210 protein-coding genes and 5 tRNA genes (2 of these 215 only partly in view) are annotated in these 224,331 nt (G+C 67.9%); 118 read left to right on the top strand and 97 right to left on the bottom strand.

Features of this window, described 5'->3' with window-relative positions; translation table 11 throughout:
* The 6 genes from WFL22_RS06940 to WFL22_RS06915 form a co-directional block, all read right to left on the bottom strand.
* Positions 1 to 231 carry the 5' end (the start) of a DUF2637 domain-containing protein gene (locus tag WFL22_RS06940; protein ID WP_442918970.1) on the bottom strand. 630 nt of this gene lie to the left of the window's left edge, so only the first 231 of its 861 coding nucleotides appear in the window; the start codon lies at positions 229 to 231; the stop codon falls past the left edge of the window.
* Between the two features lie 2 nt (positions 232 to 233).
* Positions 234 to 620 (bottom strand): primase C-terminal domain-containing protein, encoded by a 387-nt coding sequence (locus WFL22_RS06935; protein ID WP_336992047.1) that lies wholly within the window; start codon positions 618 to 620, stop codon positions 234 to 236.
* A 156-nt stretch (positions 621 to 776) separates the two neighbouring features.
* Entirely contained in the window at positions 777 to 1,139 is a 363-nt protein-coding gene (locus WFL22_RS06930; RefSeq protein ID WP_336992045.1) for a bifunctional DNA primase/polymerase, read from the bottom strand.
* A complete protein-coding gene (locus WFL22_RS06925) occupies positions 1,139 to 2,245 on the bottom strand; it encodes an ArdC-like ssDNA-binding domain-containing protein (RefSeq protein ID WP_017883872.1) in 1,107 nt (368 codons plus the stop codon). Before WFL22_RS06925 ends, WFL22_RS06930 begins: the two co-directional genes overlap by 1 nt.
* A gap of 232 nt (positions 2,246 to 2,477) precedes the next feature.
* The gene (locus tag WFL22_RS06920) at positions 2,478 to 3,425 is read right to left on the bottom strand and encodes a helix-turn-helix domain-containing protein (RefSeq protein ID WP_051066184.1); all 948 of its coding nucleotides are present in this window, start codon (positions 3,423 to 3,425) and stop codon (positions 2,478 to 2,480) included.
* Positions 3,426 to 3,804: 379 nt separating this feature from the next.
* Complete coding sequence (locus WFL22_RS06915) at positions 3,805 to 4,587, bottom strand: DNA cytosine methyltransferase (protein ID WP_017883870.1); 783 nt, start codon at positions 4,585 to 4,587, stop codon at positions 3,805 to 3,807.
* Positions 4,588 to 4,921: 334 nt separating this feature from the next.
* On the opposite strand from WFL22_RS06915, the gene WFL22_RS06910 reads away from it, so the two are divergent.
* Positions 4,922 to 5,365 (top strand): hypothetical protein, encoded by a 444-nt coding sequence (locus tag WFL22_RS06910; protein WP_017883869.1) that lies wholly within the window; start codon positions 4,922 to 4,924, stop codon positions 5,363 to 5,365.
* Between the two features lie 342 nt (positions 5,366 to 5,707).
* Here the strand turns inward: WFL22_RS06910 and WFL22_RS06905 are convergent, their stop codons facing one another.
* From WFL22_RS06905 to WFL22_RS06895, 3 genes are all read right to left on the bottom strand, one after another.
* A complete protein-coding gene (locus tag WFL22_RS06905; RefSeq protein ID WP_076623916.1) occupies positions 5,708 to 7,897 on the bottom strand; it encodes a heavy metal translocating P-type ATPase in 2,190 nt (729 codons plus the stop codon).
* Positions 7,898 to 8,002: 105 nt separating this feature from the next.
* Entirely contained in the window at positions 8,003 to 8,272 is a 270-nt protein-coding gene (locus tag WFL22_RS06900) for a YHS domain-containing protein (protein WP_017883867.1), read from the bottom strand.
* A 180-nt stretch (positions 8,273 to 8,452) separates the two neighbouring features.
* Positions 8,453 to 9,964 carry an MFS transporter gene (locus WFL22_RS06895; RefSeq protein WP_336992039.1) on the bottom strand — a complete coding sequence of 504 codons (1,512 nt, stop codon included), beginning with the start codon at positions 9,962 to 9,964 and terminating at the stop codon, positions 8,453 to 8,455.
* Between the two features lie 225 nt (positions 9,965 to 10,189).
* Here WFL22_RS06895 and WFL22_RS06890 point away from each other — a divergent pair, with 225 nt between their 5' ends.
* Entirely contained in the window at positions 10,190 to 10,828 is a 639-nt protein-coding gene (locus WFL22_RS06890; RefSeq protein ID WP_024356142.1) for a TetR/AcrR family transcriptional regulator, read from the top strand.
* Between the two features lie 27 nt (positions 10,829 to 10,855).
* On the opposite strand, the gene WFL22_RS06885 is transcribed toward WFL22_RS06890, so the two are convergent.
* The 5 genes from WFL22_RS06885 to WFL22_RS06865 all read right to left on the bottom strand — a co-directional run bounded on the left by WFL22_RS06885 (position 10,856) and on the right by WFL22_RS06865 (position 14,896).
* Positions 10,856 to 11,104, bottom strand: coding sequence for a hypothetical protein (locus WFL22_RS06885; RefSeq protein WP_336992037.1), 249 nt, complete (start codon positions 11,102 to 11,104; stop codon positions 10,856 to 10,858).
* Positions 11,105 to 11,135: 31 nt separating this feature from the next.
* Positions 11,136 to 12,641 carry a multicopper oxidase family protein gene (locus tag WFL22_RS06880; protein ID WP_336992036.1) on the bottom strand — a complete coding sequence of 502 codons (1,506 nt, stop codon included), beginning with the start codon at positions 12,639 to 12,641 and terminating at the stop codon, positions 11,136 to 11,138.
* A gap of 47 nt (positions 12,642 to 12,688) precedes the next feature.
* The gene (locus WFL22_RS06875; protein ID WP_336992034.1) at positions 12,689 to 13,450 is read right to left on the bottom strand and encodes a M23 family metallopeptidase; all 762 of its coding nucleotides are present in this window, start codon (positions 13,448 to 13,450) and stop codon (positions 12,689 to 12,691) included.
* Between the two features lie 437 nt (positions 13,451 to 13,887).
* On the bottom strand, positions 13,888 to 14,346 hold the full coding sequence (locus WFL22_RS06870) for a DUF6153 family protein (RefSeq protein ID WP_336992033.1): 459 nt from the start codon (positions 14,344 to 14,346) through the stop codon (positions 13,888 to 13,890).
* 61 nt (positions 14,347 to 14,407) lie between these two features.
* Positions 14,408 to 14,896: a metal ABC transporter permease gene (locus WFL22_RS06865; protein WP_442918963.1), complete on the bottom strand. Its 489-nt coding sequence runs from the start codon at positions 14,894 to 14,896 to the stop codon at positions 14,408 to 14,410.
* A gap of 58 nt (positions 14,897 to 14,954) precedes the next feature.
* Between WFL22_RS06865 and WFL22_RS06860 the strand changes: the two genes are divergently transcribed.
* The 4 genes from WFL22_RS06860 (at position 14,955) to mobF (ending at position 20,930) form a co-directional block, all read left to right on the top strand.
* On the top strand, positions 14,955 to 15,458 hold the full coding sequence (locus tag WFL22_RS06860; protein ID WP_336992032.1) for a DUF6153 family protein: 504 nt from the start codon (positions 14,955 to 14,957) through the stop codon (positions 15,456 to 15,458).
* A gap of 96 nt (positions 15,459 to 15,554) precedes the next feature.
* Positions 15,555 to 16,163 (top strand): DUF305 domain-containing protein, encoded by a 609-nt coding sequence (locus WFL22_RS06855; protein WP_336992030.1) that lies wholly within the window; start codon positions 15,555 to 15,557, stop codon positions 16,161 to 16,163.
* A 141-nt stretch (positions 16,164 to 16,304) separates the two neighbouring features.
* Complete coding sequence (locus WFL22_RS06850) at positions 16,305 to 17,186, top strand: sialidase family protein (RefSeq protein ID WP_024356140.1); 882 nt, start codon at positions 16,305 to 16,307, stop codon at positions 17,184 to 17,186.
* A 195-nt stretch (positions 17,187 to 17,381) separates the two neighbouring features.
* Complete coding sequence (gene mobF, locus WFL22_RS06845; protein ID WP_442918969.1) at positions 17,382 to 20,930, top strand: MobF family relaxase; 3,549 nt, start codon at positions 17,382 to 17,384, stop codon at positions 20,928 to 20,930.
* Between the two features lie 82 nt (positions 20,931 to 21,012).
* Here the strand turns inward: mobF and WFL22_RS06840 are convergent, their stop codons facing one another.
* The gene (locus tag WFL22_RS06840; RefSeq protein WP_017882583.1) at positions 21,013 to 21,210 is read right to left on the bottom strand and encodes a hypothetical protein; all 198 of its coding nucleotides are present in this window, start codon (positions 21,208 to 21,210) and stop codon (positions 21,013 to 21,015) included.
* A 262-nt stretch (positions 21,211 to 21,472) separates the two neighbouring features.
* On the opposite strand from WFL22_RS06840, the gene WFL22_RS06835 reads away from it, so the two are divergent.
* Complete coding sequence (locus WFL22_RS06835; protein ID WP_017882584.1) at positions 21,473 to 21,850, top strand: hypothetical protein; 378 nt, start codon at positions 21,473 to 21,475, stop codon at positions 21,848 to 21,850.
* A gap of 478 nt (positions 21,851 to 22,328) precedes the next feature.
* Here WFL22_RS06835 and WFL22_RS06830 read toward each other — a convergent pair whose 3' ends face one another.
* Positions 22,329 to 22,844 carry a hypothetical protein gene (locus WFL22_RS06830; RefSeq protein ID WP_336992028.1) on the bottom strand — a complete coding sequence of 172 codons (516 nt, stop codon included), beginning with the start codon at positions 22,842 to 22,844 and terminating at the stop codon, positions 22,329 to 22,331.
* Positions 22,845 to 22,914: 70 nt separating this feature from the next.
* Between WFL22_RS06830 and WFL22_RS06825 the strand changes: the two genes are divergently transcribed.
* Positions 22,915 to 24,240 (top strand): cryptochrome/photolyase family protein, encoded by a 1,326-nt coding sequence (locus tag WFL22_RS06825; protein WP_336992026.1) that lies wholly within the window; start codon positions 22,915 to 22,917, stop codon positions 24,238 to 24,240.
* A 38-nt stretch (positions 24,241 to 24,278) separates the two neighbouring features.
* Positions 24,279 to 24,734, top strand: coding sequence for a DUF3817 domain-containing protein (locus WFL22_RS06820; RefSeq protein WP_336652562.1), 456 nt, complete (start codon positions 24,279 to 24,281; stop codon positions 24,732 to 24,734).
* Positions 24,735 to 24,846: 112 nt separating this feature from the next.
* Here the strand turns inward: WFL22_RS06820 and WFL22_RS06815 are convergent, their stop codons facing one another.
* Genes WFL22_RS06815 through WFL22_RS06795 form a run of 5 tightly spaced genes read right to left on the bottom strand, consistent with a single transcriptional unit; the run spans position 24,847 to position 31,808 of the window.
* Positions 24,847 to 26,493 carry an ABC transporter ATP-binding protein gene (locus WFL22_RS06815; protein WP_336992024.1) on the bottom strand — a complete coding sequence of 549 codons (1,647 nt, stop codon included), beginning with the start codon at positions 26,491 to 26,493 and terminating at the stop codon, positions 24,847 to 24,849.
* A complete protein-coding gene (locus WFL22_RS06810; RefSeq protein WP_336652564.1) occupies positions 26,490 to 27,398 on the bottom strand; it encodes an ABC transporter permease in 909 nt (302 codons plus the stop codon). The genes WFL22_RS06815 and WFL22_RS06810 overlap by 4 nt, the downstream gene beginning before the upstream one ends.
* Positions 27,395 to 28,435 (bottom strand): ABC transporter permease, encoded by a 1,041-nt coding sequence (locus tag WFL22_RS06805; RefSeq protein ID WP_336992021.1) that lies wholly within the window; start codon positions 28,433 to 28,435, stop codon positions 27,395 to 27,397. The genes WFL22_RS06810 and WFL22_RS06805 overlap by 4 nt, the downstream gene beginning before the upstream one ends.
* Positions 28,435 to 30,096, bottom strand: a complete 1,662-nt coding sequence (locus WFL22_RS06800) for an ABC transporter substrate-binding protein (protein WP_336992019.1) — start codon at positions 30,094 to 30,096, stop codon at positions 28,435 to 28,437. The genes WFL22_RS06805 and WFL22_RS06800 overlap by 1 nt, the downstream gene beginning before the upstream one ends.
* Complete coding sequence (locus WFL22_RS06795) at positions 30,093 to 31,808, bottom strand: amidohydrolase (RefSeq protein ID WP_336992017.1); 1,716 nt, start codon at positions 31,806 to 31,808, stop codon at positions 30,093 to 30,095. The genes WFL22_RS06800 and WFL22_RS06795 overlap by 4 nt, the downstream gene beginning before the upstream one ends.
* Before the next feature lie 143 nt (positions 31,809 to 31,951).
* Between WFL22_RS06795 and WFL22_RS06790 the strand changes: the two genes are divergently transcribed.
* Positions 31,952 to 32,635, top strand: a complete 684-nt coding sequence (locus WFL22_RS06790; protein WP_336652568.1) for a TetR/AcrR family transcriptional regulator — start codon at positions 31,952 to 31,954, stop codon at positions 32,633 to 32,635.
* 191 nt (positions 32,636 to 32,826) lie between these two features.
* A complete protein-coding gene (locus WFL22_RS06785; protein WP_336992015.1) occupies positions 32,827 to 34,173 on the top strand; it encodes a M20/M25/M40 family metallo-hydrolase in 1,347 nt (448 codons plus the stop codon).
* 9 nt (positions 34,174 to 34,182) lie between these two features.
* Here the strand turns inward: WFL22_RS06785 and WFL22_RS06780 are convergent, their stop codons facing one another.
* Complete coding sequence (locus WFL22_RS06780) at positions 34,183 to 35,373, bottom strand: helix-turn-helix domain-containing protein (RefSeq protein ID WP_336992013.1); 1,191 nt, start codon at positions 35,371 to 35,373, stop codon at positions 34,183 to 34,185.
* Between the two features lie 156 nt (positions 35,374 to 35,529).
* Here WFL22_RS06780 and WFL22_RS06775 point away from each other — a divergent pair, with 156 nt between their 5' ends.
* From WFL22_RS06775 to WFL22_RS06760, 4 genes are read left to right on the top strand one after another with little or no spacing between them, the layout of a single operon-like run.
* The gene (locus WFL22_RS06775) at positions 35,530 to 36,861 is read left to right on the top strand and encodes an MFS transporter (RefSeq protein ID WP_336652571.1); all 1,332 of its coding nucleotides are present in this window, start codon (positions 35,530 to 35,532) and stop codon (positions 36,859 to 36,861) included.
* Between the two features lie 51 nt (positions 36,862 to 36,912).
* Entirely contained in the window at positions 36,913 to 38,568 is a 1,656-nt protein-coding gene (locus WFL22_RS06770) for a thiamine pyrophosphate-dependent enzyme (protein ID WP_336652572.1), read from the top strand.
* Between the two features lie 50 nt (positions 38,569 to 38,618).
* Positions 38,619 to 40,268: an amidohydrolase gene (locus WFL22_RS06765; protein WP_336992012.1), complete on the top strand. Its 1,650-nt coding sequence runs from the start codon at positions 38,619 to 38,621 to the stop codon at positions 40,266 to 40,268.
* A 24-nt stretch (positions 40,269 to 40,292) separates the two neighbouring features.
* The gene (locus tag WFL22_RS06760) at positions 40,293 to 41,567 is read left to right on the top strand and encodes a M20 family metallo-hydrolase (protein WP_336992011.1); all 1,275 of its coding nucleotides are present in this window, start codon (positions 40,293 to 40,295) and stop codon (positions 41,565 to 41,567) included.
* On the opposite strand, the gene WFL22_RS06755 is transcribed toward WFL22_RS06760, so the two are convergent.
* Genes WFL22_RS06755 through WFL22_RS06730 form a run of 6 tightly spaced genes read right to left on the bottom strand, consistent with a single transcriptional unit; the run spans position 41,518 to position 46,709 of the window.
* Entirely contained in the window at positions 41,518 to 42,390 is an 873-nt protein-coding gene (locus tag WFL22_RS06755) for an amino acid ABC transporter permease (RefSeq protein WP_336652575.1), read from the bottom strand. The two genes, WFL22_RS06760 and WFL22_RS06755, sit on opposite strands and share 50 nt — an antisense overlap.
* Positions 42,387 to 43,034: an amino acid ABC transporter permease gene (locus tag WFL22_RS06750; RefSeq protein WP_336652576.1), complete on the bottom strand. Its 648-nt coding sequence runs from the start codon at positions 43,032 to 43,034 to the stop codon at positions 42,387 to 42,389. Before WFL22_RS06750 ends, WFL22_RS06755 begins: the two co-directional genes overlap by 4 nt.
* Positions 43,035 to 43,083: 49 nt before the next feature.
* Positions 43,084 to 43,986, bottom strand: coding sequence for a transporter substrate-binding domain-containing protein (locus tag WFL22_RS06745; RefSeq protein ID WP_336652577.1), 903 nt, complete (start codon positions 43,984 to 43,986; stop codon positions 43,084 to 43,086).
* A gap of 44 nt (positions 43,987 to 44,030) precedes the next feature.
* Complete coding sequence (locus tag WFL22_RS06740; protein ID WP_336652578.1) at positions 44,031 to 44,789, bottom strand: amino acid ABC transporter ATP-binding protein; 759 nt, start codon at positions 44,787 to 44,789, stop codon at positions 44,031 to 44,033.
* Positions 44,786 to 45,973, bottom strand: a complete 1,188-nt coding sequence (locus tag WFL22_RS06735) for an amidase (protein WP_336652579.1) — start codon at positions 45,971 to 45,973, stop codon at positions 44,786 to 44,788. The genes WFL22_RS06740 and WFL22_RS06735 overlap by 4 nt, the downstream gene beginning before the upstream one ends.
* On the bottom strand, positions 45,966 to 46,709 hold the full coding sequence (locus WFL22_RS06730) for an aspartate/glutamate racemase family protein (RefSeq protein WP_336652580.1): 744 nt from the start codon (positions 46,707 to 46,709) through the stop codon (positions 45,966 to 45,968). The genes WFL22_RS06735 and WFL22_RS06730 overlap by 8 nt, the downstream gene beginning before the upstream one ends.
* 113 nt (positions 46,710 to 46,822) lie before the next feature.
* Here WFL22_RS06730 and WFL22_RS06725 point away from each other — a divergent pair, with 113 nt between their 5' ends.
* Positions 46,823 to 47,482, top strand: coding sequence for a GntR family transcriptional regulator (locus WFL22_RS06725; protein WP_336652581.1), 660 nt, complete (start codon positions 46,823 to 46,825; stop codon positions 47,480 to 47,482).
* A gap of 136 nt (positions 47,483 to 47,618) precedes the next feature.
* Here WFL22_RS06725 and WFL22_RS06720 read toward each other — a convergent pair whose 3' ends face one another.
* The gene (locus WFL22_RS06720) at positions 47,619 to 48,041 is read right to left on the bottom strand and encodes a TFIIB-type zinc ribbon-containing protein (protein WP_336992010.1); all 423 of its coding nucleotides are present in this window, start codon (positions 48,039 to 48,041) and stop codon (positions 47,619 to 47,621) included.
* Between the two features lie 139 nt (positions 48,042 to 48,180).
* On the opposite strand from WFL22_RS06720, the gene WFL22_RS06715 reads away from it, so the two are divergent.
* The gene (locus tag WFL22_RS06715; RefSeq protein WP_336992009.1) at positions 48,181 to 48,570 is read left to right on the top strand and encodes a TIGR02611 family protein; all 390 of its coding nucleotides are present in this window, start codon (positions 48,181 to 48,183) and stop codon (positions 48,568 to 48,570) included.
* Here the strand turns inward: WFL22_RS06715 and WFL22_RS06710 are convergent.
* The 3 genes from WFL22_RS06710 to cls all read right to left on the bottom strand — a co-directional run bounded on the left by WFL22_RS06710 (position 48,563) and on the right by cls (position 51,964).
* Complete coding sequence (locus WFL22_RS06710) at positions 48,563 to 49,171, bottom strand: DUF4870 domain-containing protein (RefSeq protein ID WP_336652584.1); 609 nt, start codon at positions 49,169 to 49,171, stop codon at positions 48,563 to 48,565. The two genes, WFL22_RS06715 and WFL22_RS06710, sit on opposite strands and share 8 nt — an antisense overlap.
* 139 nt (positions 49,172 to 49,310) lie before the next feature.
* Positions 49,311 to 50,006, bottom strand: a complete 696-nt coding sequence (locus WFL22_RS06705) for a winged helix-turn-helix domain-containing protein (RefSeq protein ID WP_336652585.1) — start codon at positions 50,004 to 50,006, stop codon at positions 49,311 to 49,313.
* A 455-nt stretch (positions 50,007 to 50,461) separates the two neighbouring features.
* Positions 50,462 to 51,964, bottom strand: a complete 1,503-nt coding sequence (cls, locus tag WFL22_RS06700; RefSeq protein WP_336992008.1) for a cardiolipin synthase — start codon at positions 51,962 to 51,964, stop codon at positions 50,462 to 50,464.
* A 258-nt stretch (positions 51,965 to 52,222) separates the two neighbouring features.
* Between cls and WFL22_RS06695 the strand changes: the two genes are divergently transcribed.
* A complete protein-coding gene (locus WFL22_RS06695; protein ID WP_336992007.1) occupies positions 52,223 to 53,569 on the top strand; it encodes a hypothetical protein in 1,347 nt (448 codons plus the stop codon).
* A gap of 79 nt (positions 53,570 to 53,648) precedes the next feature.
* On the opposite strand, the gene upp is transcribed toward WFL22_RS06695, so the two are convergent.
* On the bottom strand, positions 53,649 to 54,287 hold the full coding sequence (gene upp / locus WFL22_RS06690) for a uracil phosphoribosyltransferase (RefSeq protein ID WP_024356111.1): 639 nt from the start codon (positions 54,285 to 54,287) through the stop codon (positions 53,649 to 53,651).
* 26 nt (positions 54,288 to 54,313) lie between these two features.
* Here upp and WFL22_RS06685 point away from each other — a divergent pair, with 26 nt between their 5' ends.
* Positions 54,314 to 54,778, top strand: coding sequence for a nucleoside deaminase (locus WFL22_RS06685; protein ID WP_442918562.1), 465 nt, complete (start codon positions 54,314 to 54,316; stop codon positions 54,776 to 54,778).
* 80 nt (positions 54,779 to 54,858) lie between these two features.
* Here the strand turns inward: WFL22_RS06685 and WFL22_RS06680 are convergent, their stop codons facing one another.
* The 5 genes from WFL22_RS06680 to WFL22_RS06660 all read right to left on the bottom strand — a co-directional run bounded on the left by WFL22_RS06680 (position 54,859) and on the right by WFL22_RS06660 (position 59,327).
* Positions 54,859 to 55,929, bottom strand: a complete 1,071-nt coding sequence (locus WFL22_RS06680; protein ID WP_336992006.1) for an ABC transporter ATP-binding protein — start codon at positions 55,927 to 55,929, stop codon at positions 54,859 to 54,861.
* Position 55,930: 1 nt separating this feature from the next.
* Entirely contained in the window at positions 55,931 to 56,821 is an 891-nt protein-coding gene (locus WFL22_RS06675) for an ABC transporter permease (protein WP_336992005.1), read from the bottom strand.
* Positions 56,818 to 57,666: an ABC transporter permease gene (locus WFL22_RS06670; RefSeq protein WP_336652592.1), complete on the bottom strand. Its 849-nt coding sequence runs from the start codon at positions 57,664 to 57,666 to the stop codon at positions 56,818 to 56,820. The genes WFL22_RS06675 and WFL22_RS06670 overlap by 4 nt, the downstream gene beginning before the upstream one ends.
* Before the next feature lie 65 nt (positions 57,667 to 57,731).
* Positions 57,732 to 58,871, bottom strand: coding sequence for an ABC transporter substrate-binding protein (locus WFL22_RS06665; protein WP_336992004.1), 1,140 nt, complete (start codon positions 58,869 to 58,871; stop codon positions 57,732 to 57,734).
* Between the two features lie 153 nt (positions 58,872 to 59,024).
* Positions 59,025 to 59,327 (bottom strand): hypothetical protein, encoded by a 303-nt coding sequence (locus WFL22_RS06660; RefSeq protein ID WP_336652594.1) that lies wholly within the window; start codon positions 59,325 to 59,327, stop codon positions 59,025 to 59,027.
* A gap of 106 nt (positions 59,328 to 59,433) precedes the next feature.
* On the opposite strand from WFL22_RS06660, the gene proC reads away from it, so the two are divergent.
* Positions 59,434 to 60,288 (top strand): pyrroline-5-carboxylate reductase, encoded by an 855-nt coding sequence (proC, locus tag WFL22_RS06655; RefSeq protein ID WP_336992002.1) that lies wholly within the window; start codon positions 59,434 to 59,436, stop codon positions 60,286 to 60,288.
* A gap of 71 nt (positions 60,289 to 60,359) precedes the next feature.
* On the opposite strand, the gene WFL22_RS06650 is transcribed toward proC, so the two are convergent.
* Together WFL22_RS06650 and WFL22_RS06645 are read right to left on the bottom strand one after the other, a co-directional pair.
* On the bottom strand, positions 60,360 to 61,025 hold the full coding sequence (locus WFL22_RS06650) for a potassium channel family protein (RefSeq protein ID WP_336652596.1): 666 nt from the start codon (positions 61,023 to 61,025) through the stop codon (positions 60,360 to 60,362).
* 56 nt (positions 61,026 to 61,081) lie between these two features.
* On the bottom strand, positions 61,082 to 62,455 hold the full coding sequence (locus WFL22_RS06645) for a TrkH family potassium uptake protein (protein WP_336652678.1): 1,374 nt from the start codon (positions 62,453 to 62,455) through the stop codon (positions 61,082 to 61,084).
* A 202-nt stretch (positions 62,456 to 62,657) separates the two neighbouring features.
* Here WFL22_RS06645 and WFL22_RS06640 point away from each other — a divergent pair, with 202 nt between their 5' ends.
* The 5 genes from WFL22_RS06640 to deoC all read left to right on the top strand — a co-directional run bounded on the left by WFL22_RS06640 (position 62,658) and on the right by deoC (position 64,783).
* Complete coding sequence (locus tag WFL22_RS06640; protein WP_336992001.1) at positions 62,658 to 63,140, top strand: ArsR/SmtB family transcription factor; 483 nt, start codon at positions 62,658 to 62,660, stop codon at positions 63,138 to 63,140.
* A gap of 112 nt (positions 63,141 to 63,252) precedes the next feature.
* The gene (locus WFL22_RS06635; RefSeq protein ID WP_005504750.1) at positions 63,253 to 63,351 is read left to right on the top strand and encodes a 30S ribosomal protein bS22; all 99 of its coding nucleotides are present in this window, start codon (positions 63,253 to 63,255) and stop codon (positions 63,349 to 63,351) included.
* Between the two features lie 108 nt (positions 63,352 to 63,459).
* Entirely contained in the window at positions 63,460 to 63,750 is a 291-nt protein-coding gene (locus WFL22_RS06630) for a glutaredoxin family protein (protein WP_336991999.1), read from the top strand.
* A gap of 21 nt (positions 63,751 to 63,771) precedes the next feature.
* On the top strand, positions 63,772 to 64,074 hold the full coding sequence (locus WFL22_RS06625) for a Dabb family protein (protein WP_336991998.1): 303 nt from the start codon (positions 63,772 to 63,774) through the stop codon (positions 64,072 to 64,074).
* A 7-nt stretch (positions 64,075 to 64,081) separates the two neighbouring features.
* Positions 64,082 to 64,783, top strand: a complete 702-nt coding sequence (gene deoC, locus WFL22_RS06620) for a deoxyribose-phosphate aldolase (protein WP_336991997.1) — start codon at positions 64,082 to 64,084, stop codon at positions 64,781 to 64,783.
* Between the two features lie 6 nt (positions 64,784 to 64,789).
* Here deoC and WFL22_RS06615 read toward each other — a convergent pair whose 3' ends face one another.
* A complete protein-coding gene (locus WFL22_RS06615) occupies positions 64,790 to 65,590 on the bottom strand; it encodes a helix-turn-helix domain-containing protein (protein ID WP_336991996.1) in 801 nt (266 codons plus the stop codon).
* Positions 65,591 to 65,682: 92 nt separating this feature from the next.
* On the opposite strand from WFL22_RS06615, the gene WFL22_RS06610 reads away from it, so the two are divergent.
* Positions 65,683 to 66,186 (top strand): VOC family protein, encoded by a 504-nt coding sequence (locus WFL22_RS06610; protein ID WP_336991995.1) that lies wholly within the window; start codon positions 65,683 to 65,685, stop codon positions 66,184 to 66,186.
* 15 nt (positions 66,187 to 66,201) lie between these two features.
* Here WFL22_RS06610 and WFL22_RS06605 read toward each other — a convergent pair whose 3' ends face one another.
* Positions 66,202 to 66,771, bottom strand: coding sequence for a helix-turn-helix domain-containing protein (locus WFL22_RS06605; protein ID WP_336652603.1), 570 nt, complete (start codon positions 66,769 to 66,771; stop codon positions 66,202 to 66,204).
* Positions 66,772 to 66,839: 68 nt separating this feature from the next.
* Here WFL22_RS06605 and WFL22_RS06600 point away from each other — a divergent pair, with 68 nt between their 5' ends.
* Positions 66,840 to 68,543, top strand: coding sequence for an FAD-dependent oxidoreductase (locus WFL22_RS06600; RefSeq protein WP_336991994.1), 1,704 nt, complete (start codon positions 66,840 to 66,842; stop codon positions 68,541 to 68,543).
* On the opposite strand, the gene WFL22_RS06595 is transcribed toward WFL22_RS06600, so the two are convergent.
* The 5 genes from WFL22_RS06595 to aspS form a co-directional block, all read right to left on the bottom strand.
* Positions 68,537 to 70,444, bottom strand: coding sequence for a choice-of-anchor G family protein (locus WFL22_RS06595; protein WP_336991993.1), 1,908 nt, complete (start codon positions 70,442 to 70,444; stop codon positions 68,537 to 68,539). The two genes, WFL22_RS06600 and WFL22_RS06595, sit on opposite strands and share 7 nt — an antisense overlap.
* On the bottom strand, positions 70,441 to 71,205 hold the full coding sequence (locus WFL22_RS06590) for a hypothetical protein (RefSeq protein WP_336991992.1): 765 nt from the start codon (positions 71,203 to 71,205) through the stop codon (positions 70,441 to 70,443). Before WFL22_RS06590 ends, WFL22_RS06595 begins: the two co-directional genes overlap by 4 nt.
* Positions 71,202 to 71,915, bottom strand: coding sequence for a hypothetical protein (locus WFL22_RS06585; RefSeq protein ID WP_336991991.1), 714 nt, complete (start codon positions 71,913 to 71,915; stop codon positions 71,202 to 71,204). The genes WFL22_RS06590 and WFL22_RS06585 overlap by 4 nt, the downstream gene beginning before the upstream one ends.
* 109 nt (positions 71,916 to 72,024) lie before the next feature.
* Positions 72,025 to 72,729 carry a SipW-dependent-type signal peptide-containing protein gene (locus WFL22_RS06580; protein WP_336992388.1) on the bottom strand — a complete coding sequence of 235 codons (705 nt, stop codon included), beginning with the start codon at positions 72,727 to 72,729 and terminating at the stop codon, positions 72,025 to 72,027.
* A gap of 303 nt (positions 72,730 to 73,032) precedes the next feature.
* Positions 73,033 to 74,376 carry an aspartate--tRNA(Asn) ligase gene (gene aspS / locus WFL22_RS06575; protein ID WP_336652609.1) on the bottom strand — a complete coding sequence of 448 codons (1,344 nt, stop codon included), beginning with the start codon at positions 74,374 to 74,376 and terminating at the stop codon, positions 73,033 to 73,035.
* A gap of 104 nt (positions 74,377 to 74,480) precedes the next feature.
* Here aspS and WFL22_RS06570 point away from each other — a divergent pair, with 104 nt between their 5' ends.
* The 4 genes from WFL22_RS06570 to resB are packed head-to-tail and all read left to right on the top strand — an operon-like array spanning position 74,481 to position 78,154.
* The gene (locus tag WFL22_RS06570) at positions 74,481 to 75,125 is read left to right on the top strand and encodes a histidine phosphatase family protein (RefSeq protein WP_336652610.1); all 645 of its coding nucleotides are present in this window, start codon (positions 74,481 to 74,483) and stop codon (positions 75,123 to 75,125) included.
* A complete protein-coding gene (locus WFL22_RS06565; RefSeq protein ID WP_336991988.1) occupies positions 75,122 to 75,760 on the top strand; it encodes a TlpA family protein disulfide reductase in 639 nt (212 codons plus the stop codon). The genes WFL22_RS06570 and WFL22_RS06565 overlap by 4 nt, the downstream gene beginning before the upstream one ends.
* 2 nt (positions 75,761 to 75,762) lie before the next feature.
* Positions 75,763 to 76,506, top strand: coding sequence for a cytochrome c biogenesis CcdA family protein (locus WFL22_RS06560; protein ID WP_336991987.1), 744 nt, complete (start codon positions 75,763 to 75,765; stop codon positions 76,504 to 76,506).
* Positions 76,490 to 78,154 carry a cytochrome c biogenesis protein ResB gene (gene resB, locus WFL22_RS06555; RefSeq protein WP_336652613.1) on the top strand — a complete coding sequence of 555 codons (1,665 nt, stop codon included), beginning with the start codon at positions 76,490 to 76,492 and terminating at the stop codon, positions 78,152 to 78,154. Before WFL22_RS06560 ends, resB begins: the two co-directional genes overlap by 17 nt.
* A gap of 306 nt (positions 78,155 to 78,460) precedes the next feature.
* Here the strand turns inward: resB and WFL22_RS06550 are convergent, their stop codons facing one another.
* On the bottom strand, positions 78,461 to 79,099 hold the full coding sequence (locus tag WFL22_RS06550) for a CHAP domain-containing protein (RefSeq protein ID WP_336991986.1): 639 nt from the start codon (positions 79,097 to 79,099) through the stop codon (positions 78,461 to 78,463).
* A 194-nt stretch (positions 79,100 to 79,293) separates the two neighbouring features.
* On the opposite strand from WFL22_RS06550, the gene WFL22_RS06545 reads away from it, so the two are divergent.
* Positions 79,294 to 79,381 (top strand) — tRNA-Ser (locus tag WFL22_RS06545).
* Between the two features lie 148 nt (positions 79,382 to 79,529).
* Here the strand turns inward: WFL22_RS06545 and WFL22_RS06540 are convergent.
* The 4 genes from WFL22_RS06540 to WFL22_RS06525 form a co-directional block, all read right to left on the bottom strand.
* Positions 79,530 to 80,339: an ABC transporter permease gene (locus WFL22_RS06540; protein ID WP_336652615.1), complete on the bottom strand. Its 810-nt coding sequence runs from the start codon at positions 80,337 to 80,339 to the stop codon at positions 79,530 to 79,532.
* 30 nt (positions 80,340 to 80,369) lie between these two features.
* Complete coding sequence (locus WFL22_RS06535; protein ID WP_336991984.1) at positions 80,370 to 81,254, bottom strand: ABC transporter permease; 885 nt, start codon at positions 81,252 to 81,254, stop codon at positions 80,370 to 80,372.
* A 149-nt stretch (positions 81,255 to 81,403) separates the two neighbouring features.
* Entirely contained in the window at positions 81,404 to 82,582 is a 1,179-nt protein-coding gene (locus WFL22_RS06530; protein ID WP_336652617.1) for an extracellular solute-binding protein, read from the bottom strand.
* Positions 82,583 to 82,662: 80 nt separating this feature from the next.
* Positions 82,663 to 83,763: an ABC transporter ATP-binding protein gene (locus WFL22_RS06525; protein WP_336991983.1), complete on the bottom strand. Its 1,101-nt coding sequence runs from the start codon at positions 83,761 to 83,763 to the stop codon at positions 82,663 to 82,665.
* Between the two features lie 197 nt (positions 83,764 to 83,960).
* On the opposite strand from WFL22_RS06525, the gene WFL22_RS06520 reads away from it, so the two are divergent.
* Together WFL22_RS06520 and WFL22_RS06515 are read left to right on the top strand one after the other, a co-directional pair.
* Positions 83,961 to 84,767, top strand: coding sequence for a FadR/GntR family transcriptional regulator (locus WFL22_RS06520; RefSeq protein ID WP_336991981.1), 807 nt, complete (start codon positions 83,961 to 83,963; stop codon positions 84,765 to 84,767).
* A gap of 14 nt (positions 84,768 to 84,781) precedes the next feature.
* Positions 84,782 to 85,501, top strand: coding sequence for a cache domain-containing protein (locus WFL22_RS06515; RefSeq protein WP_336657458.1), 720 nt, complete (start codon positions 84,782 to 84,784; stop codon positions 85,499 to 85,501).
* Here the strand turns inward: WFL22_RS06515 and WFL22_RS06510 are convergent.
* Positions 85,498 to 86,628: a mannose-1-phosphate guanylyltransferase gene (locus WFL22_RS06510; protein ID WP_336652621.1), complete on the bottom strand. Its 1,131-nt coding sequence runs from the start codon at positions 86,626 to 86,628 to the stop codon at positions 85,498 to 85,500. The genes WFL22_RS06515 and WFL22_RS06510 overlap by 4 nt on opposite strands.
* 242 nt (positions 86,629 to 86,870) lie before the next feature.
* Between WFL22_RS06510 and sdhC the strand changes: the two genes are divergently transcribed.
* The 6 genes from sdhC to WFL22_RS06480 are packed head-to-tail and all read left to right on the top strand — an operon-like array spanning position 86,871 to position 92,820.
* Positions 86,871 to 87,287, top strand: coding sequence for a succinate dehydrogenase, cytochrome b556 subunit (sdhC, locus tag WFL22_RS06505; protein WP_076623914.1), 417 nt, complete (start codon positions 86,871 to 86,873; stop codon positions 87,285 to 87,287).
* A gap of 16 nt (positions 87,288 to 87,303) precedes the next feature.
* Complete coding sequence (locus tag WFL22_RS06500) at positions 87,304 to 87,750, top strand: succinate dehydrogenase hydrophobic membrane anchor subunit (RefSeq protein WP_336652622.1); 447 nt, start codon at positions 87,304 to 87,306, stop codon at positions 87,748 to 87,750.
* Positions 87,751 to 87,796: 46 nt separating this feature from the next.
* Positions 87,797 to 89,629: a succinate dehydrogenase flavoprotein subunit gene (gene sdhA / locus WFL22_RS06495; protein ID WP_336652623.1), complete on the top strand. Its 1,833-nt coding sequence runs from the start codon at positions 87,797 to 87,799 to the stop codon at positions 89,627 to 89,629.
* Between the two features lie 3 nt (positions 89,630 to 89,632).
* A complete protein-coding gene (locus tag WFL22_RS06490) occupies positions 89,633 to 90,430 on the top strand; it encodes a succinate dehydrogenase iron-sulfur subunit (protein ID WP_336991979.1) in 798 nt (265 codons plus the stop codon).
* Between the two features lie 37 nt (positions 90,431 to 90,467).
* Positions 90,468 to 91,466: a YihY/virulence factor BrkB family protein gene (locus WFL22_RS06485; RefSeq protein WP_336991978.1), complete on the top strand. Its 999-nt coding sequence runs from the start codon at positions 90,468 to 90,470 to the stop codon at positions 91,464 to 91,466.
* Positions 91,467 to 91,515: 49 nt separating this feature from the next.
* Positions 91,516 to 92,820 carry a thymidine phosphorylase gene (locus WFL22_RS06480; protein ID WP_336991976.1) on the top strand — a complete coding sequence of 435 codons (1,305 nt, stop codon included), beginning with the start codon at positions 91,516 to 91,518 and terminating at the stop codon, positions 92,818 to 92,820.
* A 66-nt stretch (positions 92,821 to 92,886) separates the two neighbouring features.
* Here the strand turns inward: WFL22_RS06480 and WFL22_RS06475 are convergent, their stop codons facing one another.
* The 4 genes from WFL22_RS06475 to WFL22_RS06460 form a co-directional block, all read right to left on the bottom strand.
* Complete coding sequence (locus WFL22_RS06475) at positions 92,887 to 93,846, bottom strand: ADP-dependent NAD(P)H-hydrate dehydratase (RefSeq protein WP_336991974.1); 960 nt, start codon at positions 93,844 to 93,846, stop codon at positions 92,887 to 92,889.
* Positions 93,843 to 95,669: a phospho-sugar mutase gene (locus WFL22_RS06470; protein ID WP_336991973.1), complete on the bottom strand. Its 1,827-nt coding sequence runs from the start codon at positions 95,667 to 95,669 to the stop codon at positions 93,843 to 93,845. Before WFL22_RS06470 ends, WFL22_RS06475 begins: the two co-directional genes overlap by 4 nt.
* A gap of 70 nt (positions 95,670 to 95,739) precedes the next feature.
* Positions 95,740 to 96,906: a PucR family transcriptional regulator gene (locus WFL22_RS06465; RefSeq protein WP_336652629.1), complete on the bottom strand. Its 1,167-nt coding sequence runs from the start codon at positions 96,904 to 96,906 to the stop codon at positions 95,740 to 95,742.
* Positions 96,907 to 96,934: 28 nt separating this feature from the next.
* A complete protein-coding gene (locus WFL22_RS06460; protein WP_336991971.1) occupies positions 96,935 to 98,164 on the bottom strand; it encodes a flavin monoamine oxidase family protein in 1,230 nt (409 codons plus the stop codon).
* Positions 98,165 to 98,475: 311 nt separating this feature from the next.
* On the opposite strand from WFL22_RS06460, the gene WFL22_RS06455 reads away from it, so the two are divergent.
* The 4 genes from WFL22_RS06455 to WFL22_RS06440 are packed head-to-tail and all read left to right on the top strand — an operon-like array spanning position 98,476 to position 102,481.
* Complete coding sequence (locus WFL22_RS06455) at positions 98,476 to 99,606, top strand: extracellular solute-binding protein (protein WP_336652631.1); 1,131 nt, start codon at positions 98,476 to 98,478, stop codon at positions 99,604 to 99,606.
* Between the two features lie 3 nt (positions 99,607 to 99,609).
* The gene (locus tag WFL22_RS06450; protein ID WP_336991970.1) at positions 99,610 to 100,509 is read left to right on the top strand and encodes an ABC transporter permease; all 900 of its coding nucleotides are present in this window, start codon (positions 99,610 to 99,612) and stop codon (positions 100,507 to 100,509) included.
* Positions 100,509 to 101,294, top strand: a complete 786-nt coding sequence (locus WFL22_RS06445) for an ABC transporter permease (protein ID WP_336652633.1) — start codon at positions 100,509 to 100,511, stop codon at positions 101,292 to 101,294. The genes WFL22_RS06450 and WFL22_RS06445 overlap by 1 nt, the downstream gene beginning before the upstream one ends.
* 5 nt (positions 101,295 to 101,299) lie before the next feature.
* Positions 101,300 to 102,481, top strand: coding sequence for an ABC transporter ATP-binding protein (locus tag WFL22_RS06440; RefSeq protein WP_336652634.1), 1,182 nt, complete (start codon positions 101,300 to 101,302; stop codon positions 102,479 to 102,481).
* A 136-nt stretch (positions 102,482 to 102,617) separates the two neighbouring features.
* Here the strand turns inward: WFL22_RS06440 and WFL22_RS06435 are convergent, their stop codons facing one another.
* The 3 genes from WFL22_RS06435 to WFL22_RS06425 form a co-directional block, all read right to left on the bottom strand.
* Positions 102,618 to 104,027 (bottom strand): MFS transporter, encoded by a 1,410-nt coding sequence (locus WFL22_RS06435; RefSeq protein WP_442918962.1) that lies wholly within the window; start codon positions 104,025 to 104,027, stop codon positions 102,618 to 102,620.
* A gap of 167 nt (positions 104,028 to 104,194) precedes the next feature.
* A complete protein-coding gene (locus tag WFL22_RS06430; protein ID WP_336991969.1) occupies positions 104,195 to 105,445 on the bottom strand; it encodes a Xaa-Pro peptidase family protein in 1,251 nt (416 codons plus the stop codon).
* A 169-nt stretch (positions 105,446 to 105,614) separates the two neighbouring features.
* A complete protein-coding gene (locus WFL22_RS06425; RefSeq protein ID WP_336991968.1) occupies positions 105,615 to 106,358 on the bottom strand; it encodes a TetR/AcrR family transcriptional regulator in 744 nt (247 codons plus the stop codon).
* Between the two features lie 138 nt (positions 106,359 to 106,496).
* On the opposite strand from WFL22_RS06425, the gene WFL22_RS06420 reads away from it, so the two are divergent.
* From WFL22_RS06420 to WFL22_RS06380, 10 genes are all read left to right on the top strand, one after another.
* Positions 106,497 to 107,552 carry an ABC transporter substrate-binding protein gene (locus WFL22_RS06420; RefSeq protein ID WP_336991967.1) on the top strand — a complete coding sequence of 352 codons (1,056 nt, stop codon included), beginning with the start codon at positions 106,497 to 106,499 and terminating at the stop codon, positions 107,550 to 107,552.
* Positions 107,553 to 107,638: 86 nt separating this feature from the next.
* Complete coding sequence (locus WFL22_RS06415) at positions 107,639 to 108,496, top strand: ABC transporter permease (RefSeq protein WP_336991965.1); 858 nt, start codon at positions 107,639 to 107,641, stop codon at positions 108,494 to 108,496.
* Positions 108,493 to 109,311 (top strand): ABC transporter permease, encoded by an 819-nt coding sequence (locus WFL22_RS06410; RefSeq protein ID WP_336991963.1) that lies wholly within the window; start codon positions 108,493 to 108,495, stop codon positions 109,309 to 109,311. Before WFL22_RS06415 ends, WFL22_RS06410 begins: the two co-directional genes overlap by 4 nt.
* The gene (locus WFL22_RS06405) at positions 109,308 to 110,198 is read left to right on the top strand and encodes an ABC transporter ATP-binding protein (RefSeq protein ID WP_336991962.1); all 891 of its coding nucleotides are present in this window, start codon (positions 109,308 to 109,310) and stop codon (positions 110,196 to 110,198) included. Before WFL22_RS06410 ends, WFL22_RS06405 begins: the two co-directional genes overlap by 4 nt.
* A complete protein-coding gene (locus tag WFL22_RS12425) occupies positions 110,195 to 110,440 on the top strand; it encodes a TOBE domain-containing protein (protein WP_442918968.1) in 246 nt (81 codons plus the stop codon). Before WFL22_RS06405 ends, WFL22_RS12425 begins: the two co-directional genes overlap by 4 nt.
* Complete coding sequence (locus WFL22_RS06400; protein ID WP_336991961.1) at positions 110,395 to 110,796, top strand: cupin domain-containing protein; 402 nt, start codon at positions 110,395 to 110,397, stop codon at positions 110,794 to 110,796. The genes WFL22_RS12425 and WFL22_RS06400 overlap by 46 nt, the downstream gene beginning before the upstream one ends.
* Before the next feature lie 34 nt (positions 110,797 to 110,830).
* Positions 110,831 to 112,732 carry a cupin domain-containing protein gene (locus tag WFL22_RS06395; RefSeq protein WP_336991960.1) on the top strand — a complete coding sequence of 634 codons (1,902 nt, stop codon included), beginning with the start codon at positions 110,831 to 110,833 and terminating at the stop codon, positions 112,730 to 112,732.
* Entirely contained in the window at positions 112,729 to 114,099 is a 1,371-nt protein-coding gene (locus WFL22_RS06390; RefSeq protein ID WP_336652644.1) for an NAD(P)/FAD-dependent oxidoreductase, read from the top strand. Before WFL22_RS06395 ends, WFL22_RS06390 begins: the two co-directional genes overlap by 4 nt.
* Before the next feature lie 39 nt (positions 114,100 to 114,138).
* The gene (locus WFL22_RS06385) at positions 114,139 to 114,495 is read left to right on the top strand and encodes a cupin domain-containing protein (protein ID WP_336652645.1); all 357 of its coding nucleotides are present in this window, start codon (positions 114,139 to 114,141) and stop codon (positions 114,493 to 114,495) included.
* 19 nt (positions 114,496 to 114,514) lie between these two features.
* The gene (locus WFL22_RS06380) at positions 114,515 to 116,200 is read left to right on the top strand and encodes an amidohydrolase (protein ID WP_336991957.1); all 1,686 of its coding nucleotides are present in this window, start codon (positions 114,515 to 114,517) and stop codon (positions 116,198 to 116,200) included.
* A 28-nt stretch (positions 116,201 to 116,228) separates the two neighbouring features.
* On the opposite strand, the gene WFL22_RS06375 is transcribed toward WFL22_RS06380, so the two are convergent.
* From WFL22_RS06375 to WFL22_RS06365, 3 genes are all read right to left on the bottom strand, one after another.
* Complete coding sequence (locus tag WFL22_RS06375; RefSeq protein WP_336991956.1) at positions 116,229 to 117,554, bottom strand: flavin monoamine oxidase family protein; 1,326 nt, start codon at positions 117,552 to 117,554, stop codon at positions 116,229 to 116,231.
* A gap of 131 nt (positions 117,555 to 117,685) precedes the next feature.
* Positions 117,686 to 118,510 carry a purine-nucleoside phosphorylase gene (locus tag WFL22_RS06370; protein WP_336991954.1) on the bottom strand — a complete coding sequence of 275 codons (825 nt, stop codon included), beginning with the start codon at positions 118,508 to 118,510 and terminating at the stop codon, positions 117,686 to 117,688.
* Positions 118,511 to 118,520: 10 nt separating this feature from the next.
* Complete coding sequence (locus WFL22_RS06365; protein ID WP_336991953.1) at positions 118,521 to 121,280, bottom strand: aminotransferase class I/II-fold pyridoxal phosphate-dependent enzyme; 2,760 nt, start codon at positions 121,278 to 121,280, stop codon at positions 118,521 to 118,523.
* A gap of 231 nt (positions 121,281 to 121,511) precedes the next feature.
* Between WFL22_RS06365 and WFL22_RS06360 the strand changes: the two genes are divergently transcribed.
* Positions 121,512 to 122,951, top strand: coding sequence for an NAD(P)H-quinone dehydrogenase (locus WFL22_RS06360; protein WP_336652650.1), 1,440 nt, complete (start codon positions 121,512 to 121,514; stop codon positions 122,949 to 122,951).
* Positions 122,952 to 122,995: 44 nt separating this feature from the next.
* Positions 122,996 to 123,376, top strand: a complete 381-nt coding sequence (locus tag WFL22_RS06355; protein ID WP_336652651.1) for a cupredoxin domain-containing protein — start codon at positions 122,996 to 122,998, stop codon at positions 123,374 to 123,376.
* 100 nt (positions 123,377 to 123,476) lie between these two features.
* On the opposite strand, the gene WFL22_RS06350 is transcribed toward WFL22_RS06355, so the two are convergent.
* From WFL22_RS06350 to WFL22_RS06340, 3 genes are all read right to left on the bottom strand, one after another.
* On the bottom strand, positions 123,477 to 124,814 hold the full coding sequence (locus tag WFL22_RS06350) for a class I SAM-dependent RNA methyltransferase (protein WP_336991951.1): 1,338 nt from the start codon (positions 124,812 to 124,814) through the stop codon (positions 123,477 to 123,479).
* A 309-nt stretch (positions 124,815 to 125,123) separates the two neighbouring features.
* Positions 125,124 to 125,197: transfer RNA gene (locus WFL22_RS06345), tRNA-Gly, on the bottom strand.
* A gap of 56 nt (positions 125,198 to 125,253) precedes the next feature.
* Positions 125,254 to 126,531 carry a serine hydrolase domain-containing protein gene (locus tag WFL22_RS06340; protein WP_336991950.1) on the bottom strand — a complete coding sequence of 426 codons (1,278 nt, stop codon included), beginning with the start codon at positions 126,529 to 126,531 and terminating at the stop codon, positions 125,254 to 125,256.
* Positions 126,532 to 126,649: 118 nt separating this feature from the next.
* On the opposite strand from WFL22_RS06340, the gene WFL22_RS06335 reads away from it, so the two are divergent.
* Positions 126,650 to 127,702: a biliverdin-producing heme oxygenase gene (locus tag WFL22_RS06335; protein WP_336991949.1), complete on the top strand. Its 1,053-nt coding sequence runs from the start codon at positions 126,650 to 126,652 to the stop codon at positions 127,700 to 127,702.
* 130 nt (positions 127,703 to 127,832) lie between these two features.
* On the opposite strand, the gene WFL22_RS06330 is transcribed toward WFL22_RS06335, so the two are convergent.
* Both WFL22_RS06330 and WFL22_RS06325 read right to left on the bottom strand, forming a co-directional pair.
* Positions 127,833 to 129,119 (bottom strand): ATP-dependent DNA helicase, encoded by a 1,287-nt coding sequence (locus WFL22_RS06330; RefSeq protein WP_336652655.1) that lies wholly within the window; start codon positions 129,117 to 129,119, stop codon positions 127,833 to 127,835.
* An 87-nt stretch (positions 129,120 to 129,206) separates the two neighbouring features.
* On the bottom strand, positions 129,207 to 130,520 hold the full coding sequence (locus WFL22_RS06325) for an MFS transporter (protein ID WP_336991948.1): 1,314 nt from the start codon (positions 130,518 to 130,520) through the stop codon (positions 129,207 to 129,209).
* A gap of 235 nt (positions 130,521 to 130,755) precedes the next feature.
* On the opposite strand from WFL22_RS06325, the gene dnaK reads away from it, so the two are divergent.
* The 5 genes from dnaK to WFL22_RS06300 are packed head-to-tail and all read left to right on the top strand — an operon-like array spanning position 130,756 to position 135,733.
* Positions 130,756 to 132,603, top strand: coding sequence for a molecular chaperone DnaK (gene dnaK / locus WFL22_RS06320; RefSeq protein ID WP_336991947.1), 1,848 nt, complete (start codon positions 130,756 to 130,758; stop codon positions 132,601 to 132,603).
* Positions 132,604 to 132,605: 2 nt separating this feature from the next.
* A complete protein-coding gene (locus WFL22_RS06315; protein WP_336652658.1) occupies positions 132,606 to 133,217 on the top strand; it encodes a nucleotide exchange factor GrpE in 612 nt (203 codons plus the stop codon).
* Positions 133,210 to 134,172, top strand: a complete 963-nt coding sequence (locus WFL22_RS06310; RefSeq protein ID WP_336652659.1) for a DnaJ C-terminal domain-containing protein — start codon at positions 133,210 to 133,212, stop codon at positions 134,170 to 134,172. Before WFL22_RS06315 ends, WFL22_RS06310 begins: the two co-directional genes overlap by 8 nt.
* A 14-nt stretch (positions 134,173 to 134,186) precedes the next feature.
* On the top strand, positions 134,187 to 134,609 hold the full coding sequence (locus tag WFL22_RS06305; RefSeq protein WP_336652660.1) for a heat shock protein transcriptional repressor HspR: 423 nt from the start codon (positions 134,187 to 134,189) through the stop codon (positions 134,607 to 134,609).
* Positions 134,597 to 135,733 (top strand): class I SAM-dependent methyltransferase, encoded by a 1,137-nt coding sequence (locus WFL22_RS06300; protein WP_336991946.1) that lies wholly within the window; start codon positions 134,597 to 134,599, stop codon positions 135,731 to 135,733. The genes WFL22_RS06305 and WFL22_RS06300 overlap by 13 nt, the downstream gene beginning before the upstream one ends.
* A 71-nt stretch (positions 135,734 to 135,804) precedes the next feature.
* On the opposite strand, the gene WFL22_RS06295 is transcribed toward WFL22_RS06300, so the two are convergent.
* Positions 135,805 to 136,125: a helix-turn-helix domain-containing protein gene (locus tag WFL22_RS06295; protein WP_336991944.1), complete on the bottom strand. Its 321-nt coding sequence runs from the start codon at positions 136,123 to 136,125 to the stop codon at positions 135,805 to 135,807.
* 147 nt (positions 136,126 to 136,272) lie between these two features.
* On the opposite strand from WFL22_RS06295, the gene WFL22_RS06290 reads away from it, so the two are divergent.
* The 4 genes from WFL22_RS06290 to WFL22_RS06275 all read left to right on the top strand — a co-directional run bounded on the left by WFL22_RS06290 (position 136,273) and on the right by WFL22_RS06275 (position 140,531).
* Positions 136,273 to 137,586 (top strand): MFS transporter, encoded by a 1,314-nt coding sequence (locus WFL22_RS06290; protein ID WP_336991943.1) that lies wholly within the window; start codon positions 136,273 to 136,275, stop codon positions 137,584 to 137,586.
* 144 nt (positions 137,587 to 137,730) lie between these two features.
* Entirely contained in the window at positions 137,731 to 138,909 is a 1,179-nt protein-coding gene (locus tag WFL22_RS06285) for a glycosyltransferase (protein WP_336652664.1), read from the top strand.
* A 2-nt stretch (positions 138,910 to 138,911) separates the two neighbouring features.
* Positions 138,912 to 140,198, top strand: a complete 1,287-nt coding sequence (locus WFL22_RS06280; RefSeq protein WP_336991942.1) for a glycosyltransferase — start codon at positions 138,912 to 138,914, stop codon at positions 140,196 to 140,198.
* 241 nt (positions 140,199 to 140,439) lie between these two features.
* Positions 140,440 to 140,531, top strand: a tRNA-Ser gene (locus WFL22_RS06275).
* 155 nt (positions 140,532 to 140,686) lie between these two features.
* Here WFL22_RS06275 and WFL22_RS06270 read toward each other — a convergent pair.
* Positions 140,687 to 141,352: an SOS response-associated peptidase family protein gene (locus WFL22_RS06270; protein ID WP_336991941.1), complete on the bottom strand. Its 666-nt coding sequence runs from the start codon at positions 141,350 to 141,352 to the stop codon at positions 140,687 to 140,689.
* Positions 141,353 to 141,579: 227 nt separating this feature from the next.
* Here WFL22_RS06270 and WFL22_RS06265 point away from each other — a divergent pair, with 227 nt between their 5' ends.
* From WFL22_RS06265 to WFL22_RS06245, 5 genes are all read left to right on the top strand, one after another.
* Positions 141,580 to 141,801, top strand: a complete 222-nt coding sequence (locus WFL22_RS06265) for a hypothetical protein (protein WP_336653037.1) — start codon at positions 141,580 to 141,582, stop codon at positions 141,799 to 141,801.
* 129 nt (positions 141,802 to 141,930) lie between these two features.
* Entirely contained in the window at positions 141,931 to 142,722 is a 792-nt protein-coding gene (locus WFL22_RS06260; RefSeq protein ID WP_336991939.1) for an SDR family NAD(P)-dependent oxidoreductase, read from the top strand.
* 146 nt (positions 142,723 to 142,868) lie between these two features.
* Complete coding sequence (locus WFL22_RS06255) at positions 142,869 to 143,657, top strand: class I SAM-dependent methyltransferase (protein ID WP_336991938.1); 789 nt, start codon at positions 142,869 to 142,871, stop codon at positions 143,655 to 143,657.
* Positions 143,658 to 143,733: 76 nt separating this feature from the next.
* Positions 143,734 to 144,120, top strand: a complete 387-nt coding sequence (locus WFL22_RS06250) for a hypothetical protein (protein ID WP_336991937.1) — start codon at positions 143,734 to 143,736, stop codon at positions 144,118 to 144,120.
* A 384-nt stretch (positions 144,121 to 144,504) separates the two neighbouring features.
* The gene (locus WFL22_RS06245) at positions 144,505 to 145,653 is read left to right on the top strand and encodes a carboxylate-amine ligase (protein ID WP_336991936.1); all 1,149 of its coding nucleotides are present in this window, start codon (positions 144,505 to 144,507) and stop codon (positions 145,651 to 145,653) included.
* Between the two features lie 622 nt (positions 145,654 to 146,275).
* On the opposite strand, the gene WFL22_RS06240 is transcribed toward WFL22_RS06245, so the two are convergent.
* Positions 146,276 to 146,352 (bottom strand) — tRNA-Arg (locus tag WFL22_RS06240).
* Positions 146,353 to 146,629: 277 nt separating this feature from the next.
* On the opposite strand from WFL22_RS06240, the gene WFL22_RS06235 reads away from it, so the two are divergent.
* A complete protein-coding gene (locus tag WFL22_RS06235; RefSeq protein ID WP_336992386.1) occupies positions 146,630 to 147,169 on the top strand; it encodes an adenine phosphoribosyltransferase in 540 nt (179 codons plus the stop codon).
* An 81-nt stretch (positions 147,170 to 147,250) separates the two neighbouring features.
* Positions 147,251 to 148,987 carry an AMP-binding protein gene (locus tag WFL22_RS06230; protein ID WP_336991935.1) on the top strand — a complete coding sequence of 579 codons (1,737 nt, stop codon included), beginning with the start codon at positions 147,251 to 147,253 and terminating at the stop codon, positions 148,985 to 148,987.
* 48 nt (positions 148,988 to 149,035) lie between these two features.
* Here WFL22_RS06230 and WFL22_RS06225 read toward each other — a convergent pair whose 3' ends face one another.
* The gene (locus WFL22_RS06225; protein WP_336991933.1) at positions 149,036 to 150,214 is read right to left on the bottom strand and encodes an o-succinylbenzoate synthase; all 1,179 of its coding nucleotides are present in this window, start codon (positions 150,212 to 150,214) and stop codon (positions 149,036 to 149,038) included.
* Between the two features lie 80 nt (positions 150,215 to 150,294).
* On the opposite strand from WFL22_RS06225, the gene WFL22_RS06220 reads away from it, so the two are divergent.
* The 5 genes from WFL22_RS06220 to WFL22_RS06200 all read left to right on the top strand — a co-directional run bounded on the left by WFL22_RS06220 (position 150,295) and on the right by WFL22_RS06200 (position 155,312).
* Entirely contained in the window at positions 150,295 to 150,624 is a 330-nt protein-coding gene (locus tag WFL22_RS06220; RefSeq protein WP_336652961.1) for a TfoX/Sxy family protein, read from the top strand.
* A 9-nt stretch (positions 150,625 to 150,633) separates the two neighbouring features.
* A complete protein-coding gene (locus tag WFL22_RS06215; RefSeq protein ID WP_336652960.1) occupies positions 150,634 to 151,587 on the top strand; it encodes a 1,4-dihydroxy-2-naphthoyl-CoA synthase in 954 nt (317 codons plus the stop codon).
* 78 nt (positions 151,588 to 151,665) lie between these two features.
* Complete coding sequence (locus WFL22_RS06210; RefSeq protein ID WP_336991932.1) at positions 151,666 to 153,093, top strand: MFS transporter; 1,428 nt, start codon at positions 151,666 to 151,668, stop codon at positions 153,091 to 153,093.
* A gap of 9 nt (positions 153,094 to 153,102) precedes the next feature.
* The gene (locus WFL22_RS06205; protein ID WP_336991931.1) at positions 153,103 to 154,362 is read left to right on the top strand and encodes an AMP-binding protein; all 1,260 of its coding nucleotides are present in this window, start codon (positions 153,103 to 153,105) and stop codon (positions 154,360 to 154,362) included.
* Positions 154,359 to 155,312: a 1,4-dihydroxy-2-naphthoate polyprenyltransferase gene (locus WFL22_RS06200; RefSeq protein ID WP_336652957.1), complete on the top strand. Its 954-nt coding sequence runs from the start codon at positions 154,359 to 154,361 to the stop codon at positions 155,310 to 155,312. The genes WFL22_RS06205 and WFL22_RS06200 overlap by 4 nt, the downstream gene beginning before the upstream one ends.
* A 15-nt stretch (positions 155,313 to 155,327) precedes the next feature.
* Here the strand turns inward: WFL22_RS06200 and WFL22_RS06195 are convergent, their stop codons facing one another.
* Together WFL22_RS06195 and WFL22_RS06190 are read right to left on the bottom strand one after the other, a co-directional pair.
* Complete coding sequence (locus tag WFL22_RS06195) at positions 155,328 to 157,085, bottom strand: bifunctional 3'-5' exonuclease/DNA polymerase (protein WP_336991929.1); 1,758 nt, start codon at positions 157,083 to 157,085, stop codon at positions 155,328 to 155,330.
* A gap of 108 nt (positions 157,086 to 157,193) precedes the next feature.
* Positions 157,194 to 157,769 (bottom strand): DUF4229 domain-containing protein, encoded by a 576-nt coding sequence (locus WFL22_RS06190; RefSeq protein WP_336991928.1) that lies wholly within the window; start codon positions 157,767 to 157,769, stop codon positions 157,194 to 157,196.
* A gap of 6 nt (positions 157,770 to 157,775) precedes the next feature.
* Between WFL22_RS06190 and WFL22_RS06185 the strand changes: the two genes are divergently transcribed.
* The 3 genes from WFL22_RS06185 to WFL22_RS06175 all read left to right on the top strand — a co-directional run bounded on the left by WFL22_RS06185 (position 157,776) and on the right by WFL22_RS06175 (position 160,965).
* A complete protein-coding gene (locus WFL22_RS06185) occupies positions 157,776 to 158,177 on the top strand; it encodes a PLDc N-terminal domain-containing protein (RefSeq protein WP_336991926.1) in 402 nt (133 codons plus the stop codon).
* Positions 158,174 to 159,976, top strand: coding sequence for a 2-succinyl-5-enolpyruvyl-6-hydroxy-3-cyclohexene-1-carboxylic-acid synthase (menD, locus tag WFL22_RS06180; RefSeq protein WP_336991924.1), 1,803 nt, complete (start codon positions 158,174 to 158,176; stop codon positions 159,974 to 159,976). Before WFL22_RS06185 ends, menD begins: the two co-directional genes overlap by 4 nt.
* 116 nt (positions 159,977 to 160,092) lie before the next feature.
* Positions 160,093 to 160,965, top strand: a complete 873-nt coding sequence (locus WFL22_RS06175) for a PPK2 family polyphosphate kinase (protein ID WP_336652952.1) — start codon at positions 160,093 to 160,095, stop codon at positions 160,963 to 160,965.
* 29 nt (positions 160,966 to 160,994) lie between these two features.
* Here WFL22_RS06175 and WFL22_RS06170 read toward each other — a convergent pair whose 3' ends face one another.
* On the bottom strand, positions 160,995 to 162,323 hold the full coding sequence (locus WFL22_RS06170) for an isochorismate synthase (protein ID WP_336991923.1): 1,329 nt from the start codon (positions 162,321 to 162,323) through the stop codon (positions 160,995 to 160,997).
* 84 nt (positions 162,324 to 162,407) lie between these two features.
* On the opposite strand from WFL22_RS06170, the gene WFL22_RS06165 reads away from it, so the two are divergent.
* From WFL22_RS06165 to WFL22_RS06155, 3 genes are read left to right on the top strand one after another with little or no spacing between them, the layout of a single operon-like run.
* Entirely contained in the window at positions 162,408 to 163,166 is a 759-nt protein-coding gene (locus tag WFL22_RS06165) for a class I SAM-dependent methyltransferase (RefSeq protein ID WP_336652950.1), read from the top strand.
* A gap of 8 nt (positions 163,167 to 163,174) precedes the next feature.
* Complete coding sequence (locus WFL22_RS06160) at positions 163,175 to 164,221, top strand: polyprenyl synthetase family protein (protein WP_336991921.1); 1,047 nt, start codon at positions 163,175 to 163,177, stop codon at positions 164,219 to 164,221.
* Positions 164,222 to 164,223: 2 nt separating this feature from the next.
* On the top strand, positions 164,224 to 165,600 hold the full coding sequence (locus WFL22_RS06155) for an FAD-dependent oxidoreductase (RefSeq protein WP_336652948.1): 1,377 nt from the start codon (positions 164,224 to 164,226) through the stop codon (positions 165,598 to 165,600).
* A gap of 54 nt (positions 165,601 to 165,654) precedes the next feature.
* Here WFL22_RS06155 and WFL22_RS06150 read toward each other — a convergent pair whose 3' ends face one another.
* Positions 165,655 to 167,289, bottom strand: a complete 1,635-nt coding sequence (locus WFL22_RS06150; protein WP_336991920.1) for a PucR family transcriptional regulator — start codon at positions 167,287 to 167,289, stop codon at positions 165,655 to 165,657.
* Positions 167,290 to 167,373: 84 nt separating this feature from the next.
* On the opposite strand from WFL22_RS06150, the gene lysA reads away from it, so the two are divergent.
* From lysA to WFL22_RS06130, 4 genes are all read left to right on the top strand, one after another.
* Positions 167,374 to 168,702 carry a diaminopimelate decarboxylase gene (lysA, locus tag WFL22_RS06145; RefSeq protein WP_336991919.1) on the top strand — a complete coding sequence of 443 codons (1,329 nt, stop codon included), beginning with the start codon at positions 167,374 to 167,376 and terminating at the stop codon, positions 168,700 to 168,702.
* 61 nt (positions 168,703 to 168,763) lie between these two features.
* Positions 168,764 to 169,690: an ABC transporter substrate-binding protein gene (locus tag WFL22_RS06140; RefSeq protein ID WP_336652945.1), complete on the top strand. Its 927-nt coding sequence runs from the start codon at positions 168,764 to 168,766 to the stop codon at positions 169,688 to 169,690.
* Positions 169,687 to 170,679 carry an amino acid ABC transporter permease gene (locus WFL22_RS06135; protein WP_336991918.1) on the top strand — a complete coding sequence of 331 codons (993 nt, stop codon included), beginning with the start codon at positions 169,687 to 169,689 and terminating at the stop codon, positions 170,677 to 170,679. Before WFL22_RS06140 ends, WFL22_RS06135 begins: the two co-directional genes overlap by 4 nt.
* Before the next feature lie 2 nt (positions 170,680 to 170,681).
* Positions 170,682 to 171,485 (top strand): amino acid ABC transporter ATP-binding protein, encoded by an 804-nt coding sequence (locus tag WFL22_RS06130; RefSeq protein ID WP_336991917.1) that lies wholly within the window; start codon positions 170,682 to 170,684, stop codon positions 171,483 to 171,485.
* Positions 171,486 to 171,520: 35 nt separating this feature from the next.
* Here the strand turns inward: WFL22_RS06130 and WFL22_RS06125 are convergent, their stop codons facing one another.
* The gene (locus WFL22_RS06125) at positions 171,521 to 172,432 is read right to left on the bottom strand and encodes a Sir2 family NAD-dependent protein deacetylase (RefSeq protein WP_336991916.1); all 912 of its coding nucleotides are present in this window, start codon (positions 172,430 to 172,432) and stop codon (positions 171,521 to 171,523) included.
* Between the two features lie 58 nt (positions 172,433 to 172,490).
* Positions 172,491 to 173,876, bottom strand: coding sequence for a DUF2252 domain-containing protein (locus WFL22_RS06120; RefSeq protein ID WP_336991914.1), 1,386 nt, complete (start codon positions 173,874 to 173,876; stop codon positions 172,491 to 172,493).
* A 188-nt stretch (positions 173,877 to 174,064) separates the two neighbouring features.
* Between WFL22_RS06120 and pyrE the strand changes: the two genes are divergently transcribed.
* The 10 genes from pyrE to WFL22_RS06070 all read left to right on the top strand — a co-directional run bounded on the left by pyrE (position 174,065) and on the right by WFL22_RS06070 (position 184,065).
* On the top strand, positions 174,065 to 174,619 hold the full coding sequence (gene pyrE, locus WFL22_RS06115; protein WP_336652941.1) for an orotate phosphoribosyltransferase: 555 nt from the start codon (positions 174,065 to 174,067) through the stop codon (positions 174,617 to 174,619).
* Between the two features lie 382 nt (positions 174,620 to 175,001).
* Positions 175,002 to 175,499, top strand: coding sequence for a RidA family protein (locus WFL22_RS06110; RefSeq protein WP_336652940.1), 498 nt, complete (start codon positions 175,002 to 175,004; stop codon positions 175,497 to 175,499).
* Positions 175,500 to 175,528: 29 nt separating this feature from the next.
* On the top strand, positions 175,529 to 176,683 hold the full coding sequence (locus tag WFL22_RS06105; RefSeq protein WP_336991912.1) for an ABC transporter substrate-binding protein: 1,155 nt from the start codon (positions 175,529 to 175,531) through the stop codon (positions 176,681 to 176,683).
* A gap of 79 nt (positions 176,684 to 176,762) precedes the next feature.
* Complete coding sequence (locus WFL22_RS06100; RefSeq protein ID WP_336652938.1) at positions 176,763 to 177,668, top strand: branched-chain amino acid ABC transporter permease; 906 nt, start codon at positions 176,763 to 176,765, stop codon at positions 177,666 to 177,668.
* Between the two features lie 2 nt (positions 177,669 to 177,670).
* On the top strand, positions 177,671 to 179,527 hold the full coding sequence (locus WFL22_RS06095) for a branched-chain amino acid ABC transporter ATP-binding protein/permease (protein ID WP_336991910.1): 1,857 nt from the start codon (positions 177,671 to 177,673) through the stop codon (positions 179,525 to 179,527).
* On the top strand, positions 179,524 to 180,237 hold the full coding sequence (locus WFL22_RS06090; protein ID WP_336652936.1) for an ABC transporter ATP-binding protein: 714 nt from the start codon (positions 179,524 to 179,526) through the stop codon (positions 180,235 to 180,237). The genes WFL22_RS06095 and WFL22_RS06090 overlap by 4 nt, the downstream gene beginning before the upstream one ends.
* 74 nt (positions 180,238 to 180,311) lie before the next feature.
* Positions 180,312 to 181,043, top strand: coding sequence for a FadR/GntR family transcriptional regulator (locus tag WFL22_RS06085; protein WP_336652935.1), 732 nt, complete (start codon positions 180,312 to 180,314; stop codon positions 181,041 to 181,043).
* Entirely contained in the window at positions 181,040 to 182,584 is a 1,545-nt protein-coding gene (locus WFL22_RS06080) for a gamma-glutamyltransferase family protein (protein ID WP_336991908.1), read from the top strand. Before WFL22_RS06085 ends, WFL22_RS06080 begins: the two co-directional genes overlap by 4 nt.
* Before the next feature lie 54 nt (positions 182,585 to 182,638).
* The gene (locus tag WFL22_RS06075; RefSeq protein WP_336652933.1) at positions 182,639 to 183,421 is read left to right on the top strand and encodes a sulfite exporter TauE/SafE family protein; all 783 of its coding nucleotides are present in this window, start codon (positions 182,639 to 182,641) and stop codon (positions 183,419 to 183,421) included.
* Positions 183,422 to 183,516: 95 nt separating this feature from the next.
* Positions 183,517 to 184,065, top strand: coding sequence for a cysteine hydrolase family protein (locus WFL22_RS06070; protein WP_336991907.1), 549 nt, complete (start codon positions 183,517 to 183,519; stop codon positions 184,063 to 184,065).
* 12 nt (positions 184,066 to 184,077) lie between these two features.
* Here the strand turns inward: WFL22_RS06070 and WFL22_RS06065 are convergent, their stop codons facing one another.
* The gene (locus WFL22_RS06065; RefSeq protein WP_336652931.1) at positions 184,078 to 184,866 is read right to left on the bottom strand and encodes an HAD-IIA family hydrolase; all 789 of its coding nucleotides are present in this window, start codon (positions 184,864 to 184,866) and stop codon (positions 184,078 to 184,080) included.
* 223 nt (positions 184,867 to 185,089) lie between these two features.
* Here WFL22_RS06065 and pgm point away from each other — a divergent pair, with 223 nt between their 5' ends.
* Both pgm and pheA read left to right on the top strand, forming a co-directional pair.
* Positions 185,090 to 186,739: a phosphoglucomutase (alpha-D-glucose-1,6-bisphosphate-dependent) gene (pgm, locus tag WFL22_RS06060; RefSeq protein ID WP_336991905.1), complete on the top strand. Its 1,650-nt coding sequence runs from the start codon at positions 185,090 to 185,092 to the stop codon at positions 186,737 to 186,739.
* A 97-nt stretch (positions 186,740 to 186,836) separates the two neighbouring features.
* Positions 186,837 to 187,793 carry a prephenate dehydratase gene (gene pheA / locus WFL22_RS06055; RefSeq protein WP_336991903.1) on the top strand — a complete coding sequence of 319 codons (957 nt, stop codon included), beginning with the start codon at positions 186,837 to 186,839 and terminating at the stop codon, positions 187,791 to 187,793.
* An 85-nt stretch (positions 187,794 to 187,878) separates the two neighbouring features.
* Here the strand turns inward: pheA and WFL22_RS06050 are convergent, their stop codons facing one another.
* Entirely contained in the window at positions 187,879 to 188,871 is a 993-nt protein-coding gene (locus tag WFL22_RS06050; protein ID WP_336991902.1) for a diacylglycerol/lipid kinase family protein, read from the bottom strand.
* Positions 188,872 to 188,941: 70 nt separating this feature from the next.
* On the opposite strand from WFL22_RS06050, the gene serS reads away from it, so the two are divergent.
* The 3 genes from serS to WFL22_RS06035 all read left to right on the top strand — a co-directional run bounded on the left by serS (position 188,942) and on the right by WFL22_RS06035 (position 191,233).
* Positions 188,942 to 190,213 (top strand): serine--tRNA ligase, encoded by a 1,272-nt coding sequence (gene serS / locus WFL22_RS06045; protein ID WP_336991901.1) that lies wholly within the window; start codon positions 188,942 to 188,944, stop codon positions 190,211 to 190,213.
* A 1-nt stretch (position 190,214) separates the two neighbouring features.
* Complete coding sequence (locus WFL22_RS06040; RefSeq protein ID WP_336652926.1) at positions 190,215 to 191,105, top strand: HAD family hydrolase; 891 nt, start codon at positions 190,215 to 190,217, stop codon at positions 191,103 to 191,105.
* Positions 191,106 to 191,145: 40 nt separating this feature from the next.
* Positions 191,146 to 191,233 (top strand) — tRNA-Ser (locus WFL22_RS06035).
* Positions 191,234 to 191,405: 172 nt separating this feature from the next.
* Here WFL22_RS06035 and WFL22_RS06030 read toward each other — a convergent pair.
* From WFL22_RS06030 to WFL22_RS06000, 7 genes are all read right to left on the bottom strand, one after another.
* Positions 191,406 to 191,675, bottom strand: a complete 270-nt coding sequence (locus tag WFL22_RS06030) for a GlsB/YeaQ/YmgE family stress response membrane protein (RefSeq protein WP_336652925.1) — start codon at positions 191,673 to 191,675, stop codon at positions 191,406 to 191,408.
* A 194-nt stretch (positions 191,676 to 191,869) separates the two neighbouring features.
* Positions 191,870 to 192,163, bottom strand: a complete 294-nt coding sequence (locus WFL22_RS06025; protein ID WP_336652924.1) for a DUF7882 family protein — start codon at positions 192,161 to 192,163, stop codon at positions 191,870 to 191,872.
* 8 nt (positions 192,164 to 192,171) lie between these two features.
* On the bottom strand, positions 192,172 to 192,495 hold the full coding sequence (locus tag WFL22_RS06020) for a DUF7882 family protein (RefSeq protein WP_336652923.1): 324 nt from the start codon (positions 192,493 to 192,495) through the stop codon (positions 192,172 to 192,174).
* Between the two features lie 68 nt (positions 192,496 to 192,563).
* Positions 192,564 to 193,037 carry a hypothetical protein gene (locus WFL22_RS06015; protein WP_336991900.1) on the bottom strand — a complete coding sequence of 158 codons (474 nt, stop codon included), beginning with the start codon at positions 193,035 to 193,037 and terminating at the stop codon, positions 192,564 to 192,566.
* Entirely contained in the window at positions 193,034 to 194,266 is a 1,233-nt protein-coding gene (locus WFL22_RS06010; protein ID WP_336991899.1) for a pyridoxal phosphate-dependent aminotransferase, read from the bottom strand. Before WFL22_RS06010 ends, WFL22_RS06015 begins: the two co-directional genes overlap by 4 nt.
* 41 nt (positions 194,267 to 194,307) lie before the next feature.
* Complete coding sequence (locus tag WFL22_RS06005) at positions 194,308 to 195,444, bottom strand: C45 family peptidase (protein ID WP_336991898.1); 1,137 nt, start codon at positions 195,442 to 195,444, stop codon at positions 194,308 to 194,310.
* Positions 195,441 to 197,081 (bottom strand): amidohydrolase, encoded by a 1,641-nt coding sequence (locus WFL22_RS06000; protein ID WP_336991897.1) that lies wholly within the window; start codon positions 197,079 to 197,081, stop codon positions 195,441 to 195,443. Before WFL22_RS06000 ends, WFL22_RS06005 begins: the two co-directional genes overlap by 4 nt.
* A 128-nt stretch (positions 197,082 to 197,209) precedes the next feature.
* On the opposite strand from WFL22_RS06000, the gene WFL22_RS05995 reads away from it, so the two are divergent.
* From WFL22_RS05995 to WFL22_RS05970, 6 genes are all read left to right on the top strand, one after another.
* Positions 197,210 to 197,887 carry a TetR/AcrR family transcriptional regulator gene (locus WFL22_RS05995; protein ID WP_336991896.1) on the top strand — a complete coding sequence of 226 codons (678 nt, stop codon included), beginning with the start codon at positions 197,210 to 197,212 and terminating at the stop codon, positions 197,885 to 197,887.
* 63 nt (positions 197,888 to 197,950) lie between these two features.
* Complete coding sequence (locus WFL22_RS05990; RefSeq protein WP_336991895.1) at positions 197,951 to 199,000, top strand: ABC transporter permease; 1,050 nt, start codon at positions 197,951 to 197,953, stop codon at positions 198,998 to 199,000.
* Positions 198,997 to 199,869 (top strand): ABC transporter permease, encoded by an 873-nt coding sequence (locus WFL22_RS05985; protein WP_336652916.1) that lies wholly within the window; start codon positions 198,997 to 198,999, stop codon positions 199,867 to 199,869. The genes WFL22_RS05990 and WFL22_RS05985 overlap by 4 nt, the downstream gene beginning before the upstream one ends.
* Positions 199,866 to 200,924 carry an ABC transporter ATP-binding protein gene (locus tag WFL22_RS05980; RefSeq protein WP_336652915.1) on the top strand — a complete coding sequence of 353 codons (1,059 nt, stop codon included), beginning with the start codon at positions 199,866 to 199,868 and terminating at the stop codon, positions 200,922 to 200,924. Before WFL22_RS05985 ends, WFL22_RS05980 begins: the two co-directional genes overlap by 4 nt.
* Positions 200,921 to 201,727: an ABC transporter ATP-binding protein gene (locus WFL22_RS05975; protein WP_336652914.1), complete on the top strand. Its 807-nt coding sequence runs from the start codon at positions 200,921 to 200,923 to the stop codon at positions 201,725 to 201,727. The genes WFL22_RS05980 and WFL22_RS05975 overlap by 4 nt, the downstream gene beginning before the upstream one ends.
* A 62-nt stretch (positions 201,728 to 201,789) precedes the next feature.
* Positions 201,790 to 203,451, top strand: coding sequence for an ABC transporter substrate-binding protein (locus WFL22_RS05970; protein ID WP_336991893.1), 1,662 nt, complete (start codon positions 201,790 to 201,792; stop codon positions 203,449 to 203,451).
* A gap of 134 nt (positions 203,452 to 203,585) precedes the next feature.
* Here the strand turns inward: WFL22_RS05970 and WFL22_RS05965 are convergent, their stop codons facing one another.
* The 3 genes from WFL22_RS05965 to WFL22_RS05955 form a co-directional block, all read right to left on the bottom strand.
* Positions 203,586 to 204,569 carry an LLM class flavin-dependent oxidoreductase gene (locus tag WFL22_RS05965; RefSeq protein WP_336991892.1) on the bottom strand — a complete coding sequence of 328 codons (984 nt, stop codon included), beginning with the start codon at positions 204,567 to 204,569 and terminating at the stop codon, positions 203,586 to 203,588.
* A 102-nt stretch (positions 204,570 to 204,671) separates the two neighbouring features.
* Positions 204,672 to 206,042: an MFS transporter gene (locus WFL22_RS05960; RefSeq protein WP_336991890.1), complete on the bottom strand. Its 1,371-nt coding sequence runs from the start codon at positions 206,040 to 206,042 to the stop codon at positions 204,672 to 204,674.
* A 267-nt stretch (positions 206,043 to 206,309) separates the two neighbouring features.
* Positions 206,310 to 208,076, bottom strand: coding sequence for an acetyl/propionyl/methylcrotonyl-CoA carboxylase subunit alpha (locus tag WFL22_RS05955; RefSeq protein WP_336652910.1), 1,767 nt, complete (start codon positions 208,074 to 208,076; stop codon positions 206,310 to 206,312).
* Between the two features lie 375 nt (positions 208,077 to 208,451).
* Here WFL22_RS05955 and WFL22_RS05950 point away from each other — a divergent pair, with 375 nt between their 5' ends.
* From WFL22_RS05950 to panB, 6 genes are all read left to right on the top strand, one after another.
* Positions 208,452 to 208,898, top strand: coding sequence for an FAS1-like dehydratase domain-containing protein (locus tag WFL22_RS05950; RefSeq protein WP_336991889.1), 447 nt, complete (start codon positions 208,452 to 208,454; stop codon positions 208,896 to 208,898).
* On the top strand, positions 208,895 to 209,323 hold the full coding sequence (locus WFL22_RS05945) for a MaoC/PaaZ C-terminal domain-containing protein (protein ID WP_336991888.1): 429 nt from the start codon (positions 208,895 to 208,897) through the stop codon (positions 209,321 to 209,323). Before WFL22_RS05950 ends, WFL22_RS05945 begins: the two co-directional genes overlap by 4 nt.
* Before the next feature lie 80 nt (positions 209,324 to 209,403).
* A complete protein-coding gene (locus WFL22_RS05940) occupies positions 209,404 to 210,594 on the top strand; it encodes an FAD-binding protein (protein ID WP_336992385.1) in 1,191 nt (396 codons plus the stop codon).
* 5 nt (positions 210,595 to 210,599) lie between these two features.
* A complete protein-coding gene (locus WFL22_RS05935; protein WP_336991887.1) occupies positions 210,600 to 211,406 on the top strand; it encodes a DUF2520 domain-containing protein in 807 nt (268 codons plus the stop codon).
* Positions 211,403 to 212,266, top strand: a complete 864-nt coding sequence (gene panC, locus WFL22_RS05930; RefSeq protein ID WP_336991886.1) for a pantoate--beta-alanine ligase — start codon at positions 211,403 to 211,405, stop codon at positions 212,264 to 212,266. Before WFL22_RS05935 ends, panC begins: the two co-directional genes overlap by 4 nt.
* Before the next feature lie 11 nt (positions 212,267 to 212,277).
* The gene (panB, locus tag WFL22_RS05925) at positions 212,278 to 213,126 is read left to right on the top strand and encodes a 3-methyl-2-oxobutanoate hydroxymethyltransferase (protein WP_336991885.1); all 849 of its coding nucleotides are present in this window, start codon (positions 212,278 to 212,280) and stop codon (positions 213,124 to 213,126) included.
* Positions 213,127 to 213,376: 250 nt separating this feature from the next.
* Here the strand turns inward: panB and WFL22_RS05920 are convergent, their stop codons facing one another.
* The 4 genes from WFL22_RS05920 to WFL22_RS05905 all read right to left on the bottom strand — a co-directional run bounded on the left by WFL22_RS05920 (position 213,377) and on the right by WFL22_RS05905 (position 218,053).
* On the bottom strand, positions 213,377 to 214,786 hold the full coding sequence (locus tag WFL22_RS05920) for an O-acetylhomoserine aminocarboxypropyltransferase/cysteine synthase family protein (RefSeq protein ID WP_336991884.1): 1,410 nt from the start codon (positions 214,784 to 214,786) through the stop codon (positions 213,377 to 213,379).
* Complete coding sequence (locus WFL22_RS05915; RefSeq protein ID WP_336991883.1) at positions 214,783 to 216,027, bottom strand: MalY/PatB family protein; 1,245 nt, start codon at positions 216,025 to 216,027, stop codon at positions 214,783 to 214,785. Before WFL22_RS05915 ends, WFL22_RS05920 begins: the two co-directional genes overlap by 4 nt.
* Positions 216,028 to 216,155: 128 nt before the next feature.
* The gene (locus tag WFL22_RS05910) at positions 216,156 to 217,427 is read right to left on the bottom strand and encodes a heparan-alpha-glucosaminide N-acetyltransferase domain-containing protein (protein ID WP_336991882.1); all 1,272 of its coding nucleotides are present in this window, start codon (positions 217,425 to 217,427) and stop codon (positions 216,156 to 216,158) included.
* Between the two features lie 146 nt (positions 217,428 to 217,573).
* Complete coding sequence (locus WFL22_RS05905) at positions 217,574 to 218,053, bottom strand: ATP-dependent zinc protease family protein (RefSeq protein ID WP_336652892.1); 480 nt, start codon at positions 218,051 to 218,053, stop codon at positions 217,574 to 217,576.
* A gap of 25 nt (positions 218,054 to 218,078) precedes the next feature.
* Here WFL22_RS05905 and WFL22_RS05900 point away from each other — a divergent pair, with 25 nt between their 5' ends.
* The gene (locus WFL22_RS05900) at positions 218,079 to 219,272 is read left to right on the top strand and encodes a RimK family alpha-L-glutamate ligase (RefSeq protein ID WP_336652891.1); all 1,194 of its coding nucleotides are present in this window, start codon (positions 218,079 to 218,081) and stop codon (positions 219,270 to 219,272) included.
* A gap of 128 nt (positions 219,273 to 219,400) precedes the next feature.
* Here the strand turns inward: WFL22_RS05900 and WFL22_RS05895 are convergent, their stop codons facing one another.
* Together WFL22_RS05895 and WFL22_RS05890 are read right to left on the bottom strand one after the other, a co-directional pair.
* The gene (locus tag WFL22_RS05895) at positions 219,401 to 220,129 is read right to left on the bottom strand and encodes a YceI family protein (protein WP_336991881.1); all 729 of its coding nucleotides are present in this window, start codon (positions 220,127 to 220,129) and stop codon (positions 219,401 to 219,403) included.
* A 115-nt stretch (positions 220,130 to 220,244) separates the two neighbouring features.
* The gene (locus WFL22_RS05890) at positions 220,245 to 221,249 is read right to left on the bottom strand and encodes a diacylglycerol/lipid kinase family protein (protein ID WP_336991880.1); all 1,005 of its coding nucleotides are present in this window, start codon (positions 221,247 to 221,249) and stop codon (positions 220,245 to 220,247) included.
* 151 nt (positions 221,250 to 221,400) lie between these two features.
* Here WFL22_RS05890 and WFL22_RS05885 point away from each other — a divergent pair, with 151 nt between their 5' ends.
* Entirely contained in the window at positions 221,401 to 223,068 is a 1,668-nt protein-coding gene (locus WFL22_RS05885; protein WP_336991879.1) for a deoxyguanosinetriphosphate triphosphohydrolase family protein, read from the top strand.
* Positions 223,069 to 223,095: 27 nt separating this feature from the next.
* Positions 223,096 to 223,731: a class II aldolase/adducin family protein gene (locus WFL22_RS05880; protein WP_336991878.1), complete on the top strand. Its 636-nt coding sequence runs from the start codon at positions 223,096 to 223,098 to the stop codon at positions 223,729 to 223,731.
* A 21-nt stretch (positions 223,732 to 223,752) separates the two neighbouring features.
* Here WFL22_RS05880 and WFL22_RS05875 read toward each other — a convergent pair whose 3' ends face one another.
* On the bottom strand, positions 223,753 to 224,331 hold the 3' portion of the coding sequence (locus WFL22_RS05875) for an NUDIX hydrolase (protein ID WP_336991877.1). Its footprint extends 120 nt past the window's final position; only the last 579 of its 699 coding nucleotides appear in the window; the start codon falls outside the window, past its right edge; its stop codon occupies positions 223,753 to 223,755.

The raw sequence follows: 224,331 nt of genomic DNA, 5'->3' as shown, positions 1-224,331 counted from the left end.
GTACCAGGCGGTGCGGGTGCCGGCGAGCGCGACGACGGCGACGGTCGCAACGACGATGACGCCGTCCACGATCAGCGGCCACGCCCACGCCTGCCCCTCCTCGATCCCGGAGCGGCGGGCGAGATCGGCCAGCGCAATGAAGGAAAGCCAGAACGCCCCGCACGCGATCAACACCGTCCCCGCCACCGCCGTCACCACGGCGAGCCAGCCACCCCGGCGCTCCCTCCTCATGTTCATGCGAGCACCCGCCCTCGATCAACTGGGGCACGCTGCGCAACCGGGCGCGCCGTGGCAGGTGCGGGTGCTGCCGGGGTGGTGTTCGGAGTGCGGTAGGCGGAGCGGATCGTGCGCTCGATCTCCCGCGGCGGCAAGCCAATCCCTTCCGCAACCGGCCCGAGCGCCTGAAACGCTTCCGCCAATGTGGCGCCGTTCTCCGCGAGGCGGCACGACGCCCAGAACAGGCCCTGGTTCCGTTCGCCTTCGCCTTGCCCTTCCAGCCATGCCGCGATCCGCTTCGCCCGCTCCTCCACAGTGCCGCGGAACGGGCGCGCCTCCCACGACGACCGCACGGGCCTCGGGTCCAGAAACTCCCGCAGCGCGCCCGCGTCGACGGGATGCACGTCGCCAGTGGCGAGGTCGAGGAGCTGATACGCGACCGTCTCGCCGTCGATGATCGTTCTCGACGGCGGGGCGACGATGTAACCAGCGGTGCCTCGGAAATCGAGCTGCGCCGCCCCCGACGCCCACGACCGCTGCTCGATGGCGGCTGCCGGATATTAGGCGTGCAACCCGCCCGACGGGGTGACGACCTGCACCGCCCACCCATCGAGCAGGCCCGCCTCGGTGGCCTGCTGCCAAGAGGCGGGACCGCGCGGCGGGTCGCCCTTCACATCGACATCGACAACCTCGATCCCCGAGATGGGGCCGGTCGGGATGCCGATGTTCGCATCCGGCCACCGCCGCCACCACGCCTCAACCTGCGCGGGATCGGTGCTGGCATCCTTGAAACCATGCGCGACGAGCGGCCGCTTCTCACCCGGCACACAAGGAAACACCGGCACCCCCAGCGAAACATAGTGGCGGGCGGCGTCCGCGAGACTCATGCGGGCGACCGGCGCGAGGAGCTGTTCGACGTCCATCACAGCCCCCGCACCAGCGACGAGGAACGCGCCGACCGTGCCGCAGCTGGCTTCCGCGCGGACGAGCGGGCCGACGGCTTACGCTCGACCTGCTTCGCCGCCGAGACTTCGGGACCCTCGCGGGTGAGGCCCGGCGGGGTGCCGTCGCCAAGCTGTTCGGTGTCGAGCCGATCCAGGATCTCGACGGCGACCTTCCGCACCCGCTCCGCGGTCGCCTGCACCACCTGGATCGGGTTCTTCCCGTCGGCGGCCATCGCCCACCCCGACACATACGGGATCGTGAAGGCGGTCGTGTCCATCCCGTGCGCGGCCCCGACCATGAGCGCGACGGACTCGGCTTCGACTTCGCCGATCCCGCGATGCTGGCGGGCTTCCTCCTGGTCGGGGCCGTGCATCTTCACGTGCGCGAGCTCGTGCACGAGGGTCTTCACCTGGGCGGCATCGTCCATATTCGTCCGCACCGCCACCTGCCGAGTGTCGAAGTTCGTGCTGCCGTTCGCGCCGTGGATCATGCCCTCGTGCGGCACCGGCAAGAACTGGAACCCAGCCTCGGCAACCTGCCGGATCAGCCCATCACGAAGCCCCGCCGGGGCCTCGCCTTCGAGAAGCTGCGGCGAAGGCGGGAGCGGCACATCCGGGCCGCTGGTTTGAGAGATGTCGAAGACGTAGGCGACTTTCGCGCCGATCATCCGCGACCTGACGACCTCGCCCGGCTTCGGCTGCTCTTTCGGGGCGAGCTTGCGCCACGACATCGGACCAGCAGGAGTCTTCGACGCGAACTTCCCGGTCACCGGCGCGAGAATCGCGTACCCCTTCTGCCCCTTCTGAACCTGGCGGCCGAGCTGCTCCCACTGCCGGAACCCGGCCACGTACGTCGGCATCGGCTCGGGCACCCGGCCGGCTTCCCAGGCGGCCTGATGCTGGGCGAAGATCAGCCACGAGTTGTTCACGCTGCGGGACCGGAACTTCGCCGCAAACGTCAGCGCCTGCTTCCAGTCTTCACCGGTGACCAGCTTCTCGACCTGCGCGTTCAGCTGCTCGCGCACCTCGTCGAGCTTCGCCTCCCGCGCGGCGCGCGCCTCTTCGGGGGTTCTCCTCGCAGCCATGACCGCCTCCTCTCGTCATCGGGGCGGCCCGAGAACGGGGTGCCCGTGCAAGCGAGGTACGCCGGGGATGCCGGCGGCGGGTCGAGACGGTCAGCGAACAGTAAGAGGTAGGTTGGCCGTCAGGACCCAACGGCACCTGACGTAGGACTACCGATAGCAGCCCATGAGAGATTCGTTCCCGCGGTCGGGCGAACTGCGTCCATTCCCTGCGCAGAGAATGTCTAAATGCTGGTCACAACGATTTTTCTTGCATCGCCCGGTACCGGCCCGGAGTGAGACCAGTGCATTCCCGAAAAGCCGTCGCAGCACGATTCCGACTCACCCACCCAACCAGGTTGCCGGCCTCGGCAATCGACACTCCAGACTCACGAAGGAGCCGCGCCATCTCCTCAACACGGAGCATCGTGAGATATGCCAGCGGCGTCTTCCCGTAAGCGTTCGTGAACACTCGGACGAGTTGCTTTTCGGAAAGGTGTACCGCTCCTGATAGTTCCGAGAGCAACCATGCACGGCGCACATCAGAGGCCAGGAGCTCTCGCACAGCACGGGCCTCGGCCCGCAGCGGTGCGAACCGCCGCCCACGCGGGACCGACGGGCGCGTGCGCGCCCGCTGAGCCGGAAGAGTGCGAGTCGGCGAGACGTGGATGAACGGGGACACCTGGTCGATCACCGCGTGCCAGAGCGCCTGCATCCGGTGGAATCGTTCCCGGTACTGCCCGTCGACGCTGAGCGCGACCAACTCATCAAGCCACGGCATCAGCATCCCGATCCGATCCTCACCAAGCCCCATCAACTGTGCGGGCTCGGTGTAGATCGTGTCCGCGACACTCTGCGACGCGAAGCGATCCTTGACGATATCGATGTACTGCCAGAAGAACTGATCCAGGATGAAATCGAGATCGAGATAGATCACCGTGACGGTGACGTGGCCCTCGGGTTGCGCGCCGCAGAGCACGTTCGCGCCGAGCAGCAGCACGTCACCGACCTTCGCGTGCTTCTCCCCAAACTCGCTGTAAACGATTGCCGATCCGTCGCGCACGGTGGCGAGCTTTACGCAGTCATAGGTCTCGGGGCCGACTGGTCGGTGAAAGGTGCGGGTGCGGGCGAGCAGTGGCTGGTAGCCACCAGTAGCCACCAGGTCCTGATTCGCCAGCGAAAGCCGATCGTTCCCGCTACTCATCGCTGACGCGCTCATGGTGAGCCCGGCCAGATCAGAGAGCGGGCTCCCCATGAGCGCGTCAGAGGACTTGAGCGGGACACCTGGCTTCCTTCCGTCGAATTACTCCCATTGTCGCAGGAGGGCTTCGAGAGCCGCGGCCGCTTGGAGCGGGAGCACGCCGTTGCCGAGCGCGGTTATCTGTTGGTTCGCGGTCAGTACGTAAGCCGGGCCCGTAACCCAGCCCCGTTCAAGTCCCATCAGCCCTTCGAGGAACGCCGGGGCCGGTCTCGGTCCGCCGGACTCATGAAGGAGTGCCGGGCTCGGAGCCGCACTCCCTGTGATGTACTCCCATCGGGCTATGGCGTCGGCGTATCGTCCCCAGCGGTGAAGATGCCATCTATCAGCGACCACAGACTCTCCGACTCGTTCCGACATTCGGTCGAGCCATTCGGCCCGTGCAAGGCGAGGTCGATGACCTGATGAGAGAGCGCGATTGTTCCCGCTCTCCCCGCCGCGGGAAGCGTCCGAGGCGAGCGGCGTGCGAAAGAGAATCGGCGCGATGCGCGAGAACGAAGACGCGGAACCGGGGATGCGGTGCGCCGATGAGGGAAGCGGGTAGGCCGATCCAGCGCGCGTCGTACCGGAGGTCGGCCAGGTCTCCGAGTACGGCGCCGAGCGCCCGGAGAGGTCGAGCTGGCTCGTCTCCCACACCCCAGAGGCCGGGTTCCAGATCGCGAAGGGTTGCGGGGTCAGGGGTTGCATCGGAGACTCCTTCGGGGGTTGCACGAACGGCGGATGCGGAGAGCAGACCGCGCACGTTCTCGATCACGACGTACTCGGGGCGCAACCGGTCGATCGCGTCGGCCATGTGCGACCAGAGCCCGGAGCGGGTGCCAGGTGTGAGGCCGGCCATCTTCCCGACAGTCGAGACATCCTGACAGGGGAACCCGCCGCAGAGGATATCCACCGGCGGCACGTCCGCCCAGTTGATCGTGGTGATGTCGCCGAGGTTCGGCGCGTCCGGCCAGTGGTGCGCGAAGACGCGCTGCACGGGACTGATCTCGGAGAACCAGACCGTCTGCGCGTGGAGGGCATGTTCGACGGCGAGGTCGAGACCGCCGTAGCCGGAGAACAACGACCCGACGCGGAGAAGCGCGGCGCTTGGGGCGGGGTCTTCTCGCATCGGGGCTCCCGGTGATCGGTGCTCCCGGCCCGCACGCCCAGTGCTGCCGGATGGTCACCTCTCAGGTGCACCCCGCGCCCACCTCGAACGCTCGGAACTCTCACTCGCAAGTTCCGTCGCCGACGCACGCCAGCCTGACCTCGCCGAGGCGCAGGCGATCAGCTCGTCGTACGTCTCGTTCCTGACCTTCCACGCGTCTTGCATCTGCGGTTTGACGCGTGCATCACTCGCCTCAGAAGTCACACGCTGCTCGCGCCGATCTGCTCGTTGCGCCGTAGCTGTCTACGCGCACCTTCTTCCTGACCGAGACTCCACGGAGGAAGGGACGCGCGCCATGAGCACGGGAGCACCGAGGTACCAGCCAGCCCAGTTCGAGGCGTCGGGGTGGGAGTCGGGCACGCCGGAGCGCAAGGCCCGGTTCGTGAACTCGCTGCTGCGGTTCATCGCTGCTGACTTCCCGCGTGAGCGCTTCACCCGATCCCTGTACGGCGGGTTTTCCACTCACGGCTGCTTCGGGTTCATCGCGCACTACAACCTCGACGGCTTCTACGAAGCCCAGCTCTCCACCCCAGACCGACGCGCCCGCTTCCTCCACGACCTGCGCCAGGAATGCGAACGCGACGCCCGGCATGATCGGCCTGATCTATGGAGCGACGTGAAACGCGTGCTCGCCGAACGTCTGCAACCCCAGGAACTGCAGCCACCAGCCCGACGGCTGCCAGCACCTACGCGGCGGCACTCCTCGCCGAGCAGGCGCGACTGCCGGACGCTCTTCTGACCCGGCACCGGGGTTGCGTGAGGTTGCACAGTGCAACCTCACGCAACCCGATTGCACCTGCTTGTGGGGAGAGCGGAGCCGTTTGAGGCGATGGTTCAGTCGCTAGCGCGAGGGGACTTGAACTGACCTCGACCCCCTCGCGCCGCGAATCTCGGGCGAGCATTCTACTGTATGAAATCAACGATCTACGGCATCTAACCTGTGGATAACTCCACCGCGATACCCCGACCTACAGGCTGCTTAGCACTTTCGTTAGCACTTTTCGCAGCCCGAGCTAGGAGTCGTGCAAATTGCAGAGTAGCTAGCCACCGCATAGGCATGATGGGGAAGTTTCACGGGCTCTCAAGCTGAGCGATCCAGGATCCGGGCGGTGCTGGCCTCTGGGGTGAGGTCGAGCCTGCGGAGTAACTGCGCGTTGAGGGCGACGACGACGGTGGAGACGGACATGAGGATCGCCCCGATGCTCATCGGCAGTACGAAGCCGATCGGCGCGAGGACGCCCGCGGCCAGCGGCACGGAGACGAGGTTGTAGCCGGCCGCCCACCACAGGTTCTGCTTCATCTTCCGGTACGCCGCGCGGGAGAGCTCGATGACGGACAGCACCGACCGGGGATCGGAGGAGGCCAGGATCACACCCGCCGAGCCGATCGCCACGTCGGTGCCCGCCCCGATCGCGATGCCGACGTCGGCCTGGGCGAGTGCGGGAGCGTCGTTCACGCCGTCGCCGACCATGGCGACCCGGCGACCTTCGTGCTGCAGCTCGGCGACCTTGGCGGCCTTGTCCTCGGGGCGCACCCCGGCGAACACGCGGTCGATGCCGAGATCCCGCGCGACCGTCTCGGCGACGGCCCGCGCGTCGCCGGTGATCATCACGACCTGGACCCCGGCGGCGTGCAGCGCGTCGACGGCCTCGCGCGACTCGGGTCTGATCTCGTCGGCCAGCCGCAGGGCGCCGATGACCTTGCCGTCGGCGATCACGTGCAGGATGATCGCGCCCTCTTCGCGCCAGGTGTCGGCGACGGGGAGTTCGTCCGCCCCGTGCTGGTCGAGCAGGTACGGTCCGCCGACCTCGATGACGATTCCATCGACGGTCGCCTTGACGCCGACCGCCGGGGAGGATGAGAAGTCCGAGGCCACGGGCACGTCGAGCTCCCTGGCGCGCGCGGCGCCGACGATCGCGCGGGCGAGCGGGTGCTCGCTGTCGGCCTCCGCGGCGGCGGCCAGGGCCAGCACCTCGGCCTCGGTCCGGGTGTCGGCGGGATCGATGGCGGTCACCGTCGGCTCGCCCTTGGTGAGGGTGCCGGTCTTGTCGAACAGAATCGCATCCACGGTGCGCATAGACTCCAGCGCGAGGCGATCCTTGACGAGCACTCCGCCGCGGGCGGCGCGTTCGGTCGCGATGGACACCACCAGCGGGATCGCCAGGCCGAGCGCGTGCGGGCAGGCGATGACCAGCACGGTGATCGTGCGCACCACGGCGGCGTCGGGCAGCCCGACGAGCGACCAGATAGTGGCGGTGATTGCCGCCGCGCCCAGGGCGAACCAGAACAGCCACGCCGCCGCGGTGTCGGCGATCCGCTGCGCCCGGGACGAGGACGCCTGAGCGTCTGCGACGAGCTTCTGGATACCGGCGAGGGCGGTGTCGTCGCCGGTGGCGGTGACCTCGACGCGCAGGCCGGAGTCGGTGGCGACGGTGCCGGCGACCACCTGATCGCCGGTCTCCCGGCGCACCGTCTTCGACTCGCCGGTGACCATCGACTCGTCCATCGAGGCCGCCCCGTCGACGATCCTGCCATCAGCGGGTACCGAGGAACCCGGGCGCACGATCACCACGTCGCCGACGGCCAGATCAGCAGGAGCGACCTTTGCTACGTCGTTGCCGTCGATTTTCTCGGCCTCGTCGGGCAGCAGCGCGGCGAGCGAGTCGAGGGCGGAGGTGGTCTGCGCGAGCGAGCGCATCTCGATCCAGTGCCCCAGCAGCATGATGACAACCAGCAGCGCCAGCTCCCACCAGAAGTTCAGCTCGTGGTGCAGCATGCCGAGGCTCGCACCCCAGGAGGCGAGGAATGCGACGGTGATCGCCAGTGCGATGAGCAGCATCATGCCCGGCTTGCGGGAGCGGATCTCGCTCAGCCCGCCCGAGAGGAACGGCCTGCCGCCCCAGAGGTAGACGACCGTGCCCAGGATCGGCGACACCCACGGCACCCACGCGGCCTCGGGCAGCTGATAGCCGACGAGGTGGGCGAACATGTCGTTGCAGGCCACCACCGGCACGGCGAGCACGAGCATGATCCAGAACAAGCGCCGGAATTGCCCGACGTGATCCCCGTGTCCGGCATGCCCATGATCATGTCCGCCGTGTCCCTCGTGGTGCGCGTGGGCGTCGTGGTGATGGCTGGAAGGCTCGCCGTGACTCTGGTGGTGGTCGTGCGAGTGGTGACCGGAGTGGGTGTTCGGCTCGTCGTGGTGCGCGTGCTGAACGTCCACGTGCTCAGGATGCGCGTGCGATCGTGTCGAGGGATCGTTGCTCATGGTCTCGTCTCCTTCGTTCGTCACCCCAGCCCAGAGGCGAGACCGGGGCGAAGGTTCCGCGCTCCCGTGCACGTCCGCACGTCGGGAGCGCGGAACCAGATGCCGTCAGGCGGCGTAGGCGTAGCGGTCGGGGTCGGCGTCGAACAGGGGCCCGCAGGCCGCGCAGCAGAACCAGTACCGCTGCCCGTTGTGGTCGCGGTAGAGTCCGGCGGCCTCAGCGTCGGCCTTCACGACCGGGGTGCCGGCCATGACCTGGCACTCGGTCATCGCATCGGCCGGCGTCTGGGCGATGGTCTCCGCACTGGGCGTATGGTCGCAGCAGCTGCCACCCGTGGCGGAGGTGTCGGTGAGGTTGAGGTTCTCGTATGCAGTCATCAGGTAGATCTCTTCCTTTGGTTGATTACGGTTCGATCGGATACGGATCAGATCGCAAGTGAGCGCCCGGCGGCTTGTAGTTGCATGTATCTGCCACTCATTATGGTGACTCGCTCCCGCATTCTCGTGACAATCTTCTCGGGCTTTCGCTAGGACATGGCTCCTCCAACACAATACCCCTTAGGGGTATTCCTGGCTGGTGTGAACTTCCTCAGCGAGGCGCTGCGCTTGCCCGGTGGGGCGGATGTGACGCAGGCGGGTAGCGGCGATGATCGCGGCCACCGCGGCGATGACCGCGGAGACGATCGCCGCCATGTTCAGGCCGCCGGAGAAGGCCGCCTGTGCGGCGGCGATCAGCTGTTCGCCCAGCGCGCCGGGCAGTTCCGCAGCGGCGGCGAGGGAGCCGTCGATGCTGTCCGACGCGGCGGCCGCGGCCTCCGGGGAGAGCCCGTCGGGCAGGGTGCCGTCGATCCGGTTGCGGTAGGCGGCGAGGCCGACGCTGCCGATGACGGCGACACCGAGCGAGATGCCCAGGTCGTTCGCCGTGGTCGCCAGCCCCGAGGCGCCGCCGGTCTTCTCCGGGGGCACCGAGCCCACCACGAGCTCGGTGGTCAGTGCCATCGAGGGGGCGACGCCGGGGTAGGTGATCACGAAGCTCGCGATCACCAGCGCCAGGCCTGTGCCGGCGTCGAGCTGGGTGAACAGGATGTAGCCGACGACCTGGGTGAGCAGGCCGATCGCGATCACGTTCCCGGGCCGGAACTTCCGTGCGAAGACCGGCGAGAGGGTCGAGACGACGATCAGCACCGCCGCCGCAGGCAGGATCGCCAGGCCCGCCTGCAAGGGCGAGAGGCCTTGCACCGTCTGGAGGTACTGGGTGAACAGCGAGTACACCCCACCCAGTGCCGCCGCCGAGAGCAGGAACACCGCCAGCGCACCGGAGACGGTGCGATTGGCGAACAGCCGCACGTCCAGCAGGGGCTGCTTGGCGCGCAGCTGCCGGAGCGTGAACCACAGCCCGATCAGCACGCCTGCGGCGAGCAGCCCGAGTGTGGGCCCGACGGGCTCTTGGGCGGCGAAGCGCTTGATGCTGTAGATGATCGCGAGCAGCCCGCCGACCAGCAGCAGGGCGCTGAACAGGTCGATCTTCGCCGACGGATCGCGGTGCTCGGGCACGAGGATTGGGGCGCCGATGGCGACGAGCGCCATGATTGGCACCGCGACGAGGAACGTCGCCTGCCAGCCAAACCCTTCCAGCAGCAGGCCGGACAGGAGTGGGCCGAGGGCGACGCCGGCGGAGATACCGCCCGCCCAGACCCCGATGGCGACGCCGCGCTGTTTCGCGTCGGCGAAGATCACGAAGATCAGTCCGATCGTTGCGGGCACCATCATCGCTGCGGCCAGTCCGAGGACGGCGCGCCAGACGATCATCAGCTCGGGGATCGTGGTCAGGGACGCCGCGATGGAGACGGCAGCGAACAGGGACGCGCCGATGACCATGAGCAGGCGCTTGCCCACCCGGTCGCCGAGCACGCCCATCGCGACGAGGAACCCGGCCATCACGAAGCCGTAGATGTCGAGAATCCACAGCAGCTGCGTGCTCGTCGGGTTCAGGTCCGCGGCGAGGTTCGGGGCTGCCAGGAACAGGATCGTCAGCATCATGAACAGCAGCGTCGAGGGGATCACCAGCACGGCGAGCCCCCACCACTGCCTCGCCCCGGCCTTCGGGGCCGCGGGGGTGCCGGGCGCGCTCATGTCGCACCCCCTCGGGGTGTGCGTGTCGTGGTCATGGTCGTGTGCTCCTCTCTGCCGGATCGCCGCCCGGGCGGGCGACCTCCCGCACAAGTCGTATATGTGTGTACGAGTTGCAACGAATACAATATCTCATACATTCCAGTACGACTTGTGAGGTAGAGCATGGCGACGAAGAACGCCCAGCCGACCGGCGGCGCTCGACGTGGCCCGGCGACAGTGAGCCGGGCGGCTAACCAGCGCGCCGACGCGCAGCGCAACCGGGTAAAGATTCTGGCCGCGACAGTGACCGCGATCCGCAAGAACCTCGACGCGTCGGTCGCCGACATCGCTGCTGAGGCGGGAGTGGGCCGGATGACCCTTTATGGGCATTTCCAGACTCGCGCAGAGCTCATTGAGGCCGCACTGGTAGACAGTCTGGAACGCGCCGAGGACGTGCTCAGTCAGATCCCGCTGGACGGCGACCCGCGTGCGGCCTTCCAGCGACTCATTGCCTCCAGCTGGATGTTCGTCGACCAATCCCGTGCCCTGCTGGCCGCGGCACAGAAGGAACTCTCCGCCGCCCGCATTCGCGAGCTGCACGAGAAGGCTGAGGCGCGCATGCGCGGACTGCTGCTGCGCGGACAGCGCGAAGGTGCCTTCCGCGCCGACTTGCCGGTGTCCTGGCTGCTGACCACCACGCACGTCGTTCTCAACGGTGCGGCCGAGGAGGTGCGCACGGGCCGGATCGACCCTGACGATGCGCCATGGTTCATCGACGCGATCTTGCTGCCGGCCTTCACCGCCCCGCCGTCGGCGAGATGACCTCGCCCGCGTATTGCAGGGGCGAGGTCAAGGGGCTTTGCGTCCGGCGAGGACGCCACCGCCGAGGAGGAACAGGGCGCCCATCGGGTAGCCGGCGACGAGATCAACCCAGCCCTCAGGCTGGGTGGGGCCGAATGTTTCGAGGTGCGCGAGCCAGTGCACGATGAGGATCACCGCGCCGAGCGCCATGAGCAGTTGGCCAAGACGCACGAGGCGGCGGTGCCGGCGGTAGGCAGGATCGGGGCCGGGAATACCGGCCGGCTGCTCAGATTTCATGAGGGTGTGTGCTTTCGTGCTGCGGGTGGGGCTACTGCCGGTAGGCGATGGTCGCCATCATCCCGGCTTCGCCGTGGTAAAGGTTGTGGCAGTGGGTGAGCCACCGGCCGGGGTTGTCAGCATCGAACTCAAGGCGGAGCGTCTGGCCGGGCAGCACGATCGAGGTGTCCTTGCGGGGGCCGCCGCCCGGATGCTGGTAGGTGTGCCCGTGGAGATGCATGGGATGCCACATCGTGGTCGAGTTCGTGATGGTGAGCGCGACCCGCTCCCCCTCGCTGATCGCGAGGGCGTCGCGGAGGGGGTCGTCCATGTTCATGCGGGAGCCGTTGATCGCCCAGTCGTACTCCTCCATACTGCCCGTGAGCTCGAGGGCAATCGTGCGATCCGCGCGCTTGGAGGCCAGCGCCACGTCATCCGCTGCCGTCAGATCGGCGGCGATCGTGGGGGTGCGGGTCTGCGGGAGGGCGGTGCCTGCCGGGGGCGGGGAACCGGCCCCGGTGGAGAGGATCGCGACGGCCTGGTCGACTTTGCCGAGCGCCTCGGCGATGACGGCGAAGACGCCGTCGCCGGCGGTGATGATCGCGTCGTAGCGTTCCCCCATCCCGATCACGACGCTCTCCGCCTCGTGCGGTGCCACGGGGTAGCCGTCCGTGTGGGTGATGGTGAGGAGGTGCCCGGTGACGCCGAACCGGAACGCGGTGTCACCGCCGGCGTTGATGATCCTGAGCCGGATCCGCTCCCCCGGTTTCGCGGTGAAGGTCTCGGGGTCGAGTCGGGGGCGCCCGTTGATGAGGTAGAGCGGATAGTAGACGTCTCCCGCGTCGCCGCCGAGGAGGTCGGAGGTGGCACCCATGAGGGTGTTGCCCATCCGCATCGGCATGCCGCCGTGGTCCATCCCGCCCATACCGCCCATGCCGCGGCTGAGTTCCGCGAACACGTCGTCGGGGGTGGCCGTGACGCCGTCGAGCCAGTCGTCGAGCACGATCACCCATTCCCGGTCGTAGTCGGCCCGCTCACGGGGGTCGTCGATGATGAGCGGCGCGTACAGTCCCCGATCGAGCTGCGTACCGACGTGCGGGTGGAACCAGTAGGTGCCGGCGTGCGGCAGCGCGAACTCATAGGTGAACGTGTCGCCGGCGTCGATCGGAGGCTGCGTCAGCCCCGGCACCCCGTCCATATCGTTGCGCAGAGCGAGGCCGTGCCAGTGCACGGTGGTCGCATCGGGCAGGTCGTTGGTGAGCGTCACGCGGAGCAGGTCGCCGACATTGCCGCGGATCGGCTCCGCGGCTGAGGCGCCCCGGTACCCCCAGGTCTTGACGGTCTGCCCGGCGAGATCCAGCGTGACGGGCTCTGCGGTGAGCGCGCGTTCGATCGTCGCCCCGGTGGTCAGGCGGCCCGCCTCGGCCGCATCGACCGCGTCCGCCGTGGGCGAGAGGAACGCGGAGCCCTGCCGGGGAGTGCAGGCGGCCAGGCCCACGGCGGCGAGGGTCAACGTGCTGGCGGCGAGGAACTGGCGGCGATTCAGGGAGACGGTCATCCGAGGCCTTTCCGGGGTCGACGAGGTGCGGGGGTACGGGGCGGGGGTCATTGCGCGTTCGCTTCGATGAAGGGAAGCGGGTCGATCGGCTCACCGTTCAAGCGCAGCGCGAGATGCAAATGCGCACCGAAAGACATACCGGTGTTGCCCACCCGTCCCGCCTCGTCGCCGATGCGCACCCGGTCGCCGACCTGGTAGGCGTGCGACTCGCCTTCCATATGGCAGTACCTGCTGGTGAGGTCTTGCCCGTCCACGAGGTGCTGCACCTTGAGCGAGAAGCCGCAGCCGTCGTTCGCCCAGCCCGCTTCCACGACCACCCCGTCACCGATGATACGAATCGGCGTGCCGTTGGCGGCGGCGATGTCCTGGGCATCGTGGAACTGCTCCACAGGGACGGTGCGGTAGCCGAAGCCGTCGGTGAGGGGCATGGTCTGGTCGAAGGGGTAGCGCAGTTTCGTATCGGTCAGCCGTGAGGGATCGACGAGGCCCTGCTCGGCATTCACGCGCTGCGGCGCGACGGGGGCGGCCTGCACTTCGACCGCGCCGATCGCGTCCAGGCCCGCGGCCTCGAATGCGGCAGGGCCGCTCACGAGCTGCTGCGCGGGGAGCTCTGCGGCCGCGGCCCCCGGCACCGGGGCGAACGGGGTGGGGAAGACAACGGGGCTCATCAGGCCGGCCACGCTGAGCGCCGCAGTCGCGGTGGCGATGAAGCTGCGCCGTGCCCGTCGGTGGCGCGCGCCGCCGCCAGTGCCGCCCGAGAGGAAGTCGAATGACGGCATGGGTGTGAGATAGACCTGCTGGGTGTTCATGCGAAGAGCCCCCCGATGACGTAGTAGTTGCCGATCGCGACCGCGATGCTCAGGACGAGGGTGCTGGGGATGAAGACGGCTGGGTTCTTGAACGGGTTTCGACGTGAATGCATAACTGTTCCATGGGTCGGTGGCCAGGGGATACGAAAGGTCCGAGGCTGCGGCACGCAGCACCGCAGTTGCTCGGAGGACACGAGCGACATGCACGCGCACCGGCGGGGTGGGCCTGTGATCGAGTTGCCCGTGCCGGCCGGATGCCCTTGGACGCCGTACTGTCGCGACACGAGCGAAGCACGCTCAGTGTGCAGGTCCTCGGGCAGGGTCGGCGTCGGGCAGCTTGACCGCCAGGACGAGTTCGGGCGTCAGTCGATCTGCCGCATCGCTCGCCGCGGCTGACTGCCGGGGTGCGTGTGCAGGCTCGTGTAGGGGGCCTGGTTTCAGGTGCGGCTGATCGACAGCGCGAATAGCGACGGCGGACGTGCCGTCTGCGGTGCGGGTAGAGCGTGGGTCAGCCAGCCGGCGGACTGGGCGGCGGCGCGGGAGAGGCGGAATACGGCGGGCCGGAGCAGGAAGAGCAGCCCGGTCAGCAGGGCCAGCATGCACAGCATGAGCATGCTCAGGTGCCCGTGGTCAGGGGCTGTGCCGTGCGCGCAGCTCGCGTCGCAGTCGACCGCCGCCCCGCTCGCCGGGCCGGCGAGGGCACCCGCCTCGACCGCGTGCGCGGTATCGTCGGCGGTCACCGTGCTCGCAGGCACGAGCGCGTCGTGCGCGGTCGTGCTACCGGACAGGGAGTGCATCGCGACCAGGCCAAAGACGAGCATCAGCACGATCGCGAACACCGTTCCGGCGCTCTGGAAAAGGGAACGCGTGGCTGCACGGTTCAGCAAATCTCGCACACCAGCCCCCTTTCGTTATGGCTTCGTTACCATACCATGTGCTCCTGAGCCGCCGCCAGACTCACCCCGTCACCACGTCGCGGCAACTCGGCCGCCCCTCTCCGCGCGGTTCCTGCGCGGCGGCGTACACCACCCTCGACCGGCATGCGCGCGCAGAGAGACGGCAGGCGAGGTAGATGAGGAATGAGATCGTGGTGAAGTACGGGCTGATCGGGATGGCACTGCCCAGGGCCAGGAGGATGCCGCCCACGCTCGCGGTTACCGCGAATACGACGCTGAGCAGGGGTACGACGACCGGGGAGGCTGACACGCGCAGCGCCGCCGCCGCGGGGGTGACGAGGAGGGAAAGCACGAGCAGGGCGCCGAAGATCTGGATCGCGACGGCGACGGCGAGGCCGAGCAGCAGCATGAAGACGATGGATAGGGTGCAGGTGTGTACGACGCGGCCGGCGGCGACGGCTGCGAATCGACCGATCCGCCGGCTGTCGCACGGTTCGACGCGGCCGTGGTTCTCAGCCAGGAACGCCGGAAATGCTCTAGCGTAGAACACAGGACATGCCTGATCTGCGGATCCAGCGCAGCACGGGGATGGAGAAGAGGAGACGACGATGCAGACCGGTCGTGGAGTGCCGCGCGGCGACGCGCCACGCCGCCGTCTGCTCGTCTTCGGCCTCCTCTCCTTGGTGCTGGTGGGGCTCTTCGGCATGCATGTGCTGAACTTCTCTTCCGGGCACGGCGGCCACGACACGAGATCCCCGGCCGCGCTCATGGCGAATGACCACGAGGCCATCGGTGCTGGCATGAGCGGCGGCGAGCTGCCGGCTGCCGATTCGGACTGGCATGCTACGGGTGCTACTGCCGCGCCGCTGGCACCGGCTGGGGATGCCCACTGTCCTGGCTCGTGCGAGGATCAGGCCCCCAGCCACGTCATGTTGATGGTGGGGTGCGTGCTCGCGCTGCTGGTGGGCTTCATACTGCTGCTCATACCGCTCATGCTGGGATATTCCTGGCACTCTCTCGTCCTCGCGATCCGCTCTTTGCCGCTTGCGGGCAGCGTTTTACCGCGCCCCCGTCCGCCGTCTCTGATCATCCTCTCAATCAGTCGCACCTGATTCGCGCTCGCTCCGGCCACGATTGCCGGAGCATGGCTGCGCCCTGCCTGGGGCGCGAATCTCCCAATGTTGACTGAACCGAAAGGACGCACACTGATGCGTATTCGCACACTGGCGCTGGCTTCAGCCGCGCTGTCCACCGCCCTCCTGCTGACCGGCTGCTCCCCGAGCGGAACATCGGGCGGGATGGCCGGCATGGATCACGGATCCAGCTCGTCGTCGACTCCCGCCGAGTCCGACGCGGAGTTCAACGCCGCCGACCAGATGTTCGTGACGATGATGATCCCGCACCACCAACAGGCCATCGAGATGGCCGACATGCTGCTCGCCAAGGACGGCATCGACAACCGAGTGATCGAGCTCGCCCAGCAGATCAAGGATGCCCAGGGCCCCGAGATCGAGACCATGCAGGGCTGGCTCGAGGACTGGGGCATCTCCGCCGATGACTCGTCGATGGGCGGCATGGATCACGGCGGCGGCATGATGTCGGAAGACAGTATGACCGCCTTCGAATCAGCCACCGGAACCGAGGCGACGCGCCTGTTCCTCGAAGGCATGATCGAGCACCACACCGGCGCGATCGAGATGGCCCAGTCCGCCCTCGATGGCGGCAAGAACCCGGACGTGCTCGAGCTTGCGCAGCAGGTCATCGACGACCAGAGCGCAGAGATCACCACGATGCAGGAGCTCCTGAACAGCCTCTGATTCCGGCCTTGACCCGGGTCCCCGCCCACGCAGGAGCGGGGACCCCGCCCGCATCCTCGCAGCTCGCACCGCTCCCCAGTGCCCCCTGCATCCTCTCCGTTGACCGGGCCGCCCGCCCGCGTCCCACAGAAAGATGATCCAATGCCCGCATCTCTCCTCTCCAGCACGCCCCGCCTGCGCGGGCGGCTGCTCGTCACCGCGGCGACGGCTGCCCTCGCCATCGTGCTGACCGGCTGCGCCGCTGTCGCTCCCGCTGCGCCAGCATCCTCGCCACCGCCAACCTTCGGCCATATTCATGCCGTGATCCCAGAAGCCGGGGGAACCCTCCTCGTCGGCACCCATACCGGCCTCTACCGCGTGGACGAGGACGGTGCAGTGGACGGCCCACTCGGCGACTACGACTTCGATCTAATGGGACTCACCGACACCCAAGGCGCGCTGATCGCTTCCGGGCACCCAGGCCTTGAAACCCCGACGGAGCTGGGCTCCCCGAATCTCGGCATTATCCGCAGCGACGACACCGGGAAGAAGTGGCACCCGGTCGCCTTCACCAACGATGAGGACTTCCACGTCCTCACTGCCAGCCCGGACGGTCAGCTCTACGGCATCGGATCAACCAGCCCCGCGCTGCGAGTCAGCAACGACCTGGGGACCACTTGGGAGTCCCGCACCGAGCTCGACGCCGTTGATCTCGCTGTAACCACAGATGGCACGATCTACGCGGCCACCCCTGAGGGCGTGCGCACCAGCACCGACGGCGGGGCATCGTTCACGCCACTCGGAGATGCGCCGCTGCAGTACCTGCTCGAAGCTGCCGGAGACACAGTCGTCGGGGTCGGCACCGACGGACAGATCTGGCAGCGAGTCGGTAAGGGCGAGTGGAAGGCAATCGGATCAGCGACGGGCACCGTCGAAGCATTGGGGCTCTCCCCGGCCGGAGACGTCATCCTCGTCGACGAACGCGGCATCGTTGCACTCGACGACGACGCCACGATCATCCTGCCCGCACTATCGAGCCCCTGACCGATATCGAAGGAGCCCTCACACCCTGAACCTCCAAGCCTCAGCGACTGCTTTCGCACCCCGGTCTCGCCACTCCGACACAGCCTCCTTAGCGCCACATGTGATACCACTGTTCTGCTGTATACACATAGGCTACGAATCGTAGGCAAAGGCGCGCAGGACTTGGCTTCGCACCTGTCTTCTGTGACGGTCTCGATGCGGGTGATGAGCGCCGGTGACGGCTACAAGTACCTCCTGCGCTCCGTCGTCACCGGCGACTGCGACCGCTCGCTGTCCACACCGCTCACGCGCTACTACGCCGAAGCCGGGACCCCGCCCGGCAGGTGGCTCGGCGCCGGGATCGCGCAGCTCGCCGGCGGTCAGATCACGACCGGCGATGAAGTGTCGGAGGAACAACTGCAGCTCCTCATCGGCATGGGCCGAGATCCCGTGACCGGTGATCCGCTCGGGCAGGCCTACCCGGTCTATTCGACCCCAGTAGAGCGCGTCGACGCACGGGTCGAAGCCCTCGACCCCGAGCTCGGCCCTGCCTCCCGCGCGGAGGCTGTCGCGCAGATCGAGAACGAGGAACGCAAGCGCGGCACCCGGAAGGCGGTCGCAGGCTACGACTACACCTTCTCGTTGCCGAAGTCGGCCTCCGTGCTCTGGGCGGTCGCCGACGCGGGCACGCAAGCGCTGATCGCCGACGCGCATCACGCGGCGATCGCGGAAGTGATCGAGTTCATGGAACGCGAAGTCGCTGCCACGCGTGTCGGCTCGACCGGCGCCGACGGCGGCGCGGTCGCCCAGGTCGATACCTTCGGGCTCGCCGCGACCGCCTACGACCACTACGACTCCCGCGCGAACGACCCGCACCTGCACACGCACGTGGTGGTCTCTAACAAAGTGCGCACGGTGCTTGATGGGAAGTGGCGGTCGCTCGACGGCCGCCCTATGCACGCCGCCACGGTCGCGCTCTCCGAGTTGCACGAGGCGGTCATCGCCGACCATCTCACCCGGCTTCTCGGCGTCGAGTGGGAGGCACGCGAGCGGGGCCGGGGCCGGAACCCGGCATGGGCGATCGCGACGGTCCCGGAAGACCTCGTGCTCGAGTTCTCGACCCGCTCGTATCAGATCGATTCGGAGAAGGATCGCCTGATCGCCGAGTACGTGCAGCGGCATGGGCGGCAGCCGTCGGCGGCGACGGTCATCAAGCTCCGCGCTCAGGCCACGCTCACGACCCGGCCAGAGAAGAAAGTGCGCTCGCTCGCCGACCTCACGACCGAATGGCGCAAGCGCGCCACCAGGAAGCTCGGCCGGGATGCCGGCGAGTGGGCGCGCGAGGCGATCCCGGCGGGGATGATGCGGGTGCTGCGGGCGGATGACGTGCCGCTCGATGAGATCGAAGCGATCGCGCTCTCCGTGGTCGAGGCCGTTGGGGCGAAGCGGTCGACCTGGCACCGCTGGAACCTCACCGCCGAGGCCGCACGGCAGACGATGGGGTATCGGTTCGCGACGACTCGGGATCGGGAAGCCGTCAGCGGCATGGTCGTCGATGCGGCCGAGCGCGCCTCGCTGCGCCTCACCCCACCCGAACTCGCCTCCACCCCGGCACGGTTCCAGCGCCCGGACGGCACCTCGGCGTTCCGGCCCCGCCACTCGACCCTTTACTCCTCGACCGAACTCCTGGAAGCGGAAGCACGGCTCTTGAAACGCTCCCGCACCCTGACTGGGCCGACGCTGCCGCTCGCGGTGATCGAGCGCGTCACGGCCGCCCCGGATCGGGACGGGCGGATGCTTGGCCCAGACCAGGCCGACGCCCTCACCAAGATCGCCATATCGGGGCGAGTGCTCGACATGCTGGTCGGCCCCGCCGGCACCGGGAAAACCACCGCTATGAACGCACTCCGCCGCGCGTGGGAAGCCGAGCACGGGGCGGGGTCGGTGGTGGGGTTGGCGCCGTCGGTGGTCGCGGCGGAAGTCCTCGCCGACGACCTCGGCATCAAGACGGAGAACACCGCACGATGGTGGACGCTCCACAACCTGGGCCGGGTGTCATTCCGTGCAGGGCAGCTCGTCATCATCGATGAAGCCAGCCTCGCAGGCACCCTCTCACTCGACCGCATCACCAAGATCGCCGAAGAAGCCGGCGCGAAAGTCCTGCTCGTCGGCGACTACTCCCAGCTCCAAGCCGTCGAAGCCGCCGGCGCCTTTGGGCTCCTCGCGGGTGACCGCGACGACACCCCGGAGCTGTCCACGATCTACCGGTTCACGAACGAGTGGGAGAAGATCGCATCCCTCGGGCTCCGCCTCGGCCAAACCGATGTGATCGACACCTACCAGGATGCGGGCCGGATCGCCGGCGGCGATACCGAGGATGTGACCGCCCTGGCGTATGAGGCGTGGCGTGCCGACCGGGAGGCGGGGGTCGCGTCGATCCTCGTCACCGATTCCAGCGAATCCATGACCGCGCTGAACCTCCGCGCCCGCACCGAGCTGATCCTCGCGGGGGTCGTGCAGCCGATCCGTGGTGAAGTCGCCCTCGACGGCGGCGCGACCGCCGCGGTCGGGGATGTCGTCATCACGCGGGATAACCGCCGGGATCTCCGCTCACGGTCGGCGTGGGTGCAGAACGGGAACCGGTGGACCATCACCCGTGTGCGGCGCGACGGCTCCGTGACGATCCGGCCCGCCGCCCAGGATCGGGGCGGGTCGATCGTGCTGCCCGCCGACTACGTCGCCGAGCACCTCGACCTCGGCTACGCCGTCACCGCCTACCGCGCCCAGGGCGTCACCGTTGACACTTCGCATGTGCTGGTCGAGCCGTCGATGACCAGGGAGAACCTGTACGTCGCCATGACTCGCGGCAGGGACGGGAACTACGCCTACGTCGCCGTCGACACCCCAGACGACGCGCACCGGCACCCGCACGAAGCCTCGGATGTGGAGGAGGCCGCACGGCGGGTGCTGTTCGGGGTGCTCAATCATTCCGGTGCGGAGCTGTCGGCGCACGAGACGACCGAGCGGGAGCAGGAGAAGTGGGGGTCGATCCGGCAGCTCGCCGCGGAGTACGAGACCATCGCCACCGAAGCTCAACACGACCGCTGGGCCACCCTCATACGTGCATCTGGCCTCACCACCGCCCAAGTAGGCGCCGTGCTCGACTCCGATACTTTCGACGCCCTCGTCGCTGAACTCCGCCGGGCCGAGGCGAACCATCACGACGTTGACCGGCTTCTCCCACGCCTGGTGAGGGCTCGGGGCTTCGATGACGCCGACGACATCGCCTCCGTCCTGCACTGGCGACTCGCCACCGCCACCGAACACCCTGCCAGCAGCGGGCGCGCGGCGCAGGTGCCGAGGTTGATTGCGGGGCTGATCCCCGTCGCTGGCGGCATCACGGAACCGGATATGCGGCAGGCGCTCGCGGAACGGCATCAGCTCATCGAACAACGCGCCGCGGCCATCGCTGAGCAAGCCGCGGCAGATGGTGCGCCGTGGGTGCGGGCGCTCGGGGCGCGGCCGGATGATCCACGCAAGCAGGAGGCCTGGGTACGGTATGCGCGCACGGTCGCCGCGTACCGTGACCGATACGGCATTACGAATGACGATGCTCTCGGGCCGGCTCCGGATGGGCTCGCGCAGAAGATCGACCAGGCCCGCGCCACGCAAGCGATCCAACGCGCGCGAGCACTCACGACTCAGCGGGCGCGCCCGAAGGCCGCGTCGAACGCGCTCACCAGACGGGGCGCACGGTCACTCTGATGAAATGCCCGCACATTATCGGCGGGTGCATGACAAAGGCGAGAGCGCCGTTCAGGTGCCCCCGCCTGTATCGGGAGCAGTGCTATTCGGGCAGCTGCGAGGTGGACAGCACAAGTCGGTATGCCTCGGTGTTCTCGTCGCCGTAGTCAACGACATCTTCCAGCGTCATGATGTTGCGCACGTGCTCGATGGCCTCTGCCTGGGTCATCGGCGGTTCGTCGCCCCAGTCGTTCTGGTTCTGATCAGCGGTGACGATCGCTGCCGCTTCTTGGAAGTCCATCGTCGCATCTCCACGCTCGGTCTGTTCGGTGATGTGTCTTCAGCGCAACGTAGCGCCTCCTACTGGGTGCGCTCTCGTCTTCACCATCGCCAGGCGGCGGCCAGTGACGAGGGTTCCGCTTCCGCGCTGGCCGACGTACAGTGGAGGCGTAGGCAGTCTCTACAAAACGTTCGCCGCTATCGGATGTAGTGGCACGGCCACCCGGGAACGGGAAGCCCTTTTCAAATGACTCACTGCCGAGTGATCTGAAAGGGCTGTCCTCATGCTCTCGACCATCTTCTCCGGCGTCGTCCGCTGCTACTACTTCCTCGCGAGGTACGCACCCGGCCCTCGGCTCATCTCTCGCATCCTCCGTCGCGACGGATTGAAGTGGGGCACGCCCGCGATGCTCGTCGCCGCCCCGTACTACTTCCTCGCGAACTTCCTCAAAGGGCTCATCGAGCAAGGCGGTGACGCCTGGCTCAGCTTGCCGATGCTGTGGTGCCTCGTCATGGGAACCGTGTTCCTCGTGCTCGGGCCGGTCAGCCTTCTTAAGCTAGCGAAGGCTCGCATACTAGAAGCTGTGCAGGCACGCCGCGGCGACCGCAAGAAGGGCGTCCCTGCGACAAAGAACCCCGCGCCCGCGAGCAATGACGAGTAAACTTCGTAGTGTGTCACCGGTTCGCTCAGGCGAACGGAACCAGGTTCCGACGCGAGTGGCACGCAGGTGGCATACAGGTAGTGACGGGCTCAGAAAACCGCATGATTCCGCGCCTCTTGTCAAAACTGGGACTTCTAACCACAGTGCGCCGCCCCCACGGGGGCGGCGCACTGCTTTCTGTTGAGGAGGTTCGAGGCCCTATGCAAAACCATCAAAACGGCCTGACCCCACCCCAAATCCCCTGATCAAAAAGCCTCTTCACGCGTAGCGTGGATGTTCCCAGCCGCTGCTCCCGAGCGCGGCACGAGCCCCACAGGGTGGAGCAAAGCGGCTCGCCGGCGCCGCTACGGGTAGGGGTGCCCCGTGGGGGCGCCCTATGCAATCACATGCGGATCGGCCGACACCACGGTGCCGACACCTGCGAGGGGCGCCATCACAGCACCGCCTCTGAGCGCCGCCGATCCGCCACCCCAAAAACCTACTGAGCCCGCCACCCCCGAGCCAGCTTGCGCAGTTTCTGCACCCGCCAGCGCCACATCGGCCAGAGCACGACGGCGGCCAGCGGCGCGAACCACCCGCCGATCGTGAGTTCGTCGCGCCACACCGCGGAGCGCGGGCCCGCCGGGATGATAGTGATCTCGTGATTCCAGAAGCTGATCAGCGCGAGAGGGCCCGAAAGCGGGCGCCCCGCATCACGCATGGTTCGCGCCTGCGAGCCGGCCGCCCGCGAGCCGGCCGCCCGCGAGCCGGCCTCCTGCGCATCGAGATCCACGATGACGATGCGCTGCGTTCCCGCCGGGAGCACCCCGAAGAAGCGCAAGGCAACATCGACCCGGCTCCCCGTCTCGAACACCGCCGGGAATTGCGCACCACCGCGGGGCCGCATCTGCAGCAGCGGCCGATACAGCTGCCCGGCGGCGGCAGGTGAGTGCGCCGCTCGCCACGCAGCATCAGCCGAGCAGTCGAGCGCCGCAGCAACAGCAATCCGCACCATATTTCCGCCCCCCTCGCAACGCGAGCGGCGAGTTCCGCCGTTCGTCAGACCTCAACGCTACTCTGAAGTGATGACAACGCTCGTGTGGCTTCGTGACGACCTGCGGCTTGCCGATCACCCGGCCCTCAATGCCGCCGCGCAAGACCCCGACGGCATCGTCGTGCTCTACGTGCTGGAAGACGCATCCGAGCATGTGCGGCCCCTCGGAGGCGCCACCAGGTGGTGGCTGCACCACTCCCTCGTCGCGCTGCGAAACTCCCTCGAACAGCACGGCATCGAACTGGTGCTTAGACGCGGCGCAGCCGAAACCGTCGTGCCGGCGGTGGCACGCGAATCCGGCGCCGACAGGGTGCTGTGGAACCGGCGCTACAACGAAGCACGCGCGCACGACGCACACATCAAAAAGGCACTGAGAGCAGCCGGCATCGAAGCGCACTCCACCCCCGGTGACCTGCTCTTCGAGCCGTGGCACATCGCCAACGGGGAGGGAAACCCGTACCGGGTGTACTCAGCATTCTGGCGCGCCTGCACCTCCGGGCTGCCTCCCGCGGCACCCCTCGGCCCACCAGACACGCTCACCGCAGCCGCTGCGAGCGTCGACAGTGACGCGCTGGAATCGTGGGGCCTGCTGCCGCACGCCCCCGACTGGTCCGGCGGGCTCGCCGAGCGCTGGACCCCAGGCGAACACGCCGCTCTCGACAAACTCACCACCTTCCTCGCAGACGGCGCGCAGCACTACTCGCGCCGCGACTTCCCCGCCGAACGCACCGGCTCAGAACTGTCCCCGCACCTGCGCTGGGGCGAAATCAGCCCGCGACAGGTGTGGCATGAAGCGCTGAGTGCCGGCGGCGATGTGGGCCTGTTTCTCTCCGAGCTCGGCTGGCGTGAGTTCGCGAAACACACCGCCTACCACTTCGGCCCGCTCGCCTCGCGCAGCCTCGACACCCGCTTCGAAACTTTCCCCTGGCGCGAGGTCGACGCAGACGAACTGCGTGCCTGGCAGCAGGGCCGCACCGGCTTCGGCATCGTCGACGCCGGCATGCAAGAACTCTGGCAGACCGGCTTCATGCACAACCGGGTGAGAATGATCGCCGCATCGCTCTTCACCAAAAATCTGCGCTTCGACTGGCGCGTGGGGGAAGCGTGGTTCTGGGATACGCTTGTCGACGCCGACGACGCCAGCAATCCTTTCAACTGGCAGTGGGTCGCCGGCTGCGGGGCCGACGCAGCACCCTACTTCCGCGTCTTCAACCCCGATCTGCAGCAGAAGAAGTTCGATCCCGAGGGCCGCTACGTCGACCGGTGGGCGCCCTACAGCGCCGGCCTGCCCCGCATCCTCGACCTGAAGGCCTCCCGCGCCGAAGCCCTGCAGGCCTACCAATCAATCACGCGCTAAGCACGCTCTCCCAGCCGCGTCTCGATACCCTGGGAGGCATGTCACCACGCCTGCTCTTCCGCACCTTCGCGTTCGCCGAACTCGTGACCTGGACGGGGCTCATCACCGCCCTCGTGCTGCGGGGCACCGGCGTCTCCGACGCCCTCGTCGCCCCAGCCGGCGGGGTGCACGGCTTCGTGTTCCTCTCCTACTGCGTCATCACCGTGTTCGTGTGGGTGAACGATCGCTGGTCGTTCGGCACGGGCCTCCTCGGCCTCGCCACCGCCGTGGTGCCGTTCGCGACGCTGCCGTTCGAACTCGTCATGGATCATCGCGGAAAGCTGGGGCGCAGCTGGCGTCTCGGCGCCGGCGGCGAGCAGCCCCGCAACTTCATCGAGCGGGTGCAGGCGTGGGTGCTGCGGCACCCCTGGTGGGCGCTCGTCATTCTCGCGGTGGGCGTGACAGCCGTGTTCTCGCTGCTGCTGTGGATGGGGCCACCGATTCCGAAGAGCTGACCGGGGCCGGGCTGCGAAGTGCCGCCGGGCGCAGCGCGAGCAGCGCAGCACAGCTGAAATGGCGATGGCCGGGGGCGGATCCGATCCGCCCCCGGCCATCGCCGTTCTGTCGTTATGCCGCCTGTTCCCAGAGCGGTTCGGGCCGTGACTCGATGAGCCGGCGGGTGTAGTCCTCGCGGGGTGCGCCGAGGATTTGTGCGGTGCGACCGTGCTCGACGATCCGCCCGCGCTGCATCACGATCGTCTCCTCGCAGACGCGCGACACCACAGCGAGGTCATGAGTGACAAACACGATCGTGAGACCGAACTGCTCGCGCACCTCCTCCACGAGTTCGAGCACCTGCGCCTGCACCGAAACATCGAGTGCACTGGTCGCTTCGTCGAGCACGAGCATGCTCGGTTGCGCGGCGAGTGCTTTCGCGAGCGCGACGCGCTGCCGCTGCCCGCCGGAGAGGCCTCGCGGCCGCGAGGCCAGCTGTTCGGGGCGGATCCCCACCCGTTCGAGCAGCGCGCTCGCCTCCCGCTCCGCATCCGCGCGTGACGCTCCGCGGTGCAGGCGCACCACGTCGGCGACGGCGCGGCCCACCGCGATGCGGGGATCGAGGGAGAGGTATGGATCCTGGAACACCATCTGCGTGTGCGCGGCGAGCGCGCGCCGTTCTGTCGCGTTGAGCGGGCGCTGCGGCCGGTCGGTGCCGTCGATGGTGAGCGTGCCCGAACTCGGCTCTTCGAGGCCGACGATGATGCGGGCGAGGGTCGACTTGCCAGATCCTGACTCGCCCACGATGCCGAGGGAGCCGCCGCGTGCCAGCTCGAAGCCCACATCGGAGAGCGCGAGCACGTCGTCGCGGCCGGGGATGCGGTAGCGCTTGGTGATGCCTGCGGCGCGGATCGCGGCAGGTTGTGCGGCGGGCTGCCCAGCCACTGGCACCGCGTCTCCGAAGCGGTCGAGGTCGATGCGGGGCGTCGCGGCCAGCAGCTGCTGCGTGTACGCCTCCCGCGGGTCGCGGAACACCGCCTCGGTGGCCCCCTCCTCGACGACGAGGCCGCCGCGCAGCACCACCACCCGTTCGCAGAGCGACGCCGCGAGGCCGAGGTCGTGCGTGATGAACAGCATGCCCATGCCGCGCGCCTGCTGCTGCTCGCGCAGCAGTTCGACGATGCCGGCCTGCGTGGTCACGTCGAGCGCCGTGGTGGGCTCGTCGCAGAGCAGCAGTTCTGGCTCGTCGAGCAGCGCCGCCGCGATCATCACGCGTTGCAGCATGCCGCCAGACAGCTGGTGCGGGTACTGGTCGAGCAGCGCTTCAGCGCGCGGCAAGCCCACCTGTTCGAGCTGCGCGATCGCGCGGGCGGCAGCGTCGGCGCGGCTGAGCCCGTGCCAGCGCACCAGCGTCTCGGTGAGGAAGTCGCCGAGGGTGCGCACCGGGTTGATGCCGGAGCGCGGATCTTGGAAGATCATCGACGCGCGCTTGCGGCGGATCGTCTGCAGATCGGCGGGTGTCGCCGTCACCGTGTCGATTCCGGCGACGCGCACCGAGCCGGTGAGGGAGGCGTGTTCGGGGAACAGGCCCAGAGCGGCGCGGGTAGTGAGCGACTTGCCCGATCCCGATTCGCCCACGAGCGCCACCGACTCACCGGCGCCGACAGCCAGTGAGACACCGTGCAGCAGGGGGCCGCGGCTGGGCACGCGCAGGGTGAGGTCGTCGATCTGCAGCAGCGGATCGCCGCCGCCCTGACGGGTGTGAGATGCTGCGGTCATGAGAAGTTGCCTCCGATTCGGTCGGAAAGTTCTTCGCCGATCACATTGATGGCGACGACCACGAGCACCACCACGGCGGCGGGCACGAAGGTGGGCAGCAGCGCACCGCTCATGAGCGCGCCGCGGCTCTCGTTGATCATGGAGCCCCAGTCGGCAGTGGGTGCCTGCACGCCAAGGCCGATGAACGACAGCGCGGCGAGGTCGGCGAGCACGTAGCCGAAGTTGAGGGTGGACTGCGCGCCGACCGTGGGCACCACATTCGGCAGCACCCGGGTGAACGCGATCCATGAGCTGCGGAAACCCAGCACCCGGTAGGCCTGCACGTAGGGGCGGGCGCGCTCCGTGATGATGAGACCGCGGGTGAGCCGCGCCACATACGGCACGTAGGCGATCGTCATCGCGAGCACCGGTGCGAACAGGCCCTTCCCGAAGAGTGCGACACCGAGCATCGCGAGCAGCATCGCCGGGAAGGAGAACAGGAAGTCGAACACCCGCGATAGCACGGCATCGAGCCAGCCGCCCTGCCACGCAGCGACCAGGCCGAGTACCAGCCCGAGCACCGTCGAACCGAGCACCACAATCAGCGGGCCGATCAGCGAGGTGCGCGCGCCGAACATGAGGCGCGTGAGCAGGTCGCGGCCGAGCGCGTCGGTGCCGAGCCAGTGCGCCCAGCTGGGGCCGGCCAGAATGTTCTGCAGGTCGACATGGTCGGGATCGTAGGGGGCGATGACCGGCGCGAGCGCTGCGGCCAACACGACAACCGCGACGAAGACGACCGCGATCCGCCCGGTCACGGTGAACAGGCCACGCCGCTTCACCTTGACAGGCACGGTGAGGGCACGGGTGCCCTCAGGCGGTGCGGGTGCCGCGGCTGCGCGGCGCGAGGGGGTTGCTGCGGTGCTCATCGGGTCTCCGTTCCTGCGGCGATGCGCGGATCGATCAGCGGTTGGATGAGGTCGACGATGGTGTTGACCGTGACGAAAGCGACCACCACGACGAGCACGATCGCCTGCACGACGGGGAAGTCGAGGCGGTCGACCGACTGCACGAGCAGTGAGCCGATCCCGGCGAGGCCGAAGGTCTGCTCCACGATCGCGCTCGACACAAGCAGACCGGCGACGAGCACGCCGCTGACCAGCAGAATCGGGCCGATCGCGTTGCGCAGCACATGCCGAAGCACCACCGACGACTTCGTGAGGCCGCGGCTGGTAGCCACCTCGACGTGCTCGCGCACGAACTGCTCATTCATGGACGAGCGTGTGACCCTCGCCACCAGCGCCACGAAGGCCAGGCCGAGCGCGAAGGCAGGCAGCACCAGGTGCACGAAACGGTCAACACCCTCATGCCCGCTGCCGAACGACGGAAACCAGCCCAGCTGCACCGAAAAGATGGCGATGAGCAGGATCGCGATGACGAACGACGGCACCGCGCCGAGCGCGGTGGAGGTGATGAGGATCGCGCGATCCGTGAAGCGACCGCGCCGCAGGCTCGCCCAGATGCCAGCCGCGAGGCCCAGCACCGAAATGATCACCGCGGCCATCGCCACGAGTTCGAGGGTGACGGGGAGGCGCTGCAGCAGCACGTGCGAGACATCGTCGCGGTACTGCAGCGAACGCCCGAAGTCGCCGCGCAGCACGCCGCTGATCCAGCTCAGGTACTGCTCGATAGGCGATTTGTCGAGCCCGTACTGGCGCGTCACCTCGGCGATGGCCTCAGGGCTCGGGCTGCGACCGCGCAGCAGGAAGCGGGCCGGATCACCCGGCACCACGAAGCGCGAGAAGAACACCACCAGCGAGGCGGCGAACAGCGTCGCGACGAGGCCGACGATGCGGCCAACGATGAAGCGCGCGGTGAGCGCGCCCCGGCTCGGCCTGCGGCGGCTCTCGCTCTCCTGCAAGCGCACAGCCCGCGTCTGCGGAGCTCCCATTGCGGTTTCGCTCATCACTCGGCCCTCCCGATCGTCGCAGCCCAGGGGTAGTACATGTATGAGATGGAGGGGTCGACACCCGTGATCCGCTCACCCAACCACAGCGTGGTGGGCAGATCGATCAGCGGAATCCAGGGCAGCTCCTCGCTGGCGATCTGCTGCGCCTCAGCCGAGATGAAGGACCGCTCCCCGTCATCCATGGTCTGCAGCGCCCGGTTCACCACATCATCGAACTCTGGGTTCGACCACTGCCCGTAGTTCGAGAACTCGCCGGTGCGCAGCACCGCATACATCTCGAGCGGGTCGGTGCTCGACAGGTACCAGGTGGTGGCGAACAGGTCGACGCCCTCGATCGCGGAAGGATCGGAGAAGAGCAGCGTGTAGGCGTTTGGGGTGCGGGTCTCGATCTCGATGTCGAGGCCGATCTCGCGGCCAGCCGAGGCGACCGCCTGCGAGACCACGTCGAACGACGAGTCGAGCGGGGCGGTCACATAGGTGATCTTCGCGCCCTCGGCACCGGCCTCCTGGATCAGTTTGCGGGCCGTCTCCAGGTCGTAGTCGTATGCGGGCAGCTCGTCGAACGCGAGGCGGGTGGCCTCGGGGTCGCCGTCGATCCACACCGACTCGGAGGTGAGCGCGTTGGTGGCGGTGCCGTAGCCCTGCACCGCGGCGCGCACCAGCGCCTCGCGATCCAGCGCCATCGTGAGCGCCCGGCGCACCCGGACATCGCCGAGGGGGCCCTCCAGGTTGGACACGACGAGGCTCTGCACGGTCGTGTTGGTGCCGAAGTAGACGGACCCGGTGTCGCTTGCCCGCAGCACGTCGATCGCGTTGTACGGGATGGTCCATGCGCCGTCGATCTCGCCGGTCTGCAGCGCGTTGACCCGGGCATTGGCGTCGTTGAGGATCACGAACGTCATCTGCTCGGCCTTCGCCCGCAGCTCGGGATCCCAGTAGTCGTCGAAGCGGTTGAGGGTGATCGACTCACCGGCTCGCCACTCCCCGAACGAGAACGGCCCGGTGCAGTTCACCCCCGTCGACTGGTTGCCGTAGTCGGGGCCGGCCGCCTCGGTGGTCGCAGCCGACTGGATCACGCCAGGCGCGGCCGACATGAGTTTGTTGAACTGCGAGTCCGGCACGACGGTGCGCACGGTGACTTCGTGCTCGCCCGTCTGCTCGATCGACTCGACGTTCTTGTACGAGTCGTACCAGAACGAGGCGACCTCGGGATCGAGGTGGCGCTTCAGCGAGACCACCACGTCGTTCGGCGTCATCGTGGTGCCGTCGTGAAACTTGACGCCCTCGCGGATCGTGTAGACCCAGCTGAGGGGGTCTGGGTGCGTCACCTCGGTGGCGAGACCGGGCGACTGCGACAGGTCGGAGTTCCACCGCAGCAGCGACTCGCACACGTTGGCGAGCACGGTGTTGTCGGCATAGTCGAAGGCGTAGGCGGGGTCGAGCGAGTAGGGCTCAGTCTGCAGCGCCCAGGTGAAGGAGTCGATGTCGCCGGCGGGCGCGGGCGTGTGTTCGGTGAGCGTGAAGGTGCCGGAGTTGCGGGCGGTGGCGCTCTGCCCGCACCCCGCGAGGGCGCTCACCGCGAGAGCAGCAACGCCCACGGTGGCGATGATACGGCGGTTGCGGGCGGCGCTGCCGGCCAGGCGGATCCGATCCGTCATGCGGCGGCCCCCCTCGGATCGACGGCGTCGCCGGTCGCTGCGCTGTCAGCCGCTGCGCGTGCGTAGACGCGCTCGCCGCCGACCCAGGTCTCATCGACGCCGACGCTGCCGATCTGTTCGGCGGGCACATCGAAGACGTTGCGGTCGAGGATCGCGAGATCGGCGTAGTAGCCGGGGAGGAGCCGCCCGGTGGCGTGGTCGAGGTGGTTGATGCGAGCGGTGCCCTGCGTGTAGGCGTCGAGGGCCTGCGCGAGGGTGAGCTTCTGGTGCTCGGGGCCGAGGGGCGGGCGCTCCTCGCCGTAGGCGACGCGGTTCACGGCGACGTGGATGGCCTGGATCGGGTCGGGGCGGGAGACCGGCCAGTCACTGCCCGCGGCGAGGGCTGCCCCGGCCGAGGCGAGCTCCCCGAAGGGGTAGTGGCGCGCTTCGGCGTCGCCAGCGAGGAACGGGAGGGTGAGTTCGTCGAGCTGATCCTCGTGGCACGCCCACAGCGCCTGCATGTTGGCGGTGGCGCCAAGCGGCGCGAAACGGTCGACATCCTCGGAGCGCACGAGCTGCAGATGGGCGAGATGGTGGCGGTTGTCGCTGGGGCCGTTCACGGTGCGCGCCTGCTCGATGGCGTTGAGGGCGTCGGTGACGGCGCGATCACCCAGCGCGTGGAAGTGCACCTGCACGCCTTCACGGTCGAGAGCCGTGACGAAGTCGGCCATCTGGCGCGGGTCGAAGAAGGAGATGCCTCGGTTGTCGGTGGCCTGACCGTGGTGGTCGAGGTAGCAGTCGTGCATCGCAGCAGTGAAGTTCTCGGCGACGCCGTCGACCATCACCTTCACCGAGCTCAGCGAGAGACGTTCGGGGTCGCAGGCGGCGGCGGCCTCGTCGCGGCGGGCGATAATGGGGCCGAGCTGTGCGTCGCCCTCTTCGCGGTTCCACCACTGCGCGCCCCTCACGCGTACCTTGAGCGTGCCGTCGGCGACCGCGCGATGGTAGACGGGCACAGTGTCGGGACTGCCCATGAACTCGCCGACGGCGGCGTCCTGCCAAGCGGTGATGCCGAAGGAGAGCAGGTATTCCTGAGCTGCGAGCAGGCCATCGTAGGCCTTCTGCTGGGTGGCGCGGGGGCGAGCGGCCGCGAAAAGGTTCATGGCGCCCTCGTGTGCGGTGCCGGCCGGAGTACCGTCGTCTTCGCGTTCGAAGCGGCCGTCTGCCGGGTCGGCCGTGGTGGCGTCGACGCCGGCGAGTTCGGCTGCGCGGGTGTTGAACCAGGCACCGTGGTGGTCGCGGTTCTCGAGGAAGACGGGGCGGTCGGGCACGATCGCGTCGAGCATCTGCCTGGTGGGGGTGCCGCCGGGGAATGCGTCCATCGACCAGCCTGCGCCGAGAATCCACTCGACCTCGGGGTGAGCTTCGGCGTAGGCCGCGATGGCGGCGAGCGTGCGCTCTGCCGTGTCGCACTCGGTGAGGTTGCAGCTGAGTAGCTCGATGCCGGCGCTGACGGGGTGCACGTGGGCGTCTTGGAAGCCGGGGATGAGCAGGCGCCCGGCGAGATCGACGCGTTCGGTGGCGGTCTCGGAGAGGCGTGCGACCTCTTCGGGGTCGGTGCTGAGAATGCGGCCGTCGGCGACGGCGACTCCACCTGGTCTGGGTTGTGAGTCCGTGCCGGTGTAGATCCAGCCGTTCTCGAATACGACGTCTGCGTGCGGGGTTGCGGTCACCGGAGCCTCCTGAGGTATCGTCATCGATCCGTGCTGCCACAGTAGGCCGATCAGTGGGTAATGTCAATTACATTGACACTTACGTTGACACATCAGTGTCGTTGCCGGCCCTCGGGCCTACACTGGTGTCAAGAATCCGAACAATGGGGGTCGAGATGGTGCAGGCCGAGAGTGCACGACGAGTGCGACTGGATCAGCGCGGAATCGTCGACGCGATGTTGCGGCTGGCGCGAGATGAACCGCACGCGCGAATCACCTTCAAGCGACTCGGCGATGCCCTGGGTGTTGACGCGACCGCCATGTACCGGCACTTCCGCAACAAAGACGAGCTGCTCAAAGCCGCCCTCGACCGCATCACTGGCTGGGCTACGGAGGCAGGGCGTGAGAGCTCGGGCAGCTGGCGCGAGCGGCTGGAAGCTCACCTCATGCGTACAGCCGAGCTTGCGCTGGAGTACCCATCGATCGGTGCAGAGGCAGCCGTTATTGATCCCGGTGGCCCCGGCGACACCTCCGCCGTTGAGTTCATGCTCGAGATGCTCGCCGAGGGTGGGCTGCGCGATGAAGCGCTGCTGCGCGCCTACGCTGCGGTCTCCGGCTTCGCGCTCTCGCAGAGCGCAGCGCTCGCGAACGACGTGCTGCGCAATCCCGATGCCGCGCGCGACGGCTCCGAGCCGTGGATCAGCACCTTCGGCTCGGTCAACCTCACCGAGTACCCGCTCGTGAATCAGCACCGCGACGCGCTGCTCGCGATGGACGGCATGACCGTCTACCGTGCGGGCATCGCGGCCATCCTCGACGCCGTCGAACTGGCGACAGGTCCTGCCTGATCCCGCCTGATCCTGCTCGGTCCGTCGATATGGAATCTGCCGAAAATATGACGGGTCCCACCTCCTGTGCCATATGCACGGCAGATCCCATATGCGCGGACGGCTTCTCCGCACGCTCAGACGTCTGAAAACGGGAGCGGAGGAGCGTCGGGGCTAGGGTAGGAGGGATCGAGGCGAGCGGAGGTGCGAGGGTGACTGCAGAGCGTGGCGGCGGATCCGGCGGCGCCGAAGAGGCGATCGAGTTGCTGCGCGCCCTTATTCGTGAAGGGTGCGTCAACGATGGCACGCCCGCCTCCGGCCAGGAGATCCGCAGTGTGCGCGTGCTGCAGCGCTTTCTTGCTGACGTGATCGCACTGGAGCACGTTGAGGCCCACGTGCTCGAATCGGCGCCCGGTCGCGCCTCGCTCATCGTGCGCGTGCACGGCACCGACCCTGCGGCCCCGGCGCTGGGTCTGCTCGGTCACCTCGACGTGGTGCCCGTTGACCCCGACGGCTGGACCCGCAACCCCTTCGGCGGCGAACTCATCGACGGCGAGATCTGGGGCCGGGGCGCCGTCGACATGCTCTACCTCACCGCCGCGTTCGCGTGCGTGTTGCGCGAGGTCGCGCTCGCGCCGACACCGCCCCGCGGTGACCTTGTGCTGCTGGCGGTGGCCGACGAAGAGGCCGGCAGTAGTCTCGGCATGCACTGGCTCGTGCGCGAGCACTCCGAGATCGTGCGTGTCACTGAGGCGCTCTCCGAGTCCGGCGGGATGCGCATGGGGCGGCACGTTGCCATCGAGGTCGCCGAGAAGGGGTCGGCCGGTCGTCGTCTCGTGGTGCAGGGCAAACCGGGTCACGCCTCGATCCCATTCGGGGCGACCAGCGCTGCCTACCGCATGGGCGAGGTGCTGCAGCGGCTCGAAGAGGTGATGCCCGCAGCGCAGCTGGGGGAGTTGTGGAACGCGTTTGTCGATGCCCGCATCGACGATCCCGCTCTCGCTGAGCGGTTGCGCGACCCCGTGCGCCTGGATGCGGCGCTGCCGCAGCTCGGCGGTATCGCGGGCTACGCGCACGCAGTCTCGCGGATCACGATTTCGCCGACGGTGGTGCGCGCCGGTTCCGTGCACAATGTGATTCCGGGGTCGGCGTCGATCGACCTCGACATTCGTACGCTGCCCGGCACGAGCGACGACGAGGTCGATGAACTGCTCGTGGCGGTGCTCGGTCCGATCGCCGATCAGGTGGAGATCCGCCATCTGCACGGTTGGGCCGCGACGGGATCGAGCCCGCACACGCCGCTGTTCGCGTCGATTATGCGCGCGATTGCGGAAGTTGCTGACGCACCGACGGTGCCCATCATGGCGGCGGGCGGGTCGGACGCACGCGTGCTGCGCGAACTCGGCATCCCCGCGTACGGTTTCGGGCTGCTCGCCCCTGGCTGGAGCTATGAGCGCTACCGCGAGGGTGTGCACGGCAACGATGAGCGCATCGACGTTACCTCGGTGGAGCTGTCGATGGCGGCGCTGCGTCGCATTGTCGCCGACCGCATCGGCTAGCGGGGCCTCTCAGGCCCAGCCCACCACGAGGCGGGCCGCCTGCTCGGGCACCGTCGGGTCGACCCCCGTCAGCTCGGCGAAGCGCCGCAGCCGGTTCGCGAGCGTGTTGCGGTGGCAGAACAGTTCGGCAGACGAGGCTCCGATGCTGCCCGTGCGGAGGTAGCTGCGCGCCGCCTCCTCGAGACGCACCCGCTCCGCCTCCCCGCAGTTCGCGAGTGCACGGTGCACGTCGGAGAGCAGGGGTCGTCCGGCGGCGAGCAGGCTGCGTGCCGCGACCCTCGCCCACCCTCGGCTCCACGTCATGGCCCCGTCCTCTCCGGGCTCGAATACGCGCGCCAGTTCGCGCACGGTGGCGGCAGTGCGGCTCAGACCGGCGAGGCCCTCGGTGGCGGTCATCACGCCGATGCGCAGGTCGAGCAGGCGGCGCCCCAGCTCTTCGAGTCGCGAGCCCGGCAATTCGAGGTGCCGGGCGAAGGCGACGAGGGCGTCGCCGAGGTGATGGGTGAAGACGCGGCCGCCCGCACGCTCCAGCTCCGACACCGCCACGCGCAGCGGGGCGATGTCCTCTTCGACGGCGGCGAGCACCACGAGCGGGGCGTCGACGGGCAGGTCGAGTTCGTCGGCGATGCGCTGCAGCTGCGGGCCGCCGGGCAGTGGCTCCTGGAAGAGCGAGGCGATGAGGCCCTGTCGCACGGAGGCCCGCTCTTCGCGCATGCGCTCGCGCTCGGCCGCGTAGGCGCGCTGGGTCTGCCCCACATACTCGTCGACCGTGCGCAGCACGATGCCCGTGTGGCGTACGATGAGCTCGGCATCGTCGGCGTCGGCGACTCTGGTAAGCGCTTCCCAGAGCACTGTGAAGTCGTGTCGGATCGCGGTCATGAGGGCGGGCAGGGGGATGCCGGCGCGGGCTCGGGAGACGCCCACTTCGGCGGCGGTCGTGATCGGGGCGTCGAGCCCGCCGGCGCGGAGACCCTCGATGAGGGTGATGAAGGAGAGTCTGCCCGTGCGGCGCAGCTCCGAGAGGGGGATCGGCGCGGGGTCATAGCCGGCGACGTTGCCCACGAGTGCGAGGAAGGTCTCGGTGAGCTCGGCGGGGTCGAGGCGGTCGAGCAGCTGGAGCCAGCGCTCGCGATCCCCTCGGGCAGGGGTGTCGCTCAATGCGCGGGCTGGGCTCGAGGGGTCGTTGGATTGCGGGGCCACGCCCGCAGTATATGTGCATATGCACAATGCAGGCGGCGAAACCAGGGGCTTTTCGTGCCTGCAACAGTGCGAAATGCTTGAGATTCTGGAACGCGTGCCGCCGCGACCGCGACGGCACGCCAGCACCGGATCCCGCATCCTCGACGGAGAGAGAGCATGAGCGAGACAACCAATACCTCGGCGATCGAGTACGACGCCACGCACGAACTGAGCATCAAGGACGCCAACAAGGTCGCCCTCGGCGCTCTGATCGGCACCGCACTCGAGTGGTACGACTTCTTCCTGTTCAGCGCCGCGGCGGCGCTGGTCTTCAACGTCCAGTACTTCACCAGCGAGAACGCCACCGCTGCAGCGCTCGCCTCCTTCGCCACCTTCGGTGTCGGCCTCGCGGCTCGCCCCATCGGTGGCATCATCTTCGGCCGCATGGGCGACCGCATCGGCCGTCGCAAGGTGCTGATGATCACGATCGTGGGCATCGGCCTCGTGACCGGTCTCATCGGCATGCTGCCGACCTACGCCGCCATCGGCATTGCCGCACCGATCCTGCTCGTGCTGCTGCGCGTGCTGCAGGGTCTCTTCGTCGGCGGCGAATGGTCGGGCGCCATGACCATCGTGGTCGAGAACGCGCCGCTGCACCTGCGCGCCCGCTACGCGGCGATCCCGCAGATCGGCTCCCCGATCGGCACGATCCTCTCCTCCGGCGGCTTCTTCATCATGACGCTGGTCTTCTCGCAGCAGAACTTCGACGCCTGGGGCTGGCGCATCCCGTTCCTCATCGCGCTGCCGCTGCTGCTCGTGGCGATCTACATTCGCTCGAAGCTCGAGGAGTCTCCCGTCTTCCGTCAGCTGGAAGAATCGGGCGAGGTCGTGAAGAGCCCCGTGCTCACCACCTTCCGCAACAGCTGGCGCCAGATCATCGTGGGCATGGCCGCGGCCCTGCTCGGCGTCGGTGGTTTCTACCTCGTGACCGCGTTCTGCGTCTGGTACGGCGTGAACGTGCTCGGCTACGACTCATCGCTGATGCTGCTCGGCTCGATGGTCGCCGCGGCAGTCGAGATTCTCGTGCTCATCTGGGGTGGCAACCTCGGCGCCAAGTACGGCGCGAGCCGCGTGATTCTGTGGGGCGGCGTGCTCTCGGCCGTGGTTGCGGTGCCCGCCTTCATGATGCTCTCCTCGGGCAATCCGGTGCTCGTGGTGATCGCGATGACCCTCGCGGTGTCTGCGCTCTCGCTGCCCTACGCCGCATCGGGCACCGTGCTCACCGGGCTCTTCCCCGCGAAGACCCGCTACACCGGGGTCGGCCTCGCGCAGAACACGGCAGGCATGCTCTCGGGCTTCATCCCGCTGCTCGCCACCGGTTTCGTGTCGGCGGCAGGCGATCACTGGTGGCCCGCCGCCGCGATGCTCGCTTTCCTGTCGTTGTTCACCGCCGTCGCGGGCGCCATGGCCCCGAGCCTGAGTGTGAAGCTGCCCGGCTTCAAGCACTGATCCGCACCCCGCATCATCCCATCCCCCGCAGTCTCCCGAGAGGATCACACCATGTCGCAGTCAGCCGGACACTTGATCGTGCGCACACTCGAAGCGCACGGCGTGCAGCGTGTGTACGCCGTGCCCGGCGAGAGCTACCTTGATGTGCTCGACGGGCTGCACGACTCGGCGATCGAGACCGTCGTGTGCCGCCACGAGGGGGGCGCCGGCTTCATGGCGCTCGCCGAGGGGCGGCTCACGGGGCGGCCGGGCATTGCGATGGTCACCCGCGGCCCCGGCGCGGCGAACGCGATGATCGCGATCCACACCGCGTGGCAGGATGCGACGCCGCTCGTGCTCTTCGTCGGGCTCATCCCGGTCGCCGACCGCGAGCGCGAATCGTTCCAAGAGTTCAGCCTGGCCGGCTGGTTCGGCACGACCGCGAAGCGCGTCATCACGATCGACGCACCGCATCGGGCGGGCGAGCTGGTCGACGAGGCGATGCGGATCGCCGCGGCCGGCCGGCCCGGCCCCGTCGTAGTGGGGCTGCCGGAAGATCTGCTGGTCGAGCTCACCGAGGCCCCGGTCGCTGGGCCGACCGCCGCACCAGCCCCGACGCCATCCGCATCGGAGATCGCGGTGCTCACCGAACGCCTGGCCCGAGCCGAACGCCCCGCCTTCGTGGTCGGCGGCGACGGCTGGCAGTCGGGCTGCGGCGCCGAGCTGGCGGCCTACGCCGAGGCGGCGGGCGTGCCGGTGTTCGCCGACTGGCGCGCCTACGACGCGGTGCCGCACGACAGCGGGGCGTGGGCCGGCTGGCTCGGGTACGGCCGCGCCGACGCCGTCGCGCAGGGCTACGCGCAGGCCGACCTGCTCGTCTTCGTGGGTTGCGCCCGCACCGACGTGCTCAGCGATGGCTACACGCTCGGCTTCGACGCGCAGACGGTGCTGGTCACGGGCGACCCCGAGGCCAAAGCCCACGCCGGCCGCATCGACCAGCAGATCGTCTCCACTCCCGCCGCGTTCACGAGCGCGCTCACGGCGACCGAGCCGGCTGCTGCGCGCGGTGCCCGCGACGACGCCTGGCTCACCGGCCGGGTCGCCGCGCAGGCCCGCTTCGCTGCGCACCGCGCCGACGCCTCTGTGCCCGGCGCGCTCGCCGATGCCGGGGTCGACCTCGGCGTGGCCTTCGGCGAACTCGACGCTCGCTTGAACGGCGAGGCGATCCTCACCTTCGGCGCCGGCAATGCGACGATCTGGGCGCACCGCTTCGTGCGGCACCTCGTGCCCGCCAGCCTCGTCGGCGCCCGCAACGGCGCGATGGGGCTCGCCGTGCCTGGCGCGGTCGCCGCCTCCCTCGCCTTCCCCGACCGCCGCGCGGTTGCCGTCTGCGGCGACGGCGACTTCCTCATGAACGGGCAGGAAATTGCCACCGCGATCGCGCACGGCGGCAAGCCGCTCGTGATCGTGGTCGACAACGGCATCTACGGCACGATCGTGCAGCACCAGGAGAAGCACTACCCGGGCCGCCCCTCGGGCACCCGGATGGCCAACCCCGACTTCGCGGCCTGGATGGCGTCGTTCGGCGGGCACGGCGAGCGCGTCGAGGCCACTGAGGAGTTCGCCCCCGCCCTTGATCGTGCCCTCGCGGCAGACGCCCCGGCACTGATCCACGTGCTCATCAGCAGCGAGGTCATGCCGCCGGCCTCCGATGAGATCACGGGCTGAGCGCCCCAGCACCGCCGCCGACCGTTCGACAGCCCCAAGGAGTCCGCATCATGCAGCTCGACCTGATTCTCACCGCGCGCGAGATTCTCACCATGAATCCGGCGCATCCCATCGCCCGTGCGGTGGGTGTGCTCGGCGGCCGCATCGTCGGCTTCGACGAGCAGATCGCTGGGCTCGATGCCGAGCGCAGGCTCGACTTCGGCGACGCCGTCGTCACGCCCGGGCTGATCGATGCCCACTGCCACACCGCCTGGTGGGGTCTTGGCCTCGCTGCGGTCGATCTCGCCAGGGCGCGCGGGCTCGATGAGCTCTACGCGCTGATCGAGGCCGAGGTTGCCCGGCTCGATCAACTCGGCGATGCTGCCGCGTGGGTGCACGGCACCGGCTTCAACCAAGCCCACCACGGCGGCGCGTTCCCTGATATCGCGCGTCTCGACGAGATCACTGGCGGTCGCCCGCTCTACCTGCGGCACACCTCGGGTCACGCGTCGATCACCAACTCGGCTACGCTGCGTCTCGTCGGTGCACTCGATCCGGGCTTTGAGAACCCGGTGGGCGGCGTCGTGGTGCGCGACGCGGAGGGCGCGCCAACGGGGCTCGTCGAGGAGGCGGCCCAGGGTCTGGTGCAGGCGCTGCTGCTGCCCTACTCCACCGAGCGGCTCGTCGAAGCACTTGACGCGGCCACCTCGCGCTATGCGGCCGAGGGCATCACGAGCTTCACAGAGGCTGGGGTCGGCGGCGGGTGGATCGGCCACAGCCCCGTCGAGGTGGCCGCCTACCAGGCCGCCGCCGAACGCGGCCGCCTGCACGCCCGCGCCCAGCTCATGCCCGCGATCGACGCGCTGCGCCCCATTGCAGGTCACGCCGCCGACTTTCACGGGGAGGGCAATGGTCGCGGGCTCGACCTCGGCATCCGCTTTGGCTTTGGCGACGACGCTGTGCGCTTCGGGCACGTGAAGGTGTTCCTCGACGGCTCGCTGCTCGGTGCGACGGCCGCCGTCACCGAAGACTTCTGCGGGCACGATCACAACCGCGGCTACCTGCTCGACGAGCCCGAGAGCTACCGCGATCGGGCCTTGGGCGCCTATCGCGCCGGTTGGCCGCTCGCCCTGCACGCTATCGGCGACGCCGCCATCGACCTCGCCCTCGACCTCATCGAGGAAGCCCAGCAGCGCTATGGCCGCCTCGCCGCGCCCTGCCGTATTGAGCACTTCGGCATTGCCCGCCCCGATCAGCTCGAGCGCGCCGGTAGGCTCACCATCGCGGTGACGCCGCAGGCCGGGTTCATCGGACCCATCGGAGATCAGATGGCGGATCGCGTAGGCCCCGAGCGTGCCGACTGGCTCTACCGCGGTCGCAGTGTGGTCGACGCAGGCGTGCTGCTCGCGGGATCCTCGGACTTGCCGGTCGCCGACAACAACCTGCGCCGCGGCATGCAGTCGGCGGTCGACCGTCTCACTGAGAGCGGTGCCGCGCTCGGTGCCGCCGAAGCGCTCACGCCCGAGGAGGCGCTGCGCACCCACACCGAGTGGGCGGCGCGGGCGACCGGCCAGATCGCCGACAAGGGCACCCTCGAACGCGGTAAGCTCGCCGACTTCGCCGTATTCTCGGACTCGCCGCTCACCGCACCGAGCATCGCGCGGATCGACGTGGTGGCCACCGTGGTCGGCGGCGAGCTCACCTTCGACGCACGATCCTGATCCGCCCTCTCGAAAGGAACCGTCATGACGGAGCACCCCACCACGCAGCACCACTCATTCCTCGCCGACTGGGCCGTGCACTCCCGCTTCGGTGCCGTCGAGGGCACCGGGGGCGTTGAACGCCAGGCCGCGAGCGCGGCTGACGGCGAGCAGCGCGCCTGGTTCGCGCAGCTGCTCGAATCGCACGGCTTCACGGTGCGTCGCGACGAGATTGGCAACCAGTTCGGCCTGCTCGAACTCGTGCCCGGTGCCCCTTACGTGCTCACCGGCTCGCACATGGATTCGCAGCCCACCGCGGGCCGCTTCGACGGCGCCTACGGGGTCATGGCGTCGGCGCACGCGTGCTTTCGCGTGGCCGACGAGCTGCGGGCCTCGGGCGAGGTGCCGCGCTGCAACCTCGCGGTCGTCAATTGGTTCAACGAAGAAGGGTCGCGCTTCAAACCCTCGATGATGGGCAGTTCGGTGTTCACCGGCAAGCTGCCCCTCGCCGACGCGCTCGCGACGCCCGACCCGCACGGGGTGACCGTCGCGGAGGCGCTCGACGCCATCGGGGAGCGGGGTGACGCCGCGGTGTTCGGCGATGACGGGCTGCAGGTCGCCTCCTACGCCGAGATCCACGTGCAGCAGGGGCGCAGCATGGAGGAGGATGGCGTCACCATCGGACTCGTGAACGCTACCTGGGGTGCGCGCAAGTTCGAGTTCAAGGTCACCGGTGAGCAGGCGCACAGCGGATCGACGCTCATGGCCGATCGCCGCGATGCGCTACTCGGCGCGGCACGCCTCATCGTGGCCGCCCGCGAACTGGTCGACGAGTTCGAGCCTGGCATCCTGCACACGGCCTGCGGCGAGATCAACGTCTACCCGAACTCGCCCGTGGTGGTGGCGAGCGAGGTGCAGTTGCTGTTTGATCTGCGCTCGCCGAGCAGCGAGGTGCTGAGTGCCGCATACGACCGGGTTATGGAGACTGTCGAGCGGGTGCAGCGCGAGGATCGCGTGCAGATCGAGATCGTTGCCGAGCACAGCTGGGATCAGAACCCGTATCCCGAGGCGGGGCTTGAACTCGCCCGTGAGGTGGCGCAGGAGCTAGGGCTCACCCATGACCGGGTGATGACCGTGGCGGGGCACGACTCGACCAACATGAAGGATCAGGCGCCCACGGTCATGCTCTTCGTGCCGAGCGTCGACGGCGTCTCGCACAACCTCAACGAGTTCACCCGCGACGAGGATCTGCTCGCGGGCGTCGATCACCTCACGGGCGTGGTGCGGCGGCTCGCCGGCGGAGCGCTCGTCGCCGAGTAGGCGCTGCGCCACGCAGGCGGGCCTCCGTGGCCCGGGCGAGCCACGACAGCAGTCCGTTCACGACGAAGAAGATCGCGCCGATGAGCAGGTACATCTGCAGCGGGTTGCCCAGGGTCTGAACTGCGATCTCGCCGCGGCGCAGCAGCTCCTCGAAGCCGATGATGAAGCCGAGCGCGGTGTCTTTCACGACGATCACGAGCTGCGCGATGAGCGAGGGCAGCATGATGCGGAACGCCTGCGGCAGCACGATGCTGCGCAGCGCGCGACCGCGGCTCAGACCAAGGGCGAGCGCCGCTTCGGTCTGGCCGCGCGGCACTGCCTGAATGCCGGCGCGCACGATCTCGGAGATCGCCACCGAGTTGTAGATGGTGAGCCCGATCACGAGGTACCACAGCAGCGGCAGGTCGATGCCGATCACCGGCAGTGCCCGCGAGGCAAAGAAGATCGAGATCACCACGGGCACGGTGCGGAAGAACTCGGTGACGCCCACGATGCACCAGCGGTACCAGGGCAGGGCGGTCACCCGCAGCAGCGCCAGCGCAGTGCCGATGGCGAGGCCCAGCACGATCGAGATCGCGCCGGCCGAGGCCGTATTGCCGAGCCCGCCGAGCAGGAACTTCCAGACGGTCGTGAACTGCGGGTCGAAGGGGTTGAAGAGCGGCGACCAGTGCCGGGCTTCGAGCTGTCCCGATTGCTGCAGGCGCACGCCCACGTAGGCGGCGACGGCAAGCAGCGCGGCCCCCACGACCGCGGTGATGATGTGCGTGCGGCGGCGGCCTCGCGGGCCGAGCCTGTCGAAGAGCACGGAGGGCGAACCGGTCATCGGAGGACCGCCTTTCGTTCTGCGAGCGAGAACAGCGCACTGGTGGGTGCGATGATGAGCAGGTAGCCGACCACGACGCCGCCGAGCACCGGGATGACGTCGAGACCGCGGGTGGCTGCAAGAGTGTCGGCCACGCTGAATAGGTCGCCGCCCACGCCGATCGCGCCGACGAGGGCCGAGTCCTTGATCATGGCGATGGTGGTGTTCGCGAGCGGCGGCACGGCCGCGCGGAACGCCTGCGGCAGCAGGATCTGCGTGAGCGTCGTGCCGAAGCCGACCCCCAGCGCGCGGGCGGCCTCGGCCTGCCCGATCGGTACCGCATTGATGCCGCTGCGCAGCGCTTCACAGACGAACGCGGCCGTGTAGACCGCGAGCGCGCTCGTGCCGAACCAGAAGTATGAGCCGCGTACGCCGATCTCGGGCAGGCCGAAGGCGAAGAAGAACAGCACGACCGCGAGGGGCACGTTGCGCATGGTGGCGACCCACCCGGTTCCGATCCTGTTAAGGATCGGAACCGGGGTCACCGAGCAGACGGCGAGCAGCGATCCGAGCACGAGTGCCCCGAGGCCGCCCCATAGGCAGATGCTCAGCGTACGCAGCATCCCCTCGCCGAAGAGCGGCAGGTTGTCGAAGATGACGGACACGTCGAGGTCCCTTCAGATCAGTGCGCGTCGTCCGCGCGTCGGCGGTGAGCTACGCGCAGGCGATGAACTCGGGCAGCGAGGGCACCTCCGGCACCACCTTGCCGGCGGTGCGCTTCCAGGCTTCGGCGAAGCGGCCGTCCTCGACCGCGGCGTTGAGGGTGTCGTCGATGAACTCGCAGAACTCGATGTCGCCCTTGGTGATGCCAATGCCGAAGAGCTGGTCGAGGTACGACTCGCCTACGATCTTGAACTCGCCGTCGGCCTCGTCGGCGAGGCCGAGCAGGATGGTGCTGTCGGCAGCGATCGCGTCGACCTGACCGGTGCGCAGCGCGTCGGCGCACTTCGAGTAGACGTCGAAGAGTACGAGCTGTGCCGAGGGGTCTGCAAGATGCTCGGAGATCGCATCGAGGTCGGCGGATCCGGTGGCGCCGCACACCTTCACCGAAGCGTCGCCCACCGACTCGATACCGGTGATGGCATCGTTGTCGGCAAGAGCCATGGTGAGCGTACCCGCGTTGTAATAGGGGCCTGCGAAGGTGACGCGCTCCTGGCGCTCCTCGGTGATCATGTAGGTGGCGATGACCATGTCGGCCTTGCCCGACATCACGGCCTCGTCGCGCACCTTCGTGTTCGTCTCGATGAAGTTGATCTTGTCGGCGGGGATGCCGAGCTCGCCGGCGATGATCTTGCCGATCTCAACGTCGAATCCGGTGGGCTGGTTGTCGAGTCCCTTCAGCCCGAAGAGGGGCTGATCGAACTTGGTGCCGATGGTGACGGTGCCGGCCTCGGCGAGGCGCGCCATGGTGGAGCCCTCGGGGAAGTCGGTGGAGCTCGCTACGGCGGGCGCCTCTGCGGCGGCGGATCCAGAGTCGCCGCCCGAGCAGGCGGTAAGCAGCAGCGCGCCGGCTGCGAGAGCGGCGAGCGCCGCGGCGGTACGGGTACGGTGCAACATGACAGTTCTCCTTTGATGCTGTGTGGTTGTTGACGGGGTGTGGTTCAGTGCTGCAGTACGCGCGACAGGAACTCCCTGCCGCGCGCGGACGCGGGTCGGGTGAAGAACGACTCTGGGGTGGTGTCCTCGACGATGCGCCCGTCGTCCATGAACAGCAGGCGGTCGGCTACCTTGCGGGCGAAGCCCATCTCGTGGGTCACCACGAGCATGGTCATCCCTTCGCGGGCCAGCTCGGTCATCACGTCGAGCACCTCCTGCACCATCTCGGGGTCGAGGGCGCTCGTGGGCTCGTCGAAGAGCAGCGCCTCGGGCTGCATGGCAAGTGCACGCGCGATCGCGACGCGTTGCTGCTGCCCGCCCGAGAGTTGATGGGGGTACTTCTTGGCGTGCGCGGTGAGGCCGACGCGCTCGAGCAGCCGCTCGGCAGTGGCGCGGGCTTCGGCTCGTGGCACGCGCCGCACGCGGGTGGGGGCGAACATGATGTTCTCCTCGACGGTCTGGTGCGCGAAGAGGTTGAACTGCTGGAACACCATGCCGACCCTGGCCCGCAACCGGGTGAGGGCTCGCCCCTCCTCGGGCAGTAGTTCGCCGCCGATTCTGATCTCACCGGCCCGGATCGGTTCAAGCCTGTTGATCGACCGGCAGAGCGTCGACTTGCCTGAGCCGGAGGGCCCCACGACCACCACCACCTCGCCGGGTGCGAGCTGCAGCTCGACCTGCTTGAGCACGTGGTGATCGCCGTAGTAGGTGTCGACGCCGTGCAGGCTGATGAGCGCCGTCGTCTCGGGTGCTTCGTCGGTCATGATCCGCTCCGATCTGCATGCGGCGACGCCGCATGCGAGTGTGCCCCGCGCGTGAGCGCGGCTTCGAACTGTGAGGCGCATTCCAGCGCGGTCGCCTCGTCGCGCGCCACGATTTGCAGGCCGCCGACGCAGGCGACGGCGGCGTCGAGCGCCGAGAACAGGGCCGAGGGCCATCCGAGCTCGGCGCGGATCGAGGCTTCGTCGACTCCTGCGGCGGGAATGCTCCGACCGAGTGCCGGGGCGAGCACGGCGTCGTAGGTGTCGAGCGCGCGCGCGAAGGCATCGCGGTGTTCGGCCAGCTGGGCCCGTGCGCCTGAGGTGTCGCCTGCGGAGGCGGCAGCGGTCGCGAGTTTCGCGCGAATCGCCGGCCCGTAGCCCTTGGCGCCCGCCTCGTAGCGCATCCGGTGGGTGCGGTAGGACTCGGCGTGCATCACGGTCCAGAATGCGTCGAGCACCACGCGGTCGATGTCGATCTCTGCGACGGCGCCCCAGTGCGCGGGGGTTGCGGGCGGGTTCCAGTGGGGCAGGCGCATCGCCGCGATGCGCGGCTCATCGATCGGAGGGGCACCGCTTGTGCCGCTCATCGCCGCCCAGGCCAGCCGCAGCAGGCGGGTGTTGCGGGCGAGCGGTCCCACCACGTCGAATGAGGGCGCGAGCGGGTGCACGCCGTCGCGCGCCACTGTTCCCGTGCGCGGGCGCAGCCCGACCACGTCGCAGCAGGCCGCTGGGATGCGGATCGATCCGGCGGTGTCGGTGCCGAGGCCGATGTCTGCGAGGCCGGCGGCGATCATTGCGGCTGTGCCGCCGCTCGAGCCACCGGTCGTGAGTTCGGGGTGCGCAGGGTTGGTGATGCGCCCCCAGTGCGTGTTCTCGCCGGTGACTCCCCACGCGAACTCGTCGAGGTTCGCTTTGCCCACCACGCGGGCTCCGGCGGCAACGAGCGCCGTGACGACGGAGGCGCTGGTCGGGGCGGGTGCGGGGTCGTAGGCGCGGGAGCCGCAGGTGGTGATGTAGCCGGCGACGTCGATGTTGTCCTTCACGGCGAGGCGCGCGCCCACGAGGGCGCCGCCCGGCTCGGTGTCTGCGGCCGGGTCGGGCCCGCCGCTCGCGAGTGGCGGTTCGCTGATGGTCATGTTGCCGGGTGCCCGGCGCTGGCCGGGCAGGGCAATGGTGAGGTCACGCATGGATCGGGCTCCCCTGATGGCTGCGGACGAGGGCTTCGGCGGCGAGCGTCAGCGGGTCGAGCACTGGCATACCTGCGAACTCGGCGCCGAGCACTGAGGGCAGCTCGGTGCAGCCTGCGAGCAGTGCGCCTGCGCCCGTCTCTTGCAGCTCTGCCGCGACGCCGAGGAGCAACGCGGTCGCAGTGTTGAGGTCGCCGGCCTTCACTGCGCGGATCGCCTGCATGACGCGTGGCTGCGCCGCTTCGGGTGGCAGGAACGCAGGCACTCCCGCGGCTGCGAAGGCCTCCTGATAGACGCCGGAGGCGATGGTGCCGTCGGTGGCGAGGATCGCGACGCCCTCGCCGTCGACACCGCGCTCGGCGGCAACGCGCACGGTTTCGTCTACGAGACTAAGGAGCGGCACGTCGATGCCCTCCAGTGCCCGGTCGAGGAAGACGTGCGCGGTGTTGCAAGCGACGACGAGTTGCTCGGCACCGGCTGCGACGAGGGTGAGCGCTGCGGAGCGGATCGCGTCGGTCGGGTCGGCGCCGCCGGCGGTGAGGGCGTCACTGCGGTCGGGGATGCGGGGGTCGCCCCAGATGATGAGGGGGAGGTGATCCTGGTCACGTGACGCCGCGGTCGCGGTGATGATGTCACGGTAGAAGTCGGCGGTTGCGAGCGGACCCATGCCGCCGATGACGCCCACAAGCCCGGCACCGGACGACGCCGGTGTACCGGGGGAGATGCCACTGGTCATGCTCGCCTCCTTGCGATCGCAGAAACCAATATATCGGATTCAATGTATTGAATCTTGGCAGACTCAGAGCGTCGTGGCAAGAGGGCCGGTGAACTGCGTTACATTAAGGCACCATGGAGCAGTTGCGAACCGTCGAGCGCCGCCGTCTGAGCGACGTGGCCTTCGAGCGTCTGCTCGACGCGATCATCCGCGAAGACCTGCCCCCGGGCGCGCGCATTCGAGACGCCGAACTTGCCTCACAGTTGGGTCTCTCGCGTACCCCCGTGCGCGAAGCGGTGAATCGCCTCGTCGACCTCGGGCTCGCCGAATCGAAGCCGAGCGCGCACACGCGCGTCACCACGCTCACCACACGTTCGGTGGAGCGCACGCTCGAGATATTGCAGTCGCTCGATCGGCTCGCCGTCGAGCAGGCTGTGGCAAACATTGGGCCGGGTGAGCTCGCTGAACTGCAGCGGATGAACGACCGCTTCGCAGAAGCCATCCGATCGGGGTCACCCGTAGCGGTGCTCGACGCCGATGTCACCTTTCATCAGGCTTTGCGCGAGTATGCCGAGAATCCTGTGCTCATGCGTGTGATGTCGCAGCTCGATCCGCATGTGCAGCGCATCCTGTTCCGCAAGTTCAGTTCGCGGCTCGGCGCTCCGAACACAGTCCACCACCATGTGGCGTTGCTTGACCTGATCGCCGCGGGCGACGCCGCGGGAGCCGCATCATCGTCGGCCCAGCAGTGGCGCGAGCTGGGAGGTCAAATCGGCGAACTCTTCGCCGACTAAGTTCACACCGCGTCGCGCCCTGGTGCGTCGCAGGCCAGGTGGAGGAAATCCGTGATTTCCTCCACCTGAGCTGCGATCCACGCCCTGAGTGGCGGCCTGGGGTAGGGCAGGCCGGCCTCGGGACTGGCGGGTGGGGTTAGTCGAAGATGTCGCCGAGGAAGTCGAAGGGCTTCTTCTTCTTGTAACGCGGATCGCGGTGGCGATCGTCGACCCGGCGGTCGCCATAGGAGGAGTCGTAGCGCGGGGCGTCGTAGCGGGGCGCGTCGTAGCGCGGCGCATCATGGCGCTGCGCGCCGTAGCCGGGATCTGCCGCGCCGTAGGGCTGCTGCGGATAGCCCTGCTGCTGCGGTGCGGCAGGCGGGGCGGCGGGCGGTGCAGCGGGCGCTGCGGCCGGTGCTGACGAGGCGAGCAGCGCCTCGGCTTCGGACTGGGCTCGCTCAAGGATCTTGTCGAGTTCGCCGCGGTCGAGCCAGACTCCGCGGCACTGGGGGCAGTAGTCGATCTCCACGCCCTGTCGTTCGCTCATGAGCAGGGTGGTTCCGTCGCTGGGGCAGTTCATGCTCCGACAGTATTGGTGATCGAGGGTCGCCACGTAGTGGCGGGCCCGACTCGCGGCAGATTCAGAGCTTCGGGCGCGTGCTGGGGGGCATCGGAGCGGGCTTCGGCTGCCTGCCAGCCCGAAGCCGTATTCTCTCGGTATGTCCGACCCCTATGCCGGCGACGCAGAGCGCGCCAGACGGCTGAGCAAGCGCTTCGGACGCTTCATGGAGCGATGGCGCGCGATCATCCGCCGTTACCCCTGGCTGAACACCACCTACAAGATCATCGTCACGGTGCTGGGCGTGCTCGTCGTGATCGTCGGCTTGATTCTCGTGCCGCTGCCGGGCCCGGGCTGGCTCATCGTGTTCGTCGGGCTCACCATTCTCGGCACCGAGTATCACTGGGCGCGCCGCTTGCTGGGGTGGTTGCGGCGGGTGCTCGCGCGCTTTTGGGAGCGCTGGAACGCATGGAGGGCGGCCCGCCGGGCCCGCAAGGCCGAAGCCCGCAGAGCCGGTGAGCCGCCCTCCGAGGCGACGCCGTCTACTTGATCAACGGAATGTTGAAGATGAACGGCGGCTGTTCGTTGCGGCGGTAGGCTTCGGGAGCCTTCACCGCGGCGATGATGTGGAAGATGAACAGCACCAGTGCTGCGATGCCGCCAATGATCCAGCCGATGTATGGGATGACGGCGACGAGTCCAACGATAACGCGCAGCAGCGAGAAGTTCAGGTTGTCGCGGTGGAAGGCGTACGCCTTGGCATCGCCTTTGTCCTTCTCGATGAGGAAGAAGATGAGCGCCGGAATCCAGCTGAAGAACACCGACAGCCAGTAGTTCAGCGTGATGTTGTCGAGCGGGTTGGATACCGGCTGCTGGTACCCGACACCCGGCTGCTGGTAGCCGCCGGGCGGCGGTGCCTGCCCGGCTGCGGGCGGTGCCTGGTACTGCGGCTGCGGCGGGGCGTACTGCGGCGCCGGGGGCGGCTGCGGTGCCTCGTGCTGCTGCGGTGCCGATTCGGCAGGCGCGGCTGGCGGTGCAGGCGGTGCCGGTGGCGCGGTCGGAGGCTCACCAGGGGTGCCTGTCGGCGGGATGCTGGTGGGCTCGCCGCCGGTGGGCTGCTCGCCCTGGCCTTCGGGAGGAAGCGTTGACATCGTCGGTCTCCTTCGAACTGCGGGTGTGTATTGACGTTACCGCAGGCCGCCCTGCGGCGGGAAGTGTTGCGGCGCGCCGATCTGCCTGAGCCCGGCGATCAGCAGCAGGCTTTCAGGCGCTGCCGCGGCTCGCACAGCCCTAAAATGCGTCGGGGCTGGGGGCTGCGGTGTGCAGGATCGAGACGTCAGCGTGGCGGTCGAATCGGTAGCCGGTGCCGCGCACGGTGCGCACGATGTCCTGGTACTGGGCGAGCTTCACGCGCAGGCGTCGCACGTGCACATCGATGGTGCGCTCGCTCGGCACCTCAGCCGCGGGGGCGTCGCTCCACAGCCCGGTGATGAGCTCTTCGCGGCTGATGGTGCGTCCCTCGCGCAGCACCAGGTACTGCAGCAGCTCAAACTCACGGAAGGTGAGTGCTGCTGGCACGTTGTCGAGCAGCACCCGCTTGCGGGAAAGGTCGAGCACGACACCCGCCGCGACCCGGTCTTCGGTGTCGGCCTCGTGCTGCTTCTGGCGGGCGTGAGCGGCGGGGTCGCCGAGGGCGAGCCGCACCACGTCGACGTCGCGACCGCCGGTGCCTTCGGGTGCCAGCGCCACTGCGGCGTAGGTGTCGGCTGCGGGGGCGAGCTCGGCGACGAGCTGCTTAATGCGAGTGACGATGGTGCCGAGTCGGGGGTCGCCGTCGGCGATCTTGTCGTCGGCGAGGCCGACATAGAGCGCGAATCCGCGCACCTCGGTGCCCTCGGGCACGTTGCGCTCGGGTGCGGTCTGCGTGGGGAGCGAGGCGGTGAGGTCGGGGCGGGCCGAGCGGAGGGTCTGGGGGGTGGCGTTCATGATGATGTCCTTCGAAGCTGTCGTGCCGCGCTGGTGAGCGATGCTCGGGAGAGGAGCGCGGCGGTGCGGCCCGTGGGCCGCGGGGTGCGGTGCTGCGAGCCGGCCTGGGGCGCGGTGCTCGCTGGGTATGAATCGAGCGGCGGATCCGGGGATCGACGCCGGGCTTATGGATTCAGGCGGGTGCCGGGTGTGCGTACCCGGCGGGGCGAACGAGATTCAGAAGTCGCTCACATGCACATTCGACAGCGCATGACACCGCGACCGGACATCATCATGCCGGTCATCCCAAAGTTCACCTCGAGGGCGGACTGGGTGCGAATGGTCTCATGCATGAGGCTCAGTTAAGCAAAGTGCGACCCTGCGTGTCAAGACATGACGTCAGGTTACGGGAGACATTCGGCGATGCACAGCTCGTGACGCGGCACCGCAGGCACGGCCGCGCCCATGCTCTCGCCCTATTGCAGGGCAGAGGTGAGTCGCATCGCGGACTCGGTATAGCGCCTTGTAAGCGAGCGTGTTCCCCAGCTCTCGAGGTCGAGTTCGGTGCTCAGCGCCGCGTATTCGTCGATGAGGTCACGCACCTCGGTGACGAGATCGCCTCCTGTGGCGAGCAGGCTGATCTCGTAGTTCAGCCCGAAGGAGCGCATGTCCATGTTCGACGAGCCGAGCACCGCACACTCGTCGTCGACGAGGAAGCACTTCGTGTGGAGCACGGCGGGGGCGGGATAGCGCAGGATGCGCACACCGGCTTCGAGGAGTGTGCTGTAGTACGACGACTGCGCGCGATCCACCATGAACTGGTCAGCAACCTCGCTCACGTAGAGCTCGACGGCGACGCCGCGCTGCGCCGCGGTGGTGATCGCGGCGAGCAGGGATTCGTCTGGCACGAAGTACGGGCTCACGATGGCGAGCCTGCGCTTCGCGAGGTACATGAGCGAGGTGAAGACGCGAAGATTCGGCTCGGTGCGGAAGCCGGGCCCGGAGGGTATAAGCTGCACGGCGTTCACCGGACCACCGATCTCGCCGGCGCTCTCGTGCACCGCGGGAAGGAGACGCGGGTGGCTCGCATCGTGGGTGCCGCGGTAGGCGTGCACCTCGATGTACTCGCCGCTTTCGGTGTACCAGTCCACCGCGAACACCGCTTCGAGCGACGACACGATCTCGCCGCTCAGCTCGACGGTGATGTCGTGCCAGAGGCGCCCGGCGGCGAGATTCTTCGGTGAACCGTAGTGGGCCTCGATCATGTTCTGCGAGCCCATCACTGCCCTGACGCCGTCGACGACGAGCAGCTTGCGATGGTTGCGGAGGTCGATGCGACGCATACGCCGTTCGAGCGGGAGGAAGGGCAGCATGAGATGCCATTCGATGCCCGCCGCGGTCATGCGGGAGAGCATGCGCCGGAAGCCCGGGTACTTTCGTGAACCGATGTGGTCGAGCAGCACCCGCACTTGCACGCCCCGCGCCGCTGCAGCCTCGAGCGCCTGGAAGAAGCCCTCGGTGGAGTTGTCGCGGGCCATGATGTAGATCTCGACGTGCACTGACTCGGTGGCCGACTCCACGAGGTCGGTCATGCGATCGATGCTCTCCTGGTAGCCGCTGAGCACGCCGTGGTTCACGCCGGTGACCATAGGCAGTGCGGTGAGCACGCGGGAGAGTTCGACGACGGCGGCGAGCGGTTCCGAGACCGTCGCCGATTCGGGAACCCGCGGCACGCGCTCGGTGCCCTCGGCGAGCAGCAGATTCGCCTGGGCTTGGATGCGGGCTCGGCGGCCGCCCACGTAGGGGCTGCCGATGATGAGGAAGAGGGGCACGCCGAGAATCGGCACGAAGAGAATGAGCAGCAACCACGCGGTCGATGAAGACGGTTTCCGGTTCGTCGGCACGACGCCGATGGCGACGATCTTGACGATGTATTCGATGATGACGAACGCTGTGGTGGCGATTGCGAGCACGCTCATACCGGCAGGGCTCCAAGAGAGGTGGGTCGCAATGCTCTATCCCTTCGTTCTCGCCGCAGTGCCTGGGTGCAGCCGCGCGAGGATCCCCCTCAATATACAGAGGCGGCAGCGTCCTGATCGAGGCAGAGCCCGGCATCCGAGACCCCCGCGTGGTGCATAGCGATATCGTAGATGCATCGTGCCAGCGCGATTGCGAGACGACAGGGTTCGCAACGTCGCACGGCACGACGATGTGACCGCAGCGCAGGGAGCAGATCCATGGCCGAAAAAACTGAGCCGACGAATGTCGATCTGCAGCAGCGACTTGCAGCGGCAGAGGCCGAGAATCGGTCGCTGCGCGCGCGACTCGACGCGACGGAGCACGACGGCGGTACCGGTGCTGCGACGGCTCCGGGAGATCCGCGCACCGCTCGCCGCTGGCGGGCTTTCCTCTCGGGCCTCCTCATCGTGATTGCCGCGATCCTCGCGCCGATCGCGGTTGTCGGCGCCTCCGCGCACGCGCAGCTGACCGACACCGAGATCTTCGTTGCCAGGTACGCGCCGCTCGCCGAAGATCCCGAGGTGCAGGCGCTCGTCACTGATCAGCTGGTGGCGGCGATCGAGCGCGAGGTCGATATCCCTGCGGTTACCGCCTCGCTCGTCGACGGGATCGCGTCGCTCAACGTCAACGATCGGGCCGTCGAGGCGTTGCGGCTCTTCGAGGCGCCGATCAACGCCGGGCTCTCGAACCTGGTGCGCAGCACGGTGACGAATCTTGTCGAGTCTCAGGCGTTCGTCGAGCTCTGGCGTTCGGCGCTGCGCCTCACCCACACCCAACTGCTGAAAACCCTCACGGGTGATGAAGCCGCTGCGCTCGCCATCGATCGCAACGGGTCGCTCGGCGTGCAGCTCTCGCCGGTGCTCGCCGAGGTGAAGCGCGCGCTGCTCAGCCAGGGGTTCCCGCTCGCTGCGCAGATCCCGGAGATGAACATCGTGGTGCCGGTCGCCGCCGATGTCAATCTGGGCAACGCCCAGCTCGGCTATCGCGCCGCGGTGACCGGCACCGCTTGGCTGCCGTGGGCGGCACTCGTGCTGCTCGTGACAGGGGTGCTCGTGGCCCGCAACCGCCGCCGTGCGCTGTTTGGTGCGGCGCTCGGGCTCATGATCGCTATGGGGATTCTGCTCGTGGGCTTCGGCGTGACGGGCGTGCTCCTGCCAGCGGCGATCGAGTTGCCTTCTGGCGCGGTCAGTGCCGTAGTGGCGGCCATTGTCGACCCGATCGCGCAGCTCGCTGTCGCGGTGCTGTTGATCGCGGTTGCGTTGACCGTGGTGAGCTGGTTCGCCGGCCCGGGGAGTCTGCCGACGAAGCTGCGCGGGCTCGTGGTCGCGGGCGCAGCAGAAGCGCGGGGATTCGCGGCCCGCCACTCGTTCAGCACCGGGCGTGTGGGGGTATGGGTCGAACGCTGGCAGCAGGCGTTGCGCTGGGGCGTGGGCCTGGTGGCGGGGCTGGTGGTGTGCCTGGCGCGTCCGCTCACCACAGGGGTTGTGGTGGGAACCGTGGTGTGCGCGCTCGTCGCGCTGCTGGTGATCGAACTGGTGCGACGACCCGACGCGGTCACCGACTAACGCGCCAGAGCCTGGCCCGCGGGCCAGACACTGGCGCAGGCGACAGCAGTCAGAACCCGGGATCTTGCCCGAGCGGTGTCTAGTGGTCGACGGTGCCGTAGAGGCGGTCGCCTGCGTCGCCGAGACCGGGCACGATGTAGGCGTGCTCGTCGAGGCCTTCGTCGAGGGCGCCCAGCACGAGCGTTACCTGACGGTCGCCCGCAGCCTTGCGGATCACCTCAACACCCTCCGGGGTGCCGAGCACGCAGATCGCCGTCACATCGTCGGCGCCGCGCTCGAACAAGAACTCGATCGCGGCAGCGAGCGATCCGCCCGTTGCCAGCATGGGATCGAGCACGAAGCACTGGCGGCCAGCAAGTGACTCGGGCAGGCGCTCGGCGTAGGTGGTGGGCTCGAGCGTCTGCTCATCGCGCACCATGCCGAGGAAGCCCACCTCAGCCGTGGGAACGAGCTTCACCATTCCCTCGAGCATGCCCAGGCCGGCGCGCAGGATCGGCACGATGAGCGGCAGCGGCTCGCTGAGGCGCACACCCGTGGTGGGGGAGACAGGAGTTTCGATCGCGTGCGGCTCGACGCGCACCTCGCGGGTCGCCTCGTAGGCGAGCAGCGTCATGAGCTCCTCGATGAGGAGACGAAATGTGGGCTGCGGAGTGTTCTTGTCGCGCAGTACCGTCAGCTTGTGGGTGATGAGGGGGTGATCCGCAACGAAGACTCGCATGCGCCTATCCTATTGCCGTGCCCACCATCCCTCCATCACAGCGCGACATCGATGCGATGGATCTTGCGCTCGCCGCGGCGCGGCGCGCTGCCGAGGCCGGCGAGATTCCCGTGGGTGCGGTGCTGCTCGATGCTGACGGCACGGTGCTCACCACGGGCAGCAACGTCCGTGAGAGCGACCCGGACCCGACGGGGCACGCTGAGATCATCGCCATTCGTGAGGCTGCCCGCCTGCGGGGCGACAGAATGCTCGACGGCTGCACCCTGGTGGTCACCCTCGAACCCTGTGCGATGTGCGCCGGGGTCATACTTGCCGCGCGCGTGCCGCGCGTGGTGTTCGGTGCATGGGACGAGAAGGCTGGCGCCGCGGGCAGCGTCTACGATCTGCTGCGCGACGGCCGCCTGCCTCATCCCGTGCCGGAGGTTGTGGCGGGGGTGCGCGCCGAGCAGAGCATCGCGCTGCTGCGCGACTTCTTCGAGCAGCGCCGGTGAGGGATCCGGCTCCGGCGCGACCGCAGAGTTCAGAGGTCGCACCGGAGCCGCACCCGCCCCGCGGGTGTGCGGCGCGTCGATCAGCTCCGCGGCGCCACCGTCACGGGCTCCGCGGCAAACGACACCCGCACCCGGTCGCCCGCCCCGTAGGCCGCCTCGGCGCCGTGCTGCACTGCGAGCGTGTCACCGTCTGCGAACTGCACGATGGTGCGGCGTATCGGCCCGAGGAATCCGCTCGACACCACCACTGCGTCGAGCTGCCCCCCGCCCCGCTGGGAGCCGGCCCCGAGCCGTACATGCTCCGGGCGCACGTAGACCCGCACCTCGGCGCCGCCGGTCGCGGGCGTCCCCATGACGGGGAGTTCGGCGCCGCGCACGATCACCCGGTCGCCCTCGAGCCGTCCATTGACCTGGTTCGAGAGCCCCACGAAGTCGGCCACGAAGGGCGACGCGGGGCGGCGGTAGAGCTCTTCTGGCGTGCCGAGCTGCGCGATCCGACCGCCCTCCATCACGGCGACCCGGTCCGAGACCGCCAGCGCCTCCTCCTGATCGTGGGTGACGAACACGGTCGTGATGCCGAGCTCGGTCTGGATGAGCCGGATCTGCTCGCGCAGCCGCACGCGCACCTTGGCGTCGAGCGCCGAGAGCGGCTCATCGAGCAGCAGGGCCCGCGGCCGGGTGACGAGTGCGCGGGCGAGCGCCACGCGCTGCTGCTGGCCGCCCGACAGCTCGTGCGGAAAGCGCTCGGCGAAGTGCGAGAGGCCCACGATGTCGAGCATGTCGGCGCTGCGCGCCGACCGTTCGGCCCTCGGTACGCGCCGCATCTCAAGGCCGAACTCGACGTTGCGCGCCACCGTGAGGTGAGGGAAGAGCGAGTACTGCTGAAAGACCATGCCGATGTCGCGGCGGTTCACGGGCACCCCCGTGACGTCTTCGTCGCCGATGAGCACACGGCCGCCCGAGACCGGCTCGAGCCCGGCGATGCAGCGAAGCGCGGTCGTCTTACCGCAGCCCGAGGGGCCGAGCAGGCAGATCAGCTCGCCCGGGGCGAGCTCGAGGTCGACGCCGTGCAGCACCGTGGTGGAACCGTAGGACTTGGCGACCCGCTCCAGGCGGACCGAGGAACCGGTGGTCGAGGGATCGGTGGGCACGTCAAGACTCCTTCGCGGTGGCGGAAACTGGGGCTGGCGCGGCCGGGGCGCCGGGTGCTGCGAGCGCGCCCGCGAAGGGGCCGCCGCCGCGTCGCGCGCGTCGCCGTGTCGCCGAGCTTGTGCTGCTCACCGCGAGCAGCACGGCAAAGGCGCCGATGAGCGAGAGCAGCGAGACGATGACGGCCGCGAACGGGTCGGACTTCGACACTTGCAGCAGCGCGACCTGCAGGGTCGTGCGGTTGAGCAGCGATGAGACGGTGAACTCGCCGAGCACGATCGCGATGGTGAGCAGCGATGCCGCGAGCAGGCCTCGCCGCACCCCGGGCGCGATGACCCGCACGAGCACGGTGCCCCAGCCCGCGCCGAGCGACCGGGCGGCCTCGGCGCGGGTGCGGGCATCCATGCCCTGCAGATCGGCCACGATGGCGCGGTACGCGAACGGCAGCACGAGCACGCCGTAAGCGAGGCCCAGCGTCCAGACCCCCGACCCGAACAGCTGCCCGATTACCCGGTAGACGGGTGCGAAACCCACGACGAGCACGATCGCGGGGATCGCGATCGGCAGCACGGTGAGCAGATCGAGCGCGCGCTCGAGGCGCGGGAAGCGCAGGTGCACCAGCACAATCGTGGGGAAGAACAGCACGAGCACGATCGCGAGTGCGATGGCTGCGAGCGCGAAGGAGTTGCCGATGCCCTGAAACAGCGTGCGGTACCTGCGCGCGTTCTCGGGATCGAACAGTGCCGCCCAGTGCTCGAGGCCGTAGCCGCCGGCGGTCTGCCGCAGTGTGAACTCGAGCATGGCGACCAGCGGGATCAGGAAGAGGCCGCCGACGACCGCGACGACGATGCGGGCGGCGACGGGCGAGGGGCGCCCGGGCACTCGCGCGCTCATCGCTGCCACCTCGCGGCGCGCGCCATGAGCCGCCCGTAGACGAGCATCACCGCGGTCATCACGACGATCATGCCGAGCGCGAGGGCGCCCGCCGTGCTCGCGCTGCTACCGCCGGTCTCGCCGATGAGGGCGGCGCGGATCTGCAACGGCACGATCTGTGAGCCCTGGCTGATGAGCGCTGCCGCGGTCGCATACGACGAGAACGCGTTGGCGAACAGCAGCAGCAGCGAGCCGAGGAACGCGGGCGCGAGCACCGGCAGGCCGACCCGCAGCCAGTACGCGCCGCTCGACCCGCCCAGGGTGGCGACCGCCTCCGCCCAGCCCGGCCCCAGCGCGCTGACGGCGGGCAGGAAGGTAATGACCATGAGGGGCACCTGGAAGTAGAGATAGGGCAGGATGAGGCCGGGCAACTCGTAGAGCCAGACGCCGCCCGCATAGATGTCGACCCCGCCCCGCTCGCGCAGCAGCACCGTGACGATGCCCTGGATGCCGATGGTCGCGATGAACGCGAACGCGAGCATGACGCCGCCGAACTGCGCCAGCACGGAGCTGGCGGAGTCGACGACCCGGCGCAGCGGCCCCGTCTCCGGCAGAGCCGCGAGGGCCCAGCAGAGCACTGCTCCCACTACTGCGCCGATGGCGGCGGTGAGGGCGCTAACCCAGATGCTGGCGCCGAACGCCTCGAGCGTGGCGGGGGCGAGCAGCGCGCCCAGGTTGTCGAGGGTGAACCCCTCGTCGTCGAAGAACCCGCTGCCGATGGCGAGCAGCGTGGGCACGGCGAGGAACAGCAGCACGTAGGCCGCGAACGGGGCGAGCCCGAGTGCCGGGAGGATGCGCGACTTCATGAGGGAAGCGGAGCGGCGCCCCGCGCGACCCGGGTCGACCGGGAGGTGCGGGGCGCCGCGAGCCTTCACTTGATCGCCGCGGCCCAGCGCTCGGCGAGCACCGCGTTCGCGGCCTCGGTCTGCGCCTGGTCGGGCGAGATCCAGTCGTCGCCCTCCGTTCCGAAGGTCGCGGCCTCGATGAGACCCTTGTCGGCAGCGCCCGAAGCCTTCAGTGCGTCGACGCGCACGGGCACGGCGTTCCCCTCGAGGAACAGGGCCTGCGCCTCGTCAGAGAAGATCCACTCCTGCCAGAGGCGGGCGGCCGCCGGGTGCGGGGCGTCGGCATTGATGGCCTCGTTGTAGAAGCTGACGTACGCGGCGCCGGGGATGACCGTGGTCTTCCAGCTCGGCTTGTCGGCCGCGGCCGCGACGTTGTTGAACGACCAGTCGAACACGGCCGGGGTCTCGCCCGACGCGATGGTCGCGGGAGTGGGGTCGAGGGTGAGGAAGTTCCCCGCTCCGCGCAGCTGCCCCACGAAGTCGATGCCGGGGCCGAAGTCGTCGACGCCGCCGCCGTTCAGCGCCGCGATCCAGCCCAACGCAGCGAACGCCGCACCGGCCTGCGTCGGGTCGCCATTCAGCGCGACCGCACCGCGGTAGTCGTCGCTCAGCAGATCGTCGAGCGAGGAGGGCTCGGGCAGCTTGTCGCTGTCGTAGCCGATCGACATGACGCCCGAGTAGTTGTTCACCCACAGCCCTTCGGGGTGCTTGTTCTCATCGGGGATGTCGTCCCAGGTCTCGACCTTGTAGGGCGCGAACTTGTCGGTGTTCTCGAGCGCGACGGCCGCGCCGAGGTCGAAGACGTCGGGGGCGGTGTCCTGACCCTTGAGGTTCTCGGCGGCCTGGATCTCCTCGGCGCTCGACGCGTCGGGCGACGCGGAGTTGACCGTGATGCCGTACTTATCCTCGAAGCCGGCGATGATCGCGCCGTAGTTGGCCCAGTCCTCGGGCAGGGCGATCACGTTGAGCTCGCCCTCGGCCTGAGCGGCCGCGACGAGGGCGTCGAAGCCGCCGAGATCGGCTGCGCTGGTTGCGGTCGAGGCGTCGACGGCGTTCCCCGAGGCGGTGTCGTCGCCGCCGTTCGAGGAGCAGGCAGCGAGGGTGCCGCCCAGCAGGAGGGCGGTGGTGACCAGGGCTGCGGAGCGCAGGAGTGCGCGAGAGTTCACGTGGATTCCCTTTCGTGACGTGGGTGCGGATCGCCGGGTCGGCGCTCGCGGCATTACACGGGGCGGTGCCGATCCGACACCACGCTAGGGAGCGCGGATGTCCTTGTGGGGCTCGGCGCGTGACGCGCCGGTGAACTCTCGGTGCGCGAAGGGTCAGTCGTAGGAGAGCGTGACGATCGAGCTGGTCGAGGGCGTCGCGGCGTTCGGGTCGACGTAGACGTCTGGTTCGAGGTAGATCACTGTGATGTCGGGCACTGCGGCCAGCACGCGTCGCTTTGCCTGGTGCAGCACGAACGAGACCTCGCGCATGGTGAGCTCAGGGTCGAGGTCGACCTTCGCAGCGAGGATGAGTCCGTCTTCGAGCTCACCGAGGTCGAGGTTGATGACCCGGGAGATCCTGGCGCTGTTCAGCAGCGCCTCTTCGATGTGTGCCCGGTGCTCGCTGCTCGCGGTCATCTCGATCCCTTCGTCGCTTCCGCATATTCTACGGGCGGGGTGCCTGGATCAGGGCATAGAACGCGGTGTCGCGTCGTCTTGGGGGAGCGCTCCGTACACTGGAGCCATGAGCGATACCGAGCAGCACGAGATCCTTCCGCGCACTGCCCTGATCGGCGTCGGATCCATGGGAGGAGCGATCCTTGCGGGTTTGCGGGCTCCCGAGGTCGACATCGAGTTGCCGATAGCGGTCACCACCGCTTCGCTCGCCAGTGCGGCCTTGTTCGATGATGCTGCCGACATTGTCGCGACGGCCGCTGAGAGTGATCCTGAAGCCAATCGTCATGCGGTGCGCGGTGCGCGCGTGGTGATTCTTGCGGTGAAGCCGTGGAAGATCGTTGAGGTCGCGCGCGAGATCGCCGATGCGCTTGAGCCCGGTGCGATTGTGGTGAGTGTGGCGGCCGGTGTGCCCAGCAGTGCAATCGAGGAGGAGCTGCCCGAGAGCGTGGCGGTGGTGCGGGCGATGCCGAACACGCCGGCGCTCATCGGCCGCGGAGTGACCGGGATTGCCGGCGGCCTTTCGGCCGGTGAGGAGCATGTGGCGGTGGTGCAGCGCCTGTTCGAGACCGTGGGCACGGCGATCGTGGTGCGGGAGGAACAGATCAATGCGCTCGCGGCGGTTTCCGGATCGGGTCCGGCGTATCTCTTCCTGTACGCCGAACATATGACGGCGGCTGCGCAACGGATGGGGTTCGAAGCGGATCAGGCGCGGTTGCTCGTGCAGCAGACGATTGCGGGCGCGGCCGAGTTGATGGTGCGCAGCGATGATGAGCCCGAGCAGTTGCGGCGCAACGTGACGAGCCCGAAGGGCACCACCGAGCGGGCAGTCGAGGTACTGCAGGCGGCCGACTGGGGGGCACTGTTCGACCGCGCGCTCGCCGCGAACGTGCGCCGCTCCGAGGAGCTCGAGCGCGGCGAGTAGCCCCGCGCGCCGCTGCACGCGCGCCGCTGCACGCGCGCCGCTGCACGCGCGCCGCGCGCCTGAGGCAGGGCTCAACCGATCGCGGCGAAACGCTCCACATCGGCAGCGGTGCCGCTCACGATGATGAGGTCGTGCGGCGAGATCACCGTGTCCTGAGTAGCGTGAGTGAATGGCTGACCAGGGGTTTTCACGCCGACCACGGTGACGCGGTACCGCGTGCGCACCCCGCTGTCGGAGAGCGAACGACCCCTGATCGAACGCGGCGGGTACATCTTCGCGATCACGTAGTTGTCGTCGAACTGAATGAAGTCGAGCATGCTGCCGCTGAGCAGATGCGCCACCCGCTCGCCGGCCTCCCGCTCGGGATAGATGACGTGGTTCACGCCGATCCGCTCCAGAATCTTGCCGTGCGAGAGCGAGATCGCCTTCGCCCAGATCTGGGGGATACCCAGATCGACGAGGTTCGCCGCGATGAGCACACTCGACTCGATGGACGCACCCGTCGCGACCACCGCGATCTGAAACTCATCGGCACCGATCTGGCGCAGCGCCTCCATCGAGCGGGCGTCGGCCTGCACGGCATGCGTCACGCGATCCGCCCACTTCTGCACCAGCTGAGGATCGGTATCGACCACCAGCACCTCACGGTCCTGGCGGTCGAGCTGCCCGGCGGTCGCCGCGCCGAACCGACCGAGACCAATCACGATCACCGGGGCATCACTACGAATATCAACCAACGGTCTGCCTTTCTCGAAGTGCCCTCGACTGGGCGGCGTGAATTCCTACGCGAGTGCTAGCCAACGATCGGCCTTTCCTCGGGGAGCTTGAAGAGACGGGAACGGCTCGACGCCGCCACAGCCGAGGCCAGCGTCACCGTGCCGACGCGGCCGGCCCACATGGTCGCCGAAAGAATGTACTTTCCAGGGTCTGACACCTCGCTCGACAACCCCGTCGAAAGCCCGCAAGTGCCGAATGCCGAGATCACCTCGAAGAGCACCACATCGAGCGGGCGGCCCGTCAGCTGCAACAGCGCAACCGTCGACACCAGCACGATCGTCGCACCCCAGATGAGAATCGACACCGACACGCGCAGCACCTCGTCGGGGATCCGCCTGTCGAAGACCTGAATGTCACGGTAGCCGCGGGCCTCGGCGTATGCGGCGAGGAACAGCACCGCGAGCGTCGTGACCTTGATGCCGCCAGCGGTCGACGCCGATCCGCCACCCACGAACATGAGCATGTCCATCACCAGCAGGGTCGAACCGTTCATATCGAGAGGATCGATGATCCCGAGCCCGCCCGATCGGGTCATCACCGACATGTAGCCAGAGCTCAGCAGCGTCTCCCAGAAGCCCTGCCCGCCGAGCGTCGCCGGGTTCGAATACTCAAGACCAGCGATGGCGAGCCAGCCCACGATCACGAAAATGAGCGTCGTGGCAAGCGTGAGCTTCGCGTGCAGACCGAGACGCTTATGGGCGCGCCAACCGCCGCCGGTGACATACCGGTAGAGCGCGAAAATGACGGGAAAGCCGATGGCCCCGAGAAACACGCCGACAGCGAGCACGCTCAGCAGGTACAGATCGGTGCTGAACGGCTCCAGCCCGCCAGGCAGCGGCACAAAACCCGTGTTGGTGAACGCCGAGGCCGCAAGGTAAAAACCATTCCAGAGGGCGTGCCAGAAGTCGTAGCCGGCCGCCATGAGCCGGGGGGTGATGAGCGCGGTGAGCGCAACCTCGATGACTACCAGGCTCGTCGCCACCGCGACGAGCAGGCCGCCGATCTCACCCAGACCCACAGCCTGGCTCTCAGACACGTCGCGGCCCATGCGCATCGGGTTCGTATCGCCTGCGGCGAGTAGGCGCTGCCGCAACCCCAAGCGGCGGGTGACCGTGAGACCCAGAATGCTCGCCAGGGTGAGCACGCCGATGCCGCCGATCTGCAGGCCGGCAAGAATCACCAGCTCACCGAACAGCGACCAGTGGCTCGCCATGTCCACTGTTGACAGCCCTGTCACGCAGATCGCCGAGACCGCCGTGAAGAGCGCATCGGCAAGCGGGGTCATGGTGCCCGAGCTGCTCGCCCAGGGCAACGACAGCAGCGCAGTCCACAGCAGGATCAGGCTGGTGAAGACGAGCAGGGCGAAGCGCGGCGGGGAGGACTGGATCATGGTGTTGATCCACGACTTCCCCGAGAGCGAAGCGGAGGCCCGACGGCTCACAGCGCGTGCCCTCACGGATCCTTCTTCCCCTGCGGCAGTGCGAAACCGGGAGGTCCGGTTCGCTCGATAGCAGTCATGCTACACAGGCGGAGCGGATCAAGCACGACGGGCCGTGGGGCGAGAAACGCGCAGGCCGACTACCCTGGGGAGCATGCCAGATATTTTCGGGGTCATCGCCGATGCCACCCGCCGCGACATTCTCCGCGCGCTGCTCGAACGCCACCAGCAGGACACTGAGATGAGCGTCTCCGAGATCGTCGGGCAGCTCGAGATCAGCCAGCCCACCGTGTCAAAGCACCTGAAGGTGCTGCGCGAGGCTGAGCTGGTGACCGTGCGCGAGGAGGGGCAGCACCGGTTCTACGCGCTCAACCCCGAGCCGCTGGAAATGGTCGAAGACTTCGTGATCCCATTCCTCTCAGCAGGCTTCGACACCGAGGTGACCGTCGAATACCTCTCCGAGGACGGCGATCGTGTGCCCGGGCCCGACGGCGACGATCCCTTCGGCGAACCCGTCGCCGACGGCGAAGTGCTCTCCGAAGAGACGGCCGCTGCGGCCGAACGCATCGGCCGCGCCGCCGCGCGCGCCGAGCATCGGGTGAAGGAACTGGTGGCCCGCTTCAAGCTGCGCGCGTAGCACGCTGCCGGGATCCGCTTCGCTCTCGTTTCGCACTCATCGGCGAGAGTGAGTAATATAAGTGTTTTGTGGGCCGCGATACCTTCGGCCCGAGAGACGTTGTGAGGTAATCGTGGGTTCAGTAATCAAGAAGCGCCGCAAGCGCATGTCCAAGAAGAAGCACCGCAAACTGCTGCGCAAGACGCGTCACCAGCGTCGCAACAAGAAGTAGTCGCCCCGGCGGCGCCGCTTGCGGCGTCACCAAAGCGCGAGACGCGAAAGGGCGTCGGGCCACGGCTCGACGCCCTTTCGTCGTATCAGCGGTCTACACTTGTCGATCGTGACAACTGTGCAGATCACCCTCATCGGCAAACCCGGCTGCCACCTCTGCGACGACGCCCGCGATGTCATCGCGGCGGTGCGCGAGGAGCTGGAGCAGCGAGGGATCAGCACCGAGCTGAGCGAACTCGACATCACACAAGATGCCGCACTCGCGCGCCGTCACGCCGAGGAGATTCCGGTGGTGCAGATCAACGGCCGCCGTCACGCGATCTGGCGTGTCGACGCTGCCAGGCTCACCGCCGCCATCGAAAAGGCAGCGCGCGGCCCGCGGCTGTTCTCACGGAACTGACCACACCTGAAGGAGCCCCCCATGACCCTGCGCCACATTGTGAGCTGGAAGTTCGCCGGAGAGACCCGCGCGGATCGCGACGCCCAAGCGGCTGAAGCGATCGCCATGATCGAGCCGCTGCGCGAGCGTGTGGCCTCGGTGCGCGCACTCTCGCTGCACCGCAACGAACTCTTCGACGGTGCCAACTACGACCTGACGCTCATCGCCGACTTCGACGACGCCGAAGGGCTCGCCGCATACGCCGAACACCCCGAGCACCTGCCCGTCGTGGCCTACATGAAGACCGTCACCGCAGCGCGCGCCGCAAGCGACTTCACCGTCTGAGCACCACATGAGCCACAAGGCCGCACTCACCGCGCAGGAGTTCCTCGACCACGCCGACCACACCCTGCTCGCAAGCGATACCACCCCCGAGCAACTGGCCGATTTCATCGCCGACGCCGAAACGTTGGGGGTGAAGCGCGTCTGCGTGCTGCCCTCGCTGTTGCCCGTTGACAAGCGGGGGCGCGAGATCGTCACCGTAGTGGGCTTCCCCACGGGGGCGCACGCGAGCGAAGTGAAGGCGGCGGAGACGCGACGGGCTGTGGCCGACGGTGCCGACGAGATCGACGTCGTGGTGAACCTGGGCCTGGTGCGAGCGGCAGACTGGCGTGCCGTCGAAGCCGATCTGCGTGCGGTGCGCGAAGCATGCCCCGGGCTGGTGCTCAAGGTGATCCTCGAAACGGCCGCACTGAGCGACGAGGAGATCGTGGCCGCCTGCCTGGCCGCGGAGGCTGCGGGCGCCGACTTCGTGAAGACCTCGACGGGCTTTCACCCCGCCGGCGGGGCGAGCCTGCACGCCGTGCAGCTGATGGCGCAGACGGTGGGTGGACGCCTCGGGGTGAAGGCCTCCGGCGGCATCCGCACCGCGACGGCCGCGCGGGAACTGTGGGCTGCGGGTGCGACCCGCTTCGGCGTATCCGCCACCGCGCGCATTCTCGCGTCGTGGGACGACGCGGGGCACCCGGAGGCTGGGGCTACCGGCTCCTACTGAGTCGGTTCAGCTGGCCGCGCGCACCCGATACTCGCTCGGGGTGACCCCGAGTAGCCGCTTGAAATCGGTGGTGAAGTGGGCGTGATCGGCGTAGCCGAGATCGCTTGCGAGGGCCGCGATGCTGAGTTCCGGGTGCTCGCGCAGCTGCTCGGCGCCCTCCTGAATCCGGCGGCGGCGGATCATCGAGTGCAGTGACAGCCCGAAGCAGCGATCGGCGAGCCGCTGCAGGGTGCGTGTGGAGGCGTGCAGCCGCTCGGACAGCTGGTCGACGCGCACGATGCCCGGGTCGGCGAGCGCGTCGGCGAGTGCGTTCGCGAGCGCCCCGTCGCACCCCGCGAGCGAGTCGGGCTCAGGCAGGCGCGCCGCGATCCACTCCGAGAGCAGCGCTGCGGCCTCGGCGCGGCGCTCATCGCCCGATGCTGCTGTGTCGGTGATAGCGCGGGTCACGGCTGCGTGCAGCTGCGGATCGTCGACGGGGCGTGCGGAGTCGCGGATCGCGCCGGGGTGCGGGGCGAGCACCGGCACGGCCGCCGGACGCAGCAGGGCCCCCACGGCCCAGCCACGACCCGTCAGCACCCGCTCGGAGCGACGGGTGGCGGGGCCGACAACGCTGACACCGGACGGCTCGACGACGAGATTGCAGGCGGGAAACGGCAGCACCTCCTGTCGAGACTCCTGCCCGGCCGGCAGATCCCACTCGGGAATCCACAACCAGCGCACGGCGCGCTGCACGCTCGGCGGCGGAGGCAGCCTGTGGAAGGAGGGCAGGCGCTTCGGATAGAGCACCCCGCGCCGATCCTCATGCATGGCTTCCTCCGTCATCGGCCGCGGTTCCAGCGCTGCGAGAACGTGGCGCGAATCTGCAAGCCGCACCTCGAAGTCGATCCTACGCTGAGGGCATGAACGCACACGAGACCCGCGCCGCGAACGGCGCCCACACCACCGCAGGCATGCCGCACGGCGCGACAAGCCTCACCCCCTTCCTCGCGATCCCGGGGGCCGCCGAGGCGATCGAGTTCTACCGCGACGTCTTCGGTGCGCGCGTGATCGACGTCACCGAGATGGGCGGGGCCGTGGTGCACGCCGACCTCGACTTCGGCACGGGCCACCTGCAGCTGGGCGAGCCGATGCCCGACTACCACCTCGTCGCGGCGCCCGCCGGTGATGACGACTGCTATTCGATGGGACTGTACGTGCCCGACGTCGACACCGTCGTGGAGCGGGCCGTCGCCGCGGGCGCCACCGTGCGCGAGGCCCCGACAGACTTCGTCTCGGGCGACCGCTTCGCGAGCATCCGCGACCCCTTCGGCGTGCGTTGGTCGGTGATGACCCGGGTCGAGGATCTTTCAGAGGAGCAGAGCGTCGCCCGGGTGCGCGAGTGGGCGAAGTCGTTCGAGGGGTGAGCCCGCGGCGGGCAGCTACTCGGCCCCGGTTTCCGTTTCGGGCGTGTGCAGATGCAGGCGCTCGCCGACGGTGTTGAAGATGCTGATGACCTCGGCGGGGCGGGTGCCCGCGGCGCGCATGCGGTGTGGCACGGCCGTGTCGAACTCGGCGGCCTCGCCGCGGCCGAGCACCAGCTCTTGCTCGCCGAGGGTGAGCTGCAGTCGGCCCGACATCACGTAGAGCCATTCGTGGCCAGGGTGGGTCTGGGGAGCCCGCTCGGGTGCATCCGGGTGGTAGGTGATCTTGAACGCGCGCACCTCGGATTCCTCACGGGTGAGCGGTGCGATGGTCATTCCTTCCCGGCGGATCGCGCTGCGGTGCACGCGGGGGTCGCGGTCGCGCGGTTCGAGCAGGTCGTCGACGCGGATTCCGAGCTGCCGCGTGAGGGGGAGCAGCAGTTCGAGGCTCGCCTGCCGCTTGCCCGATTCGAGGCGGGAGAGGGTGCTCGCCGACATGCCGGCGCGCTCGGCGAGGTCGTCGAGGGTCCATCCGCGCTCCTGCCGGGCCGCGCGCAGGCGGGGTCCGAGCCGGCGCAGTTCGTCCATCACGCACCATCCTTGCCAATTCTGCAAACCTAATTGCAAGTATTGCATGGTTGGCGGAGGCTGGTGGCATGAACGATCGAACCTGGGACACCATCGTGATCGGCGGCGGTGCCGCGGGGCTCAGCGCGGCGCAGGCGCTCGGCCGCTCGCTGCGCCGCACCCTTGTTATCGACGCCGGCAGCCCCCGCAACCGCTTCGCCTCGCACATGCACAACGTGCTCGGCCTCGACGGCACCCCACCTCTCGAACTGCTCGCCCGCGGGCGAGCCGAGGCCGAGCGCTACGGGGTCGAGTTCCGTGCGGCATCGGTGCTCGCGGTGCGCGACGGCGGCTCCGCAGGCTCCGGATCGCGGAGCGCTCTGCAGCTCGTGCTCGACGGCGGCGACACGATCGAGGCTCGCTCCGTGATCGTCGCAACCGGTGTCACGGACGCCCTGCCCACCATCCCCGGCCTCGCCGAGCACTGGGGTGAGCGCGCGCTGCACTGCCCGTACTGCCACGGCTGGGAGGTGCGCGGGCAGCGCATCGCCGTGGTGGCCGCGTCGCCGCTGGCGATGCACCAGGCGCGACTGCTGCGGCAGTGGACCGACAGCCTCACCGTCTTCACCGCCGGGCTTGGTGATCTGACGTCCGAGGCGCGCCGCGAGTTCGCGGCTCGCGGCGTGCACCTCGTTGCCGAGCCGGTCACGGAGATCGTCGGCGACGGGTCCCGCATCACGGCCGTGCGCACCGCCAGTGGAGAGGTCGCCGTCGACGCGGTCTTCACCTCTGGCGAGCTCGTGCCACACGATGGCTTCCTCACCGAGCTCGAGCTCGACCGATCGGAAACCCCGATGGGCTCGGTCATCGCGGTTGATCCGACAGGGCGCACGAGCCACCCCCGTGTCTGGGCCGCGGGTAACGTTGTGAACCCCGCTGCCTCGGTGCCGATCGTGATGGGCGCGGGAACGCTCGCCGGAGCCGCGGCGAACGCCGCGCTCGTCGAAGAGGACTACGCGATCGCCGTCGCCGCCGATGACCCAGCCGCAACCGCCGCCGCAGACCCCGCGCCCATCGCCCCCGGCCACCACGGGACCGACCACGAGGCCGCACACGACGCCCGCCACCCGCACCCCGACCCTGACGAGGATCCGGTGGTGTTCTGGGAGCGACGCTACGGCAGCGCCGGACCCATCTGGTCGGGGCACGTGAACCGCTCGCTCGCCGACGCGACCGCGGGCTGGGTGCCTGGCCGCTCGCTCGACCTCGGCTGCGGCGAGGGCGGCGACGTGCTGTGGCTCGCCGAGCAGGGCTGGCAGGCTACCGGTATCGACCTCTCGGAGACCGCCGTCGCACGCGCCGCAGCCGCCGCACGCGAGCAGGACCTCCCGGGAGCCCGTTTCATCGCGGCCGACCTGGGCGACTGGGTCGAAGATCCGGCCGCAATCGACGGCTCTGACCACGGCTTCGACCTCATCACCGCGAGCTTCCTCCAGTCGCCCGTCGAACTGCCCCGCGAGCGCATCCTGCGCGCCGCCGCCGAGCGCGTTGCGCCGGGTGGCAGCCTCGTCGTCATCTCGCACGGCGCGCCGCCGCCCTGGGCGCAGGGGCACGCCGGGCCCTTCCCCACCCCGGAGAGCGAATTCGCGCTGCTCGACCTCGACCCGGAGCAGTGGTGCATCACCGCCGAGTCCCGCAAGCGAGCCGCCATCGCTCCGGACGGCTCGGACGCCATGCTCGACGACACTGTCATTGTGGCAACTCGCACGGCCGCGGGCCCGCCTGCTCAGTAGGTGGCGCAGGGGCTGCCGGCCTGGGCCGCCTGCGCTGCCGAGCAGCCCGGCCCCACCGAGGCGCGGCCGAGATAGAGGCGCACTCCGTTCGTACCCAGACCGTCGAGCACCCCCACCCGCATCGCGGCAACCTCGTAGCGGCCCGCCGGCGGTGCCGTCGGCTGCCCGGGCACCCAGTCCGGGGGCGGCGGGTCGCCCGAGGCCGGGAAATTCTGCGCATTGACGGTGATGCGCAGAATGTTCGACAAGAACAGGCCCGTATAGAGGCGCGACACCAGCGTCAGCAGCGCGCCGGTCACGCTGGCGAAGCGGGTGGGCAGGTCCGTCACCACCGGCAGCACCCCGTCGACGACCCCGCTGATCACGCCTCCCGTGCCTGCCACAAGCGTGGCACCCAGCAGATCGACCACCGGTTTCAGTACCCCCTTCGTGAGGAGGTCGGTGAGCCCGCTCAACAGACCGCCGAGCAACTGCAGCTCGGTGGAGACGGTGCCTGGCTTGTTCACGCGCAGATCGGCGAGGCTGCCGTTCACCGTGACCGCGATCTGCCCCACATCGACGAACGGCGTGATCGCCAGGAGTCGCGCCTTCAGATGTACCGAGATCGTTGACGAGATCTGAATGTTGTTGACGGCGCTCACCAGGCTTGTCTCGATGTGACCGAGCCAATCGGAGAGGGCGGCCGTGAGGCTCTGGGTCAGTGCGGTGAGGATCGCCGGGTCGGCGAAGAGGTTCGTGTTGGGCGGCAAGCCATTGAGCCCGTTCCCGACTCGCTGCGGGTACGCCTTCTGCAGGAGCGCGCTCGTGCTGATCGCCACAGTGCCGTTTCTGGCGTCGATAGTGACCACGCGGCCGCTGTCGCTGAAGGGGGTGTTGACCAGCGCGCGGGTGGGCCCCAGATCAACGCTCGCCGTCAGCGTGTTCAAGGTGATCGACCCCAGCGACAGCAGCGGGGTGCTGATCAGGCCGTTGAGCAGTGCGGCAACCCCCGACTCGATCCCCGGTTTCACGCTGTTCTGGCCGATGAGCCCGTTGGTGATGCTCTGCACCTGGCCCAGCAAGGTGTCGAGACCGCCCGCAAGAGCGCCCGCGGTCGGCGAGGAAAAGGTCAGATCGGCCGACGACGCCAGATAGCGGCGTTGCAAGCCAGAGACGATATCCGACGCCGCCGAGGAGGCCAGAGCTTGCTGCGCCACACCGCTCTGCGAGCCCCACGCCTGCGCGCAGGTGTCGAGCTCGGCTTCACCCGAGACTGCCCCCACTTCGAGCGACAGATCGGAAACGTCGCTGAGGGTGTTGCCGAGACCCACATTGCCGAGTAGCGGCGAGTTCAGCAGATTCGAGAGCTTGAGCGTTGCGAGACGGGGATAGCCACCGCTCTGAGGGTTGGCGAGGCCGATACCGCCCGAGTTCGTGACATAGCCGCCGGCGCCGTGGGCGAGCCCGTCAGTGCGGGCCTGCCCGAACTGACTGACAACACCCGTGCTGTTGTCGGCAGGCAGCTCGAGCAGACCCGTGAGCGGCACCCGCAACGCGGAGAGCGCACTCACCGTCAACGGATCGATGAATGCCCCCTCAAGCCCTGAGACGGGTGTACCCGCCGAACCCACAGCCCGTGCACCGTTGTTCGTCACCGTGACGCCCTCGGCACCGGCGAAGCTATCCAGGTTGGTGCTGAGCAGCGCGCCGCTGAGTGAGCGCCCCTCGCCGCGAGTGGCGAAAGCGCTCGCCGCCGCGCTGCACGTCGAAGTGCCGACCGCGCTGGAGTGCACCCACTCGGTATCGTTCCAGCTGGCGTTCGTGGTGATCGCGCTCTGCGCCACCAGCGCAGTCGACACGAGCAGTGCGGCCCCCGCCGCGCTGATGCCGCGCCCCCGACGCTGCCGCTGAGCGCGCCTCACGACCGCGCCCCCGAACGCCGCCGCAACGCGAGCACCGTGCCCACCCCGAGCAGCCCCACCGCCAGGGTGCTGAGCGGCAGCGCATCGGCGCCCGTCACGGCCAGCGGCATCACCGAACCGCTCGCCGGGAGCGAGCCACCGCCGAGAGACGGCACTGGCGGCGGCACCGGTTCGAGGCCAGCCGGAGCCGGATCCGTCAACTCGCCCGAAGCGTGCACGCCGAGCCCGACGATGGCCAGTCTCCCCGTGAACGCTTGGGGATCAGCCGTGGCAGGCAACGCCAGCGTCACCAGTAGCTGGCGCGGCTCCGAAGCCCACAGCTGCGCGAGCTCCACCCGCCGACCGTCGCGCGGCAGCGCATCGAGGCGCGTCGGGGCGAGCACACTCACCGCAGCCGACGAGCAGATGGCCTCACCAGCCTGACCTGGTTGAAACGTGAAAGAACCAGCGCAGCTTTCCACTCGCGCCGTCAGGCCGCGCAGCTCGTCAGGCACCACCGCAGTGACAAGCTCCACCGCCAGCGTGCTCTGCGGGGCACCGCGCAGTTCGGCCTCGACGAGCCAGTGCGCCGTATCACCAGGGGCGAGCTGCGCCCACAACGGAGTCGCGCTGTCCACGCTGATGCGCAGCACACCAGGGTCTCCCGTCTCAGTGATCTCCTCGAACACCGCAGCCGCACGCGACGCGGTCAGCAGCGCCCCCGCGCAACTCAGCGCTACGAACAGCACCAGCAGGCCTGACACTGAACGATGCCTGATCATGCTCCCACCTCCGCTGCATGCCTGGCGCGAGGCAGCGCACCGCTCGCGGGTGCCGGTGGTGCCGCGGGTGCAGGCACGGCTGCGGTGTCGGTGCTGGTGGGTGGATCAGGCTCGGGATCCGCCCCGGCGACCACCCCGGCTGCCGGCTCGGGATCCGCCTCGCGACGGCGCGGCCAGAAAGCCCAGGTGACGAGCACCCCGACACCGATCACGAGCGCCCCCATTGCAATCGGCGACTGCATCAGCATGAGCGCGCCACCCAGAAATGGCACCGCGGCCACCACACGGCGCGCACTGCTCACCGTGTAGGGCAGTGCATCCGGCGTCTGGTTGGCATCACCCCGCAGTACGATCTCGCGCGCTGCCGGGTCTGCCCAATCCGGCAACGCCCCACCGGGAACCGTCGCCCGCACATCGATCCCGCCGGCCGGCTGCGCAGACACCTCGCGGATCTCGACAATGCGGTGCGTAACCGGCATCGCAGCACCCGCACGCTGCACAGTCACCACATCGCCGAGCCGCAACTGCGGGGCGTCCACAGGCACCGTCACCGCGATCGAACCCTGCGGCATCGTCGGGCTCATCGAACCGGTGCGAAACGTGATCAGCGCAGCTCCCGAGATCGACGCGTAGGCGAACCATGCGACCAGGCCGACCGCCACGGCGACGAGCACCGCCGTCACCACCGCTCCCAGAACCCTGCCGATCATGCTTGTCACCCCCTCGATCGCCCGACCCAGTTCCCCCGGTTCTTCCAGTTCCTCCGGTTCCCCGCTCACGAAGCTGGAGAGGCGCCCCTGAGTAGCGCCTCGCCGAGCCTCACCCCGACACTGAGCGGAACTCCCACGCCGGCGCGATCGTTCGACCCTGCAAGGCATCGAGCGACGTGGCGGTGAGGCCCGCCTGCAGTGTGGCCGGCAGCCGCAACGCGAAGCAGTAGTGCTGCGTCGACCCGGCCTGGGCGTCAAGCGTCTGCGTTGTCGAAGCCGCCGTGTCGAGGGTGACATCGCTGATCAGCGGGGTGCCCCAGCTGGCAGCGTTCGCAGCGGTGCAGGTGTGGGTCGGCCCCGCAGGCGTGGTGCGCTTCTCTGTGTAGACCGTGACGCGAATCGACTTCCAGAGATCCTGGCTATTGTCGACGACGGTCACCGCCGTTGCGGGCACGGCCTGATTGAGTGTCACCGTTGCTGCCGCAGAGTCTGAGGTCGTGCGCAGCGCGACGGGGGCGTAGATGGTGTCGCCGGGCGACAGTGTGATCGCACCGGCGGTGAAGGTGAGCCCGCCGCCGGAATTCGTCTCCCGGTTGGCCCAGCTGGGCTCCACATCCGAGAACGGTGAAGTGGTGTTCTGCCGCACCTCGAACGTGCTGGTGCCCACACCGGGCACTCCGCCTGCGCCGCCCCAGACCCACTCCGAGTCGTTCCAGCTGGCGAGTGTGTAGGTGGCCCCGATTCCGACCACGAGGGCCCCGGCTGCAATAGCGGCGATCTTCCGCGTGTTCCGCGTTTTTCGCGAGTTCCCCAATGGTGTGTGCTGTGTGGACAACGTCGTCCCCTCCCCTGAAGCGGCGGAGCCGTGCCCGCTCGCACGCGGCGCGCGGGGCTCCTGATGAACCCGCCCCCGGCCCGCGAAGAACATTGGATCGGCTGCGGTGAGCACACACTAACAGCAGAAAAATCCCAGGCCAAAGGCATAATCTGAGATTTCAGATAGAGGATTCTGCGACCTCAGCGGCAGGCGGATCGGCTCTCAGTAGTGCCGTCAGGAAACGCAGTAGCCCCGCGCCTCCACACGGGAGGGCACGGGGCTACTCAACGGTTGAGCTGCTTACGGCAGCAGGCGGTTCGGGCCGCGGAAGAGGTAGGTCACCTCTCGGATCGACGACTGCTGCAGCAGGAGCATGAGCACACGGTTCAGGCCCATGCCGAAGCCGCCGTGCGGGGGAACGCCGTAGCGGAAGAAGTCGAGGTAGAAGTCGAGCTCCTTCGGATCCATGCCCTTCTCGATGGCCTGCGCCTCGAGCACCTCGATGCGGTGCTCGCGCTGCGCACCCGTAGAGATCTCCGTGCCGCGGTAGATGAGGTCGTAGCTGTTGGTGAGCTCGCTGTCACCCTCGTGGCGCATGTGGTAGAACGGGCGGATCGACCACGCGTAGTCGGTGAGGAAGACGAAGTCATGGCCGTACTTCTTCTTAACGTGCGCGGCAATACGGCGCTCGCCCTCGGGATCCATGTCGGCGTCGGCGCGAGGAATCTCGTAGCCTTCGGCCTTCACGATCTCCTTCGCCTCAGCGAGAGGAATGCGCGGAAACGGGCGCGACGGCACCTCGAGCTCGATGCCGAAGAGCTTCTGAATCTCCTCGCCGTGCTTCTCCTTCACGGCGGAGAGGCCCGCGACGATGAGCTCCTCATGCAGCTCCATGACGTCTTCGTGCGAGTCGATCCAGCTCAGCTCGGTGTCGATCGAGGTGAACTCGGTCGCGTGCCGCGAAGTGAACGAGGGATCGGCGCGGAACGCCGGGCCCACCTCGAAGATGCCGCCGAAGCCGGCAGCCTGCGCCATCTGCTTGAAGAACTGGGGGCTCTGCGCGAGGAACGCCTTGCCCTCGAAGTACTCCACCTCGAACAGTTCGGCGCGCGACTCGGAGGCCGAGGCCATGAGCTTCGGCGTCTGAATCTCGATGAAGCCGCGGTCGACCCAGACCTGGCGCAGCGCGTGCAGAAAGGTGGTCTGCACACGGAACACGAGATTCTGCTCGGGGCGGCGCAGATCGAGGAAGCGCCAGTCGAGGCGCACATCGATGCCGCTGTCGGCGGCGATCGGGTTGTCGGGCAGTGCCTTCGCAACGACCTCGATCTGCTCGATCTGAATCTCGACGCCGCCGAGCTTCACCCGCTCGTTGTGCTGCAGCTCGCCCTCGACGGTGATGAAGCTGCCGTGAGTGAGCTCGCTGATCGTGGTGGTGCGCGGCACGAGGATATCGGAGCGCGGGTTCTCGGGATCCGCCTCGCGCAGCACACCGCCGTTCACCAGCTGCACCGCGCCGCTCTCATCGCGCAGCACGACGAACTGCACGTACCGCTGGTCGCGCACTTTCTCGACCCAGCCGGAAACACGCACGGGGCCGTCTTCACGGGCGGCCAGATCCTTGATCAATACACGCTCAGTCACCCGCACAGTCTACCGGGCCGGGCGCGCCCCGGCGGCGTGTAATGCGGGGTGCTGCGCCCCCGCAGCCCGGGAACTCCCAGACACGGCGAACGTAGAATGGAGCCGTGAGCGACAAACTGCTGCATCTGGTGCGCCACGGCGAGGTGCATAACCCCGACCGCGTGCTGTACGGCCGCATCCCCGGCTTCCACCTATCCGAGCTCGGGCACCGCATGGCAGAGGCCGCGGCGCTCGAACTGGCGGGTAGCGACCGCGTCGCGGTGAAGCTGATCGCCTCGCCCCTCGAGCGGGCGCAGCAATCGGCGCGGCCCATCGCCAGCGCATTCGGCCTCGAAATCTTCACCGACGAGCGCATCATCGAACCGACGAACGTGTTCGAGGGCATGGTGAAATCGGGTGAGAACTCGGTCTTCAAGAACCCTCGCTACTGGTACCGCTTCGCGAACCCGCTGCGCCCCAGCTGGGGCGAACCGTTCCGTCAGATTGCCTCACGCATGCGCGAGGCAATGGACGAAGCGTGGGAGACCACCCGCGGCGGAGACATCGTGATGGTGTCGCACCAGGCCCCCATCTGGGTTGCGCACCTCGACGTGACAGGCAAACCGCTCGCGCACAACCCTGCGAAGCGACGCTGCGACCTGTCGAGCATCACCACCTTCGAGAAGCGTGGCGAACGCTGGTTCGAGGTCGACTACCGCACGCCGGCAGCCGGGCTGACCGAGGGCGCCGTCGATGTGGGGGCCGTATGAACTCGCGCATCAGGGGGCGGATCCGCCGCACCGCGCTCGCCGTGCCGCTTGCCGCGGCGCTGCTGCTCACCGGCTGCGGCGGCGGTGAGAACCTCGCGCAGCAGTGGGAGGAATCGAGTGGCAAGAACTTCGTGTCCGGTGACGGCTCCTCGCTGAGCATCGCCCCCGCCGAGCGCACCGAACCCGTCGAATACTCGGGCAAGACCGAGACCGGCGACACCTTCGGCTCGGCCGATACGCTCGGCAGCGTCACCGTCGTCAACTTCTGGTACGCCGGCTGCGCACCGTGCCGTGCCGAAGCCCCCGACCTCGTCGCCGCCTACAACGAGTTCAGCCCGCAGGGCGTGCGGTTCGTGGGCGTCAACACCCGCGACCAGCTCGCGCAGGCGCAGCAGTTCTCCGAGCAGTTCGGCATCGAGTACCCCTCGATCTTGGACAATGCCGGCGGCCGTGAGGTGCAGCGCGCCTTCGCCGGCCAGGTGCCCCTCAACGCGGTGCCCACTACGCTCGTGCTCGACGCCGAGGGGCGCGTCGCGCACCGCGTGCTCGGGCAGCTTGCCGGTGAATCGCAGCTGCGCACCCTCATCAACGAGACCCTTGCCGAGAGCGGCGAGACGAAACCAGGCGAGCAGTAGCGGTGGATCTGCAGCACCTCGTTGCCGACGGCCAGCTGCTCGTCGCATCGCTGATCGCGATCGCTGCGGGCCTGCTCTCCTTCCTGTCGCCGTGCGTGCTGCCGCTCGTGCCCGGCTACCTCGCCTATGTGGGGTCGACAGCGGGCTCGACCCCCGGTGAACCGCCCGCGCGCGGGCGCATGGTGATCGGATCGCTGCTCTTCGTGGCGGGGTTCACGGCAGTGCTCGTCGCCTTCCTTGCCGCCGCTGGCACGGTGGGCGTGTGGCTACTGGAGTGGGAGCAGTTCATCACACGCATCATGGGCGTGTTTGTGATCGTGATGGGGCTCGTGTTCATCGGGCTCTTCGGCGCGATGCAGACCACCAAGAAGTTGCGCATCAAACCGAAGTTCGGCCTGCTCGGCGCGCCGGTGCTCGGAGCGGTCTTCGCGATCGGCTGGACCCCCTGCATGGGGCCGACCCTCACCGTGATCATGGGTCTCAGCCTGCAGCAGGGCTCGGTGGGGCGATCCGTGATTCTCGCGCTCGCCTACTGCCTCGGCCTCGGCCTGCCGTTCGTCATCGCCGCTTTCGGCTTCGGATGGATGACGCAGACCATGACGTTCTTCAAACGGCACATCCGTGCCGTGAACCTGATCGGCGGCGCGCTGCTGATCCTCATCGGTCTCCTCATGGTGACCGGACTCTGGAGCCGGATGATGTACGCACTGCAGGCGGTGATCGGCGGATATGTCACGCCCCTCTGACTACGATGACGGATCGGGTGCCCGCGGGGCACTGCAGGTCGAGGCCCCTGAGATCGGCCTGAAGGGGTGGCTGCGCTGGTTCTGGCGGCAGCTCACGAGCATGCGGGTCGCCCTCATCCTGCTGCTGCTGCTCGCGGTCGCCGCGATTCCCGGCTCGCTCGTGCCGCAGCGCAGTGCCGACCCGAACGGTGTGATCCAGTACGAGCAGGATCATCCCAAGCTGTTCCCCATCCTCGATGCTTTCCCGATCCAGGCTTTCGATGTTTACGGGTCGGTGTGGTTCTCGGCGATCTACCTGCTGCTGTTCATCTCGTTGATCGGCTGCGTGCTGCCTCGCATCGTGCACCACTGGAAGGCGTGGCGGGGTCAGCCGCCGAAGACGCCCGCCCGCCTGCAGCGCATGGCCGGATACACCGAGATCCGCGTCTCCAACCCGGAGGCGAGCGAGGCGGATCGCGCGGCCTTCGCCGAGCGCGCCGTCTCTGAGGCGGCCCGCGTGCTGAAGAAGCTGCGCTACCGCGTGCAGGTGCAGCGCACTTCCCGCCGCGGAGTCGAAGAAGTATCGGTCTCGGCCGAGCGAGGCTACCTGCGCGAGACCGGCAACCTCATCTTCCATGTGTCGCTGCTCGGAGTGCTCATCAGCGTCGGTATCGGCGGCGTCTTCACCTTCAATGGCCAGAAAGTGGTGGTCGAGGGTGAAACCCTCATCAACCAGCTGATCGACTACGACAGCGCAACCTCTGGCCGATCCTTCGACAGTTCGAGCCTCGACCCGTTCAGCTTGCGTCTCAACTCGCTCGATGTCACCTACAACACCCCCGATGACGGCAACGTCGACGCGATCGGGCTGGTCAAGGACTACGTGGCGAACGTCACCCTCACCGAGGGCGAAGGTGAGGAGAGCGAGCACACGATCCGCGTCAACCACCCGCTGCGCGTGCATGGCTCGCCCATCTACCTCATCGCGAATGGGTACGCGCCGCAGATCACGATCCGCAACGCCGAGGGCACTGTCGTCTACAGCGAGGCGATGCCCTTCATCCCACAGGACAACCTCAACATGACCTCGCTCGGTGTGGTGAAGGTGCCCCACGGCATCGTCGACGCCGCCGGCGAGCAGACCCAGCTCGGCCTGCGCGGCTTCTTCTACCCCACGCAGACCGAACTCGACTCGGGGGCCTACACCTCGAACTACCCCGACCTTGAGAACCCCGTGCTCACCCTCGACGTGTTCACCGGTGACCTCGGCCTCGACAGCGGAGTGCCGCAGTCGGTGTACGTGCTCGACACCGAAGGCATGGAGCAGCTCACAGGCCGAGCCGTCGATCGCAAGTCGCTTGAGCTGCGCCCGGGCGACAGCGTCGAGCTGCCGAACGGGCTCGGCACGATCTCGCTCGATGCGGTGCCCCGCTACGCCTCGTTCGACGTGATGCAGAACCCCGCCCAGGAGTGGGTGCTGATCTTCGCCCTGCTCGCGCTCGGCGGGCTGCTGTGGTCGCTGTTCGTGCCGCGACGACGCATGTGGGTGAAGGCCGTGCCGAGCGAGGATGGCATTGTGCTGCAGTACGCGGGCCTCGCTCGCGGCGACGACCCTTCGCTGGAACGCGCAGTCGAAGAACTGAGGGAACGCCACCGAGAGGTGCTGTAGGGCTCGCACCTTTGGCGGAGGGGACTTCTTGCCCTTCTCCACACTCTGCCTTTCTCGCAACCTCCCCCTTCCTGCTGTCAGTGTGGGTGTCGAGAGGTGAAAAACGCGGGTGAACTGGGCGGGCCCGCACGCGAGAATCGCCTTTCGGTTGCAGCCGACAGGGGCAGGGGCAAACAGGCGGATCGTGAGGCAGGCGCAGCTTGCGCAGGCCAGGCGCCGGTGAGTGCAGCGCAGCTCAGGGGCGGACGCGAAAGGGCGGGGTGCGGATCGCGTGATCCGCACCCCGCCCTGCGGCGCGAGCCGTGTCTAGAAGCGCCAGACAGCGGCCTGGAAACCGGCCGGGGGTGCGGGGGTCCAGTGCTCGTTCTTGCTGACGAGGCCGGAACCGCCAGGGTTGTTGGATTCGATGATCGTGAAGGTGCCGTCGTCGTGCACCGCGGTGATTAGCACGGTGTGCACGCCCGTCACCCAAGAAGTGGGGGAGTCGATGTACTCGTACTGGACGATGTCGCCCGGGGCTGCCGTAGCCAGGGTGACGCGGGTGGCGTTGTCGTAGTTCGAGACGGGGTTGCCGCCGCCGCCCCAGTTGCCGCCGCCGGCGCGAATCCAGCGCTGGGCCGACATGATGCACTCGCCGGGAGCGCTCCAGCCGGTGGCGCGGCTCGTGCCGATCTCACTCTCGGCGAGGGCAATCGTGGCGGCCACGTCGAAGTTGTGGGGCACTGTCGCGATCTCCTCGAGTGCCACGACGGCCTCGATCGGTGCGCCTGCGAGTGCTTCGTCGGTGGTGGTGTCGAGCGTCTGGCTGAGCTGCGCGGCGGCTGGCTGCACGGCTGCGACGGAGAAGTCTTCGACGGGAGTCGTTGCGACGGCAGGTGCGGCGCCGAAAGCGAACGTGACGGATGAGACCAGGCCGACTACGAATGCCTTGGCGGAAACTCTCACGCGTGTACTCCAGGGATTGTTCAAACAAAAAGCGCCGGGCGGTGGCCCGAACGCCTCATCCAGTATGCGTTACCAATCCGTTATGTTCAAGTGCGGGGCTGAGAACGTTCCCAGTTTCACCCCCGAAGCGTCCGGTTTCGGATGCGCGGCGGGAACCCGCTAGACTGGACGACGTTGATCGTTTCGGTCGACGAGGAGGATTCGCCTAGCGGCCTATGGCGCACGCCTGGAACGCGTGTTGGGTTCACGCCCTCGGGGGTTCAAATCCCCCATCCTCCGCCAAAACCCCACTGCATCGCAGTGGGGTTTTCCAGTTCTTGAGCGATCGGCCTGTCGGAGACGGTTCGGAGCCCCCTCGGCAACACAACGGCGGGATCACCCGAGGGGTGCCCCGCCGTTGCGTTCCGAAACGAGATCGCCGATCCGCCTCCTATTTTGCGTCGCCCGCGGCCGCGGCCTTCTGCGAGAAGTAGACCGGGATGAGCGACAGCAGGATCATCACGGTGGCGACCACGTTCACCTGATTCACCTCGTTGGGGCGCGCCATCTGGTTCATGATCCACAGTGGTAGCGTCTCAACACCGGGCGGGGCAGTAAAGATCGTCACCACGATCTCGTCGAATGACAGCGCGAAGGCGAGCAGGCCACCCGCGATAAAGGCGCTGCGGAACTGCGGGAAGGTGACGAGTCGGAACGTCTGGGCGATGCCGGCGCCGAGATCCATCGACGCTTCTTCGAGGTTCGGGTTCATGCGACGCAGCCGTGCGATCACATTGTTGAAGACCATCACCACGCAGAAGGTGGCGTGCGCGATGATCATGCCCCAGTAGCCGATGTGGATGCCCATCGGCTTGAGCACCTGGTGGAACGTGTTCGAGAGCGCGACACCGGTGACAATGCCGGGCAGCGTGATCGGCAGCACGATCAGGAGGTTGACGGTCTGCTGCCCGAAGAACTTGAAGCGTTGCAGCGCGAAGGCGGCGAGCGTGCCCAGCAGCAGCGCGAAGGCCGTGGCGACGGACGCCACCACCACCGAGTTGAGCAGTGCCGCGTGCACGGCAGGGTTGGCGAGCGCCTTGCCCCACCATTCGAGCGAGAAGCCGGGGATGGGCCAGCCGGCGACCTTGCCAGCGTTGAACGAGTTCATGACGATCACGAACAGGGGAATGTACATGAAGCCCATGACGATGAGCGTGATGATCGCGAGGGCGATCTTGGTGCCGCGGTTGAGGCGAAGCATTGCGGTTCTCCTTTGATCCTTCTCGGGCGTCTACAGGTTGTTGAGGGCGCCCGTGCGGCGCACGGCGGCGAGATAGATGACGACGAGCACGATCGGCACGACCGAGAAGGCCGCTGCGAGCGGCGGGTTGAGGTTGATGTTCTGCGCGATGATGCTGCCGATCATCTGCGTCGATCCGCCCACGTACATGGCTGCGATGTAGTCGCCGAGGCTGAGCGAGAAGGTGAAGATGGAGCCTGCGATGAGCGAGGGCAGCAGCAGCGGTGCGACGATGGTGCGGATCGTGCGGAAGCCGCCAGCTCCGAGGTCGGATGAGGCGTCGAAGAGGTTGGTGGGGATCTGTGCGACTGCGGCGTAGACGGGGATCGCCATGTAGGGGAACCAGAGGTAGACGAGGGTGAGAATCACGGTGAGCACCCCGAGCCCGGGCCCCTCGATCCCGAGCGGCGACAGCGACCAATTGAAGAAGCCGTTCTCGGTCCAGACGAGGCGCATGCCGATGATCTTCACCAGGTAGCCGGCCCACAGCGGCAGCGTGACGAGCACTGCGAGCACGGCCCGCAGTCGCGGCCCCGCAACTTTCGCCATGAACACGGCGAGCGGCACTGAGAAGAGTGCGCAGATCGCGGTGACGGCGAGCGCGATGCCGAGGGTGCGCAGGGCGGTGTCGCGGAAGGCGGGCACTGTGGCGAGTTGCTGGAAGTTTTCGAGCGTGAAGCCGGGCTTGACGCGGGAGGTGAAGGGGTCGGTGGTCCAGAACGCGGTGATGAGCAGCAGCGCGAGCGACAGGATGTAGACCCCGATGAGCCAGGTCATCGGCAGGGTCAGCAGCGAGGCCAGGCGGCCTTTCGGGTGCCTGTAGAGCGCGGTCGAGATCGGCTTGGGGCGGCGTTCGAGCAGGTTCTGGGAGCTCATGGGGGTCCTCGCTGACGGTAGAGCTGGGGGCGCTGTGGTGAAACGGGGGGCGGCGGATCGCGGATCGCGGAGGGGGTCAGCCGGTCGGGCGAGGGGCGTCGCCCGACCGGCTGGGGCGGATCGTTAGGATCCGCGCGGGGCGGAGGGGGTTAGCCCTTCACCGTGGCCCAGGCGCTGGTCCAGTCCTGGTAGTTGGTGCACTGCACGTCCTTACGGCCGTCGAGGCACTGATCGATGGGGGTGGTCCAGAACCACACCTGCGAGTAGTAGTCCTCATCGGTGGCGTTGTAGTAGTCGCAGTGGGCCTTGGCCTCGTCGCTGGTGTCGCAGAATGCGCCGTTCGCGGGGGCCATGCCGAAGTTCATCGCGATCTGGCCGTTGACCTCCGGCGAGCTGGTGTAGTCCATCCAGGCGTAGCCGCAGTTGGGGTTCTTCGCGTCTGCGGCGAGCATCCAGGCGTCAGACCATCCCGTCGAGCCTTCCTCGGGCAGCACGCTCTTGAACTTCTCGTCCTGCGTAGCCTTGCGCAGCACCTCCCACGAGGTGCCGACGACGGAGTTGCCGCCGGTGAACGAGGTGACGTTCGTGGCGGGCGACCAGTATTCCGACACCATCTTGTTCTGCTGCTTGAGCAGATCGGTGGCGGCGGCGAGCTGATCTTTGTCGAGCGCGTAGGGGTTCGTGATGCCGAGATCGGGCTCGTGCTCCATGAGGTAGATCGCGGCGTCGGCGATGTAGATGGGGCTGTCGTAGGCGGCGATCTTGCCGGCGTAGGGGCTGTCGGACTCCCACACGACGTCCCAGCTGGTGGGGGCTTCGGTGACGACCTCGCTGTTGTATTCGAGGATGTTGGCGCCGCGGCCGATCGGGATGCCGTAGACGTTGCCGTTGAGGGTGTCGTAGAGCTGACCCTTCATGCCCTCGACGATGTCGTCGCCGAAGTTGGGGATGAGCTCGGTGTTGAGCGGCTGCACATTGCCGTCGACGATGAGGCGGAGGCTTGCGTCGCCGGAGGCCGAGACGAGGTCGTATTCGCCGGTGCGCATGAGCTGCACGGCTTCGTCGCTCGTTGCGAAGACCTTGCGATTGACCTTGCAGCCGGTGTCGGCGGTGAACTGGTCGGCCCAGGCCGGCTCCACGAAGCCCGACCAGGCGAGGATGTTGACTTCCTTCTCCATGTCGCCGAGCTTTTCCATCATCGGCACGTCGGGCACGTCGATCTGCAGGCCGCTGGCGGTGTCGCCGCCGGCGTCGCTGCTTGCGCAGCCTGAGAGCGCGAGGCCCACAGCAGCCAGCAGGGCTGCGGGGGCGAGCAGTTTCTTGTTCATCAGTACTCCTTTGTAGTGAGTGGTGGTGCGGGAGGTTCAAGGGTGATTGGCGGATCCGGATCGGTGTTCCGGGTCTGCGATCAGGCCGGGGCTGGAGCGGTCGCGGGGTTCGGGGCGGCAGTCGCCTCGCCGGGCACGGTGACCGCGTGATCCGCCGCGAAGCGCAGACTCACCGCGTCGCCGCGACGGATCGAGGGCTCGGTGTGGGGTGTCTGGTTGTTCTGCTTCTCGGCGATGAAGCGCGTGCCGAGCTCGGTTTCGACGAGGTAGCGGGTGTGAGCGCCGGCGTAGACTGCCTCGACGACGCTGCCGGCGAGTGCAACGGTGCCTGCTTCGGGGAGCGTCGTCGGGTCTGCCAAGTGGATGCGTTCGGGGCGCACGCTGTGCGGCAGCTCGCTGCCGAAGATCCGCTGCGCCTGCTCACCGGTGATGAGGTTGGTGATACCGAGGAAGCTTGCGACGAATTCGGTGCGGGGGAATTCGTAGACCTCGCGGGGGCTGCCGACCTGCTCGATTTTGCCGTTGTTGAACACGGCGACCCTGTCGGAGAGGGTGAGGGCTTCTTCCTGGTCGTGCGTGACGAAGACGAAGGTGATGCCGACCTCGCGCTGGATCTGCTTGAGCTCGAACTGCATCTGCTCGCGCAGCTGCTTGTCGAGGGCGCCGAGGGGTTCGTCGAGCAGTAGCACCTTGGGTCGCAGGATCAGGGCGCGGGCGAGCGCGATGCGCTGGCGCTGGCCGCCGGAGAGCTGGGAGGGGCGGCGTTCGGCTACGTGGGAGAGGCGCACCTGTTCGAGCGCTTCGCCGACGAGCTTTTCGCGATCCGCCTTCGACATACCGCGCACTTTGAGGCCGTAGGCGACGTTCTCGGCGATGGAGAGGTGGGGGAAGAGGGCGTAGTCCTGGAAGACGGTGTTGACCTCGCGGTCGAAGGGGGCTGCCCGCGTGACGTCGGTGCCGTGGAGCAGGATGCGGCCGGCGGTGGGTTCTTCGAAGCCGGCGATCATGCGGAGCACCGTGGTCTTGCCTGAGCCGGAGGGGCCGAGCATGGAGAAGAATTCGCCGGCGCGGATGTCGATGTCGAGGTCTTTGACCGCGACGAGATCGCCGAACTGCTTGTGGACGCCCTGGACTGAGACGGCGATGTCGCCGTGCTCTGCGGGGGAAGTGGTGTGTCGCATGGGGGCGATGCTCCTCAACGTCGTTGTCGAACCGGGCCCTGGTGGGCCGATGTTTAGAAAGATAACATATGGGTTTATAGGTTTGAAACCGAGTGCGATCTTGGCACGTTACGTTTTCATCACGTTGTGGCTCAGGCAATCCCCACTCGAATCGTGGGAAACTCGTCACGGATCCGCAGGAAGACCGGAGGTCGTCGGTGAACAGTTCGCTCGTGCAGTCGCCTCCGAGTCGCCTGCGCACCGCCGCCTTCGCGCCGATCGGCGAAGAGGGGCGCACCGAGCAGGTGGTATCCCGCATCGTGCAGGCCATCTCCGTCGGCGCCTTCACCGAGGGCGAGCGGCTGCCCAGCGAAACCGAGCTCTCCGGCCTGCTGGGCGTCGCCGTCGTCACCGTGCGAGAAGCCCTCGGGGCCTTGCGGCACCGCGGGCTCATCGAAACCAAGCGGGGCCGACACGGGGGCAGCTTCGTGCGGTCGAGCCACGGCGCCGTCGAAGAGGTCAACGCGCGCGCGCTCATGGAGATGCCCCGAGTGGCGCTCGCCGACCTGGGCGTGCACTACGAGGTGATCGTCGGCGCCTGCGCCGACTACGCCTGCCTGCGGGCCACCACCGACGAACTCGACGTGGTGCGTGGCATCCTCGACACCGCACGCGCACTGCCCCCCGAACTCTGGCGCCGTCGCATCACCGAGGTGCAGCTCGAACTCGCGGCGCTCAGCCAGTCGGTGCGGCTCACCAACGAGCATGTGCGGGTGCAGACCGAGTTCACCCCGCTGCTCGGACTGCAAGACGTCGACACCGCGGAGCGGCTGCACACGCACGATGCGCTCGCCGCCCAGATCGAGGCGACCCGCGCTGGCGATGCCGTGGCCGCCCGCGCCGTGGTGCGCGAGAGCGTGCGCAACTCGGTGCGCTGGCTTGTGGCCTTCCGAGCCGAACTCCTCGCCGATCCGCGAGACGAATCGTTTCGTGCCACACTTGAGTCACGCCGGAGCAACCGGTGACGGCTCGAAGGGGAGTGACTGAGGTGGGGAAGGCAGCGGATCGAGCGCTCTCCGATGGGATAGCAGCGGTCGACGAGTTCTTCGACGGTGTCTTCGCGCCGCTCGACAGTTGGGCGCCCCGTCTCGCGTCCCAGCTGCAGGAGCACCTGGGCGCCGGCCCCTTGAGCGGTCACCAGCTCGCAGCGATCGTGGAGCCCGAAGCCCACGCGATCCTCGACGTCGCCGACAGGCCGCTCTACGGCGCAGGCTATTGCGCCAGTGAGGCCGTCGTCTCCGAGGGAAATCCGCTCGCCTGGTGGCAGGGGCCGGAACGCAGCCTGCTGGCCTCGTCGACCTTCGGGCCTGGCCAGGCGGCCATCGACCTGGTGCGTCTCGAGTGGTACCGCGTGCCGCAGGCCACGGGGGAGCGGCACGTCGCCGGGCCCTTCGTCGACTATCTCTGCTCGAACGAGATCACCATCACCTCGTCGATTCCGGTGCTGCTCGACGGTCGTTTCTCGGGCGTCGTCTGCGCCGACGTGCTGGTCTCCTCGCTTGAGGGTGTGCTGTTGCCGAGCGTCGCCGAGCTGCCCGAGGCGACGCTGGTCAACACTGCAGGCCGTGTGGTGGTGTCGAGCGATCCAGGTTACGAGACCGGCGACCGCTTCGCCGGCGGCGACATCGCGTCCCTCGCGGATGCAAAGCGCGTGGCCCGATCCGCGCGCTACCCCTTCGCGCTCGTCGCCCCGCGCTAGAGCAGGTGGCCGCCGCCGGTCACCTTCATGCGGTTGACGAGGTTCTTGACGTCTTGCGCGCGGCTCTTGGTGGTGACGAGCAGCACGTCGGCGGTGTCCACCACCACCACGTCGTCAACACCGACGAGGGCGACGAGGCGTTCGCTCTCGGAGACGACGATGCCGCTCGACGCGTCCGACAGCACCTGCGCGCCGTCGCCGAGCACGGCGAGGTCGCTGCCGCGGCCACGGGTGAGGAGGTTGGCGACCGAGGCGAAGTCGCCCACGTCGTCCCAGTCGAAGTGGGCGGCGATGCAGACCATCTTGCCCGCGGCTGCGGCAGGTTCAGCCACCGTGTAGTCGATCGCGATCTTCGGCAGTGTGGGCCACAGTCGCTCCCGCACATCGGCCCCGCGCTCGGTGCCCCAGCTGGCGGCGATCTCGCGCAGCGCGCGCACAAGCTCGGGATCGGAGAGCGCCATCTGGTCGAGCAGCACGGTGGCCCGCGCGATGAACATGCCAGCGTTCCAGAGATACCCGCCGTGGGCGAGGTATTCTTCGGCCATCTCGGCGTCGGGCTTCTCGACGAACTCGGAGACGTCGTACACATCGAAGGGTGCGAGGTCGCCGCGAGCCTCACCGCAGGAGATGTAGCCGAATCCTGTCGCCGGATGCGAGGGGTGAATGCCGATCGTGGCGATGTACCCGCGATCCGCGGCCTGCACAGCTGTGGTGACGGCGCGCTGAAAGAGTACGTCGCCGCGAATCACATGGTCAGCGGCGAAAGATCCGAGGATCGCGTCCGGGTCACGCAGTTCGAGCAGCGCCGCTGCGAGCCCGATCGCGGCCGACGAATCCTTTGGCTCGCTCTCGGTGATGAGGTTCTGCGGCAGCAGCTCGGGCAGCTGCTGCATGACGGAGTCGCGGTGAGAGACGCCGGTCACCACCATCACCCGGTCTGTGGGGGCGATGGGGGCAAGGCGGTCCCAGGTGGCGCGCAGCAGTGAGTCACCGGACCCGGTGAGATCGAGCAGAAATTTCGGTGCGTTCGCGCGCGACAGGGGCCAGAGTCGGGATCCGACGCCTCCGGCGGGAATCACGCAGGTGAGTCGCTCGATGGCGGGGCGCAGGACTGTGGCGTCAGACATGGCTCCAGCCTAGGGCGTGTGCGGGGATGCGTGGGGCCGGGATCCGCATATTCATCAGATGAATAGGCGGATCCGCGCGCCCGGGCGGGCGTACGGGGGCGGGGCGGAAAGGTGTCATAATGGGGGGCGCAGCGGATTCTCGATTTGGAGAGATCATCGGGTGCGCCAGCGCCCGCGCTCGCCGAGACCGCGCCGTCAGCCGCCGAGCCTAGCTCGGCGAAGCAGGACCAAGGAGGAAGCCCGTGTCAGCCCAAACGGCAGAGGCCGCACCCGCGGCAAAGAAGAAGAGTCGCCCGGGCGGCACGCTCTACCGCGGCAACGAGGGCATGTGGTCCTGGGTGCTGCACCGCATCACCGGCGTCGCCATCTTCTTCTTCCTTCTCGTTCACGTGCTTGACACCGCCCTCGTGCGTGTCAGCCCCGAGGCGTACAACGCCGTGATGAGCGTCTACAAGACCCCCATCATGGGCCTCGGCGAGGCAGCGCTCGTGGGTGCGATCGTGTTCCACGCCTACAACGGCATCCGCATCATCCTCGTCGACTACTGGCGCAAGGGTGCCCAGTACCAGCGCGTGATGTTCTGGATCGTGATTGCCGCCTGGGCGATCACGATGGCCGGCTTCCTGCCGCGCCACCTGATGAACGTGTTCGGGCACTAGGCGAGGAGAGACAGACATGACGATGACCATCGAATCCCCCCGCTCGCAGGCACCCGCCAAGAAGCGCACCAACTGGGAGAAGTGGGGCTGGATCTACATGCGCGTTTCGGGCGTTCTGCTCGTCGTGCTCGTGTTCGGCCACCTCTTCTCGAACCTCATCGCGACGCCGGGCGGCGTGCACGCGATCGACTTCGGCTTCGTTGGCGGCAAGCTCGCCAATCCGTTCTGGCAGGTGTGGGATGTGCTGCTGCTGTGGCTCGCTCTGATCCACGGCGCCAATGGCATGCGCACCATTGTGAACGACTACGTCACCCGCCCCGGCCTTGCGAAGACCTTCAAGGTGCTGCTGTTCCTCTCGGCCGCGCTGCTGATCCTGCTCGGCACCTTTGTGGTGTTCACGCTCGATCCCTGCCCTGCGGGGGCCGATCCGGCGCTCGTGGCGTCGTTCTGCAACGCGTCGTAGCGAGCCCGGCAGCCCAGGCTTACAGATTTCGAAGAATAGGACTCACGTGACCACAGACACCCATCAGGGCGAGGAAGTCACCGTCAAGGACGGTGTCACCTATCATCAGTTCGACGTCGTGATCGTCGGCGCCGGCGGAGCGGGCATGCGTGCCGCGATCGAGGCCGGCCCCAAGGCGAAGACCGCGGTCATCACCAAGCTGTACCCCACCCGTTCGCACACCGGTGCGGCGCAGGGCGGCATGGCGGCGGCGCTCGCGAACGTCGAGGACGACAACTGGGAGTGGCACACCTTCGACACCGTCAAGGGAGGCGACTACCTCGTCGACCAGGACGCCGCTGAGATTCTTGCGAAGGAAGCCATCGACGCGGTCATCGACCTCGAGAACATGGGCCTTCCCTTCAACCGCACGCCCGAGGGCAAGATCGACCAGCGTCGCTTCGGCGGTCACACGCGCGACCACGGTAAGGCCCCCGTGCGCCGAGCCTGCTACGCGGCTGACCGCACCGGCCACATGATCCTCCAGACGCTGTTCCAGAACTGCGTCAAGCTGGGCGTCAACTTCTTCAACGAGTTCTACGTGCTCGACCTCGTCATGACGGGCGAGGGCAAGAATCGCCGCCCCGCCGGCGTCGTGGCCTACGAGCTCGCGACTGGCGATCTGCACGTCTTCCAGGCGAAGTCGATCGTCTTCGCGACCGGCGGCTTCGGCAAGATCTTCAAGACCACCTCGAACGCCCACACCCTCACCGGTGACGGCGTCGGCATCATCTGGCGCAAGGGCCTGCCGCTCGAGGACATGGAGTTCTACCAGTTCCACCCGACGGGTCTCGCCGGTCTCGGCATCCTCCTCACCGAGGGCGCCCGAGGAGAGGGTGCGATCCTGCGTAACGCGAGCGGCGAGCGCTTCATGGAGCGCTACGCCCCCACCATCAAGGACCTCGCTCCCCGCGACATCGTGGCGCGCTGCATGGTGCAGGAAGTGCTCGACGGCCGCGGTGCCGGCCCGCACAAGGATTACGTCTACCTCGACTGCACCCACCTGGGCGCCGAGGTGTTGGAGACGAAGCTCCCCGACATCACCGAGTTCGCGCGCACCTACCTGGGCGTTGACCCGGTGACCGAGCCCGTGCCCGTGTTCCCCACCGCGCACTACGCGATGGGTGGCATCCCCACGAACAACGCCGCTGAAGTGCTCATGGACAACGACACCGTCGTGCCCGGCCTCTACGCCGCCGGCGAGTGCGCCTGCGTCTCCGTGCACGGGGCGAACCGCCTCGGCACGAACTCGCTGCTCGACATCAACGTTTTCGGCAAGCGCTCCGGCAACAACGCCGCAGACTACGCGCAGACCGCGAGTTTCGTCGATCTGCCCGCCGACCCTGCGAAGGAGATCCGCGAGCTCGTCGACCGCTTCCGCACCGGCACCGGCACCGAGCGCGTCGCCGATATCCGTCGCGAGCTGCAGGAGGCGATGGACCGTGGCGCCCAGGTGTTCCGCACCGAGGAGTCGCTCACTGAAGTGCTCGGTGTGATTCACGACCTGCGCGTGCGCTACATGAACGTGGGCGTGCAGGATCGCGGTCGCCGCTACAACACCGACCTGCTCGAGGCCATCGAGCTGGGCTTCCTGCTCGACCTTGCCGAGGTGCTCGCCTACACGGCGCGCAACCGCAAGGAGAGCCGCGGCGGTCACATGCGCGACGACTACCCGAACCGCGACGACGAGAACTACATGCAGCACACCATGGCGTATCTCTCGGGCGACCCCCACTCGGCCGACCCCGACGATCACATCAGGCTCGACTGGAAGCCCGTCGTGTTCACGAAGAACGAGCAGGGTGAGTTGAACTACCCGCCCATGGAGAGGAAGTACTAGGCCATGAGCACCGCTACCGCTGAAGCGACCGCCGTCGACTCCACCCAGGCCTCGGCCTCGGGCAGCGCTCCTGACGCACCGAAGCCGTTCACCGTCACCCTGCTGGTGCGCCGCTACAACCCGGAATCGGGTCGCGACGCCTACTGGGAAGACTTCGACGTCGAGATGTACCCCACGGATCGCATCCTCGACGCCCTGCACCGGATCAAGTGGGATCAGGATGGCACGCTCGCGTTCCGTCGTTCCTGCGCCCACGGCATCTGCGGCTCGGATGCCATGCGCATCAATGGCCGCAACCGCCTCGCGTGCAAGACCCTCATCAAGGATCTCGACATCTCGAAGCCGATCTACGTCGAGGCGATCAAGGGTCTGCCCCTCGAAAAGGATCTGATCGTCGACATGGAGCCGTTCTTCGCGGCCTACCGTGCGGTCAACCCCTTCCTCATGCCTAACTCGGCGCCTGCTGAGCACGGCAAGGAACGCCTGCAGACCATCGAGGATCGTGAGCGTTTCGACGACACCACGAAGTGCATCCTGTGCGCCGCGTGCACCACGAGCTGCCCGGTGTTCTGGACCGACGGCCAGTACTTCGGCCCGGCTGCCATTGTCAACGCGCACCGCTTCATCTTCGATTCGCGCGATGACAACGCTCAGGTGCGTCTCGACGTGCTCAACGACACCGAGGGCGTGTGGCGCTGCCGCACCACCTTCAACTGCACCGACGCCTGCCCGCGCGGCATTCAGGTCACCAAGGCTATCGCCGAGGTGAAGGCTGCGATCCGCTCCGGCAAGACGAACTAGCGCCCGCGCTGAGCGCCGGGCGGCTGCAAGAGACGGTATGACGACGCCCCGCGATCCGCGTCCCTCACCGCAGGGACGGGATCGTGGGGCGTCGCGCGTTTCTGCGGCTGACCGCGGCTTGGCGGCACGTGGCATGGGCGTGTGGTCGTGGCTGCGCGTTTCTCGCCCGTTCCGCTCCTTTTTCCACTTCACCGATGTCGGTGGATCGGTGCTTGCTGCCGGGATGAGCTATCAGGCGGTGTTCGCTCTGTTCGCGGCGCTGTGGATCGGTTTCAGCGTGTTCGGCATTGTGCTGCGCGGGCGGCCGGAGTTGCTCGATTCGGTGATTGCGCAGCTCAACCTGTTCGTGCCGGGTCTTGTGGGCACGGATAACGACGGTGCGGTGTCGCTGGCGACGCTGCTGCAGGGCCGCACCCTCGACTGGAGCAGTGCGATCGCGGGTGTGGCCCTGGTGTATGTGGCGGTGGCTTGGTTCACGGGAACGCGCCGTTCGATTCGTATTATTTTCGGGCTCGAAGTGCGCCAGTACCGCAATGTGGTGCTGTTGAAGCTGCGCGATCTTGCGCTGGCGCTGGGGTTTCTGCTGGCGTTCATCGTGTCGGCGGCGCTCACGGTGCTCAGTTCGAATCTCACCGATCTGCTGCTGTCGTGGCTGGGCGGGAATGCAAACGGCTGGCTGCTCGGCGGCTTGGGCACCATTGCGCGTTACGGTGCGATGTACCTGTTCGACACGGTGGTGCTGGTGGCGATTTTCAGGCTGCTGGCGGAGGTGCGGTTGCCGCTGTGGAGCTTGTTGCGCGGTTGCGCGCTGGGCGGTGCGGCGATGTTCGGCATGAAAGTGCTGGGGGCGTCGCTGCTCGGCGGCACCCCGAACAATCCGCTGCTGGCGTCGTTCGCGGTGCTCGTGGGTTTGCTGATCTGGTTCAATGTGATCTGCCGCATTCTGCTGCTGACGGGGTGCTGGATCGCCACGGGGCAGAGTCGCGAATTGGGGAGGCCGGATCCCGCACGTTCGCGCGTGTTCGACGTGTTCTGAGGCTGTTGCGCACCGTGTAGGGATCGTGGCCTCGCCGTAGGGTGGAGGTATGGAGCATCTCCGGGATACCGAACCCTTTGACGTCGTCGATCTGATCACGCGCAAGCGTTTCGCCGGTGCGCTGACGCGTCAGGAGATCGACTGGCTTGTGGACGCGTTTACCCGCGGGGTGGTGGCGCCTGAGCAGATGAGTGCGCTGCTCATGGCGATTGTGATTCAGGGGATGGGGCGTGAGGAGATCAGAGATCTCACCGCGGCGATGATTGCGAGCGGTGAGCGCTTGCGTTTCTCGGGCCTCGGCAGGCCAGCAATCGACAAGCACTCGACTGGTGGGGTGGGCGACAAGATCACGCTGCCGCTGGTGCCGCTGTTGGCTTCGCTCGGTGTTGCGGTGCCGCAGCTGTCGGGGCGGGGTTTGGGGCATACTGGCGGCACGCTCGACAAGCTGGAGTCGATTCCCGGCTGGCGCGCTGCGTTGTCGAACACCGAGATGGAGCGCATGTTGCGTGAGGTGGGTGGGGTGATTTGCGCGGCAGGTTCAGGGTTGGCCCCTGCGGATCGCGCGATGTATGCCCTGCGAGATGTGACGGGCACGGTGGCGTCGGTGCCGCTGATCGCTTCGTCGATCATGAGCAAGAAGATCGCCGAGGGCGCTGATGGCTTGGTGCTCGACGTGAAGTTCGGTTCTGGCGCCTTTCTGCCTGCGGTTGCAGATGCGCGTAAGCTTGCGACGACGATGACGCGTTTGGGTGCCGATTCCGGGTTGCGCACAGTGGCGCTCATCACCGATATGGATGCGCCGCTGGGGCGGGCTGTTGGCAACGCGAACGAGGTGCGCGAGTCGGTTGAGGTGCTTGCAGGCGGGGGCCCCGCCGATGTGGTGGAATTGACGCTGGCGTTGGCGCGGGAGATGCTGGCGCTTGCGGGGCGTGAAGATGTGGATCCTGCTGCGGCGCTTGCCGACGGCAGGGCGATGGATGCGTGGCGTCGTCTAATCGCGGCTCAGGGCGGTGATCCTGATGCCCCGCTGCCGGTGGCGCGCGACACTGAGGTGGTGCGGGCCCCCGCTGAAGGTGTGGTGCAGCGGGTTGATGCGCGCGCTGTGGGGGTGGGTGCGTGGCGTCTGGGTGCCGGTCGGGCGCGGCCGGGTGATCCTGTGGATCATGCAGCGGGTGTGGAGGTGCTGGTGCGCCCGGGCGACAGGGTACGGGCAGGGGATCCGCTGTTCGAGGTGGCGTGCGATGTTCCTGGCCGCATGGTGCGCGGCCTTGAGTCGCTTGCTGGGGCGGTGGAACTGGGCGAGGCGGATCCGCTTCCGCGCCCGCTCATCGTCGAGCGCGTAACCGCTGACTGAGGGCGCGTACGGTGCGCCCGGTGCACCCTTGTCGGCTGCCGGTTCGGCAGCCGACAAGGTGCCCGCTCAGCTGAGCGTTGCGAAGGCCTCCGGGATGGCCGCGGCGACGTCGAGCGCGGTGATCGGACGGCCGGCGCCGTGGGCCGTGGCGTCTCCTGAGGCGATGCGGGCGGCGGTGTCGTGCAGCAGCGCCGCGGTGGCGCCGAGCGCGGCGAGCGTGGCAGGGGTTTGCTGCACCTCTTCGGCGTGTGCCGTGACGAGCGCGCCGAGTATGCCCGCGAGTACATCACCGGTGCCGGCTGTTGCGAGCCACGGGGTGGCTGGTCCTGCGCGCAGGATCTGGCCGTCGGGTGCGGCGCACACCGTCACTGCGCCCTTCAGCAGCACGGTGGCGTCGAGCTGCGTGGCGAGGCGGGCGGCGGCTCGAGCGCGTGCGAGATGTGCGTGGCTATCGGGGATGCCAGCGTCGACGCGCGCAGCCCAGTCGTGGGGCAGCTCGCCGAGGCCCGCCGCGCGCCACAGGCGCTCGAACTCGCCGCTGTGCGGGGTGAGGATCACGGGAGCTGTGCTGGTGCACGCGGCTGTCTCGCTGCTGCCGTTGGCGTCGGATACGGCGAGGTCGAGCGCACCGGCATCGATCACAAGCGGTGCGCTGCCGCGCCGCAACTGCCGCAGCGCCGCATGCTCGGCAGGAGAACGCTCAGCCGGGTCGGTGCCCGACCCCAGCAGCCAGGCATCGCACGGGCGAGATGCCGACGCGCCGAACACGGTCTCGGGGTGCACCGCGAGCACTGCAGCCGCCGGCGACGGCAGCCCGTGAGGCGACGGCGCGTGCTCGAGCGGGGGCACGTAGCGCAGCAGGCCAACCCCGGTGCGCCAGGCGGCAGAGACCCCCAGCACCGCAGCCCCGGGATAAGTCACCGAGCCCGTGCGCACCCCCAGCACCCCGCGCAGGTACTTGTCGTCGCCCGCGCCCGGACGACGCAGCCACTCGGCTGCGTGCTCCCGGGACCAGTGCGTAATCACTCCTCGTCGCCCTCCGCCAGCTGATCGAGGTAGTCGCGCACCGCGCGCTCTAGTTGGGTCAGCGAACGCTCGGCAGCGGTGCGTCTCGCCCGGGCCGGGCCCTCATCGCTGAAGGTGTCGAGATAGATCTTGAGTTTGGGCTCCGTGCCGCTCGGGCGGATCATCACGCGGGAACCGTCGGCGAGGTCGTAGCGCAGCACATCGGCGGGCACCTCGGCCAACCCGGGCACCAGCAGATCCTGCGAGGAGGTGACCTCGGCATCGCCGAAGGCGGTGGGCGGAGCCTGGCGCACCCGCGCGGCGAGTGCGGAGGCTGCGGCCATGGAGGGAAGGCGAAGTGTGATCTGACCGCTCGCGAAGTGACCGAAGCGCTCGCTCGCATCATCGAGCAGATCCCAAACCGTGCGCCCCTCGGAAGCCGCCTCGCGGGCCATCGCGATCGCATCGGCAGCCGCCGAGATCCCGTCCTTGTCGCGCACGATCTCGGGGTGGGTGAGATAGCCGAGCGCCTCTTCGAAACCGAAGATGAGCCCGGGCACCCGAGACACCCACTTGAAGCCAGACAGCGTCTCGGCGTAGTCGAGACCATACTCGGCGGCCACGGCGCGCAGCGCAGGGGAGGACACAATCGTGCAGGCCAGAGCACCCGACGACGGGGTGCCTGCGGTGGCAGCCCGCACCCGCTCGCGCTCGGCGGCGCGCCAGCCGAGCAGCAGACCGAGCTCGTTGCCGGTGAGACGGCGATACCCGGAAGCCTCATCGGGGTGCGGCAGCGCGATCGCGAGACGATCGGCATCAGGATCGTGTGCCACCACCAGTTCGGCGTCGATGCTGCGGGCGGTGCGGAAGGCGAGATCGAGCGCCCCAGGCTCCTCAGGATTGGGGAAGGCGACCGTGGGGAACGCACCATCAGGGCGATCCTGCTCGCGCACCGGCACCACCGAAGGCAGCCCCGCCGAGGCGAACACCCGCCTGGCGATATCGGAACCCACGCCGTGCATCGCCGTATATGCGATCCGCAGCCCCGTATCGGCGCCCACGGCCACACCGGGCGCTTCGGGGCGCTGCGGCAGCCCCCCGAGCAGCGCGGCCGCGGTCTCAGCAATGTAGGCGTCGGCGACGCCGCCCCCCAGCACGGTGTAATCGGTGGATCGCGGCAGTTGCGATACCGGAGTCTGCGCGACCCGTTCGATGTGTGCCGCGATCTCGGCGTCGGCAGGCGGCACGATCTGCGATCCGCCATCATCGTCGCCGAGATACACCTTGTAGCCGTTGTCGCGCGGCGGATTGTGGCTCGCGGTCACCATCACCCCAGCAGAAACTCCAAGATGCCGCACCGCGAAAGCGGTCAGCGGCGTCGGGCCGGCCTCCGGCAGCAGGAACACCCGCACCCCGGCACCGGCCATCACCTCTGCGGCGTCACGGGCGAACACCGCTGAACCCACGCGGCCGTCATAGCCGACCACGATCGACGGCGGGGTGTCAGCGCGGCCGGCAGCGGCACGCTCCAAGAGATACGCTGCGAAACCGGCGCTCGTCTGCGACACCACCGTGCGATTCATGCGACGCGGGCCTGCGCCAAGACGCCCGCGCAAACCGGCAGTGCCGAACGCGAGCCTGCCACCGAAGGCATCGCTCAGCTCAGTCGCCGCCTCCTCATCGCCGTTGAGCGTCGCCGTGATGAGGCGCCTCGTCTCCGCCTGCGTATCGGGGTCGATGTCCTGCTCGGCCCAGGCGCTCGCCTCGGTGATGCGGTCGAGCAGCACCTCCTCGAAGTGCCCGGATCCGCCATCCCCCTGCGTTGCCTCATCAGGCAGTGCCATCGCGGTTCTCCCTTCCCGCCACGAGTGTTGCGATCGTTTCAAGCTACCACTGCGGCGGCTCGGCGCGCGTTCAGCCAGGCTCAGACTGCAGGCCCGCTGCCGGGACAGCCGTTGCCTCGGAAGGTTCAAGATCACCGCAGCCGATCGCAGCCTGCACCGCAAGCCAGCACTCGGCGGTGTCCTCGATCGATGACAGATCGCGATCGATGATCTTTTCAATGCGAGAAATACGAGCGATGAGAGTCTGCCGGTGCACGAAAAGACGTTCCGCGGCACGCACCCAACTGCGGTTCTCCTCAAGAAACACGCGCAGCGTCTGCGTGAGTGAAGTGCCGCGCTGCACATCGTAGGTGCGCAGCGGGCCCAGCACCTGATTCGCGATGCGACGCAACTGCTCGGCGCTGCTCGGAAGAAACAAGGACGTGCTGTCGTGCTCGCCGAAATGCAGCACCCCACTCTCAAGATGATTGCGGATCAGCGCGCTGCGAGCCTGCTGCAACGCCGTGGGCAACTCACCGAGATCATCGAACGGCGCGCTCGCCCCCACCCGGGTGCCGGAGACCGCAACCGCATCGAGCGCCCGCTCAAGCGGCTCACCCGCCTCGGCGAAGATCACTAGCTGGTCACCCTCCGCAGCGATCAGCACCGGAAGCTGCTGCGCAGCGCAGGCCTCGCGGAGCTGCTGCACCGCCCGCCCACCGGCCCCCTGAGCGACCGCGACCAGCGATGGCTGCCGAATACCGTGCGGTTCGAGCAGACGGGCCGCAGCAGGGCCGGGGATCGCGCCGGTGCAGAGCACCGCAAGCAGCAGTGCGCCATAGCGCTGTTCAGTCTGCTGCACCAGCTTGTCACGGCCGCGCTGCACAGCCTCCGCAACCGACATCGCGAGCGTGATGTACCGCACCTCGTGCGCCGTCGACAGCACCGGAAAACCGATGTGGGCGGCATAGGCCAGCGCCGGCTCTGTGAACGAACCGCCCATCATCTGCTCATCAACGGTCACCGCCGCGATCCCCACAGCCTGCATACCGCGCAAATACGCGCACTGCTCGTCGGTCGTGCGCGGCACGCCGATGCCCGTCGTCATCACCAGTGCGCCGTCGCCCAGCCAACGCCACGGGTCTGGCTGCTCGCACACATGCGCCCAGGTGATCACCCGCTCCTCGCCGATGCCCGGCGTCAGCGACACCGTGCGAGCAGCGGGAAGGTCGAGCAGGGACCTCACAGTGAAGGTCATGACTCAAGCGTACATTCGCCGGAGGACATCATGCCTCGAGAGCGCGCTCGATCGCGGCTGCGGCCCGATAGCCAGAGTCGACCGCACCCGAAAGCGACTGGGCGAGCCCCGTGTGCTCGCCGGCGATCGCGACCCTGCCGGCGGCGAGCTCGAACGCGCCGGCATCAGCAGCCTCCCAGTCGAGACCGGGCGCGGTGTAGGAACCACGCGTCCACGGATCGTCGGCCCAGGTTGTGAGCAGCACCTCACCGTCGATCTCAAGCTCCGGGCGCATCTTCTTAAGCGCTGCAACCCAACCATCCGCGCCCTCCGTCACACCCAGCGCATCAAGTGCGAATGGGCCGCCCGCGAACGACGACAGCGCCGAGATGCGGTGCTCACCATCGATCGACAGCGAACGCCACGACCACCAGGTGTGCTCGGGATGCTGCAGGGCGATGTCTTCGTCAACGCGCGAGAAGGGCACGCCGAGCTTCGCAGCGACACCCATGAAGCGATGGTCGAGTGCGCGCTGCTGCCCCTCAGGCAGTGCGAACCCCAGATCGAGCTCCCGCAAAATCGGCAACGGCACTGCCAGCACCGCAGCGTCTGCGTCGAAGCGCGTGCCATCGACGAGCGTCACCTGCACCGCGGACTCGGACTGATCGAGCGCCGCGATCGGATGTTCCAACCGCACACGGTCGCCGAGACGCCGCGCAAGCTCCAACGAGAGCGCCTGATTGCCGCCGACAAAGCGGCCACCATCCTCGATGTATCCGCCGACCGTCGACGACTCGTGCAGCAGCACCGCCTCAGCGCTGACACGCTCAGGGTCGGCCGCCGCCGAGGTTGTGGTGCGCCGGTAGACAGGGTCGAGCCGGTAGCCGGAGCCCAGCGCCTCCGCGAAGGCGCGCTCCAACGACACCCCGCGCTCGCCGTCGGCGATCATCCGGGCGAGCGTGTCGCGCACCAGCGCCGTCGTCTCGCCGAGCTCGGCGAAGGAAATGACGCGCCCGTTCACGGTGCGGCGTCCGTAGCGCACGTTGTGCGACATGATCGGCACGCCCACTTCGGCCGCGAGCCGGCGGATCGGAAACTCCGTGGGGAAGACGTACTCGCCCCCGCGCTCAGTCACCTCGCCGTTGCCGAGGCGCTGCGACCAGGTGCGGCCTCCCACGCGATTGCGCGCTTCGAGCACGGTGCACCGATGGCCTGCCTTTTCCAGCTCCCACGCGGCGGTGAGGCCGGCAAGACCGGCTCCGATGACGACGATGTCCATTGCGTTCCTCCTTGAACGATGAGCGGTGCCCGAACACCCATGCTAAGGACCGAAACCGGGCATCGAGCGCTCCGCGGGCATACTCGGGGCCGAATCCTTATGTTCGTACTACTGCTGAGGGGCCCGCCATACGAATCTATGAAAGATGCCTCGCAGCGGTAACGAAGGGGTAACGGGGCGGGGGTGGGCCCGAATGCGGCGGCTAGGTTCGGGAAGCGGCAGGGGGGACCACCCACCCGGTCGCAAGCGCCAGCCGGAGCCGCACCAGCAGCCCCGAGTGGCGCGACCATCACGATGAAGTGAGGAAGTTCATGGCACATCTCAGAGACACGAAGACTCGGCGCGGCGTGACACTCGTCGCCGGTTCGGCGGCGCTCGCGCTCGCGCTCGTCGGTTGCAGCGGCGGAGGCGGTAGCGAAGAGCCCGCGCCCGAGCGCGACCTCGGCACCCCGGTGGCGGGCCAGATCAAGGAAGGTTCCCTCGACGGGGTCACGCTCACCTTTGCAGGATCGGGCGGCGTCTTTCAGGACGGCCAGACCGAGGCGCTGTGGAACCCCTTCGCCGAGGCCTCCGGTGCGAAGTTCAACCAGGACGCCTTCGACGCGGGCAAGCTCAAGGCCATGGTCGACAGCGGCAACGTCAGCTGGGACATCGTCAACACCACCCAGTTCGACACGGCGCGCGGCTGCGGCACCCTCTACGAGAAGTACGACTACTCGCAGATCGACACCTCGAAGATCCCCGAGGGCACCATCACCGACGAGTGCATGGTGCCGCAGATCCTCTACGGTCTCGTGGTCGTCTACAACACCGACAAGTTCGGCGACAACCCGCCCACCAGTGCGGCCGACTTCTTCGACACCAAGAAGTTCCCCGGCAAGCGCACCGTGAGCCAGTCCACCTACGTCGACCCGCAGACCGTCGAGTTCGCGCTCACCGCGCAGGGCAAAGACGTGAAGAACCTGAAGCCCGAAGATATCGAGGGTGCGTTCGACATGTACCGCAACCTCGGTGACGACGTGATCGGCTGGACCACCGGTGCCCAGGCGCAGCAGCAGCTCGAAGCCGGTGAAGCCGTGATGGGTCTCGTGTGGTCGGGCCGCGGCTACGGTGCGGCCAATGCCGGCGCACCGGTCGCCCCGATGTGGGACCAGTGGATGATCATGGTCGACTCGAACGGCATCCCGAAGGGCGTGAAGGACAAGCAGGCCGCCTTCGCTGCCGTGAACTACTCGATCGGCGCCGAACAGCAGGCGAAGATGACCGAGCTCACCTCCTACGGTGGGGTGAACGTCGACGCGAAGCCGCAGATGGACGAACTGCTCAGCCAGTGGATGACCACCGAGCACCTCGATACGGGCATCGCCCCGAACGTCGACTTCTGGGTGAAGAACTACGACGCACTCTCGGCCGCCTGGGCCGGATGGGCGACAGGAAACTAGCCCATGAGTGATGGCACTGTCACCGAGGCCATTGCGGTCTCTGGTGCGGATGCCGGACGGCGGAAGCGGGGGCCGAGAAATTGGCGCCCGCTTCTGCTGCTCGTCCCGGCATTCGTGATCGTCACCCTGTTCTTCCTGGCTCCCCTGATCGACGTCTTCATCCGCTCGATCACTGATCCCCAGCCGGGAGTGCAGAACTACGTCTGGCTGGTCAGCACTCCGGCAAACCTCAACGTGGTGCTGCGCACCTTCGGCACCGCGATCCTGGTGACCATCGTGTGCCTGCTGCTCGCGTACCCGTACGCCTACCTGATGACCATCGTCTCGGATCGCACCCGCAACCTCATGCAGCTGTTCATCATGATGCCGCTGTGGACCTCGATTCTCGTGCGTACCCTCGCCTGGATGGTGCTGCTGCAAGACACCGGCCCCATCAATGGGCTGATCGCCGCATGGTTCGGGATCGGGCCGATTCCGCTGATCCGCACCACCTTCGGTGTCGCCCTCGGCATGTCGCAGGTGCTGCTGCCGTTCATGGTGCTCCCGCTCTACTCGTCGATGGCGAAAATCGACAAGCGGCTGCTGCCGGCGGCATCGAACCTGGGGGCGAACCCCGTCACGGCGTTCTTCACGGTATACCTGCCGCTGTCGAAGCCGGGCATCTTCTCCGGCGGGGTCACCGTATTCATCCTCGGCCTCGGCTTCTACATCATCCCCGCACTGCTGGGATCCTCGAAGGAGATCATGATCTCGGCGCTCATTCAGCAGCAGATCAGCGTGTTCCTGATGTGGGGCCAGGGCACCGCACTCGGCATCTTCCTGCTCGTGTGCACGATCCTGATCCTCGTGGTCGTGTCGCGGCTCAACCGCGGCGGCAGCCTCTTCCCGGGGGTGAACCGCTGATGGTCTCGAAGCGCATCCTCGGCGTCTTCTCGGCGCTGATCGTGGTCTGGCTGATCGTGCCCACCCTCGTCATCATCCCGATGTCGTTCAACGAGGCGTCCTCGTTCAACTTCCCGCCCAAGGGGTTCTCGACCCGCTGGTACGAGAACTTCTTCACCGACCCGTCGTGGCTGCAGGCGCTCGGCTCGTCGCTGCAGGTCGCGATCCTCACCATGATCGTGGCGACCGCGGTCGGCGTGCTCGCCGCGCTCGGGCTCTCGAAGGTGCGGTTCCGGGGCAAGGGGCTCATGGAGGGGTACTTCCTGCTGCCGCTCATCGTGCCCGGCATCGTGCTCGCGGTGGGGCTGTACTCGCTGTTCCTGCGCCTGGACCTGCTCGGTACTCTGCCCGGTTTCGTGCTGGCGCACACGATCGTGTCGATGCCGCTCGTCATCACCAACGTGATGGCGTCGCTGCAGGGCCTCGACCCTCGACTGGAGCAGGCCTCAGCTTCGCTCGGCGCAGGCAGGGTGCGCACCTTCTTCAGCATCACCCTGCCGCTCATCGCGCCGGGTGTGACGGCGGGCGCGCTGTTCGCGTTCGTCACCTCCTTCGACGAGGTGATCCTGTCTCTGTTCATCCAGTCCCCCTCCCTGCAGACGCTGCCCGTGAAGATCTTCAACAGCGTCACCCAGACCAATGACCCCACGGTGGCCGCCGTGGCGGTGATCACGATGCTCACCTCGGTGATCGTGATGCTCATCGCCCAGTTCGCCACGCGGAAGAGAAAGCGACCGGTAGCGTGAACGCTATGACCCACAACGAGATCCCCGTGCCCGAAGGGCACGAGCAGGAGTTGCGCGCCGAAGGGCTCAACACTTCGGCGATCCACCAGATCGGCGAGGCCGGTATCAGCCTGAGCCAGGTGACGAAGCGCTACGGCGACAGCACCGTGGTCGACGAGATCGACCTCGTGATCGAGCCAGGCGAGTTCATGACCTTCCTCGGCCCGTCGGGATCCGGCAAGACGACCACGCTGAACATGATCGCGGGCTTCACTTCGGTCACCGAGGGGCACCTGCACATCTACGGCAAGCCCGTCGCGAAACTGCCCCCGCACAAGCGCGACATCGGCATGGTGTTCCAGAACTACGCGCTGTTCCCGCACAAGACCGTGGCTGAGAACATCGCCTACCCCCTGCAGCGCCGAAAGATCGGCAAGGAGCAGCAGAAGCAGATGGTCGCCGACGCACTCGCGATGGTGCGCATGGGCGACTATGGCGATCGCTACCCCTCGGAGCTGTCGGGCGGTCAGCAGCAGCGCGTCGCACTCGCGCGCGCCCTCGTCTACGAGCCGCGCGTGCTGCTCATGGACGAGCCGCTGGGCGCGCTCGACAAGAAGCTGCGCGAGTGGCTGCAGGGCGAGATCAAGCGGATCCACCGAGAGGTGGGCTCCACCTTCGTCTACGTCACCCACGACCAGGAGGAGGCGCTATCGATGTCTGACCGCATCGCCGTCTTCAACAACGGTCGCATCGAACAGGTCGGCACCTCGGAAGATCTCTACGAAGCACCGCAGACCCTGTTCGTGGGGCGCTTCCTCGGGGAATCCACGGTGCTGCTCGGCAAGGGCGTGCGTGACGGGGATCGCCGCACCGCGATCGAAGTGGCCGGTCACCGGGTGGTGGCGGACGGCCACTCGGCGCACGAGGATCTCGCGATCCTGATCCGCCCAGAAAACCTGCGGCTCGAAACCGCAGGCACCCCCGCGGGTGCGCACGAGAACTCCATTCCGGTGACCATCACCGATGTCACCTACCTGGGAGCCTCGCGGCGCTACTCGGTGCGGCTGCCCGACGGCACTGAGGGGGCGGTGCGGCTCGGCCAGGACGCCCGCATCCACAACCGTGGTGACGAGGTCGCCATGATGTGGAGCATCGCCTCGGGTGTGCTGCTGGTGAACACCGGCGAAGCTGGAGAGTCGACCACCTGAAGTAGTCGCAGACGTCGAAAGGCGGATTTCGCACGCGAACCGAGAGGTTCAGCTGCGAAATCCGCCTTTCGGCGTTTATGGGAGTGGGGGAGGGGAGACCCAGGGGAGGCTCCAGGGGGCACCCGCCCAGGAGGCCCTAGGCCTCCATGTCGATGTTCTTGGTCTCGGGGGCCAGGATCAGCGCGATCAGGGTGAGCACCGCGGCGCCGGTCAGGTAGACCCCCACGAAGACGGGGCTGCCGTCGGCGAGGCCCCACAGCCACACCGCGATGATCGGCGCGAGGGCCGCGCCGAGGATCGACGACACGTTGTAGGCCACTGCCGAACCCGTGTAGCGCACATTGGTGGGGAACATCTCGGGCAGGAACGCGCCCATCGGCCCAAAGGTGAGGCCCATGAGGGTGAAGCCGAGCGCCAGGAAGAACATCACCGCAGCGGTGCCGCCACCGAGCAGCGGCACGAAGGTGAACCCGAAGAGCGCGATCACCGCGGTGACGCAGATTAGCGTGCGACGGCGGCCGAAACGGTCGGCGAGTGGGCCGGAGACCAGCGTGAAGATACCGAAGAAGACCACGCCGAACACGAGCATCAGAATGAACTCGTTGTAGCTGTAGCCGAGGCCGGGTACGTAGGCGGCCGGATCGAAGGGAGTGCCGGCAGCTTCGGCAGCGGTCTGCGCGGCGGCAAGGCCGGGGCGGGTGCCAAAGGTGAGGGTGTATGAGGTCATCAGGTAGAAGAGCACGTAGGTGGCGAGCATCGCGAAGGTGCCGAGGACGAGCGCCTTCCAGTGATCCTTGAACGCCACGGCGAGCGGCATGCGCGTCACCTTGCCGCCCTGCTTGGCGTTCTCGAAGGCGCTCGACTCGACGAGCTTCAGACGCACCCAGAGGCCGACGATCACCATGACGGCAGAGAACAGGAATGGCACGCGCCAACCCCAGTCGAGGAATGCCGCGGAGGCGACGCCGGGGTGCTCGGGGTCGGCCAGGGCGTTGTTGATCACGAAGAACAGCATGTTCGCGATGATGAAGCCGAGCGGTGCGCCGAGCTGCGGGAAGGTGCCGTACCAGGCGCGCTTGCCCGCGGGGGCGTTCTCGGTGGCCACGAGCGCGGCACCCGACCACTCGCCGCCGATCGCGAAGCCCTGCGCGAGGCGCAGCACGAGCAGCAGCACCGCCGCCCAGACGCCGATGTTCTCGTGGGTGGGCAGCAGTCCGATGAGGAACGTCGCGATGCCCATAGTGAGCAGCGATGCCACCAGCGTGGTCTTGCGGCCGAGGCGGTCGCCGAGGTGCCCGAAGAACACGGCGCCGATGGGGCGGGCGAGCATTGCCGCGCCGAACGTCGCGAAGGAGGCGATCAGGGCGGTGGTGTCGTTGCCCGTGGGGAAGAAGAGCACGGGGAACACGAGCACGGCCGCGGTGGCGTAGACGTAGAAGTCGTAGAACTCGATCGTCGTGCCGATAAGGCTCGCGAGGATCACGCGCGACGGCGCGTTGCGGGGCGCGTCGCCCCGGCTGACGGAAGTGGCGGAGATGGCGGACAAGATTGGAGCAGCTTTCGATCGCGGTGATGCGCCGGCCACGCAACGTCGCTGTAGTGTCGATGGCTCAGCGCCATTGACTGTGCAGCTCCCTCGTGAGGAACCGCACACCAGTGTACGCCCGCAGCTCCGCGTGCGAGGGAGCTGCGGGCGTGAGCCGCTGGGTGCCGCTACTGTCCCACCACCATGATTTCGTGCGGCAGCTTTGACAGGAGGCGCGTGGCATCCTCTTCGATGACGAAGGAGTCGAGGAGGCCGATACCGCACATGCTTTCGAAGTTCGCGACCATCCCGGCTTCGAAGACGCGGTCGTCGTTTTCGCCGTCGACGACGGTGAACTTCCATTCGCCCACCCAGTCCGGCGGGAATGCGATACCCATCTCGTAGCCGCCGATCCACACGCTCGTGTTGAGTTCGAAGACGCCGGCGTCGCGGTAGTAGTTGTAGAGCTCGGCGTTGACGTCGCCGATGCGCACGCCGGGGCGAGCTCGTTCGGTCAGGATATCGAAGGCGCCGGCGAGCATGTCGAGAAGTTGCACGGCACCCTTGGGGGGCTCCTTGAAGGTGTAGAGCTGGGAGCGGTTCGAGTGGTAGCGCTTGTAGACGCCGCAGGGGTCAACGTCGAGGAAGTCGTCTTCGGTGATGATGCGGTGGCCTGAGATCTCGTGGTAGACCCCGAGAGCGGCGAGGCCGACGAAGGCGACCTGGTGCAGGCCTGCGGGTTCTCCGCCTGCGGCTGACAGGCCGCGGATGAGTTCGCCGTGCGCTTCGAGTTCGGTCATGCCTGGGCGCAGCACGCTGGCGAGGTGGAGCAGTCCTGCGTCGCAGATCTCGGCCGCCTTCTTGACGGCGACGATTTCGGCTGGTGATTTGATCATGCGCACGCGGCGGGCGGTGAGCGTCGCGTCGACGACGCGGGCACCGGCGTCGAGGAGGGCGCCCTCCATCATGCGTGAGACGGCGGGGTTGGGGATTGCGGAGAAGAGTTCGACGCCGACGCGCGATCCCGCGACCCAGCCTTCACGGGTGATCTCGGAGACGATGAAACGCAGCATGCCGTTGCGTTCGTAGCGGGGGAGGAGCCTCACGTCGCGGGCGACGGAGGTTCTGCGGATCATCTCGGTGTGCTCGACGCCTTCGAAGAGGATGTACCCGGCATCGACGCGCACGACGGTGCAGGTGAGGGGGCGCCAGTCGCGGGGGCCGTTCGCCTTGTACCAGCGCAGTGCGAGGCCGTGCAGCCAGTTCTGCGCCTCCGGTGACGACAGGATGAGGGTGTCGACCCCGTCTTCGGCCATGGCGCGTTGGAGGCGCTGGAGGCGTGCGGCGTACTCGTCTTCCGGGAAGGCGACGTGTGGCTCGGTGCCTGAAATTCGCTGCTGCTGGTCGGCGAGGAATTGGGTAATCGTTGAATCGAGCATGCTCACCTCTGAGTGTCTCTGGGTCGAATCGGCGACGCCGGACAGGGCTCGACGTCGAGTGATTGTGATAATAACATATTATTCCAATGTGGGTGCGGCTGCTTCGGAGTAGGCGCTGCGGGGCTCAGTGGCGGATCCGCAAGCTTCGTCTGCTCTGCGCCAGGGTGCGTCAGGCGACTGATTCGTGGATGAGCGCGGCGGCTACGAGTTCTGGCGTGAGGGCCGGGGGGAGGTCGGTTTCGGCCTCGTTGGCGAGTGCGGCGATGTGGCGCGCGGCCTCTTCTGCGGTGATGCCGAGCTGGGTTGTGGTCCACTCGTTCAGGATCTGCAGCATGAACTCGGGGGTGAACACCGCAGGTTCGGCGAGGGTGCGGATTGAGAGGCCGTCCATCAGCGCGAGCATGCCTGCAGTCAGGTGGGCTGGATCGGCGCCTTTCGGAAGCCGGCCGGCCTCTGCGAGCCGACGCAGTGCGGCCTCCAGGGGTCGCGCCCAGAGCTGGTACACCTGGGTCGCGACCTCCCGCAGTTGATCCGATCGCCCGGAGGCTGCCCAGAGCTCGCTCCAAAAGCCCCAACGCTCGGGAAAGCCGACGGTGCCGAGCACGTGCAGGCGGTGCATGGCGAAGATGTAGCGCACGGGATCGCTGTCGGAGCCGGTGCGCTTCGCGCTCTCGTGGGAGACCACGCGCATCATGGCTGCGAAGGTGGCGTCGACGAGCTTCTCGCGGGTGTCGAAGTAGTGCTGGATGAGGCCGAGACTCACGCCGGATTCGCGGGCGATATCTTTCAGCTTGGCCGCGACGACGCCGTCGCGGGCGATCACGCGGATGGCGCCGGTGAGGATCTCGGCGCGACGGCGCGTCGCGAGATCTGGTTCCCCCGCTGGGGCGGTGTGCTCGAGTGCGATAGTCACGGGGGTCCCTTCTGGCGGAGTGCGGGCCACCCCGCTCCGATCGGTGTCTTCACCCTAGTGGAAACCAAGAGGGTCTTGCATCAATGTAATAATGCGTTATTATGATAGTCCAATCACGCTGACGAAGGAGTCACGAAGATGAGAAAGTCACCCCTGGTGCTGGTGTCCGTCGCGGCGGCCGCCGCGCTGTCGCTCGCTGCCTGCTCGTCGGGTGCGGCACCCGACGCCGCCGAGGGCGGCGGGTCGCTGGTGTTCGCAAGCTACGGCAGCGCCTATCAAGACGCGCAAAACGAGGCCTTCCTCGATCCCTGGGCCGCAGAATCCGGCGTGACCGTGCAGAACGACGGTCCGACCTCCTACCCGAAGATCCAGCAGATGGTCGAGTCCGGCAACACCATCTGGGATGTCGCCGACACCGAGCCGTACTTCCCCGTGGCAAACTGCGGCACCCTCGTCGAGAAGATCGACTTCAGCAACATCGACACCTCGAACTTCCCCGAGGGCACCTGGTCGGACTGCTCGATCCCGATCGCTCAATACTCGACGATGATGATCGTCAACACGAAGACCTTCGACGGGGCCGACGCTCCCTCGACTCCGGCCGACTTCTTCGACCTCGAAAAGTTCCCCGGCACCCGCATGGTGCCGGGCTGGGCCGGCGCCGGAGCGCTTGAGTTCGCGCTTCTCGCCGACGGAGTCGCACCCGACAAGCTGTATCCACTCGATACGAAGCGGGCCTACGCCAAGCTCGACACAATCCGCGACTCGCTGACCTTCTGGAACACGAGCTCCGAGTCGCAGCAGTCGATGGAGGACGGCTCGGCCGACCTCTGGCTCGCATGGTCGGGGCGCGGCTACGAGGCCGAACGCAACGGCGCCGAGATCGCACCGGTGTGGCAGGACAACCTGCTCGCCTGGGCCAGCCTCTCGATCATCAAGGGCACTAAGAACCCGGATGCTGCGCAGAGCTTTATCGAGTACGCCGCCCAGGCCGAGCCCCAGGCCCGCTTCGCAGAACTGCAGCCGTACGCGCCCGCAGACCTCTCGGCGAGGCCCGAGCTCGACGAGCTGCAGCAGAAGTGGAACGTTGCCTCGCCCGAAGTGCAGCAGCAGTCGATCGTGACGAATGTGCAGTGGTGGGCCGACAACTCCGCTGAGGCCGAGGCCGAATGGACAGCCTGGTCCACTAGCTAACCGGGAAGCCGCTGCGCCGCTGATCGGCGGCGCAGCGGCCCCGGCCGGCGCAGGCCGGATTCCGCTCACCCGACCCTGGAGGTTTCATGCGCGCCTCGCGCCTCTTCAGCGGCGTCGCCGTCGTACCGGCGCTCGCCATCGTGCTGATCTTCTTCCTGTTGCCGATCGCCGTGATCATCGTGCGCTCGTTCACCGACCCCGAACCTGGGCTCGGGCAGTACACGGCGGCCCTCGCCGACCCCACGACGCTCCGGGTGCTCGGTCGCACCTTCGCGACCGCTGTCATCACGGTGATCGTGTGCATTCTGCTGGGCTACCCCTTCGCCTACCTGCTCACCCTGGTGGGGCCGACCGCGCGCACACTGCTTATGGTGCTCGTGCTCGTGCTCGTGCCGTTCTGGACCTCCCTCATGGCTCGCACCTTCGCGTGGATCTCGCTGCTGCAGCGCGACGGCCCGGTATCGGCGATCCTCGGCTTCTTCGGTGCTGAGAACACGACCCTGCGCGGCACGCTCGCGGGCGTGGTGCTCGCCATCGTGCAGATCCTGCTGCCCTACATGATCCTCACCCTGTACACCGCGCTCGCGGCGATCGACAGGCGGCAGCTGGCCGCGGCGCAGAGTCTCGGCGCAAATCGCTACCGCGCGTTCTGGCAGGTCTACTTGCCGCAGTCGTTACCCGGCCTCTTCGCCGCCAGCTCGCTGGTGTTCATCCTCGCGCTCGGCTTCTACATCACGCCCCAGCTGATCGGCAGCCCGAAGGAGGCCATGATCGCTCAGGTGATCGGTCAGCGCGTCGAGAAAATCGTCGACTTCGCAGGGGCCGGTGCGCTTTCCGGCATCCTGCTGATCGCCACGGTCGGCCTGTTCTGCGTGGTGATCCTCGCGGTGGCTCCGCTGCGGCGAGGCGTTTCGCAGATGATCTCCGGAGGTGACGCCCGATGAACGAACCGACCCGCATCCGTCTGCCGCTGCGCATCTGGGCCGCGGTCGCGGCGCTGCTGCTCGTGGCGCCAACGCTCGTCGTAATCCCGCTGTCGTTCTCCGACAAGCGCAGTTTCGCCTTCCCCATCGAGGGCTGGTCGCTGCAGTGGTACGAGAAGTTCTTCACCGATCAGCGCTGGCTTTCCTCGCTCGGCACGAGCCTGTGGATCGCGCTCGTCGTCGCGGTCATCGCGACAGCGCTCGGCACGCTCGCGGCGCTCGGTCTGCGTGGGCTGCGGGCGCGGCTCGCGGCGACCGCCCAGATCACGATGATGCTGCCGATTCTGGTGCCCGGTATCGTCGCGGCAATCGCGATCTTCGGTATGTACCTGCGCTGGGGGCTCAGCGGTTCGCCGCTCGGCCTCGTGCTGGCGCACCTCGCGCTCGCTTTGCCCTTCGTGCTGATTCCGGTCGGCACCGCGCTGCGCGGTCTCGATGAGACGCTGGTGCGGGCTGCGGCCGTGCTGGGGGCCGGGCCTGTCGCGCGCTTTGTGCAGGTGCAACTGCCGATTCTGCTGCCCGGCATCGTCACCGGCTTCATCTTCGCCTTCGTCACGAGCCTCGACGAGGTTGTCGTGGCGTACTTCCTGCAGTCGCCGACGGTGCGCACGCTGCCGGTGCAGATGTACAGCTCGGTGACCGTCGAAACCGATCCGAGCATCGCTGCGGCCTCCACGTTGCTGCTCGTGCTCTCCACTCTCATCATCCTCATCCCCCGCCTCGTGCAGGTCGTTCGTGAACGACGTGCCGCGAAACAACTAGGAGACGTCGCATGACTGTCACTGCCACTGCCGGCGCGGAGCTTCGGCTCAGCGGCCTCGTCAAGCGCTACGGAGGCGCAGCCGCCGTGCAGCATGTCGATCTCGATGTAGCCTCTGGCGAGTTTCTGACGCTGCTCGGCCCGAGCGGGTCTGGAAAGACGACGACGCTCTCGATGGTTGCCGGTTTTACCACCCCGAGCGAGGGCAGCGTCGTCTGCGACGGCGCTGAGATCACCTCGGTGCCGCCGCACAAGCGCGGCCTCGGCATGGTGTTTCAGAACTACTCGCTGTTTCCGCACCTCACGGTGCGCGAGAACGTGGAGTTTCCGTTGCGGCAGCGCGGTGTGCCCAAGGCCGAGCGCACGGCGCGAGCGCTCGCCGCGCTCGAACTCGTAGAGCTGCACACGCGGGCCCAGGCGAAGCCGGGGCAGCTGAGCGGCGGCCAGCAGCAGCGTGTCGCGCTCGCCCGCGCCCTCGTCTTCGAACCCCGTCTGCTGCTCATGGATGAGCCGTTCGGTGCGCTCGACCGCGCTCTGCGCGAGCGCCTGCAGCTCGAGCTGCGCCGCCTGCACCGCGAACTCGGGATCACCGTGGTGTTCGTGACCCACGACCAGGAGGAGGTGCTGACGCTTTCCGACAGGATCGCCGTGTTCAACGAGGGGCGGATCGAGCAGGTTGGCACGCCGGAGGAGCTGTACGAGCACCCCGCGACGCTCTTCGTGGCGCGCTTCATCGGAGAGTCGAACGCTGTCGCCGGCGAGACGATCGGTGGCGAGTTCGTAGGAGCGGCGGGTGTCAGGCTCACCGCGCACGGTGTCGCAGATGGTCCAGCCGTGGCGATCGTCAGGCCCGAGCGGGTGCGGGTGCTCCCGGCGGGGCCCCGACGGCCGAGTGCGAACTGACGGGCGTTGTCACCGATCTCACCTATCTCGGGTCGCAGAGTCGCCTGGAGATCACCACCGGCGCCGGCACGCTGATCGTGCGCGCAGGCGTCGAATCGCCGACGCCGGCTGTGGGGGCCGAGGTGCGCCTGGGCTGGTCGGCGGAGCGAACCACAGTCTTTCCCACACGCAACGAAGCAACAGAAACGAGGAACCCATGGACCGCAACCCTCGCCCAGTCCACGTCAAGCTCGCAGAGCTGAGCCCAATCGATGCGGTATCCGCGCCAACGAAGGTGCGGATCAAGCGGATTATCACCCGGGCTGAGCATCAGAGCGAGCTCACTCAGGGCGTCTGCTGGATGGATCCGGGAGAGCAGACGAACCGGTGGTCGAGCCGAGAGCGCTTCGACCCCGCCGAGGCCGACCACTGGTACGGCCCGGTCGACGAGACGTACTACGTGATTCGCGGGCATTTGCGCCTCACCTGGGACGAGGGCGTCTTCGAACTCGGCCCAGACGACACCGTCTACCTCGCCCCCGGCTGGACGTACCACCTGGAGAACGTGGGAGACGAGCCGGCCTTCTTCGTCTACAACATGACGCCGGCGCAGGAGTGAACATGGAAACGACGACATCTGAGGGGGCGCTCGCATGACGCGGCAGCGGCCCCTGGCACTGCACTTCGACGCGCGGGTGCTCGACCACGACACCGGTAGCGCGCTGCACGAGACGACCCCCAGCCCCTGGTTCTCGGTGAACGAGCCGCACACCGAGGGTCGGCTGCGCATCGAACGGATGCACGATCTGCTCAGCCGCGGGCCCGCAGCCGACGCGATCCGGTTCGCGCCGGGCAGGCTCGCCTCCGAGGAGGAGCTGGCGCGCGTGCACGATGCCGAGTACATCGCCGAGGTGCGGCGAGCGACTGAGCGAGGTGGCGGATGGGTGACGGGTACCACCCGCCTGGGCGCTGATTCTTATGTGCCGCTGCTCGCCGCGGCTGGCACCGCGCTCGCCGCAGCCGAGACCGTGCTCTCAGGGGCGGCGCCCTTCGCCTACGCCCTGACCCGCCCGCCGGGGCACCACGCGCAACGGGCCCAGGCAGACGGGTATTGCTTCTTCAATGGGGTCGCGCTCGCGGCCGATGCTGCCCGTCAGGCTGGTGCGGATCGGGTGCTCGTGATCGACTGGGATGTGCACCACGGCAATGGCACGCAGGACATCTTCTATGAGCGTGACGATGTGCTGACGGTGAGTCTGCACATGGATCACGGCGCTTGGGGAGCGAGCCATCCGCAGACCGGCCGTCTTGAGGAGCGCGGGGCGGGACCGGGCGCTGGTTTCAACCAGAACGTGCCGCTGCCGCTCGGGGCGGGAAACGCCGGGTACCTGCGCGCGTTCGACGAGGTGATCGCGCCGCTCGCTGAGCGCTTCCAGCCGGACATGATCGTTTGCGCGAGCGGCCAGGACGCGAGTGCGTATGATCCGAACGGCCGCCACAACGTGTCGATGCCCGGCTTCTACGGGATCGGCGCGAGGGTGCGCGAGCTTGCCGAGCGCCACACCGACGGTCGCGCGATCCTCGTGCAGGAGGGCGGCTACAACCCCTCGTATGCGCCGTACTGCCTGCTCGCCACGGTGGAGGGCCTGCTGGGGCTCGACGCGACACCCGATCCGCTCGCCTACGTGCCCGATCAGACCCTCGGCCTCGACGACCTCTTCGCCGAGATCCGAGATCTGTCGGCTTTGCCTGGCGGGCCTGGGGCGGCGGCATGGCCGCGACGGTTTCGGCGCACGCGGCTGTGGTGGGTGACTGCCGCTTGCGCCGAAGCCGAGGCGGATGTACGTTGTGAGAAGAATACTGAACACACTGTTCAGTGCTCATGCGGCTCCGGCCGCGGCATCAAGGAGGAGCCAATGGGCGCGGCACCGCGCGACACCCCGGGGAATGACGCTCTCGGCCGTCGTGTCGCATCGTTCCGCCAGCTGCGCGGTATGAGCCTGCGCACCCTCGCCGCCGCAGCTGGCGTCAGCTCCAGCTTCCTTAGCCAGCTCGAGAACGGGCATACCAACGCAAGCGTCGCCTCGCTGCGCAAAGTCGCCGCAGCGCTCGGCGTCGCCCCGGCCCAGCTGCTTGACGACTCCGCAGCCCACACCCGCGGCGTGCTGCGCGCCGCCGATCGGCCCACCCTGCCCCTCGCCGGAGCACAAAAGCACGTGGTCGCCCTGCCCCCGCTGGGCAACCTTGAAATCTACGCCGGCCGCTTCCCACCCGGCGGTTCCACAGGGGCAGAGGCCTACACCCACGGCAACTCGCAGGAGTTCATCGTGGTCACCGAGGGGCGAGTGGTGCTCGAACTCGACGGCACCCGCTACGAACTCGACACCGACGACTCCATCGAGTTTCTGAGCTCGGTGCCGCACCGGGTCGTCAACGAATCAGACACCCCGGCCGCGATCCTCTGGATCAACAGCCCACCCACTCCCGACGAGGCACCCCACTCGTCCACACCCGACGACACTCGCACCACCCAACAACGAAGGAACCTCGCATGATCAACGGCAACGTGTCCCACTGGTGGCAGCAGATCGGCGCGCCCAAACCGCGCCCCGAGCTGCCAGGGAACCTCACCGCCGACGTCGCCATCGTGGGGGCCGGCTACACCGGCCTCTGGACCGCGTACTACCTGAAGCAGGCCCGCCCCGAGCTTCGCGTGGTGATCCTCGAACAGCGCCACGTCGGCTACGGCGCCTCCGGCCGCAACGGTGGTTGGTTGACCGCAGCGATCACGGGCGGCCGGGGCCAGTACGAGGCGACGCACGGCCGCGACGCCGCAGAGCGCTTCCAGCGCGCGATGAACGAGACCGTCGAGGAAGTCATCAGGGTCGCTGCCGCTGAAGGCATCGACGCCGACATCAAGAAGGGCGGCGAGTTCAACGTCGCCTACACCCCGGCCCAGGAGGCGCGCATCCGCGCCTTCGCTGCCGCTGAACAGGCATGGCAGTACACCGACCTCGAACTCCTCGAAGCCGACGCGGCGAAGGCGAAGATCAACGTCACCGGCACCCGCGCTGCGGTGTGGCACCCCCACGCGGCGCGCATCCAGCCCGCCAAGCTCGCCGCAGGCCTCGCCGACACCGTCGAACGCCTCGGCGTGGAAATCTACGAGCGCACCCGCGTCGTGGAGATCGCACCGCATCGGGTGACCACCACCCACGGCACAGTGTCGGCCGAGTACGTCGTGCGCGCCACCGAGGGATTCACCGCCAACCTCAAGGGCCTGCACCGGCTGTGGCTGCCCATGAACTCATCGCTCATCGCCACCGAGCCGCTCGCGCCCGAGGTGTGGGACGAACTGCACTGGAACCAGGGCGAAGTGCTCGGCGACTTCGCGCATGTCTACATGTACGCGCAGCGCACCGCCGACGACCGCATCGCGATCGGCGGGCGCGGCGTGCCCTACAAGTTCGGGTCGAAAACTGACACCGACGGTCAGACCCCGCCCGTCACCGTCGACACGCTGAGCGAGATCCTGCACCGCTTCTTCCCCGCCACGAAGGGTGCCGCCATCGACCACGTCTGGTCAGGCGTGCTCGGCGTGCCCCGCGACTGGGCCGCGACCGTCGGCCTCGACCGCCAGACCGGCATCGCCTGGGGCGGTGGCTACGTCGGCACCGGAGTCACCTCCACCAACCTGGCCGGCCGCACCATCACCGACCTCATCCTCGGCAACGACACCGAGATCGCAGGCCTGCCCTGGGTCAACCACCGCGTGCGCAAATGGGAGCCCGAGCCGCTGCGCTGGATCGCCACCAAGGGGCTCTACGCCGCCTACGGCATCGCAGATAAGTCCGAACTCGCAGGCCGCCCCACCACCTCGCCCATCGCCCACATCGCCGATGTGGTCACCGGACGCCACTGATCCGCCGCCGTCGCGAGCGACAGCCGAGAAAGGACACCGATGAACGACATCATCACCACCCACGCGGCCCACAACACCGCCGCAGCCGAGCTTGGCGCGCACGCCGCCAAGCCGACCGCGCTCACCGAAGGCCTCACCGAAGCCGCAGTGTCGACCTGGTCGAACGGCCGCATCGACACCGGCCTGTGGGAGTGCACCCCAGGCGACTTCACCGCCGAACGCAACGGCTACACCGAGATCTGCACCATTCTCTCGGGGCGCGTCACCCTCGAAGTCGAAGGCCAGCAGCCCGAAGAGTTCGGCCCCGGCGACGTGATGGTGATGCCCTCCGGGTGGAAGGGCGTGTGGCGTGTGCACGAGCCGCTGCGCAAGCACTACACCACCATCGACGACTAAACGGCACCCAAGGAGCCCCATGCACACCGCCACCACCGGAGGAGACCTCGCCGTCATCGGGGCGCACTTGCGCACCAACACCGACCGCGACACCACCGCCGATCCCGCCCTCACCGCGATCCTCATCCGTGACGGTCGCATCGTCGCCCTCGGCGACGACGCCACGATCCGCGCCGCCGCCGAAGAACACCACATCGAGGTGCGCGACCTCGCCGGAGCCACCGTCACTCCGGGCCTCTTCGACGGACACACCCACCCCCACTGGGCTGCGGAAGTCACCGCCGGTATCGACCTCGGCGGCCTCGGCACCATCGAGGAGCTGCGCGCCGCCATCGCCGCGGAGCATGCCCGCCTGCCCGAGGGCGCCTGGTTGCGGGGCTGGAACCTCGAATACGAACCCTTCGAGCACGCCGCCCACGACACCGGTGGCCCCGGCGGCCTGCGCGGCGAGCTGATCGAAGACGCCGCCCCCGGCCGCCCCGTCGCGCTCATCTGCTACGACCTGCACACCGCCCTCGGCACGGCCCCCGCGCTCGCCGCCGCCGGCATCACCGGGGCCCGCGACTTCGACGACGCGAGCGAGATCGTGGTCGACGCCGACGGCACCCCCACCGGGGAACTGCGCGAGCCCACCGCGTACAGTCTGCTCTTCGCGGCCGCACCGCAGACCTCGCCTGAGGCCGAGCGCGACGCCCTGCGCGACATGTTCCGCCGTCTGGCAGCCACCGGTCTCACCGGCGGCGCCATCATGGACGGCAAGGAGCGCACCGTCGAACTGCTGGGCGAACTCGAAGCGCGGGGCGAACTCGACCACCGCGTCACTGTGCACCACTGGCACGCCGTCGGCGACACCGACGACGATGTGGCGCGCGTCATCGCGGTGAAGGATCGCCGCGGCCGACTCTGGCAGACGGGCGCCATCAAGCTGTTCAGCGACGGTGTGATCGACACCGGCACCGCCTGGTTGCACGCCCCCGACAGCTGCGGTGACGGCCGCTCGGCGTTCTGGCCCTCCTGGGATCGTTTCGCCGAGGTGGTGCGCGCCTACCACGACGCCGGCATGCTCATCGCGACGCACGCGGTGGGCGACTACGCCGTCAGTCGGGTGCTCGACGTGTATGCGTCGCTGCCCCCGCGCGAGGGCCTCCCGTTCCACTCCATCGAGCACCTCGAAGTGCTCTCCGACGCCGACGTCGAACAACTGCGCAGCTGCGCGGCGGGCGGTGAGGCAGGCACTGTGGCGCGGGTCACGGCGTCGATGCAGCCGCTGCACATGCAGTGGCGTGCAGCGGATCACAGCGACGGTTGGGCGGCCAGGCTCGGCGAGGGGCGCAACGAGACCGGCTACCGGGTGCGCGATGTGATCGACGCGGGTGTCACCTTGGTGCTGGGGTCGGATTGGCCGGTTGCGCAGTACGACCCCCGCATCGGCATGGCGTGGGCGCGCGGGCGACACACGCCGGGTGACGCTTCCGCGCACGTGTTCGAGCCGTCGCAGCGGCTGAGCGGCGAAGAGGCGCTGCTGGCCTACACGCTGTGGCCGGCGCGCGCCCGCGGGCATGCGGATCGCGGTGTGCTCGCCGAGGGTGCGGTGGCAGACCTCACCGTATGGGGTGCCGACCCGGTCGCGGTCTCGCCCGATGAGCTGCCGGAGGTGCCGATCCGTCTCACCGTGGTCGACGGCCGGGTCGTCTTCGAGGGGTAATGGCCCGGGAGCGCTCGCACCTCGCGTTTCAGCGCGGTGCGAGCGCTTCGGTGACTCGGCGGGCTTCTCGCAGCCCGCTTTCGATGGCGCCGTCGATGAAGCCGCCCCAGAGGTTCGCGTTGTCGGTGGTGGCGAAGTGCACGGCACCGGCGGGCTGCTGTAGCTCGGCGAGGTCGCGGGTGAGCTGGCCGGGGCGGTGGGTCATCCAGGTGGTGCGGGCGAGGGGGTCGGTCATCCAGTCGTGCGCGGTGGCTTCGACGACGGTGACGCCCGGGCGGCAGGCGTCGACGGTGGCCTGGATGCCTGCGAGGTCGTCGAGGTCGATGCGGGTGTGGTCGGGGCCGAAGCCGACGAGGATCGTGGAGTCGCCGCGCTCGTCACTGCAGTAGAACTCTGCTTTCAGCACGGAAATGGGGTCGTGCTGGCTGGCGTAGGCGAAGAACCGGGGTAGGTGCCCTGCGGCCCGGATCCACACTTTGGTGCCCTGCGAGGCGACCGTTTCGGCATGCTGTCGCTGCCAGGCTGCGGGGAGGGGCGGATCGAAGCTGATGCCGGAGATCGCGTTGACGGGCAGGGTGCTGATGACGCGGCGGGCGCGGATCCGCTCGCCGTCGGCGGTCTCGACGATGACGTGCGTGCCCGTGTTGTCGCCGTTCTCATGTTGGGTCACCGACACGACGGCGGTGTTCAGGCGGATCTCGCCTGGCACGTCGGCGGCGATGCGATCCGTGAAACCTCGCATGCCGTCGACCACCCGGAAGGTGGCCGAAGCTTCGTGCATCAGCTGCCAGTGGCCGCCGGTGGCGGCCACCCAGCGCAGCGCACTTGACAGGCCTACCTGATCGAGCGGGGCATTGACGTGCCCCACCCACACCGACTCGTTCGCGGCACGCGCCTCTGGGTTGAGGTCGAGGGTGTCGAAGCGATCCTGCAGGCTCAGTGCGTCGAGCTGCGTGATGCGACCCGTAGTGGGCTCGGTGCCGCGCGGCATCGCCTCGCGCACATCGTCGACCACCAGCTGCTGGCCTTCGTCGATGAGCGCCATGAACTCGGCGAGATCGCCCTTTCGGGGAGTGCCGTCGGCGCCGCGCCAGTAGGCCTCCTCAGCGGCTGGGCTGCGTACGATCTCGCGACCGTATCGGGTGGCCTCGGCCCAGACGTGCGGCTGCACCCAGTGAATCCAGTTCGCGCCCAGTTCGAGGTCATGGCCGAGGCGGTGGTCGGTCCAGGTGCGACCGCCGATTCTGTCGCGCGCTTCGAGGGTCACCACCTCGAAGCCTGCTCGGCCGAGCTCTCGCGAGGCCACGAGCCCCGCGAACCCGGCGCCGATGACCACGACGTCGACCGACTGCATATGTTCTCCTCCGAGTGGCGACTCTGCCTGCAATGCTGTTCAGCCTAGCCGCCGGGTGCGCCCCACCCCGTCAGACGTTCTCACCGAAAACAGGGCGCTGATCGTACGAAGGTATGCGATCCGCCCCCGCCTTATAGGCGCGTCACGATGCGGGAGAGCAGATCGGCGAGGCGCGGCTCGGCAGCCTTGCCCTCGGCGAGCACCTCATCGTGGCTGAGCGGATCGCCCATGCCTGCGGCGGGGTTCGTGATGAGCGACAGCCCCAGCACCTCCATGCCGGCCTGCCGGGCGGCGATCGCTTCGAGCGCGGTCGACATGCCCACGATCTGGCCGCCGATCACGCGCAGGTAGTGGATCTCGGCGGGGGTCTCGTAGTGCGGGCCCGGCAGCTGCACGTAGACGCCCTGCTGCAGTGCGGGCTCGGCCTCGCGGGCGAGGTCGCGCAGGCGCGATGCGTAGAGGTCGGTGAGGTCGACGAAGTTGGCGCCCTCGATCGGTGATGCGGCGGTGAGGTTGAGGTGATCCGAGATGAGCACGGGCTCACCGGCCCGGAAGGCGGGGTCGATGCCGCCGGCACCGTTGGTGAGGATCATCGTCGTTGCGCCGGTGGCTGCCGCGGTGCGTACACCGTGCACCACGGCGCGCACGCCGCGCCCCTCGTAGAAGTGGGTGCGTGCCCCGATCACGAGCGCATGCTTGCCGCTCGCGAGGCGGATCGAGCGCAGCGTGCCCGAGTGGCCCGGCACACCAGAAACGTGGAAGCCAGGCACCTGCTCGGCGGGGATCACCGCGACGGTCTCACCGATCACGTCGGCGGCTTTGCCCCAGCCGCTGCCGAGGGTGAGGCCGATGTCGTGCCGCGCCACACCGGTGAGGCGGGCGATGGCTGCGGCGGCCTCGGCGGCGAGGGCGGCGGGGTTGGATGAGGAGGCTGCGTGATCCTGCGCGTCGTTCATGCTCACCAGCCTATTCGGCGCACAGCACCCGGTAGCCGCGGCGAGGGTCGTAGCCGTGGATTTCGCGGGTGTCGAGCACGGCCATGAAGTCGAGCACTTCTGCGGTGATGATCTGCCCGGGCACGAGCACGGGGAAGCCGGGCGGGTAGGGAGTGACGAAGCCTGCCGAGACCGGCTGCTCGCCGCGCAACACCCGCTCGCGTAGCTCCTCCGGCAATACGTGCTCGATGTGGCGGCGCTGCTGGCCGCGGAAGAACGCGGTGCGCACATCGCCGTCGGGCAGCCCTGGGGCGTCGTAGCCCGGCGCGAACGAGCTGAAATCGGGCAGCGGCGGCATGGGGGCCGCGGCGGTTTCGGTGGGCTCTGGATCGCGTTGCGCCCGATCCTCCTCGAAGCGCTCCGCAAGTTTCACGAGCACCTCGATGAGGTAGGCGATCGCGCTGCGCGTGGTGCCGATGTTCGTCATGAAGAGCACCGTGTTGCGGCTGGTCTTGTTGACCTGAATGCCGTAGCGGTTCATGAGGTGCTCGTGCTTGAAGGTGTCGCCGTCGACACCGGTGCGGGTGATCTCGACGGTGACGCGCGATGGGTCGATCACGAACTCGTCGGCCGCCCACGCCTGCCACATCGAGGCGAGGCCGTCACGCAGCGGCATGGGGCGCCGTGTTTCGCGGTGCCCTGCGGGGATGAGCTCGTTCGCGGTGAGCACGCGGTAGGTGCGGCGCAGCAGCGGGTGCCGCGCGATCGCCTGGGAGAGGCTGGTGGCGAGGTCGAGCTGCTGCTGCACGAGGGTGAAGCCTTCGAGCTCGACCTGCCGCCGCCCGAGGTCGAGCGACGCCAGGATCTGGTAGTTCGGCGAGGTGGAGGTGTGGGTCATGAAGGCCTCGTGGAAGGGCTCTTCTGCCTCGCGCACCCAGTCCTGGTCGTAGACGTGGATCATGGAGCCCTGCCGCAGCGCGGTGAGCGTCTTGTGGGTGGAGTGGGTGGCGTACACGCGAATGCGGGCGTCGGGGCTGGGGATCAGCCGCTCTTCGAGCCACACGGCGTCGGGCGCCGGGGTGCCGTCGGGCCCGTGGAGCCGCTGCTGCTGGGCCCGGTAGGCGGCCGCGTGGGCGGAGGTCTTGAGGCGTTCTTCGAGGTTTTTCGCCGACGCCATCGCGGTGCGGCGACGGGTCACCGGGTGGAAGGCCGCGAACGCGAACCAGGCCTCGTCCCACAGGAACACGAGGTCGGGTTTGATGGCGAGGCACTCGGCCATCACGCGTTCCGGGTCGTAGACGATACCGTCGAAGGTGCAGTTGGTGAGCGTCACCATGCGCACCTCGTCGAGGCGGCCGGCGGCGCGGTAGTCGAGCAGCAGCTGCTTGATGCGGTCGAGGGGCACGGCACCGTAGAAGGCGAAGTCGTTGAGGGGGTACGCCTCGAGGTAGGCGGCGCGGCCGCCGGTGAGCATCATGGCGTGGTGGTGCGATTTGTGGCAGTTGCGGTCCACGAGCACCACGTCACCCGGGCTGACGAGCGCCTGGTGCACGATCTTGTTGGCGGTGGAGGTGCCGTTGGTGACGAAGAAGGTGTGTTTCGCCCCGAAGGCGCGTGCGGCGAGATCCTGCGCCTTCTTGATTGCTCCGGTGGGGGCGAGCAGTGAGTCGAGGCCGCCGGAGGTGGCGCTGGTTTCGGCGAGCAGCAGGTTGAGGCCGTAGAAGTCGGCGAGGTCGCGGATCCACTTCGAGTTGACCACGGATCCGCCGCGGGCGATGGGCAGGGCGTGGAAGACGCCGACGGGCCTGCGCGCGTGATCTTGGATGGCGGAGAAGAACGGGGTGTCGTAGAGGTGCGATACGCGGCGCAGCAACGACAGATGCAGTTCGAGTTGGTCTTCGCGGCGGAACACGCGGCGGAAGCGGCGGGTGAGCGCCCCAGCGAGATCCTCGATGTGCGCGCCCGCCATGAGGTAGAGGTCGAGTTCTGGGCGGATCGCGGCCAGGGTGTCGGCGAGGCCCAGCACCCGCTGCACCGAAGCGAGCGAGGACCGTTCAGAGGTGCGGCCGGTGCTCACTTCGGAGCGGGCCAGCCTGATGGTGTCGATGAGGTCGCGGCTGAGGCGCTGTCTGGTGCTGTCGCTGAATCCGGGCCGCACCACGCAGGCGAGAATGTTGGGGTTGGTGAGCACAGCGGCGACGGCGTCGTCGGCGGAGGGCACCACCACGAACTCGTAGGTGAAGGTGTCTGCTGATCCGCGCAGGCGCAGTGCTTCTGAGCGCATCAAGTCGCGGTCGGCGGGGGTGGTTTCGTCGACGATGAGCACTTCGAAGCGGGGCCGGGTGTCGGTGTCGGCTGCTGCTTCGGCCCGCTCCTGCTCGTCGAGGTGCTCGTCGCGCGGTTCTTCGGGCACGGTGTCGCTGCGCAGTCGGTTCACCACGCGGCCGATGCGGTCGAGGGCAGCGCGGTAGTCGCCGATCTCGAGCAGTTCGCCGATGCTGCGCACGTAGCGCTGCCCGAAGCCGGCCCAGTACATTTCAATGGTTTCGAGGGCTCTCAGGCTGCGGTGGATCTCGCTGTCGCCGGCGAGCGCTTCGGCGTCTTCGCCGCCGAGTGCGAGCCGTTTCACTGCGAAGCGCAGGTACTCCCAGGCGTCGCTCCGCAGGCGCCAGGTGCTTGCGGGCATTCCGGGGTCGCGTTCGAGGGCGGCGGATCCGGTGCTGCGGGGCGGCTGCGTCGCGCTGAGGCTGTGCGTCTCAGCGAGGGGGATCCCGTGCTCGATCCTCGTCATGTGCAGTCGTCCTTCCCAACCTCTTTGTTTGCTCGGCACCCGCTCGCGTTGCCGAGATCGATCCTAGGGTGTTGAGAATGCCTGCACGGGCACTCGGATGTGAACGGTAGTCATGTACGTCATACACGACGATTTCGCCTGTTTTTCAGCGAAATGCATCACCATTTCGAAGGTTGCCGCGAGCGTGATCCGCGACGGCGAACGCAGGGCGCAGCGCCTAGGATGGAAGGCATGGCGAAAGCGTATGAACGGAAGCATCGGATCGCTGTGCTCGGCGGCGGCCCAGGCGGATACGAAGCGGCGCTCGCGGGTGCCCAGCTCGGCGCCGAAGTCACGCTGATCGAGCGCGCCGGCGTGGGCGGGGCCGCGGTGCTCACCGATGTCGTGCCCTCGAAGAGCCTCATTGCAACAGCCGGCGGTGTGCAGGCGGTGCGCGATTCAGGTCGTCTCGGCGTCCAGGCCTTCGTGCCGGGCGGCGATGGCAAGCCTGTGCGGCCCGAGATCGCCGTCAACCTCGCAGCCGTCAACAAGCGACTGCTCGCCATGGCCGGCGCGCAGTCCGTCGACATGCTGCAGAGCCTTGAGACCGCTGGGGTGCGCGTCGTGCAGGGTGAGGGCCGCCTTGACGGCACCGGTGCGGTGCTCGTTTCCACGGCGGCCGGCGACGGCGGCACCGACTTCGACAGGGTCGAGGCCGACACCATCGTTGTCGCTGTGGGATCCAGCCCCCGTGAACTCGACTCGGCGAAGCCTGATGGCGAGCGCATCCTCACGTGGAAGCAGCTCTACAACCTGCCCGCCATCCCCGAGCATCTCATCGTGGTCGGTTCGGGTGTCACCGGGGCCGAGTTCGCCAACGCTTACCGCACCCTGGGAGCCGAGGTGACGCTCGTCTCCAGCCGCGAGCAGGTGCTGCCGGGCGAAGACCCCGACGCTGCCGCCGTGATCGAGCGTGAGTTCAAGCGCCTCGGCATGAACGTCATGTCGAAGTCGCGAGCCGACTCTGTCGTGCGCAGCGCCGACGGCGTTGTCGTGACGCTCTCCGACGGTCGCACCATTGAGGGTTCGCACTGCCTCATGGCTGTCGGCTCGATCCCCAACACCCGCGGTCTCGGTCTCGAAGAGGCGGGGGTGCAGCTCACCGACAGCGGGCACATCCGCGTCAACAAGGTGGCCCGCACGGGGGTGCCCTCCATCTACGCCGCAGGCGACTGCACCGACTTCTTCCCGCTGGCCTCGGTGGCGTCCATGCAGGGGCGCACCGCAATCATGCACGCGCTCGGCGACTTCGTGCGCCCGATCGATCTGCGCAATGTCGCAGCCAACGTCTTCACCTACCCCGAGATCGCAACCGTGGGCTGGAACGAGCGCACCCTCGCCGAATCCGAGGGCCTCGCCCAGCACGTCACCCACACGGTGCCGCTCAGCGTGAACCCGCGCGCGAAGATGATCGGCTTCACCGACGGCTTCGTCAAGCTCTTCGCGTGGAAGGCCTCGGGCACGGTGATCGGCGGCGTCATCGTCGCACACCGCGCCAGCGAGCTCATCTTCTCGCTCGCACTGGCGGTCGAGCATCGCCTCACCGTCGACCAGGTCGCCTCGGCCTTCGCCGTGTATCCGTCGATGACGGGTGCGATCACCGACGCCGCTCGCGCCCTGCACCGCCACTGAGCGGGTGCGAGCGACCCCCGCTTCCCAACCCCAGGAGTTGCACAGTGTTCCGTGAAACCTCAGCGATCACCCGCCGCGCCGTGGTGCTTGGCGCGCTCGGCGTCGGATCCCTCGTCGGCCTGACGGCGTGCTCTGCGTCGAAGCCTGCGGCGGTGCCGTCTGACGACGTCGAGACCGACGTCGTGGTGCACATCATCGACAATCGCTACGTGCCTGCCGAGATCGACATCGCAGCGGGCACCGCCGTGCGCTGGGTGTTCGAGGGCACTGCCGAGCACGACGTCGTCGCAGCCGACGGCAGCTTCGTGAGCGAGCTCATGACCGAGGGCAGCTACACCCACGTGTTCAAGAAGGCGGGCGATTTCGCCTACGACTGCTCTGTGCATCCCGAGATGACGGGTGTGGTGCGAGTCAGCGCGCAGTAGGTCGCGATCCGTCGCGATCCGCCCTCGGACCTCAGGCAGCTTGACGCGCTGATCCGCTGCCGCGTGGCTGAGGGGCGCGAAGCACCCCTCAGTATCTCCGCTACGCGCGCTGGAAGGTCGCGAGGCTCTCGAAGTGGTGGGTGTGCGGGAAGATGTCGAAGGCGCGCAGGCCGGTCAGCTCGTACCCCGACTCGCGCAGCGTCTTCGTGTCGCGGGCGAGCGCCACCGGATCGCATGCCACGTACACGATGTTCGCCGGGGCGAGTTCGATGAGCTGCCCCGTGACGCCGCCGCCCGCACCCGAGCGGGGCGGATCCAGCACCACCGTGCCACGACGCAGCCTGTCGCGCACCGGGGCCGACGCCCGCAGCAACTCGGAGAGATGCCGATCGACGCGGGCAGTGAGCGCGAGCGCCCCCACCAGCTCCGACAGGTTCTCGGCGGCGTCATCGGTGGCTCCGGGCTCAGCCTCCACAGTGGTCACTTTGACGCCGGGGCCCGCAGCCTCAGCCATCGCAGCAGCCAGCAGGCCGGCACCGCCATAGAGATCAAGGTTGCCCGCCGCGGGGTCGAAGCGGCCCTCATCGATGAGCTCGGCGATCGCGTCACACACCGCGGTGAACAGCACCGCGGGCGCTTCACGGTGCACCTGCCAGAAACCGCCGGCGCGCACGAGGAAGCCCCGATCTTCCACCAGCTCATGAATCGTGTCGTTCTCACCGGCGCGAGTCTTCTCGCCGGCGAGGCCGATCAACATGCGCGGATCTGCCGCGGCAGGCGCGATCAGGTCGACGGTCGCGACGCCGGGCATCAGATCGCCCAGCGGCGCGATCTGCGCGATGCCCTCGCTCGCGAGCGGCAGCGACTCCACCGGGATCACACGACGGCTGCGCGCCGCGTAGGGGCCGACCACACCCGTTTCGGGGTCGACGTGCAAGCGAACGCGCGTGCGGTAGCCGAGGCCGCCGTTCTCCTCGTCGCAGGGTGCCGGCTCGACGAGCTCGGCCAGCGCTTCGGCGAGGTTTTCACCCTCTTCGGCGGCGAGTTCGACGTCGCCGAAGCGGCGCATCGCATCGGTCAGCACCTCGGCCTTGAGCGCACGCTGGCGCTCCAGCGAGATGTGGCCGAACTCGGCACCGCCCGCCCGATCCTCAGGATCGCGGTCGATCGCGGCCTCGGCCCAGACGTGGTCGCGGCGATCGGCGGAGGCGTCGAGCACCTCGACCGTAGTGGCGCGCGCGAATGACTTTTTCTTCGCATCGGTCACTCTGGCACGCACTCGCTCGCCGGGGATCGCATCCGAGACGAACACGACACGCCCTTCGTGCCGGGCGACGCTCACCCCGCCGTGGGCGATGCCGGTGACGTCGAGTTCGATCGTCTCGCCGATTTCGAGCGGCGTGTGTGCGGAGTGTTCCCGTGAAGACATGGTCACCATTCTCCCATCCCGCCAGCGGCTCGGTGCAACGCGTTAGCGTTGCGCGGCTATGCCGCCGGAGGAGCTTGCGACGACGGTTTCGGGTTCTTGAGGGTTCCCGGAGGTTGTGAAACGGGGGAAGGCCCGCCGAAGCGGGCCTTCTGAAGTGGAGGGACCGACGGGAATCGAACCCCGGCCAGCCGCTTGGTGCAACGCGTTAGCGTTGCGCGGCTATGCCGCCGGAGGAGCTTGCGACGACGGTTTCGGGTTCTTGAGGATTCCCGGAGGTTGTGAAACGGGGGAAGGCCCGCCGAAGCGGGCCTTCTGAAGTGGAGGGACCGACGGGAATCGAACCCGCGTTCTCAGCTTGGGAAGCTGATGTCTTACCATTAGACGACGATCCCAGGGCGATAGCGCCGCACCAACTATAGCAGTGCGCGGCGTGATCGCCTGCCGCCTGCTACTCGGTGGCTTCTTCCTCTGGTGGCGCCTGGCAGATCGCGGCGCTGGCGAGTGCTGCGGTCTGGTCGGCTGCGGTCCACGGCAGTTCGGGGCCGGCACCCGCCTCGGTCGCGAGCGCGGCAAGTTCGAAGGCGAGTGTCTTGACGAAGGCGGCTCCCGCAGAGGAGTTGTTGAGCGCTACGACCACCGAGAACCCGGACTCGGGGTCATGGTAGGCGGCTGTCAGCGTGCCCGTGATGGCACCGCTGCGCCCGTAGAGGGGGCCGATCTTCTCCATGCCGAAGGCCCATTCGCCTGCTGCGGTGTCGGGTTCGCTGGTGGGGTTGCCTTCGGCGTCGCGCTCGGGGTTCTGGAGGGGCACGGTTTCGGTGATGCGCTTCGAGGCTGCGCCGCCGAACGTGCCGTCGAGGTAGTGCTCGTAGAAGTTCTTGAGGTCGGTGACCGTGGTGACTGTGGCACCTGCGCCTCCGAGCATGGAGGGCGAGACCTCTGGCTTTTCAGCGACGCCGGCTTCGCAGACGGGCGCGCCGCCGCTCGACGGGTAGGCGAGGCCGGAGAGCGTGTTACCGCTCACCGTGGTGCTGGAGAGATTGGGGAAGTAGCTCGAACCCATGCCTGCCGGTTCGAAGACCTTGGCTTTGAGCAGGTCGGAGATGTCTTCGCCGGTTTTCACGTGCAGGGCGCGGGAGAGCACGAGCGCATTGGTGTCGGAGATGTTCACGTCGCGGCCGGGCCAGGGGAGCGGCGAGCCTGCGAGGCCCTGGGCGATGAGTTCTTGGTCGGGCCAGGGGCGGGTGGGGTTATTGACGAAGATATCGGCGATGGTCGCTTTGAAATCGGCGAGCCCTGAGGTCATGCCGCAGAGCTGATCGTAGGTGATGTCGTCGATGCCCGATAGGCGGGTGAGGTCTTTCTCAACGAGACGGTCGAGCTTGATGGTGCCTTCTGCGACGTAGTCGAGCAGCAGTGCGCACAGCACCGGCTGGGTGGCTTGCGCGCCACGGATCAGGCTGTTGCCGTCGACGCCTTCACCGTAGCCGCGCACGTAGGCGTTGTCGCCTGACCAGACGCCCACGACGGCCTCAGTGGAGCCGCTCTGCTGCATCGCGGTGGCGATCGCATCGTCGATGCTGCTGGCGAGGCCCTTGTCGAGGGTCGCCACGTCGCTCGAGGCTGAGATGGCGGGCCCGCCGGTGCACGCGGTGAGGCCGAGTGCGGCGGTCGCGAGGAGCGCGACAGCCGCGAAGCGGGTGCGCTGTGCAAGTCTCGGGATCAAACTCGACCGCCAATCTCGGCTCGGAACACGAAGAACACACGAGATTCTAGTGCGCGCGGCTGGGAGTCATGCGGCTCGACTTACCAGGTAAGGCTTGCCTGAGTAAGATGGGACGGTGATGAGCTTTGCAGATGACGTGATCGCCGCAGTGACCGGCCACATGAACGGCGACCATCCGGAGGACAATCTGCTGATCGTCCGTGCGTTCGCAGCCCCTGATGCGGTGTCGAGCCGCATGGTCGGCGTGACCGGTGAGGCCGGTGTCTGGCTCGTGACCGACGCCGCGGGTGAGCGCGAGGTGTCGATTCCCTGGCCCGGCGGCGAGATTGCTGAGCGGCCGCAGATCCGCCGCGAGGTGGTGGCTCTCTACAAAGCCGCCTGCGAGAAGCTCGGCGTGCCCGCGCGGGAGGAGCACGGCAGCGCTTCGCACCACGGCGAGGCCCACGCCCACGGCGAGGGCCACTCGCACGGTGCCCAGAAGGGCCGTCACGCCGCCGATGCGGATGAGGCGTCGGGCGAGAAGCCGTTCTCCGCGGTGATCCGTGAAAGCTCCTGGTCGGATCACTCCGACAGCGAAGGGGCCACCTTCATGGAGGACATCATGCGGGGCAAGGGCACGCTGCAGGATTACATCGACCTCGTGGCGCAGCACTTCTTCATGTACGAGGCGCTCGAGGAGAGCGCCGCCAGCCTCGCCGCCGATCCGGCGTTCGCGCCGTTCAACGTTGCCGGGCTGGTGCGCATGCCCGCTCTCGAAGCTGATCTGCGCCACCTCATCGGCGACGACTGGCGTGATCGCATCGCCCCGGTGCCTGCGACGGCCGCCTATGCGGCCCGCATCCGCGAGGTTGCCGAGGAGGGGTGGGCTGCTGGCCTCGTCACGCACCACTACACCCGCTACCTGGGCGACCTGTCGGGCGGTCAGATGATTGCGAAGCGCGTTGCGAAGCAGCACGGGCTCGATCATGACGGCATTGCTTTCTACGACTTCGAGGCACTGGGTTCGCTGGCCGATTTCAAGACCGAGTACCGGGCCTCGCTCGATGCGCTCGGCGTCGGTCTCGACGCAGATGAGCAAGCGCGCATGCTCGATGAAGTGCGTGCCGCATATGCCTTCAACACTGCTGTGTTCAGGGATCTCGGCAAGGCTCGCGACGCCGTCGCTGCCTGATTGGGAACGCGGCCGGGCTGGGCCTGATCGGCGTGCACGGCGCGCACCCCGCTGAGCCGCGGGCGCGGGTGGTGCCGGGCTGCGGCGGCGGGTCGGCGAGTGGCGGATCCGGTTTCGGATCCGCCCCCTGTCAGGAAGCCGCGCCCTGCTCCGTGCCGCGCTCCGCGAAGAACCGCACCACATGGGGGTCGACGATCACGTCGCGCGGTTGCAGCGGGCGCCTGAGAAACAGCCCGTCGAGGGAGCGCACCCGGCTGAGCGCCACGTAGGTCTGCCCTGCGCTGAAGGCGCGCGGGCCGAGGTCGACCACGGCGGCGTCGTAAGTGTGGCCCTGCGATTTGTGCACGGTGACGGCCCAGGCGAGGCGCAGCGGAAACTGCTCGAACTCGGCTACCACCTCTTTTTCGAGCTTCTTCGTTTCGGCGTCGTAGCGGTAGCGGTAGCGCTCCCACGTTGTCGGCTCGACCTCGAACTCCTCGCGATCCACCTCCACCCAGACGGTGCCGTCGACCCGTGAAACGGTGCCGATGGTGCCGTTCACCCAGCGCCCGTCGGGGTCGTTGCGCAGGAACATCACCTGCGCGCCAGGTTTGAGTTCGAGCACCTCGTCGGCGGGGTAGGTGTTCTCGCGGAACTCGCCGTTGACCTCGGCGACGGCTCGCAGCGATGAGCCGCGAATCTCGGCGAGCCGTTCCGCGTTGATGCGGTTGACGGTCGCGTTTGTCGTGGCGAGGGTGATCACATCGCGCGGTGCCGGGCGGGCGCCCGCAGCGTTAAGCTCGTTCGCCTCATCCTCTGCGACGACACCGTGCCGCACCGCGCCCAGAATCTGCTTGAAGCGGTCGTCGCGCTGCCGGTGCACCTCGTTGAGTTCGATCACCGACATGGGCGTCGTCGCCCACACCTTCGCGTCGAAGAACCACAGCGAGCGGTAGGTGTCGGCGAAGTATGCGCGCTCGTGGGGATCGCGGGGCGGCACTGGCGGCAGTTGGAACGGGTCGCCGAACATGATGATCTGTGCTCCGCCGAAGGGGTCGTGCCGCTTGCCGCGGGCGAGCCGCAGGGAGCGGTCGATGGCGTCCATGAGGTCGGCAGAGACCATGGAGATTTCGTCGATGACGAGGGTGTCGATGGAGGCGAGCATCTTCTTGAGCTCGGCGGGCTGATCGAGATCGTGATCGGCGATGATGCCGGTGGGCAGGCGCAGCAGCGAGTGGATCGTCTGGCCGCCCACGTTGAGGGCGGCGACGCCTGTCGGGGCGCAGACTGCGATGATCTTGCTGGTGTTCCAGGAGAGGTGCCCGAGGATCGTCGATTTGCCGGTGCCGGCGCGGCCCGTCACGAAGATGTGCTCGCGGGTGTGCTCGATGCGCTCGTATACGGCGAGCTGCTCGGGGGAGAGGTCGGGGCGTGCCACCGGTCCAGGGTACCGCTGCTGGGGCTCTGGCGCGGTGCGCTGGTGTGGCCGTTGGCGCGCCGGCTTGAGCTGTCGGCTGCCTCGGGCTCAGCTCGCCGGCACCCGCACGGGGAGGAGGAGAGCGAGGCCGACGAGCAGCACGAGGGCGATGCCGATGATGCCGAAGATCGTGGAGCCGCCCAGGGCGACCGCGATGGTGAAGGTGAGCGGGGCGAGGAAGGAGACGGCGCGACCGGTTGTGGCGTAGAGGCCGAACATTTCGCCCTCTTTGCCTGGCGGGGTGAGGCGGGCGAGGAAGCTGCGGCTCGACGACTGCACGGGCCCCACGAAGATCGTGGCGAAGAGGCCCACGATCCAGAATGCTGGGGCACCGAGGGGTGCGAGGGCGAACATCAGCACGAGCGCGATCACGAGCAGCACGAGCGAGACCGTCATCACGTTCTTGGCGCCCACGCGATCTTCGACGACGCCTCCGAGGATGGTGGCGAGGCCCGAGATTACGTTTGCCGCGATGGCGAACATGATGACGGTGGCGGGCTCGAATCCGAAGGAGAGCGAGGCGACAATGCCTGTAAAGGTGAAGATACCGGCGAGGCCGTCGCGGAAGATCGCGCTGGCGATCAAGAAGAACAGGGTGTGGCGGGAGGTGCGCCAGAGCTGGCCGATGCTGCGGAAGATCGCGCGATAGCCGGCGACGACGCCTACGACCCGGCGGTCGCTGTCGGCTGAGATCTCGGGCACTGCGAAGAAGGTGGGGATCGCGAAGACGGCGAACCAGAGCGCGCACACCACCATGGCGAGGCGCACGTTCCAGCCGCCGTCGCTGGTCACCCCGAACCAGCCGGTGTCTGGCAGGATGAAGCCGACGAGCACGATGGTGAGCAGCACGATGCCGCCGAGATAGCCCATGCCCCAGCCGAAGCCGGAGACGCGGCCCACGTTTCGGCTCGTCGAGAGCTGAGTGAGCATCGAGTAGTAGTTGACGCTTGCGAATTCGAAGGCGATGTTGCCGATGGCGAGCAGCACGAGCCCGAGCATGAAGTATTGGGGTGCCGGGGCCACGAGCACCATGAGGGCGGTGCAGGCGACCACGATGCCCGTGGTGACGGCGAGGGAGTGTTTGCGGTGGCCGGTGGCGTCGGTGAGTCTGCCGAAGAGTGCGACGGCGATGCCCGCGATCGAGAGGGTGGTGCCGAGGGCGACAGAGGTCTGCTCTTCTGGGCCGAAGGCGGCTGAGGTGATGTAGACGGTGAAGACGAAGGTAGTGACGACGGCCTGGAAAGCTGCGGATCCCCAATCCCAGAGCGACCAGGCGAAGATCGTGCGTTTCTTGACCTGCGGGGCCGCGGGGTCGTGCAGATGATTCTCGTGCAGCGCGGAATCCGACGCGGTCTCGGTCATGGGGTCACTGTACTCGATCATGGCAAACGGATGGGAGCGTGCGGATGAACCCTGAGAGTTGAGTGTGTTCGACTCAAGTTTGCGGAATCCTACTTGACTGTCGCGCGACGCCGAGTAAACTTGAGTGCATCAGGCTCAAGGTCTTCCCTGAGGGGAGCGCCGTGGGCGTCAGGACCACGGATTCCTCCCCGCAGTGGGCAACGGATCCGAAACAGTACACACAGAAGGAGAACACATGTCACGTGCAGTAGGCATCGATCTCGGCACCACCAACTCGGTCGTCGCCGTGCTCGAGGGCGGCGAGCCCACCGTCATCGCGAACGCCGAGGGGTTCCGCACCACTCCCTCGATCGTCGCATTCACCAAGGATGGCGAGGTGCTCGTCGGAGAGACCGCGAAGCGTCAGGCCGTCACCAACGTCGACCGCACCATCGCCTCCGTCAAGCGCCACATGGGCACCGACTGGAAGAGCGACGAGATCGACGGCAAGCGCTACACCGCGCAGGAGATCAGTGCCCGTACGCTTATGAAGCTCAAGCGCGACGCTGAGACCTACCTCGGTGACAAGGTCACCGACGCCGTCATCACCGTTCCCGCCTACTTCAACGACGCCGAGCGCCAGGCCACCAAGGAGGCCGGTGAGATCGCGGGCCTCAACGTGCTGCGCATTATCAACGAGCCCACCGCAGCCGCTCTGGCCTACGGCCTCGACAAGGGCAAGGAAGACGAGCTCATCCTGGTCTTCGACCTCGGCGGCGGCACCTTCGACGTCTCGCTGCTCGAGGTGGGCAAGGACGACGACTTCTCCACGATCCAGGTGCGCGCCACTGCCGGCGACAACCGCCTCGGCGGCGACGACTGGGATCAGCGCGTTGTCAGCTGGCTCGCAGATCAGTTCAAGGCCTCCACCGGCGTTGACGTATCGAACGACAAGATCGCGCTGCAGCGCCTTAAGGAAGCAGCAGAGCAGGCGAAGAAGGAGCTCTCGAACTCGACGAGCACCCAGATTCAGCTGCCCTACCTCTCCCTCACCGAGAACGGCCCCGCCAACCTCGACGAGACGCTCACCCGCGCCAAGTTCGAGGACCTCACCAAGGATCTCCTCGAGCGCACCCGCAAGCCCTTCGAAGACGTGATCAAGGAGGCCGGCGTCAAGGTCTCCGACATCGCCCACGTGGTGCTCGTCGGCGGCTCGACTCGCATGCCCGCTGTCACCGAGCTCGTGAAGAAGCTCACCGGTGGCAAGGAGCCCAACAAGGGCGTCAACCCCGATGAGGTTGTCGCCGTGGGCGCCGCGCTGCAGGCCGGCGTGCTGAAGGGTGAGCGCAAGGATGTGCTGCTCATCGATGTCACCCCCCTGAGCCTCGGCATCGAGACCAAGGGCGGCATCATGACGAAGCTGATCGAGCGCAACACCGCGATTCCCACGAAGCGCAGCGAGACCTTCACCACGGCCGAGGACAACCAGCCCTCTGTCGCGATCCAGGTCTTCCAGGGCGAGCGCGAGTTCACTCGCGACAACAAGAACCTGGGCACCTTCGAGCTGACGGGCATCGCCCCGGCACCCCGCGGCATCCCGCAGATCGAGGTCACCTTCGACATCGACGCCAACGGCATCGTGCAGGTCTCGGCCAAGGACAAGGGCACCGGCAAGGAGCAGACCATCACCATCTCGGGTGGTTCGACGCTCTCCAAGGAAGACATCGAGCGCATGGTGCGCGAGGCCGAAGAGCACGCCGCCGAAGACAAGAAGCGCCGCGAGTCGGCCGAGCAGCGCAACAACGCCGAGCAGCTCGCCTACTCGGTCGAGAAGCTGATCTCCGAGAACGAAGACAAGCTGCCCGAGGACGTCAAGACTGAGGTGCAGGGCGATCTCGACGCGCTCAAGCAGGCGCTCGCCGGCGACGACGACGAGGCCGTGAAGACGGCTGCCGGCAAGCTCGGCCAGAGCCAGACCAAGCTCGGCGAGGCGATCTACGCGGCCGCACAGGCTGAACAGCCCGCCGCAGACGCCGACGCCGCAGGGGCGAACGATGACGACGTGGTTGACGCCGAGGTCGTCGAAGACGAGGAGCAGAAGTAACCATGGCAGCACAGGAACAGCGCACGCCGGGCGAAGACCCGAACCGCGACGATGTTCCTGCGACGACGGGGCCGGAGGCGAATGCCTCCGGCCCCGTGCCGCAGGAAGACGGGCTCACCGTCGATGACATCCTGAACGCAGACCAGAGCACCGACGCGAAGGCCGCCGACGCAGCTGCAGCCGAGGCCGCTCCCGAGGAGAACCCCTACCTCGAAGATCTGCGCCGTCTCACCGCGGAGTACGCGAACTACCGCAAGCGCACCGAGGCCAACGCGCAGCTCGAGAAGCAGCGCGCCGTGGCCGCGGCGGTCACCCCGCTGCTCACAGTGCTCGACGATCTCGACCGCGCTGAGCAGCACGGTGATCTCGTCGAGGGCACCGCGTTCTTCACCATTGCGCAGAAGATGCGCGCCACTATGGAACGTCTCGGCTTGGTGAGCTATGGCGAGAAGGGCGAACCCTTTGACCCGCAGCTGCACGAGGCCATTGCGCAGGTGCCCGTGCCTGGCACCGAGCAGCAGACCGTTCTGGACGTGATCGAGCGGGGGTACCGCGTCGGCGACGTCGAGCTGCGCCCCGCCAAGGTAGCGGTGGCGGTGGGGGCAGATGGCTAGTCAGGATTGGCTCGAGAAAGACTTCTACGCGATCCTCGGCGTCTCAAAAGACGCGAGCGAGGCTGAGCTCAAGAAGACGTACCGCAAGCTCGCCCGCAAGCATCACCCCGACTCCAACCCCGGCGACGCCGTCGCCGAGGCGAAGTTCAAGGAGATCAGCGAGGCCTACTCGGTGCTCTCCGACAAAGAGCAGCGCGCCGAGTACGACCAGATTCGCGCCATGGGTGCTGGCGGCGCCCGCTTCACCGCAGGCGGGGGCGGCGGTCAGGGCTTCGAGGACATCTTCGGAGGCATGTTCGGCGGTGGTCGCGGCGGTGCCAACTTCAGCTACCAGGGTGGGTTCCCACAGGGCGGCCAGGGTTACGAGGACATCTTCAACATGTTCGGTGGCGGCCGCAGCGGCCCGCAGCCGGGGCGCGACATCCAGGCCACGACCACGCTCGATTTCGAGACCGCCGTGCAGGGCAAGACCGTCACGCTGCAGACCCCGAATGGTTCGGTGAAGGTGAAGATTCCGGCGGGTGTCTCGGACGGGCAGAAGATCAAGGTGCGCGGCAAGGGCGAGCCGAGCCCGAACGGCGGGCCCGCGGGCGACATCATCCTCACGGTGAGTGTTCGCAAGCACCCCGTGTTCGAGCGCGACGGCCAGAACCTGCGCCTCAAGCTGCCGGTCACCTTCTCGGAGGCCGCGCTCGGCGCGACCGTCGAAGTGCCGACCCTCGGCGGCGATCCCGTGCGCCTCAGGGTGCAGCCGGGAACGCCCAGTGGGCGGGTGCTGCGGGTGAAGGGGCGTGGTGTGCAGAGTGCCAAGGGCACCGGCGACCTGCTCGCCGAGGTGCAGGTGGTCGTGCCGTCGCACCTCTCCGAGGAAGCCCGCGCGGCGCTTGAGGCCTTCCGCGAAGTGGAGCCCCGGGAGAACCCGCGCGAGGATCTTCTGTCGCGCGCCCGTGGCTGAGAGCGGTGAGACCCATGGCTGAACCTCAGATGGATCGCTACACCCCGGTGTTCGCGATCGCCGCCGCCGCGGAGCTGGCCGAGATGCACCCCCAAACGCTGCGACAGTACGACCGAATCGGGCTCGTGTCGCCGCAGCGCACCCGTGGCAACACCCGCCGCTATTCGCTGCACGATGTGGCGCGTCTGCGCGAGGTGTCACGGCTGTCGGCCGAGGGGCTCAGCTTGGAGGGGATCCGCCGGGTGCTGCGGTTGGAGGATCGGGTGCGCGAGCTCGAGGGCCGTGTGCACGAGCTCGAACAAGCGCTCGCTCAGGAGCAGCTGCAGCGGCCCGAGCGGCGTGTGTTCGCTGCCGGTGCCGCGGGCGGGGAGGTCATCACCCTGCGCCGCGGCACCCGCGTGCGGCGCAACGCCGAGGTTGTCGTGTGGAAGCCGTAACCGCGCTCTTCGCGCAGCTTTCGCGAGCGCCTGATTTCGATGCTCCTGAGTTGCAGGCCTACGATTCTGCCGATGAGCTGATGCTCGACACCGTCGCCGATGAGCTGCGCGGCATCGACGACGGTGAGCTGGTGGTGATCGGTGACCGTCACGGTGCGCTCACGCTGGGTGCGGCGAGCCTCGGTGCGCGGCGGATCCGCGTGCACCAGGATCCGCTGCTCGCCGAGCGCGCGCTTACCGCGAACGCGGAACGTCTCGGCCTTGCCGGGATGCACAGCTCGCACCCGCTCGACGAGTCGCTGCTGCGCGATGCGCGGCTGGTGCTGCTGCAGTTGCCGCGGGGCCTCGACGCGCTCGACGAGATCGCCTGGTCGATCGCGCGCTGGGCGCATCCCGAGGTGCGGGTGGTCGCCGGCGGGCGCGTGAAGCATATGACTCGTGCTCAGAACGAGGTGCTGGGCCGCTCCTTCGGCGAGGTCTCGGCGGGGCTCGGGTGGCGCAAGGCTCGGGTGTTGCGGGCGAGCGCGCGGCGTGACATCGGCCCCGCGCCGTTTCCGCAGTGGGGATCGGATGCTGCGCTCGCGTTTCGGGTTGCCGCGTTCGGGGCGACATTCGGGGGTGCCACGCTCGATCACGGCAGCAGGCTGCTGCTCGAAGGGCTGGGTGTGCCCGAAAGGCCTGGCGTGAAGCCCGCCCGTATCGTTGATCTCGGCTGCGGCAATGGGGTGCTGGCCGTTTCTGCGGCGCTGCGCTGGCCCGACGCCGAGGTTATCGCGACAGACCAGTCGGCCGCCGCGGTTGCTGCGGCTCGGCTCACCGCGGCAGAGGCGGGTGTGGCGGATCGGGTGGCGATCCACCGTGCTGATGCTCTTGAAGCCGTGCCCGATGGGTGGGCGGATCTGATCCTGCTCAACCCGCCGTTTCACACGGGGGCGACGGTGCACGCGGGAGTGGCGCACCGCCTGATCCGCGCGTGCCGTCGCGCACTCGCTCCCGGTGGCGAGCTGCGTCTCGTTTTCAATTCGCACCTGCGCTATCGGCCCCTCGTGGAGCGCGAGATCGGCCCGGTGCGCGAGGTTGCCCGAGACCGCACCTTTACGGTGCTGTCGGCGATGCGTCGCTGAGCTGGGTGTGCTCGCCAGTGCGGCCCACCGCTGCGCCGGCGAGGGTCGTCAGGCCTGACTATCGAGGGTGGTCAGGCCTTGCGGCGGCGCGGATTGCCCTGCTCTGCGCGGGCCCGAATGAGGTCGCGGGCCGAGATCTGGTGCACGCGCACACCGTAGTCATCAGCGCTGAGGCCTGACAGAAAACTGCCCGGATCCACTTCGAGCGCGGTGCCGAGGCGCACCAGCGTTTCGGCAGTCGGGCTGGAGACGCCGCGTTCGATCTTGCCGATGCTGGTCCAACTGATCTCCGCGAGCTCGCCGAGATCTTCCAGCGAGATACCAAGGTGCTGGCGGATCTCGCGTACGCGGCGGCCGATCTTTATCGCGGCTTCCGAGTGAATGTTTGGCACGCACCCAGCGTGCTCGACTCATGCATTCGGCACCAGGCCTTGCGAGCACTGGCTAAAAATGCCCAGTGTGTTCGCGCATTATTCGGTGAGGATGAAAGCCCGAACTCGCCCGACGGTGGCTGACCGTGGGCGTACTCTGGAAGCGACATGTCGAACGCCACACGGGAACTGCTGCTGCGTCTTGCCCCGAGCATCTACGGGCCGACAATCCTGTTCACCCTCGGTGCCTACGCCATGCTGCCGATCGTGCCCCTCATTGCGGTATCGCAGGGGGCCGGGCTGGGCCTCTCAGGAGTGATCGCCTCCACGGTGGTTGTCGGCAGGCTCGTCGGCAACCTGCCTGCCAGCTGGCTCGTGGCGCGGGCGGGTGAACGCATCGCGATGCTCATCGCCTCCGGCGTTGCCCTCCTGGGGGCCCTCGGAGTCGCACTCGCACCCGGCCTTGCCGTGCTCGGCGCCTCAGCGTTCGTGATCGGCTTCGCTGAGGCAGCGTTCGGGCTAGCGCGCCACTCCCTCATGACCACGCGCGTGCCCGTCACGTTCCGGGCCAGAGCGCTGTCGCTGATCGGCGGCTCCCACCGCTTCGGACGATTCGCCGGGCCGTTCCTCGCAGCAGGGCTGCTCGGGATCACCGGTGACCAACACGCCCCCGTCTGGGCGTTCGTCGTCTGCCTCGCGCTCACCGCGCTGCTCGTGGGCTTTGCCCCTGACCCCGAGCGGCTGCTCTCGCACGGCCCTGCCGGCGAGGCGGGCCCCGGTCGCGGAGCCGGGGCGCCACGAGGATCGGACGGCATGCTCTCCGCGATCCGCCACGGACACGCTCCGCTGCTGCGCATCGGCGGCTCCGCAGCGATCCTCTCAGGCCTGCGTTCCGTGAAAGACGTGCTGCTGCCGCTGTGGGGCGTCTCGATCGGTCTCGACGCGACGAGCGTGGCGCTCGTCGTCGGCATTGCAGGCACCATCGACTTCGCACTGTTCTATGCCAGCGGCCAGGTGATGGACCGCTTCGGGCGGCTCTGGGCGGCGCTCCCGGCCATGATCGCGATGGCGCTCAGCTTTCTGGTGCTCGCCGCCACCCACGATCTCCCCGGCGCGGCCTGGTGGCTGACGGGCTGCGCTGTGGTGATCGGGATCGGCAACGGCCTGTCGAGCGGCATTCTCCTCACGCTGGGAGCCGACCTCGCCCCGCGCGACAACCCCGCCCCCTACCTCGCCGCCTGGCGCACCCTCACCGACCTCGGGGGCGCCACCGCACCCCTCGCGGTCTCCGCGATCGCCGCGGCGTCCCTGCCGCTCGCGAGCGCCGTCGCAGGCATGCTCGCGGTCGCAGGCGCGGCAGGATTCGCGCGCTGGATCCCGCGCTACATTCCGCGTCTGCGGCCCCGTGTCGGCCGCAATCCCGATGCGGATCGCGGGGCCGACACGAGTGATCCCGGCCCAGGCGCCCCCTCCACCAGGTGACCGGATCCGCCACCGCCGCGCCGCGCAGCTCCCCGCTGCGCCGACTCGGGGCGCTGCTGCGCCGATTCTGAGGAGACGCTGCATACACTTGAGTGCGTTCGCCCACCGGCAAACGCCTCATCGACCGAAGGACTCCCGCACACCGTGAGCACCACCGATCGCCAGCAGCCGCTCCGAGTTCTCATCGGATGCGACACCTTCTCGCCCGACGTCAACGGGGCTGCTCGCTTCGCCGAACGTCTCGCAGCCGGCCTCGTGCAGCGCGGCCACGACGTGCACGTCGTCGCCCCGTCGAAGCGTGCGACCAGCGCCGGCACCTTCGCGGAGACCATCGAGGGCGAGCGCATGACTGTGCACCGGTGGACGAGCTGGCGGTGGTACCCGCACGACTGGCTGCGCTTCGTGCTGCCCTGGCGGGCCCGCTCATACGCTCGCAGACTGCTCGACTCCGTGCGTCCCGACGTCATTCACATCCAGTCGCACATCGTAGTGGGGCGTGCGCTCGCGAAAGAAGGAGCCAAACGCGGCATCCGCATCGTGGCCACCAACCACGTCATGCCGGAGAACGTGCTCGATTTCACCCTGCTGCCCGAGCGGGCAAAGCGCGTCTTCGTACGCTGGGGGTGGAACGACGCCGACCGCGTGCTCACCCGTGCCGCGGCAGTCACCACACCCACCCGCCGCGCCGCCGATTTCTTGGAACGCAATACCCACCGCCGTGGTGTGCTGCCCGTCAGCTGCGGCCTGCGCGCCTCCGACTACACCGCCGACCTCGAACCGCGCACCGCGAACAAGCTCGTGTTCGTCGGCCGCGTCACCCTCGAAAAAGAAATCGACGTGATCCTGCGTGCCATCCCGCGCATCGACCCCGCGTTCGATGTCAGCTTCACCATCGTGGGCGACGGCGACCAGCGCAAGAACCTCGAGAAGCTCGCCACCGAACTCGGCATCGCGGATCGTGTGCGCTTCACCGGACGCGTGAGCGACCAGCAGCTGCGAGCCCACCTCACCGAGGCGAGCGCGTTCGTCATCGCCTCGATCGCTGAACTGCAGTCGATCGCCACAATGGAGGCCATGGCCTCCGGGCTGCCGATCGTCGCCGCCAACGCGATGGCCCTGCCGCACCTCGTTCACGAAGGCGAAAACGGCCACCTCTTCCAGGCAGGCAACGATCGAGAACTCGCCGAACAGATCGAAGCAGTGCTGAGCCTCACGCCTGAGGAGTACCAGCGTATGCAGCGTGCATCGCTCGCGGCCGTGCAGGTGCACGACATCGACCGCACCCTCGACACCTTCGAAGCGCTGTACCGAGGCGAAGCCTGACCATGCACGTGCTCGTCGTCACCGATCAGCACGCCGAATCGCTCGGCGGCGTGCAGGTGGCGATCCGCCTGCAGCGGCGATACCTCGAACGGCTGGGGCACCGCGTCACCATCGTCGCGCCCGCGCTGCACCGCCAGGGGTACACCCCAAGCGACCCCGCCTACATCGACCTGCCCTCACGGCCGATCACCCGCGACCGCGAATACGGCATCGCCTGGCCGGGCCGCCGCACCGACCGGGCGCTCTCCCAGGCGCTCGCGCAGCTGCCCCCCGTCGACCTCGTGCACGTGCAAGGCGACTTCTGGGGTGCCATGATCGGGCTGCGCGCCGCCCGCGGGCTCGGGGCCGCGCGCGGTCTTCCCGGCGCCCTGCCGGTAGTGCACACGATGCACAACCACGTCGACGAGGGAACCCGTGCGGTCACCCCGCTTGCCCCGCTCGCGTTCTGGGGGCTGCGCGTGTGGCGGCGACTCGTGCTCGGGCGCGCGCGTGGCGAGGTGGCGAGGCGATCGAAGGGTGCCTGGCGTTACCTCGCAGAACTCGCCGCAGAGGCCAACGTGGTCACCGCCCCATCGCGTCACTTCGCCGACGAGCTGGAACGGCATGGTGTGGCCAGCGAGGTGCAAGTGACGCGCGGCGGCGTCGATGACGAGGAGATCGCCGGGGCGATCACGGCCCCCCGCACGCCCCGCAGCCGCCCGCGCCTCGTCTGGCTCGGTCGCATGAGCCACGAAAAGCGAGTGCTCGAATTCATCGACGCCATCGCCCTCGCCGACATCGACGCCGACGTCGTGCTGCACGGGGCGGGGCTGCTGCTGCCCAAGGTGCGCGAACGGATTGCGCGCGCCGGGCTCGCGGATCGCGTCACCATCGCCGGGCCCGTGCCCTACCGCGACGCGCTCGCCGCGATGCGCGACGCCGATGCGCTCGTGCAAACCTCGATGGGCTTCGAAACGCAGGGGCTCACCCCCTTCGAAGCGGCCGCGCTCGGCACGCCCACCATCTTCTGCGACCCCCAGATCGCCGAAGACGTTGACGCCTCGGTGGAGTGGCGGGTCGCCGATGCGAGTGTGGCCGCGCTCGCCGACACGCTGCGGCTCGCCGTCGGTGAGCTGGCTGTCGGCGTGCGGTCGGCAACCCGCGGCGCGGGGGGCGAGGGTGCGCGGATCGCGGATCCCGATCCGCTGCGCATCCCCGACGCCGAAGGCCGCCGTTTTCTGCAATCGGCCCAGACTGAGCGCCTGGTCGAGGTGTACGAGCGTGCGCTGGGCTCGGTGGACGGGCGCTGAGGCGACCCCGGCGCTCGTGGAATCTCCTCTCCTTTACTCTCCTCTCCCCACGCGCACCGATCGAGGTTTACGCACTTCGATCCGCTGTTTCAAGGTGCGTCAACCTCGATCGGTGCTGTTGGGGCGGGGGCGCTGCGGTTGGGAGCGGCGTGCTGCGAGGTGACGGCGCTGGCACGCTGAAGCCGGGCGATTTCCGATGGGCCCGATCGTCCGGTTAGAATGGGTGACGTTGTTCGCGTATGGAGACGTGCCGGAGCGGCCGAACGGACTTCACTGCTAATGAAGGGTCGGGCTTAAACCTGACCGGGGGTTCAAATCCCCCCGTCTCCGCCAGAGGAACAACACGCGAAGGCCCCGATGTCCCAGTGCGAACTGGGTTCGGGGCCTTTGTCTTGTCTTCGGCAGTGACGTCGATCGCGCTACCTTCCGCGCAGCCGCAATGTGGTGCGCCCCGCCGTTCTTCGGAGTGGCGCGGGCGTGTGCATGTGTCAGAACAGTGTTGCCGTGCCGTCGGTGGGGTAGTGCGGTTCCATCGCGCGAGCGAGGTCTTCCGAAGCGATCTGCGTCTCAGCCACGAGCCTCGCATCCCCGGGGCGCTCGGGATCGAGCCATTCGGCAGCGAAGTCCGCCGGGAGCGGGAGCGGCATTCGCGACTCGGTGCCGCCGCTGCTCTTCGACTTCACGGCCGAGGCCTTCCCTACCCCGCGCCGCGTGACCATCGCATAGCTGAGGCGCGTCTCTCCGGTCTCATCGTCTATGACGGTCGAAGTGACGGCCGCGATCCAGAAGACGGATCCATCGGCGAGAGACCACCGCGGTTTCCCCTCGTCGTACCAGGTTGCCGGGAGCAACGCCCGGTGCTGAAATGCGCGAGACCAGTGCCTCATGAGTGAGTCGTCCCTCGCGTTGAAACTGTTGCGGCCTCTGGGTCCGCTGCCATCTGCCCAAAGCGACCACCACCCGAGCGCGAGATGATCCCCGACAAGCACCGGGTTCAAGTTCTTCGCATGGCGGCCAGTAATCTTGGCGTGCCCGTTGTGTTGCGCGAACCAGTCGTTCAGCAAGGCCAGCGAACCGGGTTCACTGATCGGCTCGTCTTCTCCGGGGAGCGGAATCGGGGTGCCGTCGCCGCTGAGGCCATATGAAGCGCACATGCGCCCAGCGTATGTCCGTGTCGCCGCGCGCGAAAGCCCCGAATGGTCTCCTGAGGTTCCTTGCCAGGTGCCGGCTTTGCCTGCTGCGGTGCCTCCGCATGCCAGCTGCCGCCCTGCCTACGCGGGGCGATCCGCCTGATCTCCTCGCCGAAGCTCGACTGCACCGTGTATCGCAAGCTTGCGCGGCGGGCGGTGAAATGTCAGAGGCCCCGGCTACGCTCGGTGGCATGGCGATCCGAGAGAACCGAGAGCTCGATGCGGGAGCATCGCGCTATGACGCCGCCCATGCTGAGACAGTGATCGCTGAACTTGAAGCGCAGTACGCGGCCGGTGAGATCGAGCGGCACGCCTACCTTGAGAAGAAGCGCGGTCTCGTGCGCCTCTTTCTCAAGTCGACCACGCAGCCGAAGAAGCGCCGTCGCTCCTTCGAGAACTACGACGGCGAGTAGGGCGGCCGCGCGGCCGGTATGGCGGCGGAGCTTGCCGGCCGGGTCGCGCTCGAACTGCACACGAACCACCAGTGCAGTGGTGCAAGATGCCGCTTTCGCCAGAATCGTGCGCCTCGGTAGGCTCGCCGCATGACCACATTCGAGCAGCGCAGAACCGCAATCGTTACAGGCGCGGGGGCACCCGACGGCATCGGCTTCGCGATTGCGCGGCGACTGCTTCTCGCAGGCATGAACGTTGTGATCGGGGCAACCTCGGAGCGCATTCACGAGCGTCGTGACGAGCTCCTGGCCGAGCTGTCAGATCCCGGCGCCGGGCAACGAGTCAGAGCGAGCATCGGAGACCTCTCCCACGAAGCCGGGGCGGTCGCGATCGTCGAAGCAGCAGTCTCCGCCTTCGGGGGAGTGGACGTGCTCGTCAACAACGCGGGAATGACCTCCGTCACCGACCCCCAAGATCCTGCGGCTATCGATGGCATCGGGCTCGAAGGTTGGAACCACGCTCTGCAACGCAATCTGACGACGAGCTTTCTCGTCACTCGGGCGGCGTTGCCGTGGGTGAACGCGAGCCCTGCTGGCCGCATCATCATGATGTCCTCAGTGTCGGGGCCGCTGCTGGCCTACCGTGGTGACATCGGCTACCACGCGGCGAAAGCGGGCATGGTGGGGCTGGTGCGGGGCCTCGCCGTTGACGTCGCAGGGCACGGCACCACGGTGAACGCGATTGCTCCGGGGTGGATCCACACCGGATCTGCCACACCGCACGAAGACGCGATGGGTCTCGCGACCCCGTTGCAGAGGTCGGGCACACCCGACGAGGTCGCCGCCGTCGCTGAGTTCCTCGCATCCGAGGGCGCCTCGTACGTCACCGGGCAGCTGCTCGTGGTCGACGGTGGAAACTCGATCCAGGATGAAAAGGGGTAACTTCTCGGGAGTTGCCAGCAGCCCCGCTGGGGCGATCCGCCGCGAAGCAGCCTCGTGCACAGTGGGACGCTCCCCGCGATGGCGGTCAGCATGCGCGACCTTCGGTGCTGAGCTCGATGCCCAGCGCGGCTGATAGCGTGGGTCAGGTGCAGAGGACGTTGCAGGGCGTGCGCGCCTATCGGAACCTGGCAGCAGAGGTGTATCACCTGGACAAGCCTGTCGGGCACTCGTTCGGTGACGTGGAGTTCTACGGCGAGTTGCTCGCCGGGGCCACTGGGCCCATCTTCGAGCCAGCGGCGGGCAATGGACGAGTTCTGATTCCACTGGCGCTCGACGGCCACACGGCCAGCGCCGCCGAGCCATCGCCAGACATGCGACGGCTGTTCGAGCAGGCGGCCGCCGCGGCCGGAGTCGACGTGCCCGTGGGGAGCGGGCTGTTCACCGATATTGACGCGGTCGAAGCCTACGAGGCGGTGATCATTCCGGCGGGGTCGATTCAGCTGCTCACCTCACCTGCCGAGACTCGAGCGGCATTGACTCGCATGCACCGATCGCTTGTCGCTGGCGGTCGGCTGATCTTCGATCTCGACGCTCTCGGCGGATTGTTCGCCTCGAGCGCGAGCGCTCGCTCCTGGCCGACCGATGATGGACTGATCACTCTCACCGAGACCATCGAGAGCATTGACCCCTCGACGCAAACCCGAACCTCGCAGCTGCGCTACGAGCGGTGGGTGGATGGTTTGCTTGCCGAGTCGCAACTCGAGCATTTCATCCTGCGTTTCTGGGGCTTGCACGAGATGTGCGCCCTGCTCGAACTGTGCGGCTTCGTCGACGTGGAGTTGCACGGTGACTACCGACGGGGTGCGCCGGTGACCTCCAGCACGGAGGTCACCACCGTTGTTGCAGCGAAGGCCGCGGCGACCAGCAGGCCGTAAGACCTCGAACGGGCATTCGGCTGGTTCGGCAGCTGAGGGCTTTGCGGTGCTCCGTGCGATGCCTACGATGGGCGGTATGCCCCGCTTGCACGCGAGAGACGTCGTCGACGTGTTCGTCTACACCGCCGTTCTCGCCATTTTCGCCGAGGTCTTCCCCGAGGTGATCAGTGAGTCGTTCCTCACCTCGTTCGTCACGGCGGTGCTGATGAAGGCGGTCCTCGAAGGCGTCGTGAGAGTGAAGGTTCGGGTCGTCGCGAGATTCAAGCAGGCCGATACCGTGCAAGGTCGTGCGGTATCCGCCGTTGCGCTCGTCCTCGTTGCGGGCGGCAGCAAGGCACTCATTCTTTGGCTCACCGACGCCGTGCTTGGAGATGCTGTGTACCTGGGCGGGTTTTTCTCGGTCACACTGCTAGTGGTTGTGCTGATGCTGTCGCGCGCCGGTGTGAGGTGGCTCATCGATTGAGTTGGTCGGCACGGAACCGATGCGCAGCACAGCGCAGGCGCGCGGCGCAATTCCGTCCGGACAGCACGGAGGCCCCCACCGTAATGGAGGCCGACGCTACTCCCGGCGGGGGTGCCCAGGAGAGGGCTTGTGTGGAGGAGGCGGTTCTGTTGGCGCGATCAACATGTTCGCGATCCGCCGCAAAGAATCACTGAAATGTGGTTTGCGCCCGCCCCTGGGCTCAAAAGTCAAGGGGCTGACCTGGCGGGGCTCCACCCCCGAAGCTGGAAACAATTCCCGGCAATGTGCCGGCGGCGCAGCCGGCGAGCCTGAACGGCTCGGGATGGCTGAGCGTCGGTGCACACGCCCGGCTCGAGCGTGGTGAACGGGAGATGCAGGATGGTGATGAGGGACGCCGGTTCCGAGCCCCGCACGGTTGGGGTGGAGGAGGAGCTGCTGCTGGTGGACGGCCGGTCGGGGCAGCCTGTCGCGGTGGTCGACGCGGTGCTCGCGGCCGCGGTGGGGGCACCCGACGAGGAGTCTCCTGGCCTTGAGCGGGAGGCGAAACGGGAGCAGCTTGAGGTGGTCTCGCCCCCGTGCCGCACCCTCGACGAGCTCGCGCGATCCATCCTCCTCGGCCGCCGCCGAGCGGATGATGCTGCCCGGCGGGTCGGGGTGCGTGCTGCTGCGCTCGGCACGAGTGTGCTTCCCGTCGATTCGCACGTCACGCCAAGCCCCCGCTATGCCGCAATCGGCAAGCGCTTCGGTGTCACGATGCGGGAGCAACTGACCTGCGGTTTTCACGTTCACGTTGCCGTCTCCGATGACGCCGAGGGAGTGGCGGTGCTCGACAGAATCAGGCCGTGGCTGCCCGTGCTGCTCGTGCTGAGCGGCAACTCGCCGTTCTGGCGGGGCGAGAACACCGGTTACGCGAGCTACCGCTATCAGGCCTGGGGGCGTTGGCCCTCGGCTGGTGTGTACGATCGTTTCGGCTCGCCGGCGGAGTACCATCGCGTCGTCGCATCGCTGATTGCGAGCGGTGTAGTGCTCGACCCCGGCATGATCTACTTTGATGCCCGCCTGAGCGCCCACTATCCCACTGTCGAGGTGCGGGTGGCCGATGTGTGCATGGACGCTGAAAATGCGGTGGTGATCGCGGCGCTGGTGCGTGCGCTTGTCGAGACCGCCGCTCGCGAGTGGCGCGGTGGCATCGAGCCCGTGTCAGCCGAGAGCGCGGTGCTGCGGCTCGCGATGTGGTCGGCGAGTCGGTTCGGGATCGGCGGCACGGGTTTGGTGGATCCGATTGCCGGCGCCCCTCGCAGCCCCCGTGCCGCCGTGTCGGAACTGCTGAGCCACGTTGCCGCTGCGCTGGATCATGCCGGGGACCGTGCGCGAGTGGAGCGCGGGGTGACCCGCATGCTCGCCGAAGGCACTGGGGCGGATCGGCAACTCCGGGTGCTGTCGGAGGGCGGTAGCCTGCGCGCCGTGGTGATGGACGCCGTGGAGTTCACGAATCGCGGATCAGCTGCGTCAAGCGCACCGTCGGCGGCGTAGGGCAGGACTGGACGGGGCGTGATCCCGGCGACGAAGGTTGCGGGGCTGAAGTGGGCGAGGCTGAGGTTCTTTGAGCTGCAGTGTTTGGGGCTGGCGTTTTCGGTGCGCTCAGATGAGCCGCTCGGGGCGGTAATGCGGAAGCGGGATCGTGGCCTCGAGTTCGTCGTCTTCGATGACTGTGGCAGCGGCTGGGGCTACGGGTGGCTGCGTAGTGTCGGTCATTGCTGCTCCTCGGTGTCTCTCTGACGGCGCTTCTCTGACGGCGCGTCTCGGTCTGTGCGGGAAGCCTCAGTATCCGGCAAGACCGGCCCGCACAGGAGGGGCTGGCGCACCTACCCATCGCCCGCTACTATGCCCTGCCCTGCCCTGCCCTGCCTTCTCTGCTCTCCCATTCCTCTTCCCGCTCTCTTCAAGGCGTGAATCGCAGTTCAAACTGAGCTTTTGGGTGGGCTTCTCCGCCTGAACTGGGGAGCAGGAGCGGAGGAGGTCCTGGGTGGGGAGGGGGAGTTTGGGCAGGGCAAAGCAATGGGAAAGGGGCTGGCGCAGGGAGGGGTGAGGGCGCAGGCATACCCGAGGGAGGAAAACGAAAACACCCCGTCGCTGTGCGACGGGGTGTTTCTCTTGGTGCGCCCCGAGGGATTCGAACCCCCGACCTTCTGATCCGTAGTCAGATGCTCTATCCAGCTGAGCTAGGGGCGCATGTTGGTTTCACCAACCAGAAGAACATTACACGACTCGGGGGACCTCTTCAAATCGAGGCCGCTGCGGCGTCGCGCGGGCGTGTCGCGGGAGGGGGAGAGGCGGCGTGCGGTGGCGGACCCGGGAGGAGGCGAAGACCTCTGGCGCGCGGTCCCAGCTGTCGGCGGGTCTGGCTTGCTCGCGCGCACCTCGCGCTCTGCTGCTCCACCACCTCCGGCCCGCCGAGACTCCCGGTACCCTGGGTCGAGTGACGGAGACCACGAACGAGCCCCTCGACATGCCCAGCTTTCCCGAGTCGAGCGCCGAACTTGCGCGCGCAGAATCCTTGATCCTCGAGATTCCCGACTACCCGAGCGCTGGCATCCTCTTCCGCGACATCACCCCGTTGCTCGCCGATGGCACGGCGTTCCGCGCCACCGTCGACGCGCTCATCGCCCCGTTCCGCGGCACCTTCGACGTCGTCGCAGGGCTTGAAGCGCGCGGCTTCCTGCTCGCGAGCGCCGCCGCATACGCCACGGGTGCAGGCCTGATGCCGATCCGCAAGGCGGGCAAGCTGCCCCGGCCGGCGGCGAACGTCGGCTACGCCCTCGAGTACGGCATCGCCGAGGTTGAAGCTCACGCAGACTTCCCCCGCGGTTCGCGAGTGCTCGTCATCGACGACGTGCTCGCCACGGGCGGCACGCTCGCAGCCGCGCATCAGCTGCTGCGCGAGCTCGACTACGAAGTGGCGGGTACCGCGGTGCTCTTCGAGATCGACGGTCTGGGTGGCCGGGAGGCGATCCGCGACCCGCAGCTGCACACGGTCTTCCACAGCTGAAGCCGCCGCGGCACCGCCCCCGAGAGGCGCGCAACACCCGGCGCTGCGCGCCATCCCCCGGCAGCGAGGCAGAATAGTCACATGACCCACACCGATGCCACGCGCGCGTTCTTCGCGGCCCGCGACCAGCTGCTCGAACTCGCCGGTGATCCGGCTCGCGCCCGTGCCGAGTTCCGCTGGCCCGACGTGGGGCCGAGCTTCAACTGGGCCCACGACGTGTTCGACGCGATCGCGGAGGGCAACGATGACACGGCGCTGTGGATCGTCGAAGCCGACGGCCGCGAGCAGAAGCGCAGCTTCGCACAGATGCGGCAGCGCTCCGATCAGGTCGCCAACTGGATGCGCGGCATTGGTGCACGCAAGGGCGATGTTGCGATGCTCATGCTCGACAACCGGATCGAGCTGTGGGAGATCATGCTTGCCGCGCTCAAGCTCGGCGTAGTGATCCTGCCGACCTCGACGGTGCTCGGCGCGCACGAACTGAGCGACCGTATCGACAGGGGGCGCGTGCGCTGGGTGTTCGCCGCCGCGAGTGACGCCCTGAAATTCGCCGAGGTGCCCGGCAGCTATAACCGTGTCGGTGTCGGCTTCGAGCAGGCGAGCCAGGATCAGCGCGCCGCCCTCTTCGACTGGCACCGCTACGAAGAGTCAAGCGCCGCGTCGCTCGCCCCGATCCCGCGCACGACCGCGAGCACCGATCCCTCGCTCATCTACTTCACCTCCGGCACCACGAGCCTCCCCAAGATCGTGGAGCACTCGCACACCAGCTACCCGCTGGGTCACCTCACCACCACCGCCTGGATCGGGGTGCGCCCCGGCGACGTGCACTCAGTGGTGAGCGCGCCCGGCTGGGGCAAGCACGCCTGGTCGAGTTTCTTCTCGCCCTGGAACGTGGGCGCCACGATTTTCGTGCTGAGCTACGCCCGCTTCGACGCTGAGCATTTCGTGTCAGAGCTCGACCGTGCGGGCGTCAACACGTTCTGCGCGCCGCCCACGGTGTGGCGCATGCTCATCCAGCACCGTTTGGAGCACAAACCGCGCGCGCTGCGCGAACTGCTCTCGGCCGGGGAGCCGCTCAACCCCGAAGTGATCGCCCGCATCAAGGAGTGGTGGGGGCTCGAGATCCGTGACGGCTACGGCCAGACCGAAACCACCGCCCTCATCGGCAACATGCCAGGCGACCCCATCGTGCCCGGTGCGATGGGTATTCCGTTGCCCGGGGTTGACGCGGTGCTCGTCGATCCGCTCACCGGCGTGGAAGCCGCTGAGGGGGAGATCTGCCTGCGGCTCGCTCCGAGCCAGCCCGTGAACCTCATGACCGGCTACTTCGGCAACCCTGAGGCCACCGCGAAGGCCACCGCTGGCGGGCTCTTCCACACTGGCGACGTCGCCGAGCGCGACAGCGAGACAGGCGTGCTCACCTTCGTGGGGCGCACCGATGACATCTTCAAGTCGAGCGACTACAAGGTGTCGCCGTTCGAGGTGGAGAGCGCGCTCATCGAGCACGAGTTCGTCGCTGAGGCTGCCGTAGTCGGCGCCCCTGACGATACCCGCCTCAACGTGACGAAGGCGTATGTCGCGCTCGCTGCAGGCACGTCAGGCGACGCCGATACGGCTCGCGCGATCCTCGCTCACGCCCGCACCGCGCTGCCGCCCTACATGCGCGTGCGCCGGGTGGAGTTCTTCGAACTGCCCAAGACCTCGTCGGGCAAGATCCGCCGTGTCGAGCTTCGTGAGCGTGAGATCGCCGCGCATCGCGCGGGTGAGCGGATCGCCTCAGAGTGGCGCGAAGAGGATTTTCCCGGCCTCAAGGGCTGAGGGGTCGCACTCGGCGCGGTTGCGGTGCCGCTCGGCGAGCAGCACCGCTCACTGCGCGGACGCGCTGAGCAGCGCGTGGCAGCGGGTGACGCGCTCGCGCCACCACTGTGCGCGTTCGGCCGGGGCCGCGAAGCGGGTGAGCTGCGCGGGGTCGAGTGGGGGGCGGCGCACCTCGATCTCGCCGCCGTTCGGCAGCAGCGGATCGACGGTCACGTCTCCCTCCAACAATGCGGCCGTACCGAGGCCGCACGCCCCGGCGAGCACGGCACCGGGTGCGGTGACGCTGGGGGGTGCGGATCCCGGTTCGCCGGGGGGTCTTCGCTGCGAGCCGGGCTGCGAGCCATGCTCGCCCTCGCTGGCGGCGAGGGGCAGTGCCGCGGCGAGATGCAAGCCCATCGCGATGCCCACTGAGGTGTCCAGCGCGCTCGACACGACTACGGGCAGGCCTGCCTCGGCCACGATGCTGAGCGTGCGCCGGATTCCGCCCAGCGGCTGCGCCTTCACGATCAACAGATCCGCCGCGCCGGCCCGCGCCACCGCGAGCGGGTCGGCAGCCTTGCGCACGCTCTCGTCTGCGGCGATGCGCACGAGTGGGGAGGTGCGGACTTCTAATCCGAAGGTCGCAGGGTCGTTGCCGCGCAGCGGGCTCGAACCCGCTGATGCTGCGCCCAGTCGCCGGCGCACCTCGGCGAGCTCATCGACGCCGACGCACGGCTGCTCTGCGTAGTCGAGGTCGAACTCGGCGAGCGCTCGCAGCGCCGCCACCGCCTCCTCAACCCCCCAACCGGCATTCGCGTCCACGCGCACCAGCGCGTCAGGCCCCATCGCTTCGCGCACCGCACGCACCCGTGCCACATCGTCGGCGAGCGTCTGGCCCCGCTCGGCCACCTTCACCTTCGCGGTGCGGCAGCCGGGAAAGCGGGCGAGGATCTCCGGCACCCGATCCGCCGCCACCGCTGGCACTGTTGCGTTCACCTCGACGCGGTCACGCAGTGTGACCGGCTGCTCACACCAGCCGAAATCGAGGGCGGCCGCCAGCCACGCCGCCGACTCGGCATCGCCGTACTCGAGAAACGGTGAGAACTCGCTCGCCCCCAGCGGCGCATCGAAGATCGCCGCCTCCCGCACCGAGATGCCGCGAAACCGCGTGCTGGTGGGGATCGCGACCACGCGCATCACCGCGAGCACCTCGTCGAGCGGGGGAAGGGCGGCCCGGGCATCACTCATGCTCCGATCCTGCCACGGTCCTCTCGAACTCGTGCCCGTACGGGTGGTGCGCGGCGCGAACGCGGGGCTACGCTGGCGGCATGAGCACCAGGGCCGACACCATCGAATTCCTCACCGACCAGCTGAGCGCCCTGCCGACGATCCGCAGCCGCAAAATGTTCGGTGAATACTGCCTGTACTGCGACGACAAGCCCGTCGCGTTCGTGTGCGACGACGAACTCTTCGTGAAACCCACCGACGCCGGCCGCGCATACCTCGGCACACCCGATGAGGCCCCCGCCTACCCCGGCTCGAAGCTCTACTTCCGGGTGAGCGGCGACCGCTGGGAAGACCGCGAATGGCTCACCGCCCTCATCGACCTCACCGCGGCGGCGCTCCCCGCCCCGAAACCGAAGAAGCCGCACAAGTAGGCTGGGGGTATGACGCAGCGCGATCCGCACCCCGCACCGCAGACCCCGCAGCCCGAGCGGGTCTCCGATCTGTTCGACCCAGCCGAGTGGGAAACCGCGCCCGGCGCCGAACGCTACACCGACATCACCGCGCACCTCAGCCTCGACGGCCGCATCGCGCGCATCGCCTTCGACAGGCCGGAGGTGCGCAACGCCTTCCGCCCGCACACCGTCGACGAGCTCTACGACGCCCTCGAACGGGTGCGGGTGAACCCGCGCGTGGGCGTGGTGCTGCTCACCGGCAACGGGCCCTCGCCGCGCGACGGCGGCTGGGCGTTCTGCTCGGGCGGCGACCAGCGCATCCGCGGCCGTGACGGCTACAAGTACAGCGACTCTGAGACGAGCGTCGGCCCCGAAGCTACCGCGCGGGCCGGTCGCCTGCACATCCTCGAAGTGCAGCGGCTGATCCGATTCATGCCAAAGGTCGTCATCGCGCTGGTGCCCGGTTGGGCGGCGGGGGGCGGGCACTCGCTCAATGTGGTGTGCGACCTTACGATCGCGAGCCGCGAGCACGCCAAGTTCAAGCAGACCGACGCAGATGTGGGATCGTTCGACGCCGGCTACGGCAGCGCCTATTTCGCACGCCAGGTGGGGCAGAAGAACGCGCGCGAGATCTTCTTCCTCGCCCGCGAATACGATGCGGATCGCGCCCGCGAGATCGGCGCCGTCAATGAGGTTGTGGCGCACGCAGACCTGGAGCGCACCGGCATCGAGTGGGCCCGCACCATCCTCGGCAAGTCGCCCACTGCGATCCGCATGCTGAAGTATGCAATGAACGCTGTGGATGACGGGATCGTGGGCCAGCAGCTCTTCGCCGGCGAGACCACGCGCCTCGCCTACGGCACCGACGAGGCCGTCGAGGGCCGCGACTCCTTCCTCGAGAAGCGCGAGCCCGACTGGTCGCCATTCCCTTACCACTACTAGGGGGGTGCCGCGGCTGCGCTTGCGGTGCGGGCGCGGGGGCGCGCGCGGGGAGCAAACCGCAGGTGTAGCCTGGCAGGGATGACGAAACCCAGCCAGCGACCACCGGGCTGGGCGACGGTCGCTGCTCTCGCCTTCGTCGGCCTGATCTCGGCCTTCATGTTCACGCTGGTGGTGCCGCTGCAGGCCGAACTGCCCGAGCTGCTGCAGGCCTCCCGCGAAGACACCTCCTGGGTGGTGACGATCACCCTGCTCGTGGCCGCTGTCGCGACCCCCATCTCGGGCCGGCTCGGTGACATGTACGGCAAACGTCGTGTGATCTTTGCGCTGCTCGTGGCGCTGATCGTTGGGTCGTTCGTTGCGGCGCTGTCGTCGTCGATCATCGGGGTGATCGTGGGGCGCGGCCTGCAGGGCCTCACGACGGGGGTGATCCCGCTCGGGATCGCGATCATGCGCGACGTGCTGCCGCCCGCCCGCCTCGGCACCGCGGTGGCCCTCATGAGCGCGACGATGGGCGTGGGCGGCGCCGTCGGCATGCCGCTCGCAGCACTGATCGCCGAGACCGCCGACTGGCACACGCTGTTCTGGATGTCGGCCGCTCTGGGGGCGTTGGGGATCGTGGCGGTGCGGTTCGCTGTGCCGGAAGACACCCTTATCACCGGCGGGCGTCTCGACGTGATTGGGGCGTTCGGCTTGGCTGTGGGCTTGACAGGCCTGCTGCTATTTGTGTCGCGCGGCTCTGTCTGGGGCTGGGGCTCACCGCTTGCGCTCGGCTCGGTCGGAGCTGGTGTGGTGGTGTTGCTGATCTGGGGTGCCTACCAGTTGCGGGCGCGAGATCCGCTCGTCGATCTCCGGGTGGCGGCCCGGCCGACGGTGCTGCTGACGAACCTCGCCGCAATCGGTATGGGGTTTTCGCTGTTCGGATCGAGCGTGACGTTCCCGCAGTTGCTCGAAATGCCGCGAGAAACCGGTGCGGGTTTCGGCCTCACCATGATCGAGGCGGCCATCTGCATCATGCCGTCGGGCCTCATCATGATGGTGCTATCGCCGCTGTCCGGCAAGCTTGAGCGGGTGTTCGGTGCGCGACCGCTGTTCACGATCGGCACCTCTTCGATCGTCGTCGCCCACATCTTTATCCTGCTGTGGGCGAGCGAGGTGTGGCACGTGGTGGTGGCGAACGCCATGATCGGCGTGGGGATCGCGTTCTCGTTCGCGGCGATGCCGATGATCATCATGGGCGCGGTGCCCGCTCACGAGACCGGGGTTTCGAACGGACTGAACGCGCTGTTCAGCTCCATCGGAACGTCGAGCGCATCGGCCGTGATGGGCGGCGTGCTCGCTGCGATGAGCGTGGAGCATGAGGGGCGTTCCGTGCCCACCCCTGAGGCTTTCGCAACCTGTTTCTGGATCGCGCTCGCCGCGGCTGCGGTGGCCACGGTGCTCACCCTGCTCATTCCGCGCGGGGGCAGCCCGGAGCCTCGCCCTGCGTTGCCCGCCGCCACCGAGTAGCCTGGAACGGTGACTGCGCCCAACGGACTCCGCACCATCCCGACAGGGGATCGCGCCTGGCTTATGGCCGCGCTCGGCGATGCGCTGAGCGGCGGTGCGCCGATCCTCCCGGTCGCCGACGAAGGCGTTGACGCCGAGGCTATCGCGGCGCTACAGCACGCCGAACTGCCCGAGGGCACCGCGGTTGTGGTGCGCACCTCGGGGTCGAGCGGGGTGCCGAAAGCGGTTGCGCTGTCGGCGGGTGCCCTGCGCGCCGGCGCCGAGGCCACGCATGAGCGTCTCGGTGGCGACGGGCAGTGGCTGGTCGCCCTGCCTGCGCATCTGATCTCGGGGTTGCAGATGCTGGTGCGCAGCGAGGTTTCGGGGATTCCACCGCGCTTCTTTGATGCGATCGGCGGCTTCGACCCGGCAGCACTGCTCGACAGCGCTGAAGGCCTCGATGGGAAGCGACGCTACGTTTCGCTGGTGCCGCTGCAGTTCTCGCGTCTGCTCGATCTCGCTGAGCGTGATCCCGCCGCAGCGGATGCCCTGCGCCGCTTCGATGCGGTGCTCGTGGGTGGGCAGGCGGTGTCGTTGGAGATGCGTCGGCGCGCGCATGAGCTCGGCGTTGCGCTGAAGCGCAGCTACGGTATGACCGAGACGGCGGGCGGTTGTGTGTACGACGGGGTCGAGATCGGCGATGCGCGGGTGCGGATCCGTGAGGGTGAAGTGCAGCTCGCCGGCCCGTCGTTGGCGCTGGGCTACGTCGGCGACGCGGCGCTCACCGCCGAGCGTTTCGTGGAGGATCGGGATCGCGACGGTTCAGTGCGCCGTTGGTACCGCACCGGCGATGCCGGCGAGCTGCTGGGCGGCATGCTCACCGTGACGGGGCGGCTCGACAGGGTGGCTATCTCGGGCGGCGTCAATGTGTCGCTCGATGAGGTGGAGCGGGTGCTTCGCGAGTTCTCGGGCTGGGCGAGCGCGGTTGCGGTGTCTACCCCGCACCCCGAGTGGGGTGAGCGGGTGAGCCTGGTGGTCGAGACTGGCAAGGCAGAAGCCGACGTCGAGGGCACTGAGGCCGCGCCGCCGCGGGCCACGTTCGACGAGGTGCGGGCCGCGATCCGGGATCGCCTCGGTGTCGCGGCCACCCCGGTGTGGGCGACTGAGACTGATGAGCTGCCGCGCCTCGCGGGAGGGAAACCCGATCTGCGGGCGATCGAGCAGTGGCTGGAGCAGCTGCGCGCGAGTTTCCGCGAGACGCGGGCCGCAGCAGGGGAGGAGCAGGAGTGAACGCGAAGGATCGGCGCAAGTCGGGCAATCCGGCGGTGCGGGCCGCCGCTGAACGGCAGGTGAGTTCGGGGGAGGCACCGCGCATCACCTGGCGCAACTGGGTGGGCGGCGCGCGGCTGCGCACCTTGCCTCTCGCGGTCGCCCCGGTGGCTGCGGGATCGGGCGTGGCGCACATGGTGCAGGGTTTCTCGCTGCCGCTCGCGCTGCTCGCGCTCGCCGTCGCCGTGTTTCTGCAGATCGGCGTGAACTACGCCAACGACTATTCCGACGGCATCCGCGGCACCGACGCGTACCGGGTCGGCCCAGCCCGGCTCACGGGCTCGGGCCTCGTCAACCCGAAGCGCGTGCTCGCGGCGGCGCTCGTGTTCTTCGCGCTCGCCGCCGTTGCGGGCCTCGTTGCCGTGGTGCTGAGCGGCCGCTGGTGGTTCTTAGCGCTGGGCGTGGTCGCGATCCTCGCGGCCTGGTTCTACACGGGCGGCAAGCGACCCTATGGCTACGCCGGGCTGGGCGAGGTGATGGTGTTCATCTTCTTCGGCATCGTGGCGACCGTCGGCACGGTCTACCTCCAGACCGATGTGCAGACGCAGGAGGCGTGGATCACGGGTGCCGCCGTTGGCCTGTTCGCGGTGGCCGTGCTGGTGGTGAACAATCTGCGCGATATTCCCACAGACAGGCTTGCGGGCAAGAAGACCCTGGCCGTGCGCATGGGGGATCGCGCCTCGCGAGCCCTCTACATCGCGTGCGTGCTGCTGCCGTTCGCGGTGCCCGCGCTCTACGGCTTCGTGAACCCAGGCATGGTGCTGGTGTGGTTCGTGCTGCTGATCGTGGCCCCCTGCGTGCTCATCGTGATCACGGCGAAAACACCGCGCGAGCTGATCCTCGTGCTGCAGCTCACCAGCCTCGCTGCGCTCGCCTATGGTGTGCTTGTGGGCATCGCCTTCGCGTTCTAGCGTTGCCGCAGCGGGTCACTCCTTCGCGGCCCGCTCGGCCACTCGCACGTCGAGCGGAAAGTCGACGGGAGCTGCACCGAAGAGCAGCCGCCCCGCGGCCTCGGCCGAGGCCTGCACTGCCTCAGCGACGGCGTCGGCCTGCGCAACCGGAGTGTGCACGATCACTTCGTCGTGCAGAAAGAACACGAGGTGCGGGCGGTGTTCGAAGACGGGGCCCGACGCGGGCGCGGGCGGCACACCGTCGACGGCGGGCATGGCCGCGAGCCGCAGCCGCAGTTCAGCGAGCCAGGCGAGCGCCCACTCTGCAGCCGTGCCCTGCACCACGAAGTTGCGGGTGAACCGCCCGAAGTCGCGCGCAGTGCGGCGGGCCCGCGCCTCGTCGCGCGGCGTGGCCGAGGGCAGGCTCGCGAGCGCCTGCAGCTCGGCCCAGTGGGGGCCTGGCGGCGGCGAAGATCGGCCGAGCCAGGTCGAAACGACGCCGCCCTGCTCGCCGATCTCGGCGGCGCGATCCACGAGTCGCATCGCAGCGGGGAAGCTGCGTCGCAGCCGTGGCACCAGCCTGCCGCTGTCGCCAGTGGTCGCGCCGTACATGGCACCGAGCACGGCGATCTTGGCCTCTTGCCGGCTCGCGACAATACCGCTCTCGACGATGCCGGAGTAGAGATCCTTGCCCGATCCCGCCGCCGCCATCGCCCGGTCGCCCGACATGGCTGCCAGCACGCGCGGTTCGAGCTGCGCGACATCGGCAGTTACCAGCATCCATCCGGGATCGGCGCGCAGCGAGGGGCGCAGGGCGCGGGGCAATTGCAGAGCACCCCCGCCGCTCGACGCCCAGCGGCCGGTGACCACACCGCCGGGCACGTAGACCGGCCGGTATCTGCCGTCGCGCACCCACTCATCGATCCAGGCCCAGCCGTTGGCAGTGAGTAGCCGGGAGAGCTTTTTGTATCGCAGCAGCGGTTCGATCGCCGGGTGCTCGCTCTCCATCAGCTCCCAGCGTGACGTCGACGCGACGTCGATGCCTGCCCGTCGCAGCGCGCTCAGCAGTTTGGGCGGTGAGTCGAGGCTCGCCGCCGGATCGCCGAGTGCTGCCCTCACCTCATCGGCGAGCGCCACCATGCGCGCGGGCTTGGCGCCGGCGACGGGTCGCGGCCCGAGTGCTTCGCTCAGCAAGCGGTCGTGCTCGGCGGCATCCCAGGGCACGCCGGCGCTGCGCATCTCGACGGCCACGAGCGCGCCGGCCGACTCTGCGGCGAGCAGCAGCCGAATACGGTTCGGGTCAGAGGATGATGAGATCGCGGCGAGCTGCCGTTCGAACTCTGCACTTGCTGACTCCGGGTCGTGCGGCACCGTCGGCGGCCCAGTGCCGCCCGCGTCGAGCTCGAAGAGCGTCGATTCGTCGGAGGGAGTATCGGCGTCGATGCCTGGTGCGGCGTTCCACTCGTGAGCCGCGAGCAGCGCTGCGCGGTCGCTGACCAGTTCGCTCTGCCGCAGAATCGTGTGAGAGAGCCGCAGATCGTGGCAGCGCTCCACGCGCACGCCGGCGGCAAGCAGCTGCGGATACCAGCTCGGCGCGTCGCTCCACACCCAGCGCGTGGCTGTGCTGCCGCACTCCCGCTCGGCGACGAACGGCGGCAGAGCTTCGGCTGCGAGGCGCACGGGCTCGCCTCGGCTGCCGTCGGCGCGCACGTCGACGACGCTCACCGCGCCGTCGCTGCCGCGACCCAGCAGGCTCCACCGGGGCTGCTGTTGCGGCGTGCTCGTCTCAGTCACACGTCCACGCTACTGCGCACCACCGACACTGCCGCCGGCCTCAGCCGCTCTACGATCTCCGCCCGGTGGCCGACTCGGCCGCGGCCGTACCCGGTGGCCGCCGCGCGCTCAGGGGCGGTCGGAGTGTGCGGGGTCCGCGTCGGCCTCGCGCCTCGGCTCGGCCGAGGCAGCTTCACCCGATGCCGCCGCGCCAGCGACCTCCGCCGCCTCCGCCGCATCCATCGCGTCGTCTTCGATGATGTCGTCGGCTGTGCGGTCGCGGTTGCGCCACTCGTAGATGCTCTCCGACGCGGTCTCGCGCGATTTCGAGAGCAGCAGCACCGACAGGGACACGCTGATGAGCGCCGCCAGCACCGCCGCGATGAGCGCGGACACCATCATCGAGAACTGCAGCGAGAGCCCCAGTACGTAGAGGAGGGCGAACGGCACTGCGAAGAAGAGCAGACGCAGTGCGGTGTAGGTGATCCAGGCGGAGCGGGGGTTCTTCACGGGCACGAGTGTAGCGAGGCATGCTGAGCCGACGCCGAACTCCGGGGGCCGGAACCCTGACAGGCCGTGTTCGCGGGCCCCGGCTGCGCCCCGCGATCCGCCATCTGCACGTGCAGCAGCAGAGTAGCCGTCTGCTGCACCGCCGCAACCGAGATGCTCAGCGGTCACGTTCGGCACAGTCGGGGTCGGTAGCATGGGTGTATGGTGCGATTCGTGATTATCGGAATCGTCATTGCCGTGGCGTTCACGCTGTATGCGCTTGTCGATGCGGCGATGACTGACGGATCGCGTGCGCGGGGCGTGTCGAAGCCGGTGTGGGTGGTGTTGGTGGTGTTGCTGCCGGTGATCGGTGGTGTGCTCTGGTTCATGATCGGCAAGGGAGCGCCCCCTGCGCAGCGGCCCACGCCGCCAGACGACGATCCGCGATTCACGGGCACTCGGATGTCTTCGGCTGATCTCGATTCGCATATGCGCGATCTTGAGCAGCGGTTGCGCGATCTCGATGCCGAGACGTTTCCCGGTGAAGATGAGCGGCCTGCCTCCGAGGGTGAAGCGCGGGGCGAGGAGCAGCCCGGGCCCGACGACGACACGGCCCAGAAGTGACCGACGCGTCGCACAGCTCTAATCAGAACGGCGGCCTCGCTGCGGCCTCGGTGTTCGCGGTTGAGCTGCTCGGTGAGCTGATCCGGCGCGGTGTGAGCGATGTTGTGGTGTGCCCGGGATCGCGCTCGCAGGCCCTTGCTCTCGCTGCGGCTGCTGCCGAACAGGTCGGCGCGATCAGGCTGCATGTGCGCCTCGATGAACGCTCGGCGGCGTTTTTCGCGCTGGGCGTTGCACGTGAAACAGGGATGCCGGCCCCGGTGATCGTGACGAGCGGCACGGCGGTTGCCAATCTGGCGCCGGCGGTGCTTGAGGCTCACGAGGCACGGGTGCCGCTGCTGCTGATGACTGCGGATCGCCCCGATGAGCTGCGCGGGATGCGCAGCAATCAGACCACGCGGCAGGCGGGGTTCTTCGGCCCTGTTGCCAGGCTGTCGCTCGATGTGCCGGCTCCGAGTTTCGGTGATGACGGCGATCTCGTGCGGGGCGCTGATCGCGATCCTGGGTCGCTCGCCCGGGTCGTGCTGCAGGCCGCGCTCGGGGCGCCGGGTGCTGCGCCGGCTGGCCCGGTGCAGCTCAACATTGCCTTCCGCGAGCCGCTGTCGGGAACGCAGGGCTTCGACGGCATGATCGCCCGCGGGTTCGAGGCCGCTGCTGAGGAGCGTGCGGCGTTGCAGGTGGCGGATCCCGCCGCCGATCCCGATCCGTACCTGCACCGGGGTGACGCCCTCGCCGTGGTGATCGCGGGGGAGGGCGCGGGCCTCGAAGCCGAGGCTTTCGCGCACGCCGCGGGGCTGCCGCTGCTTGCCGAGGTGGTGAGCGGCGCCCGCTTCGGCCGCGAGGCGATTGCGGGCTACGCTGCCCTGCTCACGGCGCAGCGCGCCGATGGCCCGCCTCTCGGGGAGCTTGTGGAGCAGGCGATCGTGTTCGGTCACCCCACGCTCACCCGTGCCGTACCGGCCCTGTTGCGCCGTGACGATGTCGAGGTGGTCGTCGTCGATCCGCACCCCCGCGCCGAGCATTACGACCCGTCGCGCGCAGCCCGCGTGGTGCGATCCGCCCGCGTCGCCGCAGACCACGAGCCGCGCGCGCTGCGTCGCTGGCTCGGTGCCTGGGTGACCGCCGACAGGGAGCTACTGCGCGAGCGCAGCACCGTGCACGAACCCGACCTCGAAGCGGCGCTCGCCACGGGCTACAAGGAGCGCAACGCCTACGCCCGCACCGAGGTTGCCGTGATGCGCGAGCCGATTTCGCGCGAGCTGCTGGTGGAGAGCGTGTGGCGGGCCACCTGGCCGCATGACCGGCTGGTGCTTGCCGCTTCGCGCCTGGTGCGCGTGCTCGATGGCCTCGCCCCGGCCCGCAGGGTGGCCGTGCACGCGAATCGCGGCCTGGCCGGCATTGACGGCACGGTCGCGACGGCGCTCGGCGTCGCCGCAGCGAGCCAGGGCGACCCCGACCCGGCGAAGGCTGCGGGCACGACGCGCGTCATCATCGGCGACCTTGCGCTGCTGCACGACGCCGGTTCTCTGTTGCTGCCCGAGGGTGAGCCTGCCCCGCGCATGCAGCTGTTCGTGGGCAATGACGGCGGCGGGACGATCTTCGATGGGCTGGAAGTTGCCGGATCCGCCGATCCCGAGCTGTTCAGCAGGGTGATGCGCACGCCGCAGCAAGCCGATCTTGCGTCGCTCGCTCGGGCTTACGGCTGGGAGTATCGGCGTGTGGAGACCCGGGGTGAGATCCAGAAGTTGCTCACGGAGCCGGTGACGGGGCCGAGCCTCGTCGAGATCCCGCTCGCGCCGTAGCCCGGCGGGCTGTGCTGCGCTGTGCAGCGGTTGGTCGGTGACGCAGCGCTCGCGGTGCAGGTGCGGATCCGCGAAGCGGGCATACAGTGGAGGGCACACCGACGGAGGGGGACGGCATGGCCGACGAATTCTGGACCGATGATGTGACGCGGCTGCTGCGGGTGGGGCCCGATTTCGATTTGCGCAGGGTGGATCCCGATGCGACGCCGGGCACTGAGGCACGCAAACAAGACGGTATCGCCGAGCTGGCCCGTTCGGCGCAGGAGTTGCGCGGGCTGCAGGAGAAGCTGTTCGCGCAGAGCCGGCTCGGTGCGCGTGATCGGCTGCTCGTGGTGCTGCAAGCGATGGACGCTGCGGGCAAGGGTGGCATTGTGAATCACGTGTTCAGCCTGGTCGAGCCGTACGGGCTTGCGCTCGCCGCGTTCAAGGCACCCACTGAGGAGGAGCGCGCTCACGATTTTTTGTGGCGGATCGCGCCGCGTGTGCCGGGGCCTGGACTGATCGGCGTGTTCGACCGTTCGCACTACGAGGATGTGCTGATTCAGCGCGTGCGTGGCTTCGCGCCGCCGGAAGAGATCGAACGGCGCTACGGGGCGATCGTCGATTTCGAGCGGGGGCTTGTCGCTGACGGGGTGCGGATCGTGAAGATCATGCTGCACATTTCGCCTGAGGAGCAAGCTGCGCGCCTGCAGTCCCGCCTCGATGACCCGGAGAAGCACTGGAAGTACAACGCGGGCGACATCGACGAGCGCGAGCTCTGGCCTGAGTACATGGACGCCTTCGGCATAGCGATTGAGCGCACCGCGACCGAACAGGCGCCCTGGTACGTAGTGCCGGCGAACGCGAAGTGGTATGCGCGGGCTGCCGTGCAGCGCATTGTGATCTCCGAGCTGCAGCGGATCGACCCGCGGTGGCCGCAGGCCGACTTCGATGTCGCATCCGAGCGGGCCCGCCTTGCCCGCACCGCCGACATGCGCTGGCCCAGCTGACGCGGCGCGGCGCCGCAGGGCGGTGCCGACTACTCGGCGAAAGCTTCGGTGATGGGGCTCAGTTTCGCGACGGTCTCGGTGAGTTCGTGCTGCGGATCGGAGCCGGCGAGGATGCCGCCGCCGGCGCTCGCCACCACCGTCAGCGACCCGTCTATGGCGGGCTCTGAGAGCTGGGCGCAGCGCAGCGCGATCACCCATTCGCCGTCGCCGGCCGCGTCGATCCAGCCGACGGCCCCCGAATAGCGCCCTCTATCGAAGGGTTCGAGCTCGGCGATCGCCTCGACGGCCGCGGCAGTGGGGGTGCCCGCCACCGCGGCGGTGGGGTGCAGGGCGCCCACGAGTTCGATGGCTGAGCTGCGTTCGTCGAGGGTCGCACCGAGGTCGGTCGCGAGATGCCAGACGTTCGGCAGGCGCAGCGGGAATGCTTCCTCGCTCGTGCGCAGCTCGCGCACATGCGGTGACAGTGCCGTGACCACGCTCTGCACCGCGAAGGCGTGCTCGTGCTGCTCCTTCGCGCTGGTGAGCAGCTGCGCACGGGCGCGGGCGTCGCGCTGCGGATCGTCGTGGTGGCGCGCGCGGGTGCCTGCGAGCACGCGCGCCGACACGGCACCGCCGGTTGAGCGGATCAGAGTTTCCGGGCTGGCACCCACCAGGCCGTCGACCGCGAAGGTCCAGCAGTCGAGGTAGTGTTCGGCGAGCCGCCGCAGCGGCACCCGCAAGTCGGCGCCTGCCGGCACCCGCCCTTCGATTTGGCGGGCGAGCACGATCTTCTCGACCTCGCCGTTCGTGATGCGGTCGACGGCTTCGCGCACACCAGCGATGTAGGCGTCGATCGAGTCGCGGCCGGCGTCACGGTCGGCGCGCGAGGGGAGCACGCGCGGTGCGAAGACGGTGCCCGGCCACGGGCCGGGGGCTGCCGCGGCTGGCACCTCTGGCACCTCTGGCACCTCGGGCGTCGCGGCAGGTGTCGAGGCTTCTGAGGTGAGTGAGATCTCGGTGATCCACGCGGCGTCGCGGTGCCTGGCGATCATGAGGCGCGGCACGATGAGCACGCTTTCGGCGGCGCTGTGATCGTCGAAGGCGAAGGTGCCGAGTGCGACGAGGCCTGTACCCGGCAGGCGCACCGGATCATCGATCTCGGCCACTGCTGCGATGCGGCGCCACTGCTCTGCGGCATCGCGGAAGCGGTTGGGGCCGCGGAAGCTGAGTCGCAGCGTTTCGCCGAGGCCGACGCTGCCGCGGTCGTCGCGATGCCAGAGCATGGGCCGCTGCGGGTCTGGCAGTGAGAGCAGGTCGGGGAGCCGTTCAAGACTTCGCGTCACTGCGCGCAGCCGGGGCACCTCAGGTTCGCTCGTCACCCTCACCAATCTACCGGCTCGGCCTGGGCGATGCCGCTTCGTGGGCCTGGGAGGCTCCGAGGAATGAACGGATAGCATAGGGGGGTGACCCGACCCGACACCGAGACCAAGCATGCGGCCGATGTTTCAGCCATGTTCGACGAGGTGTCCCCTCGCTACGATCTGATCAACGATGTGCTCACCGTCGGCAACGACAGACTCTGGCGCATCGCCACGACGCGAGCGGTTGCTCCCCGCAAGGGCATGCGCATCCTCGACCTCGCCGCAGGCACCGGCACCTCCTCGGCGGCGCTCGCCGCGCACGGCGCGCACGTCACCGCCGCCGACTTCTCGGAGGGCATGCTCGCGGAGGGGCGCAAGCGCCACGCGGGCAATGACCTCATCGACTTCGTGTGGGCCGATGCCACGCAGCTGCCCTTCGAAGACGACACCTTCGACGCGGCCACCATCTCCTACGGTCTGCGCAATGTGAGCGATCCGCGCAAGGCGCTCGCTGAGATGCGGCGCGTAGTGAAGCCGGGCGGCCGTGTGGTCATCGCCGAGTTCTCGGAGCCACCGTCGGCGCTGATCCGCCGCCCCTACCAGCTCTACGGCCGCCACGTGCTGCCGCGCGTTGCCGGCCTCATCAACCGCGAAGCCGCCGAAGCCTATCGCTACCTCAACGATTCGATCGAGGCGTGGCCTGATCAAGCCGAGCTGTGCCGGTGGATGCGCGGCGCCGGGCTTGAGCGCGTCGCCTACCGCAATCTCACCTTCGGCATCGTTGCGCTGCACCGCGGCTTCGTGTCGAAGGGCGCGACCGATCACTCGACCGACACCTCAAAGGGCGGAGCCAGCCAGTGAGCCGTTCCATGGCCGAAGACACGGCGACCCAGGCGTTGCCCATGCGCCTGTTCCACGGCGGGCAGGATCGCCGCCACGCGAAGCAGTTGCAGCAGCAGCTCGAACTCATTGAGGCCGAGCTGACCGAGCACCTGCGCTTCGCGTCGCCGGTGGCTGATGCACCCGCCCGGTATCTGATGGAGGCCGGGGGGAAGCGGATCCGCCCCATGCTGACGCTGCTCACGAGTGAGCTTGGCGACGGCCCGAATGAGCAGGTGCGCCGCGCCGCGCAGGCGATCGAGATGACGCACCTCGCCTCGCTGTACCACGACGATGTGATGGACGATGCGAAGCTGCGCCGGGGCGTGCCCGCGGCGCAGACGGTGTGGTCGAACTCGGTGGCGATCCTCGCCGGCGACCTGCTCTTCGCGCGCGCCTCAACGCTGGTGTCGGGCATGGGCGAGGAGGCGATCCTGCTGCAGGCCCGCACCTTCGAGCGTCTGTGCCTGGGGCAGCTGCACGAGACCGTGGGCCCGCAGGAGGGCGAAGAGCCGATCGCGCACTACATTCAGGTGCTCGCAGACAAGACAGGCGCGCTGATCGCGACGGCCGCCCGCATGGGCGTCATGTTCGGTGGTGCCCCGGCCGAGTACGCCGACCCGGTGATGGAGTACGGCGAGCGCATCGGCGTGGCCTTCCAGCTGATCGACGACGTGATCGACCTCTCCCCGAAGAAAGAACAGACGGGCAAGCGCGCCGGCACCGATCTGCGGGCGGGCGTAGCCACGCTGCCCACGCTGCTGCTGCAGCAGCGAGCCGCCGCCGGCGATGCCGCCGATGCGGAGCTGCTGGGCCGTATCGAAGCCGGCGTCGAGGCGATCAGCGAGGGTGCCGATCCTGGGCTGCTCGATCCCGAGGTCGAAGAGTTGCGCGCGCACGAGGTGACCCGTGAAACCGAGGCCACGGCGCACCGCTGGGCTGAGGACGCGAAGGCGATGCTTGAAGTGCTGCCGAAATCGTCGGTGCGGCGCGCACTCGAGCGCATGGCGGATTCGATCGTGAACAGGGAAGGCTGAGAATGAGCAAGATGCGACTGGCGATTGTCGGAGCGGGCCCGGCGGGCATCTACGCGGCTGATCTGCTGCTGAAGGCGGAGCGCGATTTCGAGGTCGAGATCGACCTGTTCGAGCAGCTGCCGGCCCCGTACGGTCTCGTGCGCTACGGCGTCTCTCCCGACCATCCCCGCATCAAAGGCATCATCACGGCGCTGCGCGAGGTGCTCGACAGCGGCGCGATCCGCTACTTCGGCAATGTGCGCTACGGCACCGACATCACGCTCGCAGACCTCAAGCGGCACTACAACGCCGTGATCTTCGCCACGGGCGCGATCCGCGATGTCTCACTCGACATTCCCGGCATCGACGCTGCAGGCTCCTACGGCGCCGCAGACTTCGTGAGCTGGTTCGACGGGCACCCCGATGTGCCCCGCACCTGGCCGCTCGAAGCCCGCCAGGTGGGTGTGATCGGCAACGGCAACGTGGCCCTCGATATCTCGCGCATGCTGATCAAGCACGCCGATGATCTGCTGCCCACTGAGATTCCCGACAACGTCTACGCCGGGCTCAAGCAGAACCCCATCGAGGAGCTGCACCTTTTCGGCCGCCGCGGCCCGAAGTACGTGAAGTTCACGCCGCTGGAGCTGCGCGAGCTGGGCGAGGTGCGCGACGTCGACATGGTGGTGGACGAGCGCGACTTCGACCGCGACGACGCCTACGCCGACGAGACGCTTGCGAAGAACAAGCAGGTCGTGGTGATGACCCGCATCATGGACAAGTGGCGGGCCGAGCAGCGGCAGCGTGAGGCCGGCGAAATCGCACCCTCGTCGCGCCGTCTGCACCTGCACTTCTGGTCGAAGCCCGTCGAGGTGGTCGTCGAAGACGGCCGCGTGGCGGGGCTCAAGATCGAGCGCACCGCACCCGACGGTCAGGGTGGTGCGATCGGCACCGGCGAGTTCGAGATCATCCCCATGCAGTCGCTGTACCGCGCCGTCGGCTACTTCGGTTCGCCGCTCGACGAGATCCCCTTCGATGATGCGAAGGGTGTGATCCCGAACGTGCAGGGTCGCGTGCACGATCTTGAGGGCGGGCAGATCCCCGGCGTCTATGCGACGGGCTGGATCAAGCGCGGCCCGGTCGGTCTCATCGGTCACACCAAGAGCGACGCGATGGAGACCCTCGAGTGCCTGCTCGAAGATCGTGCGAGCTGGTGGCAGCCCGAGGCGCCCGAGGCCGAGACGATCCCCGAGCTGCTGCACGCGCGCGAGGTGCCCTACACCACGATCGAGGGCTGGCACCGGCTCGACGAGCACGAGCTCGGTCTCGGAGAGCAGGTGGGGCGCACCCGCATCAAGGTGGTGTCTCGCGAGGAGATGACCCGCGTTTCGCGCGGGGAGTGACGCAGCGCTCGTCGTGCCTCGCTGCGCGGCCGGCACGGCGGCCCGTTGCGATGCTCAGCTGAGGGCGGATCCGGATCCGCTGCGCAGTTGCAGCCAGGCCGCCAGCAGCGTGTCGGGGTCGTACAGGTCGACCCCGTAGTGCTCGTCGGCGCGTTTGAGGCGGTAGCGCACGGTGTTCTCGTGGATACCGAGTTCGCGGGCGGTGCGCGCCACATTGCCGAAGGCACCGCACCAGGCGATGAGCGTCTCGGCCACGAGCGGGTCGGCATCGATCAGCTGCTCGATCGCGGGTGAGCGCAGTTCGGGGGCTTCGGCGAAGAGCGCTGCGGCGCGGTCGAAGACGAGGGCGGGCCGCAACGCTTCGACGGTGAGCAGGCGTTCGTCGGGGCCCACCGGACTGCCTGCCGAGCCTGTCTGAGCCGCGGTGCTTGCTGGCGCGACGTCGAAGAGGCGCGTCGCAAGATCTCTGAGCTGTGCCACATCGCCCGGGCGGGCTGCGACCCCCGGCAGGGCGACCCGCACGCCGGGCCCGAGCAGGCGGTCGATGACCGGCAGCACGGGCTCGACGAGGTCGCGCGGCGAGCGTGAACCGGCGTGCTCGACGAGGGCGTAGACGCGGCCGCCCCGCATCGCGGTGACCGCTTCGGGCCGCTGCAGTGCGAGGTGCCGCTGCACCAGCGAGCGCAGCTGCGCCGGCAGCGGCGAGTGCTCGCGCCGTTCGGGGGAGAAAGCGAGGAGCACGGCGCCGTGCTCTTCGGAGATGCCGAGTTCTGCGAACTCGGAGCCACCGACGTCATTTCCGTCGAGCAGGGTGCGCAGGCGGTCTTCGCGGGGCTGCTGCGTGGCCCGGCGCACGCGCAGATCGTCGAGCATGTGCGAGGCGGCCAGCGCTGCGGCCGAGCGCATGCGTTCTTCTTGATCGGCAGTGAGCTGCGGCAGGCCGCTGGCATCGATGGCCCAGATGGTGCCGAGGGGCAGGGTGCCGGCGTGGATCGCGAAGGCGACGCGCGGCTCCTCATCTTCGAGCCGTGGGTACTTGATCGGCACCTCTGAACGGAGCACGGTGCGATACTGATCGTCGTTGAAGGGGGAGTCGGGCACTTTTCTGGTGAGGATGCCCTGGGTGCGGAGGCGGTCGATGAGCTGGCCGGGCACCGAAGAGTAGGCGATGATGCGACGGCCGAGGTCTTCGATCGCGACGGATCCCCCGAAGAACTCGGCCAGCTCGTTGGTGAGGGCGAACAGGGGTTCTGCGCCGCGGTCGCGGTGCGTATCTTCGCTGGAACGATGCTCGCCGAGCAGTTGCGCGAGGAGCGCGTCGAAGAGGCGCCAGCTGATCCGCTCGCCAACGCGAATGATGGGGATCCCGGCGGCGGCGGAGGCCGCTGAGATGGTGCCGGTGTCGGCGTCGCGGCACTTCAGTGCGATCGCCGCGTAGCCGAGTTGCGCGGCGGTGTTGGTGAGGGCTGTGAACTCGGGGCCGGCTGCCGGCGCGGCGGAGGGCACGAGCAGCAGCGTGTCAGGCTCATCGGGGAGGTCTTCGAGCACGTCGTGAAACTCGGTGGTGCGCACGGTGCGGGCTCCTGGCGCGGCACCGAGCAGCGTTGCCGTCTGCGGGCCGAGTTCAGCGACGAGCGCGTCGAGGCGCAGCGCCCCGACGGACATGTCTGTGGAAATCGGTGGCGTCATGCCCCAAATATATAAGAAAAGTACAAAAACTTGGCGCGTTTCGGTGCCTAAAGTGGGGGAGACAACGACGTGAACGGAGATCCAGTGACCCACGCACAGCACCTTGCCCGCACCGCCCCCGAGGGCACCAGGCTCGGCGAACTCTGGAACATCCTCCCCGAGGAATCCGCGCGCATCGAAGGCCCCCGCGGCGGAGAACTCGCCATCGGCGGTGTCGGCGTCACTGAACTCGCCGAAACCTACGGCACCCCGCTGCACATCATGGACGAGACCGGTCTGCGCCGCCAGATCCGCCGCTTCATCGACGGTCTCGCCGAGCGCTGGCCCAACTCGGAAGTGCTCTTCGCCTCGAAGTCGCTGCCGGTGCCCGGCATGTACCGGATCGCCCACGAAGAAGGCCTCTCCGTCGACGTCGCCGGCGGCGGCGAACTGCAGCTCGCGCTCGCGGCCGGCGTGCGGCCCGAGAAGCTGCACTTTCACGGCAACGCGAAAACCGACGCCGAACTGCGCATGGCCCTCGACGCCGGCGTTGGAGCGATCATCGTTGACAACGACGACGAAATTGACCGCCTCGAACGGCTGCTCGAACGGCCGCAGGCGCTGCTGCTCCGCGTGATCCCCGGCGTCGAAGCTGAAACCCACGCCTCCCAGGCCACGGGCGGTGCGAAGTCGAAGTTCGGCCTGCCCATGGACCAGGCCAAGCGCGCCATCGCCCGCATGCAGGCGCACCCCCTCATGCACTTCGAAGGCGTGCACCTGCACATCGGCTCGCAGATTCTCAACACCAGGCAGTTCGCCGAAGCGGTCGCGAACATCTCGACAGTCGGCACCTTCGGCACCTACGACGTCGGCGGCGGCCTCGGCGTGCAGTACACCTACGACGAAACGCCCCCCAGCGTTGACGAATACCTCGACGCGATCGTGGCAGCCGCCCGCGAGAACCTGCCGGCCGACGCCCGCATCATGATCGAGCCGGGCCGCTCCGTCGTCGCCCGTGCCGGCGTCACCCTGTACCGGGTGGTCACCGTAAAGCACACCGGCGAAATCTTCGTGGCAATCGACGGCGGCCTCGCAGACAACCTCGACATCGCGCTCACCGAGCAGCGCTACGAGGCCCTGCTCGCCGACCGCATCGACGAACCGTGGACCGAAACCGTGCAGCTCGTCGGTCGCCAGTGCGAATCCGGCGACCTGTTCATCGACGGCGCCCCGATGCCGCCCGCCCGCCCCGGCGACCTCGTCGTCATGCCGGGCACCGGCGCCTACAACTACACCCTTGCCAACAACTACAACGGAGCGCTCAAGCCGGCCATCGTGTTCGTGCGCGACGGCGAGGCCCGCCTCGTCACCCGCCGTGAAACCTACGACGACCTGCTGCGCCTGCACGAGCCGCTGCTCGGTGAACTCGACTAAGGCCGGGGCCGGGCGATCCGCCTCACCAACCTTGAACCTCCTCCAACGACGAAGGAACCCCATGAAGAAGACATCTCTCACCCTGCTCGCGGCTGCCGCCGCACTCACCCTGGCCGTCACCGGCTGCTCGAACGCCGCCACCTCAGGCGCCGAAGCATCGGGCAGCAGCGACAGCCTGCCCGCCGGCGACGAGATCACCACCACAACCGACGCTGCGCTCACCGAGCTGCTGCCCGATGACATCGTCAAGAAGGGGCGCATCGATGTCGCCGTCGACATCCCCTTCCCCCCGATGGCGATGTACGACGATTCGAACCGCGCCATCGGATTCGACCCCGAGCTCGGCCGCCTCATCGGCCAGAAGCTCGGCATCGACGTGTCGCTGAACAAGCAGGCCTTCGACTCGGTGATCCCGTCGCTGCAGGCGGGCAAGAACGACATCATTATGTCGGGCATGAACGACACCCCCGAGCGCCAGGAGACCCTGAGCTTCGTCGACTACACCCACGGCGGCTTCGCCATCGCCGTGAAGAAGGGCAACCCCGAGGGGATCACCACCCAGCGCGACCTCTGCGGTCTCACCGTGTCAGTGCAGAAGGCCACGGTGCAAGGCGATCTGCTGCGCGCCATGGACTGCGGCATCAACGTGATGGAACTTCCCTCCGACCTTGACGCGCAGACCGCGCTCCGCGCGGGCAAGAGCCAGGCGTACACCGCCGACGCCGTCGTTGCCGAGTACGTCGTCGCAACCACCGACGACGGGAACGCCTTCGAGATCGTGCGCGACCCCGAGAACCCCGCCGGCTTCAACCCGGTCTACAGCGGCATCGGCATCCTCAAGGGCGACACCGAGCTCATCGAGGCCGTGCGCGCAGCGTTGCAGGCGCTCATCGAGGAGGGCACCTACCAGCAGGTGCTCGACCGCAACAACATCGGTGCCTACGCCGTCGAGACGGCCGAGGTCAACCAGGGCAAGGCAGCATCATGACCTCAGCCACCCTGCCCCGCGGTGCAGCCGAGACCGACCCCGGCTTCGCCACCGACGACGACGTCGAAGCGATCCCGCTGCGACGCCCCTGGCGCTGGATCAGCGCGGTCGTCGTGCTCGCCCTCCTCGCCTGGTTCGTGAGCGTCATCGCAACGAACCCCAACCTCGATTTCGCGACCGTCGGCCTCTTCCTCTTCGACCCCCGCATCCTCGAGGGAGTCTGGCTGACGATCCTCATCACCGTCATCTCGATGGCGGTGTCGACGATCCTCGCCATCGTCATCGCGGCCATGCGGCTCTCCTCGAACCCGGTGCTGCTCAGCGTCGCCTGGTTCTACGTGTGGGCTTTCCGCGGTACGCCGGTGCTGGTGCAGATCGTGCTCTGGGGCTACCTCGGTCTGCTCTTCGACCAGATCCGCCTGGGCATCCCGCTCACCGATGTCGTCTTCGGGTCGATGGACACGAACGCCCTCGTCACCCCCTTCGTGGCCGGCTTGCTCGCGCTCACGCTCAACCAGGCCGCGTACTCATCGGAGATCGTGCGCGCCGGCATGATGTCGGTTGACGAGGGGCAGCGGGAGGCCGCGTACTCGCTCGGCATGTCGCCGCTGTACACCTTCCGCCGGGTGCTGCTGCCGCAGGCGATGCGGGTCATCATTCCGCCGATGGGCAACGAGCTCATCTCAATGCTCAAGAACACCTCGCTGCTCTCGGTGATCGCGGTGATGGAGCTCTACACTCAGGCCTCCGTGATCTCCTCGACCAACCTCAAGCAGGTCGAGCTGCTCATCGTGGTGAGCATTTGGTACCTGTTCATGACGAGCGTGCTCTCCGTGCCGCAGTACTACCTCGAGCGTCGCTTCGGGCGCGGCAGCACCCGCAACCTGCCGCCCACCCCCATCCAGCGTCTGCGCAAGGCGTTGCAGAGCCGCAAGCCGGGCCCCGCGCCCGCACCTCCCACGAACGCCGTCGAGGTGATCGGAGCATGAACATGAGCATGACCCAGACCGTTGCCGAGCCCGAGGCGCGGCACTCCGAGGCCCTCGTTCAGATTCGCCGGGTACGCAAGAGCTTCGGAGCGCACGAGGTGCTGCGAGACATCTCCCTCTCCGTGCCGGCCGGCACGGTGACGGTGCTCCTCGGCCCGTCGGGTTCGGGTAAGTCGACGCTGCTGCGCTGCGTGAACCACCTCGAAACCATCGACGGAGGGCGGATCATCGTCGATGGCGAGCTCATCGGCTACCGGCAGGCGGGCCACAAGACCCACGAGATGAGCCCGCGGCAGATCGCGAAGCAGCGGCAGGGCATCGGGATGGTGTTCCAGCGCTTCAACCTGTTCCCGCACATGACCGCGCTGGAGAACATCATGGAGGCGCCTGTCGGCGTCGCCGGTCGCCCGCGTGCGATGGCGAAGAGCCGCGCGCTGGAACTGCTCGATCGGGTCGGCCTCGCAGATTTCGCGGGTCACTATCCCGCGCAGCTTTCCGGTGGTCAGCAGCAGCGGATCGCGATTGCTCGTGCGCTCGCCATGGAACCGAAGCTGATGCTCTTCGACGAGCCCACCTCGGCACTCGACCCCGAACTCGTCGGTGATGTGCTCGATGTGATGCGTGAGTTGGCGCGGGAGGGCATGACGATGATCGTGGTCACGCACGAGATCGGCTTCGCTCGTGGCGTGGCGGATCAGGTTGTCTTCATGGACGGCGGTGTCGTCGTCGAGGCGGGCCCGCCGCAGGAGGTGCTTGACAATCCGCAGCGGCAGCGCACGCGCAACTTCCTGGAGAGCGTGCAGTAGTCGCGGATGACCCGCGCGGTGTGAGGCCGCGCGGGTCAGCGGCCGTCGCCGCGCGGTGAGCTTGGTAGACCGGCTGCGGGGTGCGGATCCGCCGCGCCGAGTGCCGCGGCGAGGGCGGTGAGTGTTTCGCTCGTGCCTCCCTCGATCCGCACCCGCACAGCATCTCGATCATCAATCGAGGTGGGGCCGCGATTGATCACCGCAACGGGGATGCCGCGCCGTTCGGCGCGATGCACCAGCCGCAGGCCCGTGTTCACGGCGAGCGACGTGCCCACGAGCATCAGGGCTTCGGCTTCGGCCAGCAGCGCCTCGGCTGAGGCGAACACCTCAGGCGGCACGGTCTCGCCGAAATAGACCACGTCGGGGCGCAGCAGCCCGCCGCAGGGTGCCCCGCGCCCCGGGCACGACGGAACGACCACCCCATCAGCGCCCGAGACCCGCGCGTCACCGTCCGGGGCCAGCTCGGCAGCCCCTTGGCTGTCGACGAAACCGGGGTTGAGTTCGTCGAACCAGCCCAGCACCTCTTCGCGACTCCACCGGCTGCCGCACCGCAGGCAGCGAATCACACTGCCGTTGCCGTGCAGCTCGACAACGGTGCGAGAGCCGGCGCGGCGGTGCAGACCGTCGACGTTCTGCGTGATGACCCCGCCGATGCGGCCCGCCGCCTCCAATCTCGCGAGGGCGAAGTGGCCGGCATTGGGCGCGACACCGCGCGACCGCAGGGAGCCGATTCGCGCGCCCGCCCAGAACCGCCGCCGGTAGGCCTCATCGTTCATGAACTGCGCAATGCTCATCGGCGTGCGCGGCGGCGTACCAGCACCGCGGTAGTCGGGAATGCCCGAATCCGTGCTGATGCCCGCGCCAGTGAGCACGGCCACGGGGCCGGGTTCGAACAGTGCGGTCAGCGCCGCGATGTTCTGCGACGCATCGGCCTGCGGTGATGTCATCATTCCCCCTCCTCTCCGAACCTAGGGCATCAGGCTGGGTCTGCGGCTCGCCCGCGGCTCACTCCTCAGCGCGTGCGATGAAGGCTGTGTAGTCGGCCAGCGAACGATCGGCGTAGGCGAGACCCCACTGGTGCAGCGCTTCACCGACCTTGGAACCGTCACCGAGATACCCGCTCACTTCCGCCGCGCGCGGTGACTGCGCGTGCGCTCTCGCGAGGGTCACAGCGCAGGCACGCGAGTAGGTGACGAAGGGCTCATCTTCGACCTCCTCGATCTCGATACCGCCCTTCATGTCGTGGAACTGGCGAACGTAGAGATCCACCTCACCGAACTCCTCGCTCGCGTGGCGCAGCGAGCCGAGGAACGGATCGCTCAGGGCCTGCAGAATCCGCTGCATCGCAACGACCCGCCCGCCCTCGCCCTGCTCTGCGGTGAGTTCGGCGAGTTCGGCGGGCTGCGCAATGCCGCCGTACTCTGCGAGCACGCTCTGCCCGGCCTGCTTCGACTGCAGAATGAGGGTGTTGCCGTCGCCGTCTTGGAAGAGCGAGAGCGCGCAGCGCGTGCCCACGCTGCCCACACCCACAACACGCCGGATCGCATCGACCGCGGTGTAGTGGCGAAGCTGCAGTCGGATGTCTGCGCTGGCGCTGTGAAGGTAGCGTTCGAGGTATTCCGCCTGGAGTGCCTGGCGCGCGGGTTCGAGGGCGCGCATCGTTGGCGGCTGCTCGATGAAACGCAGCCTGCCGTGCTCGTCGGCTTTGGTGAGCTTGCGTGAGGCGCGCTCGCCCGTGCGCTTCTTCGCCTGCGCGATGGCGCGGTCGAGCACCCGCCGGGACTCTGGATGCATCTCACCGGTGCCTGCCGAGGCTTCGAAGTGCGCGTAGTAGCGCCGCAGCGGCGAGGCCTTCGCGGCGGTGCGCATCGCCAGCGCATACGAACGAGTTGCGGTGACCGCGGCGTCTCTCACGACCTCCGCCGCGCGACCGCTGCTCGCACCGGCGATGACGATGCTCGCGATGAGCCGTTTGAGATCCCACTCCCACGGCGCCCACGCGGCCTCGTCGAAGTCGTTGAGATCGAAGACGAGCGTGCGCTGCGGAGAAGCGTAGAAACCGAAGTTCGCCACGTGGGCGTCGCCGCACGACGGCACGAGAATGCCGGTGTGCGGTTCGTCTGCGAGGTCGGCGGCCATGATCGCCGCGGTGCCGCGGTAGAACGCGAACGGGCTTGCGCTCATGCGTTCGGTGCGCAGGGGGATGAGTTCGGGGAGTCGGGTGGCATTCTGCGCGTCGATAATCGCGAGCGGATCGCGCGGTGCACTGCCGAGCGTTGCGAGCGAGCGCCGCGGGAGGCTGCGGCGCTGCTGCTTGCCGTGCGCTCGGCGCTCGGCTGAGGAGGCTGGCAGTGCTGCTGGGGTTGGCAGTGCTGCGGGGGAGTCGTGCATGGCTCGCCGGCTTTCGTGTCGGGGTGGAGAACTCCCACTCGGCGCGGCAAGTGCGGCGCCGGGGTGCTGGCCCGGCCCGGTCGTCGGCGACGGGGTGGTGATCTGCGGGGTGATGCGAGACGATCCTACGCGCCGCAGCGCGTCTCCCGTCGCCAGAAACGGGGCGGGGGGCGCGTAGAATCGAGGCTATGACGACTGCGCGCGAACAGCTCATCGACCTCATTACGAACGAGGCCGTGTTTCACGGCGACTTCACGCTCACGAGCGGCAAGAAGGCCACCTATTACATCGATCTGCGCAAGCTGAGCCTCGACCATCGTGCGGCTCCGCTCATCGGCCAGGTGATGCTCGACCTCATCGACGACATCGACGGCGTGGTGGCGGTGGGCGGCCTCACGATGGGTGCCGACCCGATCGCCTCCGCGATCATGCACCAGGGCGTTGCGCGCGGCAAGGTGTACGACTCCTTCGTGGTGCGCAAGGAGCCGAAGGATCACGGTCGTGGCCGCCAGGTTGAGGGGCCTGACCTCGCGGGCAAGCGGGTCGTGGTGGTTGAAGATACCTCCACCACGGGTGGCTCGCCGCTGAAAGCCATCGAGGCGCTGCAGAAGGTGGGTGCCGAGATCGCTGCGGTGGCAGTGGTGGTGGATCGCCAGGCGCCTGCCAAGGAGCGTATCGAGGCGGCAGGTTACGAGTACCGCTACGCGATCGGCCTCGATGATCTGGGGCTGTTGCCGCAGTAGTCGACCGTTTGACTGCCTCAGAGGGGCTCCGCGATGCCATCGCGGAGCCCCTCTTCTGCGTGCAGGGGCGGGTGGTGCTTGCGCGCCTGCCTCCTGCATCCTGCCTTTTGCCACCGTTCGACCCTCGCCGAGAGGCGAATTTCTCGGCATTTTTGCCCCCGCCACCCGCAAAATCCGCCACTCGGCGGGTCTTCAGGGCACCAAGCTCGGGATCATTCTGGCGGGGTGGTGTGTGACGACTTGATCACGGTCTAGAAAAATCTTGCCGTGGGTCTTCCCCTTTCTGCGCGTCTCAGATAACGTCATGGACAGTCGGTCATTCGGTCAGACCAATAGTCCTGATTGTCCCGACGCCTCAATGACGAGAAGAAGGAGAAATATAGTGTCTGTCTCATACGAAGCGCGCGTGGCGGAGCTCGGCCTGGAGATCCCCGACTACAGCAACGGCGGATACCACGGCACCTACTACGGCACGATGAAGGCGTTCCACAAGACGGGGAACCTGCTGTTCCTCTCGGGTCACGTCGCCGACATCGTGGGCCACAATGGCCAGCCGACCCACGCAGGCAAGCTCGGTGCCGAGGTCACCGTCGAGCAGGGCTACGCCGAAGCCCGCCAGACCGCGCTGAACTGCCTCGGCACGATGCGTCTCGCGCTCGGCTCGCTCGATCGCGTGAAGTGCCTCGTCAACTCGCTGAACTTCGTCGTCGCTGCACCTGACTTCGTCGACGTGAACCTGGTGTCGTGCGGCGCCACGGATCTCTTCCGCGATGTGTTCGGCGAGGAGAACGGCCTCGGCGGCCGGGCAACGATCGGCGTCACGTCGCTCGCTGCGAACCACTGCTTCGAAAACTGGATGACGATCGAGACGGTCGACTGACCTCCGAACCGACGGGTGTGATGAGAATGTTGAGCAAGAGAACAGCCAAGCTGGCGGTCGTGACGGGCGTGGCCCTCCTCGCGTTGAGCGCGTGCTCTTCGGGCGGATCGGGCGGCAACGGCGACGGGGGAGGCGCCGAAGGCGCGATCCCGCTCGGATACACGGCCACCCTCTCGGGCGACTTCGCGAGCTACGGTCTCGAAATGCGCGAGGGCATCGACCTCGCCATCGAGGAGATCAACGCCGACGGCGGCGTGCTGGACCGTGACCTGACCCTTGAAGGAGTCGACGACGAAGGCAAGCCCGCCAACGGCCCCGTGATCGCGCAGGAGTTCTGCGACAACGCCGAGATTCCTGTTGTTCTCGGGTTCAGCTTCTCGAGCGTCGCACTGTCGGGCCTGCCCATCTACACGCAGTGCGGCCTGCCGATCATCGCATCGGCAGTGACCTCACCCGAGCTGAGCGGCGCGAGCGACATCTTCTTCCGCACCGTGTTCACCGACGCCTACCAGGGCGCCGAAGCGGCGAAGTTCATTTCCGAGAACCGGGGCGTGAAGAAGGTCGCCGTGCTGTACCAGCAGGACGACTACGGCAAGGGCGTCGCCGACGCCTTCACCGAGGGCATCGAGAAGGCAGGCGGCACCGTCACCAGCTCGCAGGCCTACCAGCTGGGCACGGTGAACTTCGCGAGCACCGTCGATACGGCGCTCAAGGACGACCCGGACGCGGTCTTCATCGGCGGCTTCTACACCGAGGCCGGCAAGATCGTGAACCAGGTGCGCGATGCGGGATCCGATGTGCCGATCTTCGCCTCGGACGGGGCTGCGAGCCCGCTCTTCATCGAGCTGGCCGGTGCCAACGCCGAGGGCGTCGAGGTGTACTCGGCCTTCTCCGCAAGTGATGACAGCCCAGAGGCCGCCGCATTCGTGGAAGCCTTCACGAAGAAGTACGACAAGGAGCCGAGCTCCTGGGCGGCGCTCGCCTACGACGCCACGTACATCGCGGCGCAGGCGATGGAGACGGCGGGATCGACCGATCGTGCCGCTGTGACCAAGGCAATCGCGGCGACGAAGGGGTTCCCCGGCGTCTCCGGCGAGATCAGCTTCGATGATCAGGGGAACCGTGTGGGCAACCTCACCTTCCAGCGCATCGAAGACGGCGCCTTCGTGGTCATCAAGGAGTAGCAACCGCCCGGTGGGCGCCGGCCTCGGCGCCCACCGGGATTCTCATCCGGTTCCCCCAGCAGGCTACGGAGATTAGGTAATGCAGGAAATCATCAACGGTCTCGCCGTCGGCGGCATCTACGGGCTGCTCGCCGTCGCATTCAGCGTCGTCTACGGCGTCCTCGGCATGGTGAACTTCGCCTTCGGAGAGATCTTCATGTTCGGCGCAGTCGGCGCCCTCGTCGCCGGCCAGACCAACATCCTCATCGCGGACGCGAGCATCGACGGCCCGGCTCTGCCGGCGTGGGCCGCAATCATGTTCGGGCTCATTGTCGGTTCGCTCATCGGCTGGCTCATCGAGAGGATCGCGTACCGGCCGCTGCGCAACGCCCCGATCCTCTCCATGCTCATCACCGCCATCGCGGTGTCGATGCTGCTGCGCGCCGTGGCGACGTTCCTCTTCGGTGCCGCGCAGCTGCCGGTGCCCCGCCCTGAACTGGGTGAGGCCCTCAACATTTTCGGTGCCCGAGTGCAGCGCATCGATGTCATCGTGCTCGCGGTGGCTGTGGCGGTGACCCTTGCCTTCTGGGCGGTGATCCGCTTCACGCCCATCGGCCGCGCGATCCGCGCAACTGCCGAAAACAAAGATGCCGCGAGGCTCATGGGTATCGGCGTCGACAGAGTCATCTCGACGACATTCGTGCTCGGTTCGGCCCTCGCAGCGGTCGCAGGTCTGCTGTACTCGCAGCGCTACGGCTTTGCCGCCGCCACCATGGGCTTCCTTCCCGGCCTGAAAGCGCTGGTCGCCGCCGTGCTCGGCGGTATCGGCAGCATCCCCGGCGCCTTCGTCGGAGGCCTCGTGCTGGGCGTGAGCGAGGAGCTCGCCGCGTCCTACGTTCCGCAGGGATCCGCGTACCGCGACGTTATCGCGTTCGGGATCCTGGTCATCATCCTGTGGCTCCGCCCGCAGGGGCTGCTCGGCCGCCGAGAGGTACAGAAGGTCTAACGATGTCCAACACGTACACCGCCCCCATCGTCATCCTCAGGCAGGATCACGGCCTCAAGCGCTGGATCTGGCCCTCGATCTTCCTGATCATCGGCCTGCTCGCACCCCTGGTGCTGCCCGGTGACAAATGGATTCGCGTGGCAGCCCTCGCGCTCATTTACGTGGCGCTCGCTTCCGGTCTGAACATTCTCGTCGGGATCACCGGCCTGCTCGACCTCGGATTCATCGCCTTCTTCATCGTCGGCGCTTACACGACGGCCATATTCTGCACGAGAACCTTCGGCATCAACCTGGCGGAGAATCCGGCCGCACTCGGGTGGGTGCTGCCGCTCAGTATCGTGGCGGCAATCGTGCTCGCGGGCATAGCGGGGTCGATCATCGGGTATCCGACGCTGCGTGCCCGCGGCGACTACCTGGCCATCATGACGCTCGCGTTCGGCGAGATCGTGCGCATCGTCTCCATCAACTGGACCGACTTCACAGGCGGTGCGGTGGGTATCCGCAACATTCCCGCGCTCACCTTCACTGGCGAGATCGTGCCACCGTTGACCACCTACTACATCGTCTTTCTCGTCGTGGTCATTCTCGTGGTGGCGCTCGCCTCGCTCATCGCCTCACCGGTGGGGCGCGCCTGGGTTGCCATCCGTGAAGACGAACTCGTCGCCTCATCGATGGGGATCCGCACCCGACGGTACAAGCTGCTGGCCTACGTGGTCGGAGCTTCGACTGCGGGTGTGATCGGCGTGTTCTTCGCCCACATGAACCAGTTCGTGAACCCCGACAGTTTCACGCTCGAAGACAACTTCATCGTGTTGAGTCTGGTGATTCTTGGCGGTGCCGGCACCCTCTGGGGCCCCATCACCGGTGCGGTGCTGTGGATCTTCTTCCAGGCGATCGCGAAAGATATCCCGCTCATTCAGGCCCACCCCGAGTTCCGCACCGGGTTCCTCGCGCTTATCGTCGTGGTGCTCATGATCCTGCGACCCGGTGGCATCATCTCGAAACGGCTTGAGCTCACCCGCGCACGCGGCGGGAAGGAGGCACCGGAGGGTGCACTCATCGCGAACGAGCGCGACACCCCCGTGGTTGCGGGGGAGCCCGTGCTGAAGGCCGAGAACGTGAAGCAGGTGTTCGGCGGGCTGGTCGCGCTCGAAGCGGTAACCTTCGAACTCAGGCACGGCGAGGTGCTCGGTCTCATGGGGCCGAACGGTGCCGGCAAATCGACACTGCTCAACGCCATCTCCGGGGTCACCCGGGCGACCTCGGGCACGATCGAACTGCACGGCGAGCAAACGCAGAATCTCGAATCGAGCGCCGTGTCGATGCGCGGCATTGCGAGAACCTTCCAGACCGTGCGCCTCTTCTGGGATATGACGGTGCTCGAGAATCTGCTCGTTGGCGGCCATTCGCGCCTCGCCGGCTTCGCGCCGAAGTTTCTGTCACCTTTCCCATTCGTGCGCGCCCCCGAGCGGGCCACCGTCGAAGAGGCCGAGGAGGTGCTGGCCTTCATGGACGTGTGGGACAGCCGCGACAAGCGGGCCTCCTCGCTCGATGCCTACCAACAGCGCCGGGTCGAGATCGCGCGAGCCCTCATGACCCGCCCCAATGTGCTGTTGCTCGACGAACCGGCTGCGGGCCTGAATGAGAGCGAGACCCGGGATCTCGCCCGACTGATGAAGCGGATCAGGGAGCGCGGCATCGATGTGATTCTCATCGAACACGACATGGATCTGCTCATGGGAGTTTCCGACAGGATCATCGTGCTCGATCACGGCGTGATCATCGCGGATGGCACTCCTGCTGAGATCCGCGTCAATCCTGAAGTGCTCGAGGCCTACCTGGGGAGTGATGCGAAGTGAGAGTGCTCGAAGTCGAAGGCCTGAACGTGCGGTACGGCGTGGTCAGGGCGGTCACCGATGTCGATATGCACGTCGATGAGGGTGAGCTTGTTGTCGTGGTCGGTGCGAACGGGGCGGGTAAGAGCAGCCTGTTGCGTTCGGTTGCCGGACTCAATAAGAGCAGGGGGCGGATCGCGTTTCTCGAGAAGGAGATATCGTCTCGCCGCGCCGAGCAGCGGGTGCGGGCCGGATTGTCACTCGTGCCTGAGGGGAGGCACATTTTCGGACGGATGTCGGTGTTCGAGAATCTGCAGATCGCCCACTGGGGTGCCTCCACAGATTTCTCGGAGGAGATCGCGACCGTGTTCTCGCTCTTCCCACGGCTCCAAGAGCGTCGGCAGCAGACCGCTGCGACCCTCTCGGGAGGCGAGCAGCAGATGCTTGCGCTCTCTCGTGCGCTCATCAGGCGCCCGAAATTGCTTATGCTGGATGAGCCATCTATGGGTCTCGCCCCAAAAGTGGTCGCGCAGATGTTCGAGGTGATCGAAGAGATCAACCGTTCGGGCACCAGCGTGCTGCTGATCGAGCAGAACGCCAGGATGGCGCTCTCGATCGCGGATAGGGGGTACCTCATGGAGACGGGGAAGATCTCGGGAGGTGGCGAGGCGGCGGCGATGCTCGAGGACGAGCGGTTGCACGAGGCCTACTTCGGCAAGAGCGCGGATACGTGACGGCGCCCGGAGCGGACGAGTGCGAACTGGCGTCCCCGCGGTGAGGCTATCGAAGTGAGAAATGGAAGTGCGCAATGGATTGGGACTCGATCAACAGAGGGACGACCCTCTCGGTGCCCGACAGGCTTTCGGTCGATCTTGAACGGCTGATTCTCGAGGGCGACCTCGCCCCGGGCGAGAAGCTTCCGGCTGAGCGCGAGCTGGCCCAGCACCTCGGCGTTTCCCGAGTCTCGATCAGGGAGGCGCTGCGGGAGCTTGAGAACCGCGGCCTCATCGACCGCAAGCCTGGGCGCGGCACGATCGTGCTGAGCCCGGGCGAGCGGTCGGGGATCGCCGACCGCATCTCGAGTGCGGTGTCGGCGGTGCACCCCGAGATCCGCGACATCATGGAGTTGCGCGCCATTGTCGAGCCGCCGATCGCGGGGATCACGGCGACGCGCGCCACCCCCCGCGATATCGCTCAGCTGCGCGAGCTGGTGGAGGCGATGGAGGCCGGCGTCACCAAGGAGCGCTACGCGGAGCTGGATCGCGCCTTCCACCAGGCCATCGCGCAGTACGCCCACAATCCGCTGCTCGAACTCATCAACGAGCAGATCGCTCAACAGATCGCCCCGAGCCGCTCCAGCCGCTATCAAACCAAAGAGCGCCGCGAGGCGTCGAGTGCGGCGCACCGCCGGATCTTCGAAGCGATCGCCGCCGGAGACCCGACGGCGGCCGAGGCCGAGGCCCGAGCCCATGTGCTCGACATCAGCAAGCAGATCGCCCTCGCCGCGACGGGCGCGAACGACGAAGGAGCACAGGGATGACGCACTCTGACGCACACCCCCGCGGAGCCATTTCGACTTCGCACCACCTCGCCACGGAGGCGGGTGCTGCCGCACTCGAAGCAGGCGGCAATGCGATCGATGCGGCGCTCGCCGCCGCCGCCGCCCTCTGCGTGGTGTACCCGAACAATGTGGCGCTGGGCGGCGACTTGGTCGCCCTGGTGCGCTCGCCGCAGGGTGAGGTGCGCTTTCTCAACGCGACGGGCACGGCCCCGGCCGCGCAGTCGCTCGACGCCCTCCGCGAGACGTACGGCGAACTGCTGCCGCTGCGCGGCATCGACACGGTGACCGTACCTGGCGGGGTGCGCGGCTGGGGTGAGCTGCACAACTTCGGGGCGACCCGCAGCTGGGAGCAGCACCTGGAGGCCGCGATCCGCTACGCCGCCGATGGTGTGCCGACGGCGAAGTCGGTTGCGGCGGCGATCGTCGACGAGCGCGAGGTGCTCGAACTCGATCCAGGTTGCCGCCACGCGTTCATCCCAGACGGGCTGCCGCTCGTGCAGGGGCAGCCGTTCGTGCAGCCCGCGCTCGCCGATTCGCTGCGTCGCCTTGCCGCGGGCGGGCCCGATGAGTTCTACACGGGTGAGCTCGCGCAGCGCTGGGTCTCCGGCTTGCGGGCGCTGGGATCGAAGATCGCGCCCGAGGACGCCGCCGCCTACACCGCGTTCTGGGATGAACCACTTGAAGGTTCCTACGGCGGTCACCGCGTCATCACGGGCCCGCCGAACACGTCGGGCTTCATCCTGCTGCGTGCCCTCGAAGCCATCGTGGCCGGCATCGACGACCCGCTCGGTGCGGGTGCCGGTGCCCTCGCAAACGCGTTCCGGGGCGGCAACGCGGTGCGTGCGGCGTACCTCGCCGATCCGGCATCCGGCGGCCCCACCGGCCCTGAACTCATCGCGATGCCGCGCCCCGAGCACGCGCCCCCGCGCGAGGCGAAGCCGAGCGGTGACACCGTCGGCCTGAGCGCCGTGAGCGCAGACGGTTGGGCGATTTCGCTCATCAACTCGGTGTATTTCGGGTTCGGCGCCGCGGTGCTCGACCCCGAGACGGGCATTCTGTTCCAGAACCGGGGCACGTCGTTCTCGCTCGATCCGGCCTCGCCCAATGCGTTCGCCCCGGGTCGTCGCCCACGGCACACGCTCATGCCTGTGCTGATTCTTCGCGGTGATGAGCTCGCGTGGGTGCCGGCGACGATGGGCGGATCGGCGCAGCCGCAGATCCACACTCAACTGCTGCTGCGCTCTCTCGCCGGGGCGTCACCGCACGAGGCGACGCACGCCCCACGGTGGATTGTCGACGAGCCCGGCGCTGACGGCGTGGTGCGGGTGACGATCGAGGAGGACGTGCCGGCGGAGGTTCGGGATGCGATCACCGAGGCGGGCTTCCCGCTCAAGGTGGTGCCAAGGTACTCGGAAGATCTGGGACACTCGAATCTGATCCGTGTCAGCGCTGAGGGGTACGACGCTGCGAGCGATCCGCGCTCCGATGGCTCTGCGATTGTGGTGCCTGCCTCTGGCTGAAGCGATCCGCAATCCTGATCCGCAGCTCGACAACCTCTCTCAGAAACGACCTCTATGACTCAGTCTCCTCGCCCCAGCATCATCGTTCTCGCTCTCCTAGGGGCGCTCACCGGCCTTCTCTCCGGCCTCTTCGGCATCGGGGGCGGCGTGGTGCTCGTTCCGATGCTGGTGATGATCCTGGGCTTCCAGCAGCGGCTTGCGGCGGGCACCTCGGTTGCTGCGATCCTGCCCGCGGCGATTGTCGGCGGTATCGGCTACGCGCTGCAGGGCAATGTCGACTGGCTTGCCGCTGTGCTGCTCGCGGCGGGTGTGGTTGTCGGGGCGCAGATCGGCAGCTACCTGCTGTCGCGGATCCCCACGGGGTTCCTGCGCTGGATGTTCATGGCGTTCCTGTTGGGTGTGGTGATCAGCCTGTGGTTCGTTGTGCCGCAGCGCGACGCTGTGATCGACATCACCGTGCTGACGGGGGCGCTGCTCGTGGTGACGGGCCTTGTGACCGGTGTGCTCTCCGGTCTGCTGGGTGTCGGCGGCGGCGTTGTTGTGGTGCCCGTGCTCATGTTCTTCTTCGGGGCGAGCGACCTGATCGCGAAGGGCACCTCGCTCATCATGCTCATCCCGGGCTCGATCTCGGGCACCCTCGGCAACGCGCGCCGGCGCAACGTGGACATCAGGTCTGCGGCTGTGCTGGGCATTGCTGCGAGCCTGCTATCGCCGCTCGGCTCGGTGATCGCCACGCATATCCCGCCGCTCTGGTCGAATGTGGCGTTCTCGCTGCTGCTGGCCTTCATCCTCGGGCAGATGCTCGTCAAGACGCTGCGCCAGGGTAAGAAGAAATAGGTCTGCAGGGAGGCTACCGGGCGCGAATGAAGGCTGTTGGCCGGAGTCGGTGAGCGAGTAGGCTGGTGCCCCGCTTGTCGTCCGAAGGAGTAGCCGTGGCACGTGTGCTGCTGATCATCGACATCCAGAATGACTACTTCGCGGGAGGGGCCTACCCGCTCGTCGGATCGGACGCCGCCGCAGAGGCGGCCGCGCGAGCGATCGCGGCATTCCGCGAGGCCGGCGATGCGGTGCTGCACGTGCAGCACGTCTGGGATGCCCCCGACGCCGTGTTCATGCGGCCAGGCACGGAGGGGGTCGAGATTCACGAGGCGGTGCGGCCGCTCGACGGGGAGCCGGTGCTGCAGAAGGCCGAGCCCAACGCGTTCCTTGGCACTGATCTCGCTGAGCGCCTCGCGCAGCTCACACCCGACGAGCTGGTCGTCGCGGGCATGATGACGAGCATGTGCGTCGATTCGACGGTGCGCGCCGCCGCCGAGCGCGGCTTCGCCGTGCGGGTGTTGTACGACGCCTGCGCCGCGCCCGATCTTGAGTTCGGCGGCCAGCGCGTCCCCGGTGCCGCGGTGCACACGGCTTTCATCGCGGCACTTGCTGACGGCTTCGCGGCCGTGAGCTCGGTCGACGTTTACCTTGCGGGCGTGTAGCGGCGCGGCGGGCTAGAGCAGATCCGCCACCGAAGAGAGAATTTCGTCAGGCCGGAACGGGAACTTCTCGATCTCGCGGCGATCCGAGATTCCCGTCATTACGAGCACCGTGTGCAACCCGGCCTCCATGCCCGCAACCACGTCGGTGTCCATTCGGTCGCCGATCATGCCCGTGTTGTGGGAGTGCGCGCCGATCTGGTTGAGCGCCGAACGGAACATCATCGGATTCGGCTTCCCCACAATGTAAGGCACCTTGCCCGTCACCTTCGTGATGAGTGCGTTGATGGCGCCTGTCGCGGGCAGTGGGCCGTCAGCGCTCGGGCCGGTCGCGTCTGGGTTCGTCGAGATGAACCGCGCCCCACCCATGATGAGCCGCACCGCCTTCGTGATCGCCTCGAAGGAGTAGTTGCGGGTTTCGCCCACCACCACGAAGTCGGGGTTCGACTCGGTCATCACATAGCCCGCGTCGTGCAGCGCGGTGAGAATGCCGGCCTCGCCGATCACGAACGCCGAACCGCCGGGCTTCTGCTGCTTGAGGAACGCGGCGGTGGCGAGCGCGCTCGTCCAGATTCGATCCTCAGGCACTTCGATGCCTGAGGCCGCGAGGCGGGCGCTGAGGTCGCGGGCGGTGAAGATCGAGTTGTTGGTGAGTACGAGGTAGGGGATCTCGTTCTCGCGCCAGTGCCGGATCAGCTCGGCGGCACCGGGGATCGCGCGCTCCTCGTGCACGAGCACGCCATCCATGTCGGTGAGCCAGCACTCGATTTCGTCGCGACGGGAGGGGATCACGGTGTCATCCATGTCTCCAGAGTAACCGCGTACGGTGAACGGGCGGTATCGCGGGTTTTGTGGCGGATCCGAGCGCGCTGGCTGCTGCAGCCTGCCGCACCGATCCACGTTCGCGCACCCCGAACCCCGCCGATCGGGGTGCTCGAACGTGAATCGGTGCCTGAGGAGGGGCGCGAAACGATGAAGAGACAGAGTTTCGCGGGTGTGCGAACGGGTGGGCTGGCACACTGGAAGCATGCATGAGAGAGCAGGACAGCCGGCGCAGCCGCAGGATCTCGTCGACGTCGCGGCGCTGATCGCCGCCTATTCCGAGGTCGTCCCCGATCCCGCCGACCCCACCCAGCGGGTCGTGTTCGGCACCTCGGGCCACCGCGGATCCTCACTGAAGGGCTCCTTCAACGAAGCCCACATCGTCGCGATCAGCGCCGCCATCGCCGAATACCGCGCCGCTCAGGGCATCACCGGGCCGCTCTTCATCGGATCTGACACCCACCCGCTGTCGGCGCCGGCCGAGCACACGGCGCGCGAGGTGCTGTCTGCCGCTGGCGTGCACGTGCTCGCGAAGGCGGGCAGCGGTGACGAGGTGTTCGTGCCCACCCCGGCCGTGAGCCACGCGATCCTCACCCACAACCGCGACCGCGCCGCCGACGACCCGGCCCGCGCCGACGGCATCGTCGTCACCCCCAGCCACAATCCGCCGGCAGACGGCGGCTTCAAGTACAACCCGCCGCACGGTGGGCCCGCAGATACCGACGCGACGAACGCGATCGCCGCCCGTGCCAACGAGATCCTGGAGCGCGGCATCGACAGCGTGCGCCGGTCCAGCGAGGACGGGATCGGCGGTGTGCCGGTGGGTCGCTACGATTTCCTCGGCGAGTACGTCGAAGCGCTCGGTGAGGTCATCGACGTCGCCGCGATCCGCGAGGCCGGGGTGCGCCTGGCGGCCCACCCCCTCGGCGGGGCGAACGTCGCCTACTGGGCGGCGATCCGCGACCGCTACAACCTTGACCTCACCGTGCTCGGTCCCGGCGTCGATCCGCAGTGGGGCTTCATGCACCTCGACTGGGATGGCAAGATCCGCATGGATCCTTCCTCGCGGCACGTCATGTCGACGGTTGCCGACTCCCAGCCGCTCTACGACATCGTGACCGGCAACGACGCAGACGCCGACCGCCACGGCATCGTCACCCGCGATGGCGGGCTCATGAACCCGAACCACTACCTCGCAGTGGCCATCGACTACCTGCTGACGCACCGGCCTGACTGGCCCACGACCGCGAAGGTCGGCAAGACGCTCGTCTCGTCGGCGCTCATCGACAGGGTCGTCGCCGCGCACGGCCGCGAACTGCTCGAAGTGCCTGTGGGCTTCAAATGGTTCGTGCCAGGCCTCTCGACGGGCGAGCTCGTCTTCGGTGGCGAGGAGAGCGCAGGCGCGTCGTTCCAGCGCTTCGACGGCAGTGCGTGGAGCACTGACAAAGACGGCATTCTGCTCGCGCTGCTCGCCGCTGAGATTCAGGCCGTCACCGGCCAGTCGCCCTCGGAACGCTACCGGCAGCTCACCGAGCGCTTCGGTGAGCCCGCCTACGCCCGCATCGACGCCGTGGCCACACCCGAGCAGAAGCAGCGCCTCGGGGCGCTCTCACCCGACGACGTCACCGACACCGAGCTTGCAGGTGACCCGATCACGGCGATCCTCACCCGCGCGCCCGGCAACGGCGCCCCCATCGGCGGGCTCAAAGTGCAGACCGAGCATGCATGGTTCGCCGCGCGCCCCTCGGGCACCGAAGACGTCATGAAGATCTACGCCGAGTCGTTCCGGGGGCCCGAGCACCTCGCGCTTGTGCAGCAGGCTGCGCAGGCGCTCGTCGGCCGCGTGCTCGGCTGAGGCTTGCGGGGCTCGGGTCTGCGCCGCTTCCCTGGCGCAGCCCGTGCCCGACCGCGGATCCGCTGGGCCCGCGCACGAACGCGGTACGCTGGTTCGCATGCCAGAGCCTGCTGAGACGACCCGCCGCTACTCCTACCTGGGGCCGGCGGGCACGTTTACCGAGGCGGCTCTGAAGCAGGTGCCTGAGGCCGAGGGGCAGGAGTGGAACCCCGTCGCGAATCTCGGCGAGGCACTGAACGATGTGGTGACCGGTTTCAGCGACGCCGCCATGATCGCGATCGAGAACTCGATCGACGGCGGCGTGACCGTCGCGCAGGACGCCCTCGCCACGATCCCCGGCCTGCGCATCGTCGGTGAATACCTCGTGCCGGTGAGTTTCGTGCTGGTCGCCCGCCCGGGTACCCGGCTCGAAGACATTGCGGTAGTTTCGGGGCACCCGGTGGCCTACGGCCAGTGCCGGGCCTGGCTCGACGATCAGGTGCCCCGCCACCGGCACCTCCCCGCGACCTCGAATGTGCAGGCCGCCCGCGATCTCTTTGACGCCGAAAAGGGCATCAACGCCGCCATCGCGCCGCCAGGCATCGAGGAGCACTACGACCTTGAGGTGCTCGCTGAGGGCATCGCCGAAAACCCCGACGCCGTGACCCGCTTCGTGCTCGTCAGCCGCACGGCCGCCGTCGGAGAGCCCACCGGTGCCGACAAGACCTCCCTCATCGCCGAACTGCCCGAGGACCGCGCCGGTGCGCTCCTCGAACTGCTGGAGCAGTTCGCCACCCGCGGCGTGAACCTCACGCTGCTCGCCTCCCGCCCCGTGGGCGACCGCATGGGCCGCTACCGTTTCGTGATCGACGCAGAGGGGCATATCAAGGACGAGCGTGTGGCCGACGCGCTGCTGGGCGTGAAGCGGTTCAGCCCGAACGTGGTGTTCCTGGGGTCGTATCCGAGGGCGGATCGCGTTGCCGCGAGCATCCGCGACTCCTACGATGATGACGCCTTCCGCGACGCCCGCGACTGGTTGCGCGAGGTGATCGAGGGCGCGCCAGGCGCCGCCTGACGCTCAGCCCTGGCTGGCACAGGTCAGGCCCCGTGCCAGAGCCCGGCATTGCCCTGCCGCCGGTGCCGGCCCGATCCGCGCAGGGTCAGCTCTGCGCGTTCCATTCCGGCAGCACTCGCACCGTCAGCGCGCCGGGATCCACCGTTCCGCTCACCGCGAGCGCGAGGCCGAAATCGTCGCCGTCGAGCTGCACCGGTTCGGGTCGCGGCACCGACAGTGCGTAGCGGGTGGCTCGCAGATAGTTGACGCTCTTGGTGTCGTTGACGAGGTCGATGATGCGTCTGCCCGCCTGCGTTTTGCGCAGCACGCCGTTCTCCCAGCCGATCTTGTTCCAGATGCGCAGCCACGAGAACGGGCCGAGGGGCCGCAGTGCGACCACGTCGAGCTTGCCGTCGTCGAGTTTTGCGTCGGGGATCAGCAGCACGCCGCCTGGCATCAGCCCGCAGTTGCCGATCATCACGGTGTAGACCGACAGCGACTTCAGGGGGGAGCGATCGACGGAGTAGTGGATCTGCAGCGGCCGGTCCTTGAGCATGGTGCGCACGCCGGCGTCGACGTAGGCGAGCCAGCCGAGGCGCTTCTTCAGGGTGGCGCGGGTGGCAGAGATCGCGCGGGCGTCGAGCCCCATGCCGGCGAGCACGAGGAAGACGTGCTCGTCTTCGCTGTCGTCTTCACGCACAATGCTCAGAACGCCGAGGTCGATGGGGCGGTTGCGGCCGTAGAACGCGGCGCGCACTGCTTCTTCTGGCTTGCCGAGCGGCATGCCCAGGTTGCGGGCGAGCAGATTGCCGGTGCCCTGCGGCACCACCGCGAGCGGAACTCCGGTGCCGCGCAAGGCTTCGGCCACTGCCCGCACGGTGCCGTCGCCGCCGCTGGCGAGCACGAGGTTCGCCCCCTCGGCGACGGCGCGTCGGGCGACAGCCACACCGGCGTCTTCGGCTTCGGTTTCGTACCAGCGCGTCGTCGCCCAGCCTGACTGCTGCTCGTGCAGCGACACCGCGCTGCGTAGCGCGGCGAGGTCTGTTTTGAACGGCTGATAGACCACTGCGGCGACGGGCAGACGGTGGGTCTCTGGCATGGATACAGCGTAGTGGGGGAGTGGCCGCCGCGGCTGCCGCCACCGCCTGCGACACGGGTAAGCTGGGTGCGTGATCGATCCAGTCTTGCTCCGCACCGATCCTGAGGCCGTTAAGCGCTCGCAGCGCGCGCGAGGAAATGATGAGGCGGTGGTGGATCAGGCGCTCGCCGCCGACGCGGCTCGCCGGGCTGCGCTCACCGAGTTCGAGAGTCTGCGCGCTCAGCAGAAGGAGTTCGGCGGGCGGGTGAAGACCGCGTCGAAGGAAGACAAGCCCGCGCTCATCGCCGAGGCTCAGCAGCTCGCTGCCGGCGTGAAGGCAGCGGAGGCGCGCGCAAAGGAAGCTGAGGCGCAGTTCGAGGCGCTTGCGATGCGCATCGAGAATGTGGTCATCGAGGGTGTGCCCGAGGGTGGCGAAAGCAACTTCGTCACCCTCCGCGAGGTCGGTGAGCGCGCCGAGTTCGATTTCGAGCCCCGCGACCACCTTGAGTTGGGTGAGATGCTCGGCGCGATCGACATGGAGCGTGGCGCGAAGGTTTCGGGCGCGCGTTTCTACTTCCTGCGGGGGGTGGGTGCGCGGCTCGAGCTGGCACTGATGAATATGGCGCTCGACAAGGCGCTGTCGCATGGGTTCACGCCGCTCATCACGCCCACGCTGGTGAAGCCCGAGATCATGGGTGGCACGGGCTTCCTGGGGGAGCACGCCAGCGAGGTGTACCACCTGCCTGAGCAGGATCTGTACCTCACTGGCACGAGTGAGGTGGCGCTTGCGGGTTACCACGCCGACGAGATCGTCGATCTGTCGCAGGGGCCGCTGCGCTACGCTGGCTGGTCGACCTGCTACCGCAGCGAGGCTGGCTCGCACGGTAAGGACACCCGCGGCATTCTGCGCGTCCACCAGTTCAACAAGCTTGAGATGTTCGTCTATGCCGACCCGGCCGAGGCTGAGGCGGAGCACGATCGCCTGGTGGGCTGGCAGGAAGACATGCTGCAGGCGCTCGGTCTGCACTACCGCGTCATCGATGTCGCGGCAGGCGATCTCGGCTCGAGTGCGGCGCGCAAATTCGATATCGAGGCTTGGGTGCCCACGCAGGGCGCGTACCGCGAGCTCACCTCGACCTCGAACTGCACCACCTACCAGTCGCGCAGGCTCGCCACTCGTTTCCGTGGCGAGAACGGCAAGACTTCACCCGTTGCGACGCTCAACGGCACCCTTGCGACGACGCGCTGGCTCGTTGCGATTCTCGAAACGCATCAGCAGGCCGATGGCAGTGTGATCGTGCCTGAGGCTCTGCGCCCGTACCTGGGTGGGCTCGAGGTGCTCACCCCGGTGGCCGGTGCCTGAGATGGGCGCGGGATCCGCCGCATCGACCCGGGGCGTTGTCTCCGCCGATGAACGGCACATTGTTGCACTCGACCTCGATGGCACCGTGCTCAATCACGACTTCCACGGTGCCGGCGACGACCCCAGCGGCGGTCGCATCGACGACGACCTCGCCGAGGCGATTCGCACGCTTCACGAGGCCGGGCACGAGGTCATCATTGCGACGGGGCGTTCGGTTGATGCGACGCTTCCGATTGTGGAGCGGTTGCGGATCCGCCCCGACTGGGTGATTGCGGCTAATGGCGCGGTGACGCTGCACCGCGATCCGCTCGCCCCCCGCGCCTACCGGCGCGAGTACGTCGAAGCGTTCGACCCGAGCGACGCCCTGAAGAAGATCCGCACTGCGCTTGTTACGGCGAGCTTCGCAGTCGAACTCGCCGACGGTGGCTTCCTGTACACCGCGCCGATCCCCACGGGCACCCTGCCCTCCGAACAGCGCATGGTGCCGTTCGAGCAGTTGCTCGGCGTGCAGGCTTCGCGCGTGGTCGTGGTGTCGCCCGATCACAGGCTGGAAGAGTTCCTCGATGCTGTCGAGACGCTGGGGCTCACGCACGTTTCGTATGCGGTGGGCAGCACTTCGTGGCTCGACATCGCCCCCGACGGGGTGACGAAGGCGAGCGCGCTCGAAGTGGTGGCGGCGCGACTCGGCATCGACCGTTCGCGGGTGTTCGCCGCGGGCGACGGACGCAACGACATCGACATGCTGCGATGGGCGGGGCGATCGGGCGACTCCGTGGCGATGGGTCAGGCCGTGCCCGAGGTGCGCGCGGCGGCGGTGCGAGTGACGGGCACCGTCGAAGAGGGCGGATTGCTCGCGGCGCTGCGAGACCGTTTTCCCGAGCTGCTGGGGTAGTGGCCCAACCCGGCCCCGCAGTTTTGCTAAGCTCGTGCGCGGAGGGTTGTCCGAGCGGCCGAAGGAACTTGTCTTGAAAACAAGCATGCAGTAACCCTGCATCAGGGGTTCAAATCCCCTACCCTCCGCGGTGAAAGCCCGGTCAGAATGTGATTCTGGCCGGGCTTTCTGTATTCGTCCGAGTGGCCGCAATTGCAGAGCGACACGCCTCCTGGGCCTGTACCAGGCCTAGTGCCACACACACCACGAGGCCCCGCACCGGCTCGTGCCGGTGCGGGGCCTCGTGTGGTCGTTGCGGGGTTAGTCCGCGGCGCCTCTGCGACCGACGATGAGGCCCCAGATCAGCAGCACGACAACGGAGCCGCCGATGGCGAGCAGCCACGTCTGCAGCGACCAGAAGTCCTGCAGGCTTGCTCCGAAGATCACCGAACCCAACCAGCCGCCCAGCATTGCGCCGACGACGCCGAGAAGCAGCGTTACGAACCAGCCGCCGCCCTGCCGACCCGGCAGAATCGCCTTGGCAATCGCTCCGGCGATCAGGCCGAGCACGAGAAAAGCAATGAAACCCATGTCCTGCTCCTTTCCATGATGCGGGCCCGCCTGAGAGCAGGACCGCCCGTGCCTTCGACGTTACTCCTGCCGCAAAGATGCTCGCAGGGGCTTGCGCAGCACATTCATATTGAGGTAAATGGCAATCGTTGTGTCGCACCGAAAGGAGGGGGCTGCAGAGCGGCGGATCCGCCTCCGTGCACACCGCTTACAGATCAGGCCGGCTGAGGCGGTTCTTCGACGATTCGGAGCCCGCCTTGGGAATTGGCGAAGGCGAGCAGCTGTTCGATCCATGCCGGGTTGAGTTCGTCGGTTGAGCGTTCATCGAACTCGAAGTGCACGGGCACAGAGGGGTGCAGCCAGATGCTGTGCTGCTGCTGGTCGTCGCTCCAGGTGAAGACGAGGCTCTCCTGCAGGTTGAGCTTCGCGAGGATGACGGTGCGCAGGTGTGTGAGCAGGCGGTCGTTGAAAGCGAATTTTGCGCCGTTGCCGTAGTTCAGGTGGCCCATGTGTGCTCCTAGTTCTGTTCTGCCAGGTGCTGTTGCGCCTCTTGTTGGGAGACGACGACGAGCCCCCTCGGCGTGTTTGACAGGTCGTTCAGCACTGCCAGCCAGTGCTTGTCGAGTTGTGGTGCGCGGCTGCCTGCGAAGCGGAACGCGAGCGGTATCGACGGTGTGAGCCAGATCGATACGCGCCCGCCGCCGCGCTCCACGGGCACGGTCCAGCTCATCAGGAAGCTCTCTTGCCGGCGCAGTTTGATGGTGATCGCGACTTTGAGGTGCGCGAGCGTGCGGTCGTCGAATTCGAACTCCTGCGTGCCGCCGTATGTGAGGAACCCCATGTTCCCATGGTGGCATCTTTCGGGGATGTTTGGGGCGACGCGGTCGAAACGCGAACTTGGTGTGCGGATCAGCCCAGCGGGTGCGGCACCATGCCGCCCTCGCCTGGCTCCTCGTCTTCTTCGGGTTTCGGGTCGCGGGCGTCGCCGTAGGCGAATGCGACAGAGGCGACGAGGAGGGCGAAGGCGAGGATGCCGAGCGGGTTGCAGAGCGCGATCGACATTTCGCTGGAGAACGACGACCCTGCGGCGAGGCTGAGCACTGAGACGAGGTCGCCGCCGGAAAGGTCTGGCACTGTCAGGCCGAAACCGATGGCGCAGGCCCAGGAGAGCGCGAGCGACACGATGGTGCTGCGGCTGGTGCGGCGGCCACGCTGACGCGTGATGCTGAGACGGCGCGAGAGCCAGAGGTTCAGGGCGATGAACAGGAGCCCGATGGTGGGCAGGTACCACCACGTCAGTGATCCGCCGATCCCGAACATCCAGCGGCCTGCTGCCATCCAGAGCGCGAGCACTCCTCCAACAACGGCGACGACACGACTCATCGCTGCACTGCTCCTCTCGTTCGTTCTAGCCCGCGCAGCCGTTCGACGGCGGTGCGGAGGGTTCGTTCGTCTTTGACGAAGGTGAAACGCACCCAGGGCGCGAGCGCCTGCGATGCGGTGCTTGCTTCGCGGCAGAATGCGCTGACGGGCACGGCGGCCACGCCGACGCGCTCGGGGAGTGCGCGGGCGAAGGCGGCACCGTCGTCGCCGTCGCTGAGGAACGGCCTCGCATCTGCGCAGACGAAGTAGGTGCCTGCCGGCATGATGAGGTCGAAGCCTGCGTTGCGGAGGCCTGCTGCGAGGAGGTCGCGGCGGGTGGAGAGCGAGTCTCGTAGTGCGGCGATATCGGCGTCGCCGTCGATGAGCGCGCGTGCGATGGCGGGTTGGAAGGGTGCGCCGCCGCTGTAGGTGAGAAACTGCTTGATCGCGGTGACGGCCTCGATGAGTTCGGCGGGCCCGGTGATCCAGCCGATCTTCCAACCTGTCAGCGAGAAGGTTTTGCCCGCCGACGATACCGTGAGCGTGCGTGCAGCCATGCCGGGAAGCGTGGCTATCGGGGTGTGGGCGACGCCGTCGAAAGTGAGGTGTTCGTAGACCTCGTCGGTGATGATGAGCGCGTTGGCTCGCTGCGCGGCCGCCGCGATGAGCTGCAGTTCGCGCGATGACAGCACGGTGCCCGTGGGGTTGTGGGGTGTGTTGACGATGATGATGCTGGTGCGCGGGGAGACTGCGGTGTCGAGGGCCGCGGTGTCGAGGCGGAAGCCGTCGGGGTCGGGGGTGAGCGGCACGGTGACGTGGGTGGCGCCTGCCATGGCGATGGCCGCGGCGTGGGAGTCGTAGAAGGGTTCGAGTGTGACGACTTCGTCGCCGGGGCCGGCGAGGGCGAGCACCGCGGCGGCGATGGCCTCGGTGGCTCCGGCGGTGACGAGTACTTCGCGCTCGGGGTCGAGTTCGATGCCGTAGTGACGCAGCTGGTGGGCTGCGATGGCGTGGCGCAGCTCAGGGGTGCCGCGCCCGGGCGGATACTGGTTGACGCCGTTGCGGATCGCGGCGGCGGCGATGTCGCGCACCCAGGCGGGCCCGTCGCTGTCGGGGAAGCCCTGACCGAGGTTGGCGGCACCGGTGCGCTGCGCGAGCGCGGTCATCTCGGCGAAGATGGTGGGTCTGGCCGAGCCGTCGGGGGAGGCGAGGCCGCTCGCCCGGGCCACGTCTCGCCATCTCTGCACCACCCCTCCAGTGTAGGCGTGAGCGGATGGCGAGACGCGCGTGGTCAGGCTCGCAGCTGCCGCCACTGCTCCGGGGTGGCCGTCTGCGCGTCGACGGGGGTGCCGTCGAGCACGCGGGCCTCGCGAGTGGCGGGGTCGAGGATCACGAGTGCCAGGCTGGCCCATCGCTTGCCGAAGGGTTCGGCAGGGTCGGGCAGGCGGGTGACAGGCGCCTCGCCTGAGGCGGTTGCCATGCAGGGCAGCAGCCCTGCGGAGACCTCTGGCATGTCGCCGGCTGTCATGAGACTGCTGAGGCGCCCGGTGAGCAGGGCGAAGCGTGCCCCTGAGCCGGGCTGATAGTTCCACGTCTTCTCGTCGGGAGTGAGCTCGGGGGCGAGGAAGTGGTTGGTGCGCAGTAGGTACCCGCTGTCGGTGCGGTGCTCGAAGACGCCGACGGGGCTGAGATCGAGGATGACGGCGTCGCCGGTGGCATCGAAGAGGGAAAACGAGCCGGACGATTCGATGGGAACGCTGCGGATCAGCTGCAGCGCCTCCGCGACGCTCGCGGTTTCGCTGAGCACCGCGAAGGCGAGCACGTGCATGGGGATGCCGCCGGCCTTGTCGGCGATGTGCCCGAGCACGTTGTAGTGCAGTGCGAGGCCGGCCGAGTTGACGCCGATCTTGCCGAGGATGCCGTGTTCGGTGACCCCGACCACGTCGTACGTGCCGCCGCGGGCTTCGAGCGTGTGCCAGTAGGAGCTGAGCTCGACGTGCCAGTCCCAGGTCTGGATGCCCGTGACGTGGCGCGGGGCGGCGTCGCTGCTGGGGTCGGCGGCGGGCACGCGCAAAATCGTGGAGCACTCGCCGGGCGGCACTGTGGTGCTGCGCGCGAGGATCTCGGTGCGGGCGTTGAGGGCACCGATGCGCCACAGCGGGGTGCCGCTGCCCGCGGCGATGCCCTCGATTTCTTCGAGCATGGCCGGCAGGTGCTCGCCGATGGCGTCGAGCGCGGTCTCGGCGTCGCGGCGCACGGTGGCCTCGTCGAGGCCGCCGGCTGTGAAGAGCTTGTCGTAGCGCTCGATGCCGCCCCGTACGGAGTCGGCGAGGGCGCGCCCGCGCTGCTCGCCGCGCTCACGCGGGGTGGCGGCGTCGACGGTGATGTGCGGGCGCTGCTCGGGGCGGGGGATGAGGGGTTCGGTCACGGGGTCTCCTGTGTCGAGAGGGCGGGGGCTGCTGCTACGCGGCACCCGTCGATGTAGGTGGCGAGCACGGCGTTATCGGCCTGCTGCTCGGGGTCGAGTGCCAGGGGGTTCTCGGCGAACACGGTCAGGTCGGCGGTGAGGCCCTGAGCGATGCGCCCGAAGTGATCCTGGGTGCCTTCGGCGATGGCCGGGGCGAGGGTCATCGCGCGGTAGGCCTCGGCGGGGGTGATGCGCTGCTGCGGCTGGTTGCCGGCATGCTCGGGCATGTCAACGGGGCGGCGCAGCTGCGCGTCGGCGAGTGAGATGCGCGGATCGCCGACGCCGATGGGCCAGTCCGAGCTCAGGGTGACCACGGCGTCGTGGCTGATGAGATCGCGGATGCGCCAGCCGGCGGCCACGCGCTCCGGCCCGATCCGCTGCGACCAGCCGTCGCTCTGGTCGGGGCTGGTGAGTCGGGTGGCGTGGGTGGGCTGCAGGCCGGCGACGACGCCGAGTTCAGCGAAGCGGTCGAGCAGTGAGTCGGGGATTGACTCGATGTGTTCGATGCGGTGGGGCGCGCTGGGGGCGTGGCCGACCTCGGCGACGGTGTCGAGCACGAAGCGCACGGCCTGGTCGCCGATGGCGTGCGTGATGGTGGGGATATCGCGCGAGGTGAAGAAGCGCACGGCTTCGCGGTAGGCGTCAGTGCTGGTCCAGAGGGCGTCGTGGTTCTCGCCGTGGGTGTCGGGCTGCTCGAACCAGGCGGTGCCGTTGTCGGCGGTGCCGTCGAGCATGAACTTCACTCCCTCGACGCGCCAGCGCTTGCCGCCGGTGCCGATGAGTGCGGCGATGCGCTCCCATTCGACGGGCTCTGAGTCTGCGGGCACTAGCGGTGAGCAGCGCACGCGCACGGGCAGTTCGTGCTCGGCTTCGAGCAGGGGGAAGAGCTCTGCGGAGGGATCGTGGAAGTCGAGGGCGTGCACGGCGGTGAGCCCCTGGGAGGCGAATGCGCGCAGGGAGTCGAGCAGGTAGCCGGCGAGCACTTCGGCGGGTTCTTGGGGGTAATTGCGGATGACGAGGTCCATCGCTTGCAGCTCGATAACCCAGCCAGTGGGGCCTTCGGCGTCGACGACGATGGTCGAGGCGTCGGCGAAGGTCTCGTCGCCGGTGAGCCCGATTGCGGCGACCACGGCTGGGCTGACCACGAGCGCGTGGGCGTCGCGGGTCATGATCGAGATCTTGACACCGGGGAACCACTCTTCGAAAATGCGGCCTTCTGGTTCGCCGGGGAAGGCGTTGACGTCGAGGTCGTAACCGGTGATCCAGGCACCGTGCTCGGCTGCTGCGACGGCGGGCGCGAGCTGGGCGCGAACATCGTCGAGTGAGGTGGCACCTCCGAAGCCGAGGCTGCCGCCCTGGCTTTCGGAGCCCCAGACGGGGTGGGTGTGAGTGTCGACGAGGCCGGGGAGGATTGCGGCACGGGGGCCGTGGTCGTGCACCTCGGTGTTGGGGCCGCCACAGGTATCGAGCAGTTCTGCGCCGCCGATGGCGCTGATGCGCCCGTCGGTGATCGCGACGTGGGTGCGGGGAGTCTGCGAGGGCAGCTCGCCGGGATTCACGACGACGCCTCCGCTCAGAATCGTGTCGGCGTATGTCACAGTTCCCCACTTTCTCGTCGCGTTGACGATGCGCGATGCGAGGCGGGTCTCCGCCTCTCCGTTACGGCTTGGTGACAATACTGACCCATTTTTGGTCAAATGACCAAAATATGGTTACGATCATCCGCATGACCCAGTCAAAGACGACCCGCAGCTATCTTTCGGCGGCCGAGCGCCGCGCCGAGATCGCGGATGCCGCCGCGCGCATCGGCATCGAGGAAGGCCTCGAACGAATCACCCTGCGCCGCGTTGCCGAGTCCGTGGGCGTGCGCCCCGGCCTCATCAGCCACTACTACCCCGAGGCAGAAGGTCTCGTCGCCACAGCCTTCGTGCACGCAACCGACGACGAGAGCGATGCGCTCTTCGTGCACGACGAAACACGAGCACCCGTCGAGCGAATGGCGGATTTCCTCGCCCGCGCCTTCTCGCCCGAAAGCGCCGAACTCAGCCGTCTCTGGTTGAACGCCCGAAACCTCAGTCGCTACAACGGTGCGCTGCGCCAGGCGCTCACCGCACAAGAGACGGCGAACCGCCGCCGCCTCATGGCGCTCGTCTCCGAAGGCGTCGAAGCTGGTGAGTTCCGCTGCGACGACATCGAACGCAGCGTGATCCTCATCCTCATCCTCGTCGACTCCCTCACCGCCTACGCCAACGAGGAGCGCAGCGACGCAACCCCGCTCGTTGCGCCCGTCGTCTACGCCACCACCGAGCGCGAGCTCGGCCTCGCCCCCGGCGCTCTCGGCGGTCACACCGCAGAGGTCGAGACGCGATCCGCCAGCACGCACAGCGAAGCCCCCGCGAGCTGAGCCCCCGGGCTGATCCGCCCCCCCGATTCACCAGATTCCGAGCACACCACTCAACGGAGAGACATGACAGACACCTCATCGACGCGCGCCATCGCCACGCGCCGCACGACCGGTGCCGCGCCGAACGACACAGCCCGCGCCGCCCGCCGGGCCCCCTGGGGGCCCGCCCTCGCCTTCCTCGCCCGCCGCATTGGAGGCCTGCTCGGCACCATGCTGCTCGCCAGCTTCGTGGTCTTCGGCGCGCTCTACCTGGCACCCGGCTCGCCGCTGTCGTTCCTCACGCAGGGCCGTTCCGTCACCCCCGAGGCCATTGCGCAGCTCGAAGCGCAATACCACCTCGACCAGCCGTTCATCGTGCAGTACTTCATCTGGCTCGGCGGGGTGCTGCGCGGCGACTTCGGCGCCTCGATCATCTTCGGTGATCCTGTGACCAGCCTGCTCGCGCAGCGCGTCGGCAACACGGCCCTGCTGCTCGCCGCCGCTGCGGTGCTGGTGCTGGTGATCGGCCTCGCCGTCGGATTCTTCGCCGGCCTCAAGCCCGGCGTGCTCTCCGAGTCGGTGATGGCCCTCGCCACCGCGGCGATGGCGGTGCCCGGCTTCGTCGCGGCCGTCGTGCTGATGCTCGTGTTCGCGGTGCAGCTCGGGTGGATGCCGAGCTACGGCATGGGCGAGCCGGGCATTGGAACCCTGCAACACCTTGCGCTGCCATCCATCGCGCTCGCGATCACCTCGATCGCGTTCGTCGCCAGACTCACCCAGAACGCGGTGCGCGCCGAGATGAAATCCGAGCACGTGCAGACTGCCGTCTCACGAGGCCTCCCATCGCGCTTCATCGTGCGTCGCCACATCATCCGCAATGCCGCCATGCCCGTGCTCACCGCGGCCGGTCTCACCGTCGCCGGCCTCATCGCCGGCAGCGTGATCATCGAGCAGATCTTCCAGCTCGGCGGTCTCGGCCAGTTTCTCATCGACTCAGTGCAGAAGAAGGACTTCCCCGTGGTGCAGGCGATCTGCCTCATCTACGTCGCCACCTTCATCGTGCTCAACACTCTGATCGATATCGCGTACACCCTCCTCGACCCCCGCGTCTCGCTCGGAAAGAAGACGTCATGACCTCCACAACAGCTATTGCGACAGCTCGCCCCGCGGCGCGCACACCCCGCCTGCGAATCCTGCCCGGCATCGGCATCACCGGTCAGATCGCATTCTGGACCGTCATTGCCGTCGCGCTGCTCGCAGCGATCGGCCCGATGTTCGTGCAGGTCGACCCCAACGCCGTCGACCTCGAATACGCCTACTACCCGCCGAGCCCGTGGTACCCGCTCGGTGCCGACGCGAGCGGACGCGACATCCTGAGCCGACTCATCGTCGGATCGCGCACCGCCCTGCTCGGCCCGCTGGCCGTGGTCACCATGGCGACCTTCCTGGGCACGCTGCTCGGGCTTGTCGCGGTCTGGTTCGGTGGCTGGGTCGACGCCACGATCGTGCGCGTCATCGATGCGATCTTCGCATTCCCCGGCATCCTGGTCGCGATCCTCGCCACCGCTCTGTTCGGCCCTGGCCTGCTGGCTGCCACGATCGCGCTCGCAATCGCCTACACCCCGTACATTGCGCGTATCGTGCGCAGCGCGGCGCTGCGCGAACGCAACCTGCCCTACATTTCTGCGCTGCAGGTGCAGGGGCGTCACGGCTTCGCGATCAGCGCGAGGCACATTCTGCCCAACGTTTCTGGGCTGATCGTCGCGAACGCCACGCTCTGCTTCGGGCTTGCGCTCATCGACCTCGCCGCGCTCTCCTTCATCGGTTTCGGCGTGCAGCCCCCCACGGCCGACTGGGGTGCGATGGTCGGCGGCGGCATGTCGGGCATCCTGCAGGGCGAGCCAGGCGAAGCTCTCGCCGCGAGCCTGCTCATCGTGATCACTGTCGCCGCCGTCAACACCCTCGGCGACCGCCTCGTCCAGCGATCGGAGAACCGCGCATGACCGCTCTGCTCACCGTTGAAGACCTCACCGTCGATCTCAAGGTCGGCGATGAGATGCGCACCGTGCTCAAGCAGGTTTCGTTCTCCGTCGGCGAGGGGCAGACCGTCGGCCTCGTCGGCGAGTCCGGGTCGGGCAAGTCGATGACCGTCCGTGCCGTCTCGCGTCTGCTGCCCGAGGGTGCCGCGGTCACCGGCAGCGTGCGCTTCGGTGACCGCGACGTGCTCGATCTGCGCGGAGATGCGCTGCGCCGCTACCGCGCCTCCGATGTCGCGATGGTGTTCCAGGATGCCCGCGCGCACACCAACCCGGTGCGCCGCATCGGCGACTTCCTCACCGAGGCGATGATTCTCAACGGCAAGACGGGCCGCCGCCAGGCCGAGGCCACCGCCGTCGAACTGCTCGAAGCTGTGGGCGTGCACGACGCCGAACGCCGCATGCGGCAGTACCCGCACGAATTGTCGGGCGGTCTGCTGCAGCGCGTCATGATCGCCGCCTCCGTCGCGGCACGGCCGCGACTCATCCTCGCCGATGAGCCGACCACCGCGCTCGACGTCACCACGCAGGCCGAGGTGATGGCGATTCTCAAGCGTATGCAGCAGGAGTACGGCATGGCCATGCTGTTCATCACGCACGATCTCGAACTTGCGGGATCGATCTGCGACGAGACCGTGGTGCTCTACGCCGGCGAGGTGGTCGAACAGCAGCGCTCGGCGCAGCTGCACCGCGATCCGCTGCACCCGTACACTGCGGCGCTCGTGCAGGCCCGCCCCGATATTCACCGGCGTTCCGAGCGCCTGCTCTCGGTGCCCGGCCACCCCACCACCGCCTATGAGGCGCCGGCCGGTTGCGCCTTCGCGCCGCGCTGCCGCTTTGCCCAGGATCGCTGCCGGGCCGAGAAGCCCGCGCTCGAAGCGCTCGACGCTGCCGGTCTGAGCCGCTGCCTGCGGGCCGATGAGCTGCGGGGTGCGCTGCTCGCACCTGTGGAGGCCGCCGCCGATCCCGTTCCTGCTACCGGCCTCGCCGCAGGCCCCGCCGATGAGGAGGCGACTCGATGACCGCTCCATTGCTCCAGGTCCAGGGGCTGACCAAGCACTACGGCACCGGCCGCGCCCGCGCGGTCGCCGTCGACGGCGTCTCCTTCGAGCTCGAAGCCGGCGGCTCGCTCGGCATCGTCGGCGAGTCGGGATCCGGCAAGACCACCACCGCACGCATGGTCATGGGGCTCGAACGCCCCACCTCAGGCACGATCCTCTACCGCGGCGAGGATCGCACTGCGCCGCCGCGCAGCGCACGCGAGTGGAAGCGTCGCGGGCGCGAGATCCAGATCGTGTTTCAGGATCCTTACACCTCGCTCGACCGCAAGCAGACCGTGGGCGACTGCCTCGCCGAGGTGGTGCGTCTGCACTTCCCCGGTGATCGGGCCCAGCTGCGCAGCAGAGTCGAAGAGCTCGCCGATCTCGTCGGTCTCGACGAGCGGCAGCTGCGCGCCCTGCCGCGCGCGCTCTCCGGCGGTCAGCGGCAGCGCGTCGCCATTGCGCGTGCGCTTGCCGCCCAGCCACAGTTGCTCATCCTCGATGAGGCGGTGTCGGCGCTCGACGTGTCGATCCAGGCGCAGATTCTCAACCTGCTCGCCGATATCCGCGCCGAGCAGGGCATCGGCTTCCTCTTCATCAGCCACGACCTCGCGGTGATTCGCCAGATCTGCGACGACACCATCGTCATGCGTTACGGCGAGGTCGTCGAGCAGGGCCCCACCGAGCGGGTGCTCGACAGCCCCGAGCACCCCTATACCCGCCTGCTGCGCGACAGCGTGCCCCAGGACGGCTGGGATCCGCTCGCCGGCCCTGCCCGGTTTTGAGCCCGGGCCGTCATCCTCACCCGACCCCACGAACACCACACCCCATTCACAAGGAGAATGACATGAGATCGAAGACGATCCGCCGATCCGGCGCAGCCCTCGCTGTTGGCCTGATCGCGAGCACCGCGCTCGTGGCCTGCGCCGGAGCGCCCGGCGGCCCCGGCGGCAAGCCGCCGAAGGAAGAGTTCACCTACCAACTCACCACCATGACGCCCGCCCCCACCACCGAGGTCGACTCGGTCTCCTGGAACCTGTTCCAGGGCGAGCCGTGGACGCTGAACCCCTTCACCTCCGCCGACTTCGCCCCCAACATGGTCGGGTCGAACATGTGCGAGACCCTGCTGCAGCAGACCCCCGAGTTCGAGATCAAGCCGAACCTCGCGGCATCGTGGGAGAACCCCGATCCGCTCACCTGGGTGTACCAGCTACGCGACGACGTCACCTTCTGGGATGGCTCCCCGATGACCGCCGAAGACGTCGCCGCGACAATGACGCACTCGCAGACCGACCCCACCTCCTTCCAGCACGCCAACTACTCCTCGGTCGAGTCGGTCACCGCGACGGGCGAGTTCGAGGTGACCGTCAAGCTGAAGACCCCGAACTACCTCTTCCACAAGCAGCTCGCGAGCTTCGTGGGCGTCGTCATGCAGAAGGAGTTCATCGAGGCGCACGCCGAAGACCTCGGCACCCCCTCGGTTGGCGTGATGTGCACGGGCCCGTTCCAGTTCACGAAGTGGGATCAGGGCGACTCGATCACCCTGAGCCGCTACGACGGCTACTGGAACGACAAGCTGCGGCCGAAGGCTAAGGAGCTGAAGTTCACCTTCCTCACCGATGACACGGCGATCACCTCGGCGCTGCTCTCGGGCGAGATCGACGGCACCTACAACCCGCCGAGCTCTTCGACGCAGCAGCTGCTGTCGAGCGACGCCGGTGAGCTCGCCTTCGGCCCTGCGCCGCTCGTGGTCACCACGTTCTACACGAACCCCGATGGCGCGATGGCGGATCCCGCGATCCGTGAAGCGCTGCAGCTCGCGACCGACTGGAGCGGCATCGCCCGCCAGGCCTTCGGCGGCATCGGTAAGGCTTCGGCCCTGCAGACCCCGCCCGCCGCGTTCGGCACCAGTGCGAGCGCGATGGACGTGCTCGACCAGGAGTTCGCCACCGACGGCAAGGCTGATATCGAGGCCGCGAAGCAGGCGCTCGAGGGTGCCAGCCCTGAGGCGAAGGCGAAGACCATCAAGATGGTGGTGCCCGAGCAGTCGGAGACCCAGCAGCTCGGCCTCGCCGTCGAAGACGCCGCCAAGAAGCTCGGCCTCGACTTCAAGCTGACGGTGTCGCCGGCCAACCAGTACACGAACTACCTGTACGACCCCGAAACCCGCGGTGACACCGACATCCTCTACACCACCTTCTGGCCGAACATCCCCGATCCGCTCGACTGGATGCAGATCACCTCGGTGACCGGCGGCTCGTTCAACTCCTACGGCTACACCGGCATCGACGAGCTCTTCGCGAAGGCCGTGCAGATCGAGGATGACGCCGAGCGCGCCAAAGTCACCGCCGAGATGGCGCGTATCTCCCGCGAGGAACTGCTGCCGATGACGCCCGGCATCACGCAGGACAACGCAGTGTGGCAGAACAGCCGCATCACCGGCGCGCCGGCCGCGTTCGACTACACCTTCTACCCCTGGGCTGCCCACATCGGCGGCACGGGCAAGTAGTCTCGGCACCCGGGCTTCCGGGTGATAGATCGGCCTCGGTTCGCCGCGGCGGGCGCTCCTCAGCGGGGCGGTCGCCGCAGTGGGCCGGGGCCGATGCTGGTGAGAGGGGCGGATCCCGGTGCGTGCTGCGGGCCTCAGTTCTCCGGGGCTGCGATGCTGACCGAGGCCAGTTGTTCTGCGCGCGTGGGGGCCGGGTGCACGGTGATCAGCTCGTCGACATTGGCGAAGCGGGCGAAGGCTTCGAGTTCTTCACGCACCCGTTCGCGCCCGCCGATCGCGGTGTACTGCATCATGCCGCGGATCTCTACACCGGCGGGGGTGTCGACGAGCGCCGAAGCCTCATCGGCGGTGAGTTCGCGCTCGCGGCCCCGCGACAGGAAGCGCCGCACTCGGTCGATCTCGGTGCGCACGAACAGGGCTTCGGCTTCTTCGTCGGTGTTGGCAGCGACCACATTGATGCCGGCGCTCACGTAGGGTTCGGGGTGAGCAGCGCTCGGCACGAAGTGTGCGCGGTAGTGCTGCACTGCCGCGGTGAGCTGCTGGGGGGCGAAGTGCGAGGCGAAGGAGTAGGGGAGCCCGAGCTGTGCTGCGAGGCTCGCACCGAACAGGCTGGATCCAAGGATCGTGAGCGGCACCCGGGTGCCGCGCCCCGGGTAAGCGTTCACTGCGGTGCGGGGCAGCTCGTCTGACAGGTAGCGCTGCAGTTCGAGCACGTCGGCTGGGAAGTTCTCGGCGGCCTCGTGGGTGCGGCGCAGGGCGCGGAACGTGGCACCGTCGGTGCCTGGTGCGCGGCCGAGGCCGAGGTCGATGCGGCCGGGGTGCAATTCGGCAAGGGTGCCGAACTGTTCGGCGATGACGAGGGGCGAGTGGTTCGGCAGCATGACGCCGCCTGCGCCGAGGCCGATGTGTTCGGTGTGGGCTGCGATGTGGCCGATGAGCACCGCGGTGGCGCTCGAAGCGATCGACGGCATGTTGTGGTGCTCGGCATACCAGATGCGGCGGTAGCCGCTGCTCTCGGCGAGGCGGGCCACTGCGACGGAGTGGCGGAATGCGTCGGCGATGCTGCCGTCTGCCTCCACTGTGGCGAGGTCGAGGATCGAGAGCGGGGTGGCGGCCATGCGAAATGCAACCGGGGGGCCGGATCACGTATTCCCCGGCACGACGGAGAGGGGCGGATCCGTTACCGGATCCGCCCCTCTCTGTGTGCGCGAGTGCGCGAGTTAGCGCTTCGCGGGTGCCCAGGTCTTGATGAGGCCGCTGTGCTCGAACTCGGGGTCGAGCGGGATGTTGGTGCGATCCTTCAGCAGCGTGCTCGCGAGCAGGCCGAGGCCCGTCATGATGAGCAGGTAGACCACGATGGCCCAGGTGCTGCCGAAGGACTGCAGCAGGATCTGTGCAATGGTCGGGGCGAAGGCACCGCCGATGACGCCGCCGATCGCGTAGCTGATCGAGATGCCCGAGTAGCGGATCGAGGCCGGGAAGGTTTCGGCGTACCAGACGGCCGTGGGGCCGTAGGTGAGGCCAAGGCCCACCGCGAGCAGGCTGGTGCCGATGAGCACGCCGCCGACGCCGCCGTTGAAGACGAACTGGAAGAGCGGGATGACGGCCGCGGCCTGGAGGAACCAGCCGACGGTCATCACAGGCTTGCGGCCGAAACGGTCGCTCAGCGGGCCCGAGATGAAGGTGAAGATCGCCCAGACCACGGCGGAGGCGAGCACGGCGAGCTGCACCTGCACCGGGTCGTATCCCAATCCGCCCTCGGCTTCAGGGCGTGAGGCGAGGCCCTGCACGTAGCCGCCGGTGAGCATGTAGCCGACGGCATTGTTGCCGGCGAACAGCAGTGCGGCGAGAATCACGAGCGGGGTGTGCGCCTTGAACACCTGGGCGATGGGTGCCGAGGCCTGCTTCTTGGTCTGCTTGATCTCGCTGAACACGGGCGACTCGTCGACGGTGCGGCGAATGACGAAGCCGATCACGATCAGCACGACCGAGAACAGGAACGGCACGCGCCAGCCCCACTCCTCAAAGGCATCGCCGGGTGCGACGACGCGCATGATCGCGAGCATTGCCGAGGCGAGCAGCATGCCGAACGGCACGCCGAGCTGGGGGAAGACGCCGAAGAGGCCGCGCTTGCCCTCGGGCGCGTGCTCGACCGACATGAGCACGGCACCGCCCCATTCGCCGCCGGCCGAGAGGCCCTGCAGGATGCGCAGCACGATGAGGATGACCGGGGCCACGATGCCGATCGACTGGTAGGTGGGCAGCAGGCCGATGCCCACGGTCGCGACGCCCATGACCAGCAGCGTGATGACGAGCATCGGCTGGCGGCCGAGCTTGTCACCGAAGTGACCGGCGAGGAACGCGCCGAGGGGGCGGAAGAGGAACGAGAGACCGATCGTCACGAGCGAGAGGATCTGCATCATGCCGGGGCCGGCGGGCTCGAAGAACAGCTTCGCCAGCACGAGGTTGGCGGCGAAGGCGTAGATGAAGAAGTCGTACCATTCGATCGTGGTGCCGATGATCGAGGCTGCGACGACTTTCCGGCGCTCGTGCGCGCTGTTCTTGGGCGGTGCTGACGTTGGTGCTGTCATTATTTGACTTCCTTGTCCAAATATCGGATGAATTGATCCCCGCATAGCATTCTAAACCCATACGCGACGACAGTTGCGCAAGTTGTGCGAAGCCCGCTTGTTTTCATGTTCCTTTTCATGCTGGGGCTGTGGGGCTGTGGGGCTGCGGGCTGAGCGTTCTGAGTAGTGCTGCACCGTGCAGTCGGGCGCAGATACGACGAAGGGCCGCCCCGATTTTCGGGGCGGCCCTTCGGCATGCGACGGCTGCGGTGTCGCAGCCGGGGGGAACTACTCGGAATCGACGATGCTGAGCAGCACGTGCCCGCTCGGCACGGTCTGGCCCACAGGCGCATCGATGTTGGCGACCACACCATCGCGGTGCGCGTAGAGCGACTGCTCCATCTTCATGGCCTCGAGCACTGCGACCAGATCGCCCTCGGCGACCTGCTGGCCGGCCTCAACGGCGACCTTCACCACGGTGGCCTGCATCGGAGCCGCGACGGCGTCGCCCGTAGCGGTTGCCACGCCGGAACCCTTCGCACGCTTCGGGGCAGGGCCGCGGGTGACGTCCTGATCGACGAGCGGCAGCAGCGTTGCGGGCATCGATACCTCGACGCGTCGCCCGGCGACCTCCACAACGACGGTCTGCCGCTTCGGATCCTGGCCGATCGGCGGCACCTCGCCCTCCCAGGGCTCGATATCGTTGTCGAACTCGCTCTCGATCCACAGCGTGTACACGCCGAAGGTGCCATCGGGTGCGGTGAACGCGGGATCGCGCACGATCTTGCGGTGGAAGGGGAGCACCGTCGGCAGGCCCTGAATCTCGAATTCGTCGAGGGCGCGGCGGGAACGCTCAAGCGCCTCCTCGCGGGTAGCGCCGGTGACGATGAGCTTGCCCAGCATCGAGTCGAACGAACCCGAAACCACATCACCCGACTGCACGCCCGTGTCAACGCGAACACCAGGGCCGGCGGCCGGCTTGAACAGCGACACCGGGCCGGGGGCAGGCAAGAAGCCGTTGCCGGGATCCTCGCCGTTCAAGCGGAACTCAAAGGAGTGGCCCCGAGACACCGGGTCGGCGTAATCGATGACGCCGCCCTCGGCGATCCGGAACTGCTCGCGCACGAGATCAATGCCGGTGACTTCCTCGGAAACCGGGTGCTCCACCTGCAGACGGGTGTTCACCTCGAGGAACGACACCGTGCCGTCCTTCGCGACGAGGAACTCGCAGGTGCCGGCACCCACGTAGCCGACCTCCTTGAGGATCGCCTTCGACGCGGAGTACAGCTTCTCGTTCTGCTCATCGGTGAGGAACGGCGCGGGCGCCTCCTCGACAAGCTTCTGGTGGCGGCGCTGCAGCGAGCAGTCGCGCGTCGAAACCACCACCACATTGCCGTGCTGATCGGCGAGGCACTGGGTTTCGACGTGGCGCGGCTTCTCAAGGTACTTCTCGACGAAGCACTCGCCGCGACCGAACGCCGCGACAGCCTCGCGCGTGGCCGACTCGAAAAGCTCGGCGACCTCCTCGCGGTGGTAGGCGACCTTCAGGCCGCGACCGCCGCCGCCGAACGCCGCCTTGATGGCGATCGGCAGGCCGACCTCGTCGGCGAAGGCCAGCACCTCGTCGGCGTTCGCCACAGGATCGCTCGTGCCGGCAGCGAGGGGTGCGCCCACCTTCTCGGCGACGTGACGTGCGGAAACCTTGTCGCCCAGGCGCTCGATCGCGTCGGGGCCCGGGCCGATCCAGATGAGGCCGGCAGCGGCAACGGCGCGAGCGAACTCAGCGTTCTCGGCGAGGAAGCCGTAGCCCGGGTGCACGGCGTCGGCGCCCGAACGGCGGGCGACGGCCAGGATCTTGTCGATCACGAGGTAGGTTTCGGCGCTGGTGGTGCCGTTCAGCGCGTACGCCTCGTCGGCGAGCTGCGCGTGCATGGCATCCCGATCCTGATCGGCGTAGACGGCGACCGAGGCGATGCCGCTGTCTGCGGCGGCGCGGATGATGCGGACGGCGATCTCGCCACGGTTGGCGATAAGCACTTTACGAATGCGCGACATGGGGTACAGCCTATTCCAGGACTCCCTGCGAGCATTGGATATAGGGCACAAACCTTTCGACGTTTCGTTGCCGATGCGCATAGTTCGCCCCGGGATCCGCCCCCTCGCACCGCGCCGGGATCCGCCCCGCCTGCCGCCCCGAGCGCCGCGATCCGATCCTTCCTTCTCTCCTTCCCTTCTTCTTCCTCCCGACCCCCACGGCGCCGATCGACGTTTACGCACCTCGATTCGTGTGAGTTCGGTGTTTGAACGTCGATCGGTGCGGTTGGGAGGAGAGGGGAGAGGGGAAGGGGAAGATGGAGAGCGAAGGGGGAAGGGGGCGGAGGCAAAACCGGCGCCCGGAGCCGGGGAGGGGCGGCGCGGTAGACTGTCCGGGTGGTGAATCCAAAGATCCAAGGCCGGGAGTACCCGCCGACTGCCCCGTATCTGGTGGGTCGCGAGAAGGTGCGCGAGTTTGCGCGTGCCGTGCAGAGCGACTCTCCGCTGCACCTCGATCCCGAGGCCGCGCGCGCCGCGGGCTACTCCGACGTGGTAGCACCGCCCACCTTCGCCGTCGTGGTGCAGGAGGCAACGCTGGCGCAGTTGCTCGCCGATCCTGAGGCCGGTGTGGACTTTTCGCGCGTGGTGCACGGCGATCAGCGTTTCAGCTACACCCGCCCCATCGTCGCGGGTGATGAGCTGACGGCCACGCTCACGATTGCCGCGGTGAAGCAGCTCGGCGGCAATTCGATGGTCACGGCGTCGAGCAGTATTGCTGACGTCTCGGGGGCGCATGTGGTTACGGCTATTTCGACGCTTGTGGTGAGAGGGGAAGACGCATGACCATCGCACCGGAGTTCGAGAATCTGACCGTGGGTGATGTTGTCGCTGAGCGTGAACTTCGGTTTACTCGCGACAGCTTGGTGCGTTACGCGGGCGCGTCGGGCGATTTCAACCCGATTCACTACCGTGACGATGTTGCGCAGTCTGTGGGGCTTCCGGGTGTGTTGGCCCACGGCATGCTCACGATGGGCGCGGCAGGTTCTGTGGCGACTGACTGGCTGGGGTCTGCTGCGTGGGTGCGCGACTATCAGTCGCGGTTTACCCGACCGGTGCCTGTCGACGCACGCGAGGGCGCGTCAGTCACTGTCACTGCGACGATCGCCGCTATCGATGTTGAGGCACGTACGGCCCGCGTCGACTTGAAGGTGGTTTTCGAGGGTGCGACTGTGCTGGGCAAGGCCCAGCTGTTGGCGGCGTTCGCGTGAATCTGTCGGCTGCCGCTTCGATCCCTGAGCCCGGCGCGGTGTCTGTCGACGACGGCACATCGTTCGCCGAGCTGACCACGATGCGTGTCGGTGGCCCTGCTGAGCGCATGCTGGTGGCGCGCAGCCGCGACGAACTGGTGAGTTTCGCGGCCGAGCTGTGGGAGGGTGACGAACCCTGGTTGCTGCTCGGTGGCGGCTCGAACACGGTGATGCACGATAACGGCTTTCCGGGCACGTTGCTGCTGGTGCGCAGCACCGGTATCGAGCTGGTGGCCGATGCGCAGCAGCCGGTGGGCCGGCTGCGGTTGCGGGTGCAGGCGGGCCATGACTGGGATGCGCTTGTTGCTGAGTGTGTTGAGCGTGGCTGGTCGGGGATTGAAGCGCTGTCGGGCATTCCTGGGCTTGCGGGTGCGGCCCCCGTGCAGAACATTGGCGCGTATGGGCAAGAGCTCGCTGACGTGCTGCATTCGATTGAGTTTTTCGACCGTGAGAGCGGCGAGGTGTTGCGCCTCGCTGCTGACGAGTTGGAGTTGGGTTACCGCGATTCGGTGATGAAGCGCGGGCGTGAGGGTGTGGTGCTCTCGATTGACCTGCTGCTCAGCATGGCTGTGCCGCCAGGTATGGCTGCGCCGGCCGATGCGCCAGCCGACGCCTCGGCTCCTGCGGGCCGCCATGCTGCGCCTGCGGCCCCTGTCGCCCCCGAGGCCGATGCGCTTTCGGAGCCTGTGCGTTATGCACAGCTTGCGGGAGCGCTCGGGGTTGAGCTGGGTGCGCGTGTGCCTGTGCGCGAGTTGCGAGAGGCTGTGTTGCGCTTGCGGGCCTCGAAGGGCATGGTGCTTGATGCGGCGGATCACGATACGTGGAGCGCCGGCTCGTTCTTCACGAACCCCATTGTGAGTGAGCGTTTTGCGCGCACCTTGCCGGAGGATGCGCCTCGTTTTCCGGTGGGCGATGTCGAGCCCGCCCCAGCGATCACGACGCTTGAGGAGCTTGCGGCTGGTGTGCCGATGCGTCTTCCGCAGCCGGCGCCTGAGCGGCGGGTGAAGCTTTCGGCGGCGTGGCTGATTGAGCATTCTGGGGTGCCGCGCGGGTTTCGTTTGCCGGGGTCTGATGCGGCGATCTCCTCGAAGCACACTCTCGCGATCACCAATCGCGGCGGCGCTACCGCCGCGCAGGTGGCTGAGCTCGCCCGTTTCGTGGTGCAGCGTGTGCAGCAGGAGTTCGGTGTGATTCTCGCCCCCGAACCCAATCTCTACGGTTTGGAGCTGTAGCGGGCATGCGCGTGCAGCTCGTTGGGCGCGGCCGGGTGGGCGCGGCGTTGGCGCATGCGCTGGCGGGCTCTGATCTTGAGGTGCTGCCGCTTGCCGGGCGGGGTGCTGATGGGGTGGGCCCTGATGGTCGGCCCGTCGATGTGGTGCTGTTGGCGGTGCCTGATGCGGCGATTGCTGAGGCTGCGGCGCTGGTGGTTGCTGGGCCTGTGGTGGGGCATTGTTCAGGGGCGACGGGTCTTGAGGTGTTGCGACCGCATGCCGCCTTTTCGTTGCATCCGCTGTTGACGGTGTTGGGTGCTGGCACGTCGTTCTCTGGCGCGCACGCGGCCATTGACGCCTCTGATGAGGGGGCGTTGGCAGTTGCGCAGCGTGTGGCTGGCGCGTTGGGGTTGCGCACGTTTCGGGTGCGGGGGGCGGATCGCGCGGCGTATCACGCGGCGGCGTCGATCGCCTCGAATTTTTTGGTTGCGCTTGAGGGGTTTGCTGAGGAGCTTGCTGATGGTGCGGGGGTGCCGCGTGATGCATTGCGGCCGCTTGCGGAGGCGGCGTTGCGCAATTGGGGCGAGCGGGGTGCTGCTGCGGCGTTGACGGGGCCGATTGCTCGCGGTGATGAGGGTACCGTGCAGCGGCAGCGTGCGGCGGTGGCTGAGCGGATGGCGGATCGGCTGCCGCTGTTTGATGCGCTCGCTGCGGAGACGCGTCGGCTTGCCTCGGCGCCAGCGATCCGCCACCCTGATGCGATTGCGCAGCATGAACCAGAGATCGCGTCACCGAATGCCGCACTGCCTGCAGACAAGGAGACCCCAGCATGAAGATCGTTCGCACTGTGAGCGAGCTGCGCGAAGCAATTGCTGCGGCGAGGGGTGCCGGCGCGTCGATTGCACTGATTCCCACGATGGGGGCGCTGCATGAAGGGCATCTTTCCTTGGTGCGGGCCGCGCGGGCCGAGCACGGCTACGTGGTGATGTCGATTTTCGTCAATCCGACGCAGTTCACTGAGGCTGCGGATCTTGCCGCGTATCCGCGGCAGGAGGATCGTGACGCGGAACTTGCCGAGAGCGCCGGTGTCGATCTGGTGTTCGCCCCGGAGGCGGCGGAGCTGTACCCCGCTGGTTTCGCGACGACGGTGCATGTGGGGGGCGCCATCACCGAAACGCTTGAGGGGGCTGGGCGCGGGCCCGCCCACTTCGACGGTGTTGCGACGGTGGTGTCGAAGTTGCTGATTGCCGCCGCCCCGGATGCCGCCTATTTCGGGCAGAAAGATGCGCAGCAGGTGGTGGTGGTGCGCCGTATGGTTGCTGATCTGGGTCTTCCGGTGCGGATCGTGGCCTGCCCGATTTCGCGTGACGATGACGGCCTGGCGCGGTCGAGCCGGAATACGCGGCTCAGCGCTGAGCAGCGGTCGAAGGCGCTTGCGATTCCGCGCGCGCTTGCCGAGGTCTCTGAGGCTGTGCGTTCTGGTGTGACCGATGCGACCGCCCTCATTGAGCGGGGTGTGGCGGTGCTCGCGCAGAGTGGTGTGACGGCCGAGTATCTTGCGCTCGTTGATCCAGATACGCTGGAGGCAGTGCCTCGGGTGACCGGCGCGACGCTCTGCGCTATCGCCGCGCGCGTTGGCGAGGTGCGGCTCATCGACAACGTGCTGCTGGGTGCCGGGCCCGAGCAGCGGTAGGGAGTGCTGAGATGCCCAAGGTGACGATCCCGAGTTTGATCGAGCGTAAGAGCACTGGCGACCCCATTGTGATGGTGACGGCCTACGACTACCCCGGTGCGCGCGCCGCGGAGCAGGCCGGCGTTGACATGGTGCTCGTGGGTGACTCGGGTGCCCAGGTGGTGCTGGGCTATTCGACGACCGCCGAGGTAACGATCGATGAGATGCTGACGCTCGCGAAGGCTGTGCGTCGTGGCACCAGCACCCCTTTTCTGGTGTGCGATGTGCCGTTCGGTTCGACGGAGCAGAGCGATGCGCAGGCGGTTGCGACTGCGGTGCGCTTCGTGAAGGAGGCCGGTGCCGACGCGGTGAAGCTTGAGGGCGGCGGGGCTGCGCAGCTGAGCCGTATCAGTGCGATTGTTGCTGCGGGCATCCCGGTGGTGGCGCATGTGGGGTTGACGCCACAGACGGCGACGGCGCTGGGCGGCTTGCGCGCTCAGGGCCGCACCGAGGCGAGCGCGGCGCGCGTGATCGAGGAGGCTGTGGGGGCCCAGCGGGCTGGCGCGTTCTGCGTGGTGGTTGAGGCGGTGCCGTCTGAGGTGACTGCGGTGCTGCGTGAGACGCTTGAGATTCCGATCATCGGTATCGGGGCTGGCCCGGCTGACGGGCAGGTGCTGGTGCTGCATGATCTGCTGGGCGTGACCGAGGGTCGCACGGCGAAGTTTGTGAAGACGTACGGCACGATCGGGCCCGATACGGTTGCCGCGATCGGTGCGTATGCCGATGAGGTGCGTTCGGGGGCGTTCCCCGCGGCCGAGCATCAGTATGCCGCAAGCTCGGAGGCCGTCGAGGCTGCTCGCGCCGCCGCCCGCGGCGTGTAGCCGCGCGCTGCGGGCGCTGCGCGGCCCGCGCGCCCGCGCGCCGCTCCCGTACACACCGCCCCACCCACACGCATCGAGGTCACGCGTGTGGCCTTTTGCGCGCCCGAATTACGGCCACACGGGTGACCTCGATGCGCGCAGCACTGACCATGCCCGTCTGATGCTTTGACGATTAGGTGAAGAGCTTCAATACGAGATTGTGCCCAGATCCGCCCCCTGACACACTCAGTGGGCGGATCGGTCCGCAAGGCTACAACGCAGCAACCCTGTCGAGCGCGCCCCGCAGATCGCGGATGAGATCGTCGGCCGACTCAAGGCCCACGGAGAGCCGCAACAGGCCCGGCGTGATGCCGAGCCGATCGTTGATCTCGGGCGCAAAGGTGCCGTGCGTCGAGGTGAGCGGGTGCAGAATCATCGAACGGGTGTCGCCGATGCCCGTCATGCGTGAGAACACGCGCACCCCGTTGACGAAGGCGCGCGCCCCGTCGATGCCGCCCCGCACCGTCACCCCGAACACCGACCCCGTGCGACCGTGGCCCGCCGCATCGGCGCCATAATCGCGCACCGCGAGCCCGTGCAGCGGGCTCGACGGCAACCCTGCATAGTCCACCGAAAGTACCTCGGGCTGCTGCTCCAACCAGGCCGCGATGCGCAGCGACGAATCAACATGGCGCTCCATGCGCAGCGACAGCGTCTCCATACCCTGATGCAACAAAAACCCGTGCAGCGGCGACATCGTCGGGCCGATATCGTTCACCACCGACTCACGCACCGCCCGCGCATACGCGCCACGGCCAAAACGATCAAGCATCGACGCAACCCCCGGCCGCGACGACTGCGTGATGAGCGGGTAGCTGCGCCCCGCCCGCTCCGCGGCTTCCCAATCGAAATTGCCGCCATCGACCACCGCGCCGCCCACCGCAGCTCCGTGCCCCGTGAGAAATTTCGTGGTCGAATGCACCACGATGTTGGCGCCGTGCTCGAAGGGGCGAATCAGCGCGGGCGTGCCCACCGTGTTATCGACTACCACCGGCAGGTTGTAGCGCGCGGCGACCTCGGCGATGCGGCGCAGATCAGTGATGTCGTTGCGAGGGTTGGGAATCGTCTCGGTATAGATCGCTTTCGTATTGGGGCGGATCGCGCGCTCCCACTCGGCATCGTCGGCCGCATCCCACACGTAGTCGAAGTCGATGCCGAATCGTTTGAAACTGCGGCCGAACAGAATACGAGTGCCGCCGTAGATCGAACCCGTCGAAACGATGTGGTCGCCCTGCTGCGCGAGAGCGAACAGCGCCGCCGAGATAGCCGCCTGCCCGCTCGCCACCGCCACCGACACCGTGCCGCCCTCAAGCGACGCAAGCCGCTCCTCAGCCACCCAGTTCGTGGGATTGCCCTGGCGAGAGTAGATCGGTGCATGCTCACTCACCGAGAAGCCGTTCGCGGCGTCATGCCCGGGATGATCCTCAGCCCGCCAGTGAATGCTGCCATTGAAACGGTTGACCTGATCGTCGAAATCATCGAAAAGGTAGCCCGCCGAAAGCGCGATCGGGGGAACGCGGAGACCGCTGTTCTTATCGGGATACTCGCCGGCGTGCACCTGGCGGGTGTCGAAACCGAAGCCCTGCCAGTCGTAGATCGGCTGCGCGGTCTGCTGGGTCATCGGGACTCCTTCGATGGGTGAAGCAGAATCGTCGCGATGCGTGCAACAGCATCCCGGATCGTGTTCGGGGCGCAGGCCAGATTGAGGCGCACATGGCCGGCCCCGCCGGTGCCGAAGTGGCGGCCATCGTTGAGGGCGACCCGCGCCTCGCTGAGAATGCGCGCGTATGGGTCGTCACCGAGGCCAGCCCCACGGAAATCGAGCCAGGCAAGATAGCCGGCGCGGGGCCGCGTAAGCCGCACCCCCGGCAGCTGCTCGGCCACCAGCTCGCTGAGCAGCTGTTCGTTGTGCTCGATCAGCGCAATCGCTCGGTCAAGCCAGGCGGTAGCCTCCGAGAACGCAGCAACCCCGGCGTGCAAGCCCAGAATGCTGGCACGGGTGACCGTCTCAGGCGGGAGACAGCGCAGCACCTCGTTCGCGCGCGCATCGGCCGCGACGATCACCGCGCACTTCGCGCCCGCCAGGTTCCAGCCCTTGCTGGCCGAAGTGGTAGTCACCGAAAGCGCGCCCGCAGCCGCCGCGAGCGGGGCGAACGGGGTGAAGGCCTCACCCTCGAACACGAGCGGCGCATGGATCTCGTCGGAGACGACGAACACATCGTGCGCGGCGGCAAGCCGTGCCAGCTCGGCAAGATCCTCGGCACGGTGCGCGAGACCGTGGGGGTTGTGCGGGTTGCAGAGCAGAAAAGCGTCAACGCCCGGGCCCTCGGCAAAGACGCGCTCGATCGCGGCGAGGTCGAGCCGCGGCTCACGCGCCGTGTCGAGCGCAATCTCGATGACCTCGAAGGGCACCTCCTCCAGCATCTCGAAAAAGCCGGGGTAGACGGGCGTGGGCACCGCGATGCGGCCCCCCGCAGGCCGAAACACGCGCAACGACTCCACCACACCCGTAGCGACATCGGTGGCGAGATGCACGTGATCGTGCGGCACCTCCCACCCCCAACGTTTGCGTGCGAAACTCGCGAACGCGGGTGCCAGCGGGCCGGGAGAGTCGAGATAGCCGATATCAGAGGCCTCAATGCGGGCCGCAAGCGCGGCGCGAATCTCAGGCGCCACGGCGAAATCCATCTCAGCCACGAAGAGCGGCAGCACCTCCTCAGGGAAGCGCGTCCACTTGATGCTCGAGCGCTGCGCACGCAGCAGCGCGGGATCGAGCTCAGCGAACGGCACCCCGCTGGGGTCGGCCTGCGCGGCAAGCACCCCGGCGGGGGCAACGCTGGAACGACAGTCGGCTTCGGTCATGCCCCCATGCTGCCGCCCCGCAATGCGACGGCGCGAGCCGAAGAGTAAAGCAGCGTCACACTCGGGCCACGATCACGCGCAGCGATCCGCCACCCGAAAAGCCCGCGACCGCCCGCGCAGCCCCCGAATCAGCGAATGACCAGCCCCACAATGCGCGACAGCAGCGCCTCAAGCGGGCCACGGCGCTTCGACGCCGCCAGAAACGCGCCCAGCAGCAGCGCCCCGCCCAGCTGCAACGCAAACGCCCCAGGCCCCTGCGCCCACCACGGCATCCCCTGCATCATCACCTCGGGATCCCGATACGGGCCCATCAGCAGACCCGACACAATGATGTGCAAGGTGTAGACCGTGAGCGGCGCCGCACCCGTCGCGCGCAGCACCCCCAGCACACGGCCCGGAGCACGCCCCGCCACACCCTCACGATCGCACAACCACACCAGCACCCCGATCACCGCGAAGGAGATGCCGATCGTGCGCAGCAGATCGAACACCGTGCCCGAGTGCGGAATCGCAAGCAGCTGCACCCCAGGCAGATCGAATGGCGGTGCACCGAAGTTCCACGCCATCAGCTGCTCAGCCAGCGTCTCGTCGAAGGGTGCGCCCGAGCCCACCCCGATCACCGAGAGATTCGCGAGCGCCCAATTCGACACCAGCTGGGCGAACACCGTCAGCGCAACACCCGCAGCCCCCAACACCGCAGCGGCGCGACCGAGCGCGCCACGGCCCGTCGCCGAGACCAGGGCTCGACCCACCAAAACACCGACCAGCAAATACACGCACCAGGTGATCGCCGGGTACTCGCCCGTCAACAACAACGCCCGCAATGCCCCCACCGGATCTGCGAACAACAGCTCGAACGACACCGACTTGCCCTCGACTACCACCTCCAACGAGCGGCGCACCACCGCGTTGAACCAGGCACCACCAAGACCCAACACCGTCGCAACCGAGGCCAGCACCCAGCCGGGCGCTGCGATGAACGGAGCCACCAAGATCATGGCAACGCCGTAATAGGCGAGCACCACCACGATCCCGTTCTCGATGAGGCCCAGCAGCAGGCCGATCACGATCAGCACCACGCCGCGTACCATGATTGCGCCGATGGCCGAGCCTGTGCGGCCCTCGCGCAGCAACCTGCGAGTGGCGAACACCATGCTCAGCCCACCCAACACCGCAAAGAGCGCAGCCGCGGTGCCGTTCGTGACCACCTCAGCGCCGTCGGCCAGCCCCCGGTCAAACTCCGAAGCGGTCGGGATGAACCGGTTCACGGTGAGCAGGTGCGCCGCCATCATGCCCACAATGGCGATGAAACGAGCCAGATCGATGCCGATATAGCGCACCCGCGGGCGGGCAGCAGGGCGCGTGGCGGCGGCCGAGACCGCAGGAGGGGCAGAACTCATGCTCCCCAGTATGGTGCAGGCCCACGCGGCAACAGCTGCGTCAGCTGCGTCAGGTGCCTCGGGTGCCTCGGCTGCGGATCGCGCCCGCCGCCGGGCCGGGCGTCGCAGGCGCGATCCGCCCCCGAATGCCGAATCCCGCGTTGCAGCTACACACTGCCGCGATTGCGGCGGCGGATCTCGCGCGACGGGCGACCACCCAAAAACGACGCCGCCGAATCAACCACAAAGCCCTGCCGCAACGCCTCACGGCCGATCAGCATGCGGAACACCATCTCCTCGCGATCCGTCAGCGTCACCTCAGCCTCGATCTTGCGGCCCGCCAAACCGATCTCCACAAGCACCACAGGGCGCAACTGAGCATGCCCAGAAGAGCTGCGCACCGTGCGGCGATCATGCACCGGCAGCTCAACCGCCACAGCATCCTCTTCGGTCAGCTGCCACGGCTGCACCAAGAACCGCACCCACGACGCGCCGTCGCGTTCAAACTCCTCGATCTCCGTCGCATGCAACGCAGAGGTCTGAGCGCCCGTATCAACCTTCGCCTTGATCCACGGCACACCGATATCGGGCAGCGACACCCATTCACGCCAGCCCGTGAGAGTGCTTGAATAGTCGGGTACGGTCACGCATCTATCTTGGCAGGAAATCACGGTGAAACTCGCGATTCTTTCGCGCGCCCCGCAGGCGTACTCGACGCAGCGACTGCAAACAGCAGCCGAAGAGCGCGGACATAAAGTCAGAGTGCTCAACACACTGCGCTTCTCGATCGACCTCGCAGGCGAAGAACCCGACCTGCTCTACCGAGGCAAACAGCTCAGCGACTACGACGCCATCCTGCCCCGCATCGGCAGTTCCATCACCTACTTCGGCACCGCCGTCGTGCGCCAATTCGAGCAGATGGACGTCTACACCCCCAACACCGCAGGCGGCATCTCTAACGCGCGTGACAAACTGCGGGCCATCCAAATTCTCTCCCGCCACAACATCGACATGCCTGCCACCGCTTTCGTGCGTAACCGAGCCGACGTGCGCCCCGCCATCGAGAGCGTGGGCGGCGCACCCGTGGTCATCAAACTGCTCGAAGGCACACAGGGCATCGGCGTGATCCTTGCGCCGCAGGTAAAAGTGGCCGAAGCCATCATTGAAACCCTGCACTCCACCCGCCAGAACGTGCTCATCCAACGCTTCGTAGCCGAAAGCCGTGGCCGCGACGTGCGCGCGCTCGTCGTGGGCGACCGCGTTGTCGCCGCCATGCGCCGCCGCGCCAGCGGCGACGAGTTCAGGTCGAACGTGCACCGCGGCGGCACCGTCGAACCCGTGCAACTCGACCCCGCTTATGAGCAGACCGCAGTGCGCGCCGCCCAGATCATGGGTCTGCGCGTCGCAGGCGTCGACATGCTCGAAGGCGAAGAAGGCCCGCTCGTGATGGAGGTCAACTCGTCACCCGGCCTGCAAGGCATCGAACAGGCCACCGGCCTCGACGTGGCAGGGGCCATCATCGACTACATCGCCGGGCAGGTCGACTTCCCCGAAATCGACGTGCGGCAGCGGCTTTCCGTGTCGACGGGCTACGGCGTTGCCGAGCTCACCATGCACGGCTCAGAGCACGTGGGCAAAACCCTTGGCGAACTCGGGCTGTGGGACCGCGACATCACGGTGCTCACCCTGCACCGCGGTGTGCAGGTCATCCCTAACCCCCGCAAGCACGTCGTGCTCGAAGCCGAAGACCGGCTGTTGTGCTTCGGCAAGCTTGAAGAGATGCGGTCGATGATCCCGGAGCGCCGGCGTCGCCGTGCCCGCGTGCGCAAACTCCCCAAATCGGCGCAAGACCTCGCCGACGGGTAGGTGCGTGTCCCGCGCCTGTCGTTGAGTCGCCCTATTCGTATCGAGTCGGCCTGGATTTTGCGTATATCGTGGGCCGACTCGATACGAACGGGCAGACTCGATGAGCGCGGTCGCGGGCCCGGGCGCCGTCAGCCCTGCTCTGCGGTGAGCTGGAACTCGACGAAGCCCTGGGGCTCCACCCGCACGAAACCCAAACTCGGCGCCTCCACACCGAAATCTGCGAAGGTGATCGGAATCGTGCCCGCGATCTCGGCGACCGCGCCACTGCCGTCGGCATTCGCCGAGCTGCGCAACTGCACCTCTGCGGTGACACTGCGAGTCACCCCGGCGATCGTGAGATCACCCATCGCCCGCGTCTGCACCACAGCCCCCGCCGCCGGAGCCGCGTCGAGCGTGACCGGCTGCGTGAGGGTGAAGGTTGCAGTGGGGTGCTCCGCGGTGCGCAACGCCTGGTCGCGGAAATAGGCGTCGCGCTGCGCGCTGTCAGTGCTGATCGACGCCACATCAACCGTGATCTCGGCACGCTCCAAAGTGAGGCCATCAGCGCCGATCGTGAACGAGCCCGTCACCTCACCAGTGCGCCCCGTCACCGTCACATCGGTGCCGTTCAACACCTCATCAACGCGATACCCGGCCTTCGAACCCTGCGCCACCCGCCACTCGCCCACCAGTGCGGCTGGGTCGAGCGCGTCGCCCACCGGATCGAGCATGTCGCCGTCGCTGCTGAGGCTCGGCGCCTCAGCCGCAGGCGGGGCGATGAAGTCACGGTACACGATGGGACCGGCCACCGAAGCGGCCACGGCCAGAGCCAGCACCCCCGCACCGGCACCAATGAGCACCTTCTGAGATCTCTGCACGGGGGCTCCTCTGCGCTGCGGGTTGACGGTTAAGGTAACCCCACCCTCGCAGCCGCGCCGATGAGGAAGCTCGGAGTCGCTGGGGAACAGGCTGAGAGTGGCGGATCGCGAACGCTCAGCGCACCCGCAGTGCTGCGGGCAGGATCCGCACCTCGAACGACGAAACCTCACCGACATCGTCACCATCGACCTCGAACGCGAGTGCCTGAGGCAGCTCCACCCGAACATTACGGGCCCGCAGATGCGCTGTCGACGCAGAACTCGCCGCAGAGCCCCCGCGGATGAGGCGCACTAGCCCGTTGTCCCACACCATGTTCTTCATCGTGTCGAGCCAGGCCGCCGCATGATCGGCGCGCAGCACCAGCAGATCGAGCTCGCCATCATCGGGAGCCGCATCGGGAAGCAGCGTGAAGCCGCCCTGAATGCTGCCGCAATTCGCCACCAGCACCGTGTGCGCGCTCTCGACCACCGGGGGCGCATCGTCAAGCTGCAACGACAGCTCAACCACCTCAGCGCCCGTTGCCGCCCGCCCCAGCGACTCCACGTAGGCGAGCCAACCCGTCTTCGCCTTCAACTCGTCATCGGTCTCCACGATCATCTGCGCGTCGATGCCGAACCCCACCATCACCACGAAACCGTGACGCTCAGGCTCGACATCCGCACCGGACACCCCAGCAGCCTCGGCGGAGTCTGTGCCGGCCGCGGCCCGCGTCACACGCACCTCACCCAGATCGAGCGGTGCCCCGGTGCCCGTGAACGCCCGCACAAACGCGGCCCGCGGGTTGCCGAGCGGAATCCCCAGGTTGCGGGCGAGCAGGTTGCCGGTGCCCAACGGCACCACACCCAGATCGGCAGCCGGCGATCCCGAACCCCCGAGCTGCTCAGCAACCGCCCGAACCGTGCCATCCCCACCCGCGGCGATCACCAGCGAGCAGCCCGCATCGAGCGCCGCAGCCGCAGCACCCTGCCCCGGATCCTCCTCGGTGGTCTCGAACCACACGCACTCCGGGCGATCCTGCGGCAACTCGAACACCTCAGCAAGCGCGCGCTCGCAGGCTTCACGCAGCCTTTCGCCCTCAACCTTCGACGGATTCCAGACGATGCCGACCTGCTCGCTCATGGGCTCTCTCCTCGACTATCGGGGCGCGTCACAAGATCCCGCCGGCGCGGGAACACGGCTCCGCTTCGAAGGCTACAGCGCCGCGAGCAACGATTTCCAGTGCGCCCGCCCAGGTCAGCCGCAGGGCGCTCGCTGATGCTTGAATGGGGGCATGACTGAGGACAGCACTCGGGAAGCGCGACAGCACGTCGAACACGTCTCGTCGCAGCACCGATCGGCGGGCATCGGAGACGGCGCTGGCGACGGCACCGGCGATAGCGGCGTCTACGTCGTGCAAGAAGGCGACGCGGTCGCCCCCACCGACGCCGCACGCCCCGAACTCGCAGGCGCACAGGAGTACCGCATCGACCTTGAGCGGATCCGCTTCTCTTCCTACTTCGCGCGGCTCTCCGACGTCACCCAGGTCGTGCCGCGATCAGGCGTGGGCCCCGTAATGCACAACCGCCTCACGCACTCGCTGAAGGTGAGCGCCGTCGCGCGCGTCATCGCCGCGCAGCTCGCAGGGCACGAGGCCCGGCACCGCGCACACCTCCGCGGCGAACGCGACGACGATCCCACTGGTGCGATCATCGCCCGCCTCGGCGGTTGCGACACCGTCGTCGCCCAAGCCGCAGCCCACGCCCACGACCTCGGGCACCCGCCATTCGGGCACCTCGGCGAACGCGTGCTCGACCGCGTCGCCCGCGAACGCCTCGGCCTTGCCGAAGGCTTCGAAGGTAACGCCCAGAGCTTCCGCATCCTCACGCAGCTCGACACCCTCGGCCGCGACTTCCCTGGCCTCAACCTCACCGCCGCCACCCGCGCCGCCACCCTCAAGTACCCCTGGACGCGCGCCTCCTGGATCGGCGTCACCGAAACCCAGCGACCCGTCGCAGAGCGCCCACGCGGCGTCGGCGCAGACGCCGCGCACGGCGCCGAGAAGTTCTCCGCCTACGCGCTCGACTCACGCGAAATGGAAACCGCGCTCGCCGCATTCCCGCACATCTCAGCAGGCATGCAAACCGTCGAATGCGCCGTCATGGACCTCGCCGACGATATCGCCTACGCCGTGCACGACCTCGACGACTTCACGCGGGCCGGGGTGCTGCAGCAGGCCGCCGTTGCGGGCGAGTTCCGTGCCTGGCTCGCCGACCTCAGCCGCTTCGCACATATGGCCCCCGAAGAGCTCGCCGGCTCAGGCGCACTGCGCGTGCCAGGCCACGCCCTCGAACAACTCTGGCGGCGCCTCGCCCTCAAAGACGCGTGGATCGCGGATCGCGAAGCCTTCACCGCCGCCGTGCGCCGCGTCAGCGCCGAAGTGGGCGACGCACTCCTCGAAGTGCCCTACGACGGCGGCATCGACAGCGAACGCGCCGTCTCGGACTTCACCCGCCGCTGGATCGAACACCTGCGCACCTCCATCGTCGTTGAAGAACGACCACACGTGCGCAGCGGCTACGTGCGCCTCGACCAGCAGGCCTGGCACGAAGTGATGGTGCTCAAATTCGTGCACGCCCACTTCGTGCTCGAACGCCCCGAACTGGGGCAGCCTCAGCGCGGGCAGGCTCGCGTCATCGCAGACCTCGCCCTCGGTTTCGACGCCTGGCTTGCCGACCCTATCGACGCCCCGCGGGCACCCCGTCGCCTGCTGGAATGGGTTGACGACGCCGTTGCGGCCTCCTTCGAACTGCGGCGGGAACGTCCCGATCTGCTCTCAGGCGACACCAGCGATGCGGGCCTGCGTCGCCAGGGCCGCACGCGGGCGATCCTCGACTACGTGGCGTCGCTCACCGACCAGCAGGCCCTCACCACGCATCGGGAGCTGACCGGCGCGGTCTGAGCGCGGGGAGCGAGTACGGTGGAGAGCATGACTACAACGCGAGACCGTGACCGGCTGGTGCAGGAGCTGATCGAAGTGGGCCGCGACGCCGCAGCTCGGGGCCTCGTGCTCGCAAGCGCAGGCAACCTGTCGGTGCGCGTCGCCGATGACCGTTTTCTTGTCTCAGGCAGCGGCGTCTGGTTCGACAAGCTCACCGCAGCCGACTTCGTCGAACTCAGCCTCGACGACGACGAAACCGGCGCGCCTTCGGCGAGCGGTGTGAAGCCGTCGAGCGAGTGGAAACTGCACCACCGCGCCTACCGGGCACGGCCCGACGTGGAGTGCGTGCTGCACCTGCACCCGCGCACCGCGGTTGTGCTCGCCAGCCTGGGCCACGACATTCGCCGCCTCACCCTCGACCACGCCTACTACCTCGGCCCCATCGGCGTCACCCCGTTCTTCCACAACGGCACCGACGAGCTCGCCGACACCGCCGCCGAGCAGCTGCGGCAGCACGACTGCGTGGTGATGCAGCACCACGGCTGCTCCGTCGTGGCCGACACTGTCGAGATGGCGTACCGGCGCGCCCTCAACCTCGAAGACGCCGCCCAGGCCACCGCGCTCGCGCTGCAGCTGGGCGACACCGCAACGGTGTTCCCAGAAGACGGCGCAAGCCACGCCTGAACCCCGCGCACCTGATCCGCCTCAGGGGGAGACAGGCAGTAGCCGGCCAGCATCCCAAGGCGCCGCCCAACCCAGCTCCTCGATAAGCGCCGCGAGCAATATCCCCGTGAACCCCCACACGATGTGGCCGCCCAGCCTGTCGTGCAGCCGAAAGGCCGGCCCCCGATAGGTCGATCCGCCCCGCCGCAGCACCGACGTGCCGCGCGCCGCGGGATCCACAAGCTCCGCAACAGGCGCTCGAAACACGTCAACCGACTCCGTGCGATCCGCCGCCACATCACTCGGCAAACGCCACCAACCCACCACCGGCGTCACCAGATTGTTGCTCACCGGAATATGCACGCGCTGCAGCGAACCCAGCACCTCAACACCCTCAGGCACCAGGCCCGTCTCCTCGGCAGCCTCCCGCAATGCGGTGCGCGCCGGATCATCGCCGTCCTCAGGCTCGGCACCGCCACCAGGAAACGCGATCTCACCCGCGTGATGCCGCATGCCCGTCGCCCGCCTGATGAGCAGCACATCAAGCTCGGGCGGCAGACCACTGGCCGCGGCACCCGCAGGCGAAGCCTCCGTGCGGTCCAGCGCGCCAAACAGAATCAG

The sequence above is a fragment of the Leucobacter sp. VD1 genome, assembly GCF_037150695.1.
In the GTDB taxonomy this organism is placed as follows: Bacteria; Actinomycetota; Actinomycetes; order Actinomycetales; family Microbacteriaceae; genus Leucobacter.
Note: the sequence above shows the minus strand (reverse complement) of the source record. Positions and strands in the feature narration are given on the sequence as shown.

What these genes read in the sequence shown, in the direction of transcription:
- WFL22_RS06270 (WP_336991941.1), bottom strand. Translation starts at nt 141,352, where the DNA reads ATGTGCGCTTCATATGGCCTCAGCGGCGACGGCACCCCGATTCCGCTC.
- WFL22_RS06225 (WP_336991933.1), bottom strand. Translation starts at nt 150,214, where the DNA reads ATGAGTGATGCCCGGGCCGCCCTTCCCCCGCTCGACGAGGTGCTCGCG.
- WFL22_RS05990 (WP_336991895.1), top strand. Translation starts at nt 197,951, where the DNA reads ATGACAGACACCTCATCGACGCGCGCCATCGCCACGCGCCGCACGACC.
- WFL22_RS06480 (WP_336991976.1), top strand. Translation starts at nt 91,516, where the DNA reads ATGGAGCATCTCCGGGATACCGAACCCTTTGACGTCGTCGATCTGATC.
- WFL22_RS06140 (WP_336652945.1), top strand. Translation starts at nt 168,764, where the DNA reads ATGAAGAAGACATCTCTCACCCTGCTCGCGGCTGCCGCCGCACTCACC.
- WFL22_RS06260 (WP_336991939.1), top strand. Translation starts at nt 141,931, where the DNA reads ATGACCACATTCGAGCAGCGCAGAACCGCAATCGTTACAGGCGCGGGG.
- pgm (WP_336991905.1), top strand. Translation starts at nt 185,090, where the DNA reads ATGCATGAGAGAGCAGGACAGCCGGCGCAGCCGCAGGATCTCGTCGAC.
- WFL22_RS06450 (WP_336991970.1), top strand. Translation starts at nt 99,610, where the DNA reads ATGAGTGATGGCACTGTCACCGAGGCCATTGCGGTCTCTGGTGCGGAT.
- WFL22_RS06645 (WP_336652678.1), bottom strand. Translation starts at nt 62,455, where the DNA reads ATGATCCAGTCCTCCCCGCCGCGCTTCGCCCTGCTCGTCTTCACCAGC.
- pheA (WP_336991903.1), top strand. Translation starts at nt 186,837, where the DNA reads ATGCCAGAGCCTGCTGAGACGACCCGCCGCTACTCCTACCTGGGGCCG.
- WFL22_RS06695 (WP_336992007.1), top strand. Translation starts at nt 52,223, where the DNA reads ATGGCCGAAAAAACTGAGCCGACGAATGTCGATCTGCAGCAGCGACTT.
- WFL22_RS05980 (WP_336652915.1), top strand. Translation starts at nt 199,866, where the DNA reads ATGACCGCTCTGCTCACCGTTGAAGACCTCACCGTCGATCTCAAGGTC.
- WFL22_RS06535 (WP_336991984.1), bottom strand. Translation starts at nt 81,254, where the DNA reads ATGAGCTCCCAGAACCTGCTCGAACGCCGCCCCAAGCCGATCTCGACC.
- WFL22_RS06280 (WP_336991942.1), top strand. Translation starts at nt 138,912, where the DNA reads ATGCACGTGCTCGTCGTCACCGATCAGCACGCCGAATCGCTCGGCGGC.
- resB (WP_336652613.1), top strand. Translation starts at nt 76,490, where the DNA reads ATGTCACGCCCCTCTGACTACGATGACGGATCGGGTGCCCGCGGGGCA.
- WFL22_RS06155 (WP_336652948.1), top strand. Translation starts at nt 164,224, where the DNA reads ATGAGCAAGATGCGACTGGCGATTGTCGGAGCGGGCCCGGCGGGCATC.
- pyrE (WP_336652941.1), top strand. Translation starts at nt 174,065, where the DNA reads ATGACGACTGCGCGCGAACAGCTCATCGACCTCATTACGAACGAGGCC.
- WFL22_RS06500 (WP_336652622.1), top strand. Translation starts at nt 87,304, where the DNA reads ATGACGATGACCATCGAATCCCCCCGCTCGCAGGCACCCGCCAAGAAG.
- WFL22_RS06445 (WP_336652633.1), top strand. Translation starts at nt 100,509, where the DNA reads ATGGTCTCGAAGCGCATCCTCGGCGTCTTCTCGGCGCTGATCGTGGTC.
- WFL22_RS06025 (WP_336652924.1), bottom strand. Translation starts at nt 192,163, where the DNA reads ATGGGCCACCTGAACTACGGCAACGGCGCAAAATTCGCTTTCAACGAC.
- WFL22_RS06095 (WP_336991910.1), top strand. Translation starts at nt 177,671, where the DNA reads ATGTCCAACACGTACACCGCCCCCATCGTCATCCTCAGGCAGGATCAC.
- WFL22_RS06490 (WP_336991979.1), top strand. Translation starts at nt 89,633, where the DNA reads ATGAGCACCGCTACCGCTGAAGCGACCGCCGTCGACTCCACCCAGGCC.
- WFL22_RS05935 (WP_336991887.1), top strand. Translation starts at nt 210,600, where the DNA reads ATGCGCGTGCAGCTCGTTGGGCGCGGCCGGGTGGGCGCGGCGTTGGCG.
- WFL22_RS06835 (WP_017882584.1), top strand. Translation starts at nt 21,473, where the DNA reads ATGCTCTCGACCATCTTCTCCGGCGTCGTCCGCTGCTACTACTTCCTC.
- WFL22_RS06430 (WP_336991969.1), bottom strand. Translation starts at nt 105,445, where the DNA reads ATGCTCGATTCAACGATTACCCAATTCCTCGCCGACCAGCAGCAGCGA.
- WFL22_RS05910 (WP_336991882.1), bottom strand. Translation starts at nt 217,427, where the DNA reads ATGAGTTCTGCCCCTCCTGCGGTCTCGGCCGCCGCCACGCGCCCTGCT.
- WFL22_RS06175 (WP_336652952.1), top strand. Translation starts at nt 160,093, where the DNA reads ATGGCCGACGAATTCTGGACCGATGATGTGACGCGGCTGCTGCGGGTG.
- WFL22_RS06130 (WP_336991917.1), top strand. Translation starts at nt 170,682, where the DNA reads ATGAGCATGACCCAGACCGTTGCCGAGCCCGAGGCGCGGCACTCCGAG.
- WFL22_RS06585 (WP_336991991.1), bottom strand. Translation starts at nt 71,915, where the DNA reads ATGATCGGCAGGGTTCTGGGAGCGGTGGTGACGGCGGTGCTCGTCGCC.
- WFL22_RS06850 (WP_024356140.1), top strand. Translation starts at nt 16,305, where the DNA reads ATGCCCGCATCTCTCCTCTCCAGCACGCCCCGCCTGCGCGGGCGGCTG.
- WFL22_RS06080 (WP_336991908.1), top strand. Translation starts at nt 181,040, where the DNA reads ATGACGCACTCTGACGCACACCCCCGCGGAGCCATTTCGACTTCGCAC.
- WFL22_RS06075 (WP_336652933.1), top strand. Translation starts at nt 182,639, where the DNA reads ATGACTCAGTCTCCTCGCCCCAGCATCATCGTTCTCGCTCTCCTAGGG.
- WFL22_RS06920 (WP_051066184.1), bottom strand. Translation starts at nt 3,425, where the DNA reads ATGAGTAGCGGGAACGATCGGCTTTCGCTGGCGAATCAGGACCTGGTG.
- WFL22_RS06470 (WP_336991973.1), bottom strand. Translation starts at nt 95,669, where the DNA reads ATGGCACTGCCTGATGAGGCAACGCAGGGGGATGGCGGATCCGGGCAC.
- WFL22_RS06375 (WP_336991956.1), bottom strand. Translation starts at nt 117,554, where the DNA reads ATGCAGTCGGTCGACGTCGTGGTCATCGGCGCCGGGTTCGCGGGGCTC.
- WFL22_RS06610 (WP_336991995.1), top strand. Translation starts at nt 65,683, where the DNA reads ATGAACGCACACGAGACCCGCGCCGCGAACGGCGCCCACACCACCGCA.
- WFL22_RS05880 (WP_336991878.1), top strand. Translation starts at nt 223,096, where the DNA reads ATGACTACAACGCGAGACCGTGACCGGCTGGTGCAGGAGCTGATCGAA.
- WFL22_RS06245 (WP_336991936.1), top strand. Translation starts at nt 144,505, where the DNA reads ATGAGGGACGCCGGTTCCGAGCCCCGCACGGTTGGGGTGGAGGAGGAG.
- WFL22_RS06710 (WP_336652584.1), bottom strand. Translation starts at nt 49,171, where the DNA reads ATGTCAACGCTTCCTCCCGAAGGCCAGGGCGAGCAGCCCACCGGCGGC.
- WFL22_RS06930 (WP_336992045.1), bottom strand. Translation starts at nt 1,139, where the DNA reads ATGGACGTCGAACAGCTCCTCGCGCCGGTCGCCCGCATGAGTCTCGCG.
- WFL22_RS06705 (WP_336652585.1), bottom strand. Translation starts at nt 50,006, where the DNA reads ATGAACGCCACCCCCCAGACCCTCCGCTCGGCCCGCCCCGACCTCACC.
- WFL22_RS05995 (WP_336991896.1), top strand. Translation starts at nt 197,210, where the DNA reads ATGACCCAGTCAAAGACGACCCGCAGCTATCTTTCGGCGGCCGAGCGC.
- WFL22_RS06905 (WP_076623916.1), bottom strand. Translation starts at nt 7,897, where the DNA reads ATGAGCAACGATCCCTCGACACGATCGCACGCGCATCCTGAGCACGTG.
- WFL22_RS06860 (WP_336992032.1), top strand. Translation starts at nt 14,955, where the DNA reads ATGCAGACCGGTCGTGGAGTGCCGCGCGGCGACGCGCCACGCCGCCGT.
- WFL22_RS06290 (WP_336991943.1), top strand. Translation starts at nt 136,273, where the DNA reads ATGTCGAACGCCACACGGGAACTGCTGCTGCGTCTTGCCCCGAGCATC.
- WFL22_RS06890 (WP_024356142.1), top strand. Translation starts at nt 10,190, where the DNA reads ATGGCGACGAAGAACGCCCAGCCGACCGGCGGCGCTCGACGTGGCCCG.
- WFL22_RS06360 (WP_336652650.1), top strand. Translation starts at nt 121,512, where the DNA reads ATGGCGAAAGCGTATGAACGGAAGCATCGGATCGCTGTGCTCGGCGGC.
- WFL22_RS06465 (WP_336652629.1), bottom strand. Translation starts at nt 96,906, where the DNA reads ATGACCTTCACTGTGAGGTCCCTGCTCGACCTTCCCGCTGCTCGCACG.
- WFL22_RS06250 (WP_336991937.1), top strand. Translation starts at nt 143,734, where the DNA reads ATGCCCCGCTTGCACGCGAGAGACGTCGTCGACGTGTTCGTCTACACC.
- WFL22_RS06305 (WP_336652660.1), top strand. Translation starts at nt 134,187, where the DNA reads ATGGCTGAACCTCAGATGGATCGCTACACCCCGGTGTTCGCGATCGCC.
- WFL22_RS06625 (WP_336991998.1), top strand. Translation starts at nt 63,772, where the DNA reads ATGACCCTGCGCCACATTGTGAGCTGGAAGTTCGCCGGAGAGACCCGC.
- dnaK (WP_336991947.1), top strand. Translation starts at nt 130,756, where the DNA reads ATGTCACGTGCAGTAGGCATCGATCTCGGCACCACCAACTCGGTCGTC.
- WFL22_RS06215 (WP_336652960.1), top strand. Translation starts at nt 150,634, where the DNA reads ATGACGCAGCGCGATCCGCACCCCGCACCGCAGACCCCGCAGCCCGAG.
- WFL22_RS06770 (WP_336652572.1), top strand. Translation starts at nt 36,913, where the DNA reads ATGTCGCAGTCAGCCGGACACTTGATCGTGCGCACACTCGAAGCGCAC.
- WFL22_RS06525 (WP_336991983.1), bottom strand. Translation starts at nt 83,763, where the DNA reads ATGCGACACACCACTTCCCCCGCAGAGCACGGCGACATCGCCGTCTCA.
- WFL22_RS06745 (WP_336652577.1), bottom strand. Translation starts at nt 43,986, where the DNA reads ATGTTGCACCGTACCCGTACCGCCGCGGCGCTCGCCGCTCTCGCAGCC.
- WFL22_RS06855 (WP_336992030.1), top strand. Translation starts at nt 15,555, where the DNA reads ATGCGTATTCGCACACTGGCGCTGGCTTCAGCCGCGCTGTCCACCGCC.
- WFL22_RS06050 (WP_336991902.1), bottom strand. Translation starts at nt 188,871, where the DNA reads ATGCCAGAGACCCACCGTCTGCCCGTCGCCGCAGTGGTCTATCAGCCG.
- WFL22_RS06085 (WP_336652935.1), top strand. Translation starts at nt 180,312, where the DNA reads ATGGATTGGGACTCGATCAACAGAGGGACGACCCTCTCGGTGCCCGAC.
- WFL22_RS06775 (WP_336652571.1), top strand. Translation starts at nt 35,530, where the DNA reads ATGAGCGAGACAACCAATACCTCGGCGATCGAGTACGACGCCACGCAC.
- WFL22_RS05945 (WP_336991888.1), top strand. Translation starts at nt 208,895, where the DNA reads ATGACCATCGCACCGGAGTTCGAGAATCTGACCGTGGGTGATGTTGTC.
- WFL22_RS06440 (WP_336652634.1), top strand. Translation starts at nt 101,300, where the DNA reads ATGACCCACAACGAGATCCCCGTGCCCGAAGGGCACGAGCAGGAGTTG.
- WFL22_RS05885 (WP_336991879.1), top strand. Translation starts at nt 221,401, where the DNA reads ATGACTGAGGACAGCACTCGGGAAGCGCGACAGCACGTCGAACACGTC.
- WFL22_RS06825 (WP_336992026.1), top strand. Translation starts at nt 22,915, where the DNA reads ATGACAACGCTCGTGTGGCTTCGTGACGACCTGCGGCTTGCCGATCAC.
- WFL22_RS06385 (WP_336652645.1), top strand. Translation starts at nt 114,139, where the DNA reads ATGAACGACATCATCACCACCCACGCGGCCCACAACACCGCCGCAGCC.
- WFL22_RS06910 (WP_017883869.1), top strand. Translation starts at nt 4,922, where the DNA reads ATGAGCACGGGAGCACCGAGGTACCAGCCAGCCCAGTTCGAGGCGTCG.
- WFL22_RS06755 (WP_336652575.1), bottom strand. Translation starts at nt 42,390, where the DNA reads ATGACCGGTTCGCCCTCCGTGCTCTTCGACAGGCTCGGCCCGCGAGGC.
- WFL22_RS05975 (WP_336652914.1), top strand. Translation starts at nt 200,921, where the DNA reads ATGACCGCTCCATTGCTCCAGGTCCAGGGGCTGACCAAGCACTACGGC.
- WFL22_RS06030 (WP_336652925.1), bottom strand. Translation starts at nt 191,675, where the DNA reads ATGGGTTTCATTGCTTTTCTCGTGCTCGGCCTGATCGCCGGAGCGATT.
- WFL22_RS06730 (WP_336652580.1), bottom strand. Translation starts at nt 46,709, where the DNA reads ATGACCAGTGGCATCTCCCCCGGTACACCGGCGTCGTCCGGTGCCGGG.
- WFL22_RS06020 (WP_336652923.1), bottom strand. Translation starts at nt 192,495, where the DNA reads ATGGGGTTCCTCACATACGGCGGCACGCAGGAGTTCGAATTCGACGAC.
- WFL22_RS05965 (WP_336991892.1), bottom strand. Translation starts at nt 204,569, where the DNA reads ATGGCCGCCACCCCGCTCTCGATCCTCGACCTCGCCACAGTGGAGGCA.
- WFL22_RS06830 (WP_336992028.1), bottom strand. Translation starts at nt 22,844, where the DNA reads ATGGTGCGGATTGCTGTTGCTGCGGCGCTCGACTGCTCGGCTGATGCT.
- WFL22_RS06660 (WP_336652594.1), bottom strand. Translation starts at nt 59,327, where the DNA reads ATGACCGCGAGCAGCGAGCACCGGGCACACATCGAAGAGGCGCTGCTG.
- WFL22_RS05970 (WP_336991893.1), top strand. Translation starts at nt 201,790, where the DNA reads ATGAGATCGAAGACGATCCGCCGATCCGGCGCAGCCCTCGCTGTTGGC.
- WFL22_RS06715 (WP_336992009.1), top strand. Translation starts at nt 48,181, where the DNA reads ATGTCCGACCCCTATGCCGGCGACGCAGAGCGCGCCAGACGGCTGAGC.
- WFL22_RS06230 (WP_336991935.1), top strand. Translation starts at nt 147,251, where the DNA reads ATGACCCACACCGATGCCACGCGCGCGTTCTTCGCGGCCCGCGACCAG.
- WFL22_RS06810 (WP_336652564.1), bottom strand. Translation starts at nt 27,398, where the DNA reads ATGAGCACCGCAGCAACCCCCTCGCGCCGCGCAGCCGCGGCACCCGCA.
- WFL22_RS06125 (WP_336991916.1), bottom strand. Translation starts at nt 172,432, where the DNA reads ATGACATCACCGCAGGCCGATGCGTCGCAGAACATCGCGGCGCTGACC.
- WFL22_RS06900 (WP_017883867.1), bottom strand. Translation starts at nt 8,272, where the DNA reads ATGACTGCATACGAGAACCTCAACCTCACCGACACCTCCGCCACGGGT.
- WFL22_RS06220 (WP_336652961.1), top strand. Translation starts at nt 150,295, where the DNA reads ATGAGCACCAGGGCCGACACCATCGAATTCCTCACCGACCAGCTGAGC.
- WFL22_RS06590 (WP_336991992.1), bottom strand. Translation starts at nt 71,205, where the DNA reads ATGATCAGGCATCGTTCAGTGTCAGGCCTGCTGGTGCTGTTCGTAGCG.
- WFL22_RS05940 (WP_336992385.1), top strand. Translation starts at nt 209,404, where the DNA reads ATGCGTGTCGGTGGCCCTGCTGAGCGCATGCTGGTGGCGCGCAGCCGC.
- WFL22_RS06335 (WP_336991949.1), top strand. Translation starts at nt 126,650, where the DNA reads ATGAGCTTTGCAGATGACGTGATCGCCGCAGTGACCGGCCACATGAAC.
- WFL22_RS06120 (WP_336991914.1), bottom strand. Translation starts at nt 173,876, where the DNA reads ATGCACGACTCCCCCGCAGCACTGCCAACCCCAGCAGCACTGCCAGCC.
- WFL22_RS06640 (WP_336992001.1), top strand. Translation starts at nt 62,658, where the DNA reads ATGCCAGATATTTTCGGGGTCATCGCCGATGCCACCCGCCGCGACATT.
- WFL22_RS06880 (WP_336992036.1), bottom strand. Translation starts at nt 12,641, where the DNA reads ATGACCGTCTCCCTGAATCGCCGCCAGTTCCTCGCCGCCAGCACGTTG.
- WFL22_RS06735 (WP_336652579.1), bottom strand. Translation starts at nt 45,973, where the DNA reads ATGCGTGACCTCACCATTGCCCTGCCCGGCCAGCGCCGGGCACCCGGC.
- WFL22_RS06065 (WP_336652931.1), bottom strand. Translation starts at nt 184,866, where the DNA reads ATGGATGACACCGTGATCCCCTCCCGTCGCGACGAAATCGAGTGCTGG.
- WFL22_RS06720 (WP_336992010.1), bottom strand. Translation starts at nt 48,041, where the DNA reads ATGAACTGCCCCAGCGACGGAACCACCCTGCTCATGAGCGAACGACAG.
- WFL22_RS06325 (WP_336991948.1), bottom strand. Translation starts at nt 130,520, where the DNA reads ATGACCGAGACCGCGTCGGATTCCGCGCTGCACGAGAATCATCTGCAC.
- WFL22_RS06670 (WP_336652592.1), bottom strand. Translation starts at nt 57,666, where the DNA reads ATGAAGTCGCGCATCCTCCCGGCACTCGGGCTCGCCCCGTTCGCGGCC.
- upp (WP_024356111.1), bottom strand. Translation starts at nt 54,287, where the DNA reads ATGCGAGTCTTCGTTGCGGATCACCCCCTCATCACCCACAAGCTGACG.
- WFL22_RS06390 (WP_336652644.1), top strand. Translation starts at nt 112,729, where the DNA reads ATGATCAACGGCAACGTGTCCCACTGGTGGCAGCAGATCGGCGCGCCC.
- WFL22_RS06765 (WP_336992012.1), top strand. Translation starts at nt 38,619, where the DNA reads ATGCAGCTCGACCTGATTCTCACCGCGCGCGAGATTCTCACCATGAAT.
- cls (WP_336992008.1), bottom strand. Translation starts at nt 51,964, where the DNA reads ATGAGCGTGCTCGCAATCGCCACCACAGCGTTCGTCATCATCGAATAC.
- WFL22_RS06565 (WP_336991988.1), top strand. Translation starts at nt 75,122, where the DNA reads ATGAACTCGCGCATCAGGGGGCGGATCCGCCGCACCGCGCTCGCCGTG.
- WFL22_RS06605 (WP_336652603.1), bottom strand. Translation starts at nt 66,771, where the DNA reads ATGGACGAACTGCGCCGGCTCGGACCCCGCCTGCGCGCGGCCCGGCAG.
- mobF (WP_442918969.1), top strand. Translation starts at nt 17,382, where the DNA reads ATGCGGGTGATGAGCGCCGGTGACGGCTACAAGTACCTCCTGCGCTCC.
- WFL22_RS06420 (WP_336991967.1), top strand. Translation starts at nt 106,497, where the DNA reads ATGAGAAAGTCACCCCTGGTGCTGGTGTCCGTCGCGGCGGCCGCCGCG.
- WFL22_RS06265 (WP_336653037.1), top strand. Translation starts at nt 141,580, where the DNA reads ATGGCGATCCGAGAGAACCGAGAGCTCGATGCGGGAGCATCGCGCTAT.
- WFL22_RS06760 (WP_336992011.1), top strand. Translation starts at nt 40,293, where the DNA reads ATGACGGAGCACCCCACCACGCAGCACCACTCATTCCTCGCCGACTGG.
- WFL22_RS06820 (WP_336652562.1), top strand. Translation starts at nt 24,279, where the DNA reads ATGTCACCACGCCTGCTCTTCCGCACCTTCGCGTTCGCCGAACTCGTG.
- WFL22_RS06800 (WP_336992019.1), bottom strand. Translation starts at nt 30,096, where the DNA reads ATGACGGATCGGATCCGCCTGGCCGGCAGCGCCGCCCGCAACCGCCGT.
- WFL22_RS06405 (WP_336991962.1), top strand. Translation starts at nt 109,308, where the DNA reads ATGACTGTCACTGCCACTGCCGGCGCGGAGCTTCGGCTCAGCGGCCTC.
- WFL22_RS06160 (WP_336991921.1), top strand. Translation starts at nt 163,175, where the DNA reads ATGGCCGAAGACACGGCGACCCAGGCGTTGCCCATGCGCCTGTTCCAC.
- WFL22_RS06410 (WP_336991963.1), top strand. Translation starts at nt 108,493, where the DNA reads ATGAACGAACCGACCCGCATCCGTCTGCCGCTGCGCATCTGGGCCGCG.
- WFL22_RS06310 (WP_336652659.1), top strand. Translation starts at nt 133,210, where the DNA reads ATGGCTAGTCAGGATTGGCTCGAGAAAGACTTCTACGCGATCCTCGGC.
- WFL22_RS05955 (WP_336652910.1), bottom strand. Translation starts at nt 208,076, where the DNA reads ATGTCGCGCATTCGTAAAGTGCTTATCGCCAACCGTGGCGAGATCGCC.
- WFL22_RS06455 (WP_336652631.1), top strand. Translation starts at nt 98,476, where the DNA reads ATGGCACATCTCAGAGACACGAAGACTCGGCGCGGCGTGACACTCGTC.
- WFL22_RS05920 (WP_336991884.1), bottom strand. Translation starts at nt 214,786, where the DNA reads ATGACCCAGCAGACCGCGCAGCCGATCTACGACTGGCAGGGCTTCGGT.
- WFL22_RS06530 (WP_336652617.1), bottom strand. Translation starts at nt 82,582, where the DNA reads ATGAACAAGAAACTGCTCGCCCCCGCAGCCCTGCTGGCTGCTGTGGGC.
- deoC (WP_336991997.1), top strand. Translation starts at nt 64,082, where the DNA reads ATGAGCCACAAGGCCGCACTCACCGCGCAGGAGTTCCTCGACCACGCC.
- WFL22_RS06135 (WP_336991918.1), top strand. Translation starts at nt 169,687, where the DNA reads ATGACCTCAGCCACCCTGCCCCGCGGTGCAGCCGAGACCGACCCCGGC.
- panB (WP_336991885.1), top strand. Translation starts at nt 212,278, where the DNA reads ATGCCCAAGGTGACGATCCCGAGTTTGATCGAGCGTAAGAGCACTGGC.
- WFL22_RS06460 (WP_336991971.1), bottom strand. Translation starts at nt 98,164, where the DNA reads ATGGACATCGTCGTCATCGGAGCCGGTCTTGCCGGCCTCACCGCCGCG.
- WFL22_RS06885 (WP_336992037.1), bottom strand. Translation starts at nt 11,104, where the DNA reads ATGAAATCTGAGCAGCCGGCCGGTATTCCCGGCCCCGATCCTGCCTAC.
- WFL22_RS06190 (WP_336991928.1), bottom strand. Translation starts at nt 157,769, where the DNA reads ATGCTACCGACCCCGACTGTGCCGAACGTGACCGCTGAGCATCTCGGT.
- WFL22_RS06185 (WP_336991926.1), top strand. Translation starts at nt 157,776, where the DNA reads ATGGTGCGATTCGTGATTATCGGAATCGTCATTGCCGTGGCGTTCACG.
- WFL22_RS06815 (WP_336992024.1), bottom strand. Translation starts at nt 26,493, where the DNA reads ATGACCGCAGCATCTCACACCCGTCAGGGCGGCGGCGATCCGCTGCTG.
- WFL22_RS05960 (WP_336991890.1), bottom strand. Translation starts at nt 206,042, where the DNA reads ATGACAGCACCAACGTCAGCACCGCCCAAGAACAGCGCGCACGAGCGC.
- WFL22_RS06615 (WP_336991996.1), bottom strand. Translation starts at nt 65,590, where the DNA reads ATGCATGAGGATCGGCGCGGGGTGCTCTATCCGAAGCGCCTGCCCTCC.
- WFL22_RS06675 (WP_336992005.1), bottom strand. Translation starts at nt 56,821, where the DNA reads ATGAGCGCGCGAGTGCCCGGGCGCCCCTCGCCCGTCGCCGCCCGCATC.
- WFL22_RS06805 (WP_336992021.1), bottom strand. Translation starts at nt 28,435, where the DNA reads ATGAGCGAAACCGCAATGGGAGCTCCGCAGACGCGGGCTGTGCGCTTG.
- WFL22_RS06365 (WP_336991953.1), bottom strand. Translation starts at nt 121,280, where the DNA reads ATGACGAGGATCGAGCACGGGATCCCCCTCGCTGAGACGCACAGCCTC.
- WFL22_RS05890 (WP_336991880.1), bottom strand. Translation starts at nt 221,249, where the DNA reads ATGAGCGAGCAGGTCGGCATCGTCTGGAATCCGTCGAAGGTTGAGGGC.
- WFL22_RS06150 (WP_336991920.1), bottom strand. Translation starts at nt 167,289, where the DNA reads ATGACGCCACCGATTTCCACAGACATGTCCGTCGGGGCGCTGCGCCTC.
- WFL22_RS06600 (WP_336991994.1), top strand. Translation starts at nt 66,840, where the DNA reads ATGAACGATCGAACCTGGGACACCATCGTGATCGGCGGCGGTGCCGCG.
- WFL22_RS06540 (WP_336652615.1), bottom strand. Translation starts at nt 80,339, where the DNA reads ATGCTTCGCCTCAACCGCGGCACCAAGATCGCCCTCGCGATCATCACG.
- WFL22_RS06790 (WP_336652568.1), top strand. Translation starts at nt 31,952, where the DNA reads ATGGGGGTCGAGATGGTGCAGGCCGAGAGTGCACGACGAGTGCGACTG.
- WFL22_RS06380 (WP_336991957.1), top strand. Translation starts at nt 114,515, where the DNA reads ATGCACACCGCCACCACCGGAGGAGACCTCGCCGTCATCGGGGCGCAC.
- WFL22_RS06370 (WP_336991954.1), bottom strand. Translation starts at nt 118,510, where the DNA reads ATGAACGACGCGCAGGATCACGCAGCCTCCTCATCCAACCCCGCCGCC.
- WFL22_RS05985 (WP_336652916.1), top strand. Translation starts at nt 198,997, where the DNA reads ATGACCTCCACAACAGCTATTGCGACAGCTCGCCCCGCGGCGCGCACA.
- WFL22_RS06485 (WP_336991978.1), top strand. Translation starts at nt 90,468, where the DNA reads ATGACGACGCCCCGCGATCCGCGTCCCTCACCGCAGGGACGGGATCGT.
- WFL22_RS06915 (WP_017883870.1), bottom strand. Translation starts at nt 4,587, where the DNA reads ATGCGAGAAGACCCCGCCCCAAGCGCCGCGCTTCTCCGCGTCGGGTCG.
- WFL22_RS06725 (WP_336652581.1), top strand. Translation starts at nt 46,823, where the DNA reads ATGGAGCAGTTGCGAACCGTCGAGCGCCGCCGTCTGAGCGACGTGGCC.
- panC (WP_336991886.1), top strand. Translation starts at nt 211,403, where the DNA reads ATGAAGATCGTTCGCACTGTGAGCGAGCTGCGCGAAGCAATTGCTGCG.
- WFL22_RS06210 (WP_336991932.1), top strand. Translation starts at nt 151,666, where the DNA reads ATGACGAAACCCAGCCAGCGACCACCGGGCTGGGCGACGGTCGCTGCT.
- WFL22_RS06315 (WP_336652658.1), top strand. Translation starts at nt 132,606, where the DNA reads ATGGCAGCACAGGAACAGCGCACGCCGGGCGAAGACCCGAACCGCGAC.
- WFL22_RS06510 (WP_336652621.1), bottom strand. Translation starts at nt 86,628, where the DNA reads ATGTCTGACGCCACAGTCCTGCGCCCCGCCATCGAGCGACTCACCTGC.
- WFL22_RS06875 (WP_336992034.1), bottom strand. Translation starts at nt 13,450, where the DNA reads ATGAACACCCAGCAGGTCTATCTCACACCCATGCCGTCATTCGACTTC.
- WFL22_RS06350 (WP_336991951.1), bottom strand. Translation starts at nt 124,814, where the DNA reads ATGGTGACCATGTCTTCACGGGAACACTCCGCACACACGCCGCTCGAA.
- WFL22_RS06015 (WP_336991900.1), bottom strand. Translation starts at nt 193,037, where the DNA reads ATGAGTCGTGTCGTCGCCGTTGTTGGAGGAGTGCTCGCGCTCTGGATG.
- WFL22_RS06415 (WP_336991965.1), top strand. Translation starts at nt 107,639, where the DNA reads ATGCGCGCCTCGCGCCTCTTCAGCGGCGTCGCCGTCGTACCGGCGCTC.
- WFL22_RS05915 (WP_336991883.1), bottom strand. Translation starts at nt 216,027, where the DNA reads ATGACCGAAGCCGACTGTCGTTCCAGCGTTGCCCCCGCCGGGGTGCTT.
- WFL22_RS06040 (WP_336652926.1), top strand. Translation starts at nt 190,215, where the DNA reads ATGGGCGCGGGATCCGCCGCATCGACCCGGGGCGTTGTCTCCGCCGAT.
- WFL22_RS06925 (WP_017883872.1), bottom strand. Translation starts at nt 2,245, where the DNA reads ATGGCTGCGAGGAGAACCCCCGAAGAGGCGCGCGCCGCGCGGGAGGCG.
- WFL22_RS06840 (WP_017882583.1), bottom strand. Translation starts at nt 21,210, where the DNA reads ATGGACTTCCAAGAAGCGGCAGCGATCGTCACCGCTGATCAGAACCAG.
- WFL22_RS06400 (WP_336991961.1), top strand. Translation starts at nt 110,395, where the DNA reads ATGGACCGCAACCCTCGCCCAGTCCACGTCAAGCTCGCAGAGCTGAGC.
- WFL22_RS06395 (WP_336991960.1), top strand. Translation starts at nt 110,831, where the DNA reads ATGACGCGGCAGCGGCCCCTGGCACTGCACTTCGACGCGCGGGTGCTC.
- proC (WP_336992002.1), top strand. Translation starts at nt 59,434, where the DNA reads ATGAGCGATACCGAGCAGCACGAGATCCTTCCGCGCACTGCCCTGATC.
- WFL22_RS06100 (WP_336652938.1), top strand. Translation starts at nt 176,763, where the DNA reads ATGCAGGAAATCATCAACGGTCTCGCCGTCGGCGGCATCTACGGGCTG.
- WFL22_RS06740 (WP_336652578.1), bottom strand. Translation starts at nt 44,789, where the DNA reads ATGACCGACGAAGCACCCGAGACGACGGCGCTCATCAGCCTGCACGGC.
- WFL22_RS06235 (WP_336992386.1), top strand. Translation starts at nt 146,630, where the DNA reads ATGCCCAGCTTTCCCGAGTCGAGCGCCGAACTTGCGCGCGCAGAATCC.